Source organism: Kingella potus (assembly GCF_900451175.1).
GTDB classification, from domain to species: Bacteria; Pseudomonadota; Gammaproteobacteria; order Burkholderiales; family Neisseriaceae; genus Neisseria; species Neisseria potus.
This window is the reverse complement of sequence record NZ_UGJJ01000002.1, coordinates 220789-445984: the sequence shown is the minus strand read 5'-3', so window position 1 is coordinate 445984 and position 225196 is coordinate 220789. Positions and strand designations below refer to the sequence as shown.

Genomic DNA, 225196 nt, shown 5'->3' with positions numbered 1-225196 from the left:
CCATGCGAAATAGCCTGCGGCTCCGGCAAGCAGGGCGGCAAACAGCCAACGCCCCCAATTGCGCCAGAAATCTTTAAAGTTTTCGAGTTCCTGTTGTTCGTCGATGTGTGCGGCCATTTATGCGTTCTTCCATTGGTTGATGAGTTCGGTCAGGTCGGCGGCGGGAACGGTCTGCTGCCCGTGTGCGCCTTTCATGTCTTTGAGGGTGGCCGTACCCTGCGCCGCTTCATCCGTGCCGATGATGACGGTAAAGCGGGCTCCGGAAGTATCGGCTTTTTTCATTTGGTTTTTCAGGCTTTGTACGCCGCTGTGCTGCATGACCTTGAAACCCGCAGCCCGCAGCTCTGCCGCATACCGCATGGCTGCCGCCAACCCCTCCGGCTGCTGCACGACATACACGTCGTGTGCGGCTTCGGTTTGCAAACGGCCGTATTCGCGCACCAGCAGCAGCAGGCGTTCGATGCCCATGGCGAAACCGATGGCGGGCGCGTCTTTGCCGCCCAGTTCGCCAATCAGGCCGTTGTAGCGGCCGCCGCCGCAAACGGTGGCCTGTGCGCCGAGTTTGTCGGTCGTCCATTCGAATACGGTAAGGTTGTAGTAGTCGAGGCCGCGTACGAGGCGGGGGTTTTCGGTATAGGCGATGCCCAGTGCGTCCAAAAGTTGTTTGAAGCCTGTGTAGTGCGCCAGCGAGGCTTCGCCGAGATAGTCGGACAGGCGCGGCGCGGCATTGCAGATGTCCTGCAAAGCGGGATTTTTGCTGTCGAGGACGCGCAGCGGATTGGTGCGCATACGGCGGCGGCTGTCTTCGTCCAATGCGTTTTCATGAGTTTGCAGATAATCCACCAGCGCACTACGGTGGGCAGAACGTTCTTCTTTGTTGCCCAAGCTGTTGATTTCCAGCGTCAGTTGGCCGGCAATACCGAGCTCGCGCCACAAGTCGGCACACATGGCGATCATTTCGGCATCGACATCGGGACCGTCGTAACCCAAAGCCTCCACGCCGACTTGGTGAAACTGCCGGTAGCGGCCTTTTTGCGGCCGTTCCCGGCGGAACATCGGCCCCATATACCAAAGTTTCTGCGGGCTGTTGTACAGCAGGTTGTGTTCGACTACGGCGCGCAGGCAGGAAGCCGTACCTTCGGGACGCAGGCTGAGGCTGAGTGTGTCGTTGGAATCGGCGAAAGTGTACATTTCTTTACCGACAACATCGGTTTCTTCGCCGATGGAGCGGACAAAAAGGCCGGTCTGCTCGACAATCGGCGTACGGATTTGGCTGTATCCGAAACGGCGCGTCCAACGGACAACGGCCTCTTCAAAGGCCTGCCAGAAGGCAGAGCTGAGTTTGAAATCTTTTTGTTCTGCGGGCAGCAGATCGTTCATGCCTTTGACGGCTTGGATTTTTTGTCCCATAAATCATGTGGCTTTCTGTGGAAACGTTTTTCAGACGGCCTGACTGCGGATATGAAGCCGTAACCGCCAGGCCGTCTGAAAACAGAGTTGTCCGCCGTTTAGAAATCGCGGAACTGGCGCAGCATACTGTCGGCAAGCTGCTGGAACTGCCGGTATTTTCCGGAGCGGTCTATCTTGTTTTTGTCGAGGCCGATTTCCACCAAAACACCGGTTTTATTGCCGTAAATAACTGAATTTTCTATTTCGTAGCCACCGTTTTCAACCGGCGAAATAAAGGCTTGCAGCATTTCTCCGGCAGGGATGTTTTGCAGGATGATGCTTTTTTTCATGTTCGGCGGCAGATCCGCGCCGACAAGCTGGAAAGGATTGTGCATCACGTCGGTAATGCCCAGGTAGGAATAAATGTATATCTGGTGCGCCAGCTTGGGATTGTTTTTCAGATACAGCAGTAATAGGAGTTCCCGAAGATCGTGTTTCATATGTTGTTTTTCTCTTCTTGTTTTGTTTTCAGACGGCCTCTGCCGGCTCTTTCCGCATTCAGGCCGTCTGAATCGGGATAATGCGGCTGCGCTCGCGTTTTCTGCCGTTTTCGCCGTAATTGGTTTCGACGTATTCGCGCACAATTGCCAAAAATTCCGCTGCCAGATTGTCGCCTTTCAGGGTAACTTTGCGTTCGCCGTCCACATAAACCGGCGCAATCGGCGTTTCGCCGGTTCCCGGCAGGCTGATGCCGATGTCGGCCAGCTTGCTTTCGCCGGGCCCGTTTACCACGCAGCCCATTACCGCTACGTTCAGGTTTTCCACCCCGGGATACTGCAAACGCCAAACAATCATCTGCTCGCGCAGATAATGCTGGATGTCGCGTGCCAATTCTTGGAACACGGTGCTGGTGGTGCGGCCGCAGCCGGGACAGGCGGTAACCATCGGCGTGAACGAACGCAGACCCATGGTTTGCAAAATTTCCTGTGCCACCACCACTTCCTGTGTGCGCGGCGTACCCGGCTCGGGCGTGAGCGAAATGCGGATAGTGTCGCCTATGCCTTCCTGCAACAACACCGACAATGCGGCGGTGGAAGCCACAATGCCTTTGCTGCCCATGCCCGCTTCGGTCAGTCCCAGATGCAGCGGATAACGGCAGCGTCCGCCGAGTTCGCGGTATACCTGTATCAAATCCTGCACCGCACTGACTTTGCAGGACAGTATGATTTTGTCTTCCGGCAAACCCAAGTCCGCGGCTTTTTGCGCCGATTCCAATGCGGAAACAATCAACGCTTCTTTCATTACAGCTTCGGGCTGTTGCGGAGAGGACGAAGCCAAATTCGCATCCATCATACGCTTGGCCAGGCTTTGGTCGAGCGAACCCCAGTTGACACCGATACGCACCGCTTTGCCGTTTTCTGCCGCCATACGGATCATAAAGGCAAATTTTTCATCGCCTTTCGCGCCTTTTCCGACATTGCCCGGATTGATGCGGTATTTGGAAAGAGCTCTGCCGCATTCGGGAAACTCGGCCAGCAGACGTTCGCCGTTAAAATGAAAATCGCCGATTAACGGCGTATTGCAGCCCATATCGTCCAAACGCTGCCGTATCTCCGCCACTTTGGCGGCAGAGTCGGGATTGTTGACCGTAATCCGCACCATTTCCGAACCGGCCTCGCTCAATTCCTGAACCTGCAAGGCAGTGGCCTCTGCATCCGCCGTGTCCGTGTTGGTCATAGACTGGACAATGACGGGGGACTGCGATCCTACGGTAATATGGTCGATTTTTACCTGATATGTCTGACGGCGTGATGATGTGCTCATGTTGTTTGTTTTTTAGTTGCCGACACTAAACGAAGCGGTTTTTTTATCCTGCATATGCTCGGAAAGATTGATTACCTGCGAACCGTAAGCAGCCTGTGCACCTTTGGCGATACCTATCGAAACCTGATACGGCGCTCCGCCGGAAAAACGGTGTTCGCTGTTGGCCGGTACGATCCGGTGGAGCAGCTCCTTGCCGGTTTTGTCTTTTACCACCAGCATAGAACGGTAGCGGGTTTTCAGCAGCAATTCGCCCGCCGCCGCGCCGGTATCAGCTGTTTCCTCAACTTGAGAAGCAGCAGACGCTGCAGCCGGCATCGGTACGACGGAAACATTGGTGGTATCGATATTCGGTGCTGCCACCTGCTCCAAACCGGCCCCCGCTTCACTGGCCGTCGTCTGTTTGCTGTTTTCTTCCCGAGATTTGCCCTGCCAGGCGTAAACGCCCGCACCGATGGCAATAATGACCAACAGCCCGAAAATCCAAGTAGGAAACTGTCTGCCGGTTTTCTGGTTTTGAAAATTTAAAGTACCCTGCCTGTCCGCTTCCGCCGCACGGCTGCGTACGGCAGAACCGGGCATAATGCGGTCGAGATAGGACGAAACCAATTCATCGTCCAGTTCGAGGAATCTGCCATAAGTGCGCAGAAACCCTCTGACAAAAACGGATTCGGGCATACTTTCATAGTTTCCAGCCTCAAATGCTTCGATTTGTTTGGCCGAAAGTTTCAAACGTTCCGCCACTTCGCCAATGGACAAGCCCCGTCTCTCGCGCTGCGTACGCAATAATCTGCCGAATTCTCCGGCGGGATTTTCCGATACCTGGTTTTCCGTATGCTCACTCATGTATTTCAATGTCCTGCCAAAATGGTTTGTAGTTCTTCCGAATAGGGATAGTTTGCCCGCAATTGCGCTTCATATTCGTAAGCTGCCTGCGATCTTCCGGTTGCCCGCGCAAGCTGCCAGCCCAAAAGCAGATCTCCGGCATCCAACGCATCCACTTGGCTTTGATACTGGCGGAACAACTTGTCCGCCTCTTTAATCTGCCCAGCCAGCATTTTGGTGCGGGCAAGCTCTTTGCGCAGCGGCATAAAATCCGGAGCGGCGGCAATACCACGCTCCAAATAAGCCTGCGCCAGCGAATACTGACCCATTTTCGCGCTGCAAATGCCTTTGTTCATATAGGCAACCTGCGGCGAAGGATAAGTGGGATCAGACAACGCTTTGTCAAAATGGGGAATGGCCGCGTTGGGATTATTCATTGCACTACACAAAAACCAGCCATAGTTGTTGTTGATTTCCGCGCTGTCCGGCTGCAAACGTAAAGCCTCATGGAAACTGGCAACCGCTTTGTCATTCACTTTAAGGAATTGGTAAATCTGCGCACGCATCAGCCATGCGGTAGCATTCTTGCGGTCGGCCTGCAAAGCTTCTTCAATGGTGGTAACTGCCAGCCGGTAGTCTTTCGCCCCCATATATTCGCCCGCCAACTGCGTTTTAATGCGCGATATTTCCTCTGTACGCTCCTGCCTGCTAGGCTGTTTTATCGAAGTGCCGCCGCACGCGCCCAATATGCACACCAACAATGCTGCTTTCAAAAAATGTTTCATATTCACACCTTATTGTCGAACCAACAACTGCTGCCATTTCTGCTGACGGCGGGTTTTGTCTTTTACCTGCCCCGCCAGCTGGCCGCACGCCGCATCTATATCGTCGCCGCGCGTTTTTCGCACAGTAACCACGAATCCGGCCTGTTGCAATATATCTCTGAAAATACGGATACTCTCGGCAGGCGAACGCTTGTAGCCGGAATTGGGAAACGGATTAAACGGAATCAGATTAAATTTGCAGGGTACATCTTCCACCAAGGCCAACAGCTCGTGCGCGTGTTCCGCTTTATCATTGATACCGTCAAGCATCACATATTCAAATGTAATAAAATCTCGCGGAGCTTTAACCAGATACCGCCTGCACGCCGCCATCAGGTCTGCCAACGGATATTTTTTGTTCAGCGGCACTATTTGGTCGCGTACACCGTCATTGGAAGCGTGCAGCGATACGGCCAGCGCAACCGGCATATCCTCCTTCAACCTGTCCATTTGCGGCACCATACCCGATGTGGATACGGTAACACGGCGGCGGCTGAGTCCGTAACCGTGATCATCAAGCATGACCGACAAGGAACGGACGACATTATCGTAATTTGCCAAGGGCTCGCCCATCCCCATCATTACCACATTGGAAATCAAGCGTTCGTCTTTCGGCGTAGCACCTAAGGCTTTGTTTGCCCACCAAAGCTGTCCGATAATTTCGGCGGTAGTCAGATTGCGGTTGAAACCCTGTCTGCCGGTGGAACAAAACGTACATTCCAAAGCACAGCCCACTTGCGACGAAATACAAAGCGTACCGCGCTCCGATTCCGGAATAAACACGGTTTCCACGCCGTTTCCCGTACCGACATCCAACAGCCATTTCCTGGTACCGTCGCGCGATTCCTGAGAGGCCATCAACGCAGGCACACCGACACAGGCGTATTCTTCCAACTTGGCGCGCAGTGATTTTGCCAAGTCGGTCATTTCGGCAAAATCGGCTGCACCGCCCCAATGCATCCAACGCATAACCTGCTTGGCACGAAAGGGGCGTTCCCCCATTTCGGCAAACCATTCGGTCAGCGTTTTCAAATCGTAATTCAGCAGATTGTTTTTCATATATTCTTATTTGGGTACGGACTTGCCCAAACCGTTAAAGTAAGGCAGCCGACAAAGAAGCCGGATGCGTTAATTTGTTTTTCAGACGGCCTTACGTTAACGGTTTATTTAACGGTTTTGCTGCCGCACACAGTACGGCAGCAGATATACAGACGGATTTAGCGCGGGCTGATTTCTGTCGCGGCAAAAAAATAGGCGATTTCGACAGCTGCGTTTTCCACACTGTCCGAGCCGTGTACCGCATTTTCGCCGACAGAATCGGCAAAATCGGCACGAATCGTACCGGCAGCCGCTTCACGAGGATTGGTTGCACCCATCAGCTCACGGTTTTTCGCAACAGCGTTTTCGCCTTCCAGCACCTGAATCATGACCGGACCGCTGGTCATAAATTCGACCAATTCGGCAAAAAACGGACGGTCTTTATGCACCGCGTAAAAACCTTCCGCCTCTTTCTGATTCAGATGCTTCATTTTTGCGGCAACAATTTTCAAACCGTTTTCCTCAAAACGGCTGTAAATCCTGCCGATGAGGTTTTTGCCGACAGCATCAGGTTTGATGATGGAAAGAGTACGCTGTATGGTCATAAAATTTTCCTTATTTAAATTGAAACGGGTAGTAAAAAAGCCGCCGAATTGTAGCAAGTTTTTCCGAATCACGCTGAATTTGTTGGCAACATTCCCACTAAGCCTAATCCTTTCCCGCCAAAACAAGATGCGGCAGGTTGAGATACTCTTGGGACTGCATTTCGGTAAGCCGGCTGGCAGTGCGCACAAACTCAGCAGCAAAATCGCCTTCGATATAGATCTCGTCCGCCGGCACTTCGCAAGTGGCACAGAATTTGACACGGTAGTCGTACATCACATCAATCAACCAAGTCAGCCGCCGCGCCTCCGCTTTTTCGCTTTCGCCCAGCTTCTCAATGCCGGAGACAAAAATCATCTCATAACGTTCGGACAGATAAAGATAATCCGCCTGCGAACGCGGCCCGAAGCATAATACGCGGAAATCAAACCAAACGGCTTTCTCAGTATGGCTTTTGCACATCAGGGTGCGTCCGTGGATTTCGATTTCAGACGGCCTCTTTGCCTGTCCATCTGTAACTTGGGCAAACAGTTCTGCCAGTTTGCGCTCGTTTTGCGTATCGGCAGGAATGTAGAAAACATCCGCCGCAGTCAGCGAGCGATGGCGGTAGTCTTCGCCGCCGTCTACATTGAGAATGGTCAGTTTTTCTTCAATCATCGCGATGGTCGGCAGGAAACTGCTGCGGTTCTGCCCCTGGGGGTACAGTTCGGAAGGGGCATAATTGGAAGTTGCCACCAGCACCACGCCTTCGTTGAACAAGTTTTCCAGCAGCCGCCCCAAAATCATCGCATCGGCAATATCGCTGACATGGAATTCGTCAAAACACAAAACCCGTGTCTCTTTGGCAATCTCTGCGGCCACCGCTTTGAGCGGGTTTGCCTCGCTTTTCAGCCCTTGCAGCCTGCGGTGGATTTCCGCCATAAAAGCATGGAAATGGACGCGGCGTTTGCGTCGGTAAGGCAGGCAGCCGTAAAACGCATCCATCAGGAAACTTTTTCCACGCCCCACTCCGCCATAAAAATAAAGTCCTTTGGGCAGCTGAGGCGAGCGGAGGCTGCGTCCGAGAAAGCGGTTGCGCTTGCGCTTGAACATCATCAGCTCTGTCCATAAGCGGTCGAGATGTCCGATGGCACGCGCCTGTGCGGCATCGCGGATAAATGCGGGCTGCTGCGAAGCGGCCTGATACCAGGTAAGCGGGCTGTGGTTGTGGTAAGGAGGAGGGGTAAAACGCTTGGAATGATGGTCGGACATAATTTTCAGACGGCCTTTTGCATATGCCGTGCATTATACACAATGTTTACCCTGCCCATCCGTGCGGCACTGCGCAAACGGCAGATGCAAAAAGGGTGCCGCACAATACGGCACCCTTGCTTTCAAACCCGGGCTCAGACGGCAGCCGACTGATCGACACGCTCGCGCAGCTCTTTGCCGGGCTTAAAGTGCGGAACGTGTTTTTCCGGCACATCCACTTTGTCGCCCGTTTTCGGGTTGCGGCCCTGCCGCGCGGGGCGGTGGTTCAAATCGAAACTGCCGAAGCCTCTGATTTCGATACGCTGTCCGCGTGCCAGCGAACGGGTCATCGTATCCACCAGCACCTTGACGCTGTATTCGACATCTTTCGACATCAGCGGCGACAAAGGATGCTTGTCGGCAAAAACTTCGGCCAAACGAGCCATTAACTCTGATTTGGTCATGACTGTTTCCCGTGCTTATTCCTGATTGCCGGACAGTTTGGCTTTCAGCAGATCGCCCAGGCTGGTGGTACCGGCATTGGCAGTAGCTGCGGCATTGACGGAATTCAGGGCTTCGCGGTTTTCTTTAGCGTCTTTCGCTTTGACCGACAGCTTGATGCTGCGGTTTTTACGGTCGACGGTAATCACAACCGCTTCCACTGCGTCGCCTTCTTTCAGCTTGGTAGTCAGATCTTCCACGCGGTCGGCGGCAAATTCGGAAGCAGGCAGGTAGCCTTCCACTTCCTCAGCCAAGGCGATAACCGCGCCTTTGGCTTCCACGGATTTCACCGTGCCTTTTACCAGCGAACCTTTGTCGTTGACGCTGATGAAGTTGCCGAACGGATCGCCCTCGAGCTGTTTGATGCCCAGGGAAATGCGTTCTTTTTCGACATCGATGGCCAACACGACAGCTTCCACTTCCTCGCCTTTTTTGTATTTGCGTACGGCTTCTTCGCCGGTTTCGCTCCAAGAAAGGTCGGAAAGGTGTACCAAACCGTCGATATTGCCGGCCAGGCCGACGAACACGCCGAAATCGGTAATGGATTTGACCGCACCTTTGATTTTGTCGCCTTTGTTATAGTTGGCGGCGAAATCTTCCCACGGATTGGCCTGGCACTGTTTCATGCCCAGGCTGATGCGGCGGCGGTCTTCGTCGATTTCCAGAATCATCACTTCGGCTTCGTCGCCCAATTGGACGACTTTGCTCGGATGGACGTTTTTGTTGGTCCAGTCCATTTCGGAAACGTGCACCAAACCTTCGATGCCCTGTTCGATTTCGACAAACGCGCCGTAGTCGGTCAGGTTGGACACTTTGCCGAACAGGCGGGTACCCTGCGGGTAGCGGCGGGCAAGGCCGTTCCAAGGATCTTCGCCCAGTTGTTTCACGCCGAGGGAGACGCGCTGTTTGTCCTGGTCGAATTTCAGAACTTTGGCTTCCACTTCCTGACCGACTTCCAGCACTTCGCTCGGGTGTTTCACACGGCGCCATGCCAGGTCGGTAATGTGCAGCAGGCCGTCGATGCCGCCCAAATCGACGAATGCACCATAGTCGGTAATGTTTTTCACCACGCCTTTGACTACCGTACCTTCCTGCAGGTTTTCCAGCAGAGCTTTGCGTTCTTCGCCCAAAGTGGCTTCGAGAACGGCGCGGCGGGAAACAACGACGTTGTTGCGTTTTTTATCCAACTTGATGACTTTGAATTCGATTTCTTTGCCTTCAAAGTGCGAGGTATCTTTAATCGGGCGGACATCCAAGAGCGAGCCGGGCAGGAAGGCGCGGATGCTGTTGATCATCACGGTGAGGCCGCCTTTGACTTTGCCGCTAATCAGGCCGGAGAGGATGTCGCCGTTTTCCATAGCTTCTTCCAAAGCAATCCAGTCGGCGGCACGTTTGGCTTTTTCGCGCGAGAGTTTGGTTTCGCCGAAGCCGTTTTCCACGGATTCGATAGTAACGGTAACGAAGTCGCCTACTTTGACTTCCACTTCGCCTTGCATATTTTTGAACTCGTTGATGTCAATCAGCGATTCCGATTTCAGGCCGGCATTGACGATGACGAATTTGTCTTCAATGGCCACCACTTCGGCGGTAATCACTTCTCCCTGGTTCATTTCCTGAACGGCGGAGTACTCTTCCAACAACTGGGCAAAATTTTCCATATTTGCTAAATCTTTCTTTGCGTTGCCGGGCACGCGGGGTTTGGGGTTGGGGAAGCGGCGCGCCCTCCCGGCGGGCGGCCGACACATATGTTTTCAGACGGCCATTCCGTTCGGATGAGGCCGTCTGAAAACGAAAGCGCGGATTATATCTTACTTTTGTTTTTGTTCATACCAATCAATCACTTTTTTTACTGCTTCTTCGATACCCATATCCGAGGTATCCAGCAGCAGCGCGTCGGGGAGTTGTTTGAGCGGTGCGGCCTCGCGGCAGCGGTCGGCCTCGTCGCGGGCTTCGATGTCCGACAAAATGCGCTCAAACGCCGCACCTTCGCACGGCAGGCCGAGCTGCGCGGCGCGGCGTTGCGCCCTTATCTGCGCCGAAGCGGTCAGGAATATTTTGAGTACGGCATCGGGAAACACCACGGAACCCATATCGCGCCCGTCGGCCACCAGCCCGGAGGCCGTCTGAAAATCACGCTGGCGTTGCAGCAGCGCGGTACGCACTTCCGGATGCCGCGCCACTTCCGACGCACCCATGCCGACTGCCTCGCTGCGGATTTCCGCGCCCACGTCTTCGCCGTCCAGCAGTATTTTTCCGTCCGCAAATTCCGCAGGCAGGTTTGCCGCCAAAACCGCCACCGCAGTTCCATCCGACCATGCCGCACCCTGCCGCTGCGCATAAAGCGCGGTCAAACGGTACAGTGCGCCCGAATCCAAATAGTCCATACCAAAAGCCTCCGCCACGCGCGAAGCCACCGTACCTTTTCCCGACGCGCTCGGGCCGTCGATTGCGATTACGTCTGCCATTTTCGTCCGTTCCTCAAATTAACAATTCTTGGCATAATAGCAAGCCTTGTTTACTTGTTCCAGCACGCCGCCATGCCATCTTTCCTCCGTCTTACCCCCCGCCGCCTCAAACCGTCAACCGTCGCCCTGCCCGGCTCCAAAAGCATCAGCAACCGCACCCTGCTCTTGGCCGCCCTCTCCGACAACGCCTGCATCATCCGTTCGCTGCTGCAATCGGACGACACCGCCCGTATGCTTGAAGCCCTCGCCGCACTCGGCATCCGCACCGAAGCCCTCTCGGAAAACCTTTCAGACGGCCTCAAAGTACACGGCTGCGGCGGCCGTTTTCCCGTGGGCGAAGCCGATTTGTTCCTCGGCAATGCCGGCACCGCCTTCCGCCCGCTGACCGCCGCGCTGGCCGTACTCGGCGGCCGCTACACCCTGCGCGGCATCCCCCGTATGCACGAACGCCCCATCGGCGACCTCGTCGATGCCCTGCGCTGCGCCGGCGCGGACATCCGCTATCTCGAAAACTCCGGCTACCCCCCGCTTGCCATCGGACGGCGGCATGACAACGGCACACGCAGCGTTACCGTAAACGGCAGCGTGTCCAGCCAGTTTCTTACCGCCCTCCTGATGGCACTGCCGCTCACGGGCGAAGCCTTTGAAATCCGCGTATCGGGCGAACTCATTTCCAAGCCCTATATCGACATTACCCTGAATCTGATGGTGCAGTTCGGCGTACACGTCGAAAACAGCGCCTATCAAACATTCCGTCTGCCCGCTGCTGCCCGCTATCACGCCCCGGCCGCCGTCAATGTGGAAGGCGATGCCTCCTCCGCTTCTTATTTCCTCGCCGCCGGCCTGCTTTCCGGCTGCCCCATCCGCGTAACCGGCATCGGCAGAAACGCCGTCCAAGGCGACACCGCCTTCGCTGCCGAGTTGGAAAAAATCGGTGCGGACATCGTGTGGGGCGACAACTTCATCGAAGCCTCCCGTCCGGCAAACCGCCCGATCCGCGCATTCGACATCGATGCCAACCACATCCCCGATGCCGCCATGACCCTTGCCGTCGTCGCGCTTGCCGCCGACTCGCCCTGCACCATCCGCAACATCGCCTCGTGGCGCGTGAAGGAAACCGACCGCATCGCCGCCATGGCCGCCGAGCTGCGCAAAGTCGGTGCAGGCGTGGAAGAGATGCCCGATGCCATCCGCATCACCCCGCCCGCCGCCCTGACTCCCGACGCAGTTATCGACACCTACGACGACCACCGCATCGCCATGTGTTTCTCCCTCGTTTCCCTGCTCGGCGCACCCATCACCATTAACGACCCCGGCTGCGTCGCCAAAACCTTTCCCGAATATTTCCAAGTGTTCGAGTCGCTCAAAGCATAAGCGGGCAGATCCGGATATTGATAAAGAGAGGCCGTCTGAAAACCGTATTTTCAGACGGCCTCTGCACATTTCTGCCGCAACACCTGCGCAAGCCTCAAAAACCACAGCCGCACAAAACACCGCCTGATTCAGATTAAGAGCAGACACCAAACCGATTCAGCGTCATAAGCACAGCAAAATACAGGACGAAATTTTGGGTGGGCTTAAATATCGTCCATACCGCCCGACTCCTTGCGGCAAACAAAAACAAACAGGCCGTCTGAAAAACACGGATACGGCCAAACAGGCTTCCAAACAATTTTTCAGACGGCCTCTCAGAAGCGCGTCAGCATCCGACGCACCCGCATCTCAACCGTTTCTGCGGCGGAACTCATCCATAAAACGCACCAATTCTTCCACACCCGCCAAGGGCATGGCGTTGTAAATGCTCGCCCGCATCCCGCCCACAGTCTTATAACCTTTCAACTGGCGCAGTCCGGCGAGATCGGCTTCCGCTGCAAAGCGGCTGTCCAAATCCGCGTTTCCCGTGGTGAAGACCACATTCATTTTCGAACGGGCGGCGGCGGCAATGCGGTTCTGATAAAAGCCGCCGCTGCCGTCTATCGCCGCATAAAGCGTTTCCGCCTTGCGGCGGTTGAGCCGCTCCATCTGCTCCACCCCGCCCTGCGCGTGCAGCCAGCGCAGCACCAGTCCGGCGATATAGATGGGATAAGTGGCGGGCGTGTTGTACATACCCTGTTTTTCCACGTGCGCCTTATAGCTCCACACGGCGGGAATATGATCTGGACAACGGTCGAGCAGATCGTCGCGGACGATAACGATGGTCGCCCCCGCCGGCCCCAGATTTTTCTGCGCCCCCGCGTAAATCAGGCCGAAATCGGCAACATTAATGCGGCGCGACAGAATTTCGCTCGACATATCGCACACCAAAGGCGGCAGGCCGTCTGAAAGTTTCGGCATCCCGCCGTATTGCAGCCCGTGCACCGTTTCATTGGCAACAAAATGCACAAAAGCCGAATGCGGCGACACATCCCAGCTTTCTGCGGGCGGCACGTCGAGAAAACCGTAACGTTCGCCGCCGTGCGCCGCCAAATGCATTTCGGCAGCGGCGAGCTTGCCCATCTCCCTGTGCGCAATCTGCGACCAGTTGCCGCTCACCACCGAATCGATACGCGCAAACCCGTGTGCCAGATTCATCGCCGTTTGGGAAAACTGCGCACTCGCCCCGCCCTGCAAAAACAAGACTTTGTAATTGGCGGGAATGCCCAAAAGCAGGCGCAGATCCTGCTCGGCGTGGTAGAGAATGCTTTGGAACGTATCGCAGCGGTGGCTCATCGCCATCACGGAAACACCCGTACCGTTGTAATCGAGCATCTCCTCCCGCGCGGTACGCAGCACGGCATCGGGCAGCACGGCCGGGCCGGCGGAAAAATTGTAAACAGTGGTCATGGTTGTGGCTTTCTTATTCTTTCGCAAACGCCGCCCGACTCTTCGGAACGGCGGGCAACGCGCCCGATTTTATGCCCCCGCCGCCGCAGCGGCAAGCAGACCGCCCGCAGCCCCTTTTCAGACGGCCTCAAACGGCAGCCGGGGCATTTGAGGCCGTCTGAAAACAATGAAAACAAATTATTCCGCCCAAACTTCCCTTTTTTTCCACGCCACGTTATAATCCGCCAAATTTTTCAAGTAACTCTGAGAAATGGCCGCGCGGCCATTTTTTTATTTTCTACGAAAGCAAAATGGACATTCAGAACCTGTTGGAAAAAACCCTGCCCGGCCTCGGCTACGAACTGGTGGATTTCGAGCTTACCGCACAAGGAACGCTGCGCGTGTTCATCGACAAAGAAGGCGGCATCACCGTAGACGACTGCGCCGCCGTCAGCAACCACCTCTCCCGCCTCTTCACCGTGGAAGACGTGGACTACAAAAACCTTGAAATTTCCAGCCCCGGCCTCGACCGCCCGCTGAAAAAAGCCGCCGACTTCGTCCGCTTCGCCGGACAGGAAGCCAAAATCAAAACCCGCCTGCCGATCGAAGGGCAGAAAAACTTCATCGGCCGCATCGAAGGCTGCGACGGAGCGGCCGTTACCCTGTCTTACGAAGGCAAAACCGCCGCCATCGCGCTCGACAACATCGACAGAGCGCGGCTGAAGCCCGAATTCAAATTCTAAACTTGGAGACACCATTATGAGCCGTGAAATGCTGCAACTGGCCGAAGCACTGGCCAGCGAGAAAAACGTGGATGCCGACGTAGTATTCGACGCACTCGAAGTCGCCCTGTCCACCGCCGCCCGCAAAAAAGCCGGACGCGAACACATGAACGTGCGCGTCGAAATCGACCGCGACACAGGCGAACACCGCACCTACCGCCGCTGGCTGATTGTTGCCGACGAAGACTATACCTACCCCGACGAAGAAAAAACCATCGAAGAAATCCAGGAAGAAATCCCCGGCACGCAAATCCAAATCGGCGAATACTACGAAGAACAAATCGAAAACGAAGGCTTCGGCCGCCAGGCCGCGATGACCGCCAAGCAGATTATCCTGCAACGCATCCGCGATGCCGAACGCGAAAAAGTCCTCTCCGACTTCCTCGAAAACCGCGAAGACATCATCACCGGCACAGTCAAACGCACCGAACGCCACGGCATCATCGTCGAACTGATCCCCGGCAAACTCGACGCACTCGTCCCCCGCGACCAATGCATCCCGCGCGAAAACTTCCGCAGCGGCGACCGCATCCGCGCCCTCTTCCAGCGCGTCGAAGAAATCGGCCAGTCCGGCCGCAAACAAGTCATCCTCAGCCGCTCATCGCGCGAATTTCTGGCCAAACTCTTCGAGCAGGAAGTACCCGAAATTGCCGACGGCCTGCTGGAAATCCGCGAAGCCGCACGCGATCCCGGCCACCGCGCCAAAATCGCCGTCAAAGCCAACGACCAGCGCATCGACCCCCAGGGCACCTGCATCGGCGTGCGCGGCAGCCGCGTCAACGCCGTTACCAACGAAATCGGCGGCGAGCGCATCGACGTGGTACTGTGGTCGCCCGATACCGCCCAATTCGTCATCAACGCCCTTTCTCCCGCCGAAGTCAGCCGCATCGTCATCGACGAAGACAACCACGCCGTCGACGTGATCGTTGCCGAAGACCAGCTTGCCCCCGCCATCGGACGCGGCGGCCAAAACGTGCGCCTTGCCGCCGACCTGACCGGCTGGCAGCTCAACATCATGACGGTAACAGAGGCCGAAGAACGCCACGCCGCCGAAGACGCGGCCGTGCGCAACCTGTTTACCGAACACCTCAACGTAGACGAAGAAACCGCCGGCGTGCTGGTGGAAGAAGGCTTTACCTCGCTGGAAGAAATCGCCTACGTCCCCTCGGAAGAACTGGTGGAAATCGGCTTCGACGAAGCCACGGTAGACACCCTGCGCGGCCGTGCCCGCGACGCGATCCTGTCGCTGGCGATGGCCAAAGAAGAAAAACTGGAAGAAATCGCCGAAGACCTGCGCACATTGGAAGGCACCGACGAAGACATGCTGCGCGACCTGGCGCAGGCAGGCATTACCGACCGCGACGCACTGGCCGAACTGTCGGTGGACGAACTGATCGAAATCACCGGCGTGGAAACCGGAGAGGCCGAGAAAATCATTCTCGCCGCCCGCGCCCACTGGTTTGAAGACAACAACGGACAACAAGGAGAGGCCGTATGAGCACCGTAGAACAATTTGCCGCCGAATCCAAAATGTCGGTCGAGCGTATGCTCGAACACCTGAAAAAACACGGCATCACCAAAAACAGCGGCAGCGACACCCTCACCGAAGCCGACAAAGCCAAGCTGCGCGAACAGACCGTCGGCAGCACCATCAGCATCAGCCGCACCAAAGTGGAAAAAACCACCGTGGCCGGCGTGGCCGTCGAACGCCGCCGCAGCCGCAAAGTCGTGATTCCGGCCGATGCCGAACAGGCAGTCGCCACACCCGAACCTGCCGTTCAGACGGCCTCCGAACCCCCTGCCGCACCGCAAGCCGCCACGGCAGAAGACGAAGTCCGCGCCGCCGCACGCGCCGCTGCCGAAGCCGAAGCCGCAAAAGTCCGCGCCGCCGCCCAGCAAAAAGCAGAGAGCGTTCAGACGGCCTCCGCAACGGCAGAGCCGACATCCCAAATTCCCGCAGCAGAGCCGCAGCCGGACGTTCAGACGGCCTCCGAGTCCGCTGCGACAGCCAAAACCGAAGAAGCTGCAACAGCCAAAACCGAAGCCGGCAAAGAAGACAAACCGACGAAAAAAGCCAAAGAGAAAAAGGCCAAACCGCTGCCCAAACCGGTGGAAGTGGTCAATGCCGCCGAAGCCGAACGCCGCGCCGAAGAAGAACGCCGCGCCGCCGCCCTGCGCGAACACCAGGAAAAGCTGCAACGTGAAAAACTCGAGCGCGCCGAACGCCAGGCCCGCCGCGAAGCCGCGAAGAAACAGGCGCAGGAAGAAGCTCTGGCTGCCAAAACCGCCAAAGCGGGCGAAAACCGCAGCGCGAAACCGAGCGAGAAAAAACCGCTTGCCGCCGCGCCCGCCCATCCTGCCGCCAAAGTCGCAGACGCGTCCGCCGACACCGCCAATCCGAGCGGCGGCAGCCGTAAAAAAGACGAACGCCGCCAAAGCCGCGACGATGACGGCGCAGGCCGCAACACCAAAGGCAAGGGTGCAAAAGGCGGAAAAGGCCGCAGCACAGGCCGCGACGACGAGCGCGTACGCGGCGGCGGCAAAAAAGGCAAAAAACTCAAACTCGAGCCAAACCAGCACGCCTTCCAAGCACCGACCGAACCGGTGGTATACGAAGTGCTGGTTCCCGAAACCATTACCGTGGCCGACTTGGCGCACAAAATGGCGGTAAAAGGCGTGGAAGTGGTCAAAGCCCTGATGAAAATGGGCATGATGGTAACGATTAACCAATCCATAGACCAAGACACCGCCCTGATTGTGGTGGAAGAACTCGGCCACATCGGCAAACCCGCCGCCGCAGACGACCCCGAGGCCTTCTTGGACGACGGCGCATCGCTTGCCGAAGCCGAAGCCCTGCCGCGCCCGCCCGTCGTTACCGTGATGGGCCACGTCGACCACGGCAAAACCTCGCTGCTCGACTACATCCGCCGCGCCAAAGTGGTACAGGGCGAAGCGGGCGGCATTACCCAGCACATCGGCGCATACCATGTGCAAACCCCGCGCGGCGTGATTACCTTCCTGGATACCCCGGGACACGAAGCCTTTACCGCCATGCGCGCACGCGGTGCAAAAGCCACCGACATCGTGATTCTCGTCGTGGCTGCCGACGACGGTGTCATGCCGCAAACCATCGAAGCCATCGCCCATGCCAAAGCGGCAGGCGTGCCGATTGTGGTGGCCGTGAACAAAATCGACAAAGATGCCGCCAACCCCGAACGCATCCGCCAAGAGCTGACCGCGCACGAAGTCATCCCCGACGACTGGGGCGGCAACGTCCAGTTTGTCGACGTGTCCGCCAAAAAAGGCCTCAATATCGACAAACTGCTTGAAGCCGTATTGCTCGAAGCCGAGGTATTGGAGCTGGCCGCGCCCGCCGCCGCACCCGCAAAAGGCATCATCGTCGAAGCGCGTTTGGATAAAGGACGCGGCGCAGTAGCCACGCTGCTGGTACAAAGCGGCACGCTGAAAAAAGGCGATATGCTGCTGGCCGGCACCGCCTTCGGCAAAATCCGCGCCATGACCGACGAAAACGGCAAAGCGATTACCGAAGCCGGCCCGTCGATTCCCGTCGAAATCCTCGGCCTTTCCGACGTACCCAACGCAGGCGAAGACGCGATGGTATTGGCCGACGAGAAGAAAGCCCGCGAAATCGCCCTGTTCCGCCAGGGCAAATACCGCGACGTACGACTGGCCAAGCAACAGGCTGCCAAGCTGGAAAACATGTTCAACAACATGGGCGAAAACCAGGCGCAGTCGTTGTCGGTAATTATCAAAGCCGACGTACAGGGTTCTTACGAAGCCCTTGCCGGCAGCCTGAAAAAACTTTCCACCGACGAAGTGAAAGTCAATGTATTGCATAGCGGCGTAGGCGGCATTACCGAATCCGACGTAAACCTTGCCATCGCTTCCGGCGCGTTCATCATCGGCTTCAACGTACGCGCCGATGCCTCCGCCCGCAAGCTGGCCGAAAACGAAGACGTGGAAATCCGCTACTACAACATCATCTACGATGCCATCGACGACGTGAAAGCAGCCATGAGCGGTATGCTTGCGCCCGAAGAGAAAGAGCAGATTACCGGCACAGTGGAAATACGCCAGGTCATCAGCGTATCGAAAGTGGGCAATATCGCCGGCTGTATGGTTACCGACGGCGTGGTCAAACGCGATTCCCGCATCCGCCTCATCCGCAACAACGTGGTCGTGCATACCGGCGAACTCTCGTCGCTCAAACGCTTCAAAGACGACGTGAAAGAAGTGCGCATGGGCTTCGAGTGCGGCCTGATGATCAAAGGCTACAACGAAATCATGGAAGGCGACCAGCTCGAATGTTTCGACATCGTGGAAGTGGCGCGTTCGCTGTAAACACAGCTTGCCGATAAGGCAGAGAGGCCGTCTGAAAACCGTAAAACGGGTTTTCAGACGGCCTCTTATTCAATAGAGCGCGGCAAGGACAATCAGCAGTTTTGTTTTTCAGCGGATTTTCTAACGTATTTTCTTTTTTCGGTAACAAAAATTCTCTTTTTGAGTGTAATTTGAGTTTATACAGGATTTCATGCTGTAAGATTGGGTTATATTTTAAGGAAATACTATGGACAAGATGAAATTGTGGCGTGATGGAATTGGTAGCTCGTGGAATTATAAACAATCAAAAGCAAAATTTAATATAGATTATGCCTGGCTCTTATTTACATTCGCTTATTTCTTTTTTTTCGCCATGAACAAAAGTGTAACAGCAATGGGCTTATCTATTGATGAATACAGCTTGGTTTCAGGTGGAGAAGGACTGCGGCCGTCGATTGGTAAAGTGGCAGCTGACGGAACTGCCGGTTCTATTATTGGCGGATTTATCGGCAATGCCGGGAAATCTGGTGCTTTGAATGGAGCACGTATCGGCGGAGGCCTCGGCATAGCCGCCTCAGCCGGCTGGGAGATAGGAACTGCTTTATATAAAAATAAAACTATCCGTAACACATCCATAGGCATAATTGAAAATATTGACATCTGGACAAACGGCCGGCTGAGCGGAACTGATAAATCCGGCAATCACTATGACGGAACGGATTATTGACGACCGTATCTGTCAAATCAGAAATGCAAAGCGGCATAACGCCTTCTCAGGCGGCCTTATTTTTGTCGCTTTGATAGCCCTTACTTAATTTCCAAGTAGCTTTATCCTTACCAAGCCCACGCTGCTGAGCGAATCCGCGTATCCGGTTACTCAAGCATGACAGATGCGAAAAGAAAACGTGAAATTATTGCCGTCCACGGGCAGCAGGATTTCCAATACGGTATTCCCGTTTTACAACATGAAAATAACGGCGGGTATCGGACAGGCAGGCCGTCTGAAAACGGCAAACCGCCCTGCCCCGCTTTCCACACGCCGCCGCAACCGCACCGCCTTTTTTTCAGACGGCCTTTTGCCTTACAATCGCCGCCCACCCCGCACCGGCACACCACACCATGCAAAGCACCATTTTCCTTCTCTGCCGCCTCCTTGCCGCCCTGCCGCTCAAATCCCTGCACGCGCTGGCGTATTTTTGGGGCGGCCTTGCTTTTTACCTGCGCCGCGAAGACCGCGAACGCATCCGCGACAATCTGCGGACTGCCGCCCTGCCCTGCGGCGATGACGACGTGAAAGCCGTGCTGCGGGAAACTGCCAAAGGCGGCTTGGAGCTGCCCGTTGCCTTTTTCAGACGGCCTGGGGAAATCGAAACCCTGTTTCGGGAAACGCACGGCTGGGAGCATATCGAAGAAGCCGCCGCTACAGGCAGCGGGCTGCTGCTCATTACACCGCACCTGGGCAGCTACGATTTGGCCGGACGCTGCATCAGCCAGCGTCTGCCCTTCCCGCTGACCGCCATGTACAAACCGCCGAAAATCAAAGCATTCGATGCTGTGATGCAGGCCGGACGCGTGCGCGGCAAAGGCAAAACCGCCCCCACCAGCGTGCAAGGCGTAAAGCAGCTTATCAAAGCCCTGCGTGCGGGCGAGGCCGTCATCCTGCTGCCCGACCATGTTCCCTCTCCGGCAGAAGGCGGCGACGGCGTTTGGGCGGACTTTTTCGGCCGTCCCGCCTACACCATGACGCTGGCGGCCAAACTGGCGCAGGTCAAAGACGTGCAAACCTTTTTCTTCTGCGGCGAACGCCTGCCCGGCGGCACAGGCTTCGTGCTGCACATCGAGCCGCTGCGCGGCACGCTCAACGGCGACAAAGCCCACGACGCACGCATCATCAACGAAAATGTCGAATACTGGGTACGCCGTTTCCCGCAGCAGTACCTCTTCGCCTACAACCGCTACAAACAGCCCGCCGGCGCACCCGAAAGGCCGTCTGAAAAAAACTGATTCCGTCCTTCCCGGCCCACACGCAATTTCCTGTTTGCCGCCGCATTCTTCCTGCTGCTGTACGCAGGTTTGCCGCACACCGTCTTTGCACACAGCCGGAAAACGGCGAAAAACAAAGATTCGGAACACAAACCGCCGCCGTCCTGACCGCCATACGGCATGAGGCCGTCTGAAAATATTTTTCAGACGGCCTCATGCTTTTGCCTTGCCTATTAAAACGTATAACCCGTTTCCAACTCCTCATCGCCCACCAGCTCCAACAGCAGCGCGTAAAGCGGCGCGAGTTCGACATAGCGGCGGGTGGTGCGGCGCAGATAGTTGAGGAAGCGCGGAATTTCGGGACGGTATTTGTCTTTGCCGTCGCGATAGTAGAGCCGCGCGAAAATGCCCGCCACTTTCAAATGACGCTGCACGCCCGTCCACTCAAACCAGCGGTAGAACACATCAAACTGCTCCGGCACGGGCAGACCGGCGGCGCGCGCCTTTTCCCAGTAGCGTATCGCCAAATCCAGCACAAACTCTTCTTCCCATTCGATAAACGCATCGCGCAGCAGCGACACCAAATCATAGGCAATCGGTCCGTAGAGCGCGTCTTGGAAATCCAGCACGCCCGGGCGGCCGCGCGTAAGCATCAGATTGCGGACAATAAAATCGCGGTGGACATACACCTGCGGCTGCGCCAGAAGCGGCGGCAGCAGCACATCCATGCTCTGTTGCCAAAGCTGCTTCTGCTTGAAATTCAACGGCCTGCCCAGCTCTTTGGCGGCAAACCATTCGGGAAACAGATTCGCTTCGCGCAGCAGCGTTTCGCGCCCGTATGCAGGCAGCACGTCCGGCTTGGAAGCCTTTTGCAGAGTAACCAGCTCGTCTATGGCTTCGAGCAGCAGCACCTTGTGGACGGCTTCGCGCTGGTCGTGCCGCATCGCCGCCAGATAGGTGGTGTTGCCCAAATCGCTGAGCAGCACAAAGCCGCGCTCCTCGTCGGCATACAGCACCTGCGGCACATTGAGCATGGCAAACAGCTTCTGCACTTTCAGATATGGCGCAACGCTCATTTTGTCGGGCGGCGCGTCCATACAGATAACCGTACGCCCGTCGGCAAACGTGGCACGGAAATAGCGGCGGAAATCGGCATCGGCGGCGGCAAAGGCCAAATCAAAGGCTTGGCCGGGATAAACACCGGCAAGCAGGTTTTGCAGTTCGGATTGTCGTTGCATGGCGGTTTTGCTGCGGAACAGTTAAAATGGCCGCCATTTTAACTGTCAAAAAACGTTTTAGGGTGATACTTTGGCACATTCGTTTCTAGCCAGGCCGCTGGCCTTCGCCGTCGGCGCGGCACTTGCCTCGGCCGCATCCGCACAAGACGCGCGCCTGGGCAGCACCTGCCCCAAATGCGGCGCGGACGGTGCCGTCCGGACCGCTCCCGCGCCCGAAGCCCCCGTCCTCCGCAGCGGCGAAGAAACCCTGCCGCCCGACTACACCCGCGTCAGCGCGGACGAATTGCGCGGCCAAACCGCCGTCGGCGTAGAAGCGCAGGGCGGTGTCATCGTCGAACGCAACCGGCAAGTCCTCAACGCCGAAAAAGTCTCCTACGACCAAAAAACCGACACCGTACGCGCCGGCGGCGGCTTCATCCTCGACGACAACGGCTCCACCGTACGCGGCGACAAGCTCCAATACAACCTTACCGAAGGCAGCGGCAGAGCCGACAAAGTGTCCATGGAGGCCGAGCGCGAAGGCCGCCGCCTGCAAGCCGTAGCCGAAAAAGCCGAATTGGAAAACAAAAATTTCTACAAGCTCCAAGACGTAGAATTCAACACCTGTCAAAAGGGCGACGCATCCTGGTATATCAGCGCGCAAAGCATCGAAGCCGACTACGACAAAGGCGTGGGCGTGGCCAAACACGCCAAGCTAGTCTTCCGCGGCGTTCCCGTCCTCTACACCCCCTGGGCCGACTTCCCGCTCAACGGCAACCGCAAAAGCGGCCTGCTCGTCCCCACCCTCAAAGTCGGCTCCGACGGCACCGAAATCGAAACCCCCTACTACTTCAACCTCGCACCCAACTACGATGCCACCCTCACTCCCGGCATCATCAGCGCGCGCGGCGTACAGATCGGCGGCGAATTCCGCTACCTGCAACCGCAGTACAACGGCGAAATCTCCGGCAAATGGATGCCCGACGACCGCCGCAGCCGCCACAACAACCGCTACACCGCCCGCTGGCAGCACTTCCAAAACTTCGGCAAAGGCCTGAGCGGAAAAATCGACTTCAACCAAGTCTCCGACAACGACTACTACCGCGACTTCTACGACCGCGCCGACATCGCCCGCAACGTCAACCTCAACCGCGAAGCCCGTCTGGACTACCAAACCGACGTACTCGGCGAATGGCTCGAAGCCCACCTCAAAGTACAGAAATACCAAACCCTCGCCAATGCCGACGGCTACAAAGACGAACCCTACGCCATCCTGCCCCGCCTGAGCGCGGACTGGCAGAAAAACTTTGCCGGCAACCTCTTCGCTATCAACGGCCAATACACCCGTTTCACCCACGACAGCAAACAATCCGGCCAACGCTTCGTCCTCTATCCCTCCCTCAGCCGCGAATTCCGCAACGGCTGGGGCTACGTCCGCCCCAAAATCGGCCTGCACTACACCCGCTACATCCTCGACAGCTTTGCCGGCCGCCCCGGACGCACCGCAAGCCGCAGCCTGCCCATTGCCAACATCGACACAGGCATGACCTTCGAACGCGAAACCAGCCTCTTCGGCCGCAGCCGCATCCAAACCTTAGAGCCGCGCCTCTTCTACAACTACATCCCCACCAAATCGCAAAACGACCTGCCCAGCTTCGACACCTCCGAAAACAGCTTCAGCTACGGACAGCTCTTCCGCGAAAACCTCTATTCCGGACAAGACCGCATCAACTCCGCCAACAGCCTTACCGCCGCCCTGCAAACCCGCTATCTCGACCGCGAAAACGGAGCCGAACGCCTGCGTGCCGGCATAGGCCAGAAGTTTTACTTCAAAGACGACAACGTCCTGCCCGACGGCAGCGTCAAAACCGGCAAACGTACCCGTTCCGACTGGATTGCCTTTGCCGACGGAGAAGTCAGCCGCAGCATCAACGCCTACACCACCGTCCATTTCAACGAAAACCGCTCCCGCTTCGAAAACATCGCCGCCGGCATCCGCTACCGCCCCGAAGACGGCAAAGCCCTCAGCCTGCGCTACCGCTACGGCCGCGACAAAGCCATCTACCTGCAAGACAACGGCCTCTACCTGCGCGACAAAATCAACCAGATCGACTTCGGCGCGCAATGGCCGATAACCCCCAACCTCTACGGCCTCGCCCGCTACAACCACGCCCTCGACATCGGCCGCCCCCTCGACATCCTCGCCGGACTCGAATACAAAAACGCCTGCGGCTGCTGGAGCGTCAGCGCGGCCGCCCAACGCTACGTAACCGGCTGGAACACCGAACGCGACAAGCCCGACTACAAAAACGCCTTCTTCTTCACCCTGCAACTCAAAAGCCTGAGCAACATCGGCAACAAAGCCGACGAAACCCTGCGCCCCGCCATCCCCGGCTACATCAAAACCAACGAGGTAGTAAAATGAAAAAACACACCCTGACCCTCGCGGCCGCCCTTACCGCCGCCGCCTTTCAGACGGCCTTTGCCGCCGACATCCGCCCCGTAGACGGCATTGCCGCCGTTGCCGGAGACGCAGTCATCACCATGCGCCAGCTCGACAGCGCGGCCGCAGCCGCCAGACAAAGCCTGCCCGCCGCGCAAAGGCCGTCTGAAAACGAACTGCGCAGCCACGTCCTCTCCCAGCTCGTCAACCGCGCCCTCGTCGTCCAGGCCGGCAAACGGCGCGGCATCACCGCCACCGAAGCCGAAACCGACGAAGCCCTCGCCCAAGCCGCCGCACAAAGGCACACCACCGTCGAAAACCTCTACGCCCAGTCCGCCAAAAACGGCATCAGCCGCGCCGCCCTGCGCAAAGACACCGCCGAAGGCATCATCGCCGAAAAAGTCCGCCAGCAGGCCGTCCTCCAACAAGCCCGCGTCAGCGACGAAGAAATCGATGCCGCCCTCGCCCGCGCCAAACAGCAGGGCATCGCCCTGCCCGCAGGCGAACCCGTACGCCAATACCGCGCCCGCCACATCCTCATCAAAGCCGAAAAAGACAATGCCGCCACCGCAGCCGAAGCCGTCATCCGCAAAATCCAAAACCAGGCCAAAGCCGGACGCGACTTCGGCGACCTGGCCAAACAATATTCGCAGGACACCAGCGCGGCACAAGGCGGCGACTTGGGCTGGTTCGGCGAAGGCGTGATGGTGCCCGAATTTGAAGAAGCGGTGAAAAAACTGAAAAAAGGCCAAATCAGCCGCCCCGTCAAATCCCAGTTCGGCTGGCACCTGATCCAGCTTACCGACACCCGCGAAGCCGGCACGCCCGAAGAACGGCAACGCAACGCCCTGCGCCAGTACATCATGCGCCAGAAAGCCGAAGCCGCCTCCGCCCAGCTTCTGCAACAGCTCCACGAAAGCGCGTATGTGGAAGTAAGGCTGTAAGGCAAAACGCTCCGAGGCCGTCTGAAAACCCGTTTTGCGGTTTTCAGACGGCCTCTGCCGTTATGTAGGGTGTGTCGCACGGCGACGCACGGTTACGGCTATTTACGCAGCGGATTAAACAACGGACAAACCAGGCCGTCTGAAAAACAGATTCGGCGCATCCGAAACACCGTTTGCACAAATGTTCAAACAGCTTTTGCGCGGCGGCGGCGCGTGCGTCGTCTTGGGACGACACACCCTGCCTGTTATGCAGACGGCCGAACGGATGCTTTTGACTTGTTTCGCCGCAAACACAGAGGCCGTCTGAAAATGCAACATCGCGCTTTTTCAGACGGCCTCCGCCGTTATGCAGGGTGTGTCGTCCCAAGACGACGCACGCGCTTGCAGCGGTTGGAAAACAGGGGAGAGGCCGTCTGAAAACACGTACGCGGCGTGTCCGAAATACCGTTTGCAACTTGCAGACCGTTTTTTCACTTTGGATGGAACGCGTGCATCGCTGCGCGACACACCCTACCGGACATCCGCCGCCAAGCACCACAAGGGTAACAATATGTCTGCGGAACGCGCGCATTGCCTTCTGGCGGCACACCCTGCACGGATTCGGCGGGGCAAACGGAAAAGAGGCCGTCTGAAAACCTGTTTCCGGTTTTCAGACGGCCTCTCTTGTTTGTGCTGCGGCGCAGTCAGCCGCGCCGTGCCGCGACGGCCAGATCCGCCGCGAGCTGCGGCACGCCTTCGGCGGCTTTTTTTGCCAGCACTTCGACACGCGCGGTGGTGATATTGGGTTTGGGATCGACCAGATACAGCGGCGCATCGGCGCGGGCATAGTGCAGCAGCGAGGCGGCGGGATAAACCTGCAAGGAGGTGCCCACTACCATCACGATGTCGGCGGCGGACACCAGCCGCACCGCCTCATCCATCAGCGGCACGTCTTCGCCGAACCAGACGATGTGCGGGCGCAGGCGGTTGCCGTAGCGGTCGCAGTCGGCAGCGGTTTGGTCGCCCTGCCAGGGGATGATGTCGGTGTCGTCCGCCGTGCTGCGCAGCTTGCCCAGCTCGCCGTGCAGGTGCAGCACGCTGCTGCTGCCGGCGCGTTCGTGCAGGTCGTCGACGTTTTGTGTGATGATGTCCACGCGGTAATGCCGTTCCAAATCCGCCAGTGCCTTGTGGGCGGCATTGGGCAGGGCGGCAGCGGCGGCGCGGCGGCGGGCGTTGTAAAAGGCGATAACGGCCTGCGGGTTGCGCTCGAAAGCCTCGGGCGTGCATACGTCTTCGATGCGGTATCCCTCCCACAGGCCGTCGCCGTCGCGGAAGGTTTGCAGGCCGCTTTCCGCGCTGATGCCCGCTCCGGTGAGTACGGCGAGTGTTTTCATGGGTGTTCCTTTGACGGGTGTGAATGCGCCTGCCGCCGTATCCGATGGCGGGCTTTAATGCTTGCCGGCCTGTGTCCGGTTATATTCCAAGGCCAAATCCAGCCAGTAAGACAATTCTTTCTGTCCTTCGTGATCCAAATCGATATAGCCCCGATAGGGTCTGCCGCGCATGACTGTGGTTTTCGCGCCGGTCCTCGGCATGGCCTGCTGCTGCAAATCCTGTCCGATGACGACCATCACTTCCGCTCCGGCTTCGTCGCCGATACAGACCGCCATTTTTCCGCGAATCATGAACGCCAGTCCGCCAAACATTTTCTTTTCTTCAAGCTCGGCGGCTAAAACTTCCGGCGGCAGCTTCTGTGCCAGCAATTTGCGGACTTCCTGCGCCAGTGTTTCGCTGTAAGCCATCTTTTTTCCTGATGCTGCGGCGGCTCAATGGCCGGCGGCGGGCAGGCGGGTGCGGAGGGTTTGTTTGCCTTTGGCCAGTTGCAGGCTGGCGGTTTCGCCCAGGCGCAGGGCGAGGCCGATGGCGAGGATGTCGATAACGGTCAGTTGCAGCAGGCGGGAGATCATGGGGGTGTAGCGTTCGCTGTCTTCCTGGGTGAATACGTTGAGCACGCAGTCGGCAAGCTCCGCCAGCGGGGAGCCGGCGCGGGTAACGGCGACTACCGCCGCGCCGTTTTCTTTGGCCGCCGCCGCCACTTCGAGCAGGCCGGAGGGTGTGCCGGATTTGGAAATGACGACGATGGCATCCTGCGGACTCAATACGGCGGCGGCCATCAGTTGGATGTGGAGGTCGGAGTAGGCGACGGTGGAAATGCCGAAGCGAAAGAATTTGTGCTGCGCGTCTTGGGCGACGATGCCGGAGTTGCCCATGCCGTAAAACTCGATACGGCGCGCGCCGCAGAGCAGGGACACGGCTTTTTCGAGGGCGGCCTCGTCGAGAAAGCGGCGTGCGCCGAGGATGGCGGCGGCGGTGTTGCCGAGCACTTTTTCCATCACGGCGGCCATGTCGTCGCTTTCGTTGAGCTGCTCGTGGACGAAGGGCATACCGGCGCGGCTGACATCGGCGGAAAGGTCGAGCTTGAATTCGGGCAGCCCTTTGCAGCCCATGCTGCGGCAGAAGCGGATAACGGTGGGCTGGCTGACGGAGGAGCGGGCGGCTATGTCGGCCACGGCGGCGTGGACAAACCATTTGGGGTCGGCAAGGGCGCACTCGCCTACTTTGCGTTCGGCGGCGGACAGTTGGTCCAGCGATTCGCTGATGCGGTTTAACACGGTTGTCTCCTTTATTCGTATTGTTTTGTTTTCATGTTTTCAGACGGCCTGTGTAAAGAGGCCGTCTGAAAACGGGCGGCGGGCAGCCGTTCGGCAAGGCGTATCTGCCTAGGCTGTGCGGCTGCAATATACCGCCGCCCTTTGTGCCGCCGCAATCATCCTTCCGACGGGGTATTGCGCGGGTGCGGCAAGGGCTTGTTCGAGTATGCGGCGTTTTTCTTCTCCGCCAACGGCGAGATAAACGTGCGGCACGCGGGCGGCGGCAGCCAGCGTCAGGGAAATGCGCTCGTGCGGCGCGGCAGGCGGGGAAACGTGCAGCAGCGGCTGCGGATAATCGGGCGAGAGGCCGTCTGAAAGCTGCGGCGCGTCGGGAAACAGCGAAGCGGTGTGGCCGTCGTTGCCCATGCCCAGCACCAGCACGTCGGCCGGCCGGTAGCGTGCAAGCGCAATCCGCACGGCTTCTTCCGGCGGCGGCACGCTGCCGCCGTCTTCAACCAAGGGCAGCCATTGCGCCGCCGCTGCGCGGTGTTGCAGCAGGTGTCCGCGCACGAGGCGGGTGTTGCTGTCGGGATGGTTGGTGGGGACGATGCGCTCGTCGGCCAGGGTTACGGACACCTGCGCCCAATCCAAATCTTCCTGCGACAGGGCTTGGAAAAACAATACGGGCGAGCGTCCGCCCGACACGGCCAGCACGGCATCGCCCTTTTGCGCCAGCACGGTGCGCAAGTCCCGCGCCACGGTATCGGCAAGGGCGCGGGCGGCGGCTTCGGGAGTGGGAAAGTTATGGAAGGCGGTCATCGCTTGGTCTTTCAATATGAATACGTCTTACATCATGCAGGCCGTCTGAAAAGCGGCAAAACCCGTTTTCAGACGGCCTCACAAATATGCGGCGGCGGCAAGACCGCCCGCAATCAGTACAAGCTGCGCCGCGCCTTTGAGCAACGCGGTGCGGCTGATGAAATAGACAAACAGCGTACCCGTCAGCGCGAACATCAGGATAATCTGCCAGCCCGGCCAGCGGTTCAGATGCACCGCCTCGCTGAAACAGGTGTGCAGATGCAGCACGGCAACGGCGCAAACCGCCAGGGTAAGAAGCAACATGCCCATTCTGTTTTTCCTTTCTGTTTGTTGCGGATGCCGCATAAAGCCTTTGAGGCCGTCTGAAAACCCCGCTGCGGCAGAGAAAACCCATTTTTCGGAAACATACCCCCCGCACGGGCGGGAGCAACTTTAAATATAGCGGAACAAAATAGAAAAGAGACAAGGCGGCAAGGCCGTGGATTTTTTATCCCGCCCGCCATACGTTTCAAAACAAATGCCCCAGCTTCTCGGCCTTGGTTTTCAAATAATGTACGTTTTCCGCGTTTTCCCCCACATGCAGCGGCACACGTTCGGCCACCGCAATGCCCGCACGTTCCAGCGTTGCCACCTTGTCGGGGTTATTGGTCAGCAGGCGCAGCGAACGGATGCCCAAATGGGCGAAAATCTGCTGCGCCAAACCAAAATCCCGCGCATCCACCGGCAGGCCGAGGGCGAGATTGGCCTCCACCGTATCCAACCCCCCGTCCTGCAAAGCATAAGCACGGATTTTATTGATCAAACCGATGCCCCGCCCCTCCTGACGCAGATAGGCGATACAGCCCCGCCCCTCGCCCTGCACCGCCCGCATTGCCGCTTCAAGCTGCGGTCCGCAGTCGCATTTGCGCGAAAACAGCGCGTCGCCCGTCAGACATTCCGAATGCACCCGCGCCAGCACCGGCAGGCCGTCTGAAACATCCCCCATCGTCAGCGCGGCATGATCCTGCCCGTTTTCCTCTTCAAAACCGTGCAGCGCAAACACACCCCATTCGGTCGGCAGGCGGCAGGACGCAACGAATTTCAGCTTACTCATCCTCCGCCTCCCCCGCATCGCCAGCCAACACCCGCAGCGGCGCGGCCAAAGCCAAAGCCAGAGCCACCCACTGCGCCAGCACATCTTCACCAAACGCGTTTTTCTCCGCCGACTCGACATACACCACACCCAGCACGCGCCCGCTCGGCGAACACACCGGCAAAGCCGCCTGACTGCCCGAATCCGCATGTTCCGCTCCGGCCAAATCACCGTTTTCCAACCAGCGCGGCACATCGCCGGCCAGATTCAGCCAGCCGCTCCCCGCCGAACGGCACGCCAAATGCCGCCGCTCCGTTTCCGCGTCCAAAGACAACACCTCCGCAACCGGCCGCCCCTGCGCCGACAGACACAGCAACACCTGCTGCGGCAGCAGCGCATACACCGCCGCCGAGCGGACATCCGAACGCGAATACACCGAATCCAAAGCCATAAACACCTGCCGTAGCACAGCTTCCGTATCCCCGTTTCGAGGCAGCAAGGCGGCAGCCTCCCCGTTCCACAACACACTGCGGTCAATCTCCGCCTGCCCCATGTTTACCACCGCCTCCGCCGCCAGATACGCCACACGGACATCATCGGCAGACAGCTTCAAACCCTGGGTTTGCAGATAATCCCGCACCAGCAAATCCGACATAAACCTTCTTTCCTAACCAACATCCCCACCCGCCGAAAAAACGCTTTTCAGACGGCCGCCGCGCAACGCGCGCAATATCATCCGCAGCAAACGGATTCCGAAAGGGCGCGATTGTACAACCCGCCGGACACACTTGCAAAAACCACCCGCTGCCGTATAATCCGGCGCTTTACGCGCGGATGTGGCGAAATTGGTAGACGCACCAGATTTAGGTTCTGGCGTTGCAAAACGTGGGAGTTCGAGTCTCCCCATCCGCACCAATAAATCTATATAATTCAATAGGTTAAAAATTTAGGGGCAATTTAGGGACAAATAATACAGGTCGTCTGGCGAACAGGCGGCCTTTTTTCATTCTGCCACCGCCTGCACCAGCGTGTTGTGTCTCTCGGCGCAGTCTTTGTACAGATGCACGGTCTGCAATGCCCAGGGCAGGATGTCCGCACCCGTCTTTCCGTCCAATGGCTGCAACTTGGCGCAGGGCTGCACCAAATCGGCGGGCGGTTTATTCTGCGATGGCGGCGTTGAGTTGGCGCAGGCCGTCAGCGTCAATGCAATCGCTGCGGTAAACAGGGCGTTCGATGGTTTTCTGCACTTGCACATAGCGTATCCTTTCTTTCTGCTCGCGTTCGGCCTTTGCGGCCTGATAGTCTGCGCTCGCCTGCCGCGCGGCTGCGGCCTGCTGTTTTGCCGCCTCTGCCAGCGCAAGGCTGATTTCGGCGGCCTTGTCGGCCTGTCCGCGTCTGTATTGCGCGGCGCGGTCGGCCTGCGAGAGTTTCACGCCGGGCAGGAGGGCTTTCAGACGGCCTTCGTCTTTCGCTACGTGGACGCGGCTGATTTCCACGGCCTGCGCGGGGGTAACGGGCGGGTCTGCCATTTGTACGCGCCGTCCGTCGGGATACTGCGTACTGCCGATGCCGATGGTGGGCACACCGCCGGAATCGCGGTAGGGTGCGGCGCGGTAGCCTTCGTGGCGCATCAGGGCGGTAAAAAAGGCGGCGGAAACGGCAAGGCCGCCTATGGCGTATTTGCTTTTGTTATTCACGGCACTCCCCTTTGAGTTTTTCCAAACGCACGCGGCGTTCGGCCATTTCCATTTCGTGTATCTGTTCGCGCCGCGCGTTTTCGCGCTTCTCATCTTCGCGTCTTTCCGCTTCGCGCTTTTCGCGCTGGCGGCTGTAATGCCAGTTCATCAGAAAGCCGCCGACGGCGACGAGTGCGCCGACAACGGTCAGCAGGTCTATGGATTTGACCGCGCCGACAAAGCTGCCGATTGCGCCTGTCCACGTGATACCGTGGCCAATTTCTGGCAGATTGCTTGGTTTCATGTGTTTTCTTCCTTTTTTCAGACGGCCTCTAATGTAAAACCCGCACCAGCGGCGTAATCAGCAGCGCAAACAGGCCGAACGCTACGGCCAGTACGACAATGCCGATGCAGGCGCGGACAAATGGGCTTGCGTATATTTCCAATTTCATACCCTCCTTCGGGTGTAGTTCCAACTTGGTTTTGCTATACTTCGCGCGTTTAATCCTTAACGCATTAAGGTTTGAACCCGCCCGCAGAGTTGCCGCCCTGCGGGCTTTTCTTTTTTCAGACGGCCGCTACCGCAGCAAAACTTCCAACAGACCTCGGCGGCTTATGACGATTTGCTGTACAACCCCGAAAGCGGTTTGCTCAACCAGCGGGGGCTGAATGCTTTGCAGCGGGAGAGCGGGATGCCGCTGGCCGACGAATACGGCAAGGCGTTGCAGGCGAAGTTCGATGAGTTGTCGGCCGGTTTGGGCAATGATGCGCAGCGGGAGTTGCTGCGTTCTTCCTACGACAGGATGGCGGGAAATCTGCACGCCAAGGCTTTGGCTCATGCGTCGGGGGAGTTTCGTAGTTACCGGCGGGAAACGGCGCAGGCGACGGTGGCCAACCGTGGCAATGCGCTGGCCAACGGCTGGCGTGATGAGGCGGATGTGGTGAACGATATTGCGCGGCTGTACGAGGTGGACCGCCAAACAGACGCGGAACGCTATCACGCGCTGGCGGAGAATGTGCAGGCGATGAACGACGATCTGCGCTTGAAGCTGGGGCGGGAACCGTCGGAACAGGAGTTATTAACAGAGGCTAAGAAAATGCAGGCGAAGAAAGAAATCGCCATTAAGGCGGGTTGGATTTGGGACGATAAAGAGAAGGCGTTGAAGATGACGGCGGCGGAACAACGGGCGGCGGACGAGTTGAAACGGAAGAGGGAGACAGGAAAATGAGTTATCGCGAGGCAGAAAAAAGAGTAGACGAATATTTGCAGCACCGGCGTTCTCTGATTGCGAACGCGGAAGCGGGCGCGGGGGTGTCGCCCGACGAGGCGGCCAAACGGCGGCAGACGGCGCAGCGGCTGGGCGTGCCGGTGCAGGCGGTGAACGACGCGCCGGTGAGCGCGGTTTTGCAAGAGCAGTTTGACAAGGTGTGGCGCGACACGCAGGGCTTGGGGACGCTGCGCGGCAAGATGACGCAGCCTGATTTTTACAACTTGGCCAAGGACGATACGCCGCAGCTCGGGACAATCGGCGAGTTGGCAAATTCTGCGGCGCGGGGCTTTTTCAAGGGGGTAAACAATCTGCTGTTTGCGGCGGCAGACAGAAAGACTTTCGATACGGCGGCGCAGGCAGGTCTGCGCAGTACGCCTTTGGGGCAGGCTTTGGCAACGGGGACGGATTTTTACCAAAAGGTGCTGACGCCGCCGACCAAGGACAAGCTGCAGAAAGGGGATTTGCCCGCGCTGCCGAAGATGACGCTGCCTGCGCCTTCGGATTTTTTGAGCGGGGATTTTTGGAAACAGACCGACCGCGCCCGGGCGGCTCTTTATTCGGACTTGGGCGGCTGGACGGACGGGAAATTCGCGCCGTCGCGGCGTTTGCAGGACGACAGGGCGGGCTTTGCGCAGACGACGGGCTTCGGCGATTCGGCGTGGTATGCGCTGACGCATCCCTATATGACGGCGAATGCGGCGGCGGAGTCTTTCGGGCAGTTTGTGCCTGCGCTGGCGGCGGGAGCGGTAACGAAAAATCCGGCAGTGGGCGCGGCGGTAATGGGCGGCGGCTCTGCGGCAACGGAATATGCCGCCACGCTCTCGGAGGTGGTGGAGGGAAATGCGGCGAAGTTGTCGGGTTTGACGCATGAGGAAGCTGTCCGGCAGGTGCTGGCCGATCCCGCGCTGATGGATGAGGCGCGGGAAAAGGCGAAGAAACGCGGGGTGGCAGTAGGGGTGTTCGACGGCTTGACGGCAGGGTTGGCCGGCCGCCTGATGGCGGGGACGCGTTCGCTTACGGGGGCGGCGGCACGTGCTGCGGGCGAGGCAGGCATCCAGATGGCGGGCGGCGCGGCAGGCGAGGCGGCGGCGCAGACGGTTACGGGCGAGTGGACACCGCGCGAGATTGTGATGGAGGCTTTGGCGGAGATTCCGACCGCGCCCGTCGAGGGCTATCGGAATTTTCAGGAAGGCCGTCTGAAAGCGCGGCAGGCCGAGGAACACGCGGAGCATTTGAAGCGGCAGGCGGATGCGGTGGCGGCTTCCAAGCTGACGGCGCGGGCGGCGGATTTGCAGGCGGATTTCGTCAATGAAAGCTACGGGGAAAACAATAAGATTTACTTCGATGCGCAGGCTCTGATGCAGTCGGGGCTGGCCGATACGGTGGCGCAGGCGGTTCCCGCACTTGCGCCGCAGATTGCCGAGGCGGCGGCCACGGGCGGGATGGTGGAGATGACGCGCGGGGACTTCCATGCCTTTGTGCCGCAGGAAGCGCAGCACCATCTGGCCAATATCGCGCGTTTGTCGCCGGATGCGTTTTCCGCTGCGGAGGCCATGGCGTGGGAAGAGTCGGAAGCGGCGGCGGAATTTGAGGAAACGGCGAAGCGGGCGCAGGCGGACGCAGAGGCGTATCAGGCGCGGCAGCACGAGTTTGACGGCCTCAAAGCGCGGTTTAAGCAGGAGCTTGCCGATACGGGCAGGATGGATGCGAAGGGGGCGGATGATGCGGCTTCGATATGGGCTTCGCACATCCAAAGCTATGCAGGCCGTCTGAATATGACACCCGATGAGTTTATGGGGCGGTACGGCCGACTGAATGTGGTGGGCGAAAGTCTGACGCGGGACGGGGTGTTTTCGCAGGCGTTGGCGGCCAATCCTCCGAGCGGTTGGACGCACAGTGAAGACTGGAACGCGGCGGCGCAATTGTGGGATGAGCCAGGCAGCGGCGTAAGCAATAAGGCGGTATTTTGGACAAACATCCAAACGCCCGAACTGCCAACCATTCCCGATGCGGGCAATTTCTCGCATTCGGTCGGCGTGGATACGGTAAGGCACGTTAAAGAACGGCACGGCGGCGATTCAGAAAATCTTCACGGGCAGATTGCTGTCGGCAAAGACGATTTTGCCCGCATTCCCGAAATTGTTTCATCGCCTGACGGCATTCGCACAGATTTTGTATCGGAGCAAGGCCGCCCGCGTGTGGCGTATGTGAAAAGGTTTGATGACGGCGTTATCTTCTACATGGAAGAGGCCAGTAAGAAACGGCGCGATTTGCGCGGTATTTCAATGAGAAAGTATCCCTCAACGATTGATACTGACCGCGTTCTTGCGATGGCGACCAACCCCAATCTCTACGTCCGAAACGGGGAGAGGGCATACGGCGATGATAACGCAGACGGCCATCTCCATCAAGACATGACCGCCGAGCAGGCGCAGTTTGAAGAAATGGCGGCAGCTTACGGCGGGCGAGAAGCCTACAACGTGGCCAAATCGGCAGGCAAAACCGAACTGGACTACCGCCAGTGGGTGCAGGTGCGCACGCCGGCATTTAAGGCTTGGTTTGGCGATTGGGAAAACGATGCGGCCAATGCTTCAAAAGTCGTCAATCCGAATACGGGCGAGCCGCTGGTGGTGTATCACGGCACGCGGGCGGATTTTGACGTGTTCGATACAGAGAAGCAGGGTAACGGCTGGCTGGGGCGCGGGTTTTATTTTGCAGGCGATAAAAAACTGGCGAAAACTTTCGGCAGAAAAATGCTTCAATCTTTCCTGAATGTACGCAATCCGTTTACCGTCCAGGGCGATTCCGCATACAGCGAAGTGAAAAAGGCTTATGCGGCAGATAGGGATTTGCAAAGCGACATTGCGCCCGTGCTGAAAGAAAACGGCCATGACGGCGTGTTCATCAACCATTGGGAACAGGGCGGGATTTTCACGGCTTTCAACCCCAACCAAATCAAATCCGCCACGGCCAACAGCGGTGCGTTTTCGGCGGATAACGACAGTATTCTGTATCAGTCGGATTCAAAGGTACGGCGGGAAATCGGCGAGGCAGCGGATGCAATGGTGCGGGCGTTTGAGAAGATGGGTTTGAATGTCCGCGTTGACCGCAGCAATTTATCGGATTCGACTTATGTTTATGCGGATAACCCGCAGACAGCAGAGGGATTGTCGGTACGGATTTCCGATCATGCGAGCAAACCGCACCACCCCAGCCATGACTATTACACTTCGGTTGATAGTGCGGATTTCGGCGCGGAGCAGGAAAACCGCTGGCTGGATGCAGTGGAGTTTGTGGCCGAACAGATGGAACTGCCGTTGCCGTCATATATAAAACGGCTGGTTACGGTGCGCAACAAACGGCTGGCGGAGCAGGCGCGTCAGGCGCAAGCCCGCCGTTCGGAACAAGAGCTGCTGGCGGCAACGCAGAGGCTGCGCACAATGCGTGGTTTGGCGGGCAATATGGCTGCCTACCGGATGCGTGAATCAATAGCACTTGAAGCGCTGGATGATGCATGGACACCGGGCGGATACAGGCAGGCAGGCTTGTTTTTGGTGCGCAGGAAAACAAGCAAGCGTGGCAGACATGAGTCAATGCTATTGACACGGGAGCAGTTGGCAGGGCTGGATTTGCCGGCGGGCGACCGTGAGGCGATGTTTGATTATGTGGAGCAGCATCTGCCGCAATGGATTGCCGACGAGGAGTCGCGGCTGCGGGCAGACGGGATAGACCTGGAACAGGCGGCACAATTTGGCGATTATCTGTTGCTACAAGACGCACGCGGTATGTTCGACCGCATGGGCAATACCATTACCCTGCTGAAAAACGCCGACGCTTCCACCTTTATCCATGAGTTTGGCCATTTCGAGCTGGAAACGATGAGCCGTATCGAGCGGGATTTGCGCTCTGTGCCGCCTGCGGAATGGTCGGACGGCGAGCGGCAGATTGCGGCGGATTTTCAAACGGTGTTGGACTGGTTCGGCGTGAAAGACGGCGACGCTTGGGCGGCGATGAGTTTGAACGAGCAGCGGGAGCATCACGAGAAATTCGCACGCGGTATGGAGGCTTATCTGTTTGAGGGCAAAGCCCCGAGCGAAGCCTTGCGCGGCGTATTCAGCCGTGTGGCGCGTCTGCTCAAACGCATTTACCAAACGCTGGCCGGTCTGAATGTGGAGCTTTCCGACGACATACGCGGCGTATTCGACCGCCTGATTGCCAGTGATATGCAGATTGCGGAAACGGAATATGTGAACGGGGCGAAGCTCTTGTTTGCAGACGATGCGGAGTTTCAGGCAATGGACGACGCGGCGCGGAGGGAAGCAGAAGACGAATTGGGCAGACGCGCCCTGCGCGATATGGCCTTTGCCCGCAACGCACGCAGCCGCGAGATACGCCGTCTGAAAAAGGAATACAAGGCCGATTTCGAGCAAGCCGAAATGGCCGCACGGCGCAACATCATGCGCCAACCCGTTTACCGCGCATGGCAGCTTCTGACGGCCAAGATGACCGATGAGGACAGGATAGACGGCAATCCTGCCTTGGAAAAAGAACGCGCCCGCAAACGCAAAGCCTTACGCAAGTTGGCACAAAGCGAGCCGGTACGGATTACCGGCAAAGAGATTGCGGCTTCGGACGATCTCAAACAGTTCAAACGCAATGCGCTGGAATACGGCAAGCAGTTGCGCGGCAGTTATGTGAACAAGGATACGGGGATAGAAATTGAAATTTCACGCTCTGCGATCACAGAAGTTTTGCAACACGACTACAAAAACGCGGCACATCTTCAAAGCGTGGCGGCGATTCCGCAGATTATCGAAAACGCGGTACATATCGATACGATTGAAAATGAGGATGTAGCGAAGCATCCCGATGTTGAAGCGTATGAGTATTACCTTGCGGGGCTGAATATCGATAGAACGGATTACACCGTACGCGCTGTTGTTGCACGTGCGAAAAACGGACACCGCTATTACGATCACAAGTTGAGCAACATTGAAAAAGGCGCGTTGTCGTCCGAAATAGCCTCTCGCGTATCAACTGCGGAGATTTCAGACGGCAACACGCCTGCTTTTGATGATAAGCGTCTGGCCGAGATTTTGCAAGACGTGCAGCCGCGCAAACGAGATGTATCACTCGACCCGTCAACCGACACCCTGATGACCGCCATCGCCAAATTAGGCGGGCTGAACAAAGACGAGTTGGTGCGCGAGTGGGGTTTAGACCCGAAAGACAAGATTACCGCTCCGGTATTCGGTATGCCGGTGTTGCGCAAAAGCAAAGGCCGCAGCATAGACAGCATGGCGGAAGCATTGGCCGAAGCGGGATACCTGCCGACCGACAGCCACGGCAAGGCCGACGTGCGCGATTTGGAAGAGCGGTTTTCAGACGGCCTTTCGGGACGCGATTGGTACAGCCGCCACTATGTGCCGCGCGAAGAGAAGAAGGCGGGCGAAGATGTGGAAAACCCCTACGCCCTGAACGCCGTGCGGCTGGACGAAGCAAGCCTAGACGGCCTGCCTGCCGACTGGGCGGATGTGCTGAAATCGCGCGGCATGACGGCCAAAACGGGCGGAATGCACCCCGATATTGCGGCAGGGCTGATACTCGATGAAAACGGCGACCCCGTGTTTGCAGACGGCATGGATTTGGTGCAGGCTTTGGCCGAAGCGCAGCCGCCGCAGGAAGCCATTGAAGACACCGCCCGCCTGAACCTGCTGGCGGAAAAAGGCGACCTGCCGACGCAGGCCGATTTTGAAGAGGCGGCGGATTTGGCGGTACACAACGGAATGAGAGCGCGGATTATCGCGGCGGAGTTGAACCGGCTGAACGACGCACGCAAGGAGATCCAGCAGGAAGCCATCGCCGACGAGAAGGTGCGCAGGAAAATCGTCAATGAAGAGACCAACAGGCTGAATGCTGCGGTTGGGACGGTATCGCTACTGAAACAGGCGGCAAAGATACTGGCGAAGGAGAAAATCGAAAAAATGCTTGTGCGCGACTTGCGCCCGAGCGTGTTCACCCGTGCCGAAGCGGCGGCGGCAAAGTCATCTGAAAAAGCGTTCAAAGCGGGCGATATTGAAGAAGCGGCGGCACACAAGCGCAACCAGCTGATTCAGAATGCGATGGCGGGGGAAACCTTGCGGACTCGCGAAGAAATGAGAGATTTGCGCAGGAAGATTTTTAAGACGCAGGAAAGAATCAGGCTGCGCCGCAAACGTGCGGGAAATCCGAACAATGGCGTGGCGGATTTGGGCTATACCGAGCAAATTTCCGCTTTGTTGGAGTACGTCGGTTTGGCAAAAGCGCAGACGGGACATAAAGTTCCATCGATACATGTTTTTGTGCGCGAGATGGAAGAGGCGGGCGTGCATCACGGCATCGACCCCGAATACGTGGAACAAATCAGCCGCAAAAGCTGGCGCGATATGACGGTGGAAGAAATGCGCGGCCTGGCCGACACCGTGCGCCAGTTGGAACATTTAGGCCGTCTGAAAGACAGGCTGCTTTCGGGACAGAAAAAACGCAGCTATCAGGCGGTGCGCGACGAGTTGGCGGCCACGCTGGACGCTTCGGCCAAAGCGCAGGGGCGCAAGGCGCAGGACAGGCGCGAAGCGGCCACGGGCTGGCAGAAAACCGGCGCGTTTTTGCGCGGCTTTTACTGGGGGCATCTGAAAACCTCCACCATCACGCGCATTTTCGACAACGGCCAAGACGGCGGCGCATTCTTCACGCACTTTATGCTGCCGCTGAAACAGGCGGCGGACAGAGAGGCGGAGATGCAGGCGGAAATTTCGGAGAAACTCTATGAAACGCTCAAACCGCTGGCGAAACATACAGGCCGTCTGAAAAACCGTATCGGCGGCATGACCGACTATCAGGGCTTGGGCAAACTGACGCGCGAACAGCTTTTCGCCGTAGCACTGAATACCGGCAATGCGGGCAATATGCAGCGTCTGCTCGACGGCAGCGGCTGGAATGCGGCCGATGTGGAACGCGCCCTTTCGACACTGACGGCAGAGGAATGGCGGGCGGTACAGGGCGTATGGGACTTGCTGGAAAGCTACCGTCCGCAAATTGCCAAACTGGAAAGGCGCATGACAGGCGTAGAACCCGAATGGGTAGAGGCGCGGCCTTTCAAAGCCGTAGCGGCAGACGGCACAGAAATCGAAATGCGCGGCGGCTACTATCCGGCCAAATACGACCGAGAAGGCAGCGGCTTCGGCCTGCCTGCCTTCTGCCCAAATCAACCGCACGCTAAAAGGCGCACAGGCTTTGGACGAGGGCGATACCGACAATCCGACGGCCTTACTATTCGGCTATGACGGCAAGAAATAGGCCGTCTTAAAACAAAGCCGCAGCGATGAACTGCCCCCAAAAAGTTGGACAGTTTAATCAAGCGGTTTTCAAGGACTGGATTCTGTACTGTACAGGATTCGGTCCTTTTAATTTGAGCTTAATCCTGTCGCGGTTGTAATAATGAATGTACTCATGCAAGGCTGTTTCCAATTCGGCAATGGAAGCATATTTGCGGGTATGGAAACATTCCGACTCCAACGTTCCAAAGAAACTTCCCATCGCCGCATTGTCCAAACAGTTTCCTTTGCAGGACATACTCTGCACCAATCCTGTGTCTTGCAACTGCTTTTGATAAAAACCCGTCTGATACTGCCGGTCCTGATCCGAATGCAGTACCGGCCTGTCAGGCGGACTTAGTTTCCCCAATGCCCCTTTGAGCATCTTGCCGGCCAAACGAAAGTCGGGCGGGTTTGGATGCGGCAGCTGATGATTTCCCCGCCAAACAAATCCATCACCGGCGACAGATACAGCCTTTCTCCTGCAATATTGAACCCGGTAACGTCCGCTACCCATTCTCATTGGGTGTGTCCGATTTGAAATTGCGTTGCAGGATGTCGGGTGCCGTTTTGCCTGTTGCTCCTTTAAACGATCGGACGGTAACCGTACCGTCCTTTGTGTTGCAGGCAAACAGTGGGGATATGCTGTTTCAAATCGGCATATTTGTCTTCTGCCGACCGGGCAGCCGATTGGTGGCAGAAGGTACTGCGCGGCAGTCCGACAATTGCCAACGGCAGTTCCAAAGGATGGTTCTGCCTTAATCCTGCGGCGATCCGGCATCTTTCTGCCGCACTTCTTCCTCTCGGATTAAGGCATCGGTTTTTTTAAGACAGCCGTCTCTGCACGCAGGTAAAGCAATTCTTCCATCAGCTCTTCTTTGGTTTTGGGACGGTCGGCTTTTTTGGCGGCCTCAGGTTGCTTTGGCTTCCTGCGTTTCGGTTTGGCTTTCAAACCGTCGGTGCCGTATTGGCGGGGCCGGCGCAGCCATTGGATGGGTAGGGAATCGGTTGGCAGATTCAACCGGGCGGATGCCTCTTTTTGGGATAGTCCCTCATTTATGATCATTCTAACGGCGTCCAACTTGAAATCCAAAGGACAAACGGTAATGCCGTGCCGCCGGTTGATGCCGTCCTCTCCATGGAGAACATAACGGGTTGCCCATTTGCGTACGGTAGCATGGTCTAAGCGAAAAACTTTAGCCGTATGTTTTTTTACCATGTCCCTGTAAATAGTAGTTTGCTACTTGCAACTTGAATCCGTTTGAATGCTTTGCCATAAAAAACTGCACCTCATAAGTTGGGGGATGGTGTCCGACTTTTGAGGTGCAGTTCAAAAAAACAGGTTTGCGTTTTTCAGACAGCCTTAAACGTTGGGAACGTAAAACATTGGAACGCGTGCGTCGCTTGGGGCGACACACCCTACGGCTGCTTACAGAAATGCGTGCGTCGCTTAGGCGGCACTACTGACGGCGGGGCTGCGGCGGCACGGCCTGCGGACGGGTTCGGGCGGTGTTACAAATGCCGCACGAACACGGCCGACTGTCTGCCGCTTTGGCGGTAGATTTCCTGCCGTGTGGCGGGCAAATCTTCGGGGGAGGCCGTCTGAAAGCTGCGTTCGGCAAACCATTCGCCGGTTTGGGTGGTGAGGGCAAACAGTTGTTGCAGGCCGCGCCTGCGCGCTTCGGCGGCGAGCCGCTCGAGCAGCATTTCGCCCAAGCCGCCGTGCTGCGCGTCGGGCGAGACGGCAAGGCAGGCCAGTTCGCCGCTCTGCGGGGCTTCGGCAAAGGTTTTGAGCGCGGCGCAGCCGTAGATTTGGCGGTCGTATTCGAGAACAAAGAAGCTGCCGATGTGGCTTTCGAGGTATTCGCGGCTGCGGTGCAGCAGGATGCCGGCTTTTTCCAGCGGGCGGATGAGGGCGATCAGGGCGGGAATGTCGCCTTCGGCGGCGGGGCGGATGGCGGCAAAAGGGTCTTGCGCCACGGAGGTGCCGGTGCCGCTGTGGGTAAAGAGTTCGCCGATGAGTGCGCCGTCGGACAGGCCGGAGAGGATTTGGCAGCGCGGCACGCCTTGCGCGACGGCTTCAAGGGCGGTGTGCAGCAGGCTGTGCTGCCGGGCCGTGATGCCGCCGCTGTTCAGACGGCCTTCCGCTTCCTGCGCCGAAAGGTTGGAGAGGCGGCGGCCGTTTCCGTCCAAAATACCTTCTTCTTCGATGAGGAAAACGAGCTTTTCGGCGGCGAGGCCGACGGCAAGGGCGGCGGCGGTGTCGGCCATGGAAAGGTTGAAGGTTTTGCCGCCGAGCGAAGACGCGAGCGGGCCGATCAGGACGAGTGCGCCGCTGTCGAGGGCGGCGGCGACGGCTTCGGTGTCGGTTTTGCGCACGCATCCGGTGTAGCCCATGTCGATGCCGTCGATAATGCCGGCGGGGCGGGCGGAAACGAAGTTGCCCGAGGCGATGCGCAGGCGGCGGCGGCGCGGGGCGTGGGGCAGGCCGACGGTGAGGGCGGCGGCTATGTCGGCAGAGAGGCGGCCGCAGACTTGCTTGGCGATGCCGAGTACGGCTTCGGAGGTGATGCGGCGGTTGCAGTGGCAGCGGATTTCGATACCCGCCGCTTCGCAGGCCGCGTTGATTTGGCTACGGCTGCCGTACACCAGCACCAGCCTGATGCCCAGTCCGGCCAACAGGGCGAGGTCGGCGGCTATGGGGCGGAAGCGTTCGGATTCGAGCAGGCAGGAAGAAATGCCGACCACCAGGGTTTTGCCGCGCAGTTGGTCGATGTAGGGGGCGGCTTCGCGGAAGCTGCGGGCGAAGGCGGAAAAATCGGCGGCGTTCATGCGGTCAGCGGGTGAGCAGGATGTAGAAGAGTTGCAGGATGAGGATGGTGAGGGCGACGAGCGTGGCAAGCGTCCAGTTGGTGCCCTCGCCGCTTTTGCTTGAAACGGCGGCGGCGGGCGGCTCGGGCAGGGGTACGGCCTGCGCGGAGGAGCGTGGGCGTTCGTGCGGCACGGCGGCGGGTGTGCTGCCGTCGGCTGGGTGTTCGAGCAGGTAGTCGATTTGCTGTTTGTCGAAGGCGTTGCGCCCGCGCACATAGGTGCCGAGCCGGCGGACGGCTTCGATGTCGCTCACGCCGTCGGCCATCCAGTCGATGGAGGAGATTTGCTGTTTGGCAACGAAGTCTTTGGCTTTGAACATTCCCTGGCAGTCGGTGCAGCGTACGAAGCCTTGGGCGATGTTGAGCTGGCTTTCTTTGACTTTCAGGAAGGTGTTGCAGTGCGGGCAGGAGCAGATGGGCATAGTGTGTTTCGTCTGTCGGTGTTTTTGTCGGGAATTGCCGGAAAGGGTTTTCAGACGGCCTGCGGCGTTTTCATACCGCGCCGTAGCGTTCGCGGTAGGCTTTGACCGGCTCTAAAAAGCCGCCGTATTCGGCATGGTTTTGCAGCAGCGCGAACAAATCGTCGAGCGTGGCGATGGCGATAACGGGCAGGCCGTATTGCTTTTCCACTTCCTGCACGGCCGACAGGCCGCCCGCGCCTTTTTCCATGCGGTCGAGCGCGACGGCCACGGCGGCGGGCTCCGCGCCTGCGGCTTCAATCAGCCGCACCGATTCGCGCACCGATGTGCCGGCGGAAATCACGTCGTCGATAATCAGCACGCGGCCTTTGAGCGGCGCGCCCACCAGCACGCCGCCTTCGCCGTGGTCTTTGGCTTCTTTGCGGTTGTAGGCGAACGGGACGTTTGCGCCCTGCTCCGCCAGCATCATCGCTGTGGCCGATGCCAGCACGATGCCTTTGTAGGCCGGGCCGAAGAGCATATCGAACTTCACGCCGCTTTCGATGACCGCGCGGGCGTAAAACCGTGCCAGCTGCAGCACGGACGCGCCGTCGGCAAACAGCCCGGCGTTGAAAAAATAGGGCGACTGCCGGCCGGCTTTGGTGGTGAACGCGCCGAATTTCAGCACGTTTCGAGCCAGGGAAAATTTTAAAAAATCTTGACGGAAATCGGACATTTTCGCGCTTTCTGTTGGCAGACGGAAAGCGCGGATTATAGTGGAATGACGCGCGTATGGGCATATTTTACTTTTTCAGACGGCCTCTGCCGCGCCGCCGCACCATACAGGCCGTCTGAAAAAATCGGTTACAATGCCGCCGTCTTTATTTACCCGTTTTCACACCCATGCTCAAAATTATTTCCGCCAATGTAAACGGCATCCGCTCGGCCTATAAAAAAGGTTTTCTCGACTACATCGCCGCTTCGGGTGCCGACATTGTCTGCGTGCAGGAGCTTAAAGCGCAGGAAGCCGATTTGTCGGACGATATGAAAAACCCGCACGGGATGCACGGCCATTGGCACTGCGCGGAAAAACGCGGTTACAGCGGTGTGGCGGTGTACAGCAAACGTGCGCCCGACAATGTTACCGCAGGCATGGGCGTGGAAGAGTTTGACCGCGAAGGGCGTTTCGTACGCTGCGACTTCGGCCAGCTTTCCGTGATTTCGCTCTACCTGCCCAGCGGCAGCAGCGCGGAGGAACGCCAGCAGGCGAAATTCCGCTTTCTGGACGCGTTCTACCCCATGCTCGCGGCCATGAAAGCCGAAGGACGCGACATTGTGGTGTGCGGCGACTGGAACATCGCCCATCAGAACATCGACCTGAAAAACTGGAAGGGCAACCAGAAAAACTCAGGCTTTCTGCCCGAAGAGCGCGAATGGATAGGCAGGATAATCGGCGACTTGGGCTGGACAGACATCTGGCGCACGCTCTACCCCGACAACCCGGGCTACACCTGGTGGAGCAACCGCGGCCAAGCCTATGCCAAAGACGTGGGCTGGCGTATCGACTATCAGATGGTTACGCCCGAATTGGCCGCCAAAGCCGTGTCGGCACACGTTTACAAAGACGAAAAATTTTCCGACCACGCACCGCTGCTTGCAGAATACGACTATGCCTTCTGACAAACGGCAACACACCGCCCAGAGGCCGTCTGAAAAGCCCGCCGCCCTTTTGGTTTGCTTCCCGCCCGCACGGCAGATGGGCGGGAAGCGGTAAAAAATAGCGCTGGCGGCCGCGTGTTTTGTGTGGTTTAAAGATTAAAGGTTGAAGGCCGTCTGAAAAAGGAGCAAATATGCCCCCAGCCGAACGCCGCGAATTACTTTGGGAGCTCGCTTCCGGCATTCTGTGGAGCTCCGCTGCCGCCGCCTTGTGGATATGGATGCAATCGGGCCTGTTCGCCCTTGCCTTCGTCGCCATCGTCATGCTGCCCGCCATCGCCGCCTGCCTGTTCCGAGCCGTTTTCAGACGGCCGCAGCGCACGCTCTACCTGGCCAAAGCCGCCGTATGGTTTTGCGCCGCCGCCCTGCTTTGCGGCTGGATAAAATACGCCGATTATTTTGCCCAAAGCCGCGCCCTCGAAGCCGCCGCCAAAATCGAACGCTTCCACGCCGAACAAGGCCGCTGGCCGGACAGCCTCGCCGCCGCCGGCATACAAAGCAAAGGCCGCCCGCGCCTCTATTATTTCCCGCCCAAGCCGCCCGCGCAGCCTGCGCCCTATCTGTTTTACCCCTCCGCATTCAACCCTATCGACCGCTATTTTTACGATTTCGACCACCGCCGCTTCGTATTCCAACCCAATTAGGCCGCCCCCTTTCACCTTTTTTCAGACGGCCTTTGCACTTTAAGGCCGTCTGAAACCCGCCAACCCGCAACAAGGAAACGCAACATGAAAAAAGCCCTCATCCCCCTCCTCCTCTGCACCCTCGCCGCCACCGCCGCCGCCAAACAGTACGCCACCGGCGCAGACGACGAAACCGACGGCATGATCGACATCAAAGGCAGCCGCTTCAAACTGCTTGCCGTCAACTACCACAACGGCCACCAATGCGAACTCGAAGGCCGCATCAAAAACGGCAGCTGGCACGACGGCAGAGGCTGCGTCGTCCGTTTCCAATTCAGCGGCAAAAACAAAGACAAGCTCGATATTTCCGGCGATGACGGATGCCGCAGCTACTGCGGAGCAAAAGGCAGCTTCGACGGCACATACACCGCCATCCCCGCCCTGTGCACCGCCCCAGGCAGCAAAGCCGCCGAAAAACGCTATCAGGCGGCCTACCGCGCCAAACGCTACGCCCAAGCCCTGGAAACCAAACGGCAATACGCCGACCAATGCGGCAGATTCACCGCCTACACCCTCAGAATCAAAACCTACAACGACCTGGCCGACAGCTACAAACACACCGGCGACAAAGCCGCCTGCCGCCAATCCCTCGCCGAAATCGCCACCTGGTTCGAGCAGGAAATCCCCTCCACCTATCTTGCAGACAAAGACTTCCGCCGCGAACAAAAACGCTACGAAGCCAACCAAAAAGCCTGCGCCGAATAAAGCCGCACACAGCAAAGGCCGTCTGAAACCCCGTTTTCAGACGGCCTTTACCTCCCCTGCCGCCTGTGATTAAATCCCGCCGCCGACAGGCCTTTGTTTTCAACGCAACACAAAAGGAAAGAATATGAAAAAAACCATCCTCGCCGCCGCGCTGGCCGTGATGGCCGCCACCGCCGCCGCACACGGCCACCACCGCCACGCCGACACCGACTTCGAAGAGCGCATCGAAGAACAAATCTACGACGACCCCGATTTCGACAGCAGGCTCGATAAAGCCGAACAACTCCTCGAAGCCAAAGGCTACCAAGTCCACAACATCGAGCCGGACGTATATCGCGGCCGTGCCGCCCTCGAAGCCGAAGCCACCAAAAACGGCCGCGACTACGACATTACCCTCGCCTACCCCTCGCTCAAAATCCTGCGCACCAAAATCGACCGCTGACCCAGAAGCGGGAGGCCGTCTGAAACGTTTTCAGACGGCCTCCCGCTTGTCCACCCCCTCCCCGCCGCCAACCCAGCCCTGCCCGCCATGCACAGCCACGAACTCGAAGACCTCACCCTCCTGCTCGTCCGCGATACCGACGAAGCCGAAATGTGGATAGACCGCTGGGCGGTCAGCTATCCCACCGTCCGAACCGCCGCCGCCGCCCGCATCCAAAGCATAAGCGCATGGCAAAACACCGTGCAGCAGGCCTGGGACACCGTCCACAGCCGCAACGCCGCCATCGTCGCCCACGGCGCGGGCGTGTCCGCCGTCCTCGCCTGGCTCTACCGTGCCGACATGGCCGCCCTGCGCCGCGTACGCAACATCATCCTCGCCGCCCCGCTGGCCGCCGCCTTCCCCGACGATGCCGAACACACCCTGCAACGCGCCCGCTGCCCCTGCCCTGCCGCCCTCGTCATCGGCCAAAACGATCCCGACTGCCCGCCCGACTGGGCGCAGCAGCTCGCCGCACGCATCCGCGCCACCCCCATCCCCGCCCCGCAAAGCGGCCGCCTCAACGGCCAAATGCAGGGCTGGCAGTGGGGCATGAAACTGATGCAGGAAATGCTGCTTTCGTAAATGTCGAACCGAAAGGCCGTCTGAAACCATATTTTCAGACGGCCTCTGCCGTTTGTTCCCTCTCCCGCCTGCGGGGAGGGAGTAGATTTATTGTGGAGCGGGTGTTTTCAGACGGCCGCTCCGGTTTATGCAGCGGGAGAACGCGTGCGTCGCTGTGCGACACACCCTACATTGCTTCGGCACGGCGGGTAATGTGGCCGTTCGGTAGGGTGTGCCGCCCAAGCGGCGCACGCGGTTTTGCAAACGGCGGTATTTGGCGGAATAGGAAAAATGAGGCCGTCTGAAAAACGCATTACAGTTTTCAGACGGCCTCTGCCGTTTGTTCCCTCTCACGTCTGCGGGGGAGGGAGTAGATTTATTGTGGAGCGGGTGTTTTCAGACGGCCGCTCCGGTTTATGCAGCGGGAGAACGCGTGCGTCGCTGTGCGACACACTACATTGCTTCGGCACGGCGGGTAATGTGGCTGCTCGGTAGGGTGTGCCGCCCAAGCGGCGCACGCGGTTTTGCAAACGGCGGTGTTTGGCGGAATAGGAAAAATGAGGCCGTCTGAAAAACGCATTACAGTTTTCAGACGGCCTCCTCGTTTGTTCCCTCTCCCGCCTGCGGGGGAGGGATAGGGTGGGGGCTTTTGCCGCTAGGCAGACATTTGCAGGAAAGCAGACAAAGCGGTTCTGCAAACCGCCACCCCCTCCCCAGCCCTCCCCCGCGTAAACGCAGGGGAGGGAGTAGATTTGCGGCGTGGCTGTGTTTTCAGACGGCCTCTGCCGCTAAGGTAGGGTGTGTGGCTCTGCCACGCACGCGGCTTTTGCAGGCAGAGGGTTGGGCGGGATAGGGAAGCATTAGGCCGTCTGAAAGCACGGATTCGGAGCGGCATCATTCCGTTTGGCATTTTCAGACGGCCAAACCTTTGCCGCCGCAGGCCGAAACGGCTACACTGCGCCCGCTCCTGTGTGCGGCTTCCGTGTGCAGGCCGCGTTTTTTGCTTCCAACCAAGCCGCCGCCGTCATTGCGACTGCGGCTGGCAGGTCAGCGTCATTGCGCCGCTGCCGATTTTCAGAAAGAACACAATATGACCGTCTCCCCCGTTGCCTTGCGCCGCAAAACCGAGCCCAAGCCGCATCCGACCGCGCGTTATTGGAAAAAATGCGATGTCGAAGCCCTGTTTTCCCTGCCTTTTCTCGAGCTCGTGTTCCAAGCCGCCGAAACCCACCGGCAGTATTTCAATCCGCGCGAAATCCAGCTTTCCACTTTAATGTCCATCAAAACCGGCGGCTGCCCCGAAGACTGCGCCTACTGCCCCCAGTCGGCGCACCACAACACCAATCTGGGCAAAGAGCAGATGATGGATGTGGACGAAATCGTGGCCAAAGCCCGCATCGCCAAATCGCGCGGCGCAAGCCGCTTCTGCATGGGCGCGGCCTGGCGCGGCCCCAAACCCAAGGATGTTGCCGTCGTTTCCGAGATCATCCGCGCGGTCAAGGCCTTGGGCATGGAAACCTGCGGCACCTTCGGTATGCTCGAAGAGGGCATGGCCGAAGATTTCAAAAACGCCGGTTTGGACTATTACAACCACAATCTCGATACCGACCCCGAACGCTACAACGACATTATCCACACCCGCCGCCACGAAGACCGTATGGACACTTTGGGCAAGGTACGCGGCGCGGGCTTGAAAGTGTGCTGCGGCGGCATTGTCGGCATGAACGAAACCCGCGCCGAACGCGCGGGTCTGATTGCCAGCCTCGCCAATCTCGACCCGCAGCCCGAAAGCGTGCCGATCAACCAGTTGGTCAAAGTGGAAGGCACGCCGCTGGCCGATGCGGAGGATTTGGATTGGACGGAATTTGTGCGCACCATCGCCGTGGCGCGCATCACGATGCCGCAAAGCTATGTGCGTCTGTCGGCCGGCCGCAGCGGTATGCCCGAAGCCATGCAGGCCATGTGTTTTATGGCGGGGGCAAATTCGATTTTCTACGGCGACAAGCTGCTGACCACGGAAAACCCCGGCGAAGACGGCGACCGCCTGCTGATGGACAAGCTCGATTTGTATCCTTTGGGCTGCGACGCGGCGCAGGAATACGGCGCGGGGCAGAAAAAAGCGGCCATCCGCGTCGATTATTAGCCGGTTGGCGGCCATGCGGCGGCCGCGCCGTTCAAATGGCGAAGTCGATGAGCTCGCTTTGGCCGAAAACGTATACCTGGCGCGGGGAAAGAGACAGGCTCTGCCCCGCGTGCAGGCCGAGTCCGGCGGCTTCGGCGGCAGGAAGGTCGGCACGGATGAGGCGGCCGGATTCGGTTTGCACGGTGAGGCTGGCGAGTGCGCCGGCATAGCGGACGGAGGAGACGCTGCCGCGCAGCATGGGCTTTTCGTTGTCGATCTGCCATTCGTGCGGGCGGATGTAGCCGGTGGCGGTCTGCTCCTGCCAGCGGCGTTGTGCGTCGAGCGGGCGCGTGTAGCCTTCATAGTGCCACGCGCCTTTTTCTATGCGGCCTTCAAATGCGTCGGTGTGGCCGAGAAATTCGGTTACGAAGGCGTTTTCGGGACGCAGGTAGATGTCGCCCGCGCTGCCGGTCTGCTCGATGCGGCCGTGGTTCATGACGACGATTTGGTCGGACACTTCGAGGGCTTCTTCTTGGTCGTGGGTAACGAGGATGCTGGTAATGCCCAGCTCGTGGTGGATGTCGCGCAGCCAGCTGCGCAGCTCTTTGCGTACTTTGGCATCGAGCGCGCCGAAGGGTTCGTCCAGCAGCAGCAGTTTCGGCTCTACGGCCAGGGCGCGGGCCAGGGCGATGCGCTGGCGTTGGCCGCCGGATAGCTGGTGCGGATAGGCGGCGGCCAGGGCGGGCAGGCGCACGAGTTCCAGCAGCTCACGCACTTTGGCGCGGATTTGCTCTTTGGACGGGCGTTCGGATTTTGGTTTGACGGTCAGGCCGAAGGCGATGTTGTCGGCAACGCTCATGTGGCGGAACAGGGCGTAGTGCTGGAAGACGAAGCCGGTTTGCCGTTCGCGTACCCGTTTGGCGGTAACGTCCTGCCCGTCGAAGAGGATGCGGCCGCTGTCGGCGTTTTCCAGCCCGGCAATGATGCGCAGCAGGGTGGTTTTGCCGCAGCCGGAGGGCCCCAGCAGTGAAGTGAGTTTGCCTGTGGGGGCGGTGAGGGAGAGGTTTTTCAGGGCGTGGAAGGTGCCGAAGTGTTTGCTGATGTTTTCGATGGTGATGCTCATGGTTGTCTCCTTTGCGCCGCCGCGAGTCTGCGTTCTTGGATTTTGGCGATGAGGTTTTGCACGGCGAGGGTGGCCAGCGCCAGCAGCGCGAGGATGCTGGACAGGGCGAAGGCGGCGGTGAAGTTGTATTCGTTGTATAAGATTTCGACCAGCAGCGGTATGGTGTTGGTTTCGCCGCGTATGTGCCCCGAAACCACGCTCACCGCGCCGAATTCGCCCATGGCGCGGGCGTTGGTGAGGATGATGCCGTAAAGCAGCGCCCATTTGATGTTGGGCAGGGTGATGCGCCAAAACATCTGCCATCCGCTTGCGCCGAGAATCAGCGCGGCCTGCTCTTCGCTGTCGCCCTGCGCCTGCATCAGGGGGATGAGCTCGCGGGCGACAAAAGGAAAGGTTACAAACAGGGTGGCCAGTATGATGCCGGGTATGGCGAAGATAATCTGTATGCCCTGTGCTTCAAGCCAGCCGCCGAATGCGGTGTGCGCGCCAAACAGCAGCACAAACATCAGGCCGGCCACAACGGGCGATACGGAAAAAGGCAGATCGAGCAGGGTGGTGAGCAATTGTTTGCCGCGAAAGTCAAATCGGGTGAGCAGCCAGGCCGTTGCGATGCCCAAAACGGCGTTGACGGGCACGACAACGGCGGCCGTGAGCAGGGTGAGTTTCACCGCGCCCAATGCTTCGGGATCGGCCAGCGCGGCAAGATAGAGCCGCCATCCGCCTTTGAGGGCTTCGTAAAACACGGCGGCCAGCGGGACGACCAGCATCACGGCCAGAAACAGCAGCGCGGCGGCGGTCAGCAGCCGCTGCAGCCACTTCGGTTCGGTAATGTTCGGATTGGTGTTCATGCTTTTGCTCCCGCGCGGCGGCCCAATGCCCATTGTCCGATGTTTAAGGCCGTGAGTATGGCAAACGACACCAGCAGCATAAACAAAGCCACCGCCGATGCACCCTGCACGTCATATTGTTCGAGTTTGCCGATGATGATCAGCGGCAGGATTTCCGACACTTTGGGCACATTGCCCGCAATGAAGATGACCGAGCCGTATTCGCCCGTTGCCCGTGCAAACATCATGCCCGCGCCCGTCAAGAGTGCGGGCATCATTTCGGGCAGCAGCACGCGGCGGAAAGCCGTAAAGCGGTTTGCGCCCAATGTGGCGGCCGCCTCTTCATATTCGCCCGACATCTCTTCCAGCACAGGCTGCACCGCCCGCACCACAAAAGGCAGGCTCACGAACACCAGCGCAATCCAAATGCCGACAGGCGTAAAGGCCGCCTTAAACGGCAAAAGCCGCCCCAGCCAGCCGTTTGGCGCGTAAAGCGTGGCCAGCGCGATGCCGGTAACCGCCGTCGGCAGGGCGAAAGGCAGATCGACCAGCGCGTTGGCCAAAGAGCGTCCGGGAAATTCGTAGCGCACCAGCACCCAGGCCGTCAGCGTGCCGAACACGATATTGGCCAGCGTGGCGAGAAACGACATTTTCAGCGTCAGCCACACCGCCGCCAGCACGCGCGGCTCGGACACCGTTTCCCACCACGCGGCAAAACCCGCCTGCGCCGATGCCGCCGCCATCATGGCGAAAGGCAGCACCACCAGCAGCGACAGGCACAGCACGGTTATGCCCAGGCTGACATTGAAACCGGGCAGCACGGTAGGGGTTTTCAGCAGGCGCATAAACAGATTTCCGCAGGATAAAAACAGGCCGCCACTCTATCGGAGGCCGTCTGAAAAACAAAGGAACGGCTGGTTGTATCGTAAGACAGATTGGTTATATTCCCGCCGCGCATCCGCCCGTAAAATCCGCCGTCCGTACCTGCCCTTTCATACCGGGCGGCAAAGGGCGTATCATCGCGTTTTTTCCTGCCGCCCTGCCCGCCCGTACAGAGGCCGTCTGAAAACGCAGATCCGGCACCGCAGTAACCGCCCAACCGCCAAACCGAAAGGAAAACCCATGCGCCGCCTGTCCGCCGCCTGCCTGATTTTTGCCGCCGCCAACGCCTTTGCCGACACGCCCGTTGCAACCTACTCCGTCCCCACCCCTGCCGGCTTCCCTTTCGCCGTCGAAACCCAAGTCCTCTCCGACAACGGCTATCAGGTGAAAATCACCGATCGGGAAACCGGCAAAGTACAAGTCATCGAAGACATCGTCGATTTCCCCGTCCTCAAAGAAAAAATCCGCGACTTGGTAGCAATCCGCGACTACAACGGCGACGGCCGTCCCGACATCGCCGTACGCATCGTCGGTGCCTACACCCTGTCCGCCGACGAACTCTACCTATTCAACCCCGCCACACGGCAGTTTAAAGAAGTGCCCTACGACAACCCCGATAAAGTCATTGCCTTTGTCGGCAACGTCGAAGTCATCCGCAAAGGCTGCATCCGCGTCGAACACCGCATCAGCATCCGCGACTACGGCCACGAAGACTACTGCTGGAAAAACGGCGGCTGGCAAGAGATCAAAGCCGCAAAAGCCAAACAGGGCGGCAAAGGCAGGAAAAGCAAATAGCAGCAAAAGCGGCACGCGCCGCACAGACCGGCAACAGGCCGTCTGAAAACACAAAAGAAAGACAAACCCGTGCGCCTGACCGCCGCGCCTTTTCAGACGGCCTGCCGCAGATGCCGTCTGAAAACACAAACGCAGCCGCACACCGCCGAAACCGTTGAGGCCGTCTGAAAACCGCTTCAAACCATTCGCGCACAAGCACACCGACCAAACGGAGAACCCGCCCTTGTTCCGCAGCACCCACATCCTCAGCGGCGACACCCTCTACGAGCGGCCGCCGCAAACCATACGGGAATTTCAGACGGCCTTGGATCGCCTGCGCGTCAGGCAGGCCGCCTTCGCCGCATTGGATGCCGGCGAACGCGCAGCCCTGCTCGAAGCCTTTGCCGGCCGCCTCGAAGCCGCCAAAGGCCGCCTCGCCCGCATGATTTGCGAAGAAGTCGGCCGCTGCCTGCGCGAATGCGAAGCCGAGCTGGCCAAATCCGTCGAACTCGTCCGCCACTGCGCCCGCACCGCACCCGCCCTGCTCTCCCCCCAAACCGTCCCCACCCCCGCCGCCCGCAGCGAAATCCACTTCGCCCCGCTGGGCATCGTTTTCGCCGTGATGCCGTGGAACTACCCCGTCTGGCAGATACTCCGTTTCGCCGTGCCCGCCCTTTGCGCCGGCAACGCCTGCGCCGTCAAACCCGCCCCCAGCGTCGCCCGCATCAGCGCGACCCTGTTCGACACCGTGTCCGACAGCCTTCCCCTCATCCCCGCCTGGCTTGCCCACGGCGACGTAGAACACGCCATCGCCGCCGCCGACGCATTCGCCTTCACCGGCTCCGCCGCCACCGGCCGCAAACTCGCCGCCGCAGCGGCAGGCCGTCTGAAAAAAAGCGTCTTGGAACTCGGCGGAAGCAATCCCTTCATCGTCCTGCCCGATGCCGATCTGCAACAGGCCGCCCGCGATGCCTGCTACTCCCGCTTCCGCGATGCCGGACAATCGTGCAACGCCGCCAAACGCATCATCCTGGTCGGAGAAACCGCCGAACCCTTTATCCGCCTCTTTCTGGCCGAATGCGCCAAACTCAAAAGCGGCGACCCCTTCGACCCCGCCACCACCCTCGCCCCCATGCACCGCGCCGACCTGCGCGAAAAACTCCATATGCAGGTGCAGGATGCCGTCGCCCACGGCGCAATCCTCCTCTGCGGCGGCTACCTGCCCGAAGGGAAAGGCACGTTCTACCCCGCCACCGTCCTCGACCGCGTCCCGCCCGGCTGCCGCGCCTACCGCGAAGAACTCTTCGGCCCCGCCGCCGCCATCCTGCGCGCCCGCGACCCGCAGCACGCCGTCGCCCTCGCCAACGACAACCCCTACGGACTCGGAGCCAGCATCTACACTGCCGACGAACGGGCCGCCCGACACTACGCCGCCCTGCTGCAAACCGGCGCGGTATATGTCAACCGCCACACCAGCAGCGACCTGCGCCTGCCCTTCGGCGGCATCAAAGACTCCGGCTACGGCCGCGAACTCTCCGAGTTCGGCCTTTACGAATTCGCCAACATCAAAACCTACCGGCAAAACCAACCATGAACCGAAAACACCTCCTCCCCGCCCTCCTCGCCCTCTGCACCGCCGCCGCCCTGGCCGCCCCGCAGAAAATCTATTTCAACCAACAGGGCCGCCCCACCGGAGAGCCTGCCGCCTACGCCTACATACGCGAATACACCCCCGAAGGCAGCCATGCCAGAGTGCAGGACTTCTACTACCCGTCGCGGCGCAAATACTCCGACCCCTACCGCGCCCCCCTGTCGCAAATCCGGCAGTTCGTCCCCAAGCTCGACAACGGCATCCTCGTGCTCTGGCATCTCAACGGCCGCAAAAAAATGCACGCCCCCTACCAAAACGGCAAACCCGACGGCGAATGGACCAACTGGTACAACAACGGCGGCAAATCCGCCGTCATGCCCTACAAAAACGGCCTGACCGAAGGCACGGGCGCGCGCTACTACCCCAACGGCCGCAAAGAAAGCGAAATCGAATTCCACGCCGACAAAGCCAACGGCAAATGGAAACAATGGTATCCCGACGGCAGCCCCAAAAGCGAAGTCGTCATGAAAAACGACGAACCCGCCGAAATGGTGTCATGGGACGAAAAAGGCCGCCTCACCGCCGAACTCGCCTTCGCAGACAAAAAACGCAGCGGCATCATGCTCGAATGGCACAGCAACGGCGCGAAAAAGTCCGAATCCGTCTATCAGGACGACGAACTCGTCAGCCGCACCGTATGGGACGAAAACGGCCTCATCACCGAGCAATACTGACCCAGCCCCGCCAAGAGGCCGTCTGAAAACCGTATTTTCAGACGGCCTCTTGTTTGCTTTCGCGCCAACGGCCCGTGTAGCGTATGCGGCGCAGCCATACGCGCGGCTTGGGATTTCAGACGGCCTCTGCATCCGTATGGCGCAAAACGCATACGCCGCCCGGGCGACACACCCTGCGGCGGGAAAACGGATACGCACCCCACTTGGACTGCACCCGCCCTAAGGAGGGCGGAAACGGACAAACAGGCCGTCTGAAAAGCGGTTTTCAGACGGCCTGTACCCGCCGCATCTGCATTTCGTCCTTCTGAAAAAACATACGGGATGCCGGCTGCGGCCATCCTGTCCGCGTTTGGCAAATGCAAAACACCGCCGCCATGCCTGCCCGACGCAGCGGTTTTTTCCTGCGGCCGGCAAAACGTTCTGCCCGCATGGGAACGGGAGCGGCAGAGCGTAGCCTTTGTCCCCGTTTGGAACGGATTTCCATATTGCAGCCTGCCGGATATGTTTTTACACGCTGCGCTACCTTTCCCCAAACCGCATCCGCATTCGGCGGTTTTGCAAAGGCCGCAGCCCGCCTGCATCCCGCAGCCGCCAGAATGATGCAGGCCGTCTGAAAAAGCGTATTTCGGACAGTGCCTTCCGCCCGGCCTGTGTCTCTTGCCGGATAAGCCGTTTCCTTATCTCTGCGATAGTTGATAATAATTATTAAAGATAATACTATGCGCTTTTCCGTACAAGAATTCCGCCATGACCGCCGCCCTCCCCCATCTGTTTACCGCTTTTGCCATTACCGCCGCCGCCGGGCTGTTTACCGTGTTCGGCAGCGCGATGGTGGTCTTTTCCAAAACGCCCAATCCGCGCGTACTCTCTTTCGGCCTGGCCTTTGCCGGCGGGGCGATGGTGTATGTGTCGCTGACCGAGATTTTCTCGAAATCCGCCGAAGCCTTCGCGCAGGCCTACGGGCAGCAGCGCGGCTTTGCCGCCGCCACTCTGGCCTTTCTCGCCGGCTTGGCCCTTATCGCCTTCATCGACCGCATGATTCCCAACCCGCATGAAACGCTCGACCCGCACGACCCCGCGTTTCAGGAAAACAAACGCCGCCACGCCGCCCGCGTCGGCATTATGGCCGCCGTCGCCATTACCGCACACAACTTTCCGGAAGGGCTGGCCACCTTTTTCGCCACGCTGGAAAACCCCGCCGTCGGCCTGCCGCTTGCGCTGGCAATTGCGGTGCACAATATTCCCGAAGGCATTTCCATCGCCGCGCCGGTATATTTCGCCACCCGCAGCCGCAGCAAAACCGTACTTGCCTGCCTGGTTTCCGGTTTGGCCGAACCTTTGGGCGCGGTGTTGGGTTATGTGTTTTTGAAACCTTTTCTGTCCCCGCCCGTATTCGGTGCGGTGTTCGGCATCATTGCGGGCGTGATGGTCTTTCTCGCGCTGGACGAGCTGCTGCCTGCCGCCAAACGCTATTCGGACGGCCACGAAACCGTATACGGTCTGACTTCCGGCATGGCGGTCATCGCGCTGAGCCTGGTGCTGTTCAATTTTTAACGGCGGTTTGAAGCAGGAAAAATCTGAAACAGAAAAAACAAACAGGCCGTCTGAAAAACATTTTTCAGACGGCCTGTTTGTTTTGCGCCAACCACGCATCCTGCCCCGCCATGCCGAAGCAGACGAACGGCAGCGTCCGTTCCGCCTTTTTCAAGCAGGCAAAAAAAAGCGGCATACCGTTTTGCGGTATGCCGTGAGCGGGTGCAGGGTGCTGCCTGTTTCGGTAGTGGTTTGCAGCGGCGGGTTTTCCCGTCTCAGTCCTCTTGCGCCCCGGATTGGAGGTAGTTTTCCAAGCCCATTTTGGCAATCAGCTCCTGCTGGGTTTCCAGCCAGTCGATTTGCTCTTCGTTGATGTCTTTCTGCTTTTCCAGCAGCGCACGGCTGACGTAATCCTGCTGCTCTTCGCACAGGGCGATGGCGGCGGCCAGCTCGGCGTGTTTTTCTTCTTCTTTGGCCAAATCGCATTTGATGATTTCAACCGTGTTCTCGCCGATCAGCAGCTTGCCCAGCTCTTGCAGGTTGGGCAGGCCTTCGAGCAGGAGGATGCGCTCGATCAGCGCGTCGGCCGATTTCATCTCGCGGATGGATTGTTTGTAGAAGTGTTCCGACAATTCTTCCAAACCCCAGTTTTTCAAGATACGGGCGTGGAGGAAGTATTGGTTGATGGTTACCAGCAGCAGGCCGAGGTTTTTGTTCAGCCCGCGGATAACGGTGCGGTCGCCTTGCATATTTGTTCCTTTCTGCTCTGCGCGTTTCTTTTTAGAGCTGGCTCTGGGTGTAGTTTTCCAAACCCATCAGATCAATCAGGCGGAGCTGCTGTTCGAGCCAGTGCGCATGGTCTTCTTCGGTATCGGCAAGCTGTTTGACCATGATGTCGCGGGTAACATAATCCTGTTTCTCTTCGCACAGTTTGATGCCTTTTTTCAAAGCGGCGCGAACTTCCAATTCGGTGTTCAGGTCGGCTTTGAGCATGGAGGGCAGGTCGGTGCCGATATTCAGCGCGGTGGGCACCATGTTCGGCGTGCCTTCCAGCATCAGAATGCGGCGGATAAACTGTTCGGCGTGTTCGGTTTCTTCAACCATTTCGTGTCCCAAACGCTCGAAGAGTTTGTTGTAGCCCCATTCGGCATACATACGGGAGTGGATGAAATACTGGTCGCGTGCAGCCAGCTCGCCGGCCAGAAGTTCGTTCATATAATCGATGACAGCTTTATCGCCTTTCATGTTTTCTTTCCTTTTAATAATTTGATTAATAAAAATAAATGTGGTGGTTTGGGTGATGGCAGCTTAATGCGTTCCCGCTCTCGCGGCGCGTTTTTCTGAATCGGGAGCCATTCTAGCAGCGGGAAAACGAAATGCAACTTTCCTTTTAAAATACAAACAATTATCAGGAAAGACCTTGCTGCGGGGATGATGCCGTCTGAAATTACCTGATTGTTTGCAATGGTTTTTTAAACTTGGCAATACTAATAAATGCTCTCAATTGTTTTTGTGATTTACATAGTTTAACTAAAACACACCTCCCATCCGCCCGAGCCGCAAAAATCTGCCCCCGCTGCATCACGGTGTTATAATGCGCGGTTTTCCAAATCCAGCATCGAAGAATAAAACCATGAAACAAATCCGCAACATCGCCATCATCGCCCACGTCGACCACGGCAAAACCACCCTCGTAGACCAGCTCTTGCGCCAGTCCGGCACATTCCGCGCCAACCAGCAGGTTGACGAGCGCGTGATGGACAGCAACGACCTCGAAAAAGAACGCGGCATTACCATACTCGCCAAAAACACCGCCATCGAATACGAGGGCTACCACATCAATATCGTCGATACTCCGGGACACGCCGACTTCGGCGGCGAAGTGGAGCGCGTATTAGGCATGGTGGATTGCGTGGTATTGCTGGTTGACGCACAGGAAGGCCCGATGCCGCAAACCCGCTTCGTTACCAAAAAAGCCTTGGCACTCGGCCTGCGCCCGATTGTGGTCATCAACAAAATCGACAAACCGTCCGCCCGTGCAAGCTGGGTGATTGACCAGACTTTCGAGTTGTTTGACAAGCTCGGCGCAAGCGACGAACAGTTGGATTTCCCCATTGTTTATGCGTCGGGTTTGAGCGGCTTTGCACGCTTGGAGGAAGACGGCACCGAAAACGATATGCGCGTGTTGTTTGAAACCATTTTGAAGCACACGCCCGAGCCAAGCGGCGATGCCGATGCACCCCTGCAACTGCAAATTTCGCAACTGGACTACGACAACTACACCGGCCGCCTCGGCATCGGCCGCATTCTCAACGGCCGCATCAAACCCGGCCAGGTTGTTGCCGTAATGAACCACGAAACCCAAGTCGCCCAAGGCCGCATCAACCAGTTGCTCGGCTTCAAAGGCTTGGAGCGCGTGCCGCAAGATGAAGCCGAAGCCGGCGACATCGTGATTATTTCCGGCATTGAAGACATCGGCATCGGCGTAACCATTTGCGATAAAGAAAACCCCGTCGGCGTACCGATGCTCAGCGTGGACGAACCGACGCTGACGATGGACTTCATGGTCAACACCAGCCCGCTGGCCGGCACCGAAGGCAAATTCGTAACCAGCCGCCAAATCCGCGACCGCCTGCAAAAAGAGCTGCTCACCAACGTTGCCCTGCGCGTGGAAGACACCGCCGATGCCGACGTATTCCGCGTATCGGGACGCGGCGAGCTGCACCTGACCATTTTGCTGGAAAACATGCGCCGCGAAGGTTACGAGATGGCCGTCGGCAAACCGCGCGTGGTATTCCGCGAAATTAACGGCCAAAAATGCGAGCCGTATGAAAACCTTACCGTGGATGTGCCCGACGACAACCAGGGCGCGGTGATGGAAGAACTCGGCCGCCGCCGTGGCGAGCTGACCAATATGGAAAGCGACGGCAACGGCCGTACCCGCCTCGAATACCATATTCCCGCACGCGGCCTGATCGGATTCCAAGGCGAATTTATGACCATGACGCGCGGCACAGGCCTGATGAGCCATGTGTTTGACGACTACGCGCCCGTGAAACCCGATATGCCCGGCCGCCACAACGGCGTACTCGTCTCACAAGAGCAAGGCGAAGCCGTAGCCTACGCGCTGTGGAACTTGGAAGACCGCGGCCGCATGTTTGTTTCGCCCGGCGAAAAAATCTACGAAGGCATGATTATCGGCATCCACAGCCGCGACAACGATTTGGTGGTCAACCCGCTCAAGGGCAAAAAACTCACCAACGTGCGCGCCAGCGGCACCGACGAAGCCGTGCGCCTGACCACGCCGATTAAATTAACGCTCGAGAGCGCGGTGGAATTTATCGATGACGACGAACTGGTGGAAATCACCCCACAATCCATCCGCCTGCGCAAACGCTATCTGAGCGAAATCGAACGCCGCCGTCATTTTAAAAAGCCGGATTAAGCCTCCCCCATCCCATATAGGCAAACAGGCCGTCTGAAAACCATATTGCAGTTTTCAGACGGCCTTTTTCCGATTGGCGGGGAATTGGTCGGCAAAACGCGCTGCGTGTCTGCGCCGCACCCCCTACGCTGTGTACGGCACGGCAGACAATGTGCTACTGCTCGGTAGCGTGTGCCGCCCAAGCGTGCGGGCTACGGCATTTGGCGGCGCAGGAAAACATCAGGCCGTCTGAAAAACACATTGTGATTTTCAGACGGCCTGTTTTCTGCGGGCGGCGTTGTTTGGCTGAATACGGCATTGTCTTCCATATGCTGCAAACCGTGCCGTTTTTCCACGCCTAATCGCTTTGCGCCAAATCACGGCACAGTTCCACCGCCTTATCCAGCCGCTCCACGCCGTAAAGTTCCAGATTCGGAAACTCTTTTTTGCTGCGCGGTAAATTGGCTTTGGGCACGATGGCGCGTTTGAAACCGAGTTTTTCCGCTTCTTTCAGCCGCTCCTGCCCGCGCGCGACGGGGCGTACTTCGCCGCTGAGGCCGATTTCGCCGAAAGCCACCATTTTTTCTGGCAAAGGCTTGTTGCGGAAGCTCGAGAGCATGGCGAGAATCACCGCCAAATCCGCCGCCGGTTCGCTGATTTTTACGCCGCCGACCGCATTGAGAAACACGTCTTGGTCGAAGCAGGCGATGCCGGCATGGCGGTTGAGTACGGCCAAAAGCATGGAAAGGCGGTTTTGCTCCAAGCCGACGGTAAGGCGTTTGGGTGCGAAGCCGTGCGCGTCGTCCACAAGGGCTTGGATTTCCACCAGCAGCGGGCGGCTGCCTTCCTGCGTTACCAAGACGCACGAGCCTGCCACATCGTCGCGGTAGCTGGCCAGAAAAATCGCCGAAGGGTTGGACACGCCTTTGAGGCCGTGTTCGGTCATGGCGAATACGCCCAACTCGTTGACCGCGCCGAAGCGGTTTTTGATGGCGCGTATCATGCGGTAGTTGGAATGCTGGTCGCCCTCAAAATATAAAACGGTATCAACCATATGCTCCAACACGCGCGGGCCGGCAATCGCGCCGTCTTTGGTAACGTGGCCGACCAGAATCATGGCAATGCCCATCTGTTTGGCCATGCGCGTAAGCTGGGCGGCACACTCGCGCACTTGCGACACGCTGCCTGGCGCGCTGGTAATCTGGTCGGAATACATGGTCTGAATCGAGTCGATAACCACAACTTCCGGCTGATGCTGTTTTAAGGCCGTCTGAATCGCTTCCATACGGATTTCGGCCAGCAGGTTCACGCCCTCGGTGGGCAGCTCCAAACGCTGCGCGCGCAAGGCAACCTGTTGTGCCGATTCTTCGCCCGACACATACAGAACCTTGCGGCTCTGCGCCATTTTGGCCACGGTTTGCAAAAGCAGCGTCGATTTGCCGATGCCCGGATCGCCGCCAAGCAGAATCACCGCGCCGTCCACCAAACCGCCGCCCAACACGCGGTCGAGTTCGCCCATGCCGGTAGGGTTGCGCGGCACTTCCTGCGCGGTAACGTGCGCGAGCGGCTGCACCTGCGAACTTTCCGCCGCCCACGACTGGAAACGCGCGTTTTTCGGCTCAGGTGCAGCAAGGCTTTCCTGCAAGGTGTTCCACTCGCCGCAATGCGGGCATTTGCCCTGCCATTTGGGCGAAGTGCCGCCGCATTCGCTGCATTGGTAAACGGTTTTCGGGGCTTTGGCCATGTCGGGGCTTTCAAAATCGGGTTTGCGGGTTTGGCAAACGGCAGGCCGTCTGAAAAACGGTTTTCAGACGGCCTGCCGTTTGCGCGGGCGATTGTAACCGCAGCGGCGGCGCGAAACCACCGCTGCGGCAGCATTTAAAAAACAGGCCGTCTGAAAACAGATTCCGCCCGCGCAGCCGCTTCGTTTCCGGCTCGCTTTCAGACGGCCTGTCCCGCTCTGCAAACCGCATCATCCAGCCGGAGCGGGCGGCGGTTTTCAGGCCGTCTGAAAAACATAAAAGTCCGCCGCTGCCCGTTTGCGCCGCATCCTCCGACAAACAGAAAGGCCGTCTGAAAAAGCACTCTGACGGCTTTTTCAGACGGCCTGTACGCTTCATGCCGCATACCGCCTGCGGCCTGCTGCAAAAGGCATTTGCGCTTTTCCGCAGTCTAGCGGTTGTAATATCCGCGCGGCGGCGGAAGCGGCGGGTCGATGCGGTAGCCGCGGAGGTCATACGTTCCGCTCTCGATAAAACCGCCTCCCCCGCTGTTGAAACGGATACTGTTGCGCCCCGACTCGACCGAGCCGGAAATGCCGCCGTTGTCATAACGGAAATATCGGCGCGGCGGCGGGGGCGGCGGCAGATAACGGCGGTGGTGGTGGCCGTCGTAACGGCCGTAACCGCGTCCGTCGTGAATAATCACGATCGGCGGACGTTCCTCGCTGGTGGTCAGGTAATCCGCCGCGCCCGCACCCGCAGCCGGCAACAGCATGGCAGCAGCCAAAAAATATCTGTTCATATCGTTCACTCCTGTATTGGGCGGCAGCAACCGCCGTGCATATTATGCACCCGTTTTCCGTAATCGTTTGTCGGAAAATGAAAAAATGCAACTTATTTCCCTGAGCCGCCGTACCCGTTTTGGCAAAACACCCCGCTCCTGCTATCCTCCCGCCCCCCAAACCACAAGCAACGGACTACCATCATGGACAACAATATTCCCCAACACCTGAAATACGCCGCCAACCACCAATGGCTGCGCCGCGAAGACGACGGCAGCCTCACCGTCGGCATCACCTTCCACGCACAAGAGCTGCTCGGCGACATCGTATACGTCGAACTGCCCGAACCCGGCAGCAGGTTCGCCGCCAACGCACAGGCCGCCCTAGTGGAGTCGGTCAAATCCGCCTCCGACATCTACGCCCCGGTTGCAGGCGAAATCACCGCCGCCAACGACACCCTCGCCTCCGCCCCCGAAACCGCCAACAGCGACCCATACGGCGCAGGCTGGCTGTTCAGAATCCGCCCCGACCATCCCGCAGATGCCGACACGCTGATGAGTGCGCAGGAATACGCGGCCTCGCTGTAAGCGGCGGCCGAAAAGCCGCATAACATCGCGCGTTTATCCGTTTTTACAACCGCTTACCCCGCCGGCATACGTATTTCCAAGCAGGCGAAATTTTGCGGGAAACCGGATATTTCGCTGCAAAAAAGCCGTTTTTCCAACATTCCACTAGACTTTTAGCGGCATTTTGGTAACAATGCGCTTTTGTTTCAGGCCGCATTGCGTGCCGCAGAATATTTTTACCGGCCGCCCTCCGGCGGCCGCATATTTTCGCAAGGAACCCGAAATGGACTTACGCAAACTCAAAAAACTAATCGATCTGGTTGAAGAATCCGGCATCGCCGAAATCGAAGTAACTGAAGGCGAAGAAAAAGTGCGCATCACCCGCGCCACAGCCGTCCAAGCCGTATATGCGCCCGCACCCGTCCAGGCTTCCGCGCCCGCCGCCGCCCCGGCCGCAGCACCCGCCGCCGCTCCGGCAGCCGCAGCCCCTGCCGCCCGCGACCTCTCCGCCGCCCAGAAATCGCCGATGGTCGGCACCTTCTACCGCGCCGCCAGCCCCACCAGCCCCCCCTTCGTCGAAGTCGGCCAAACCGTCAAAGCGGGCGACACCCTCTGCATCATCGAAGCCATGAAGCTGATGAACGAAATCGAAGCCGAAAAATCCGGCGTAATCAAAGAAATCCTGGTAGAAAACGCCACCCCCGTCGAATACGGCGAACCTCTGTTTGTCATCGAATAAACCCTTTCGCAAGCATCATCCCCGCATCCGCACACCGCACGGAGTGCAGACAGGGACGGCCTCCCCGCTGCGGCAGGCCGTCTGAAACAAAACACCCTCCATAAAAACGCAAGGAATCCGATATGCGCCTGCTTCTCGCCATTTTCCTGCCCTGGCTGCAATTCTTCACCATCGGCCGACCCATTGCCGGCATCATCTGCCTGATTCTGCAAATTACCCTAATCGGCTGGATACCCGCCGCCCTGTGGTCGGTATACGCGCTCAGCCAATACAAAACCGATCAGAAAATCCGCGACGCAGTAGGCAGGCGTTGAGGCCGTCTGAAAAAACCGGCACACCGCCGCGCAACACAGGAAATCCATCATGTTGAAAAAAGTCTTAATCGCCAACCGGGGCGAAATCGCCCTGCGCGTACTGCGCGCCTGCCGCGAAATGGGCATCGCCACCGTCGCCGTCCACTCCGAAGCCGACCGCGAAAGCCTCCACGTCAAGCTCGCCGACGAATCCGTCTGCATCGGCCCCGCCCCCTCCCCGCAAAGCTATCTGAACATCCCCGCCATCATCGCCGCCGCCGAAGTAACTGGCGCGGATGCCGTCCACCCCGGCTACGGCTTTCTCGCCGAAAACGCCAGCTTCGCCGAACAGGTCGAACAATCGGGCTTCGTCTTCATCGGCCCGCGCGCCGACACCATACGCCTGATGGGCGACAAAGTATCCGCCAAACAGGCCATGCTCGAAGCCGGCGTACCCTGCGTACCCGGCTCCGAAGGCGCGTTGCCCGACGATCCCGAAGAAATCATCAAAATCGCCGACAAAGTCGGCTACCCCGTCATCATCAAAGCCTCCGGCGGCGGCGGCGGGCGCGGAATGCGCGTGGTCGAGAAAAAAGAAGACCTCGTCAAATCCGTAGAAATGACCAAAACCGAAGCCGGCGCAGCCTTCGGCAACCCCATGGTTTACATGGAACGCTACCTGCAAAAACCGCGCCATATCGAAATCCAGGTTTTGGCCGACGAACACGGCAACGCCATCTACCTGGGCGAGCGCGACTGCTCCATGCAGCGCCGCCACCAGAAAGTCATCGAAGAAGCCCCCGCGCCCGGCATCACCGCCAAAGAGCGCGAGAAAATCGGCAAAGCCTGCGTCGAAGCCTGCAAACGCATCGGCTACCGTGGCGCGGGCACATTTGAATTTCTGTATGAAAACGGCGAATTTTTCTTCATCGAAATGAACACCCGCGTACAGGTCGAACACCCCGTAACCGAGCTGATTAGCGGCGTGGACATCGTACAGGAGCAGCTCCGCGTCGCCGCCGGCGAAAAACTGCGCTACAAACAAAAAGACATCATCCTCGAAGGCCATGCTTTCGAGTGCCGCATCAACGCCGAAGACCCCTACAACTTCATTCCCAGCCCCGGCCTGATTGAAAGCTGCCACCTGCCCGGCGGCTTCGGCATCCGCGTCGACAGCCATATTTATCAGGGCTACCGCATCCCGCCAAACTACGACAGCCTGATCGGAAAAATCTGCGTCCACGGCAAAACCCGCGAACAGGCCATGGCCAAAATGCGCGTCGCCCTTGCCGAGCTGGCCGTAACCGGCATCAAAACCAACGCCCCGCTGCACCGCGACCTGTTCGTCGATCCGGGCTTTGCCGAAGGCGGCACCAGCATCCACTATCTCGAACACTGGCTGCAAGCACGCAAAGAACGTTTGGCGCGGGAAAAATAAGCAAACCGGCATCTGCCGCACAACAGGCCGTCTGAAAAGCACAAAAGTTTTTCAGACGGCCTCACTTTCTTTGCTCCGTAACATCCCGCGTAGGGTGTGTCGCCGCAGCGACGCACGCGGTTTTACGGGTTTACGGATTGGCTGGAAACACAGCCTGCAACACAAAACGCGTGCGCCGCCTTGGAGCGGCACACCCTACCTAAATGGCAGAGGCCGTCTGAAACAATAGAATCCGCATTTTCAGACGGCCTCACTTTCCGTTTGCCCCGCCAAATCCCGTAGGGTGTGTCGCCGCAGCGACGCACACGGTTTTGCGGGTTTACGGATTGGTTGGAAACGCAGCCTGCAACACAGAACGCGTGCGCCGCCTTGGAGCGGCACACCCTACCCAAACGGCAGAGGCCGTCTGAAACAATAGAAACCGTATTTTCAGACGGCCTCAATTTCCGTTTGCCCCGCCAAATCCCATAAGGTGTGCCGCACAGCGACGCACGCGTTCCCTACTGCACGGCATCTCCGTGCGGCTGCGCCTGCAACGATTAAATTGTAAAATAAACAGTCAGAATCCGATTTGGAGCGATATATCATGAAAGCCGTTTTTACCCTTGCCGCCGCCCTGCTGCTGGCCTCCTGCGTCGTCCCCGTACCCGTTCCCGAGCAGCATGACAACACGGGCAATACCAATAACACCGGCCATGTCGGCATCATCGCCGTGCCCGTTCCCATCGTTATCGGCAAAACCAAAAACAGCGACGCAGACAAGCCCGTTTACGTCTGCCGGCTTACCGCCTTTACCACCACTTTCCGCGCCGAAGGACAAAGCCGTGGCAAAGCCCGTTTGGCGGTGAAAAAACAATGTCTGAAAGAGAATAACGAGCTGTTCTGCGGCGATGAAAAAATAAGCTGCACCGAATACGACTGATAAAAACCGAATGGGAAAAACCAGAGGCAGCCTGTCTCCCCGTGCGCGGCAGACAGGCAGCGTGCCGCAACCTTTGCAAAACCCCGACCCTGCCCGTCATCCGCCATCCCCGCAGGCAGAGCCTTCCCCCAAAGCGGCAACCTATCATCCCTGCTCCCAATAAGGAAACACCATGTCTTTGCAGCAAATGCTGACACACCGCCGTTCGGTGCGCCGTTATGCGGATACGCCGATTGACCCCGATGTGGTGCGCGAATGTTTGCGGCTTGCCCAGCTTGCGCCCAGCAGCTCCAATATGCAGCTTTATGCGTTTTACCACGTTACCGACAAAACGGTGCTGTCGCAGCTTGCCGAAGCCTGTTTCGGGCAAACTGCCGCTGCCACCGCGCAGCAAATGGTGGTGTTTGTTACCCGTCAAGACACTTACCGCAGCCATGCTCAGGCGGCGTTGGATTTTGAACGCGGCAACGTGCGCCGCAATAGCCCGCCTGATAGGCAGGCAAAGCGCATTGCGAACTATGAGGGCTATTATGGCAAGCTGATGCCGTTTTTATATGCGCGTTGTTTTGGTTTGCTGGGGGGACTGCGTTGGCTGATTTCGCGCGGCGTGGGTTTGTTTCGCACCATGCAGCGCGAAGTAACCGAAACGGATGTGCGCGTGGTGGTGCACAAAAGCTGTGCGCTTGCCGCGCAAACGTTTATGTTGGCGATGGCGGAGCGCGGGCTGGATACTTGCCCGTTGGAAGGATTGGACAGCCGCCGTGTGAAGCAGATTTTGCAGCTTCCGCGCGGCGCGGAAATCAATATGATTGTGGCGTGCGGCGTGCGCGATGGCGACAGGGGCGTGTGGGGCGAGCGTTTCAGGCTGCCTTTTGATGAAGTGTATCGTAAGGTTTGAGATGGGAAATTCTAAATAAAATAGTTGTAGAACAATATATTAAATTAGACACAAAAGATTCCCGCCAGCGAGGGAATGGCGGCGGGAGAATTTTGCTGTGGTTGCAGATGGCGGCTTGTCCTGCTGCCGAAACGGATTGCAGGCCGTCTGAAAAGGCAAAGCGCGGTTTTCAGACGGCCTGCTTTTTTCTGCCCGGACTGCCGTGTAGGGCGTGCGTCGCGCAGCAACGCACGCGGTTTTGCGGATTAGCCGCAGACGCTGCCTGCAAACAAAAGAACGCGTGCGCCGCCTTAGGGCGGTACACCCTACCTAAACGGAAAAGGCCGTCTGAAAAACTATTTTTCAGACGGCCTTTTTCTTTACGCCAGCATCTGCGGCGGGATTCTGCACACGGGTACGGGTTGGATTTTGTGCTGTGCGGCGCGGTTGAGGCGGGTGTAGATGTCGAAGGCTTCCTGCTCGCGGCCGGAGAAATCATCGCGGGTTTTGCCTGCGGCGGCCGCAGCCATCGCGCGTTCGAGTTCGGGATAAGACGCGCCCATTTGTTCTTCGTCGGTGCGTTCGGTGTCCCACAGGCCGTCGGTGGGCACGGCCTCGCGGATGGCCGGGAGGATGTCGAGATAGTCGGCCAGCTCGTACACTTGGGTTTTGGTAAGGTCGGCAATCGGGCTGAGGTCTACGCCGCCGTCGCCGTATTTGGTAAAGAAGCCCACGCCGAAATCTTCGATTTTGTTGCCTGTTCCCGCCACCAGCAGGCCGTTGATCTGTGCGTAGTAATAGAGCGTGAGCATCCGCAGGCGTGAGCGGCTGTTGGCCAGGGCAAGCTGTTTGGCGGGGTAGGCGGCTTCGTCCACATTGACGGTGTCGGCGAAAAGGTCGAATGCGGGCGTGAGATCCACGCGCAGGCTTTTGACGTTGGCAAACGCGCTTTGCAGGCGGGCGATGTGTTCCTGCGCACGGCTGACCTGGTCGGCCTGCTGGCGGATGGGCATTTCCAGCAGCAAAACATCCGCGCCGCTGCGGGCGGCCAGTGTGGAAACAACGGCGGAATCCACGCCGCCGGAAATGCCGACGGCAAATCCTTTGGCGCGGGCGGCGGCGGCATAATCGCGCAGCCATGCCGCAATGTGTGCGCTTACGGCTTGTGCATCCATAAAAAATCCTTTCAGACGGCCTTGCGGCCTGCAAACAAACCGCCGCACTATAACGCCCGCCGCCGCCGTTTACAATCTGGCGCGCGGCGTTTTCAGACGGCCTGCCGCTTCTGCTAGAATCCGTGCCTGCGTTTTCTGCCGCGCGGAACGCGCCATACAGACAGGTTTTCCGACATGGCCGCAACGGTTTCCCCGCTTTCCGCCTTCCCGCACGGCAATAGCAGACATGACGAAACCCGACCATCATCCGAGGTACAACATGCAACACCCCGCTCCCGAAGAAATCCGCCTGCGCCCCGGCCGCGCCGTCCTCGCCCTTGTTTACGGCGGCGAAACGAAAGAGCTGCCCGCCGAATACCTGCGCGTCTATTCACCCAGCGCGCAAGTGCGCGGCCACGCCACCGGGCAGGAAGTGTTGCAGACAGGCAAACTCGGCATAACCATCGCCAACCTCGAACCCGTCGGCAACTACGCCCTGAAAATCGTTTTTTCAGACGGCCACGACAGCGGCCTCTACGACTGGGGCTGCCTGTATAAACTGGCACACGAATACGCTACAATGTGGCCCGCCTATCTCGCCCGCCTCGAAGCCGCCGGCGCGTCGCGCACCCCGTCCGCAAAAGAAGCCGCTCCTGCCAAAAAAGGCGGCTGCAGCAGACATTGAAACCCGCACCTGCCGCCGCACGCAAGCCGGCAAAACTACCGTTGCCGCATGGCGCAGGCCGTCTGAAACACACCGGCCGTGCAGACACAAAACAGCGTGTTTCCGCAATTTTCCCGTATGCGGCACGGCAAAGTTAAAAATCCCATCCCGAAAGCCAATACCATGAACGACAAATCCACCCACTTCGGCTACCAAACCGTCAATGAAAGCGAAAAAGCAGGCAAAGTGGCCGAAGTCTTCCACTCCGTCGCCAAAAACTACGACATCATGAACGATGTCATGTCCGGCGGGCTGCACCGCGTGTGGAAACATTTCACCATCCAGACCGCCCGCCTGAAAAAAGGCGACAAAGTGCTCGACATCGCCGGCGGCACGGGCGATTTGTCGCGCGGCTGGGCAAAGCGGGTCGGCAAAGAAGGCGAAGTGTGGCTGACCGACATCAATTCCTCCATGCTGACCGTCGGACGCGACCGCCTGCTCAACGAAGGGCTGGTTCTGCCCGTGTCGCTGGCCGATGCGGAAAAACTGCCCTTCCCCGACAACTATTTCAATTTGGTCTCCGTAGCCTTCGGCCTGCGCAACATGACCCATAAAGATGCGGCACTCAAAGAAATGTACCGCGTACTCAAGCCCGGCGGCACGCTCTTGGTGCTGGAATTTTCCAAAATCTACAAGCCGCTCGAAGGCGCGTACGATCTCTATTCGTTCAAACTCCTGCCGCTGATGGGCAAATTGATTGCCAAAGATGCCGACAGCTACCAATACCTCGCCGAATCCATCCGTATGCACCCCGATCAGGAAACGCTGAAACAAATGATGCTGGATGCGGGTTTTGACAGCGTGGACTACCATAATCTGAGCGCGGGCATCGTCGCCCTGCATAAAGGCGTAAAATTCTGATTTTGCACGTGCGGGACATACTCAAAGGCCGTCTGAAAACACTTTTTTCAGACGGCCTGTTTAGTTTGGAAAACGGCTAAGACAACAGCTTGGCCAGCAGATACCCTGCCGAGAAAAATATCAGCACCAACACAAACACAGCCAAGCTGACAAACAGCACACGCTTGTCATACAGCACCGTCTGCCAGCCGCTTAAAATCCCGAGTTCCTGCAACAGCTCGGTTTCCAGCTCATTGCGGATCTGATTGCGGATTTTGCGCTCCTCTGCCTGCTTTTCACGCAGCATACGGTAGGCGATTTCGTGCTGTTTGCGGTGCTCAAACGCCAGCCGCTCCTGCCATTCGATACGCTTGCGGTAGATAAAGGCTTCGGTGGCGGTTTTGAGGTGCAGGTGGCAGGTGGGACACTCGGTGGTATCGGGATCTTCAAAGATGGTAAAGCAGACGGGACACTGCGGCACGAGTGCGTCGGCTTTGCTGTGCTCTTCGTCGGGATCTTCCATCAGCTCGAGCGAGATGCGGATGATGACATCCAAGCCTAAATAGCCGAAATAGTTTTGCGCGTTGAGGCGTTCCTCGTTGGTGCAGCGTTCGGCAATAATGGCCTGCGGATGTTCTTCGAGCGCACGGATAACCTCGTCGGCCTCTTCTTCGGTAAGGTGCTGACGGATGGTGCTGTCTACCTGGCGGTGGTCGATGCCCGGCGGGTAGGAAATGTAAACGTCGAATAATCTTTCTGGTTTGCTCATCAAAATTGCGTCCGGATTCGCGTGGAACTGCCGCTGCTCAAAATGATTTTAAATTTGCGTAAAATTTTTTCGGATTATAACCCAAGCGGGCCAACCCGGCAGGCCTCCGCACGCCCAAAGGCGGAAAAACAGCATTCTGCGGTTGGCCTTTTCCGTTTGGCGGAAATTTTTCAAGAAGTTTCCGCCTGCCTTGCCCTCCTATGCGCACAAACGTTTCGCTCTCAGACAAGAAACGCCCGAACGCTCGGGCGTTTGCCATATACAGCGGGCGGTTTACACAGAAAACGAAGAGCCGCAGCCGCAGGTGGTTTCGGCATTGGGATTGCGGATGACGAACTGGGAGCCGTGCAGGCTTTCGGTATAGTCGATTTCCGCACCGACAAGGTATTGGTAGCTCATCGGATCGACAAGGAAAGTCAGGCCGTTTTTGACGATTTCGAAATCGTCGTCGTTTTTGATTTCGTCAAACGTAAAGCCGTATTGGAAGCCGGAGCAGCCGCCGCCGTTGACGAAAACGCGCAGTTTCAAATCGGGGTTGTTTTCTTCGGCAATCAGGTCGGCCACTTTGGTGCAGCAGCTTTCCGTAAAGATGATGGGTGATTCGTCAGACATATTTTTTCCTTAAACTTGTTGGTGTGCCGCGCATTTTCACGCAAACGCCACACGCTGGCAAGGTGGGACGGGCAGCGTGAATTTCAAGGCCGCGCGGGTGCGTTTATCCGTGCTGGGCAATGGGTACGAGCTGCTCACCCCAATGCAGTTTCTGGCGCAGGGTTTTGTAATAGCTGTAATCCACGGGGTGCAGCACGCGCAGGTTGTGGCGGTAGCGGCGGATACGCAGGATGTCGCCGCTTTGGATGTCGATGTAGGACTGCCCGTCGAAATGGGCGCGCGCGTCGCCCGCTTTGGTGATAAGAATGTCGATTTCGCAGGTGTCGGCCACGGCAATCGGGCGGTTGGTCATGGATTGCGGGCAGATGGGGACGAGTGTGAAAGCGCGCAGGCTGGCCTGCAAGATGGGGCCGCCGGCGGCAAGGGCGTAGGCGGTGGAACCGGTAGGGGTGGAAACAATCAGGCCGTCCGAACGCTGGGTGTAGACAAATTCCTGATTAATAAAGGTTTCAAACTCTATCATCTGCCCCGCGCCGCCACGCGAAACCACAACGTCATTCAGAGCCAGCGATTTTTGCACGCTTTCCCCGCCGCGTATCAGGTCGGTTTCCAGCAGGATGCGCTCTTCGGCATAGTGTTTGCCGGTAAGCATTCCGGCAATTTCCGCAATCATGCGCTCGCGCGGCACTTGGGTCAGGAAGCCGAGATGGCCTTGGTTGACACCGATGAGCGGGATGCGGAACGGAGCGACTTTGCGGGCGGCGGAAAGAAACGTGCCGTCGCCGCCGAGCACGACGACCAGGCTGCATTCGCGGCCGATATTGTCTTTGTCGGTAATGCGGCAGCGGTTCAGGTCTTCTTCGCGCACTACGCCGCCGTCCACGCTTTCGCGGTCGATAAAGACTTCCAGCCTTTCTGCCAGCAGGAAGGCGATAAGACTGTGCAGGCCATCTTCTATCTGCGGCGTTTCCGGACGGGTAACGATGCCGATGCGTTTGAATTCGGTGATCATGGCGGTTTGGAGGGGAGGCGGAACAAAGGCGGCGGATTATGGCACGGTTAGCGGCCGTCTGAAAGCGGATTTGCAGGCGGAACGGCCTTTTCAGACGGCCACAGCCATGCCCACACATTGCGGCCTTCGCTTTGCAGCATCAGCAGCGTGCGGCAGGCAGCGGCGGTGGACATATATTCGATGCCCGCGCCGTGTGCGGCCAGCGCGGCGTTGAGGCGCGGATGGAGAAACCGCTGTTTCGCCCCAGTGCCGACCAGGACGATTTCCGGCACGCCGTGTTCGGCAAACAGCTTGGCAAACGTTTCTGCGGACAAATCCTCCGGCCTGCCCTCGGATGCCGGCAGCACTTTGCCGCCGATCAGGCAGACAGGGGTGTCATACGTTGCGCCGCCGTTTTTCAGACGGCCTTTTTCGTCGGCAGACCACGCCTCTGCGTCTGTGGGGCTGTGTTCCTGAAACTGCATATTCCGCTTTCTGGATAAAGGGTTTTCGGGTAGCATTGCGCATTTTTTGCAGCAAGTTTAACCATTCGGGAAACGCTTAACAAGGAGCAGCGATGAAAGCAGTGAATATCGGCATTTTGGGCTTGGGTACCGTCGGCAAAGGCACGGTCGAAGTATTGCGGGACAATGCGGAGGAAATCGGCCGCCGCCTCGGCCGCGCGGTAAACATCTTTATGGTGTCCACGCGCGACGAAGCCAAAGCCCGCGCCGTCTGCCCGCCGCAAACGCTGGTTACGTCCGACCCATTCGCCCTCGTGCGCCACCCCGACACCGACATCGTCGTCGAACTCTACGGCGGCACCGGCATCGCCAAAGATCTGGTGTTTGAAGCCGTGCGCCACGGCAAACACATCGTAACCGCCAACAAAAAGCTCCTCGCCGAACACGGCGGCGAACTCTTCGCCCTGGCGGAAAAGCACAACGTAATGGTGCAGTTTGAAGCCGCCGTTGCCGGAGGCATCCCCATCATCAAAGCCCTGCGCGAAGGCCTGGCCGCCAACAAAATCCGCAGCATCGCCGGCATCATCAACGGCACCAGCAATTTCATCCTCAGCGAAATGCGCGAAAAAGGCAGCACGTTTGCCGACGTGCTGGCGGAAGCACAGCGGCTGGGCTACGCCGAAGCCGACCCCACCTTCGACATCGAAGGCCACGATGCCGGCCACAAAATCACCATCATGTCCGCACTGGCTTTCGGCACGCCCGTCAACTTTTCCGCCTGCTATCTCGAAGGCATCTCCAAACTCGACAGCCGCGACATCCGCTACGCCGAAGAACTCGGCTACCGCATCAAACTCTTAGGCATCACGCGCCGCAGCGCGAAAGGCATCGAGTTACGCGTCCACCCCACCCTGCTGCCGGAAAGCCGCCTTTTGGCCAACGTAAACGGCGTGATGAACGCCGTGCGCGTCCACGCCGACATGGTGGGCGAAACCCTCTACTACGGCGCAGGCGCGGGCGCGCGTCCCACCGCCAGCGCGGTAGTGGCCGACATCATCGACACCAGCCGCCTCATTGCCGCCGACAGCGGCCACCGCGTTCCCCATCTCGCCTTCCAGCCCGCCCAGGTTCAGGCGCAAACCATGCTGCCGATGGACGAAATCACCAGCAGCTACTACCTGCGCGTCCAGGCCGACGACAAACCCGGCGTACTCGGCCAAATCGCCAGCCTGCTCGCCGCGCAAAACGTGTCCATCGAAGCCCTCATCCAAAAAGGCGTGCGCGACGGACACTCCGCCGAAATCGTCATCCTCACCCACAGCACCGTGGAAAAACAGATTAAAGCCGCCATCGAAGCTATCGAATCCCTCGACAACGTGCGCGAAAAAGTCGTCATGATCCGCATGGAGAGCCTGCATGACTGAACCGGAGAACAGGCCGTCTGAAAACGCCCCGCTGCCCGAAAACGGCGGGCAGAATGCGGATACGGACAACGGCGAAACGCGCAAAGCGGCCGAGCGCAAAGCCAAAGGCAAAATCCGCACCATCCGCATCTGGCTGTGGATTACCGCCTCCCTCTTCGCTGCCACTTTCTTTTTGTCGCAATGCGCCATGAGCAAGCCCAAAGCCAAAGCCGCCATCGTCGAATCCTGCATCAAAAACGTCCCCTTTGCCCCCAAGTGGCAGCAGGATCTGCAAAACATGGGGCTGACAGACGACAAAGGCACACTCGTGGCCGGCTACTGCGTCTGCATGTGGGAAAAACCGCTGGACAAACTCAGCCAGAAACAGCTCGACAAATTCTCCTCCCTCACGCCGCAGGAGCAGCTTGCCCTCCTCGGCGGCGCAAAGGCATTCGAGCAGCGCGACAAACAATGCCTCGCCGGATTGAAAGGCGGCTAGCAACGCAAAAAGCCGTCTGAAAACCGTATGGCGGCTTTGGCCGCGCCCCGCCCGCACTTGCGGAAACTTATCCCCGCGCAGGCGTGGCGGCTTTCAGGCTGCATTGCAGCGGCTGTCCGCACATGGTTTCACAATACAAACAGGCCGTCTGAAAACTTTTCAGACGGCCTGTTGCCATTTGTTTGCCGGCATTCCGCTTTTTCAGACGGCCTTGGTATGCGCGGCAATGATCGGCAAAATCTGCGCCAGCACTTTCGGATTGGCGGCGATGATATTGCCGCTTTCCAGCCAGCCCTGCTCGCCCTCGGTGTCGGTAACGATTGCGCCGGCCTCTTGGGCGATGAGTGCGCCGGCCGCGATGTCCCACGGCTTCAGGTTGAATTCGAAAAACGCATCGAAACGGCTGGCCGCCAGGGAACACAAATCCAAAGAAGCCGCGCCTTCGCGCCTTGCGCCGGCGGTTTTGGCGAAGATGTCTTTCAAAATGGCGAGATAGCTGTCTGTGATGCTTTGATCGACAACGGGAAAGCCGGTGCCGATCAGGCACTGGTTCAGCTCGGTGCGGCTTGAAACGCGGATGCGGCGGTCGTTGAGCAGCGCGCCCTTGCCGCGCGAAGCCATGTAGAGATCGTTGCGCTCGGGAGCGTAGACGAGGGCTTCCTGGATTTTGCCCTTGTGCAGCAGAGCCATAGAAACCGCATATTGCGGATGGCCGTGCAGGTAATTGGTGGTGCCGTCGAGCGGGTCGATAATCCATTCGTATTCGGCGCGGGGATTGCCCCGGCTGCCGCCCTCTTCGGCAGTAATTTTGTGCTGGGGATAGGCTTCGAGCAGCGCGTCGGTCAGGATGGTTTCGGACATTTTGTCGATGTCGGACACAAAGTCGTTAAACGCTTTGCTGTCGAAACGGACGCTGCCGAGGTCTTTCGAGGCACGGATCATCATATCGCCGGCTTTGCGGGCGGCTTTGAAAGCGGTATTGAGAAAGGGGTTCATGGGTTTCCTTGGAATGGCGGGCGGATGGCGGTGCGAAAGGGCGGCTTTTGCGGGGCGCGGCGGTTTTGTGTGAAAATGCGCGCTTTTCCGAAAGCGGAAAAAGGCGCGGATTATACGCTGTTTTCCGCAGACCAGACAGACAGGAAACCCATCAGATGAACGCACTCTTCTATATACAGAACAGCCGCCTGTTCCGTTTTTCAGACGGCGCAAGCAAACCCGTTTCCTGCGCGGCGGTGGAACAGTATGCCGAAAACCTCAAACAAATCCACCGCAAAAAAGAATGGAAAACACAGGGAACGGGCGCAGGCTTTATGGGCGTGTATCAGGAAGAACTCGACCTTTCCGACATCCGCCCCGCCGATGCGGCGTTCTCCCCCGACGGCCGCCTGATTTACGGCGCGGTGTTGCAGCAGGGCGGCGCGGTGCAGAGCAAAAACCCCGCTTCTCCCGACGAAGCCGAAGGATTATTGCTGCGCCATGCCGACTGCACGATACACGACATGGCCTGCGACGCGCAGGGCAAACGCCTGGCCCTGTCGCTCTCCGGCAGCGGCTGGGGCGAGCGCAACATCGCCGTCATGCCGCTGGATGCCAACCGCTTCCGCTTCGTAACCGAAGGCGAATGCCGCGACAGCAACCCCGCCTTCGACCCCGCAAACGGCGACATCCTCTACTACGACTCCTGCGGCCTTGCCCGTACCGAACACGGCCTTGTTTTCAGCCCGCGCGCCGTCAACCGCCTCCACCTCGCCGACGGCACGCTCGACACCGTCCTTGCCGACGACAAACACGACTACTTCCAGCCCCGCCCCGACGGAAAGGGCGGCCTCTACTGCATCCGCCGCCCCTACCGATCCGGCCGTCAGGGCGGCAGCGGCCTGCGCGACCTCGCACTCGCTCCGGTCAAAATCTCCAAAGCCCTCTTCGGCTGGCTCGACTTTTTCACCCGACGCTACGGCGGCGAACCGCTCAAAACATCCGGTGCAAACCCCGCCAAAGCCAAACAGCAGAGCGAAGAAGAACGCTTTATCGAAGGCAACCTAATCAAAGTGCGGCAAAACAAAAAAGCCGACCCCGAAGACCGCCGCCCCGCCGCCATCCCCGCCGATTGGGAACTCGTCCGCGTCGGCACGGACGGCAGCCACACCGTCCTGCTGCACAGCGTGATGGCCTATGCCGTCGAAGACGGCGGCGGCATCGTCTACTCCGACGGACGGGGCATCCTCCGCCGCAGCCCCGAAGGCGAAACCGCCCTGCTGGCCGAAGCCGAATGGGCGGAGAAACTGCGTTTGCAGCCGTAACACGGTTTATAGCCGACACGCTCCGAATCCGCCCCACAATCCGTTTTCAGACGGCCTCAAACCGCAGCAGGCCGTCTGAAAAACATCCGGAAAGAAAACCGCAAACATGACACCCACCGCTCCCGACTATCTCAACAATATCAGCATCATCCTTACCCGCAGCAGCCATCCCGCCAACATCGGTTCCGCCGCCCGCGCCATGAAAACCATGGGGCTGACCCGCCTCGTCCTTGTCGCCCCGAATCTGATGGCCACCCCGATGACCCCCGAGCCGCCCGTCTTCGACCCGCAAAATCCGCAATCCTTCCGCCTGCCCGAAGAAAGCTACATCCTTGCCTCCGGTGCCGCCGACGTGCTCCGCTGCGCCCGCATCACCGCCACACTCGGCGAAGCCCTGGCCGACACCGTCATCAGCTGCGCCCTCACCGGCCGCAAACGCGAACTGACCGCCGCCCTGCAAACCCCGCGCCAGCTTACCCCCGAAATCCTGCACACCGCCCGCGCAGGCAGGCAGGCCGCCCTTGTCTTCGGCAACGAAACCTTCGGCCTGAGCATAGAAGAAGTGCAAAGCTGCAACCGCCTGCTGACCATCGCCGGCAATCCAGCCTACTCCTCGCTCAACCTCGCCCAAGCCGTGCAGGTTGCCTGCTACGAAATATACAGCCAGACCGAAGCCGACCTCTCCCACCTTATCCCGCCGAAACACCCCGCCACCCACAGCCAAATCGACGGCATGACCGCCCACATGGCGGAGCTGATGGACGAAATCGGCTTCTTCCGCCGCCGCAACGGAGAACGCATCGTCCGCCGCCTGCACAACCTGTTTTCCCGCGCCGCGCCCGAAACCGAAGACATCGACCTGCTGCGCGGCTTCTTCAACACGGTGGGCAAACGGCTCAAAGACAGGCGCGGATAAGCCGCAGCAGGCGTACAGGCCGTCTGAAAACCCATTGCAAGGCTTTCAGACGGCCTCCTTTACATTTATCCTGCGAATCCGCGTAGGGTGTGCCGCACCGCGACGCACGCGGTTTTGCGGATTGGCCGCAAACGCTGCCTGTAAACAAAGAACGCGTGCGCCGCCTTGGGACTGTAGAAATCAACAGCGTTGTTTACACAACAGGTTGGGAAAAATAAGCCTGCAACACCTCAAAAGGCGTATCCCCTTTCAGGCTGCTGTGCGGCTTCACGGTATTGTAGAAATTCACAAAGCGGCACAGCTCTTTCTGCCGATGACTAGGGCTGTCAAACTGCTGTTTGTCGTGCCACATCTCCATAATCGTCCGTATTACCCTTTCGGCTTTGCCGTTGGTCTGCGGACGGGCAGGACGGGTAAACTTCTGATTGATGCCGTTCTCAAAACAGGCAACGCCAAACGCATGATTGGCTGCACCTTTGTACTCGCTGCCGTTGTCCGAATAGATGCATTCAATTAGATACGGACAGGGTTTGATAACGTGTTCATTAAGAAACACGGCGGCACTGTTTGCCGTTTTGTCGGGCAAGATAGCCGCGTATAGCTCTCGTGAGAAGTCATCAATGGCAACAAACAGGTAATCGCGTTTGTCGCTAACTCTCTGCCCTTTGAGCAACGGCAGGCGTTTGGTGTCTACATGAACCATCTCGCCGGGATAAGACTTGTTGTAGCGTTTGGCTTGTTTTTTAAGCCTCTCTTGGATGGCGCGTTCCACTTTGGCTAAACGGCGCATTCCGTAATAGGCCTGCTTGAAGCGATTGTTGGTGCTGTTCTGCGGCACAAGTAATTGGACTCGTGCGGCTTTGAGCACACGATAGATGGTGGTACGGCTGACCATAAAGCGTTGTGCTAATGAAGTAACGCTTTCTTTGTTCTGTGTGTAGGCGAGCCAGATGGCTTGGCGGTCGTGTGGGACGAGGCGGGTGTTTTTGTGGATGTTCATTTACGGTATTTTCCTTGAAATACTGTAAACAACGCTAGGGATTTCTACATTTCAGACGGCCTCTTAAATGTCTTGTCCCTGCCCGCCTTACTTCCACACCAGCAGCGCGTGATTGCGTTTGCCGCGCCGCAGGATGGTGTATTTGCCGAAGCGTTTGTGCGCATCGGTAAGCATAAAGGCATCGTCTGGTTTGTCGGCAGGCGGATTGGCGTTGTTTTGCTCGGCGGGCCGGCCGTTGAGCCATACCGCTTTGCCGTTCACAAAGCCGCGCGCTTCTTTGTTGGATTGCGCCAGTCCGGTTTTGACAAGTGCTTCGACAACATTCAGGCCGTCTGAAACTTCAAACGCGGGCAGTCCGTCAAGGGCAAGCTGGGCAAAGTCCGATTCGGTCAGGCTGCTTTGGTCTTCGGCAAACAGGCTCTCGGAAATGCGCTGCGCGGCCTTGAGGGCTTCTTCTCCGTGAATCAGACGGGTCATTTCTTCGGCCAAAATGCGCTGCGCTTCGGGTTTTGCGCCGCTGGCTTGGTCTTTCGCTTCAATGGCATCGATTTCTTCAACCGATAAGAACGTAAAGTATTTCAGGAACTTATACACATCGGCATCGGCTACTTTCAGCCAGAATTGGTAAAACTGGTAGGGCGAGGTTTTTTCCGCACTCAACCACACCGCACCGCCTTCGGTTTTGCCGAATTTGGTGCCGTCGGCTTTGGTAACCAGCGGCATGGTCAGGCCGTATACCTGCTGCCGGTACAGGCGGCGGGTCAGGTCGATGCCGTTGGTAATGTTGCCCCATTGGTCGGAGCCGCCGATTTGCAGCACCGCGCCGTGGCGGCGGTTGAGTTCGGCAAAGTCGTAGCTTTGCAGCAGGGTGTAGGCAAACTCGGTAAACGAAATGCCCGCATCGTCGCGGTCGATGCGCTGTTTTACCGATTCTTTGTTGAGCATGGCATTCACTGAAAAATGCTTGCCGATGTCGCGCAGGAAATCCAGGCAGTTCATGGCGGCAAACCAGTCGGCATTGTTCGCCATGATCGCGGCGTTATCTCCCGCGAAACTCAAAAACGGCTCAAGCTGGGCGCGTATTTTTTCCACCCAGCCTTTAACGGTTTCCGCGCTGTTCAGGCTGCGCTCCGCCGCTTTGAAACTCGGGTCGCCGATCATGCCGGTAGCACCGCCCACCAGCGCAATGGGGGTATGCCCCGCCTGCTGGAAGCGGCGCAAAACGAGTACGGGCAGAAGATGGCCGATGTGCAGGCTGTCGGCGGTGGGGTCGAAGCCGCAGTAAAGCCGGATTTTGTTTTCGTTCAGCAGCTTGTCGAGTTCTTCAATATCAGTGGTTTGCGCGATCAGCCCGCGCAATTGGAGGTCTTGGATAACGGATGTCATGTGGTTTGGCTTTCTCTTTAATAATGTTCTGACAAACAGATAGATTTGCGGATCGGAGTACGGTAGCAACGGTAAAACCGCAAGTCTGCACGGCCAATCCCGGCTCATTCCGCCAACCGCGCCCGCAGCAGAGGGATGGTTCCGCAGCCTTTTGCAGCTCTTCGATTTCGGTTTGCCTGCCTATTTTCTTTCGGACTGCATCAACTCTTCCACATCCGCCAGCGACAATTCCGGCGTTGCCCCGTGGCGGGAGGCAGCGAGTGCGCCCCAGGCGCAGGCAAAGGCGAGCGTGTCTTCTGGGTTTGCGCCACAAAGGAGCTTATAGACGAAGCCGGCAAGGAAGTTGTCGCCCGCGCCCACGGTGTCGGCCATTTTTACGCGGTAGCCGTGGTGGACGTGGGTTTGGCCGTTGCAATAATAGATTGCGCCGTGTGCGCCCAGGGTAACGCAGAGGTGCGGCGCACCTACGGCTTGGGCGAGGTAGCGCAGGTTTTGTTCGAGGCCGTGATAGGGCGAGCCGAGGAAAGCAGCCAGTTCGTACAATTCGTCGTCGTTTAGCTTGACCAAATCGGAGCGGCGCATCAGTTCGCACACGCGCTCCGGCCGGTAGTGCGGCTTGCGCAGATTCACATCGAATACTTTGAAACGGGCGGCTTCGAGCAGCGCGTCTAGGGCGGCGCGGGAGGCTTCGTCGCGCGAGGAAAGGCTGCCGTACACCAGCGCGTCGGAAGCGGCGACGTGGGCCAGGGCTTCGGCGGATACGTCGATTTTGTCCCACGCACAGGGATAGACGATGTCGTAGGAGCCGCTGCCGTCATGGTTGATGGACACCTTCACAAGGCCGGTGGCGTGTTCGGGGTCGGTTTGGATGAGGTGGGTGGCAACGTTTTTGGCGGCGATGCGGCGCAACAGTTCTTCGCCGTCTTCATCATTGCCCCTGCGGCTGACAATCGCACAGTCCGCACCCAGCGCACTCAGGCGCACCAATACGTTGAGCGGCGCACCGCCCAACACTTTTCCGTCGGGAAAATCGTCCCACAGCACTTCGCCGAAGCTGCTGATTTTCATGCCCTATCCTTTTAAAACTCGTTGCTGAGGCCGTCTCCGGCCCGCGGGAATCGTGTTCCCGCAAACTTTTCAGACGGCCTGTTTCCTAGTCTGCATTTAACTTGGTATGCCGAACCAGGATTTATACATTAAACAAAAAGTGCATCACATCGCCGTCCTGCACTACATACTCTTTGCCTTCGACGCGCATTTTGCCGGCTTCTTTGGCTTTGGCTTCGCCGCCGAGTGAGACGAAGTCGTTATAGGCGATGACTTGGGCGCGGATGAAGCCGCGTTCGAAGTCGGTGTGGATCACGCCTGCGGCCTGCGGGGCGGTGTCGCCTTTGTGTATGGTCCAGGCGCGGACTTCTTTTACGCCGGCGGTGAAGTAGGTTTGCAGGCCGAGCAGGTCGTAGCCTGCGCGGATGAGGCGGTTGAGGCCGGGCTCTTCCAAGCCCATTTCGGCGAGGAATTCGGCTTTTTCGCTGTCTTCCAACTCGGCGATTTCGCTCTCCATTGCGGCGCATACGGCGACGACGGGGGCGTTTTCGCGTGCGGCCAGTTCTTTTAGGCGGTCGAGGTGGGGGTTGTTTTCAAAGCCGTCTTCGGCCACGTTGCTGACATACATGGCGGGTTTGGCGGTGAGCAGGAACAGGGGTTTGAGCAGGGCGAGTTCTTCTGCGTCGAGGCCGAGGGAGCGCACGGGTTTGCCTTCGTTGAGGTGCGGCAGCAGTTTTTCGCACAGGGCAAGCAGTTTTTGTGCGTCTTTGTCGCCTGATTTGGCGCGTTTGCCTTCGCGGGTGATGGCTTTTTCGACGCCGGCCAAGTCTGCCAACGCCAGCTCGGTGCCTATGGTTTCGATGTCGGCAATGGGGTCGACTTTGCCGGAAACGTGGACGATGTTGTCGTCGTCGAAGCAGCGTACGACGTTGACGATGGCATCGGTTTCGCGGATGTTGGCGAGAAACTGGTTGCCCAGGCCTTCGCCTTTGCTTGCGCCTGCAACGAGGCCGGCAATGTCGACGAACTCAACGATGGCCGGCTGCATTTTCTGCGGCTTGACGATCTCGGCCAGCGCGTCCATGCGCGGGTCGGGCACTTCGACGATGCCGACGTTGGGTTCGATGGTGCAGAAGGGGTAGTTGGCCGCTTCGATGCCTGATTGGGTGAGGGCGTTGAAGAGTGTGGATTTGCCGACGTTGGGCAGGCCGACGATGCCGCATTTCAAACTCATGTGGGGAGTTCCGTAAAGAAAAATTAACGTGCGATTGTAGCATAAAACCGCACTTTTTCAGGCCGTCTGAAAAGGCGCAAACGACTTTGCCGCCGTGTCGGAATCTGTATTTTCAGACGGCCTCTATCAGAATATGGGAGAGGCCGGGTTTCAGACTGTTTTGCACCGTGTGCGGGGCAGAGCCACACTCTATGTTATGCAGGCCGCGCTTTGCTGCTTTAACGGCAGAGGCCGTCTGAAAACCGTATTGCAGGTTTCAGACGGCCTGTTGTTCGTGCAGTAAAAACGCGTGCGTCGCAGGCGGCACACTCTACGGACAAACCGCGCTGTGTTTGTTTTTTTCGGCAACAGAAAACGGTTTTCAGACGGCCTCTATACTATTTGAATTTGAAACTATTTGAACAGCAGGTAGCCGATGTAGGCGAGTGCGCCGCCGCCCGTCATCAGCCACAAGGCCAGTATGCCGGCCAGCAGCAGCGGCTTGATGCCCGCCGCGCGCACGGCCTGCCAGCGTGTGGTCAGACCCAGGGCAAACATCGCCGTGGTCAGCAGCAGCGTGTCGAAACGCAGCAGCGCCTGATGGTAGGGTGCACTAAGGGGCAGCAGGCTGTTGAGCACTACGGCGGCCAAAAAGGCGGGCACAAACCACGGCAGCGAGAGCCTGAAGCCGCCGGTTTTGCGGCCGCCCTGCAAAAAGGGCAGCACCAGCAGCAGCGGGGCGAGCAGCATCACCCGAATCATTTTGGTAATCACGGCCACATCGGCCACCGCAGGGTTGACGGCCGCACCGGCGGCGGCCACCTGTGCCACTTCGTGCACCGTCGCGCCCGTGTAGATGCCCCATGAAAACCAGGCGGCGGCCGAAGCGTCGTGCGGCAGCAGCGCGGCGGCCATCAGCGGGTAGGCAAACATGGCCAGCGTGCCGAACACCACAACCGTAGCCACGGCCACGCCGACATCGCGCTCTTGGGCTTTGAGGACGGGCTGCGCCGCCAGCACCGCCGCCGCGCCGCATACCGCGCTGCCTGCGCCGACCAGTGCGGCGGTGTCGGTGTCGAGGCCGAAACGCCGCCCCAGACGCAGCGCCAGAAACATGGTGCCGGCCACCACGGCAGCATCGGCCAAGAGTGCCGGCCAGCCCACATACAGCACTTGCGAGAGCGTGAGCCTGAAGCCGTAAAGCATGATGCCGATACGCAGCAGGTGCGACTTGCTGAATGCGATGCCGTCTGAAAACAGAGCGGTGCGGTGCGCAGGCAGCGTGTTGCCCAACACCATGCCGCCCGTGATGGCCAGCGTGAGCGGGCTGATGCCCCATTCGGTCAGTGTCGGTGCTTCGGAAAGCGCCATAAAAGCCAGCGATGCGGCAAAGAGTAAAGGCATCTGCCAGGCCAGGGCGGAATATTTCTTCATACAGACCTCCTCTTGTTCTCTAAATTCAATTCTTTGTATTGTCTATGCTGTTTTTGTTATACAGGGCAAAGAAAGCCTTGCCCGCCCGACACCGCAGAAAAGCCGCCCGCAACGCGGAGCAGCAAAAAAGCGGTGTTCGGTTTGCAGGATTTTACAATACCGCCGGACTCTGCGGCAGTCCGATAAAGCGGTATAACATTTCCTGAAAAGCGGCATAATCTTTGAAGCGTTACAGGCCGCCCTTGTTCCGACTGCGGCGCAGGCAATGCGGAAGCTGCTACGGCAGAGGCCGTCTGAAAGGGTTTCAGACGGCCTCATCATTTGCCGGAACGCGGGATGCCTGCAAACCGCGCATCACACTTTGCCTGATGCGCCGCAGCCAAGACGGCAGGGTTTTCAGACGGCCTGTATCCGCCGTGCCAACACTTCCGCAAAACGTTCCGCCGCGCCCTCTTGCGTGTGCAGATACAGCGCGGGTTCGATCAGCTCCAGCTCGTTCAGAAGCAGCCTGCCGCCGACCAGCGTGCCGTCCACGCGTGCATAGGCGGGGATGTGCGGCAGCAGATCCAACACTTTGCGGGCGGCGGCAACCACGCTGTCGGACGGCGCGGCTTGCAGGATTTCCACGCCGTAGGCCGAATTGGCGCGCCATTCCCCCTGCGGCGGGCGGCGGCATACGGCATGGCTGAACGCGCCGTCGAAAAACACCAGCGAGGTTTCGCCCGCCGTTTCGATGTCGCGGATATAGGGCTGGACGATCACGCCCTGCGGACAGGCCGTCCAAGTGCGCGGCGGATCGCCGGCACGGATGCGCACCACGCCGCCGCCGCTCTGGCCGACTGCGGGCTTGACCACGGCTTCGTCCCAGCCGTTTTCCCGTATGGTGCGGAGGATGCTTTCCGCTTCCGCCGGCGCATAAACGCCGGGAATCACTTCCGCGCCCCATGCGGCCAAATCGCAGAGGTAGCGTTTGTCCATATTCCAGAGTATGAGCTCGGGCGGGTTGGCAAACCGCTGTCCGCGTGCTGCGGAGCCTTCCACCCATTGCGCGAACGCGTCCGGCTCTGCGGCGTAGTCCCACGCGCACAAGGGCAGCAGAAACGGCTCGCGCGGATAATCCTGCCAAATGCAAAAGCGGGCAGGTATGGCGTTCTGATTCAGGATTTGCGCCAGCGGCAGCAGGTTTTGCGGCGGCTGCGGGTAGGTGCGGCAGGTAGTGATGGCAAGCATATTTTTGCAGAGTGAAAAGGATAAGGGGGACGGATTATAAAACGCCGGAAGAAATCCCGCGCCACTGCGCCCGCGCCGCAAACGATTTGCGATGTGGTGCATAAAATACGCTACAATCGCGCCTTTTTTGACCCAAACTATTCCGAATATTGCGAAAAACCAAAGGAAAATAACATTATGAGTATTCTGCTTTCGATCCTGCCCATCCTGCTGCTGGTGGTGCTGATGGTAGGCCTGAAAATGAGCGGCGACAAAAGCGCGCTCCTGGCTTTGGCTGCGGCCGCGCTGGTGGCGGTGTTTGCCGTACCGAATATGGACGGCTTCGGCACGCTGCCGCAGGGCTATTCCGCCGCCTATGTCGGCTGGGCGTTCGTCGAAGGGGTGCTCAAAGCGGTGTTCCCCATCCTAATCATCATCCTGATGGCGCTGTTCAGCTACAACGTGCTGCTGGAAAGCAAACAGATTGAAGTGATTAAGCAGCAGTTCATCAGCATTTCCGGCGACAAGCGTTTGCAGGTGCTGCTGATTGTATGGGGCTTCGGCGGCCTGTTGGAAGGCATGGCGGGCTTCGGCACGGCGGTGGCGATTCCGGCGGCGATTCTGATCGGGCTGGGCTTCAAGCCGGCTTTTTCCGCGCTGGTCTCCCTAATCGGCAACAGCGTGGCCACAGGCTTCGGCGCGGTGGGCGTGCCGGTGGTAACGCTGGCCAAAGAAGTGTTCGGCACGGAAGTAACCGCCGCGCAGACCCATGCCATAGCGGGCGACACCGTCATCCAGCTTTCCGCGCTGATGTTCCTGGTGCCGTTTGTGATTCTGTTTCTGACCGACCGCAGCCGCAAATATCTGGTTTCCAACATCATCCTCTCCGCCATAGTCGGCGGGCTTTCGCTGGCGGTGCAGTTTTGCGCGGCCTACTTCATCGGCGCGGAAACGCCGGCGATTTTGGGCAGCATCGCCTGTATCGTCTTTATTGTGGCCTACGCGAAAATCACCGAAGGCGGCAGGGGCGGCAGCTTCACTTGGGCGCAGATCGGCAGGGCGTGGGCGGTGTACGGCTTCATCCTGCTGTTTATCATCCTCGCCAGCCCGCTTTCCGGCCCGCTCAGCGCGTTTCTGAAATCGACGCTGGTGAGCAAAATCCACCTGCCGATTTACGCCGAAGGCAAAACCTTCAACTTCGGCTGGCTGTCCAACGCCGGCCTGATGCTGTTTCTCGGCGCGTTTATCGGCGGGCTGGTGCAGGGCGTGAAAGCGGGCAAACTGATGTCGATCCTCGGCACCACCACCGTCAAAATGAAAGCCTCGGCCACCACCATCATCAGCCTGGTTGCCATGAGCGCGATCATGAGCCACAGCGGCATGATTAATGTGATTGCCCACGCGCTGGTGGCCGCCACAGGCGGGCTGTATCCGCTGTTTGCCCCGCTGGTGGGCGCAATCGGCACTTTTGCCACCGGCAGCGACACCTCTTCCAATATTCTGTTCGGCAAACTGCAAGCCACCGTGGCCGACCAGATTCATGTCGATAAAAGCTGGCTGGCCGCCGCCAACACCGCAGGCGCGACCGGCGGCAAAATCATCTCGCCGCAGAGCATCGCCATCGCCGCCGCCGCCTGCGACCAGCAGGGACAGGAAGGCGCGTTCCTGCGTGCGGCCATCCCCTACGCGCTGGGCTATGTCGTCATCGCGGGGATTACGGTGTACTGCTTCGGCTGGCTGGCCTTGTAAAACGGCCGCCGGCGCGATCAGCAAACAGCCTGAAAACGGGAAACCCGTTTTCAGGCTGTTTTTTCAGGCGCGGCACATAGAAAAGGCCGTCTGAAAAGCGCAACCGAAGTTTTCAGACGGCCTCTCCTTTCCCCAATAACTGCCAACCGCGTGCGTGGCTGCGCCACACACCCTACCTTAAAACACAAAGGCCGTCTGAAAAGCGCAAACGCAGCCCGAATCCTCACGATACCTCCAAACCCAACGCAGCCACATCCGTAGGGTGTGTCGCCCCAAGCGACGCACGCGTTCCCAAGCCCGTAACAAACATCCCCGCAGCCAAAACAAAAACCGCGTGCGTGGCCGTGCCACACACCCTACCTTAAAACACAGAGGCCGTCTGAAAACCGCAAACGCAGCCCGAATCCTCACGATACCTCCAAACCCAACGCAGCCACATCCGTAGGGTGTGTCGCCCCAAGCGACGCACGCGTTCCCAAGCCCGTAACAAACATCCCCGCAGCCAAAACAAAAACCGCGTGCGTGGCTGCGCCACACACCCTACCTTAAAACACAGAGGCCGTCTGAAAAGCATTCAAACGGCTTTTCAGACGGCCTCTTCCTTTTGTCGGGCGGTCGGGCTTAATTTCTTTTTTTAAACAGCAGGTACACGCCGGACAGCGCAATCAGAGCCGCCAGAACAAATTCCTTGGTCGGATCAAACGGCTCGCCCGGGCGGCGGATAAGCGTCGGCTCGGCTTTGGCGTATTCGCGCGGGATGCGCTTGCCCTGTTTGAGCAGCTCCAGCTCCTCGCTGCTGATCGACTGCATACCGGCATCGAACGAGCGGCCTTCGGTATAGCCCAGCCTGGTGCGGTAGCCGCCGACGGGAATCACGCGGAACAGCGTGTTTTCGGTGTATTCGTTGGTGGACGCATAAGCCTCCACCGCCACCGCGCCGCCCTGCTCGAACAGGCGGTTGTTTTCAATATCCTGCCAGCCGCTCCAAGCAAACAAGGCCGCAGCCGCCAGGCAGATTAAAAAGCGTACTACATTCATCGGGTAACACTCCGTTTAAAAAAAACAATGCGGATGATACGGGGTTTTCAGCCCGTCCGAAAGCAAGGCGGCGGTTTCAGACGGCCTCTTCCGGCGCAAACCGCCCGTGCCGCAAAAAAGCCGCCGTCTGCGCCGCCGCGCCTTCGTCGGCCAGCATCCCCGTATGCGAAACAGGCAGTACGATGTGGCCGGCCATGCCGTCGAAACGGGTTTCGGCCACCGCCACCGTGCCGTCGTTTGCCCCGTGCAGGCCGAAAATCCGCCCCACGCCCATCGGTTTGCTGCCCGCAATGCTGCCCAGCTCCACGCCTGCGGGCAGGGGCGGCAGGTTGCCGTCGAGCATTTGCCGGTATGCCCCGCCCAGCAGCGGCACGCCCGCGCCCCATGAGCGGACGGCTTCGGCCGCCGCACTGCCGCTGTGCGGCGTGCCGAGGGTAACGATGCGGCCGCGCACCAGATCGGGATGTGCGGCGGCAAAACGGCGCAGGACAAGGCCGCCCAGGCTGTGTCCGACCAGGTGCAGCGGTGTGTCGGGATGCCGTCTGAAAAAGCCGCACACGGTATCGGCCAGCGCGGCGGTGTGCCGCTCGTGCGTCTGCCACACGCTGTAATAGCCGAAGGTTTCCACGGCAAAGCCCTGTTTTTCCAACAGGCGGGCAAAAGGAAACATAATCCAGGCGTGCATATGGATGCCGTGCAGCAGCAAAATGTGTCCGTTCATGGTGTGGCCTTTCTCCGGTGGCGGAACAGGGCTGGAAAACGCCCGCCGCAAACCCGCCCGACTGCGCGGTTTTGCGCCTTTTATGCCTGCCGCGCCAGCAGGTCGGCAAGCATGGTTTCGTAAACCCGCGCAAGCTGCCCGACGGCGGCGGTGTCGATGTGTTCGTCGATTTGGTGGATGCTGGCATTGACGGGGCCCAGCTCGATGAGTTCGCGGGCGATGTCTTTGATGAAGCGGCCGTCGGACGTGCCGCCGCTGGTGGAAAGCCGGGCCCGGACACCGCAGATTTTTTCGATGGCGGCCTGGGCGCAGCCGGTCAGGCGGCCGGCGCCGGTCAGAAAAGGCAGGCCGGAAAGCGTCCAGCGGATTTCGTATTGCAGGCGGTGGCGGTCGAGAATGGCGCAGACGCGGCGTTTGAGGCCGTCGGCATCGGATTCGGTGGAGAAGCGGAAGTTGAAGCTGACGTGCAGCTCGCCGGGGATAACGTTGGTCGCGCCCGTGCCTGCGGCGATGTTGGAGATTTGGAAACCCGTGGGCGGGAAGTATTCGTTGCCCCCGTCCCATTGCTCGGCGGCCAGTTCGGCTAGGGCGGCGGCGGCGCGGTGGACGGGATTGTCGGCCAGATGCGGATAGGCGATGTGGCCTTGTTTTCCTTTGACGGTGAGGCTGGCGGAAAGCGAGCCGCGCCGGCCGTTTTTGATGGTGTCGCCGAGCACGGAAACGGCGGTGGGTTCGCCGACGATGCAGTAGTCTATCGTTTCGCCGCGCGCTTTGAGGACATCGACGACGCGGGTCGTGCCGTCGCGCGCGTCGCCCTCTTCGTCGGAGGTAAGCAGCAGGGCGATGCTGCCGCCGTGGCCGGGGCAGGCGGCCACAAAGGCTTCGCAGGCGGCCACAAAGGCGGCGATGCTGCTTTTCATGTCGGCCGCACCGCGCCCGTACAGCCTGCCGCCGCGTTCGGACGGCACGAAAGGCGGCGAAGTCCATTGCGCTTCGGGGCCGGGCGGGACAACGTCGGTGTGGCCGGCGAAGCAGACCAGCGGTGCTGCGCTGCCGCGCCGCAGCCAGATGTTTTTGGTGTGGCCGAAATTCATTTCTTCGGCGGTAAAACCGACGGCGGCCAGGCGTTCGGCAATCAGCCGCTGGCAGCCTTGGTCGTCGGGGGTAACGGAGGGTCGGGCGATGAGTTGTTTGGCGAGATCGAGGGCGGTCATGTTCGGGATTCCTGAAAGAGGCCGTCTGAAAACGGTTTTCAGACGGCCTGTGTTATTGGATATAGACAAATTTGGCGCGTTTGACGTTGCACAAAAGCTCGTAGGCCACCGTGCCTGCGGCGGCGGCCACTTCGTTGATGTCCACCACATCGCCCCACAGCTCCACTTCGCTGCCTATGCCTTCGCTGCCGTCCAGTTCCACCGTGAGCATATCCATGGAAACGCGGCCGAGGATGCGCCTGCGGCAGCCTTCGACGGCAACGGGCGTGCCGGTGGCGGCGCGGCGCGGATAGCCGTCGGCATAGCCGCAGGCGGCCAGACCGACGCGGGTGGAGCGTTTGGTGTAAAACGACGCGCCGTAGCCTATCGGCTCGTGCGGCTGCAACACCCGTTCGCCGAACACTTCGCTCACCAGCCGCATCACAGGCTTGAAGCGGGGGTCGCGTCCGAGAAAGGGATCGATGCCGTAAAGTGCCAGCCCCGCCCTGCCCCAGTCGCGCCGCGCCTGCGGATAGGCGACGGCGGCGGCGGAATTGGCCAGGCTCTCTTCGCCCGCCAGCGCGGCGCAGGCCAGGTCGAAGGCTTCGGTCTGCATTTCGGTCATGCCGCGCTCTTCTTCGTCGGCACAGGCGTAATGGCTGATTTTGACAATGTCGGACACCTTGCCGCTTTGCGCCAGCGCGGTGTAGGCCGGGGCGTATTCGTGCGGAAAGAAACCGGCGCGGTGCATACCGGAATCCATTTTCAGCCACACCTTCACCGGCCTCTGCCAATCGTGCGCCAGCAGGCTTTCGAGCTGCCACTGGCAGGCCACCACCGGCCACAGATCCAAGCGTTCCGCCTCCGCATACTCGGCGGCTTCAAACACCCCTTCGAGCAGGACAATGGGATTGGCGATGCCGCCGCGCCGCAATTCGGCAGCCTCTTCCAGCGAAGCTACGGCAAAACCGTCGGCAATATCGGCCAGCGCGCAGGCACAGCGCAATGCGCCGTGTCCGTAGGCATCGGCTTTGAGCACCGCCAGCATTTTGCCGCCGTGGATTTGTCGGAGGGTTTGGTAGTTTTCGCGCAGGCGGTCGAGGCGGATTTCGGCACGGAGCGGTCTCATGGTTTGCTGTCCTTTGCAGAATGGAAATGGGTCGGAAAACGCAATGCAGAGGCCGTCTGAAAACCCTTTCAGACGGCCTGCGGATTATACGCCTTTTTAAAGATGCAAAAAAACGCAAAAAGGGCCATCTGAAAAGCCTTTCGGGCGTGTAAAACAACCGGTTGTGGCATAATCGCGCAAATTTTTACACGAAAGCGCGCCATGACCGTTTCCCTCTCCCAGTATGCCCTTTATGTCCAATATATGGCCGCCGCCCTGCTGCTTTTGGCCGCATTCTGCACCATCTACCTCAAAACCACCCCCATAAACGAGCTGCACCTCATCAAAAACGGCAACCTCGCCTGCGCCCTTTCCTTCGGCGGTGCCACCGCAGGCTTCTGCCTGCCGCTTGCGTCCAGCATCGCCCACAGCATCGGCTTTGCCGACTTCGTCCTCTGGGGCGCGGGCGCGGGCGTGCTGCAAATCGCCGTCTATTTCGCCGCCTCGCGCCTGATTGTCCGCGCCGCCGACGAACTGGCCGCCAACAATGTCGCCGTCGGTGCCCTGTTCGGCATATTCTCCGTTTCCGCCGGCCTGCTCAACGCCGCCTGCCTCTCTTAAACCCGTCTGCCAGCAAAGGAAAAACGCCATGTTCAACTTCATTAAAAAGCAATTCATCGACATCATCCAATGGGAAAACCCCGACGAAGAAACCCTAGTCTGGCGTTTCCCCATTGCCGATCAGGAAATCCAAAACGGCGCGAGCCTCACCGTGCGCGAAGCACAAATGGCCCTGTTTGTGGACGAAGGCAAAACCGCCGACGTATTCGCCGCCGGCACCTACAAGCTCAACACCCAAACCCTCCCCGTCCTCACCTACCTGAAAAACTGGGACAAACTATTTGAATCACCCTTCAAATCAGACGTTTACTTCTTCAACACCAAACAGCAGCTTGCCCGCAAATGGGGCACCGCCCAGCCCGTAACCGTGCGCGATCCCGAATTCGGCGCGGTGCAGATCCGCTCCTTCGGCATGTACAGCTACCGCATCAGCGATCCCGAAGCCTTTTTCAAACAAGTCAGCGGCGTAGTCGAAAGCTACACCGGCCACCTGCTCGAACAACAGCTCCGCAACATCGCCGTAACCCAGCTTGCCGCCGTTTTCGGCAACGCCGCCACCCCCTTCCTCGACATGGCCGCCAACCAGGTACTCCTGTCGCAGAAGCTGGCCGAAGTCCTCGCCCCCGAATTTGCCCGCCTCGGCATCACGCTGGAAAACTTCACCGTAGAAAGCATCAGCCTGCCCGACAACATCCAAAAAGCCCTCGACAAAAAAATCTCCATGGGCATCGTCGGCAACCTCGACACCTACACCAAATTCCAAACCGCCGAAGCCATCCCCCTGGCGGCGCAAAACGAAGGCGGCCTCGCCGGCCTCGGCGCGGGCGTAGGCGTAGGCGCGGGCATCGGACAGGCAATGGCCGGCGCGATGGCCGGCGCAATCACCCCCGCCGCCCAGCCGCAGGCAGCGGAACAACCCGCCGCCGCACAAACCCCCGCCGACCCGCAGGCCAAGCTGCAACAGCTCAAAACCCTGCTCGACAACGGCCTGATTTCCGCCGACGACTACGAAAAAGCCAAAGCCGAAGTCTTGAAACAACTCGTCGGCTGACAACCGCCTCCGAAACAAACGCAGGGTGTGCCGCCAAAGCGGCGCACGCGTCCCCTGCCGCTTAACAGGCCGTCTGAAAACAAGCAGCACGGCACGCACCACAAATTCAGACGGCCTTTAAAACAAACGTAGGGTGTGCCGCCAAAACGGCACACGCGTCCCCTGCCGCTTAACAGGCCGTCTGAAAACAAGCAGCACAGCACGCACCACAAATTCAGACGGCCTTTAAAACAAACGTAGGGTGTGCCGCCAAAACGGCGCACGCGTCCCCTGCCGCTTAAACAGGCCGTCTGAAAACAAAAAACAAAGACAAAACACCCCGTCTTTCGGCAACCGCGCCCACGCCCCCTTGCAGACACAAACAGGCGCGGCAAAACCGCAAGGCCGTCTGAAACCGCCCACCGCCCGCCCACGGACACCGTATGACCCGCGAACCGCTTTTCCACACCGACTGCCCGAGCTGCGGCGCACCCGTCGGCGCACACTCCGCCACCGCCGTTACCCTCGTCTGCCCCTACTGCAACAGCATGCTCGTGCGCGAAGCCGGCGGCGTAACCGACAAAGGCCGCGACTCCGCCCTGCTCGAAGATTACAGCCCCCTGCAAATCGGCACACAAGGCCGCTGGGGCACGCAGCCCTTCTCCCTTATCGGCCGCCTGCAAATGCACTACGACGCAGGCGTATGGAACGAATGGTACGTCCTGTTCGACGACGGCAGCACCGGCTGGCTGGCCGAAGCCGGCGACATCTACGTCTTCACCCGTCCCACCCCCGCCCCGCCACGCCTGCCCGAATTTGACCGCATCCGCGCCGGCTTCACCACCTTCGACTTCCAAAACAAACGCTTCACCGCCTCCGACGTACGCGAAGTAACCCTCAGCCACGCCGCCGCCCAAGGCGAACTCCCCTTCGAGCTTGCCGCCGACCGCACCAGCCGCGTGGCCGACTGGCGTTGCGAAAACATCTTCTTCACCACCGACTACTCCGACAACCCGCCCGCCTTCTACCTCGGCAGCGCGGTCAAACTCGACGACCTCCGGCTCCAATACACCCGCACCGCCGACCAAATCAGCCAAAGCGCAGGCCGTCTGAAAGGCAGCCGCCAGTCGGAAAACTGCCCCCACTGCGGTTCCCCCGTCCACTGGATCAGCGGCATGGCCGACAACATCCTCTGCCCCTCCTGCGGCAGCGACCTCGAAGCCGTCGGCGGCAAAATCGAGCTGATCGAAGCCAACGCCATGCGCGAAGCCCAGCAGCAGGCGCTCACCCTCCCCGTCGGCAGCAGCGGCACCCTCGGCGGCAAAACCTACACCGTCATCGGCGCACTGCACAAAGACGAATACGAAGCACAAACCGCCTTCGACCTCATGTACGCCCTCAAACGCCCCTTCGCCCCCGTACCCGTCGGCCGCTGGCGCGAATACCTGCTCTACCATCCCGTAAACGGCTTTCTCTGGCTCATCGAAAGCAGCAGCGGCTGGGAAACCTCCCGTACCCTGCGCGACTGGCCGCGCCTCGACCGCCACGGCCGCCCCCAGGGCTGCGAAAAAATCAGCGACTACGGCAGCCGCGTCGGCTACGCCGCCGGCGCGTTCTACTGGCACGTCCGCAGCGGCGATTTCAACTACTACAGCGACTACCGCAGCGGGCGCGGCAAACTCTGCACCGAGCTTTCCACCGCCGAAATGGCATGGAGCCTGTCCGAACCGATAGACAGCCGCGAAATCGCCCGCGCCTTCGGCCTCGAACACAGCCGGGCCCAAACCGACGGCGAATCCGACACCAACCCCGGCCTTGTCTGGACCATGATCGCCGCCCTAGCAGTCCTCAACCTGCCCGCCCTGATTGCCGACGACGGCAACATCATCATCACCCTCCTCTCCGCCTACAGCCTCTACCGGCTCGGCGGCCGTTCCGAAGAAGACGGCACCAGCATGATCGGCAGCCGCACCGCCTACATCATCATCGGCTCCTTCCTCATCCTCTTCACCACCGCCTTCAACTACCTCCCCGCCTCCGACAGCAGCGGCACATCCGGCTACGGCGGCGGCGGCTACGGCGCAGGCGGCTTCGTAGGAGGCCACAAATGAGCCTCCCCCCCGGCCGCCACGGCCTGCTCGACCTCTACGGCTGCGACGCAAGCATCCTGCGCGACGCAGACCGCCTGCACACCCTGCTCGCCCAAGCCGCCGCCGCCGCCCGCGCCACCATACTGCACAGCCGCTTCCACACCTTCGGCGGCGCAGGCGGCGTAACCGGCGTACTACTGCTGGCCGAATCCCACATCAGCATCCACACCTGGCCCGAACACCGCTACGCCGCCGCCGACATCTTCCTCTGCGGCAAAATGCCCGCCGAAGCCGCCCGCCGCACCATCGAACAAGGCCTCTCCGCCCGCCGCAGCCGCTGGCAGAGCATCATACGCGGCGAGGCCCTCTGACCCCCGTAGAATGTATCGCCCAAAGGCGACGCACGCGTCCCCATATTTACAGCAAAGGCCGTCTGAAAAAACAAAATCCCGTTTTCAGACGGTCTCCAGTTCCACCTCCAAAACCCCAGCCCCCACCCGTAGGGTGTGTCGCCAAAGCGACGCACGCGTCCCCCAAACCCCGCAACAAACCCACCCCCACCCCTGCGCCCGCGCGGTGGAGAGTTGGGGAAGGGGCGGCAGTTTGCAAAACCGCCTTGCCCGCTGCCCTGCAAATGTCTGCCTAGCGGCAACAGCCCCCACCCTAACCCTCCCCCGCAGGCGGAAGAGGGAACAAACGGCACAGGCCGTCTGAAAACACAAAACCCCATTTTCAGACGGCCTGCCGTTCTATCGCCCAATCCTCCGACCGCACCCGTAGGGTGTGTCGCCCAAAGCGACGCACGCGTCCCCGAATCCGCAACAAACCCACCCCCTCCCCTGCGCCCGCGCGGGGGAGAGTTGGGGAAGGGGCGGCGGTTTGCAAAACCGCCTTGCCCGCCGCCCTGCTGCCCTGCAAATGTCTGCCCAGCGGCAACAGCCCCCACCCTACCCCTCCCCCACAGGCGGGAGAGGGAACAAACAGCAGAGGCCGTCTGAAAACTGCAAATGTTTTTCAGACGGCCTCATTTTTCCTATTCCGCCAAGCACCTCCGTTTGCAAAAACCGTGTGCGCCGCTTGGGCGGTATACCCTACCCGAACGGCAGCATTACCCGTCTGGAGCAATGTAGGGTGTGTCGCACAGCGACGCACGCGTTCCCGAAACCACACAACAACCCCCACGCATTGCCAAAACAAAACCGCGTGCGTGGCAGAGCCACACACCCACCTAAAACGTCAGAGGCCGTCTGAAAAGCCGCTTGCGGGCTCGGGGCATTACATCAGCCAGCCCGTAGGCGTAACCGGCCTGCCGTCGAGCAGGCGCACGATGCCGTAGGCCACGCGGAACACATACCACACGCCCGTCAGCCAGACAATCGGAATCCCGATGAGGATTACCGACAATACCCCGCCCACGGCAAACCCGATCAGCGCGCCCCAAAACGTGCGGATCAGATAGCGCAAATGGCTTTCGTAAAAGGTGCCCGCCATTTCGTCCTGTTTCAAAGCGGCCACCACCGCGCCCGCCACCGCCGCCAGGCCCACCGTAAAAATACTCGCCGCATACAGCCCGTACACCGCATACATATAATTGCGCTGCCGCTCCCCTCGCGGATCCGGCTGCCGCGTTTCCGACAAAACGGGTTCCACATCAATCACATCGCCTTCGCGCTCTCGATAAGGTCTGTTCATAAACCATCCTTTTGCCGCTGCTGCGGCTGCCGTAAAACACGCCACACTTTACCCCCGCCGCCGCGCCGAAGCAAACAGGCCGTCTGAAATTGCCCGCCCCCGCCTTTGCTTATATACTGCGCCACCCCTTTTCCCCCGATTGCATCCCCTTATGAAAAAAACGTTTTACACCGTTTTCACACTTTTCCTCCTCGCCGCCGCCGCTGCCGCATTCCTGCTTTTCGCCCCCAAAACCCACTCCGCACCCTACCGCCTGAAAATCGGCGGCGGGCAGGGCATCTCCGCCGCCGCCGCCCGTCTCGAAGCCGACGGCATCGTCTACAACCGCCACATCATCACCGCCGCCGCCTATTTTCTCGGCATCCACAACAAACTGCATTCGGGCAACTACAAACTGCCGCAGCGGGTATCCGCCTGGCAAATCCTGCAACGCCTCAAACAAGGCAACAGCGACACCGTAAGCGTCCGCATCATCGAAGGCAGCCGTTTCGCCCAAATGCGGCAGATCATCAACCAAACCGCCGACCTGCAACACGACACCGCCGCATGGAGCGACGAGCAAATCCTCAAAGCCGTCGATCCCGAAGCCACGGGCAGCCCCGAAGGCCTGTTTGCCCCCGACACCTACGAAACCGACGCAGGCGGCAGCGACCTGCAAATCTACCGCCTCGCCTACCGCACCATGCGGCGCAACCTCGACCAGGCCTGGTCCGAACGCCAAAGCGGCCTGCCCTACAAAACCCCCTACGAAATGCTCATCCTCGCCAGCATCATCGAAAAGGAAACCGGCCATCCCGAAGACCGCCGCGACGTTGCCGCCGTGTTCGTCAACCGCCTCAACACCGGCATGAAGCTGCAAACCGACCCCACCGTCATCTACGGCATGGGCAAGGCCTACAACGGCCGCATCCGCAAAGCCGACCTGCAACGCGACACCCCCTACAACACCTACACCCGCCCCGGCCTCACGCCCACCCCCATCGCCCTGCCCGGCAGAGCCGCCCTCGAAGCCGCCGCCCACCCCTCGGCGGCCAAATACCTCTACTTCGTTTCGCAAATGGACGGCAGCGGCAAAAGCGCGTTCAGCCATACGCTCGACGAACACAACACCGCCGTGCGCCGCTATATCCTCAAACAGAAATAGCCCGCGCCGTGCATAAGCAAAGAGGCCGTCTGAAAACTGCAAACAGGTTTTCAGACGGCCTTTCTCCGTATTCCAAACCGCGTGCGTGGCAGAGCCGCACACCCTACCTTAGCGGCAGAGGCCGTCTGAAAAACACCGCCAACCCCGCATCCCTGCGTAGGGTGTGTCGCCAAAGCGACGCACGCGTCCCAAACCTGTAACGGACACACCCTCCGCAAAACAAAACCGCGTGCGTGGCTGCGCCACACACCCTACCCCAACCGCAAAGGCCGTCTGAAAAAACACCGCCAACCCCGCATCCCCGCGTAGGGTGTGTCGCCAAAGCGACGCACGCGCCCCCAAACCCCGCAACAAACCTACTCCCTCCCCTGCGCCCGCGCGGGGGAGGGCTGGGGAGGGGGTGGCGGTTTGCAAAACCGCTTTGCCCACCCTGCACACATCAGCCAAACAACAAAAGCCCCCGGCCCCGTAAGCAGAAGAGCGAATAGAGGGAACAAATGTCAGAGGCCGTCTGAAAACCGCCACCAAAGTTTTCAGACGGCCTTTTTACCGCACACAAATGTAAAAACACGCCTGAATGTGTTTGTATCACGTTAAAAAAACGCTACAATTACCCCTGGTAACAGAAAAGAAATCACTACTAATCAATAGCTGTGCGGCATAGCTCATCCCGCATATTTTTCCGTCTCCATACAAAGGACAACATCATGAAACACAGCAAAGCGAAAACCCGCCTCACCACCCTGGCCGCCTGCATCGGAATGCTCGGCATTGCCCCCGCCTTTGCCGCAAACAGCGCAGACACCCCCGCCGAATCCACCGCCCTCGATGCGGTAACGGTGAAAGGCAGCGCGCGCGGCAAAGACCAGCGCGGCGAGGATCGCGTTTACACCCGCGAAATCGTCAATCTTTACAAAGGCAAAGAAGAAGTCGAAACCTTCAAAGGCAACACCGTCTCCGATCTTCTCAGCGGCATGGTCGGCGTATACAGCGGCGACGCGCGCAACAGCGGCGCGATCGATCCCAACATACGCGGCGTGCAGGGGCAGGGGCGTATTCCCGTAACGGTAGACGGTACCGAGCAGGCCATCACCGTATGGCGCGGCTACGCCGGCGCGAACAACCGCAACTACGTCGATCCCAACCTCATCGGCAGCGTCTATGCCGAAAAAGGCCCCTCCCTCAGCCGCGACGTGAAAAGCGGCATCGGCGGCTCCGTGGCCATGAAAACCATCGATGCCGACGACATCGTCCCCGAAGGGCAGAAATACGGCCTTGAAGTCAAACTCGAAACCTCCAACAACTCCATCCGCCGGCGCAAAAATGCCTACGAAGATTCCGTAGACTACCGCACCCTGCCCGAGCCTTCCGTAGCCACCGGCGGCATCTGGCGCGCCCTGCTCGACGACACCGACCGCATCGACCAACGCTTCTCCGGCCGCAGCAAATTCCTCAAAGACAAAGCCTACCGCATTGCCGCCGCCACCAAGCAAGACAGCTTCGATGCCATGCTCGCCTATGCCTACCGCAGCAAAGGCAACTACTTCTCCGGCAAAAAAGGCGCGGAACGCTACGGCTACATCGGCCCGCTCACCCCCGAAAAACTCGCCGAGCTGCAAAGGCTGGCGGATGAAGCCCGCGATCGCGGCGAAAGCTTCTGGGGCAGCGAAAACATGCTCGGCGCGCCCAATATCGCCAAAGTCGGCCTCTTCTTCCACCCCGGCGGCGAAGTATCCAACACCTCGCTCGAAACCGAATCCTGGATAGGCAAAACCACCTTCCGCCTGCCCCACGGCCAAAGCGTCAAACTCGGCCTGCGCCGCACCCGCACCGAATTTGGCGACGTGATGCCCTCCCGCATCATCGGCCCCATCTCCAACAATGAAAACCTCAACAAAATCGCCGAATGGCCGCGCTCCTGGGTGAAACAGAATTCCGCCAACATCGATTACGCCTTCAAGCCCGAAAACAGCCGCTGGATCGACTTCAACGCCACCCTCTGGACCACCCGCACCAAATCCAAAACCAACACCGCCGGCGGCTCCCCGGGCGACACCCTCTACGAAGACCGCGAATTTCACCGCCGCTACGAAAGCGAAGTCGGCGTATGGCGTGAGCTGATGCGGCAATGGCCGAACCTCAGCGATGCCGAACGCCAGTATCTGCGCGACAACGGCATCAGCCCCGAAAACAAGCCCCGCGTCGATCCCATCACCCCCAACACCGACGGCCGCTTCAACACCATCCAAGGCCAGGCCTACTATGCCAAAAACGACCGCAACGGCTTCACCTTCTCCAACCGCATGAAGCTCACCCCCAAGCTCGACCTCACCGTCATGGGCGACTACCAATACGAAAAGCTCCGATCGCGCGACAACTATTCCGACGAACTGCGCTGGAGGGGCTACGACAAATATAGGGAGGAAATAGAGCGCGACGATATAAGGGCCAACTACGAACTAAACGGATACGGATTGCCGCGTAACGGCAGAAGACATGAAGCCAATTTGGGCTTTAATTTTCATTTTAAGCCCGCCGAATGGCTCAGCCTCACCGCAGGCGCGCGCTACACCCGCTTCAGCATCAACGACGACGGCAGAATGCTGAAAGAAGGCGTGGACAAATGGGGGGAACCGCTTGCGATGAATCGGGGCATCAAGTTTCATTTAACCCGTGTAGCCACAAGAGACGAATATGCCGCCCATCTTCGGGCAGTCGAGGCAAGGAATAATGGGGATGATTTTAGTGAAAGAGACTTCAATTTTATTAGTGTTGAGAACGGCGTTCCCGTAATTAACAGACCTTGGGTAAATACGTTTGAGCCTGAATTGGCGAGACCATTGATTTTTGAATGGAATAAAGATCAAACAGGCCATTTGAACCTTCAAGACCAACCTTTGCTGAACGGCAGCATTCCCGATCTGTACGCGCAGGTTGAAAATCCCGCTTATGATCCAAACGATCCCAACAGTCGGCCTATGGTAAACAAATATCCTCATGGGGGTATCGAACACTATAAAACCCCGATGACTGCCGCCGAACGCCGCCGCGCCCAGCGGCAGAGCGACGGCGGCTGGGCGCCCGCCTTTTCCGCCACCGTCAATCTCACCGACCACGCCCGCGCTTATCTGCGCTACACCGAAACCCTGCGCTACCCCAGCATCTTCGAAGGCACCTACGGCTTTTCCAACGCCGCAGGCACATTTGCCCGCGCCGGCTACGGCTGGAAGCCCGAACACGCCAAAAACTGGGAAGTCGGCTACATCCACGACCTCACCGGCCTTTTGCCCAAAATGCGCCGCGCCGATTTCCGCATCAACTACTTCCATAACAAAACCAAAAACATCATCGACCGCGACGAAAACCTGGAATTTGAGCAGTTTGACAAACAGGTGCGCACCGGCGTGGAGCTTTCCGCCCGCTTCGACAGCGGCCGCCTGTTCGGCGAACTGGGCATATTGCGTAATATTAAAAACGAAATGTGCGACAGCACCGCTGCATATGCCGATGGAGACCTCGTATGGGTACACAACGGGGAAACGGTTACTACGCCCTCCTGCAACCACGGCGGCCTCAGCAGCAGCGGCTATCTTGCCTCCGCCCTGCAGCCGCGCTGGTCTATCAACGCCGATTTGGGCGCACGTTTCTTCGGCGAAAAGCTGGAAACGGGGCTGCGCTTCCACTACCACAGCCGCATTAAGAAAAACCGCGACGAGGCATGGAATCATTGGCGGGATAAATTCAGGGAGTACAACGGCACCTCATCACGACTTCGCATTACAGGCCAGGAATGGCAGCCTGTCGCTACCTACGACGCATATATCCGCTATAAAATCAATAAAAACGTAACCGCCGAACTGGTCGGCACCAACCTGACTGATCGCTATTATCTCGATCCACTCAGCCCCTCTTATATGCCCGCACCCGGCAGAACATTGCGCTTCGGCCTGACAGCAAGGTTCTAAATAAAATTTATTACTAAAAATTTACCAAATTAAGCAATAAAATTTTTTTCTTATTTTAGAGATAAAAATTCCTACAATCACTTAAAAACTTGCTGTATAATTCGCCTGCCAATGAGGGAATACGAATTAAAACCGTCTGATTCGGATGCCCGCATATGACACGTTGAGTTTGTTTTTTTTAAATCTTTATTCTTTTTAAGGAGTTTAATCATGAAACATTTGAAACTGGTTGCCGCTTTGGCCACTGTATTTGCTGCTTCCTCCGTATATGCGTTACCGGATAAATTTGAATCCAATCCCGATGGTGCGACATCCGCAGCAAATACAATCAATAGCGAAAAACACATTGGTGTATCTGTTGTAGACAGCGGAGATTACAAAGGCAAAGCCGCCATTTATGTCCACGATGAAAATGCTACAACAAATAACAGCAAGGGCTTGGCAAACAACAAGCATGTTTCCTTTGCCAAAATCGACAAAACCGCCGGCAATATTATGGTCAGATGGTTTGCCAAAAGCATCTTGGGTCAAGACGGCAACAATGTAACCGTAGCCCATATGTACAAAATGAAAGGCCTGCTGTGGGACAACATCCCCAAAATGCCCGACCATTCCCACCTCGGCCGCATGTCCTATGCCAAAGTGGGCGATTTGGACGTGTACTTCGGCGACTGGGACAACACCAAGTCCGGTGCGAGTGCCGTCAATAAAAACGTTGCCACCAACAACTACACCGTGTTCTACAGCGGCACAGGCAAAACCGCCAAAATGCCCACCAGCGGCACCGCCACCTACGACGTTAAAGGCATCAACCAGCACTACGAACAAGGCACGGCTGTCTTGCGCGGCGACCTGAAAGCCGACTTCGGCAAAAAAACGCTGACCGGCACCCTGTCCAGAGCAGGCGGCGACCTGAAAACCCTCGGCATCAACGCCAACATCCAAACCGCCCAAGCCGCCTTCTCGGGCAAAGCCGTCGCCAACAACAGCGTAAACGGCACCACCTCGGGCAAATTCTTCGGCAACAACGCCGCAGGCCTCGCCGGCATCGCCCAGTTCAACGATAAAAAACTGAACACCGCATACGGCGGCGCAAAGAAATAAGCAATTGATTCAAACAAACAACACCTTGTTTACAAAAAAAAATGGAAGAGAAATAAATTTTTATTTTTACAGGACAATCATGACCGACGGGCGGAAAAAACTTTCCGCCCGCCTTTTTAACCCAAAACCCAAACCCACGTAGGGTGTGTCGCCCCAGCGACGCACGCGTCCCAAAAACCAAGCAAGACCCTGCATAGGCTAGCACGTAGGGTGTGTCGCCCAAAGGCGACGCACGCGTTCCAAAAACCAAGCAAGAACCCGCATAGGCTAGCACGTAGGGTGTGTCGCCAAAGCGACGCACGCGTTCCCAAAAAACAAGTAAGAACCCGCATAGGCTAGCACGTAGCGTGCGTCGCCAAAGCGACGCACGCGTCCCCCAGTACCGCAACAGACACACCCGCCGCAAAAACAAAACCCGCGTGCGTGGCTGCGCCACACACCCTACCCAAACCGCAGAGCTAGCACGTAGGGTGTGTCGCCCAAAGCGACGCACGCGTCCCCAAAAAGCAAGTAAGAACCCGCATAGGCTAGCACGTAGGGTGTGTCGCCCAAAGGCGACGCACGCGTTCCCCAAACCCCGCAACAAAACCCGACTCAAAAAACAAAACCACACCCCAAAAACCCAAACCCCGCTTTTCAGACGGCCTATAATCCGCACCATCCCGCCTGATTCGCAAACGGACACACCATGACGCGCTACCGCCGCAATTTCGTCGCGGGCGGCACCTTTTTCTTTACCGTGAAACTGGCCGACCCGAAATCCCGTCTGCTGGTAGAACACATCGGCCTGCTGCGCACGGCCTATACCGACGTATGCAAAATGTATCCCTTTGAAACACTTGCCGTCTGCGTCATGCCCAACCACCTGCACTCCGTGTGGACGCTGCCGCTCGGCGATGCGGACTACTCCCTGCGCTGGCGTTTGATAAAAAGCCGCTTCTCCGCACACCTGCCCGCCGCCGACCGCTCCGCCAGCAAACTGCGGCGCGGCGAGCGCGGCATTTGGCAGCGGCGTTTCTACGAACACACCGTGCGCGATGAAACCGATTTGCAGCGGTGTGCCGACTACATCCATTTCAACCCGGTCAGACACGGCTTCGCCGCTACCGTGCGCGACTGGCCGTTTTCATCGTTCCACCGCCTCGTCCGCGCGGGAATACTGCCACCCGATTGGGGCGGAACACGGGAAACGGAAATAATGAACTTCGGCGAATAGCAAAATAACGGAACACCCGCGCAAGAACCCACGTAGGGTGTGTCGCCCAAAAGCGACGCACGCGTCCCAAACCGCCACAATAGACACACCCGCCGCAAAACAAAAACCGCGTGCGTGGCTTACGCCACACACCCTACCCAAACCGCAGAGGCCGTCTGAAAAAACACGTAGGGTGTGTCGCCCAAAGGCGACGCACGCGTCCCCCAAACCCCGCAACGGACACACCCCGCCGCAAAAACAAAAACCGCGTGCGTGGCTTACGCCACACACCCTACACAAACCGCAGAGGCCGTCTGAAAAAACACGTAGGGTGTGTCGCCCAAAGGCGACGCACGCGTTCCCAAAAAGCAAGTAAGAACCCGTATAGGCTAGCACGTAGCGTGTATCGTCCCAGCGACGCACGCGTCTCCCAGTACCACAACAGACACACCCGCCGCAAACACAAAAAACGCGTGCGTGGCTGCGCCACACACCCTACCCAAACCACAAAGGCCGTCTGAAAAAAAACACGTAGGGTGTGTCGCCCAAAGGCGACGCACGCGTCCCCCAGTACCACAACAGACACACCCGCCGCAAAACAAAAACCGCGTGCGTGGCTGCGCCACACACCCTACCCAAACCACAAAGGCCGTCTGAAAAAACACGTAGGGTGTGTCGCCCAAAGGCGACGCACGCGTCCCCTGAAACCACACAACAAAATCCGCCCACACGAAACCCATGAATCCGCGCCTGTTTTTCCTCCCTCTGCTGTTTGCTCCGCTGTCCGTCCTCGCCGACAACGAAGACACCCGCCTGCAACTGAAATACGGCATCGAAGCGCGGCAGCAGCGGCAGGAGGGGGAGAAAGTGGGGGATTTGTCTTTCGGCACGGCCGCGCCGCAGGAGGCCGACGATCTGCCGCTGGCTCTGATGAAGGCGGTAAACGCGCAAAACGAAGCCGAAACCCTGCGCCTGCTGGAAATCTACAAAACGCAGCCCGATGCCGATCCCGATATGGTGCTGTTTGCCGAAGCGAATCTGGCTCTGTTCCGCAACGATATGCAGGGCGCGATCGCGCTGTACCGCAGGCTTTACCAAAGCAATCCGCAATTTGTCCGCGCCAAGCTCGATTTGGCGCGTTTGCTGTTTGCCGACAAACAAAACAGGGAATCGGCCGCGCTTTTCGCCGGCACCGACATTCCCGAACGGCCTGCGGTAAACGAAAAAATCCAAGGCTTCTCCGCCGCGCTGGCCGAACGCGACGCATGGAACGGCTCGCTTTCCCTCGGCGCGGGATACGATTCCAATATCAACCGCTCCTCCGCCGCCACCATACTGCGCGAACAGCAAAGCTGCGGCTTCGACGCAAACGGGCAGCCGATACTCGACGCACACGGCAACCTTACCTGCCGCAGCGAATGGCTGCCGGTCAAAACGCCCGACGCAATCGAAGGCCGCGCATGGGCATACGAAGCCGCCGCCGGCCGCCGCATCTCGCTCCAAGGCCACCACGGCATACAGTTTTCCGGCTACGCGCTGGGCAGAATCTATCCGCAGCAGCGCGAATACGCCGAACACAGCGTCAGCCTCGGCAGCGCGTACAGCTTCCAAAACAAAGACACCTCTTTCAGCATCGGCCCGCAGCTCCAATACGACTGGTCGGGCGGCGCGATGCAGGACAGCAACGCGGGCATCAGCGCGTCATACAGCCGCACCTTCGCCGGCAAAGCCTCGCTGGCCGTTCAGGCGGAACACAAATACGACCGCTACCGTGGCGGCTACCGCCACTTCAACGGCCCGCAAACCCTGCTCTTTGCCACCGCCGTTTACGCCCTGACGGAAAACGCCGTCCTCTTCGGCGGCTACGACTACCTGCGCAAAAACAGCCGCGAAAAAGTCGATTCCTACCGCCGCCACGGCCTGCGGCTCGGCTTGGACAAACGCTTCCAATCCGGCATAGGCGCAACCCTGCTCGCCACCCTGCGCCAAACCGCCTATCAGGACTACCACGCCTGGCTGGACACCCGCCGCCGCGATTCCGAACGCACCATGCAAATCGACCTGAAATACGACCGCCCCGCCCTGCGCGGCTTCATCCCCGTCCTCTCCCTGAAACGCACCTCCAACCACAGCACCTCGTGGGTAAACCGCTACAAACGCAACGAAATCACCTTCAAACTGCAATATGCGTTTTAACAAAACCACGGCAGAGGCCGTCTGAAAAACAAAAAACTCAGCCTGTATCCCAACCCGACGCGGCGTCTCCGTAGGGTGTGTCGCCCAAAGCGACGCACGCGTCCCCAAACCGCCGCAACAGACACCCCGTTCCCAAAACAAAAAAACGCGTGCGTGGCAGAGCCACACACCCTACCCCAACCGCAAAGGCCGTCTGAAAACACCCGCCCCGCAACAAACCTACTCCCTCCCTGCGTTCGCGCGGGGGAGGGTTGGGGAGGGGGTGGTGGTTTGCAGAACCGCTTTTCCTGCCGCCTTGCTTTCCTGCAAATGTCTGCCGAGCGACAGCAGCCCCCACCCTAACCCTCCCCCGCAGGCGGGAGAGGGAACAAACGGCAGAGGCCGTCTGAAAAACAAAAAACACATCCCGTACCCCGTAGGGTGTGTCGCCCAAAGGCGACGCACGCGTTCCCCAAACCACGCAACAGACACCCCGTTCCCAAAACAAAAAACCGCGTGCGTGGCTGCGCCACACACCCTACCTTAGCGGCAGAGGCCGTCTGAAAAAACACCGCCAACCCCGCATCCCCTGCGTAGGGTGTGTCGCCAAAGCGACGCACGCGTTCCCCGCTGCAAATGTCTGCCGAGCGGCAACAGCTTCCACCCTGCGCCTCCCCCGCAGGCGGGAGAGGGAACAAACGAAGAGGCCGTCTGAAAAGGCAAAAACCCGTTTTCAGACGGCCTCTGCCGCCAAAACGGGGGCTTAAAGTAAAATTGTTGATAATTTTACGCGGTGTGTTTATATTCCCGCCCGTCCTTTTTCCAGCCACCCAGGAGCCAGCCATGTACACCCCAAAAACCATCGATTCCGTCGTACGGTTCATCAAAGACAAAGAAGTCCGCTTCGTCGATTTGCGCTTTACCGACACCAAAGGCAAGCAGCACCATTTCACCGTGCCCGCCCGCGTAGTGCTCGAAGACCCCGAAGAATGGTTTGAAAACGGCCAGGCATTCGACGGCTCGTCCATCGGCGGCTGGAAAGGCATCCAGGCTTCCGATATGCAGCTTCGCCCCGACCCGTCCACCGCATTTATCGACCCGTTTTACGACGATGCCACCGTGGTTTTCACCTGCGACGTCATCGACCCGGCCAACGGCCAGGGCTACGACCGCGACCCGCGCTCCATCGCCAAACGCGCCGAAGCCTATCTGAAATCTTCCGGCGTGGGCGACACCGCCTTCTTCGGCCCCGAGCCGGAATTTTTCGTATTCGACGGCGTGGAATTTGAAACCACCATGCACAAAACCCGCTACGAAATCACATCAGAAAGCGGCGCATGGAGCAGCGGCCTGCACCTCGACGGCCAGAACACCGGCCACCGTCCCGCCGTCAAAGGCGGCTACGCACCCGTCGCACCCATCGACGCAGGCCAGGATTTGCGCTCGGCCATGGTCAACCTCCTGGAAGAAATCGGCATCGGAGTAGAAGTACACCACAGCGAAGTGGGCACCGGCAGCCAGATGGAAATCGGCACGCGCTTCAATACGCTGGTCAAACGCGCCGACCAAACCCAAGACATGAAATATGTCATTCAAAATGTCGCCCACAACTTCGGCAAAACCGCCACTTTCATGCCCAAACCCATCATGGGCGACAACGGCAGCGGCATGCACGTCCACCAATCCATCTGGAAAAACGGCCAAAACCTGTTTGCCGGCGACGGCTACGCCGGCCTCTCCGACACCGCGCTCTACTACATCGGCGGCATCATCAAACACGCCAAAGCACTCAACGCGATTACCAACCCCTCGACCAACTCCTACAAACGCCTCGTGCCGCACTTCGAAGCACCGGTGAAACTCGCCTATTCCGCCCGCAACCGCTCCGCCTCCATCCGCATTCCGTCTGTCGGCAGCAGCAAAGCGCGCCGCATCGAAGCCCGTTTCCCCGATCCCACCGCCAATCCGTATCTGGCCTTTGCCGCGCTCTTGATGGCCGGTTTGGACGGCATTCAAAACAAAATCCACCCGGGCGAACCGGCCGACAAAAACCTGTATGATTTGCCGCCCGAAGAAGACGCACTCGTACCCACCGTATGCGCCTCGCTCGAAGAAGCCCTCGCCGCACTCAAAGCCGACCACGAGTTTCTGCTGCGCGGCGGCGTGTTCAGCCAAGACTGGATCGACAGCTACATCGCCTTCAAAGAAGAAGACGTGCGCCGCATCCGTATGGCACCGCATCCGTTGGAATTTGAAATGTATTACAGCCTGTAACGCAGCCTGTATGGTCAGAAAGAGGCCGTCTGAAAACCTGTTTGCGGGTTTTCAGACGGCCTCTGCCGTTTGCTCCCTCTCCCGCCTGCGGGTTAGGGTGGGGGCTGTTGCCGCTCGGCAGACATTTGCAGCGGGGAACGCGTGCGTCGCTTGGGCGACACACCCTACGGGGTACGGGATGTGTTTTTTGTTTTTCAGACGTCCTCTGCCGTTTGTTCCCTCTCCCGCCTGCGGGGGAGGGTCAGGGTGGGGGCTGTTGCCGATTGGCCGACATTTGCAGGAAAGCAGAGCGGCGGGCAAGGCGGTTTTGCAAACTGCCGCCCCTTCCCCAACTCCCCCCCCCGCGCGGGCGCAGGGGAGGTAGGTTTGTTGCAGATTCGGGGACGCGTGCGTCGCTTTGGCGACACACCCTACGCGGGGGGTGGGATGTGTTTTTTGTTTTTCAGACGACCGCCCGCGTTTGCGCGGCGGTCGGCAAAATTCCTTATGCGGAGGGGAACGCGTGCGTCGCTGTACGGCACACCCTGCATTGCTTCGGCATGGCGGGTAATGTGGCCGTTCGGGTGGGGTGTGCCGCCCAAGCGGCGCACGCGGTTTTTGCGGGCAGAGGGTTGGGCGGAATCGGAAAACATTAGGCCGTCTGAAACCTTCCTGCGCCCTTGCCCGACTTTGTACACAATTCCGCTATAATGCCGCCTTTACCCGACTTAAAGTTTGTTAAATAATGAATACACCGGCAAACAAGCTGCTCGAACGGCTCTTCGGCCTTTCCGCCCACAGCACAAACGTGCGCACCGAAATCATGGCGGGCATCACCACTTTCCTCACCATGTGCTACATCGTCGTCATCAACCCCGCCACCCTGTCGCAGGCGGGCATGGATTTCGGCGCGGTGTTTGTCGCCACCTGCATTTCCGCCGCCATCGGCTGCTTTGTGATGGGGCTGGCGGCCAACTATCCCATCGCCCTCGCCCCGGGCATGGGTTTGAACGCCTACTTTACCTATGCCGTGGTCAAAGGCATGGGCGTGCCGTGGGAAGTGGCTCTGGCCGCCGTGTTTGTTTCCGGCATCATTTTTTTATTGTTCAGCTTTTTCAAGCTGCGCGAAATGTTGGTAAACGCCCTGCCGATGAGCCTGAAAATGGCGATTGCCGCCGGCATCGGCCTCTTTCTCGCCCTCATCGCCCTGAAAAACGCCGGCATCATCATATCCAGCGATGCCACGCTGGTAAAAATGAACGACATCTATATCAAAGCCGCCGACGGCGCGAAAAGCCCCAACTGGCCGCTGCTGCTCGCCCTGCTCGGCTTTTTTCTGATTATCCTCCTCGACTACCTGCGCGTGCGCGGCGCGATCATCCTGGGCATCCTGGCCGTAACCCTCTTGGGCATCCCGCTGGGGCAGACCGAGTTTAAAGGCGTGGTGTCCGCCATCCCCAGCCTGCAACCCACCCTGCTGGCGATGGACTTCAACGGCCTTTTCCACGGCAGCATGATTGCCGTCGTCTTCGTTTTCTTTCTGGTGGATCTTTTCGACAGCACCGGCACGCTGGTCGGCACCACCCACCGCGCCGGCCTGCTGGAAAACGGCAAACTGCCCCGCCTCAAACGCGCCCTTTTGGCCGACTCCTCCGCCATTATCGCCGGCGCGGCCATGGGCACTTCCTCCGTTACCCCCTATGTGGAAAGCGCGGCGGGCGTGGCGGCGGGCGGGCGCACCGGCCTCACCGCCGTAACCGTCGGCGTGTTGATGCTCGCCTGCCTGTGGTTTTCGCCGCTGGCCGCCACCGTTCCCGCCTTCGCCACCGCCCCTGCCCTGCTCTACATCGGCATCCACATGCTGCGCTCGGTGCTGGAAATCGACTGGGAAGACCTGACCGAAGCCGCCCCCGCCTTCATCACCATCGTTTTCATGCCCTTTACCTACTCCATCGCCGACGGCATCGCCATGGGCTTCATCAGCTATGCCGCCATCAAGCTCCTGTGCGGACGCACCAAAGACGTGCCGCCTATGGTGTGGCTGGTGGCCGTGTTGTGGGCGGCAAAATTCTGGTTTCTCGGCGTGTGAAAACGCAAGAAAGGCCGTCTGAAAACCCAGCTTGGGCAAAGCCGGGGCGGGTTTTCAGACGGCCTCTGCCGTTTGTGCGGCGGGAGGGGGCGCGTGCGTCGCTGTGCGACACACCCTACATTGTTTCGGCACGGTGGGTCATGTGGCCGTCCGGACAGGGTATGCCGCCCAAGCGGCGCACGCGTTTTCTGCAAACGGCGGCGTTTGGCGCGATGGAAAACGAGGCCGTCTGAAAACACGGATTCGGGGGTGCAATTGTGTTTGCAGTTTTCAGACGGCCTCACCCGCTTGCCGCCCCTGCCCCGATTTGGCACAATGCCGCACGTTTGTCAGCGATTCTTTCTTTTTTTCAACTAAGGGAAAACCATGGGCATCCTTACGCTTATCCTCATCATACTGGCCGCAGCCGCTTTCTGGCTGGTCAAAACCTACAACCGCCTGCAAACCAGTATGCAGAACATCCGCGAAATGTATTCCAACCTGCAAGCCGGCCTCAAAAAGCGGCAGCAGCTCAGCGGCCAAATCATCGAAATCGCCTCCGGCTATATGGCGCACGAACAGCTTACCCAGCTCAAAGTCGCACAAAACAACCCCGGCCAGATGCAGGTTCTCGCCCAGGCTTTTCCCGAGCTGAAAGCCGATGCCACCTACCAAAAGCTCATGCAGCAGCTTGAAAACCTCGAAAACGACATCCTCGCCCGCCGCGAAAACTACAACAACCGCGTCAATGCCTACAACAGCTACCGCAACTCCTTCCCCGTCGTCCTCGTTGCGCAAAAACTCTCTTTCGACATCATCCAATACTTCGACACCGACGACGAAAAATTCGACTTGCAGGCACAAAGTTTCTCCCGCGACGACACGCAGGCACTGCAACAGTTTATCGGCGAAAGCACCAAAGCCGCCGCCGGCACCGTCTCCCATGCCGTCAAACAAATCAACCAGGGCGTGTCCCAGCTCAAAGACAAAATCGACGGCAAACCCGTGCAGGAAACCGACGGCGCAAGCCCGCCCGAAAACCAGCAGCCCGATTCCCCGCAGTCCGAACAACCGCAGCCCGATTCCACCGATGCCGGCGGCAGCCGCGACACCCAGGAAAACAAATAAGGCGGGCGTAACGCACAAAGACAGCAGGCCGTCTGAAATCCGTTTTCAGACGGCCTCAAAGCGTCCCCGCACCCTGAAAGGCCGTCCGTACAATGCAGCCCCTCACGCAAAACCGCCTCGACGCATGGCTCACGCGCCACCCGCCGCGCCCGCAGCTGCGCGGCCTGAGCCGCTTTGCCGTCGAATTTTGGTTTTTCGGCCTCAAAGAAGCCCGCGCCTGCCTGTTTGCCGGGCTGTTTTTCCTGACCGTGTTTGCCGTGCCGCGCGGCGGATGGTTCGGCATCGCCCGCTACGACATCCTGCTGCTGGCCGCCCTCGCCATGCAGGCCGCCATGCTGCTGTTCAAACTCGAAACCCGGGACGAAGTCAAAGCCATCACCCTCTTCCACATCGTCGGCTTCGCCCTCGAACTCTTCAAAACCTCGTCCGCCGCCGGCTCGTGGAGCTATCCCGAACCCGCTTGGAGCAAAATCGGCGGCGTACCGCTGTTTGCCGGCTTCATGTATGCGGCGGTGGGCAGCTACATCATCCAGGCCTGGCGGCTGTTCGGCCTCAAAATCAAAAGCCACCCGCCCCATCTTTTGGCCGCGCTCTGCTCGCTGCTGATTTACGCCAACTTCTTCACCCACCACTACATCGGCGACTACCGCTGGTATCTTGCCGCCTTCGCCCTCGGCCTCTACGCCCGCACCGCCGTGCTGTTCACCCCCTACGACACCGAACGCAGAATGCCGCTGCTGCTGGCCTTCGTCCTCATCGGCTTTTTCATCTGGCTGGCGGAAAACGCCGCCACTTTCGCCGGCCTGTGGCGTTATCCCAACCAAATCGGCGCATGGTCGGCCGTGCACATCGGCAAATGGAGCTCGTGGGCGCTGCTGGTGATGATGACCTTCACCATCGTTGCCCACCTCAAACACATCAAGCACAGCATCGCCGTTTCGCGCGATTAGGCCGTCTGAAAACCCTGCCGCGCAGGCGGTTGCAAACGGCCTGCCGCGTTATAATCCCGCCCCGATACAACCCGACAAAAGGAAAACCCGAATGATCACCCCCCAGCAGGCCATCGAACGCCTTATCGGCAACAACGAGCTTTTTTACGACGAAATGACCGACCTGATGCGCCAAATCATGAGCGGGCAGGTCGCGCCCGAACAAACCGCCGCCATCATCACCGGCCTGCGGATTAAAGTGGAAACCGTGTCGGAAATCACCGCCGCCGCCGCCGTGATGCGCGAATTTGCCGCCAAAGTGCCGGTGAAAGATGCCGACAGCCTGGTCGATGTCGTCGGCACGGGCGGCGACGGCGCGAAAACCTTCAATATTTCCACCGCCTCCATGTTTGTCGCCGCAGCGGCGGGCGCGAAAGTGGCCAAACACGGCGGGCGTTCCGTGTCTTCGTCCAGCGGCGCGGCCGACGTACTCGAACAAATGGGCGCAAACCTCGCCCTCACGCCCGAACAAATCGCGCAAAGCATAGAAGAAACCGGCATCGGCTTTATGTTTGCGCAAAACCACCACAGCGCGATGCGCCACGTCGCCCCCGTGCGCCGCGCACTCGGCTTCCGCAGCATTTTCAACATCCTCGGCCCGCTCACCAATCCGGCAGGGGCGGCAAACCAGGTATTGGGCGTGTTCCACACCGACCTGTGCGGCATCCTCTCGCGCGTGTTGCAGCAGCTCGGCTCCAAGCACGTTCTCGCCGTTTGCGGCTGCGACGGCCTGGACGAAATCACCCTCACCGGCACGACCCGCATTTCCGAACTCAAAAACGGCCAAATCAGCGAATACGATTTCCATCCGGCCTCCTGCGGCATTGCCGTCCGCCCGAACCTCGACGACATCAAAGTATCCGGCAGCGAAGAATCCCTGCGTAAAATCAACGAGGTGTTAAACGGGGAACACGGCGCGGCACGCGACATCGTGCTGCTGAACGCCGCCGCCGCGCTGTATGCCGGCAACGTGGTGCCGTCGCTGGCGGAAGGAGCGGAAGCGGCACGCGCGGCCATCGATTCGGGCAGGGCAAAAGCCAAACAGGAAGAATTTACCGCCTTCGGCAAACGCTTTGCCTGACGGCGGGCGCAACATCCGCCTCCGCAGCGTTTTTATCGTTATCCCAAACAGTAAAAATCTTTCCGACAAAAAACGCAGGATACGCGGCCGATACCGCGCATCCTGCGTTTGCTTTGTCCGTTTTCAGACGGCCTCGAAAGCCTTGCAGGCCGTCTGAAAACCGTCGGAACAGAAAATATGCCTTGCCGTACAGCCCGTACGGCAAGGCATATTTTTTTGTCCCGTTCTATTTTTTCTTTTTCAACACCAGCCACAAAAACACCAGGCCGCCGGCAAATTCGATGACGACGCTCAACACGGCCTTCATGCCGAGCACGTGTTCAAACAAAGCCTGTCCGCCGACAAGCAGCACGGCGGCGGTCAGAAACACCATCGGCAGGCGTTGGCTGTGGCGCATACTCGGGCTGAAACGGTCGGCCAGCGCGGCCACGAGCAGGCCGAAAAAGCTCACCGGGCCGACAACGGCGGTGGCGGTGGCGGTAAGGGCGGCAATCCACACCAGCAGCCACAGCGTGTTGCGGGTGTAGCTGATGCCGAGGTTCACGGCCTGGTCGCGGCCGAGCAGGTATACGTCGAGGCGGTGGCGTTCGCGCCAGACAAACACGACGCTGGCCGCCATCACCAGCGCACCTGCGGCGAGCAGATCGGAATGGATGGTGTTGAAATTGGCGAAGCTGCTGCTTTGGGCGGCGGCAAATTCTTCCGGATCGATCAGGCGTTTCAACAGGGAGGAAAAGCTGCGGAAGAATACGCCGAATATCACGCCGATTAATATCATCCGCGCCAAATCGCGCCCGCCCTGCCGCAGCAGGGTGTTGAACAGCAGCAGCGAGCCGCCCATCATCGCCGCCAGTTCGAGGACGAATTTGCCGGTGGGCGGCATCATGCCGTAGCCCGCGCCGCCGAGCATCACCACCAGCAGGGTTTGCAGGAAAATATAGAGCGAGTCGAAGCCGAGAATGGAGGGCGTGAGGATGGGGTTGTTGGTGAGGGTTTGGAACAGCAGGGTGGATACGCCCACGGCGTAGGCAGCCAGCAGCAGACCCGCCAGCGTGGTGCCGCGCCGGCGCAGGACAAATTCCCAGCCGCCCTGCACATTGAGGGTGAGAAACAGGGCGCAGGAGGCCAAGAGCAGGGCGAGCGCAATCCACAGGGGCTTGTTGCGCGAAAATATGTTTTCAGACGGCATGGGCAGGCTTTCTCATCAGGAGATAGAGAAACAGCACCGTGCCGAACACGCCGAACACGGTGGACACGGGTATCTCGAAGGGGTAGCGCACGGTGCGGCTGACGATGTCGCAAAACAGCACCATGCCCGCACCGAGCAGGGCGACGGCGGGCAGGCCGGCGCGCAGGCGGTCGCCCATCAGTCGGCTGACGATGTTGGGGACGACGAGGCCGATAAAGGGTATGCCGCCCACGGTTACCACCACCAGCGAGGTAATCAGCGACACAATCAGCAATCCCGCCCACAGGATGGCGCGGCGGTTGATGCCGAGATTGACGCTCACGGTTTCGCCCATGCCGGCGATGGTGAGGCGGTCGGCAATGAGGTAGGCGAGTGAGGCGACGATGCCGCCGAGCCAGAGCAGCTCGTACCGCCCCTGCAAAATGCCGGAGAAATCGCCCGCCTGCCACACGTCGAGCATCTGCATCATCTCGTTTTCATAGGCGGTGAACACCGTGAGCGATTCGATCACGCCGCCGAAAATAATGCCCACCAGCGGCACCATCAGCTGCGCCGTGGGCGGCAGGCGGGAAATCAGTGCCATAAACAGCAGCATTCCGGCCATGGCGGCGGCGGCGGCGAAAGACATTTTCAGCATCAGGCCCGCCGCCGGATAGGCCAGCGTCAGCAGCACCAGCGCAAGGGCCGCGCTTTGGGTCGCGCCCACCATCGAAGGCTCGACGAAACGGTTGCGCATCAGAATCTGCATAATCATCCCCGCCACCGCCAGCGACGCGCCGCTCAACACCACGGCAAACGTGCGCGGCAGGCGGCTTACCACCATCAGGCTCAGGCTGTCCGACGGGGAAAACACCTGCGCCCAACTGAATTCGGCCACGCCGATCGACAGGCTGAGGCCGAACAGCAGCAGCAGCGCGGCAAGGCTGGCCGCGTAAAGAAAAAAGGGTTTTTTGTCCATAAATTTTGAAAACGGATTTTGTCCGCAGCTTTGCACTCGGCTTGGAAGGTGTTTTTCAGACGGCCTCTGCGGCTGAGGCAGGGTGTGCGGCCTAAGCCGCGCACGCGGTTTTTGTTTGGAAAATGTGCCGTTTGTGCGGCAGACACAGCAGCTTTACATACACGGACAGTCAGATATTTATTGTCCGCAAACGTTTTTCAGACGGCCTGAAACGCATGAGGCCGTCTGAAAAGCTGCCGGAGCCTGCCGGCCTGCGGCTTATTTCGCCGCGTCAAACGCGTCTTTGAGCTGCTTGGTCGAATTGAGCAGCTCCTGCGCCCCGCCTGTGGCCAGATAGGTTTCCGGCAAGAGGTACACCACCTGCCCTTTCTTCCAGGCCGTGGTTTCGGCGATCAGCGGGTTGTCCAACACATCTTTCGCCGCCTGTCCTTCTTCGCCGATGGCGGCGGTGCGGTCGAGTACAAACAGCCAGTCGGGATTTTTCTCTTTCACATATTCAAACGACACCGGCTGGCCGTGCGAACCCTCTTTGATGGCCTCGTCCACCGGCTTCACACCGATGTCGCCGTGTATCCAGCCGCCCAGCCGCGACTGCGCGCCGAAAGCCGACAGCTTGCCGCCGTTTACCAGCAGCACCAGCCCGCTGCCCTTGCCCGCCGCAGAGGCTTTGGCTGCTTCAAAGGCTTGGTTGATTTCGTTTTTCAACGCGTCGGCTTCGGCTTTCTTGTTGAAAATCGCGCCGTAGGCATCGATGCGCTCGTCCGCGCTCTGGCGCATACGGTTGGAGTCGATGGTCATTTCGATGGTGGGCGCGATTTTGGCCAGCTCGTCATGCGCCTTCGCCATGCGTCCGCCGATGATGATGAGCTGCGGCTTGTAGGCATTGATGGCTTCGTAGTTCGGCTCGAACAGCGTACCCGATTTCACCGCGTCTTTCAGCGGCGCGTCCAAATAGGCCAGGCTTTGCGAATCGAGCGACGCGCCGATTTTCACGCCCAGTTTGCTCAATGTGTCGATTGCACCCAAATCGTACACCGCGATACGCTCGGGATTCTGCGGCACCACCGCTTCGCCGCGCAGGGTCTGCACCGCCACCGAACCGGCGGGAACGCTCTGCGCCGCAGCAGATGCACCGCCCTGCGGCGCATTTTGCGCACTCTGCGCGTTTTCCTGCCCGCCGCAGGCCGCCAGCACGGCGGCGCAGCACAAAGTCAAAACGGTATGGCTCAATTTCATCAAAAACACTCCCGAAAGAAAATAAATAAGGAAAGGAATGCAGCCGTCGGAACAGGCGGACGGCCGCCGCACAAACCGCATCCCCGCAGCGGCGGGGACGTTCGGTTTGCAAAATAAGAGCTATTTTCACATGAAAATACAGGATTTGACAATGAAACCGCCTCTTACCCCGTATGCAGACACGGCCGCACAAGACAGCAAAGCCGTCAAAACGCCTTCCGCCGCGCCGCAAACCGGCAGACGCAGATTGCGCCAAGCCTTCCGCCTGCCGCCAAACCATGCCCGCCGCCGCTTCCTTCCCTATGCCGACGGCGCACAAACGCGGCAAGGGCTGCGGGCGGCTGTCTTTTCGTTATGGTGGGACAAATAAGCAATCTGCGCCCCGGCCGGAAAAGCGGATTTTCTCAGGAATGAAACCAAGCCATGCCGGAAAAATCCGCCCCGCGCCGTCCGTACTGCTGCGGCCTTGTGTCTTTCCGTTTTGCCCCACGATGATACAGAAACAACAAACCGTCATTTTATTTTTATTTCTGTATTGACAGAAATTTTGAAATGATTAAAATGCCGCCAACCACTGCATTCAGGCCGTCTGAAAAACATCCGACAACGGTGTCCGCACAACGGAACTTTTCGGCATCCCACAGGCGGCGGCGCATAAAGGCCGTCTGAAAAACATAAGCCGCGTGCGCGGCTGCGCCACACCCTGCACAAATCCGCCCGTCCGCCCCATCCCCGCATTTATGCACCGGCCGGGATACGGACAGAAAGATTGGATTATGCGGAACAAAAGCCGGTTCCGACCCGGTTGGCGCATATCGGGCAGGATTCCCGCCCGAGCCGCCGCCGGGCATCAGGCGGTAACGGCAAAGCGGACGGATTGGCAAAAGCCGCCGCCTGCGCCACAGTAAAAATTTTTTAACCTGTTATTTCTGTTTTGACAGAAATTAAGAAAGAAAATAATGGATACCCGCCCCCGCATTCCAAACTATCTGCCCTACTCGCTCGGCATTTTGTGGCTGTGGAGCGGCTTGCAGCCGCTGCTTAGCGCACGGCAGGAATCGGAAGCCCTGCTGGCGGCGGTGGGTTTTCAGACGGCCTGGCAGTATCCCGTGTTGCTGGCCGCCTCGCTTTTGGATGTGTCGTTCGGCCTGCTGTGTTTCAGCCGCGCCCGCCGTATGCCCGCATTGTGGGCGGCGCAGGCGGCAACGGTGGCCGCTTACAGCGCGGTCATCGCCTGCGCCCTGCCCGAAATGTGGCTGCACCCGTTCGCGCCGCTGGTAAAAAACCTGCCGGTATTCGCGCTGATCGTGTATCTGGCGCAGGCGGCGCGGCGGCAGGCCGTCTGAAAACACCGCCGCGCAGCTTTCCCGCCAACCGTTTTTCCATTTTTCCACTAAGGAGCAAACCATGAATGCCTATCTCGTTGTCAAAACCCTGCATATCCTCTCGGCCACGCTGATGGTGGGCACCGGCTTCGGTACGGCGTTTTACCTCTTTTGGGCCAACCGCAGCGGCTCGGTACCCGCGCAGGCGGTGGTATCCAAATGGGTCATCAAAGCCGACTGGTGGTTTACCACCCCCGCCGTGATTTTCCAGCCCTTGTCGGGCTGGTGGCTGATGTCGCAGGCCAATCTGTCTTTCGACACACGCTGGATTGCATGGACTGTCGCGCTCTACCTGCTCTGCGGCGCGTGCTGGCTGCCCGTGGTGTGGCTGCAAATCCGTTTGGCCAAAATCGCGCAGGCGGCAAACGAGGCGGGCGAAACCGTGCTGCCCAAGCAGTATTGGCGTTACGCCCGGCTGTGGGAGCTTTTGGGCTACCCCGCCTTCTGTGCCACGCTGGTCATCTACTTCCTGATGGTGCTGAAACCGGCTTAGAGGCCGTCTGAAAAACCCTTTACGAAAGGAAACACCGTGAAACACCAAATCTTCTATGATGCCCAATGCCCGCTGTGCGTGCGTGAAATGGAGCTGGTGCTGTCCGACCGCCGCGCCGCCGAGTTTGAGCCCGTACCCGTGCAGGATAGCGGAGAGACGCTGCAACGGCACGGCATTACCCCCGCCGAAGCCATGACCTACCTGCACATTCTGCGTGCCGACGGCACAATGGTGCGCGGCATGGCCGCCGTGCGCCTGATGCACGAACACGCCACAGCCTTCACTCTGATAAAACTCGCCAACCTGCCGTTTGTCGCGCCGCTGGCCGACCGCCTCTACCCCTGGTTTGCCCGCCACCGCTACCGCTTCCCGCGCTGGCTGCTGCCGCGTCCCGCGTGTCAGGATGGTGTTTGCTGTCTTGCGCCTGAAAAAAGAATGAAAAAATGAAAAACGCGGCCGCCGCCGCCATACCTTCCCCTCCATATCAGCAATAAAAGGAAAAACACCATGCAAAACCTCGCCATCATCCTCATGGATGCAGCCGTTTCCCTTGCCGTCAGCCTGTCGTGCTGGTTTGTCGTCAGCCCCGGCCTGCGCAGCGTTCTCGCCTTTTTGTGCGACGACGAACGCGAAGGCGTAAAAGAAACCGGCAGCCGCTTCTGGCAGCGGCTCTACGGCGGCCTCACCGTCTTCATCCCCCTGCTGTGCGTCCTGCTGTTCGCGCCCAATTTCGGGCGCAGCCTGGCCGACAACCTGCTCTACGCCCTGCGCTGGTCGGTATTCGGCGGCGTGTCGCTGCTGCTCATGCTCGCCTATCTGGTGCAAAAGCAGATCCGTCTCAACCGCCTGGCCAAACAGCCGCCCGCCCCCGCAGACACAAACGCGCCAAGCTACCGCCTGCAACAGCTTGCCGCCCAACAGCAAACCGCCGACGGACAGCCGCAAGCATAAAACGGTTTCCGCAAAACGGTTTTCAGACGGCCTCCGCCGCCCAAACAGGCCGTCTGAAAACCGCCCCGCCAACCCTGTTCCGCAAAAAGGAAACATCATGGACATCCTCCTACTCGGCGGCAGCGGCTTCATCGGCCGCCGCACCGCCCGCCGCCTGCGCGAAGCCGGACACACCGTCCGCACCCCCGCACACACCGAACTCGACTTACTCCGTCCCGACCGCGCCGCCGCCCTGCCCCTGCTCGAAGGCTGCGATGCCGTCGCCAACTGCGTCGGCATCATGAGCCGCCGCGCCGGCCTCTTGGAAACCGTCCACCACCACACCCCCGCGCAGCTTGCCCGCTGGGCGAAAGAAGCCGGCGTAAAACACTGGGTGCAGCTCTCCGCCCTCGGCGCAAACCCCGCCGCATCCGCCGCTTTCGTAGCCAGCAAAGGGCGCGGCGACCAAGCCGTTGCCGCCGAGCTGCCCGCCGCCATCGCCCGCCCCTCCGTCATATACGGACGCGGCGGCGCAAGCTGCGAACTCTTCATCAAACTCGCCCGCCTGCCCCTGCTGCCCCTGCCCGCAGGCGGCGCGTTCGATTTGCAGCCGGTTCATGCCGAAGACGTGGCCGAAGGCCTCTGCCGCCTCGTCCTCAATCCGCCCGCCGCCGGCAGCGTCGTCGATATGACAGGCCGTCTGAAAACCACCCTCGCCGGCTATCTCGCCATCCTGCGCCGCATCCGCCACGGCAGGCCGCAGCCGAAAATAATCCCCATCCCCGTCGCCCTGCTGCGCCCCGTCCTGCCGCTAACCAAAATCCTGAGCAACGGCTTCCTCAGCCCCGACAGCATCAGCCTGCTGCAACAAGGCTCCTGCGCCGATTACGCCGCCTTTGCCGCCCTGCTCGGCCGCGAACCGCTCGGAGCGGACGAATTTGCCCGTTTCGATTAAAATCGGCTTCGTCGGACACGCGTCTGCGAAAACAGCAGCAAACGCCGTCCGGCCACACCGCCCTGCCCAAGCGGGGCAAACGCACACCCGCCCGCATACGAAAGGAGACACCCATGATCTACGGCATCGGCACCGACATCGTGCTGGAAAAACGCATCGCCGCCCTCTACAAAAAACACGGACGCACTTTTGCCGAGCGCGTGCTGCATCCGGCCGAGCTGCCCGAATTTGAAGCCGCCGCCCGCCCCGCCGCCTTCCTCGCCAAACGTTTTGCCGCCAAAGAAGCCGTTGCCAAAGCACTTGGCACAGGCATACGCGGTGCGGTATCCTTTCGCAGCATCGGCGTGAGCCACACCGCGCAGGGCAAGCCGGAAACCGTTTTCGCCCCGCCCCTGCAAGCCTTTCTCGACGAAATCGGTGTCGCCCGCGTCCACCTCAGCATCAGCGACGACAGCGGCACCATCTCCGCCTTTGCCATCGCCGAAAAATAACCTTCCGGCCAAGCCCGCCCCGCACCATCGGGGCGGCTTCCCGTACCTGAGGCCGTCTGAAAACGCCTCTTCCGCCGCCGCACCGTCCCGTTTAAGCGCACACCTGCCGGATAAAGGCCAAGCCATGAACAAAATCTTCCCCGCCCTCCTCCTCGCCGCCGCCCTGCCCGCCGCCGCACAGCCGCCGCAATTCCAAACCGGACAATTGCACGCCGAATACTGCCCCAAGCCCGCAGCAGCCTACGAATGCAGCGAATTCGTCCTCTCCCGCCCCGTCTTCCCCGACCCCGCGCACACCGCCTTCGCCGAACAAATCGTCCGCCAAACCTCCGCCGGCTACGGACTGGAAGCCCTGACCGAAGCCGCCGCCCGGAGCGAATTGGAAAAACGGGCCGGCAGACTCCGTGAAACGGCAGAAGCAGCCCACCCCGGCCGCCAATACACCGCCAACGTCTCCGCCTACACCGTCAAAGTCTCCGTAGCCGGCTACACACCGCGCTACCTCGTCCTCACCGCCTCCGACTACACATATGAAGACCATCAAGGCATAGGCAACATAGACGGCTACGTCATCCCCCGCAGCGGCAAACCCGTCCCCCTCTCGCTCGACGACATCCTCCTGCCCGGCAAAAAATCCGACTTCGCCGCCCTTTACGACCGCTCCCGCCGCGCCTACCTCAAAGCCGCCGGCCTGCCCGACCCCGACAGCCGTCCCGCCGACATCGGCCTGTTCTTCCGCATCTCGCAGAGATACCTCGAAAAATGGATCTTCGCCGAAAACGGCATCGCCTACGCCCACAACGCCCACTACACCGGAGCCTACGCCGACCCGTCCTACTTCGTCCTGCCCGCCGACAGCCTCAAAGGCATCGTCAAACCCGAAATCCTGCGCGAACTCAAAGCCTACCGCCCGCTGAAAAACTGATTGTTCAGACGGCCTGCCGCAGCGCAGAGGCCGTCTGAAAACCACCCCGTCCGACAACCGATTTTTTTAACCGTAAAAAGGCCGAGCCATGAACAAAATCCTTCCCGCCCTCCTCCTTGCCGCTTTCGCCCTGCCCGCCGCCGCGCAGCCGCCGCAGTTCAAAACCGCGCAATTCCAGGCTGAATACTGCCCCAAACCCGCAGCCGACCCCGAATGCAGCAAATTCTCCATCTCCCGACCCGTCTTCCGCGACCGGCAGCAAACCGCGTTCGCCGAACAGCTCATCCGCCAAATGACCGCCACCGACGGCCTCAAAACCCTGACCAAAGCCGCCGCCCTGCAAAAACTGAAAAAACAGGTCAACGAAAGCCGCGAAGGGAAAGAAGCCTACCCGCGCCACGAATACTTCGCGGAAGTCGCCCCCGAAGGCTACACCCCGCACTACCTCGTCCTCACCGGCATCGACTACATCTACGGCGGCGGCCCGCACGGCCTCGGCAGAGAAACAAGATACATCATCCCCCGCAGCGGCAAGCCCGTTCCCCTCCGGCTCGACGACATCCTCCTGCCCGGCCAAAAACCCGCCTTTGCCGCCCTGCACCGCCAGGCCCTCACCGACTACTACCTGGCAGAAGGCAACCGCACCCGCGAAGAAATCGAAGAAGGCTTCAACAACAAGCGCAGCTCCCACTACCTTACCGACGAAGTTCTCGAAAGCAGCTGGAGCTTCGACAAAAACGCCCTTTCCTACGCCTACAACTCATACAGCTTCGGCGGCTATACCGACACCCCCGCTTTCAAACTGCCCGCCGCCAAACTCAAAGGCATCGTCAAGCCCGAGATCCTGCGCGAACTGGAAGCCTACCGCCCGCTGAAAAACTGATTTTCAGAAACGCCGTCCCCGCCTGTATCCCGCATGGAATACGGGCGGGGACGGCTTTTGCCAATGCAAAGGCCGTCTGAAAACACCGCCGCACAGGCAGAACCAAGCCGGCGCGTCCGCCGCCCAAACCCAACCGGAAACCGCCATGCCCCACACCCGCCCCGCCACCGCCGCCATCGCCTTCGGCAGCAACCTCGGCGCATCTGCCGACACAATCGCCCGTGCCGCCGCACACCTCCGCGCCCACCCGCAAATCCTGTCCCTGCGCCTCTCCCCCCTCTACCGTACCGCCCCCGTCGGCTATGCGGACCAGCCCGATTTCACCAACGCCGCCGCCATCATCGAAACCACCCTTTCCGCCCGCAGCCTCCTCGCCCTCATGCAGCAGACCGAACAAGACTTCGGCCGCGAACGCCCCTTCCCCAACGCCCCGCGCACCCTCGACCTCGACCTCATCGACTACGCACACACCGCATCCGACGATCCCGCCCTCACCCTGCCCCACCCCCGCGCCCACCTGCGCGCCTTCGTCGTCCGCCCCCTGTCCGACCTCGACCCGGCCTATCCGATAGGCCGCCACGGCACGGCTGGCGCATTGGCCGAAACACTCGGCACAGCAGGCATCACACGCTTAGAGGCCGTCTGAAAACCCGTTTTACAAGGTTTTCAGACGGCCACCGGCTTGGCGGCAGACGCAAACCCGCCGCAGCATATGCCCCGAAACGCAGGATGTATCGCCCAAAGGCGACGCACGCGCTCTTGCCGCAACAACAAAAGGCCGTCTGAAAAATGCCCGACCGATACACCACCCCGAATCCTGCCGTCCGCCCGTTCCGTCCTTTCCATGCCTGCCCATCCGGCAAAACGCGGGCGCAAACCTTGGCAAAACGCCGAAACCGGCCGAAATCCGTCATTCCCGCGCAGGCGGGAATCTTCCCGGATACTTTGAAACCCTGTCAAAACAGCCTGCCGTCTTATCGCAACAAAATAGAGCCTTATCGCAATCGGGCAGCCTGCGGCACGGACAAAGTTTGCGCACGGCAGGCAAGCCATACGGATACAAAACCGATTGGCCGCCGCGCGGCGGATTTGGTTTGCACGATTCGTTTTCAGACGGCCTCCAACTTAGCTGCAAACACAAACACGCCGCCGTATATGCCCCGAAACATAGCGTGTGTCGCCCTAAGGCGACGCACGCGTTCTGTCCGCAACAACAATCCGCCCCCCCTGTCCAACCCCACCTATCCGACAGGCCGCCACGGCACGGCGGGCGCATTGGCCGAAGCACTCGGCACAGCAGGCATCACACGCTTAGAGGCCGTCTGAAAACACGGATTCGGCGGGTTTGGAACCCTGCTTGCGATTTTCAGACGGCCTGCCGCATTGCGGCAGAAAGCGCGTACCTCGCAGTGCGCGGTACACCCTGCGCGGGACTCGGCAAGAGGAAATGAAAACAGGCCGTCTGAAAACGCAGATTTGTTTTTCAGACGGCCCCTGCCGTTCAGCCAGGGTATGCAGCCCTGCCACGCACGCGGTTGCGGACACTTGCGGCATTTTCCAATACGGAACAGAAAGGCCGTCTGAAAACAGTTTTTCAGACGGCCTCTGCCTTTAAGCAAACGCTTAACCGCCGCCGTATCTTGCGCGGCGGCGTTTGCAAACGGTTAGAGATAGAATTTTTCCAGCACTTCCAGCCGCTCGCCGAGCCGGTACACCAGCGGCTGTCCGGTGGGGATTTCCACGCCCATAATGTCGTCGTCGGAAATGTGTTCCAAATGCTTGACCAGGGCGCGCAGGCTGTTGCCGTGGGCGGCAACGAGCACCCGTTTGCCGGACAGCACGGCGGGCGCGATGCGGTCGTGCCATATCGGCAGCACGCGCTCGAGCGTGATTTTCAGATTTTCGCCGTCGGGAACGACATCGGCGGGCAGGTGGGCGTAGCGCGGATCTTTGTGCGCGGAAAATTCGTCGTCCGCATCGAGCAGCGGCGGCAGGGTGTCGTAGCTCCTGCGCCAGATGCGCACCTGCTCGTCGCCGTATTGTTCGGCGGTTTGCTTTTTGTCCATGCCCTGCAGCCTGCCGTAGTGGCGTTCGTTCAGCCGCCAGCTTTTGATTTGCGGCACATAGAGCTGGCCGCATTCTTCGAGCACGATGTTGCAGGTTTTGACGGCGCGGGTCAGCACGGAAGTAAAGGCCAGGTCGAAGCGGTTGCCGCGTTCTTTGAGCTTGCGTCCGGCTGCCTGCGCTTCGGCAACGCCCTTTTCGCTGAGATTGACATCGCGCCAGCCGGTGAAGAGGTTTTTGGCGTTCCATTCGCTTTGCCCGTGGCGGATGAAGACGAGTTCCATAGTTTGCTCCTTTGTTTGCGGATTGGTGGGATTGGCAAGAGGCCGTCTGAAAACGGTTTTCAGACGGCCAAAAAACGGGGCACGCGGGACGGACGGTAAGCCGGGTTCTGTCGTCGGACAGTCATTCGTCTAGACACACCGTTGCCGGTGTGTTCGAGCGGCCTACCCGAACGCTCGGCGGGCAGCGTCGTCGCGTTCTGTTTGGCCTTGCTGCGGATGGGGTTTGGCCTGCTGCGCCCTGTTGCCAGGTGCACGGTGCGCTCTTACCGCACCTTTTCACCCTTGCCCGTGCCGCCTTTTCAGACGGCCGTCGGCGGTTTTGCTTTCTGCTCCACTTTCCGTCGCGTTGCCGCGCCCGGCCGTTAGCCGGCATCCTGCCCTGTGCAGCCCGGACTTTCCTCCCCGTATGCCTTACGCGATACGCGGCGACTGTCTGTCCGACCCGTGTGCGGCGCGGATTATAGCGGAAAAGGGAAAAGGCCGTCTGAAACTTTCAGACGGCCTCTCTACTGCGTTTTGCCGTTTGAAAACGGCGCGGCCTAGCGGCCGCCGCGTGCGGCCTGCCAGGCGGCGTTGAGGCGTTCGCCTGCCTGTTGCAGGGCGTTGTCGTCGGCGGCTTTCTGCTGCCGCATCTGTTCGAGCTGCTGCGTGTAGGTTTGGATGTCGGCCTCGGCGGCGGCTTTGCGCTGCTGCGCGCCGGTCAGTTTTTCCTCGACGAAAGCCAGCTTGGAGCCGGTGCTGTTTTGTTCGGACAGGGCCTGGCGGAAAGCGGCCTGTGCGCTGAGCAGCTCGTCGGCCGCGTCGGCGCAGGCAAAGGGCGCGGCGGCCAAAACGAGTGTGGCGAAAAACGGTCGGGCGTTCATTCTGTTCTCCTTAAACAAAAAAACAAAAAACGGCAGTCGGACGGCCTATCCGGCGCAGACGATTTTGTGCTGTTCGCCGGTAAGCGAATTGGGCGGGATGGCCATCGGGCGGATGTCCACGGCGGTGTAGGTTTCGTCGGAAACGATTTTGCCTTTGTCGTCGTAGAGGGTGGAGGAAACGAGGCGGAAGGTTTTGTTGGTGCAGTGCATTTCCCAAGTGCTGATGGCGGTTTTGTAGGGCGGCACATTGACGAAGCGTTCGTTTTTCATATCGACGACGATTTTGCGGTCGCGGAAGGTAACGAGCGGGCCGTTGCGGCGGATGCTGTTTTTGTCGAGCGCGAGCATCAGATTGCCGTTGCCGGCTTCGCCCAGATTGTACCAATCGCCGCCGGTCTGCGGCACGTTGGCGGGGCAGCCGGCCAGTATCAGGACGGCGGCGAGGGCGGCGGCGGACAGGCGCAGAGGGCGTTTGGCGTTCATTTGCTATCCTTTCAGACGGCCTTTAAAATAACGCGCCCATTATAACGGAAAACCCTTTATGTCCAAGCCGCGCGCGATTGAGATTCTGAACGAGGTGTTCGGCTACCCCGCGTTCCGCGGCAGCCAGGAAGAAATCGTCGGAACGCTCGCGGCGGGGCAGAGCCTGCTGGTGCTGATGCCCACCGGCGGCGGCAAATCGCTGTGCTACCAGATTCCCGCGCTGATGCGCGACGGCGTGGCCGTAGTGGTTTCCCCGCTCATCGCGCTGATGAACGACCAGGTTGCCAACCTGCGCACGGCGGGCGTGCATTGTGCGGCGGTACACAGCGGCACGCCGCCCGAAGAAACGCGGCAGATAGCCGAAGACATCGCAACAGGCCGTCTGAAGCTGCTCTACGTCTCCCCCGAACGGCTGGTTACCGAACGTTTCCTGCGTTTTCTCGACCACACCGCCGTCAGCCTGTTCGCCATCGACGAAGCCCACTGCGTCAGCCAGTGGGGACACGACTTCCGTCCCGAATACCGCCGGCTCGGCCTTTTGGCCGGGCGTTATCCCGACATCCCGCGCATCGCCCTCACCGCCACCGCCGACGCGGAAACTCGCGCCGACATCAAACACTACCTCCGCCTCGAAAACGCCCCCGAATTTGTCGCCGGCTTCGACCGCCCCAACATCTACTACCAAGTCGTCGAGAAAAACGGCGGCAAAAAGCAGCTTTTGCAGTTTGTCAAACGGCAAAACGGCGAAAGCGGCATCGTTTACTGCCTGAGCCGCAAAAAAGCCGACGACACCGCCGCCTTTTTAAACGAAAACGGCATAGCCGCCGCCGCCTACCACGCGGGTATGTCCATGGCCGAACGCGAAGCCGCGCAACACCGCTTCACCCACGAAGACGGCCTCGTCATCGCCGCCACTGTCGCCTTCGGCATGGGCATAGACAAACCCGACGTACGCTTTGTCGCCCATCTCGATATGCCCCAGAGCATCGAACACTTCTATCAGGAAAGCGGCCGCGCCGGACGCGACGGCCTCCCCGCCGAAAGCTGGCTGTGCTACGGCCTCAACGACTACGCCCTCTTGCGCGAACGCATACAGACCGGCGGCAGCGGCGAATTTCAAAAACAAATCGAGCTGCAAAAGCTCGATGCCATGTTTGCCGTGTGCGAAACCTCCGAATGCCGCCGTGCCGCCCTGCTGCGCCACTTCGGCGAAACCATCCCGCCCTGCGGCCACTGCGACAACTGCCTGCACCCGCCCGTGCGGCAGGATGCCACCGAAAACGTCCGCAAGCTCCTGAGCTGCATCTACCGCGCCGGCCAACGTTTCGGCGCCGGCTACATCACCAACATCCTGCGCGGCAAAGCCGACCAATGGATACGCGACAACCGCCACGAACAGCTCTCCACCTACGGCATCGGCGCCAACCTGTCCGACAAAGAATGGCGCGGCATCATCCGCCAGTGCATCGGCCTGGGCTACCTCGAAACCGACCCGCAGCACTACCACGCCCTGCGCCTGACCGAAGCCGCCGTTCCCGTGCTCAAAGGCAGCCAAACCGTCCTGCTGCGCCCGCCCAAGCGCGAAAAAGGCGCAGAGCGCAGCCCGAAAGAAACCTGGCTGCGCACCGAGCGCGAAGAACGCCTCTGGCAGGCGCTGCGCCAATGGCGGCAAACCCTCGCCCGCGCCGAAGAAATACCCGCCTACATGATCTGCGGCGATGCCACCCTGCGCGATCTGGTCAGAAAACAGCCGCACACCACCGACCGGCTCCACGACATCTACGGCCTGGGCGAAGCCAAAATCCGCAGATTCGGCGCACAAATCCTCGCCGTCTGCCAAAATGCCGCCGCAGAAGGGAGGCCGTCTGAAAACCCTGCGGAACCGTTTTCAGACGGCCTCGAAACACCCGCACCCGCCCACCCCCGCCGCCGCGAACTCGAAGCCGCCCTGCAACAATGGCGGCAGCAGCGCGCCAATGAAGAAAACGCCGCCCCGCACACCGTCTGCCCCGACGACAGCATCGCCGACCTCGCCGCCTTCCCGCCCGCCGAAGCCGGCGACCTTGCCACCGTATACGGCCTCGGCAGCACCCGCACCGCCAAATACGGCACGGAAATCCTCGCCCTCTGCCGCCCATTTGCCGACGGCCTCACCCCCGAAGCGCAACGCCGCCGCCGCCTTGTGCGCCGCCTTACCGCATGGTGTGCCGCCACCGCCGCCGCCGAAAACGAAGAAACCTTCCGCATCCTCAGCAAAAACACCCTCCGCGCCCTCGCCGCCAAGCAGCCGCACACCCCTGAAGCCCTCGCCGCCGTATACGGCATGAACGAAGACAAAACCACCCGTTACGGCAAGGCCGTCCTCGAAATCATCCGCCAAGAGGCCGTCTGAAAACCGCTTTTCAAGCAACCGTTTGCAAGGTTACGCATCCGCCCGAATAGTATTTTCAGACGGCCTGTCCCTCCCGTCCGGCCAGCCGGCACAAATGCCGCCCCATGCCCGTCAAAGCAGAAAATGCGTGCGCCGCCTTGTACCCCATCCCGCCCGCAGCGGCAGCTTCTCCTTCCGTCCGTCCCGCCACGGCAAGATCCCTCTTTATACCCGCTTACCAAGTACGCCCGACAGGAGTAGAATCCCTACCCGCAACACCCTCCTGCCGGCGGCTTCCGGCGGATTCGGTTGTCAGAACGAGCCTGCCGCAAGCCCGTCCGGTTTTACAACACCTCAGTTTGAAGGAGCTTCACAATGAAAGCAGCACGGTTTTACGACAAAGGCGACATCCGCATCGAAGACATCCCCGAGCCCACAGTCGCTCCCGGCACAGTCGGCATCAACGTCGCCTGGTGCGGCATCTGCGGCACCGACCTGCACGAATTTATGGAAGGCCCGATTTTCATCCCGCCCTGCGGCCACCCGCACCCGATTTCCGGCGAGTCCGCACCCGTAACCATGGGACATGAATTTTCCGGCGTGGTGTATGCCGTCGGCGAAGGTGTGGACGACATCAAAGTCGGCCAGCACGTCGTCGTCGAACCCTACATCGTGCGGGACGACACCCCCACCGGTCCGGGCAGCAACTACCACCTCTCCAAAGACATGAACTTCATCGGCCTGGGCGGCCGCGGCGGCGGCCTCTCGGAAAAAATCGCCGTCAAACGCCGCTGGGTGCACCCGATTTCCGACAAAATCCCGCTGGATCAGGCAGCCTTGATCGAGCCTTTGTCCGTCGGCCACCACGCCTTTGTGCGCAGCGGCGCGAAAGCGGGCGATGTGGCCCTCGTGGGCGGCGCAGGTCCCATCGGCCTGCTGCTGGCGGCGGTGTTGAAAGCCAAAGGCCTGAAAGTCATCATTACCGAGCTGAGCAAAGCGCGCAAAGAAAAAGCCCGCGAAGCCGGCGTGGCCGACTACATCCTCGACCCGTCGGAAACCGACATTGTCGAAGAAGTGCGCAAGCTCACCAACGGCGAAGGCGTGGATGTGGCTTTCGAATGCACCAGCGTCAACAAAGTGATGGATACCCTGATCGAAGCCTGCAAACCCACCGCCAAAATGGTCATCGTGTCCATTTGGAGCCATCCGGCCACCATCAACGTACACAGCGTGGTGATGAAAGAGCTGGACGTGCGCGGCACCATCGCCTACTGCAACGACCATCAGGAAACCATCAAGCTGGTGGAAGAAGGCAAAATCAACCTCGAGCCCTTCATCACCCAGCGCATCAAACTCGACGAGCTGATTTCCGAAGGCTTCGAGCGTCTGATCCACAACAACGAATCTGCGGTGAAGATTATCGTCAGCCCGAATCTGTAAGCCGCTTTGCATGAACAAAGGCCGTCTGAAAACATTTTCAGACGGCCTTTACGTGCGTGGAAGATAATGGCAGGAGCGTGCTGCGGACGGTTGCAGAAACACGTGCGTGGCAAAGCCGCACACCCTACAACAATCCTGCGTAGGGTGTGTCGCTCCAAGGCGACGCACGCGCTCCCCGCCGTCTCAGTAAAAAAGGCCGTCTGAAAACCTGATTGGCAGCAGGTTTTTCCAGACGGCCTTTTTGCTTTTTCAGACGGCCTCCCGTATCAGCCGTTCCGGCCGTCTGAAAACATCAAACATCAGCGGGCTTGGCAGACGGTTTCCACTTTGTTGCCGTAGGGATCGGTAAACTCAAAAACGGCCTCGCCGCCTTTCTGATGCCACTCGGTCGCTTTGCCGTAGAGGCCGTTAGCCGACACATAGCGTTCGCCCGAAGCGGACACATCGGCGGAGAGCACCACGGCCTGTCCGTCCAAATCCAACTTGATCCGGTCGCTGCCCATGCTGTTTACCTGCACCGACAGGCCGTTTCGGCAACCGAAGCGGCTGCCCGCATCTTTTTCCCCACGGCGTTCGTGTTTTTCCCCACGGTGTTCGTGGTGGCGGTCTTGTCCGTGGCGGTGGCCGTGATGGTGTCCGTGTCCGTGTTCGGAACGTCCTTCGGGTGCGGCGCAGGCAGCCAAAGCCAAAACGGCGGCCAGAGCGGGCAGGAATTTTGCTTTCATGTGTTCACTCCTCAAAAAATAAAACAAACAAAACGGAAAACGCAGCAAAGCTGCCGCGCCATCTTAATCGGCGGACACAGACGCGGACAATACCGGTTAACCCGAATTTACCCGCCGCCAGCCCGGTGCCGCCCGATACGGCGGGGCGAAACAGCAAAGGCACAAAGCCGCAGCCTTTTTATTTTGCTCCACTATAAAAACGCGTTAAATGCTTGCCGTGCCAAAAAATTTGCTTTACCCTGCGCCGGCCTGAAACTTCGGGCAGACACATAAGGAAACCGCAATATGAACAAAAAAACAGCTTTACTGGCCGCGCTCGCCCTGACCGCAGCCGTACACACCGCCTCAGCCAAAGACATCAAAATCCAGGAAAACTCCGCCGGCCTGGATGAAACGCTGACGCAGAATCTGGCCAACACCGCCGTATCGATGGGCGTAAAAGAGCCGCTGACGATTAAAAAATCCGGCGACGGCGTAAGCATCTCCGGCAGCAACGCCACCCGATGCAATATCAAGCTCAACGACGGAAAAATCGCCGGCGTAAGCTGCAAATAAACCCCGCGCAACAACAAAAAGGCCGTCTGAAAACGATTTTTCAGACGGCCTTTTTCCGTATCGCGCTGCCTTGCCCGCTTATTTTCCTTCCGAAGCGGCAGAGGCGGCAGCTTGCGCAGAAGCATTGTTTTTAAACCATTTCCGTTCGATTTCGGCATACGTGCCGTCGGCTTTTACCGCCGCCAGCCCTTTGTTGATTTTTTCGCGCAGGCCGTCGTTGCGGCCTTTTTTCAGCGCGAAGCCGTAATGCTCTTTCGGAAACGAGGGATCGACAAACATATTGTATTTCACACCCGGATTGTTGGCGACGAAATACTGGACGACTCCGTTATCTCCCACCGCAGCATCCACGCCGCCGGCGGCCAGCTCTTTAAACGCCAGCGGCATATTCTCGAAACGGCGGATGAGTTTGCTGTCTTTGCCCTGCAAATCCTGCAAAATCAAATCGGCGGTGGTGCCGTTCTGCACCGACACGCTGCGGTTTTTCAAATCGGCGAAAGACTGGATGTCGCTGCCCTTTTCAGAGGTAACAATCATCTGTGTCGCCTCGAAATAGGGGTCGGTAAAATCGACTATCTGTTTGCGCTCGTCGGTGATGGTAATACTGGCAAGGGCGACATCGCTGTCGCCTTTGGCCACATTGGCGAAAATGCCTTCAAAGGGCGTGTTGACGAAATTGAATTTGATACCTTCCTTTTCGCCCGCCGCAGCAAGAATGTCGCGCGAGAAGCCGACCACCTGCTCGCCTTCCATATATTCCAGCGGAGCATAGGCCGCGTCGGTGGCAACGATGTATTCCTGCTGTGCCGCACCCTGTGCGCCCGAAGCGGCCTGCTGCGCCGAACCTTCCTGCGAGCAGGCGGCCAACAGCAGCAAAGCGGCGGCCGCAGCGGCAAAAGTTTTATCAAACATAGCGTGTCCTTAAAGATTTTTAACAGGCGCGGCATGATACAGAATGCCGGGATAAGCGGCAAGCGGCGGAAAAGGCTTGCTGGCCGCCGCCGCAAGCAGGCAGAATAGCGGCTTTCCGTTTTCAGACGGCCTTTGCGCCGCAGGATTTTTTATGGACACCTCCCCTGTTTTCCCCTCCGTGCGCGAAGGATACCGCTGCGGCTTTATCGCCATCGTCGGCCGCCCCAATGTGGGCAAATCCACGCTGATGAACCATTTGATCGGTCAAAAAGTCAGCATCACCAGCAAAAAGGCACAAACCACGCGCAACCGCGTAACCGGAATATACACCTGCGACACCGCGCAATTCGTGTTCGTCGATACCCCGGGCTTCCAAACCGACCACCGCAACGCGCTCAACGACCGCCTCAACCAAAACGTAACCGAAGCATTGGGCGGCGTGGATGTCATCGTATTTGTTGTCGAAGCCATGCGTTTTACCGAAGCCGACCGTACGGTCATGAAACAGCTTCCGCCGCACACGCCGGTTATCCTTGCCGTCAACAAAATCGACAAAGACAAGGCGAAAGACAAAGCCGCGCTGCAGCATTTTATCGACGGCATCCGCGCCGGATTCGATTTTGCCGCCTGCGAAGTCGTCAGCGCGAAACACGGCCTGCGCATTGCCAATCTGCTCGAAACGATCGAGCCTTTCCTGCCCGAGGGTATTCCGCTGTATCCCGACGATATGGTTACCGACAAATCCGCCCGTTTCCTCGCCATGGAAATCGTGCGTGAAAAACTGTTCCGCTATTTGGGCGAAGAGCTGCCCTATGCGATGAATGTGGAAGTGGAACAATTCGACGAGCAGGAGGGCATCAACCATATCTACATCGCGGTGCTGGTGGACAAGGAAAACCAAAAACCGATGGTCATCGGCAAAGGCGGGGAAAAGCTGAAAAAAATCTCCACCGAAGCCAGGCTGGACATGGAAAAGCTCTTCGGCTGCAAAGTGTTCCTGAAAGTGTGGGTGAAAGTGAAATCCGGCTGGGCGGACGATGTCCGCTTTTTGAACGAGCTGGGTTTGTAAACCGGCAATCTTAAGAGGCCGTCTGAAAAACAAATATTCCGCCTTTTCCGCCGCAGCGGCTGCCAAACCCGCAAAGAGCCGTATCGGAACCGGCGGCCTGCGGCACGGACAAGGTTGGCGCACGGCAGGCGCAGCCATACGGATACAAAAACGGTTGGCCGCCGCGCTGCGGATTCGGTTTGCCCGATGCGTTTTCAGACGGCCTCCACGCTTTGAGGCCGTCTGAAAACCGCGCCGCCGCAGTTGGCAGACACGGCTTTAACTTTTATACTTGCCCGCGTTTTTTTGCCCGTCTGCCGCCATGCTCCTGCCCGCCCTCGCTTTTGCCCGCAGCCTGCTCGAAGGCCGTCTGAAAAACGGCGGACGCGCCCTAGACGGCACGGCGGGCAACGGCTTCGATACGCTGCTGCTGGCGCGGCTGGTCGGCACAACGGGCAGGGTGTGGGCGTTCGACATCCAAACGCAGGCTCTGGAAAACACCAGAGGCCGTCTGAAAGCGGCGGGCGCGGAGGCGCAGGTGCGGCTGGTTTGCGACAGCCACGCCAATCTGTCCCGCCATATCGCAGAGCCGCTCGATGCCGCCGTGTTCAATTTCGGCTACCTGCCCGGCGGCGACAAAAGCCTTGCCACCCGTGCCGACACCAGCACCGCCGCACTCGAAGCCGCGCTTTCCCTGCTCGCCGACGGCGGCATTCTGACAGCGGTGCTGTACGGCGGCCATCCGCAGGGCGCGGAGGAAAGCGCGGCGGTGCAGGCTTGGGCGCGGAACCTGCCGCAGGAGCGGTTTCATGTATTGCGCTACGGCTTTACCAACCAGCGCAACTGCCCGCCGCTGCTGCTGGCGGTGGAAAAACGGCCGCTGCACAACCAACAATAAAATCAAAAGGAACACCGACCATGATGTACATTTGGGCGAAACACGGCCATCTGTTTTTTGTCGCCATGACCGTTCTGCTGTTCAATCTGCGCTACTGGATGCGTTTTGCCAAACCGGAAAAGCCGCTGCCCGCCGTACTCAAAGTGCTGCCGCACCTGAACGACACCACCCTGCTGTTTACCGGCCTGTGGGTCATGACCATCGCCCATTGGACACCGTTCGGCAATGCCGACTGGCTGGGCGTGAAACTGCTGCTGGTCGTGGCCTATGTGTTCGCCGGCATGGCCGCGCTCAAATCCAAACCGCGCTCGCCCAAAGCCTGGCTGTTTTACGTGATAAGCCTGTGCATCATCGGCATCATTTATTATCTGGCGAAATACAAGCCGTTTTAAACGCGGTACAGGCCGTCTGAAACAGCGTTCGGACGGCCTGTCCGACAATATGCCGCAATCGTTTTGTCGGCTATAATCCGCCCGTTTTTTCCACTCCGTCTCCGCGCCGTTACAGCCGTTCCGGCTTTCAGACGGCCTTTTCCACATTACAGGGATTGAAACCATGATAACAACCGCCGAACCGATGAGCGTCAAAGAAACCATCCACAGCTGGATGCGCTATATGTACGAAAACAAAGCGTCCGACCTCTTCATCACAGCAGAATTCCCCCCCGCCGTGAAACTCGACGGCAAACTCACGCCGATTACCGAAAAGCCGCTCACCGCCGGCATCTGCGGCGCGATCGCCCAAGCCCTGATGACGCAGAAACAGCGCGAGGAATTTGAAAACACCAAAGAATGCAACTTCGCCGTCAGCATCGACGGCGTGGCGCGTTTCCGCGTAAACGCCATGATCCAGCGCGGCGCAACGGCACTCGTCATCCGTATCATCAACAGCGTCATCCCGAAAATGGACGAGCTGAAACTGCCCGAAATCCTGAAAAAAGTCGCCATGCAGAAACGCGGGCTGGTCATTTTTGTCGGCGGCACCGGTTCGGGCAAATCCACCTCGCTGGCCGCCATGATCGACTACCGCAACGAAAACAGCTACGGCCACATCATCACCATCGAAGACCCCATCGAATTTGTCCATCCCCACAAAAACTGCATCATCACCCAGCGCGAAGTCGGCGTGGACACCGACAACTGGTTTGCCGCCCTGAAAAACACCCTGCGCCAGGCTCCCGATGTCATCCTGATCGGCGAAATCCGCGACCAGGAAACCATGGAATACGCACTGGCCTTCGCCGAAACCGGCCACCTGTGCATGGCCACCCTCCACGCCAACAGCTCCAACCAGGCACTCGACCGCATCATCAACTTCTTCCCCGAAGAAAAACGCACCCAGCTTCTGACCGACCTCTCCCTCAACCTCCAAGCCTTCGTTTCCCAACGCCTCGTGCCCAAAGAAAACGGCAAAGGCCGTGCGGCGGCGGTGGAAGTGCTGTTGCAGTCGCCGCTGATTTCCGACCTGATTTTGCGCGGCGAAGTGCACGGCATCAAAGAAATCATGAAAAAATCCACCGACATCGGTATGCAGACCTTCGACCAGGCCCTGTACGAACTCTTTGAAAGCGGCCAGATTTCCTACGCCGAAGCCATCAAAAACGCCGACTCGGCCAACGACCTGCGCCTGGCCATCCAGCTCAAAAGCCGGCGCGGCCAAAACGCTGGCATCGACTTCGAGCTTTTATAAACACACAGGCCGCCTGAAAAACGGTTTTCAGACGGCCTCACCACACACACGCCCATGCACTGTTTCAGCCTCCACACCGAACACGACCGGCACATCGGTTTCTTCGTCATGACCCCCGACAACGAACACGAACAGCCGCCCCAATCCGGACGCTTCCTCGTCAAACTGCAAAGCGAAACCCCGCCCGATGCCGCCGCCGTCCGCGTCCTCACCCCCTTTTGCGACAGCAGCCGCGCGGGCATTTGGCGTTTGCAGGGCGAACGCGTCGAACTCTACACCGGCGAAGGCACACCCGCAGGCCGCATCCGCAACGAATACCTTACCATAAGCGGGCAGACCTTCATTCTGAACGACCTGGACGGAGTGTTCTGACATGGAGAGCATGTACATCCTCGTCCCCATCAGCCTGATACTCGGCGCACTCATCATCTACTTTTTCTGGTGGTCGGGCAAAACCGGCCAGTTCGACGACCTCGAAGGCCCCGCCCACCGCATCCTGATGGACGACGACAGCTACCGCGAGCCGCAACACCCCCAAAAAAGCGGCACGCCTGCCGAAAGCAGCCGAAACGGAGAACAACCATGAGCGGAAACAGCTTCGCCTTCGCCAAAACCCGCCGCTTCGCCCCCCTCTTCGGCACACAATTTCTCGGCGCGTTCAACGACAACCTGTTCAAAACCGCCCTGTTCGTCATGATCAGCTACCACGGCCTCGGCGCAAACAGCATTCTCCCCCCCGCACAAATGCTCAACCTCGGCTCGCTGCTCTTCATCCTTCCCTACTTCCTCTTCTCCTCTATTTCCGGACAGCTCAGCACCCGCTTCGACAAAGCCCGCTTCGCCCGCGTCATCAAAATCCTCGAAATCCTCATCATGGCCGTTGCCGCCTACGGCTTCCACATCCAATCCGCCCCCCTGCTTTTGGCCATGCTCTTCTGCATGGGTGCGCAATCCACCCTGTTCGGCCCGCTCAAATACGCCATCCTCCCCGACTACCTCGGCGAAAAAGACCTTATGATGGGCAACAGCCTCATCGAATCGGGTACCTTCCTCGCCATCCTGCTCGGCCAAATCCTCGGCACCATGGCCGCCGACTGGCCGCACGGCATCGTCATGACCCTCGTCGTCCTTATCGCCGCCGCCGGCACGTTCACCTCCTTCTTTATGCCCTACGTCGGCGCGAAAAACCCCGCCCAGAAAATCGACCCCAACATCCTGCGCAGCACCAAGCAGCTCCTCAAAGACACCTTTGCCCAAAAAGAACTCTACACCGCCATCATCGGCATCTCCTGGTTTTGGCTCATCGGCGCGGTGTACACCACCCAGCTCCCCACCTTTACCCAAAAACACCTCGGCGGCAACGACAGCGTTTTCAACCTCATGCTCGCCCTCTTCTCCGTCGGCATCGCCGCAGGCTCCGTCCTGTGCAGCAAAATCAGCCGCCACCGCCTGCACCTGCGCCTTGTTTCCGCCGGCACCATCGGCCTTACCATCTTCGGCATACTCCTCGTCCGCCTCACCCACGGACAATACTACAATCCCGCCGAACTCCAAGGCATAGCCGGCTTCCTTGCCCGCGCCGATGCCTATCCCGTCATCCTCTGCATGACCGCCATCGGCTTCTTCGGCGGCTTTTTCTCCGTCCCCCTCTACACCTGGCTGCAAACCGCCAGCAGCGACGAATTCCGCGCCAACGCCGTTGCCGCCAACAACATCGTCAACGGCCTCTTCATGGTGGCCGCCGCCCTCATCAGCGCAGTCCTGCTCCTGCTTACCGACAGCATCGCCCTCCTCTACCTTGCCGCCGCCCTCGGCAACCTCGGCCTGCTCGCCTACCTCGTCAAACTCGACCGCCGCTTCATCCGTCGCGGCTGAACCATACGCCCCACGCGCGCTTACCAAACTTTTCAGACGGCCGGTATTGATACCGGCCGTCTGAAAACCATATAGCCGCCGTTTCCCCAACCGACCAAACACAGAAAGGCCGTCTGAAATGACCACACCCGCTCCCGAAGACTACATCCCCGCCTTCCGCCGCCGCAAAATCGACGAAACCGGCCTGCTGCGCAAACTCGCCCGACACGCCGTCCGCCTCGGCACACCCGCCGTCCGCCAAATCTACGCCCTCTACTACCTCTACCGCTCGCCGGATACCCCCGCCAAAGCCAAGTTCACCATCGCCGCCGCCCTGCTCTACTTCGTCAGCCCCGTCGACACCATCCCCGACCTGCTGCTGCCCTTGGGCTTTACCGACGACATAGCCGTACTCGCCATCGCCTACTCGCAAATCAAAACCCACCTTACCGAAGACATCCTCGCACGCGCCCGCGAAGCCGCCGACCGGCTGCTGCGCCGCTAGACCCGCCGCCCCACTTGCCGAGCGCGGCAATTGCAGATAGAATCCGCCCCCTTATTCTCTTCATACCTCAAAGCGGGTCGGTAGCTCAGGGGTTAGAGCAGGGGACTCATAATCCCTTGGCCGTGGGTTCGAACCCCACCCGACCCACCAATATTCAAGCCCGAACGGTTGTTCGGGCTTTTTCTTATTCTGAAAACGGATTTTCTCAGTCGGACTGATTCGGTGCCGGGCAAAAGTTTCAAGCCGCAGACGGCTCCCTTTGCCTCCGCACCAATGCCAACGGCGGCGGATGGTGCGCGGCGTTTGCAGGGTTTTCACACCGCATCCGCGATTCCCTGCCGCATTCTTCCTCCGATACCTGCAATATCTTTTTTCCATTCAGCTTAAAGACCGAAATGCCGCATCAGGGCGGTGGAGGCCGTCTGAAAGATGTCGGTGTTCCCGTAAGGGTCGGCGGCGGTGTCGGCGGGGATTTTCCGCAGCCAGGTAAGCTGGCGTTTGGCGAGCTGGCGGGTGGCGGCGGTGCCGCGTTCGACAAATTCGCGGTATGAAGCGTTGCCTGCCAGAAAGTCCCATGCCTGGCGGTAGCCGACGCAGCGCATGGAAGTGTGTTCGGCGGTGAGTGCAGGGTAGTCGGTTTGCAGGCGGCGCATTTCATCGAGCAATCCCTGTTCTATCATGGTGTGGAAACGGGCGGCGATGGTGTCGTGCAGACGGGCGCGGTCGTTGGGAATCAGGGCGAAGGTGTGCAGGTCGAGCGGCGGCGGTGCCGATTTGCGGGCGGCGAGGTGCGCGCTCATCGGCTTGCCGGTAATCAGGAAAATTTCCAGAGCGCGTTCGATGCGCTGGCTGTCGGCCGGCTGCAGTCGGGCGGCTGTGGCGGGATCGGCCTGCTGCAAACGGCAGTAGAGTGCGGGCAGGCCGTGCGCGGCTTTGTCGGCCTGCAATTGTGCGCGGACGGCGGGATCGGATTCCGGCAAGTCGTTCAGCCCGCCAGTGAGGGCGTGAAAATACATCATGGTGCCGCCGACGATCAGGGGCAGCCTGCCGCGTGCGGCGGTGTCGCGGCACAGGCGGGCGCAGTCGGCGGCAAATTGTGCCGCGCTGTAACTTTGCAGGGGTGTGATGATGTCGATGAGGTGGTGCGGCACGGCGGCACGTTCGTCGGCGGACGGTTTGGCCGTGCCGATGTCCATGCCTTTGTACACCAGCGCGGAATCGAGGCTGATGATTTCCACGGGAAACCGCTCTGCCAGCCGCAGGGCGAGGCCGGTTTTGCCGGAGGCGGTGGGGCCGGGGATGGCGAATGCTTTGGTCGGACTCATGTTCGTACGGCCTGAAAAAGGCGGGATTCTGAAAAAGGCGGGATTATAGTGCCGCCAGAAAAAATCGCCATCCCGCTGCGGCGGGGCCGGTCATGCCGCAGCTCCGGCGGACGTGCGTTTGCCAAACTTTGAACGCAACTTTCTTGTGCAGGTGCTTTACGGGACAAACAAGGCCGGCACGTATTTTCCCTATGCGGCGGATGGCTGCCGGGCAGGGTTTCGCCGCATAGGGTGGTTTGCTGTTTCGGAGGCTTGGGAAACGGTTTCAGACGGCCTGTTTCTGTGTTTTATGCCGCATAGGCGGCTTCGGCAATCTGTATGACCAGCATTTTGCGTTCGTCGTCGGTCAGACCCTCTACCGTTTGCAGTTCTATGTCGAAGGGGACGGGTGCGCCGCCGTGGCGCGGGGCGAAGGCGAGGATACGGATGGTTTTGCCGTTGCCTGAGGGCATGGAAAACGGCAGGCATCTGCTGCTGTTGAGGATGATACGGCGCGGTTTGCCGCCGATGTCGGCGCGGTAGCTTGCGGCTTTGCCGCCGCTTGTCTTGGCTTCGATTTCCACCAGTTTCCACGGATACGCGCCGCTGTGGTTGATGCCGTCCAACAGATGGCGCAGGCGCGGCAGGGTGCAGAACAGGGAATAGGCAGACAGCCACAGGCAGCCCAGTCCGAGAAAGGCGAAAAAGGCGGCAAACAGGGTGCGGTTGGCGGTTTTTTCTAACGCCAGATTGAGCGTGATGCCGTCGGGGCGGCCGCCGTCGGCAGCAACGGTGGCAAGGCTGTAGCCGTGGCCGGGAGCCAAACCGAAGAAGAAAAACTCTTTTTCGATAGTTTGGCCGTTGTGGCGGATAGTGATTTCGCAGTCGGTAAACACGATTTTGCGGGTTTGGCATTTGCCGCCGATGCCGGCATCGATTTGGTGATAAGCACGGCCGATTTGGTAGTCGGCATAAATGCCTTGCGCCACGCCGCCCGTCCACCAGAGCAGGCCGCAGCCGACGAGTAAGGCGATGACGGCAATGCGGACGACGGAAAGCGGCGAGTTGCCGAGGATGCGTTTCATGGCCAGGGTTTTGGCGGGCGGGGCAAACGGAATTTCGCGCATGGCGGCTCCTTCAATGTGTCGGAAAGGCAAACCCGATAAGGCTATCGCGGCGGCTCTCCTGCCCCGCCACCGGCTTTGCGCCGTACGCACTCGGCCTCGTAAGCCGCGCCCCAGCGGTGCATGGCTGCGATGACCGGTTCGAGGGTGCGCCCGAAATCCGTGAGCGAATATTCCACTTTGGGCGGCACTTGCGGATATACCTCGCGGTGTACGATGCCGTCGGCCTCCAATTCGCGCAACTGCAAGGTCAGCATCCGCTGCGTAACTCCGGGCAGCAGCCGCTGCAATTCGTTAAACCGCCGTGCCTGCGGCAGCAGGTGGTACAGAATCAAGGCTTTCCATTTGCCGCCGATGATGTCCAAAGTGGTGTTTACCGGACAGCGCGCTTCATAGTTTCCCTTGTCCATTGCCGCTCCTTTTGCAGTATAAAAAATGTACGTACTTGTGAAAAAAGCCGTTACCCATATAATACGGGGCATGGAAGAAACGGGCAAGCCCGCAGGCTCCGACAGGCCGTCTGAAAATGGTTTCGCGGCACAGCAAAAAGAAAGGAAACGCCATGAGAATCCCCGAACTCGACCGCATCAACGAATTGGCCCGCCTTGCCAAAACACGCGGTCTGACCGCCGCCGAGCTGTCCGAACGCGCCCTATTGCGCCGCGCCTATCTGGATGCGGTAAAGGGGCAGATCAACGGCCACCTCTCTCATGTAACCGTAATCGACCCCGACGGCAACGATGTAACCCCCGCCGCACTGCGCGATGCGCAGGCACGCAATATGCAGGCCGTCTGAAAACAGGAAACAACGAAAGGAAACAATCATGCGACGCATCAAACACATCTACAACGCCCCGCAAACCCATTGGGTAGGCAACGGCTTCAAGGTTTCCCCGCTGTTTTCGCATATGGGCGAAGACAAGCAAACCAGCCCGTTTTTAATGTTTGACTATGCCGCGCCGATGGAATTTGCGCCCAACAGCGGCACGCCGCGCGGCGTGGGCGGGCATCCGCACCGCGGCTTTGAAACCGTAACCATCGCCTATGCCGGCGAAGTGGCGCACCGCGACAGCAGCGGCGGCGGCGGCGTTATCAAGCAGGGCGATGTGCAATGGATGACCGCCGGCAACGGCATTGTGCACGAAGAATTCCACAGCCCCGAGTTCTCCGAACGCGGCGGCGCGTTTGAAATGGCGCAGCTTTGGGTGAACCTGCCGCGCGATGCCAAACGCACGCCGCCCCGTTACCAGCATCTGCCCGCCGCAGGCATTCCCGTGGTGCAAACCGATGCCGGCAGCGTGCGCGTGATTGCAGGCGAGTTGGACGGGCAGCGCGGCGCGGCGGATACGTTCACCGAAATGAATGTGTGGGACGTGCGCATCCATGCAGGCGCGGAACAGCTTTTCAGGCTGCCCGACAACCACAATCTCGCCATCGTGCTGCGCCACGGCGAAGCCGAGCTGAACGGCGAACGCGCCATCGGCGAAGCCCAGCTTGCCGTATTCGAGCGCGAAGCGGGCGACATCCGCATCCGCAACACGGGCGATGCCGCCGCCGAATTGCTGTTGCTGTCGGGCGTGCCGATTGACGAACCGATTGCCGCCTACGGCCCGTTTGTGATGAACAGCCAAACCGAGCTGGCGGAAAGCATCCGCGAATACAACGCAGGCAAATACGGTTCGCTGGACTGAGCCGCCCTTGCCGTGAGGCCGTCTGAAAACCGTGTTGCACGTTTTCAGACGGCCTCTTTCCATTTTTCCATGACGAATCCGCGTAGGGTGTACCGCCTCAAAGCGACACACGCACTCCCCGACATAAGGCAAAGGCCGTCTGAAAACACAAACAGGCTGTCGGACACGCCGCATCCGTGTGTTCGGACGGCCTCGTTTCCCGTCTTGCCAAACTGCGCAAAAATATCCGCAACCGCGTGCGTTGCTGCGCAACACAACCTACCTGAACGGCAGAGGCCGTCTGAAAACCTGTTTTACGGTTTTCAGACGGCCTCTTGCGCTGTACGGCCTATACCGTTGGCGGGCACATGGCTGCCGCTTTGCCGCAGGGCGGAAATTTTTCCGGCAAAGCGTGTCAGATTCACGCTGCACAAAAAACAGGCAGATAAAAATTAGCGTGGCGCATCAAAGGCAAAGCCGGGTTTTCCACAGCTAATCCACGCCGTTTTGCCGCCCGCGCGGGGAATACTGCGGAACGGAGCGGCGGCAGGCGCAATCTTGCCAAACCGCCGAATCCGCCATTTCCCTATTTGTGCCCGAAAGGCGGTACGGACGGGAAATAAAGGCGGCCGGACAGCTTCGGATGTTGAAGAAATTTCCGTCCCCTGCCCTATTTTCCGCGTTGTCCGACAATCAGGCCGTCTGAAAAATATCTTTTTCAGACGGCCTCTCCGTGTTTTCCGCAGCGTTCGGACTTTGGGCACCGAGTTCGGGGTTGCCCTTTTAAAAAACGATATGCTGTAAAAATCCGCCAAAATTTCCGCCTGTGCGGGAAGCGGTTTTGCCGATTCAATCCGATATGCCGCCAAGATTCCCCACCGCGTGCGCTACCCCTCCGATATGGCCTGCTCCGACGGAAGAGGCCGTCTGAAAAACGGTTTTCAGACGGCCTCCCAAGATGCCGGAGCGTGTCAGTTCTTTTTGGTGTGCGCCCAGTCGGCGGCTTCGCGCTGCCAGTCCACTTCTCCGCCGCCGAGCAGGGTCTGCATCATGTTGGCGGTTTCCCGGTCGAGTTCTCTGGACTTTTCCATCAGCGGATCGTTGGCGAAAGGCGGGATGGCGGGATCGTAGAGTTCGGACAGGGTAAAGAGGTGGTAGCGGTCGCGGGCGGCGTAGAAGTCGCTCAACTCTTTCGCCCGCTCCTGCGATACGCCGAGGCTTTCCAGCGCGATGCGGCCGCTGCGGATGGCGGCATCGAAGGTTTCGCGTACGATGAAGTCCGCACCGGCATGGTGCAGGTTGTAGGCGTGCTGTCGGCCGTGGGCACGGGCGATGATGGTCAGGTCGGGATAATGGCGGCGGACAAATTCGACAACTTCGGTGGACTGGTGGTCGTCGCCGATGGCAACAATCAGGAGCTTGGCTTTGCCCAGGCCGATGGCGTTGAGCAGCTCGGGGCTGGTGGCATCGCCGTAATAGGTTTTGCTGCCGTATTTGGTGAGGCCTTCGACGGTTTCGGCATGGAAGTCGATCACGGTGGTGTGGAAGCCGCAGCCGGTAAGCATACTGTTGATCTGCTGGCCGAAGCGTCCGTGTCCGAGCAGGATGATGGGGTTTTCTTCGTGTACTTCGTCGTTGGGACGGTTTTGGTTTTCTTCCGCAATGCCCTTCGGAGCGACAACTTTGTCATAGAAAATAAAGAGCAGCGGGGTCAGCAGCATGGAAAGGGCAACCACCAGCGAGATGCGGTCGGACAATGCCGGCGGCAGGACACGGTTTTGCTGCGAGATGGAAAGCAGCACGAAGCCGAATTCGCCCGCCTGCGCAAGGCTGAGGGCAAAGAGCTTGCCGGCCGTGGAAGGCAGGCGGAACAGTTTGCCGAGTACGAACAGAATAAGTGCCTTAATCAGCATGGTGCCGAGGGTCAGCCCCAATATCAGCAGAAATTCTTTGCCAAGCAGGCCGAAATTCATGCCCGCACCGACGGTGATGAAGAAGAGGCCGAGCAGCAGGCCTTTGAAAGGTTCGAGATGGCTTTCCATTTCGTGGCGGTAGGAACTGTTGGCCAATGCCACGCCGGCAATGAACGCACCCAGCGCGGGAGAGAGGCCGATAAGCGACATAAGTGTGGCAATGCCGACCACGAGCGCGAGGGTAAACAGGGTAAACATTTCACGCAGGCGGGTTTTGCTGATAAAGCGGAAAGTAGCCGGAACCAGATAACGTACGCCGATTACGATGATGGCAATGGCCGCTACGCTGACTAAGGCCGTTACCCAACCGGGTTGTCCGGAAAGGATATTGGCGGATTCGTGTCCGTTCTGCGGATCCGCCGCCGCGCCAAGCAGGGGCAGCAGCGCAAGCATGGGTATGGCGGCCACATCCTGAAACAGCAGCACGGCAAAGCCGGCCTGGCCGCCCGCCGTAGGCAGCAGGTTTTTCTCGCCGAACGTCTGCAATACGATGGCTGTGGAAGACAAGGCCAAAATACAGCCGATTGCAAGGCCGACCTGCCAGCTCTGGCCCAGCGCGACAGCCGCAGCGGTAATGGCGGCAAGGGTCAGCACCACCTGCAGGCCGCCCAGCCCTAAAAGTTTGTGCCGCAGCCGCCACAGCATTTGCGGCGCAAGCTCCAAACCGACAAGAAACAGCATCATAACCACGCCGAATTCGGCAACGTGCTGTATGGACTGTGCCTCTTTGCCGACCAAGCCGAGCATCGGCCCAATCATAATGCCCGCCATCAGATAGCCGAGCACCGAGCCCAAACCCAGTTTCTGCGAAGCCAGTACGGCAGCAACGGCAAACGCCATATAAATAAAGGTGTACAGCAGTATTTCGGTCATGGTGTATGTTTTTCCTTTGTTTCGGACAGTTCTGAGTTCAAATATCAGGCAGGCAGGTATTATGCGATACGGACGAAGGCTTCCGTTTTGCCGGATTCGGCCTGCCGCATGACGGCAAAACGTTTTTCAGACGGCCTCCGATACGGAGAAGCCTGTATCGGCCGGACACGCAGCAAATTCCGCACTTCAGTCATCCCTCCGTACTAAAACGGCATGAATGCAGAGCCTACTGCGCGTCTGCCTTATATCCGCATCTTGAATGATTAAAATCAGCCTGCACGAAGCGGGTTGGATAAAGCTGGATTTCGAAAGGCCGTCTGAAAACTCAAAGTTCGATACCTTTGAGTTTGGCGACGGTATTGATGTCTTTATCTCCCCGCCCCGACAAATTGACCAAAATGATTTGATCTTTGGCCATTTTTGGTGCGTTCTCCACTGCCCAAGCCAGCGCGTGGCTGGATTCAAGCGCGGGGATGATGCCCTCGAAACGGCAAAGCAAGTCAAACGCTGCAAGCGCGGCATCGTCGTTGGCAGCGGTATATTCCACACGTCCGATGTCGGCCAAATGACTGTGCTCCGGACCGATGCCGGGATAGTCCAAGCCGGCAGATACGGAATGTGTACCGAGTACCTGGCCGTTTTCATCCTGCATCAGATAGCTGCGGAAGCCGTGCAGCACGCCGACGGGAGCTTTGCTGGTAATCGGCGCGGCATGGTTCGGCGTATGCACGCCCAAGCCGCCCGCTTCCACGCCGACAAGACGCACCCCTGTTTCTCCGATATACGGATGGAACAGACCGATAGCATTCGACCCCCCCCCCACACAGGCCACCGCCACATCAGGCTGACGGCCGACGGCTTCTTGCATCTGCTCTTTGGCTTCATTACCGATCACGCATTGGAAATCGCGCACCATTTCGGGATACGGTGCAGGACCGGCAGCGGTGCCGATGATGTAAAACGTGTCATCCACGCGTGCAACCCATTCGCGCATCGCTTCGTTCATCGCATCTTTAAGCGTGCAGCTCCCGCTTTCCACTGCCACTACGTTCGCACCCAAGAGCTTCATTCGGAATACATTAGGCATTTGACGTTGGATGTCGTCCGCTCCCATATACACATCACAGGTCATGCCGAAGCGGGCGGCAACGGTGGCACTCGCCACACCGTGCTGGCCCGCTCCGGTTTCGGCAATCACGCGCTTTTTCCCCATACGGCGGGCAAGCAATGCCTGACCGATGGTGTTATTCACTTTATGCGCACCGGTATGGTTCAAATCCTCGCGTTTCAACCAAATCTGCGCACCGCCCAAATGTGCCGACAAACGTTCTGCATGGTAAACAGGGCTGGGACGGCCGACGTAGTGTTTCAAATCATGGCGGAATTCTTCCCAAAATGCGGGATCGTTTTTCGCTTCTGCGTAAGCGGCAGCCAGTTCTTTGAGTGCGGGAATCAAGGTTTCGGAAACGTATAACCCGCCGTGTTCTCCGAAAAAGCCCTGCCCGTTTGGCGCATGATAGTTTTTCATCGGTTTCGTCCTCACAAATAAAATAATCTGAACAGTCTGCCTAATCCGTATGCTTGTAACAAGCAAATTAATGGTCTAAGGCTCATTTTGAATAAACCTTAGACCATTCTCTAATCTACACTATCAATAACGCAATGTGCTGCCGACATTATCCACAATCCGTGGAGTGATGAAAATCAACAGCTCTTTCTTGCTATTGGTACGCGAACGGTGTTTGAACAGATTGCCTACGACGGGAATATCACCCAACAAAGGCACTTTGTTGATACCTTCGGAATTTTCTTCTTCATAAATACCACCAAGTATCAAGGTACCGCCATTTTCAACCATTGCCCTCGTATCCAAACGTTTGGTATCAATACAGGGTTCGGATGCGCCGCAGTTGCGGTTGACGGAGTCTTTATTTACCTTAATGTCCATAATAACCTGCCCATCAGGCGTGATTTGCGGAGTTACCGTCATACCCAAAACCGCCTTTTTAAACGATGTCGAAGTCGCTCCGCTCGAAGAGGCTTCTTGGTAAGGAACTTCCGTACCCGATTCGATTACTGCTTCTTTGCGGTCTTGTGTCAAAACACGTGGTGAAGAGATGACTTTAGCTCTGTTTTGTGCCTGCTGTGCAGACAATTCCAATGCCAACGCTCCAGACGAAAGCGCATGCACCAAGGCAACACTGGTAGTTGCCGCTGTTGTCGGCAGATTGACATTGGGATTCAATGTCCATGTACGATTAGTGTTATTTTGGTTCGCATTAACATTGGTATTGTTATTAGCCTGAGCATTAGCCCAATTGCTGCCCCAGCTGTTTTTGCCGTTCGAACCGGCATAACCAAATTTCACACCAAGCTCACGGGAGAAACCGTCCGATGCTTCCACAATACGGGTCTCAACCATTACCTGACGTGCGGGAACATCCAATTGATCTATCAACTTCTCAAACTTCTGTAAAACAGTCGAGTTATCAGTAATGATCAGTGTATTGGTTGCCGGATCAATTAACGCGCTTCCTCTGGTACTCAAAATTGTTTTACTGTTTCCCGAAGAATCGCTGCTTGCATCGTCTAATTTCAAAATTTTGCGGAATTCTTCAACATTTTTGTAACGCAATTGGAAAGTTCTGGAATACAAAGGCCCCAACTCATCAATTTCTTTTTTCTGAACTAAGATTTCTTTCTCTTGGGCCAGCAACTCTGAACGTGGTGCCACATTGATAATATTACCTGATCTTCTCATATCAAGACCACGAGCCTGCATTACCAAATCCAAAGCCTGATCCCAAGGCACATCTTTTAATGTGAGGGTCATTCTGCCTTTAACACTATCACTGGCAACAATATTCATACCAGACTCTTTTGCAATAATCTGCAAAATAGTAGTTACTTCAATATCTTGGAAGTCAAAAGAAACACGACCTCCTTTAAAGGATTTCTGCTTAGATTGCAAACCAGCCTCATCAGCATTCAGCTTTGGAGAAATATCAAGAGATATACGCCCATTTGCTACTTTATGATTAGACGACCAGCTTCCTTGATTTTTGATAACCACTTGGGTGTCATTACCGATACGTTTCAGCACAACATTGCGTACAGGCGTTCCAAAATCACTTACATCCAAATTTCTTTGTGCCTGCGTAGGCAACGGATAATTTTTCAAAGTAACCGTAATACTGCCGCTATTTTGTTTGACATCAGGCTGACCCGAAAAACCGGGAGCAGTTATATCGACAACACCACCGTTTTTTCCAGATTTTCTAAAATCAATCATTGCAGAAGCCACATTCTGTGTTTGACGGTTACGCTGCACTTGACTAGCCGAAACAGAAGAAGGAGCTGCACCGTTTTCAGCAATATGAATCCAAACTTCGTTACCTTTCACTTCTGCAGCATACCTGCTTTCCTTATTCAAACCGACTAAAACACGGGCTGCACCATTGTTTGCAACGGTCGCAATACGATTAAGAAGAGGATCTTCATACTCAAATACAGGCTGGGATACCGCTAAAGACGTAGCAGGGAAATCAAATGCCAATTGCGTAGCACCACCCACAGCAGAAGCCTTTGGGAGGACAACATCCTTATCAAATTTTATCTTAACAACTTTCTGATTATTGGGAAAAGCAGAAACATTAATATCTGTGATATTTCCTGCCAATACTAATTGACCCATTAATCCCAAGCCCAATGTTGGAATCACTTTGTTAAATACTATTGCTTTCTTCATAATGATAAACCCCTTAAAAATTTTTAATTTCCTACTTGCTCAGAGCTGCTCAATACCAACTCAGCTGGGCGATATGTCCAATTGCCATAAGCATCTTCGACCAATTCCGTAATAATCAATGCATCATCACGAATTTCACTAACTCGTCCATAATTCTGACCAATATAATTACCCTTACTTATGGTATACACATGTCCATCTACCTTGACAAAAGCTGAAACCGATCTACCTTTTTTAAATGAGCCAACGTATTTAATACTTTCCAAATTAAAAGCCTCTAATACTTCTTTAGGCCTATTTGGATCCGGAGCATTAATGCCTTTTTGATTGGTACTCAAACGCTTACTATTAAATGCATCCAAAGCCGGCTGTGGAGCAGGCGTATATGTAAGCATAGGTACCCCCTCAGGAATCTCAACAGGTTTAATCTTTTTCTCAGCCTCTTTTTTTGTACTGTCAATCCATGCACGCAAATCACCCGGCTCTTCCTCACACCCAGCCAAAAATAAAAAACCTGATAATAAAATTATTTTCTTCATCATTGTTTACTCCCCTTTATTTACCGCAGAGGCCGCCTTGGCCTGCTCCGCAGCCAATTCCTCAGCGGGACGTGCCTTATAAGTATTCGCAATAGCATTCAGATTAATTTGACCTGTCTTGTCATCTTTAGCCATATCCAACTGACTTAATGTAATAATTCGAGAAAGACCGCCTATATCTCGTGCAAATTTCGCAACTTGATCATATTGCCCACTAATAGCTAACTTATATGGCAATCTTTGAATTGCACCATCATTAACAGGATCAAGAGGTGACAAAGCACCCAAGCGCAAATTATTTGTTGATGCAGCCTGATTCAATTCTTGGATCAGATTTGGAATTTCTTTGTCTGTCGGAAGCTGTTGCAACAACTGATTAAACGACGTATGCAGCGCAGCTAATTCTGCTTTCAGATTTTCCAAACTTGCCGCTTGGATACTCTTACTAGTATAAGACTCTTTCAATTCTTCTTCTTTAGCCTTGGCAGCATCAAATTCTGCAAGCTGATCTTTAAACAAAAAGAAATAGCCCAATCCCAAAATTACCAAAACCAACAACGCACCAATGCCTAACTTTATTGGAGCATTCAACTCATGCAAATTTTGCAAATCAAAATTTTGTTTGTTTCTTGCCATCTTATTTTCCCCCACTTGCGGAATTTTGATCTGATGCTGCCATATTTGGAGAAGAGGCCGCACTCATACTATTAGCAGGACTTGATGCACTTTGCTCACCCACCCCTACCAAAGGAGCACCTGCCGACGGATTAAGTATAGTTTTAATAACAAATTTCTGACCGCTATCTGTTTTCTCAATACTCAACAGCTCGGGCTGATTGAAAATTCCCGTAGAAGGCAGTTCCCTCATGAACATGGCAATACGGTTATCACTAGATGCCCTGCCCGTTATCTCATAAGAACTCTCATCTCTTGCAGAAATTGAATTAATGTAAGCACCCTCGGGCAGAAGTTGATTTAAAGTGTCTATAATACGAGCACCTTCAAACCTTTTATTTTGGAGCTCTTCAACTTTCTGTTTCTTAGCCAAGAAATCCGCTTTTTCTGCCTTCAGAGTTGCTATCTCTTTAATAGCTTCATCCATCTTAGCTATTTCACTTTCCAAGAATCGATTCCGATCTTCCTGAGCAGAAATTGCTTGACTTATACCAACATAGGCTGCCCCGCAAAGCCCTAAACCAAGCAAGCCGGAAACTACCATCATTGCTTTAAATTTTTGTTTCTTTTTTTGACTCAATTCTTCCCGATAGGGAAGTAGATTAATCTTAATCAACTCAACCATCTTCATACCCCTCTTAATGCCAAACCAAATGCAACCGTCAATTCCGCAGCATCATATTGCAACTCAGAAATATCCACCTTAGATCCATAAGATACGGAAACAATCGGATTTACGCACTCTGCTGCGGTATTTGTTTGCGAAAAAATCGTTTCAGCCAAATTTGGCTGCAATGAAGCAGATCCGGATAGAAAAATATTTCTAACATTTGAGAACTGATCACCAGATTGCGTCGTGTAATAAAATTGCAGGACACGTTGGATTTCTTGGGCAATTTGAGCATTAAAACGATCAGCTATCTGCACTTGGTAATCTGCCGGCTTATCATCGCTTTTTCGCATTACTTTCGCCTGCTCCTCACTTACTTGATACGTTCTTTGAATCAATTGATTCAACTGTTCACCACCCAAAGAGGACTCCTGACGATATAGGATCTGTCCATTCTGTAAAACAAGGGAATACATCTCATTTTCTGAAATATAAACAGCCATAACCTTGTCGGACAATAATTCCGGATACTGCTTATCCATCCAGTAATTAAATGCATTAGACTGAGCCAAAACATCAACATCCAAAAATTGAAGACTCAAACCCGCACTATCAAAAGCCTCCAAACGCGGCTCTATTTCTTCTTTACGTGCAGCAACAACCAGCACTCTCTGACCTACCACGCCCTGAGACTTACCCAAGTCCTGATAATCGTAGTTAACTTCATCCAGCGGCATTTGTTGGGCAATTTCCAATTCAACAAAATCCTCCAACCCCACATCCGCATCACGCTGGTTATAAACCACCGTTTCCACAGTGACCGAGGTTTGGGGAACGGCTGCGACAATGTTCCGACTATTGCCCCCTAACTGGGTATATGCATGTTGCAAGTATGCGACAAGCTGGTCGTAATCATGTATCGTAGAACCCTTAATGATGTTTTTCGGCAGACGTGCGATGACATATTTGTCCAATTGCAGCTGGTTCAGATTTCGTCCCGAAAGCTGAACCATCCGAATGGCATCTTGGGTCAGATCAATACCCACAGACGTACGAGAGGAAAAACCGGAAGAGGTCTTACCTTTTGTATTTTTTTCACTTTTTGTTAAACGCATAACTCATTTCCCTGCCAAGTGTTATTGGTTACAATACTGGCTTCCGTAAGCGGTTGATAAGAATGGCTCGACAGCCGTACTGCCTACTGCCGAAACGTTAAGACCATTTTACTTTATTTAATGCCCGTTGGGGCAAATATTACTTAGTCATGATTAAAAAAATTTTTACCACCCTGCTCGGCCTGTCTATCGGCTTTGCTCTTTTTGCCGTCGGACTGCTTGCCATTGCGGTGCTGACCACCTACCCGAAACTCCCTTCTCTGGATGCGGTTCAAAACTATCAGCCCAAAATGCCGCTGACCATTTATTCGGCCGACGGCAAACTCATCGGCTCGTATGGCGAAGAACGCCGTGCCTTTACCGAAATCAAAGAGTTTCCGCAGGTTCTGAAAAACGCCGTCATTGCAGCAGAAGACAAACGCTTTTACGAACACTGGGGGGTGGATGTCATCGGTGTTGCCCGCGCCGTTATCAGTAATATACGCGGCGGTGCCGTCCAATCCGGAGCCAGCACCATCACCCAGCAGGTGGCACGCAACTTCTATCTGACCAACGAACGCACGCTTACCCGCAAATTCAACGAAGCCCTGCTTGCCTACAAAATCGAACAGTCTTTAACCAAAGACCAGATTTTGGAACTCTATTTCAACCAAATCTACTTGGGACAGCGCGCCTACGGTTTTGCTGCGGCCTCTCAGGTTTATTTCAACAAACCCGTCCAAGATCTGACTTTGGCCGAAGCCTCCATGCTGGCCGGTTTGCCGAAATTCCCGTCTGCCGCCAATCCCCTGGTCAACCCGAAACGTGCCAAACAACGCCAAGAATACATCCTGAACAATATGGTTGAGCTGGGCATGATTACGCAAAACGAAAAAGAAGCAGCTTTCAAAGAAGAGCTGCATTACGAACGCCATGTTCAGGACATTGACCAAACCTCGCTTTACGTTGCCGAAATGGCACGCCAGGAACTGTATGAAAAATACGGCGACGATGCCTACACACAAGGCTTTAAGGTTTACACCACCGTCGACACCGACAGCCAGCGCGTCGCCACCAACGCCCTGCGCAAAACCCTGCGCGGCTTTGACCGCAGCAGCAGCTACCGGGGTGCCGAAGGCCAATTGGACTTAGGCAAAGACACCGACGAAGACATCGAGGAAGCTGTCGGCAAATACCTCTCAACCATGCATGCCGTAGACGGACTGGAACCTGCCGTCGTCATTGAAGCCTCGAAAAGCAAAGGCATTACCGCCCAAACCTCAGGCGGAGAACAAGTCCGCCTTACCCCTGCGCAAATGGGTGGCGCACGCAGTGCCATTCTCAACGCCAAGTTGGAAGATGCGCAAATCCGTCCCGGCGCGATCATCCGTCTGCAAAAAACCAAAAACGGCTGGCGCATCGGCCAGGAACCCGCCCTGCAAGGTGCGCTGGTTGCCTTAGATGCACGCACCGGTGCGGTAAAAGCACTGGTCGGCGGCTACAACTTCCACAGCAAAAATTTCAACCGTGCCACCCAGGCACTCCGCCAGCCCGGTTCTTCATTCAAACCCTTTATTTACTCCGCCGGCCTTTCCCGCGGCATGACGGCGGCCACCCTAATCAACGACGATCCGATTTCCATACCCGGAGCCGGACGCGGCGGGCGGCCGTGGACACCGAAAAATTCAGACGGCCGCTACGACGGTCCCATTACCCTGCGCCAAGCCCTTACCCGCTCGAAAAACATGGTTTCCATCCGTATTCTTATGGCCGCCGGAGTCAACTACACCCAGCAATACATCCAAAAATTCGGTTTCAAGCCCAACAACCATCCCGCCAATCTTTCTATGGCACTCGGAGCGGGGGCGAGTACGCCCATACAAATGGCCGAAGGCTACGCCGTATTCGCCAACGGCGGCTACCGCGTCTCCGCCTACGTCATCGACAAAATCTACGACTCGCAAGACCACCTCAAAGCCCAAATGCAGCCGCTTGTCGCCGGAGAAAACGCCCCGCAGGTTATCGACCCGCGCAATGCCTACATCATGTACAAAATGATGCAGGACGTAGTGAAATACGGTACCGCACGCGGCGCACTCGCACTCGGCCGCTCCGATATTGCCGGCAAAACCGGCACCACCAACGACAACAAAGACGCATGGTTCGTCGGCTTCAACCCCGACATCGTAACCGCCGTCTACATCGGTTTCGACAAACCCCGCAGCATGGGGCGTGCCGGCTACGGCGGCACCATCGCCCTGCCCGTCTGGGTCGAATACATGCGCTACGCCCTCAAAGGCAAGCCCTCCACCGGCATGAAAGTACCCGGCGGCATGGTGCTGCGCGGCGGAGAATACTTCTATAAAGAGCACCAAACCACCGATCCCTCGCTCCGAATCGACAACAGCAGCAGCCGTTCCGATTCCGACGGCAGCGAAAGCAGCGCGGCCAAACCCGCCGGCACCGCCGGCGGCGCGGAAGACACAGGCGAGCGCGAACTCAAGCCCACCAACACCGGCGGCGAACGCGAACTCACACCCACCAACCGCAAACCCGCCCCGTCATCCGACTTAGACGACCTGTTCTGACACCGTAAAACAAAGCAAAAGCACAGCGGCTGCCTCCGCAAGGAAGCAGCCTCCCATCTTTTCCCACACCTTCCCGATCCGAAAAAACAAAACCGCCTGCAACAGAAAAACCGTTTTCAGACGGCCTCCCAACCGCATCACAAACAAAGGCCGTCTGAAAACGCGATTTTCGTGAAAACCGTACCCGTTCGTCCCGCTCGCACCGCACATTCCGCTCCACAGCCGGCGGCACGCAACCCAAATCCCGTCATATTCCCGTCAGACACAGCTTCTTAACAACCAAAAGCATTTTTTAGCGGAAAAATAGCGTAAACTACGCCCCTTTTTCAGACGGCCTGAAACCGCCTGCCAAATATCCGTTTGGCAGGCCGCCCGCAAAACGGCACCCGCCGCACACCCAACCACCGAGGATTACCGATGACCACAGGCCACACCACCACCCTACCCGTTCCCAGCGGACACGGCAGCCTGGAACAATACATCCACACCGTAAACAGCATCCCCCTGCTTACTCCCGAAGAAGAATACACACTCGCCGAACGCAAAATGGGCGGCGATGTCGAAGCCGCAAAACGCCTTATCCTCTCCCATCTGCGCGTCGTCGTCTCCATCGCACGCGGCTACGACGGCTACGGCCTCAACCAGGCCGACCTCATCCAAGAAGGCAACATCGGCCTGATGAAAGCCGTCAAACGCTACGAACACGACCGTGGAGCACGCCTCTTCTCCTTCGCCGTCCACTGGATCAAAGCCGAAATCCACGAATTCATCTTGCGAAACTGGCGGCTCGTGCGCGTCGCCACCACCAAGCCCCAGCGCAAACTCTTCTTCAACCTGCGCTCCATGCGCAAATCCCTCTCCGCCCTCTCCCCCAAAGAGGCTCAGGCCATTGCCGACGATTTGGGCGTAAAACTCTCCGAAGTCATGGAAATGGAACAACGCATGACCGGGCGCGACATCGCCCTCCTCGCCGACAACAGCGACGACGAAGACAACTTCGCCCCCATCGACTGGCTGGCCGACCACGACAACGAGCCCACCCGCCAAATCGAGCGCAAAGCCCACCACGCCCTGCAAACCGAAGGCCTGCAAAACGCCCTCGCCAAACTCGACGACCGCAGCAGGCGCATAGTCGAAACCCGCTGGCTGCAAGACGACGGCGGCCTTACCCTGCACCAGCTGGCTGCCGAATACGGCGTGTCTGCCGAACGCATCCGCCAAATCGAAGCCAAAGCCATGCAGAAACTACGCGGCTTCCTTGCAGAAGAAGCAGAAAGCTGAGCGCGTCCCCCAGAGGCCGTCTGAAAACCAAACTGCGGCGCAGCCGCACCTCTTTTCAGACGGCCTCATCCGTAAAACACAAAAAGGCCGTCTGAAACCTGCGGCGGCAAAATCCGAATCCGCCCGTCCGAACCGCCTTTTTGCACCAAAAACCAAACTTGGCTACAATCCGCCCGTTTTTTCCACCACCAACCACAAAGGTTCCAACATGCTGACAGGCAGCCTGGTTGCATTGATTACCCCCATGCGCGAAGACGGCAGCATCGACTTCCCGCAGCTTGAAAAACTGATCGACTGGCATATCGCCAACGGCACCGATGCCGTCGTTGTCGCAGGCACCACCGGCGAATCCGCCACCCTCACCATCCCCGAACAATCCGTCCTCATCGAAGCAGCGGTAAAACACGCCGCCAAACGGATTCCCGTCATCGCCGGCACCGGAGCGAACAACACCGCCGAAGCCGTCGAACTCTCCCAAGCCGCCAAACAGGCCGGAGCCGATGCCGCCCTGTCCGTCGTCCCCTACTACAACAAACCCTCGCAGGAAGGCATCTACCGCCACTTCAAAACCATCGCCGAAGCCGTCGACATCCCCATGATCGTCTACAACGTGCCCGGCCGCACCGTCGTCAACATGGACAACGACACCATCCTGCGTCTTGCACAAATCCCCAACATTACCGGCGTAAAAGAGGCCAGCGGCGCACTCGCCCGCGAAATTGATCTCATCAACCGCGCCCCCGAAGGCTTCGCCGTCTACTCCGGCGACGACCCCACCGCCCTGCCCTTCCTCCTCTGCGGCGGACACGGTGTCATTTCCGTCGCAGCCAACGTCGCTCCCAAGCTCTTCGCCGACATGTGCCGCGCCGCCCTCGCAGGCGATCTCCCCCGCGCCCGCGAACTCAACCGCCGCCTCACACCCGTTTACGATGTCATGTTCTGCGAACCCAGCCCCGCCGCACCCAAATGGGCAGCCGTGCAGCTGGGTCTGTGCGCCGGACACGTCCGCCTGCCCATCATCCCCCTTACCGAAGCCGGACAAGCCAAAGTGCGCAGCGCACTGGCCGAAGCCGGACTGATTTCATCCCACACGGAGTCTGCATGAATCCCATCAAACCCACCGTTATTGCCGCCGCCATCGCGCTGGCCGCCTGCTCCGGCAGCAAAAAAGAACAGCCCAAACTCGACTACCAGTCGGAAAACCGCAAAATCGTCAATCTCGAAGTCCCGCCCGATCTGACCAACCCCAACCAGGGCAACCTGTACCAGCTTCCTGCCGGTACAGGCGCGGTACGCGCCAGCGACATTACCCGCCGCGCCACGGCCGGCAAAAACACCGGCCAAGCCGTCCTCAGCGGCATCAAAGGCGTGAAAATGGAGCGCGACGGCAACCAACGCTGGCTCTCCGTTTCCGACCGCCGGCCCGCCGAAATCTGGCCGCTGCTGAAAGCCTTCTGGCAGGAAAGCGGCTTTACCATCGCCAGCGAAGAGCCCGCCATCGGCCAAATGGAAACCGACTGGGCGGAAAACCGCGCCAAACTCGGCGGCGGCGGCCTGCGCAGCATTCTCGAAAAAATCGGCCTCGGCGGCATCTACTCCACCAGCGAGCGCGACAAATTTATCGTCCGCGTCGAAAAAGCCAAAAACGGCGGCACCGACATTTTCTTCGCCCACAAAGGCATGAGCGAAACCTATGCCGACCGCGACAAAGACACCACCATGTGGCAGCCGCGCGCCAACGACCCCAACCTAGAAGCCGCCTTCCTCGCCCGCTTTATGCAATATCTCGGCGCGGACGAACAGCAAATCCAAAACCAGCTCGAACGCGCCGACACCGCAGGCAATGCCGCCGGACTGGCCAAGCTCGAAAACGGCAGCCTGCTGATCAGCGGCGACTACGAACGCAACTGGCGGCGCACCGCCCTCGCCCTCGACCGCGTCGGCCTCACCGTTACCGGACAAAACACCGAAAAACACGCCTTCCTCGTCCAGCCCGCGCAAAACGAAAGCGCGTCGGTGCAGGAGAAGAAACCCGGCCTCATCGGCCGACTGTTCGGCAAAAAAGCCAAAGCCCCCGCGCCCCTGCCCGACCTCATCGTCTTCCTCCAACCCGTGAGCGGCGGCGCACGCCTGCAAATCCTCAACAAAGACGGCAGCCGCTACACAGGTGCGGAAGCATCAACCTGGCTTTCCCGCCTGCACACCGAACTGCGGTAAAAGGCAAAAGCGCAAAAAGGCCGTCTGAAAACCCTGCCGCAGGGTTTTCAGACGGCCTTTCCGTATTTTTCAAACGGCCTTATTTCTTCGCCGCTTCAATCTGAATGGCAATCTTCACATTTTTCGCCATACCGGCGGACACCAGATAATCCATGCCCCATTTGGTACGGTCGATTACCGCCGAAAAATCGCCGCCGCACACTTCCGTCTTCGACATCGGATTCATATAGCAGTTGAACTTGGTGGCTTTAAGCGTAACCGGATGCGTCTGCCCCAGCAGGGTCAGCTTCCCCTGCACGGCGGAGACTTTCTTGCCGTTGAAAATGAATCTGTCCGACACAAAGCGCATTTCCGGATATTTTTCCGCATTGAAAAGGCCGTCCGATTTCAAATGGCGGGTAAATTCGTCGCTGCCCGATTGCAGATTGGCCAGCGGCAGCACCGCCTCCACCGAGCCGTTTTTTGCCGCCGCGTCGAAATGCACCATACCGCTTACACGGTAAATACCGCCGACATTGCTGCTGGTGCCGAAATGGTCGATTTCAAAACGGGCGTTGGAGTGAAACGGATCAATTTCGTACTGCGCGGCAGACGAAACGGCGGCTGCGGCGGCCAATACGGAGGCAAACAGGGTTTTCTTCATCATCGGTCTCCTTGCGGAAGGGTTGGAAAGGCGCGATTGTAACAAGTTTGCGTAATATGGTAAGCATTATCAAAATAAAAACAAAATTTCCGCCGCACAAGCCGCCGCAACGCGCTGTTCAGACGGCCTGAGCGGCCGTTTCCGAGCCGCCGCGCGAAACTCCGGCCGCATACGGCGTGATTTTGCCGCCGGCCGGTTTCGCTATACAATCCGCACCTCCCCCAACCTCCGCAACCAAACCAAAGGAAACAGCCATGTTCGGTTCCAAAATCTTAGAAGAAGTCTCATCCAGAATCAGCGAAACCATCGCCAACAGCCCCGCCAAAGACGTGGAAAAAAACGTCAAAGCCATGCTCGGCAGCGCGTTCGGTAAAATGGATCTGGTTACCCGCGAAGAATTCGACATCCAGCAGCAGGTGTTGGTCAAAACCCGCACCAAGCTGGCCGACCTGGAAGCGCGACTGGCCAAACTCGAAGCCGCCGCAGAAACACAGGAAAACAGCGCAGCCGTTTGACACGGCAAGCCGCAAAGAGGCCGTCTGAAAACCCGTTTCCGCCCTGCCGGAGCCGCGCTTTCAGACGGCCTCTTTGCAACCAATCCCGACGGAAAAACGCTATAATCGCGCCTTTTCATCCGACGGAATCAGCCGCCATGACCGCAAAAACCGCCGCCGTATTCTCCTTTTTCGCCGCCGCCGTACTGGCCGCCTGCTCCCCCGCAGAACAGCAAACCGCCGCCGCAGAGAGCGGCGCATCCGCCCCAGCGGCGGCAGAAGTAAAAAAAGTCGCCATCACCGCCATCGCCGACCATCCCGCCCTCGACACCATCCGCGCCGGCGTAATCGACGGCCTCAAAGCCGAAGGTTTTGAAGAAGGCAAAAACCTCGTTATCGACTTCCAAAGCGCACAGGGCAGCACCGCCAACGCCGCGCAGATTGCCAAAAAATTCGCCGGCGACAAGCCCGATGCCATCGTCGCCATCACCACCCCCAGCGCACAGGCCGCCGCAGCCGCCACCAAAACCGTCCCCGTCGTGTACACCGCCGTTACCGACCCCGTCGGCGCGAAACTCGTCGCCGGCCTTGCCCCGTCGGGCACCAACATCGTCGGCGTATCCGACGAGCTGCCCGTCGGCCCGCAAATCGATCTGATGAAAAAACTCGTACCCGGCCTGAAAACCATCGGCTATGTATACAGCCCCGGCGAAATCAATTCCGTTACCGTACTCAACCGCCTGAAAGAAAAAGCCGCCGCACAGGGCTTGCAGGTTGCCGAAGCTCCCGCCGCCCGCTCCGCCGACGTGCTGACCGCCGCCCGCAGCCTCAACGGCAAGGCCGATGTGATTTTCACCTCGCTCGACAACAACGTCGTTTCCGCCTACGAATCCATGTACAAAGCCTCCGTCGAAAGCAAAATCCCGCTGGTGGCCTCCGATGCCGACTCGGTAACGCGCGGCGCGGTGGCGGCCATGGGCATGGACTCTTTCGCCACAGGGCAGAAATCGGGCAAAATCACCGCCGCCATCCTCAAAGGCGGCAAACCCGGCGATATGCCGTCTGAAAAACTCGACCGCCTCGACCTCTACCTCAGCAGCAAACACGCAGCGGCCTTAGGCATCACCCTGACGCAGGACTTGCGGGATCAGGCGAAAGAAATCAAAGAGTAAGCCATTACAACCCGCTTTTCAGACGGCCTCTGCCGCCCGACAGCAGAGGCCGTCTGAAAACATTGCGGGCACACGAAAGAACCACGACACATGAGCCTCATCGCCTTCTTCGGCGGCATCGAAACCGGCCTGATCTACGCCCTCGTCGCCCTCGGCGTACTGATTTCGTTCAGCATCCTCGACTTCCCCGACCTCACCGCCGACAGCAGCTTTCCGCTGGGTGCGATTGTGTTCGCCGTGTCCGTCGGCGCGGGCGCAAACCCTTGGGCCGCCTGCCTGTATGCCCTTGCGGCGGGTGCGGCGGCGGGCGCGGCCACCGCCTTTTTACACGTCGGCCTCAAAATCCTGCCCCTGCTCGCCGGCATCCTCGCCATGGTTGCCCTCTACTCAATCAACCTGCGCATCGCCGGCGGCTCGCCCAACCTCCCCCTTATCGACACCCCGAGCGTCTTTTCCCCCTTCGTTGCCGCCGACTTTTCCAACCAATACTGGGTGCAGCCCCTCATTGCCGCAGGCTTCGTCCTTGCCGCCAAGCTGCTGCTCGACTGGTTTTTCAACACCCGCACCGGCCTGGCCGTCCGCGCCACCGGCGTAAACGCCCGTATGGCGCGTGCGCAGGGCGTGAACACCGGCGGCATGATCGTCCTCGGCATGGCTCTGTCCAACGCGCTCGTTGCCCTCGGCGGCGCACTCTTCGCCCAAACCAGCGGCAGCGCAGACATCACCAGCGGCATCGGCACCATCGTTATCGGCCTGGCCGCCGTCATCATCGGCCAAAACCTGCTTCCCTCCTCCCGCATCGTCTTCCTGACCCTGGCCGCCATTGCCGGCGCGGTGGTTTACCGCCTGCTCATCGCCTTCGCCCTGGGCAACGACGCGCTGCAAAGCCTCGGCGTACGCCCCACCGACCTTAACCTCATCACCGCCCTCCTCGTTGCCGCCGCCCTGCAAATTCCCGCCGTCAAAGGCCGTCTGAAAAGGAAAGCCGCGCCATGATGCAGGCAGAAAACCTCACCGTAACCTTCAACGCCGGCACCCCCGCCGCCAACAGCGTCCTGCGCGGCCTCAGCCTCAACATCGCCGAAGGCGAATTTATCACCGTCATCGGCAGCAACGGCGCAGGCAAATCCACCCTGCTCAACGCCGTCAGCGGCGACATCATGGTCGGCGGCGGCCGCATCCGCATCGGCGGCCGCGACGTAACCCGCCTGCCTGCGCACAAACGCGCCGGCCTTGTCGCCCGCGTTTTCCAAGACCCGCTCGCCGGCACCTGCGAAGCCCTCAGCATCGAAGAAAACATGGCACTGGCCTATTCGCGCGGCAGCAGGCGCGGCCTCGGCTTCGCACTCGACCGCCGCAGGCGCGAACTGTTCCGCGAAAAACTCGCCACCCTCAAACTCGGCCTCGAAAACCGCCTCGGCGACCGCATCGGCCTGCTCTCCGGCGGCCAGCGTCAGGCCGTCAGCCTCCTCATGGCCGCCCTGCGCCCCAGCAAAATCCTCCTGCTCGACGAACACACTGCCGCCCTCGATCCCAAAACCGCCGCCTTCGTACTCGAACTGACCGAAAAAACCATCGCCGAAAACCGCCTTACCGCCATGATGGTTACCCATTCCATGCGCCAGGCACTCGATTACGGCAGCCGCACCGTCATGCTCCACCGGGGCCGCGTCGTCCTCGATGTCGGCGGCGAAAAACGCGCCCGCATGGACGTACCCGACCTGCTCGCCCTGTTCGGGCAGAGCAGCGGCAGCGAAATCACCGACGACAGCCTGCTCTTGGACTGAACAGGCTGCAGACCGTAAGCCGCGCAGACGGCACACGTTTTGCCCCGTCCGCAAAAGCAGAACGGATATTTTTTATTTGCTCCGCCATGAACACAGAGGCCGTCTGAAAAATCAAACCTCGATTTTTCAGACGGCCTCTGCCCATTAAAGCAGGGTGTGCCGCCCTAAGGCGGCGCACGCGGTTTCCGAGATTCGCATGACGGTGCGGACAACGGAAAACAAGACCGCCCGCAACACCGCCTGCCGTTTTTCAGACGGCCTGTTTGCTGCGGCAGGAAACGCATGCGCCGCTGCACGACACACCCTGCACCTTATGCAGCAGCAGGACGGATATTGTTGATTTGGTTTGAAACACAGAGGCCGTCTGAAAACCCGTTTTAAGGTTTTCAGACGGCCTCCTGCCCTTGCGGACGCTTACGCGGCAATGGCCTCGCAGGCTTTGGCGCAGGCGGTGCAGGACTCGTAGCAGGCTTTGCATTCCGCGTGATGGCCGGCGTGTTCCTTGCAGGCGGCGGCACACTGCTTGCAGGCTTCGGCGCACACTTTTGCCAACGCGGGTGTCAGGCGCGAGCCTTGGGCAGCCAGGTTTTGCAGCGCGCCGCACAGGGCAAGCATCTGGTTGGCGGCGGCGGAGCAGTCTTTCATGCTCGTGTCGCCCGTGCCCAGCAGGGCAATGCAGTGGGCGAGGCATACCTGACCGGCCGCAACGCAGCGGGCAGCCGCGGCACGGGCGGCTTCGTAGGGATTGGCGGCAGCGGGCGCGGCATGGCTGCGGCCATGTCCGGAATGGTCGTGTGCTTTGGCCAGCGAAGCGGCGGCGGCAAGGGATACGGCGGCGGTGCTGCCGATAAATTGACGACGGTTCATTTCATGATCCTTGTTTGCTTGTGAAACGGTTGGAAAAAGCCTTTTGTTAAAAAAGGCCGATGTTTTGCATGGAAATATTAACATAGCGGCACACCGCCCGAAAGGGCGGCACGACCGCAGGCGTGGTTTCCACACGGCTTTTCCGGCGGCGGAAACACGTTTTCAGACGGCCTGCCCGTTTGCCATCGCCGCAGCGAAACGGCATAATCGCGGCCTTTATCCACACACCGCACATTATTCCATGTCCCAACCCAGCCCCGTTCCCGCCCGTTCGCGCGTGCGCAAAACCAATGCCGCCGCCTCTTTTGTCTGGATTGTGCCGCTGCTGGCCTTTCTTGTCGGCGGCTGGCTGCTGTTCGACCACATCCGCAACACCGGCCCGAAAATCACGCTGTACCTCGACAGCGCGGAAGGCATCGAAACCAACAACACCGTAGTACGCGTATTGAGCGTAAACGTCGGAAAAATCACCAACATCCGCCTGCGCGGCGACGGCAAGGGCGTGGAGCTGACCGCGCAGCTCAATGCCGACGTAAAAAACATGCTGAAAACCGACACCCAGTTTTGGGTGGTCAAGCCGCGCATCGACGGCAGCGGCATCTCCGGCCTCAACACCCTGGTTTCGGGTGCATACATCGCCTTTATCCCCGGCAAAGCGGAACAAAGCAAAGACACCTTCGAAGTGTCCGACATCCCGCCCGTGGCCGCGCTCGGCCAAGACGGCCTGCGGCTGAAACTCTCCGGCAGCAGCGGCAAAAAGCTCGACATCGGCGCGCCCGTGGTATACGAAAGCCTGAATGTCGGCCAAGTGGAAAGCGTGCGCTTCAACCCGCAAACCCGCCGCATCGACTACACCATCTTCATCGGCCACCCCAACGACACCCTCATCAATTCCGGCAGCCGCTTCTGGCTCGACAGCGGCATCCGCCTGCGCACCGACGGCGGCGGCTTCCAGCTCGACAGCGCACCCCTGGGCGCACTCATCTCCGGCGCGATTGCCTTCTCCTCCCCCGACAAAAACGCCGCTCCCGCCGCCGAAGGCCAGCAGTTCGAACTGTACGGCAGCCGTGCCGCCGCAGACAGCCTGCCGGACGAACGCGCCATCTACTACACCGCCTTTTTCAAACAGTCCGTACGCGGCCTCTCCTCCGGCTCGCCCGTAGAATACAAAGGCCTGCGCGTCGGCAGCGTTGCCGACGTACCCTATTTCGCCGCAGGCGACAGCCTCACACTATTTTCAGACGGCCGCATACCCGTGCGCCTGCGCATCGATCCGTACCTGATCGAGCGCAACGCCGACCGCCAAAGCCGCGAATACTGGCAAAATGCCTTTCAGACGGCCTTATCGCGCGGCCTCACCGCCGGCCTGGCCGCCGACAACCTCATCCTCGGCAGCAAAATGATCGAGCTCTCCGACACCCCCGCCGGCAGCACGCCGCCCGCACCGCAGGCCGAATATGCCGGCCTGCCCGTTATCGCCACCCGCGCCGGCGGCGGCCTCGACGATTTGCAGAGCCAGCTCTCCGCCCTGCTCGACAAACTGAACAAACTGCCTCTGGAAAAAACCGTGGGCGAGCTTAACGGCAGCCTGGCCGAGCTGAAACACACCCTCAAATCCGCCAACAGCCTGCTGGCCAAGCCGCAGACGCAGGCCGTGCCTGCCGAGCTGAACAAAACCCTGGCCGAGCTGCGCCAAACCCTGCACGGCGTATCGCCCGCCTCGCCCGTGTACCGCGACGTGCAGGACACCCTGCGCCGCATCGACCAAACCCTCGGCAGCGTGCAGCCCCTGCTCGACACCCTGAAAGAAAAACCCAATTCGCTGATTTTCAACCAAAACAGCAAAGACCCCGTTCCGAAAGGGCAGTAAGCGGGCAGCAGACAGGCCGTCTGAAAATCGTTTTTTCAGACGGCCTGTCTGCTGCAGCATGAAACGCGTGCGTCGCTGCGCGGCACACCCTACCCGTTACGCCGCTGGCGGTTGCTTTCTTATTTGGTTTAAAACACAGAGGCCGTCTGAAAAACAAAATCTGCTTTTTCAGACGGCCTCTGCCGCTAAGTAGGGTGTGTCGCCAAAGCGACGCACGCGCCGGCAGAGACTTGCACGGCGGTTTGGACAACGGAAATGAGGCCGTCTGAAAACACAGACACGGCGCGCCCAAAATGCCGTTTGTGCTTTTCAGCCCGTTTTCCCGCTTTGGCATGAAACGCGTGCGTCGCTGCGCGACACACCCTACCCGTTACGCCGCAGGCGGTTGTTTGTTATTGGCTTAGCAGCATAAAGGCCGTCTGAAAAACAAAATCTGCTTTTTCAGACGGCCTCTGCCGCTAAGTAGGGTGTGCCGCCCGAAGGCAACGCACGCGCCGGCAGATACTTGCACGGCTGTTGGGACAACGGAAATGAGGCCGTCTGAAAACACAGACACGGCGTGTCCGAAATACCGTTTGTGCTTTTCAGACCGTTTTCCCGCTGTGGCATGAAACGCGTGCGTCGCTGCGACACACCCTGCGCCTTATGCCGCTGGCGGTTGTTTGTTATTGGCTTAGCAGCATAAAGGCCGTCTGAAAAACAATATTGCGGATTTTCAGACGGCCTTTTCAGGCGGCCTTTTCGGTTAGAATGGCCGCTTTTACGCTCTGTGCCGAAGGGAGATGTCCGCAAATGGCCAAACTGGTTCAGAAGTATTTTTTGTTTGCCGCGCTGCTGCTGGCTCTGGCGGCGAGTTTCGCATACAGCCCGCCGTGGCTGCGGCTGTGCTACGGCCTGGCTTTGTTCCTGTTCGGTATGCAGAATATCGAAGAGGGGCTGCGCAATGCGGCGGGCGGGCGGCTCGAACGCTGGATGCGTACTTCCACTTCCACCCCGCTCAAAGGCGTGCTGTTCGGTACGGGGGCGACGCTGGTCTTGCAGTCGAGTACGCTGGTCGCGCTGCTGGCGATGGCGTTTTTAAGCTCGGGCATGATTTCGCTCGCGGGCGGCATTGCGATTATCTTGGGCACGAATCTGGGGGCGACGGGCGGCGTGTGGCTGCTGGCGGCGGCGGGGCAGAATATCAGTCTCTCGCCGGCCGCACTGCCGATGATGGTGTTCGGCATCCTGATGGGCTTTTTCGGCGAACGCAACCGCGCGTTCGGGCGGGTGCTGGTGGGGGTTGCGCTGATTTTTCTCGGCGTGGACGAAATCAAAAACGGCTTCCACGCTTTCGGCGCGGGCATTGATTTTTCCGGTACGCAAATCGGCGGGATGGGCGAAGTGCTGCTGTTTTTTGCCGTCGGCTTCCTGCTGACCGTGGTATTGCAGTCGTCGCACGCCACGCTGCTGCTGGCTCTGGCCGCCTTGTCGGGCGGGCAGCTTACCCTGATGCAGGGCTTTGCCGTAGCGGTGGGTTCGTGCGTGGGCACCAGCGTTTCCACCGCCCTGGTCGGTATGCTCGGCAGCGAGCGCGGCGGGCAGCGGCTGGCCGTGGCGCACGTGCTGTTCAACGTGGTAACGGCGGCTTTGTCGCTGGCCGCATGGTGGCCGCTGACGCATTTTGCCGCCGCGTTCGGACAATGGCTGGGACTGAACGAGCTGATGCAGCTTGCCCTGTTCCACACGCTGTTCAACCTGCTGGGCATCGCCGTGTTCTGGAAGCTGCAAAACCGGCTGGCGGCGGAATTGTGCCGCCGTCTGCCCGACAAAGCCGCCGAAGCGCAAACCGCCGCATCGCCGCAGTATCTCAATGCCAATATGCTCCTGTCGGCCGAAACCGCGCTGATGGCCTTGAGCCGCGAAATACGCCATCTCGACAAAGCGGGTACGGAAGTGATGTGCCACGCGCTGTTTGTGCCGCCGCAGCTTCTGTACGATGCCGCCGCCGACAGCAGAAACCTGCCCGCGCCCGTGCCGCCGCTGGATTTGGATGTGCCGCAGCTTTACGAGCGGCAGATCAAGCCGCTGTTCAGCGCGATCCTCGATTTCACCGGCAGGCTGGATCTTTCCGACAACCCGCATCAGGAGCAGCTCACGCGCGACCACACCGCCGCCTGGCGCATCGTCGAAACGGTGAAGGAAAGCCAGCACTTGCAGAAAAATATGCAGCAGTATCTGCAAGATAAAAATTCGCCTGCCGCCGCCGACTACCTGCGTCTGCGCCGCCACGTTTTCCAAACCCTGCTGCTCTTCCGCCGCACCGACGAGCTGCCCGCCGGCGGGGAACGTTCGGCCCTGCTGGAAAAGCTGTACGCCCACACCGACACGCTGGAAACCTTCCGCGCCCGCGTGATGGTGAAGCTGCGCAACAAAGAGCTGAACGGCTGGCAGGCCTCCTCGCTGCTCAACGACATCAACTACGCCCGCCGCATCGGCTTGGGCGTGGCCGAAATCCTGCAATCGCGCACACCGGAAAACACGGAAGCGGAGGAAGGCGCGGCGGCTTAGGCTTGGCACGGAGATTCGGAAACAGAGAAAAGGCCGTCTGAAAGCCGCAATGCCGTTTTCAGACGGCCTGTTGTCCGGATGGCAAAAACGCGCGCATGGCTTCGCCGCACACCCTGCGGACAAACCGTGCTGCGTTTGCTTTTTTCAGCAACGGAAAACTTTTTTCCCGCCATCATTTGCCGTCGGATTCAAAGGTAGGGTGTGTCGCCCCAAGGCGACGCACGCGCTCCCATCGTAGCAAACAGGCCGTCTGAAAACCGCAAAACGGCAGACACAGCAACGCCGTGTTTTCAGGCTCCATCGCCCACACCGCCATGCGGTATCCGCAACCGCCGAAACCGCATGCGCTGCTGCACGGCACACCCTGCCCAACGGCAGAGGCCGTCTGAAAATACAGTTTCAGACGGCCTCGTATTTTGCATTTGCAGCAAACTAAATTCTGCCCGCCGGCTGCATAACAGTAGGGTGTGTCGCCCCAAGGCGACGCACGCGCTCCCATCGTAGCAAACAGGCCGTCTGAAAATACAGTTTCAGACGACCCCGCTCCCGGCCTCTGCCTGCGCCCTGCGCCGTTTTTGTGCCGCCTGCGGCGGGAGCAGACAGGGAATGTTGCGTTCGGACAGGGCGGACTGCCATTGCTTGGTCATGTCTTCGAGGCCGTCTGAAACGGGGGCGGCCTGCAAAAGCTGGACGATTGCGCCGCCTTTGGCCGCCGCCGCCAGTGCGGCGGTTTGGCGCAGGATGCCCCGGTCGGGTACGGTGTGGGCGCGGATGCCGATCAGAAGCTGCACGGGCTGCGCTGCCAGCTCCGCCAGCAGCGCAGCCACCGCATCGCGTCCTGCGGCCGTGCCTTTGTCGAGCCACTGCCGCGCGGCCGCGCTGCGGTACCAGTTTTTGTCCGGCCAATCGGTTTCCAGCATCACCGCCCACTGCGCCGCACCGTCGGCGGCAGGCCGGGGCGGCAAAACGGGCACGGCTTCGCGCTGCGTGTCGGCATCGGTAATCCGCGTCTGCCAGCGGCGGATGATGTTTTGGTAATACGGTTTGTCCAGCGGCAGGCCGCAGGCGGCGCGGCGTACCAGCAGCTTGCAGGCCGCCCATGCCGTCAGACGCGGCAGGATGCCGTAGCAGAAAATGCAGCCGACCAAGAGCCACGCCCATGCCTGCGCATCGGCGGCATTGCCGTTCAGACGGCCTTGCAGCACGGCGGCGGCATCGGGTGCGGGGAAGCCGAGTGCGGCAGGGAATTTTGCCAGCGCGGACACGGTGCCGACCAAGGCCGTGCCGTCGAGCAGGGTGCTTTCCCAATTGAAGGTGTACTGGCGCACGGAGAGCAGCAGCAGAATGCAGACCAGCATTCCGGAAAGGGTGGCGAGCCAAAGGCTGTGGGAAGCCGCTCCGACGATCCAGCGGGTTTGCGGCCTGCGCCATTCTTCGGCGGACAGATGCAGCAGGGCTTGTCCGACGGCTCCGCGCCCGCGCAGCCAGCCCGACGGACAGGAAACGGGCAGCGTGCCTTGGCGGCGCAAAACAACCACGGCGGCCAGCCAAACCAGCAGCATCACGGTGTTTGCGCCCAATACGCCGGCGAGGATGAGGAAGAAGTTGAGCCCTTTTTCGTCCATCAGGGCGTAGGTGGCGGAAAAGGCGGCGGAAAAAAGCAGGGTGGCGGCCGTGAGCCACAGCCAGAACACGCCGCTGCGGCTGCGTTGCAGCGCGTCGGCAAGGCGGCCGTTGCTGTCGATTAGGGCGGCGCGGCGCAGCAGGCGTTGTTCCGCGCCGCCCTCTTCGTGCCGCAGGGCTTCGGTAACGGCTTCGGGGTCGGCGGAAAAAATATAGCCGTCTTCTTCGAGCAGGCGGACGAGTTCGGTAAGGCGGCGGGCTTGGTCGGGCAGCATATTCGGGGGAATGGATGGATATTGGGGTGGGAGTATGGAGAGGCCGTCTGAAAAAATTAAAGATGCCGTCTGAAAAGACGCGGATTCTAGCATATCTTTTCAGACGGCCTTTGCTTGGAAAAAGCCCGACGGAAAGGCCGTCTGAAACACGACTGTTCCGAATAAATATCAGCCGAATACGGCTCAAATCGCCATTCCGACCAGCCAAAACAAAAGCAGCCACACCAATACCGGCAGCGCGGATGCCACCGACAATTTCCGCCGCCGCCAGTCTTGCGCCAGCCGCCGGTATGTCTCACCAGCTGAAACAAATTCCGCAACCATCGAAAGCAGCAGCTCGATGACTAAGTTCATTTCACAAACCCAAGTCGCGCCACATGGCATCGACTTTGGCCACAGTGGCGGCATCGCGCTCGATGACGCGCCCCCATTCGCGGTCGGTTTCGCCCGGCCATTTGTTGGTGGCGTCCAAGCCCATTTTGCCGCCGAGTCCGCTCACAGGGCTGGCGAAGTCCAAATAGTCAATCGGCGTGTTTTCCACCAATACCGTATCGCGCACGGGATCCATGCGCGTGGTAACCGCCCAAATCACTTCTTTCCAGTCGCGGCAGTCCACATCGTCGTCCACCACGATGATGAATTTGGTGTACATAAACTGGCGCAGGAACGACCAGCAGCCCATCATCACGCGCTTGGCGTGGCCGGCATATTGTTTTTTGATGCTGACCACGGCCATGCGGTAGGAACAGCCTTCGGGCGGCAGGTAGAAATCGGTGATTTCGGGAAACTGTTTTTGCAGCAGCGGCACGAATACTTCGTTTAAGGCCACGCCCAGCACGGCCGGTTCGTCGGGGGGTTTGCCGGTGTAGGTGCTGTGGTAAATCGGGTTTTCGCGCATGGTGATGCGCTCGACGGTAAACACGGGGAAATAATCCTGCTCGTTGTAATAGCCTGTGTGGTCGCCATAGGGGCCTTCGAGCGCGGTTTCATTGGGATGAATCACGCCTTCGAGCACGATTTCGGCGCGGGCCGGCACTTGCAAACCGCTGCCGATGCATTTCACCAATTCGGTGCGCGAGCCGCGCAGGAGGCCGGCAAACTGGTATTCGCTCAAGGTGTCGGGCACGGGCGTAACCGCGCCCAAAATCGTGGCGGGGTCGCAGCCGAGCACCACGGCAACGGGATACGGTGTGTCGGGATGCAGCTTTTTGTGCGCCTGAAAATCGAGTGCGCCGCCGCGATGGGCGAGCCAGCGCATGATGAGCTTGTTTTTGCTTAATAATTGTTGGCGGTAGATGCCGAGATTCTGGCGTTTTTTGTGCGGCCCGCGCGTTACGGTCAAGCCCCATGTTACCAGCGGCGCCACGTCTTCCGGCCAGCAGTGCTGAATCGGCAGGCGCGTTAAATCTACGTCGCCGCCCTCCCATACGATTTCTTGGCAGGGCGCTTTTTTCACCACGTTCGGCGCCATGCTCCAAATGTCTTTCAAGAGCGGCAGTTTGGAAAATGCGTCTTTGATGCCTTTGGGCGGCTCGGGTTCTTTCAGATAGGCCAGCGTTTGGCCGATTTCGCGCAGTTTGGCGACGCTGTCCGCGCCCATGCCCATCGCCACGCGTTCGGGCGTGCCGAACAGGTTGGCCAGCACGGGAAAATCATAACAGCCGCCGTCGGGCTTGACGGGGTGTTCGAACAGCAGCGCCGGCCCTTGCGCGCGCAAAACGCGGTCGGCAATTTCGGTCATTTCCAAATGCGGGGAAACGGGGGCGGCGATGCGTTTCAGACGGCCTGTCTGTTCCAATTGGGCGGTAAAGTCGCGCAGATCTCGGTATTTCATATTCGGCTTTCCTTATGCGTTCGGACAGTTTGCCTTACGGGAAACAAGATACATCCGCCCGTAATGCGGACGGGAGCAAACAGCCGTTGCAGGTTTGAAAATCGCTGTTGCTTTTCGGGACGGCGGCAGCGCGGTGCTTCGGCGGCGACAGGACGGAAAGCGGGCGCAGCCCCGCAGGCCTTGCCTTTTGCCGCCATTTGGCTCCGCACTTATTGCCTGCGGCTTTTCCGAGGCCGTCTGAAATCCGCATTGGGTGTTTTTCAGACGGCCTCAAAGACGGTGCCGGACAATATTACCTGAGAAAATAAAGAAGATGTCATGCGGCCAAACGCAGACGGCAGCACTGCAAGGGGCGGCAAAGCCGTATTGTTTCATTTTCTGCAGCCGTAAAAACAGCCGGCAATGATCACATTGCCGGCAATTGCGGTTTGCCGAATTATCGGAATGCGCGGATGATGGCAGCCGTGCCGCCAATCAGGCCGACCGCACCGGCAGCAGTACCCATGCCCTGACGGATGCTGTCGTGTCTGTTGGCACGTTTTTCGCGTTCGAGTGCCAGCTCTTCGGATACGTTGGCACGCTGGCGGCGGTGCTGTTCGAGCTGGGCGCGGCTGATCTGCGCGGATTTGCGGTTGCGTCCGGCATTGATGGCGGCATTGTCATCGCCGATGGCGTAATCGCCCACGGATTGTCCGGGAGTGGTACAGGCGGAAAGTGCCAATACGATCATCAGGGGAATGGCCAGTGCTTTCATAATCAAACTCCTATTCGTAATGTGTTCTGTATTGCGCGGCTTAGCGCAGGATGTAGACGCGGCGGCCTCTGTTGGCGCGGTTGACGGCTTCGGCGGCGTTCATCATTTCTTCGCGGTCTTCGGCGCGGCGTTCGGCGCGTTCGGCGCGTTCGGCGCGGTTGACCGCATCGGCATCACGCTCGAGCTCGGCTTCGGAACGGCTGCTGACAAACGGCTGGCTGCCGACACATGCGCTGAGCGAAACGGCGGCGGCAAAAGCCAATAATACGGACTTCAACATAGAATTTCCTTTATCTGGAATGACGGGAAAAGCAAAATTTCTGTTTACGGAATTTAACTAACCCGCCGACTCAAGTCAAGTGTTTCTTCCGCAAAAACATATCTTTTCCGCCTTTTCAGACGGCCTGCGGCACCTGCCGGCACATGCCGCTAGCAAAACTTTACACAACCAAGTATGATGGCAGCTTTTCTTATTTCCAAGCCGCCCTGATGCGGGCCGTTTTTCAGACGGCCTTAACATCGGAACAAACCGGCAGCCCGCTAACACATATCTTAATTAAGGAGGCGTTCCGTGTCGGAACAACAAGAACAACGCGCAACCTTTTCCACCCGCAAGGCATTTATCTTCGCCGCCATCGGCTCGGCCGTGGGGCTGGGCAATATCTGGCGGTTTCCCTATATCGCCTACGACAACGGCGGCGGGGCGTTCATCGTCCCCTATCTCATTGCCCTGCTGACTGCGGGCATTCCGCTGCTGCTCTTGGAATATGCCATCGGCCACCGCTACCGCGGATCGCCGCCGCTGGCTTTCCGCCGCGTACGCAAATGGCTGGAACCCTTGGGCTGGTGGAATGTGATGACCAATGTCATTATCTGCATCTACTACGCCGTCATCCTCGGCTGGGCGGCCAGCTACACTTGGTTTTCCTTTACTGCCGCGTGGGGCACCGACCCGCAGGCATTTTTCTATAACGACTACCTGCACATGGCCAAAGACACGGGCGTGAGCCTGGATATGGTGTGGCCGGTGTTCCTGCCGCTGGCGGGTGTGTGGCTGTTTACCATCGCCATCCTTGTTTTGGGCGTGCAAAAAGGCGTGGCGCGTTCTTCGGCGGTGTTTATGCCGCTTTTGGTCATCATGTTCCTGATTATGGTGGCCGTCGCCCTGACGCTGCCTGGTGCAACCAAAGGTTTGGACGCGCTGTTTACGCCGGATTGGTCGAAGCTCAGCGATTCGGGCGTGTGGATTGCCGCCTACGGACAGATTTTCTTCTCGCTCTCCATCTGCTTCGGCATCATGATTACCTACTCTTCCTATTTGAAGAAAAAATCCGATTTGGCGGGTACGGGGCTGGTGGTCGGTTTTGCCAACAGCAGCTTTGAAGTGCTGGCCGGCATCGGCGTGTTCGCCGCATTGGGCTTTATGGCGCAGGCTGCGGGCAAGGAAGTGAGCGAAGTTGCCACTTCGGGCTTGGGCTTGGCCTTTGTCGCCTTTCCCACCATTATCAACCAGGCACCTTTCGGCACTTTGCTCGGCCTGCTGTTTTTCGCCTCGCTGGTATTCGCGGGCATTACTTCGATGATTTCGATTGTGGAAGTAATTGTGGCGGCGGTGCAGGACAAATGGCGGCTCGGCCGTATCCCGGCCACGCTGGCCGTGGGCATTCCGATGATGGTGGTTTCGTCGCTGCTGTTCGGCACCACCACCGGCCTGCCCGTGTTGGACGTGCTCGACAAATTCGTCAATATCTACGGCATTGTCGCGGCGGGCTTCTGCTATGTGCTGCTGATGGCGGCCACCAAAACCCTGCCCAAGCTGGCGGGACACATCAACGGCATTTCGTCGTTTAAAGTCGGCACACTCTGGTACACCTGCATCACCGCCACTTTCTGCATTTTGGCCTATATGCTGGTGTCCGACAGTATGAACCTGTTGGAGAAAAACTACAGCGGCTATCCCGACTGGTTTCTCAATGTGTTCGGCTGGGGAATGTCTGTGGGGCTGATTGTCTGCGCCCTGCTGTTCAGCCTGCTGCCGTGGAAAAAAGAAGAGCCGTTTGATGCCGATGCCGAAGATGTGAAAGGAGACGGAAAATGAGTATGTTCGCCATCATTATGATGCTGATTTCCCTAATCGTGATTTGGGGCGGCTTCGTCGTCGCCATCCTGCGCCTGCCCAAGGAAGACGGCGGATAAAGCCGGACACCACAGCATATTGCGTTTGAAGAGGCCGTCTGAAAATTTGTTTTTCAGACGGCCTCTGCCGTCAAATTAGGATGTATCGCCCAAGCGGCGCACGCGGTTGCAGATTTTGGCACGGGCATTTTAAAAAACAGAAAAATGAGGCCGTCTGAATACACGGGTTCAGCGCATCCGAAATACCGTTTGCACTTTTCAGACGGCCTCTGCCGTCCGTGTAAAATGTGGTGAGGCCACGCACGCGTTCTTTGTTTTACAAACAACCTTCCGACCAATCCGCAAATCCGCGTGCGTCGCAGAGCGGCACACCTTGCCTGTTTATGCGGACAGAGAGGCGGATATTTCTTAATCTGACTCGTTATAAAAAGAAAGAGGCCGTCTGAAAACCGGTTGGCGGTTTTCAGACGGCCTCTTTTTTATATTGCCGTTTTCAGCGGCAGATATTAGTTGCCTGCTTTGATTTTCTGCCACAGATCAACGGTTTGCTTTTTCGCTTCGTTGCTCATCTGCGGCATCACGAAGCCGTCGGCCATATCTTGGTCGGTGGGGAAAATCGAGCGCACTTCGGTCAGCTTCTGATCCATCATTGCCTTCGCAGGCAGGCTGGCGGGGGCAAAGGTTACGTAGTTGCCGTTTTTCGCCGCCACTTCGGGCTGCAAAGTGTAATCGATGTATTTGTGCGCATTGACAACGTTTTTCGCATCGGCCGGAATCAGCCACGATTCGATCCAAAAGCCCATGCCTTTGGGGTTGAGCACTTCGATACCGAATTTGTTGCCCGCTTCTTCGGAACGCTTTTTCGCCATATTCAAATCGCCGCCGTTGCCCACCGCCAAACACACGTCGCCGCGTGCCAGTTCGTCGATCAGCGAGGGGCTGAAACGTTTGATGTCGGGACGCACTTTTTTCAGCACTTCGGCCGCCGCGTCGATGTCGGCGGGATTTTTGCCGGCAGGATCTTTATCCAGGTATTTGAGCAGAATCGGAAACACTTCGCTCGGACTGTCCCACATGGCGATACCGCAGCCTTTGAGCTTGGAAGTGTATTCGGGTTTGAACAGCAGATCCCAGCCGTTTTCCGGCAGCTTGCCGCCCAAAGCCTCTTTGCCTTTGGCGGTAATGGCCACGGTGTTTACGCCCGAGAAATAGGGAACGGCGTATTCGTTGCCCGGATCGGCAACAGCCAGCATTTCGAGCAGCTTGGGATTGATGTCTTTGTAGTGGGGGAGCAGGTCTTTGTTGATTTTCTGATACGCCCCGGCCTGAATCTGGCGCGGCAGGAAGGCGATGCCGGGAACAACGAGATCGTAGCCCGATTTTCCTGTCAGCACTTTGGCTTCGAGGGCTTCATTGTTTTCGTAGAGGTCGTAAACCAGCTTGATGTTGTTGGCTTTTTTGAACTCATCGACGGTTTCCTCGTCCACATAGTTCGACCAGTTGTAAATGTTCAGCGCGTCGGTCGCGCCGCTATTGGCAGCAGTTGCAGATCCACGGCTCTCGGCATCGGCTCCGCTTTGTCCGGAGTTTCCGCCGCAGGCGGCCAGTGCCAGTGCAATCATTGCAGTCAATAAGGTTTTTTTCATGATGGCTATCATTCCTTGCTGTTGATATTGAACGAAATATGCCGGAACACCAATGTCCGGCTCCGGATTGATTGTAACGGTTTTTTACAGAAAAACAAAATATTAAACATTTTCCCGCACCATTCTTTGCCGGATTCCGCCCCGCCGCACGCACGCACCTCTGCCCGCAGGGAAGGCCCGGCAAAGGCGCGGAACGTGAAAAATCCTTGCGTTCGGCCTGTTTGCTTATTAGAATGCGCGGTTTGCAAAATTCCATTTATTCAGGAGACAACCAACTATGGCCAACAGCGCACAAGCCCGCAAACGCGCCCGTCAGGCGGTAAAACACCGCACCCACAACGCCGGTCTGCGTACCGCATTCCGCACCGCAGTAAAAAAAGTTCTGAAAGCAGTCGAAGCAGGCGACAAAGCCGCCGCGCAGGCCGTTTATGTCCAGTCCGTAAAAGTCATCGACCGCATTGCCGACAAAGGCGTGTTCCACAAAAACAAAGCCGCCCGCCACAAAAGCCGTCTGTCGGCCAAAATCAAAGCCATGGCCTGACGCGCTTGAATGTGCAGCACACAGCCCCCGAAGCCGCCGCCATGCGGTTGGCGGGGGCTTTTTGCAACCGCCTCCCGGAGAAAGCCGCATGAACAAAACGCTTTATCTGTCCGCCCTCGTTTCCGTCCTGATACTGCCCGCCGCACACGCGGCCGACGATGCCGCGCTGCAATGCGCCCTGTTGCAGGAGAATGCGCTGCGCCTGGCCTGCTACGACAAAATCTTCGCCGCACAGTTTCCGCCTGTGCAAAAGGTAGGAATGCCGCAGCCCGCAGCCAAGCCGCAGCCGGATATAGTCGGAAGCGTGCGCGAAAGCATACAGCTTCGCGAGCCCGTACTGGTGGAGCATAAAGACGGCGTGGTTTCGCCTACGGAAGAGCTTGCCGAAGCGGCCGCAGCCTACACGCCTCTGAGCCGTATGTATGATTTGGATGCCAACCGCCCCGGCGGCATTCTCACCGTGCGCGAACACCAGCCCATGTACCTGATGCCGGCGTGGTACAACAGCAGCCCCAACCGCACGCCCTCTTCGCCCACGCGCGGCACCACCACCCAGGAGCGTTTTACCGACCAGCAGCGCACCGAAACCAAAATGCAGGTTTCCTTCAAAAGCAAAGTCGCCGAAGACCTGTTTAAAAGCCGTGCCGACTTGTGGTTCGGCTACACACAGAAATCCGACTGGCAGATCTACAACCAGGGCAACCGTTCCGCCCCCTTCCGCAATACCGACTACGAGCCTGAAATCTTCATTACCCAGCCCGTACGCTCGCATCTGCCCTTTGGCGGCCGCCTGCGCATGATCGGCGCGGGTTTCGCCCACCAGTCCAACGGCCAGAGCCGCCCCGAATCGCGTTCGTGGAACAAAATCTACGCCATGGCCGGCATGGAATGGGGCAGGCTGACCGTCATTCCCCGCGTTTGGACGCGCGTATTCGACGAAAAAGGCGATAAAAACGACAATCCCGACCTCGCCGACTACATAGGCTACGGCGATTTGAAGCTGCACTACCGCCTTACCGACAAACAAAACCTGTCCGCCACCCTGCGCTACAACCCGCGCACCGGCTACGGCGCGGCCGAAGCCGCCTACACCTTCCCCATCAAAGGAAAGCTGCAAGGCATTGTGCGCGGCTTTCACGGCTACGGCGACAGCCTCATCGACTACAACCACAAACAAAACGGCATCGGCTTCGGCCTGATGTTCCAAGGCTGGGACGGCCTCTGACCGCCTTTTCAGACGGCCTCGAAACACCAAAGGCCGTCTGAAAACAGCTTTGCGGACTCCCCCGCCTTTTCCACCCATTTCGCACACCGGAAACAGACATGGCAGAGCAAAAAGCAGAAAAAGAAAAAAACACCGTCGGCAAAGCGTTGAAAAAATACCTGATTACCGGCGTATTGGTATGGATGCCCATTGCCGTAACCGTGTGGGTAATCGGCTACATCATCTCCGCCACCGACCGGCTCGCCGCCCTCATCCCCGCCCAATGGCAGCCCGAACGCTACCTCGGCTTCAATATTCCCGGCACTGGCTTCATCGTTGCCGTCATCGTCCTTTTCCTGACCGGCGTATTCGCCGCCAACGTCCTCGGCCGCAAAATCCTCGAAGGCTGGGACAGCCTGCTCGGCCGCATTCCCGTGGTCAAATCCATCTATTCCAGCGTGAAAAAAGTGTCCGAAAGCCTGCTGTCGGACAACAGCCGCTCGTTCAAAACCCCCGTACTCGTCCCCTTCCCCCAGCCCGGCATCTGGACCATCGGCTTTGTTTCCGGCAGCCTGCCCGACAACATCGCCGCCGCCCTGCCCGATGCCGAACCGCGCATACCCGTCTACGTCCCCACCACGCCCAATCCCACCGGCGGCTACTACATCATGGTACGCGCAAGCGACATCCGCGAGCTGGACATGAGCGTGGACGAAGCCCTGAAATACGTCATCTCGCTGGGCATGGTGCTGCCCGACGACACAGCGGTAACAACACCGGGCGCGGGCGGCTCCCAAGAGGCCGTCTGAAAACGGCGGCGGCGGATTGCGGCAAAGCCCCAAACCGCACAAGACTACCTGAAACCCGTGCAAAGCATTAGAATCCGCCTGTTCCGCTTTATCTCCGCAAAGCACACCGTTTCAGACGGCCTCTGTTTTATGCCAAACCACATTTGAAAGGCTCATCATGTCCCGCATTGCCCAAATCCTCGCCACCGCCGCACTCGCCCTGACCGTTGCCGTCCCTGCCGCCGCCAAATCCGAACAGGTTGAACGGGGAGATGCCGACACCTATCTGTTCGACCTGCTGAAAAAACCCGCCTACCGCAAAGTGTGGCGCAGCCAAATCGTGCCGCACACGCCCAAAAAACACGGCTATTGGATTAAAAACGCCAACGGCCCCACCGCCCCCGAAGAGCCGGTAAGCGTGGAAGGCAGACGCTACCTCGCCTCCACCCTGTGCGAGCCGCACAACTGCATCAGCAACACACTCTATATCCTCATCAACAAACAACGCGCCGTCGTGCTGTACCGCGAAAGGCAGGCCGTCGAAGGCACCACCGATTTCCGCTACAGCGACCACTACTACGGCAAGCCCACCGCCGCCGAGAAAGAAGCCCTGCAAAAACTCGTTCCCGCCGACGAATAAACCTTTTCAGACGGCCTGACAGCCTGCAATCCGACCCCGCTTTACCTGCCCAATCATGCCTATCCCCTCCTTTGAAGAATTACGCCTGCCCATTCTTAAACTTCTTGCCTCGGGAGAAACACGGCGTAAAGCCCAATTGATCGAACCGCTGGCCGCACATTTCGGTTTGGATACCGACGATATTGCTCAAGAATATGAATCGGGCAACGGCGCAGTGTTTGCCGACCGTATTTCTTGGGCATTGAGCTATCTGGCATTGAGCGGCCTGCTGTCCCGTCCCAAACGCGGACATTATGTGATTACCGGTTTGGGCAGGGAATACGCACAAAAAGATGCTGCCGAAGTCATCGCCTACGTCAAACAGAAAATGACGGAGCGTGAACGTGGGCAGAAAGCCGACGGCAAAGAAACGGTTGCTACTGCGGAAGTAGCGGACACCACACCGACAGAACAGCTTGAAGCCTCGTTTGGTGCCATACGCCAAAAAATATATGACGAAATCTTAAACACCATTTTGAGCAAAACACCACAGGCGTTTGAAAAGCTGGTGGTGGACTTGCTGCAAAAAATGGGCTACGGCGGCAGGCTGGAAAAATCCGCCCAAGTAACCCGGGCCAGCCGCGACGGCGGCATTGACGGCGAAATTCGTGAAGATGTGCTCGGTCTCGGCAGAATTTTTATCCAAGCCAAACGTTATCAAACCGACGCGGTAATCGGCCGTCCCGATATTCAGGGATTCGTCGGCGCATTGCAGGGGCAGAATGCAGACAAAGGCATTTTCATTACGACTGCCCGCTATTCGGCCGATGCCGTCCGTTATGTGCAAAATCTGTCCGCCACCCGAGTGGTGTTGATTGACGGCCTGCAATTGGCCGAATACATCTACCGTTACGATGTCGGAATGCAGACCGAGCAGGTATTTGCCATCAAAAAACTGGATGGCGACTTTTGGGATGAAATGCCGGATGACACGGCAAGATCCACATTCTGACCATTTCCGTACGCCCGGCAGGCAGCCTGAAAGCCTGCATAAAATCCGGCAAAACATTAAAATCCGCCCGTTTCCGTTTTCAGGCTGTTTCAGGCCGTCTGAAAACTTTTAAATACTCCGTCAAAACAGAAAGACCGAAACCATGCGTACCAACTACTGCGGCCTCATCAGCGAACACTATCTCGACCAAACCGTAACCGTCAAAGGCTGGGTACACCGCCGCCGCGACCACGGCGGGGTGATTTTCATCGACCTGCGCGACCGCGAAGGCATCGTCCAAGTCGTAATCGACCCCGACACGCCCGAAGCCTTTCAGACGGCCGATTCCGCCCGCAACGAATACGTTTTGAGCATCACCGGCCGCGTGCGCAACCGCCCCGAGGGTACCACCAACGACAAAATGGTGTCCGGCAAAATCGAAATCCTTGCCAAAGAAATCGAAGTGCTGAACGCCGCCGCCACGCCGCCCTTCCAAATCGACGATGAAAACCTCAGCGAAAACGTGCGTCTGACCAACCGCGTCATCGACCTGCGCCGCCCCGTCATGCAGCGCAACCTGCGCCTGCGCTACCAAGTAGCGATGGGCGTGCGCCGCTATCTCGACGAGCAGGGCTTTATCGACATCGAAACCCCGATGCTCACCCGCTCCACTCCCGAAGGCGCGCGCGACTACCTCGTGCCCAGCCGTGTGCATCCGGGCGAATTTTTCGCTCTGCCGCAATCGCCGCAATTGTTCAAACAACTGTTGATGGTGGCCGGCTTCGATCGCTACTACCAAATCACCAAATGCTTCCGCGACGAAGATTTGCGTGCCGACCGCCAGCCCGAATTCACCCAGATCGACTTGGAAACCTCGTTCCTGTCCGAAGACGAAATCATGGACATCACCGAGGGCATGGCCAAACAGGTATTCAAAGACGCGCTGGGCGTGGATTTGGGCAGTTTCCCGCGTATGCCTTATTCCGAAGCCATGTTCAACTACGGCTCGGACAAGCCCGATATGCGCATCAGCCTGAAATTCACCGAGCTGACCGACCTGATGAAAACGGAAGAATTCAAAGTATTCCGTGCCGCCGCCGACATGAAAGGCGGCCGGGTCGTTGCCCTGCGCATACCCGGCGGCGCGAAGTTCAGCCGCAAGGAAATCGACGAATACACCAAATTCGTCGGCATCTACGGCGCAAAAGGCCTGGCTTATATTAAAGTGAACGACGTATCCAACCTTTCCAACGGCGAAGACAGCGGCCTGCAAAGCCCGATTGTCAAATTCCTGTCCGAAGCCGCATTGAAAGAAATCATCGCACGCACCGGCGCACAAAACGGCGATTTGATTTTCTTCGGCGCAGACAAAGCCAAAACCGTCAACGAAGCCTTGGGCGCATTGCGCATCAAAGTCGGCTTGGAACACGGCGCGGCCGACGGCTATTTCACCGACGAATGGAAACCGCTGTGGGTGGTGGACTTCCCCATGTTCGAATACGACGAAGAAAACGACCGCTGGGCGGCCATGCACCATCCGTTCACCTCGCCCAAGCCCGGCCACGAAGACCTGATGGAATCCGATCCCGAAAACTGCCTCGCCCGCGCCTACGACATGGTGCTCAACGGCTGGGAAATCGGCGGCGGCTCCATCCGTATCCACCGCGCCGACATTCAGGAAAAAGTGTTTGCCGCGCTGAAAATCACGCCCGAAGAGCAGCGGGAAAAATTCGGCTTCCTGCTCGACAACCTCAAATTCGGCGCACCGCCGCACGGCGGCCTGGCTTTTGGTCTCGACCGCTTGGTAACGCTGATGGCCGGTGCCGAATCCATCCGCGACGTGATTGCCTTCCCCAAAACCCAGCGCGCCCAATGCCTGCTCACCAACGCGCCCGGTGCGGTGGACGACAAACAACTGCGCGAACTCGGCCTGCGCCTGCGCCAGAAAGCGGCGGAAAACAAAGAAGCCTAGCCGCCGCCGAGCCGCAAAAGGCCGTCTGAAAACCGGTTTGCCGGTTTTCAGACGGCCTCAATCGCAAATACCGGCACCAAACACCCGTCTAAGGAACCGCCATGCAAACCCTCACCATCATCCGCCCCGACGATATGCACCTGCACCTGCGCGACGGCGGAGCACTCCAAACCACCGTCCCCTACACCGCCCGCCAGATGGCGCGCGCCGTGATTATGCCCAACCTCAAGCCGCCCGTCGTCTCCCCCGCCGACGCACTGGCCTACAAGCAGCGCATTCTCGCCGCCCTGCCCGCAGGCAGCCGCTTCGAGCCGCTGATGACGCTTTACCTCACCGACAAAGCCACACCCGCCCTGGTACGCGAAGCCAAAGCTGCCGGCATCGCCGCCTTCAAACTCTACCCCGCAGGCGCCACCACCAATTCCGATTCCGGCGTAACCGACCTGTTCAAACTCATCCCCGTATTGGAAGAAATGGCGCGGCAGGGCATATTGTTTCTGGTACACGGCGAAGTAACCGACCCCGAAATCGACATTTTCGACCGCGAAACCGCCTTTATCGAGCGCGTGATGAAGCCCGTTTTGGCGCGTGTTCCCGAATTGAAAGTCGTATTCGAACACATCACCACCGCCGAAGCCGCGCAGCTGGTGTGCCAGTCGGGCGGCAACGTGGCGGCAACGGTTACGCCGCAGCACCTGCTGCTCAACCGCAACGACATTCTGGTCGGCGGCGTGCGCCCGCACCACTACTGCCTGCCGGTACTCAAACGCGAAACCCACCGCAAAGCCCTGATAGAAGCCGTTACCGGCGCAAAATCGCACAAATTCTTTCTCGGCACCGATTCCGCGCCGCATGAAAAAGCCGCCAAAGAAAACGCCTGCGGCTGCGCCGGCATATTCAGCGCGATGACCGCCGTCGAGCTTTACGCCGAAGCGTTCGAACAGGCGGGCGCGCTGGCCAAACTCGAAGCCTTCGCCTCGCAAAACGGCGCACGCTTCTACGGCCTGCCCGAAAACCAAGACACCATTACCCTGGTAAAACAGCCGCAAACCGTCCCCGAAAGCCTGCCCTACTGCGGCGGTCTGCTCGTACCGATGCGTGCGGGACAGACAGTCGGCTGGACAGTACGGTACTGAACGAAACACACAAAAAAGGCCGTCTGAAAAAAGCACAATCCGCTTTTTTCAGACGGCCTGTCCGTTTTACCGCACCGAATACGCGTAGGGTGTGCCGCTCTGCGACGCACGCGCCCCTGCCGGCAGTTCCCTGCCGAGCGGAAGAAATGCCGTCTGAAAGATGCTTGCCGCCCCGACCCTCTGCTACAATTTCCGCGCCCCGCAACGGGGCGGATTTTTTAACCCTGCGGCGCAAGCCGCCTGTCTGATTACGGAGACAACCATGTTCCCCCCGCGCATTTTTCACAAACTCCTGCCAAACTCCGCCGCCCTTGTCCTGCTGCTGGCCTTTGCCGCCCCCGTGCAGGCTGCTTCGGCCGACAGCCGCGCCGCCCGACAAGCGGTTGAAGCATACAAGTCCGGCAATTACGGCCAACTCTTCCGCCTGCTCCGCCCCTTTGCCGAACAAGGCGATGCTACGGCGCAAACCGGTTTGGGTGCGTTGTATGCCGAAGGCCGGGGCGTAGCGCGAAACGACAAACAGGCGGCCGCGTGGTTCCGCAAAGCCGCCGAACAGGGCAATGCAGACGCGCAATACAATTTGGGCGTGCTGTATTACGGCGGCCGTGGCGTGGCACGGGACGACAAACAGGCAGCGGAGTGGTTCCGCAAAGCCGCCGAACAAGGCTATACCGACGCACAATACAACTTGGGCGTACTGTACGCCGAAGGCCGCGGCGTACGGCAGGACTACAAACAGGCAGCGGCGTGGTACCGCAAAGCCGCCGAACAAGGCCACATCGACGCGCAATCCAACTTGGGCGTGTTGTACGACAACGGACAAGGCGTAGCGCGGGACTACACACAGGCGGCAGCATGGTTCCGCAAAGCCGCCGAGCAAGGCGATGCGGTGGCCCAATACAACCTGGGCGCGATGTACGCCGAAGGCCGTGGCATAAGGCAAGACCTCACACAAGCGGCGGCATGGTTCCGCAAAGTACTGGCGCAGCCCGATACGGCGGACAATGCCGCAATCAAAGCCAAAGCCCGCGCGGCCCTTAAAGCCGTTTGAATATCAAACGGCAGCAACAAGCCCGCAGAGCCACACCAACGTAGGGTGTGCGGCGCAGCCACGCACGCATTCCCGACAAATGCAGAGGCCGTCTGAAAACCGCAATATGCTTTTCAGACGGCCTGATGTTTCCCTATGCCGCCAAGCATTGTTGCCCGCAGAAAACGCGTGCGCCGCTTAGGCGGCACACCCTGCCGAACGGCAACATTGCCCGTGCCGGACACAGCGGTTGCCAAACCCCGTAGGGTGTGTGGCGCAGCCGCGCACGCGTTCCCGCCGGTTCGGAAAAAGGCCGTCTGAAAACCGCAATATGTTTTTCAGACGGCCTGATGTTTCCCATGCCGCCAAGCATTGTTGCCCGCAGAAAACGCGTGCGCCGCTTAGGCGGCACACCCTGCCGAACGGTAACATTGCCCCGTGCCGGACACAGCGGTTGCCAAACCCCGTAGGGTGTGTGGAGCAGCCACGCACGCGTTCCCGCCGATGCAGAGGCCGTCTGAAAATGACGGCATCGCCCTCTTTTCCGAACCAACGCAGCTTGTGCAGCGCAGCCGCTTACGTGTTTCTTGACGTTCGGCACAGGCCGTCTGAAAATCCGTTTTCCCAACCAAAGGAGAAGCCCCATGCAGCCCCAAGAAAAACCCTATCCCCGCGTCCTCACCGTCGCCGGCTCCGATTCCGGCGGCGGCGCGGGCATTCAGGCCGACCTCAAAACCTTCGGCGCACTCGGCGCATACGGTGCAAGCGTGATTACCGCCGTTACCGCGCAAAACACCACCGGCGTGCAGGCCGTACACACCGTTCCGCCCGAAATCATACGCGCCCAATGCGAATCCGTTTTTTCCGACATCCGCATCGATGCCGTCAAAATCGGTATGCTGCCTGACACCGCCGCCATCCGCACCGTGGCCGACGCGCTGCGCCGCCATCCCGTGCCTTTTACCGTGCTCGATCCCGTCCTCGTCGCCACTTCCGGCGACAGCCTCGCCCTTGAAGACACCTGCGCCGCCCTGCTGGCCGAACTCATGCCGCTGGCCGACATACTCACGCCCAACCTGAGCGAGCTGGCCGCCCTCAGCGGCAACACCCTGCCCGAAAGCGAAAGCGAAATGCTCAAACAGGGCGAAAGCCTGCTGGCACGCGGCGCGAAAGCCATATTGCTCAAAGGCGGCCATTGGAGCGGCGACACCGCCCGCGACTGGCTGGTGCGCCGGAATGCCGATCCGCAATGCTTTATCGGCAGCCGCATCCCCACGCGCCACACCCACGGCACCGGCTGTACGCTGTCCAGCGCAATCGCCGCCCTCTATCCGCACAGCAGGCAGCTCAATCTCGCCGTGGCCGCCGCCAAAAGCTATCTGCACGGCGCAATCGATGCCGGACAACACTGGCAGCTCGGCCACGGCAGCGGCCCCGTCGCCCACTTCTGGCGCACCGTGCGCTGAACACTGCGCCGTTTGGAAAACGGGCAAGAGGCCGTCTGAAAGCACGCTTTTGGCGAAACCGAAACCGCAAAACGCTTTTTCAGACGGCCTCATATTTTCTATCCGGCAAACACCCAAGCCCGCAAAACCGCGTGCGCCGCTTGGGCGGCACACCCTGCCAAACGGCCAAACCGTCATGCCGAACCTGCCGTAGCGTGTGCGGTACAGCCACGCACGCATTCCCGACAATGCAGAGGCCGTCTGAAACCGCCGATACGCGCAGCAAAAGCGGCAAACGCTTTTTCAGACGGCCTGTTTCTCCCCGCAAACCCGCAGCCGGCCGAGCCGCCCGATGTTTACCGACACCCACACCCACCTTGCCGAACCGCCGCTTGCCGGCCGCCTGCCCGAAATACTCGCCGAAGCCGCCGCAGCGGGCGTAACGCGGTTTTTCGTTCCTTCCGCCCGCCGTGCCGACTGGCCGGCGGTATCGGCTTTGGCGGACGCGCGGATTGTCCCTGCTTTCGGCATCCATCCGTGGTTTGCGGCGGAAGAAGGCGGAACAGACGATTGGCAGGCTCTGGAAGAACTGCTGCGCCGCCATCCGCAGGCGATGCTTGGCGAAACGGGTTTGGATTATCTACATACCGCAGACGAAACGCAGCGGCAGCGGCAGCGCGAATGCCTGTCCGCGCAGCTCGATCTGGCTTCGCGCCACCGCCGCCCCGTGCTGCTGCACAACGTCCGCGCCGGCGCGGATCTGCTGCACCTGCTGCGGCAGCACGGCATCAGGCGCGGCATCGTCCACGCGTTTTCCGGCAGCATGGAAGAAGCACGCCTGTTTGCCGCGCAGGGCATGAAAATCGGCATCGGCGTTCTCGTTTTAAACCCGAATGCGAAAAAAGCCCGCCGCGCCGCCGCAGAGCTGCCGCTCTCTGCTCTGGTGTTGGAAACCGACAGCCCGTTTATGGCCAAAGATGCGGCCAACACGCCTGCCCGGGTTCGCGCCGTTGCCGAAACCGTCTGCGCCCTGCGCGGCATTTCTCTTGCCGAGTTGGCTGCCGCTGCCGAAAGCAATGTGGCGGAACTGCTGGATGCGGCGGATTTTCCGGGTTGTTCCGAAAAGTCTTAACTGTGCCTGCTTACGGGAAATACCGGCCGAATGCGGGTGGAGTCCGTTGTGTCGGCCGCGTGGGCACCGCCAATGACATGAGGCCGTCTGAAAACGCAGCCCCGCACGGGCGGAATCTGTTTTCAGACGGCCTCATATATTGCGCCCCATGTAAGGGGCGTATCTTGCAAAAGGAAAGCCCCTTTAACTTAGTGCCGAGTGAAAGGGGCTTTTATGTGTCTTGTTTTCCATACTGCCAATCCCGAACCGCCGGCTTTGCTTATGAGGCTTGATGTTCGAGTACAAACCGCGCACCGCCGTCCTGCGCGAGGATTTCTGTGAGCGCGGGCAGGCTTTGTGCGAGCTGTTCGGCCAGCAGGTAGGGCGGGTTGGCGGCGAAGATGCCGCTGCCGTGCATGCCGAAGCCGTCGGCCCGGGGTGTGCCGGTGTGCAGCTCGGCGCACAGGTGGTTTTCGGGCGCGAGTTTTTTCAGTTGTTCGGGCAGTGCGCGGCTTTCTTCGCGGCTCAGGCAGGGATACCAAATCAGGCAGCAGCCTTGCGCGAAACGTTTTTGCGCGTCTTTCAGCGTCTGCGCCACGCGGGCGTAGTCTTGTTTTTCTTCATAGGGCGGGTCGATTAGGATTACGGCGCGGCGGGTCGGCGGCGGCAGCAGGGAAATCAGGCCTTTGAAGCCGTCTTCGCGGCTGAGGATGCCGCGCCGTTTGAGTCCTGCTTCGCGCATATTGTTTTCCAGCAGGGCAAAATCGGCAGGATGCAGCTCGAACAGCCGCAGTTTGTCGCATCCGCGCGTTTGCGCCTGTGCCAGCCACGGCGAACCGCAATAAAGGCCGGGTTGGGGCAGAATGGTTTTCAGACGGCCTGCAAACCGTGCCAGCGGTTCGGGCAGGGTGCTGCGTTCTGCCGCCGCAAGCAGCCGTCCGATGCCGTGGCGGTGTTCGCCCACTTTCTGTGCGTGGCCGCTGTTTAAGTCGTAAAGGCCGGCACCGCTGTGGGTGTCGATATACCAATAGGGTTTGTCTTTGCGGTTGAAATATTCGAGGGTGAGGAAGAGTATGAAGTGTTTGAGTATGTCGGCGTGGTTGCCGGCGTGGAAGGCGTGGCGGTAGCTGAGCATAAAACGGCCGTCTGCATCTGTGAAAAGGCGATTTTAAGCCAAGTGCGGCTTGTGCGGTAGGGGCTGGGGCGAGTAGGCGCGGGGGCAAATCTGCGGTAAGATACGCAGGATTTTTTATTCAATTTTCAGACGGCCTGCACAAGATGTTGCAGGCCGTCTGAAACCGTTTAACCGATAGCAGAAAACCACCATGAAAACCTCCGAACTCCGCCAAAAATTCCTCAAATTCTTCGAATCTAAAGGCCACCAAATCGTGCCTTCCTCCCCGCTCGTGCCGCACGGCGATGCGACGCTCTTGTTTACCAACGCGGGCATGAACCAGTTTAAAGACGTATTCCTGGGCTTCGACAAACGCGCTTACAGCCGCGCCACCACCGCGCAGAAATGCGTGCGCGCCGGCGGCAAGCACAACGATTTGGAAAACGTGGGCTACACCGCCCGCCACCACACATTCTTTGAAATGATGGGCAATTTTTCGTTCGGCGACTACTTCAAGCGCGACGCGATTCATTTTGCGTGGGAATTCCTCACCTCGCCGCAATGGCTGAACCTGCCCAAAGAAAAACTGCTCGCCACCGTTTATGCCGAAGACGACGAAGCCTACAACATCTGGCTCAACGAAATCGGCATGCCCGCCGAGCGCATCGTACGCATCGGCGACAACAAAGGCGGCCGCTACGCCAGCGACAACTTCTGGCAGATGGGCGACACCGGCCCCTGCGGCCCCTGCTCGGAAATCTTCTACGACCACGGCGAAGACATCTGGGGCGGCATTCCCGGCAGCCCCGAAGAAGACGGCGACCGCTGGATTGAAATCTGGAACTGCGTGTTTATGCAGTACAACCGCGACGAAGCAGGCAACATGAACCCGCTGCCCAAACCGTCCGTAGACACCGGCATGGGCTTGGAGCGCATGGCCGCCGTGATGCAGGGCGTGCACAGCAATTACGAAACCGACCTGTTCCAAGGCCTGCTCAAAGCCGTTGCCCGCGAAACCGGCGCACCGTTCAGCATGGACGAGCCCAGCCTGAAAGTAATTGCCGACCACATCCGCTCCTGCGCCTTCCTGATTGCCGACGGCGTGATGCCCGGCAACGAAGGGCGCGGCTACGTGCTGCGCCGCATCATCCGCCGCGCCGTGCGCCACGGCTACAAACTCGGCCAGAAAAACGCCTTTTTCTACAAACTCGTGCCCGATTTGGTCAAAGAAATGGGCGATGCCTACCCCGAGCTGAAAGAAAAACAAACTCACATCATGGAAGCCCTGCGCGGCGAAGAAACCCGCTTCGGCGAAACGCTGGAAAAAGGCATGGGGCTGTTTAACCAAGTGCTGAACGGCATGAAGTTTCTCAAACTCGAATCCCTGCTGCCGCTGGACGGCGCAGGCGAACCGCTGAAACTGCACACTTCAGACGGCCGCGAATTTACCGCCGCCGCCCGCCACAGCGCCGACGGCAAACAAATCGTCGTCCGCCCCCAAGTTTCAGGCAGCCTGAACGAAACCCTTGCCGTCGGTTTTGAAGACGTGGTCAGCGGAAAACTGCCGCCCGCCGAACACCGCCCCTACGGCGAAGCCCTGCACGGCTACCTGAAAGACAACATCGCCAACAGCAAACTCATCATCTCCGGCGAACACATCTTCAAACTCTACGACACCTACGGCTTCCCCTACGACCTCACCGCCGACATGGCGCGCGAACTCGGCATCGAGCTGGACGAAGAAGGCTTCGAGCGCGAAATGGCCGCCCAACGCGCCCGCGCCCGCGCCGCCCAAAACTTCAAAGCCAACGCCCAAGTCGCCTACGACGGCGCAGACACCCGGTTCCACGGCTACGACAAACGCAGCACCGACGCTACCATCCTCGCCCTCTACCGCGACGGCGAAGCCGTAAACGAACTCAACGCCGGCGAGAGCGGCATCATCGTGCTCGACCACACTCCGTTTTACGCCGAATCAGGCGGCCAAGTGGGCGACGTCGGCTACATCTTCAACGGCGAAAACCGCTTCGAAGTCGAAGACACCCAAAAAATCAAAGCCGCCGTACACGGCCACTTCGGCACACTCATGTCAGGCCGTCTGAAAACAGGCGACCGCATCTGCGCCGAAGTCGACAACGCCATCCGCGACGCCATCACCAAAAACCACAGCGTAACCCACCTCATGCACCAAGCCCTGCGCGAAGTGCTCGGCACACACGTCGAACAAAAAGGCAGCCTGCAAAACGCCGAACTTACCCGCTTCGACATCTCCCACCCGCAAGCCGTCAGCGCCGAAGAAATCGCCGAAGTAGAACGCCGCGTCAACCACGCCATCATGCAAAACGTGCCCGTAGAAATCAAAACCATGAGCATGGAAGAAGCCCAAAAAACCGGCGCCATGATGCTGTTTGGCGAAAAATACGGCGACCTCGTGCGCGTCGTCGTTATGGACGAATACTCCACCGAACTGTGCGGCGGCACCCACGTAGCCCGCACCGGCGACATCGGCTTCTTCAAAATCACCGGCGAAGGCGGCATCGCCGCAGGCATCCGCCGCATCGAAGCCATCACCGGCCAAAACGCCCTCGCATGGGTGCAGCAGCAGGAAGCCCTGTTAAAAGAAGCCATCGGCGAAGTCAAAGCCCAAGGCGCAAAAGACCTGCTCGCCAAAATCCAAGCCAACGCCGCCCAAACCAAACAGCTTGAAAAAGCCCTGCAAGCCGCCAAAGCCGAACTCGCCGTCCACGCCGGCGCAAAACTCCTAGACAACGCCAAAGACCTCGGCGCAGCCAGACTCGTTGCCGCCCAAATCGAAGCCGATGCCGCCGCCCTGCGCGACATCGTTACCGACCTCACCGGCAAAGGCGACAACATCATCGTGCTGCTCGCCGCCGAAAACGACGGCAAAGTCTCCCTCTGCGCCGGCGTTTCCAAACCGCTGACCGCCAAAGTCAAAGCCGGCGACCTCGTCAAACACGCCGCCGAACAAATCGGCGGCAAAGGCGGCGGCCGCCCCGACCTCGCCCAAGCCGGCGGCACCGATGTGGAAAAACTGCCCGAGATGATGGCAGGTATAGGAAGCTGGGTGAGCGCGAAGCTGGGTTGATTTGGGTTTGACAAAGGCAGCCTGAAATAAATTAGGGGGTTTGGGCTGTTTTAAATGGTTGAAAGGTGTATTTATGTTGAAAATGATTGATTTATTCTCGGGAGCCGGCGGTTTGTCGGAAGGCTTGAGGCAGGCAGGATTTCATTCTTTATACGCGAATGAAATTATGAAAACGTATTCAGAAACCTACGCATTAAACCACCCGAATACCATAGTAGATCAGCGTGATATACGTACAGTTGATGCTTTCGAAATCCGTTCAAATCTAGGTTTGCAACAAGGAGAACTGGATTTGATAGCAGGCGGCCCGCCCTGCCAAGGGTTCTCAATTAATGCTCCCATACGGACAACGGATGATGATCGTAATCATCTGTTTCGTGAATTTATCCGTTTTGTGGATGAATTCCAACCCAAAGCGGTTTTAATTGAAAATGTCCCAGGTCTGGTATCTTTTGAAAATGGAATGACATTGCAAGCTATTTTGTATGAGTTGAATAATCACGGATATTATGCGGACGTACGAATCCTGTATGCCCCGCACTATGGTGTGCCGCAAACCCGCTGGCGAACAATTATTATAGGAATGAAAAATTGGGAAGATATTCAGACGGCCTTCCCGCAGCCTGAATATGACGCCCCCCTGCGTGTAAATTTTACTTCTCATTTTAATGGTAGGAATATTATCGGATTTCCAAAAAAAAATAATTTGCAACAGCATATCTCAGTAAAAGACGCACTATCTGATTTGCCCGCCTTGGAAAACGGGGAAACAGGCAATGAATGCAAAGAATACCGAACCAAGCCTAGAAACCAATTCCAATCATTTATGCGTGAATTTTCATCAGGTGTTTTTAATCATGAAGCACCACGGTTGTCCAAAATTAATTTGGAACGTCTGACATATATTCCAGCAGGTGGAAACTGGACAAATATTCCTACCGATTTACTGCCAAGAGGAATGCAGCGTGCAAGAAAATCTGACCACACCAAACGCTATGGAAGAGTCAGTCCTGACGGCCTTGCATCGACTATTTTGACAAAATGTGATCCGCATTGGGGGGCTTATTTTCATTATGATCAAGACAGGGTTTTCAGTGTTCGAGAAGCTGCCCGCATACAAACATTCCCTGATCATTTTATTTTTACGGGTTCAAAAGCCGAACAATACGAACAAGTGGGTAATGCAGTTCCCCCTTTTTTAGCTGCGGCAATAGGTTATTCTCTTGTCAAACTTTTGGTTTCAGACGGCCAACATGAGAAAAAAGCAGCGGGTTTGTAAATGGCTGGATATATTTTTGAATTTTTCGGCTATCGTGTTGGAGACAAATCCGAAGCCGCCTTAAATGCCGTCAAAAATGAGGAATGCCCGTTTGTTTTGGAACGTTGTGAAAAAACATTCAATGATGGAACGGTTTCAGGAGTTTGTTCTATCCGGCAAGCAACATCAGAAAAAGCAGTTATCTGTTGCCCAATAAGACTTTATGCAGATGACTATCAAATTTTGAGAAATATTTCAGATAAAGTGTTCCTACCTAATCTTCCTTTTATTGCAGGAAAAGATGCAATTACTTTTGCGCGGGATAGCAGGAAAAAGTGTGTTGCGGTCTTTGGTAAAAAATGGGGAGGTGAGTTAAGGTTGCCTCAAAAATTAGGGAAAGGCGGTTATTTCGTTGATTGGGTTCTTGCATTTCTTGATGAAGAAGGACACCTTATTGAATTTACTGCGGTTGAGGTACAGACTATCGATACCACAGGAAATTATAGAAATGGATTTTCCGCCCTTAAAAACGGACGCATTTTGGAGAAAACAACCGTAGGCTTAAACTGGGAAAACGTATCCAAACGAATACTTCCACAGCTTATCTATAAAGGGCAGGTTCTCCAAAGGGAAGAACTATGTAAAAGCGGATTATTTTTTGTCTGTCCCCAGCCTGTTTTTAACCGTATAGCAGATAGATTAGGCGGAGCTTCAAAATTACTACGGTTTACACTACAACCTGCTGCAATTACTTTTATTGCACACGATTTCCCATCAAATCCTGTTTTGAGAGACGGTTTACCTACCGCATTAGAAGAGGTGGATTCATTAACAACAACTGTATATAGGGTGCAGGAAGCATTTAATAACGTAGAATTACCTGACGAAAACATTTATAAAACTGCCATACTGCATGCGCTTGGTAAAAAATAATTTGAGCAAGCAAGCCGTAGGTCGGATACTTGTACCGACGCATCCAAAGGCTGTCTGAAACCAAGCAATGTCGGTTTCGAGAATCCGACCTACAGGGTTCGCTTGGAAATTACGCTAAAGGCCATCTGAAAACCCGTCGCCATGCCCGCAAACCTACTGCCGTCATTCCCGCGCAGGCGGGAATCTTGGCTGATATTCGGCAATATTTGAGAAAATGAAGAACGGCTAAAATTCTACCAAGATTCCCGCCTGCGCGGGAATGACGAAACTTTGGGATTACAGGAAACTCTCAATTTTTTTTAGCCAGCCGTAGGTCGGATACTTGTATCCGACAACCAAAAGCAGCTTGAATGCGGGTAAATCCCGTTTTCAGGCAGCTTTCGGCAGAAACAGAAAGAAGCAGGCCGTCTGAAAACGGTTTCAGACGGCCTAAATTTAAAGACAACAACAAGTTAGGAGCAGACAGCATGAATTGCAGACGCAATTATCGCCAGCCAGCCAGCCAGCCAGCCAGCCAGCCAGCCAGCCAGCCAGCCAGCCAATTATAACTTAAATATCAATACCTTATCAAGCACTTCTGCCGTTTTGGAGGAGGCTTGATATGTCGGGCAACAAATCTCTGCACGCCGCCAACCGCGCCAAAAACGACGAGTTCTACACCGAACTGTCTGATATTGAAAAAGAACTGCGGCATTACAAACACCATTTCAAAAACAAAACCGTCTATTGCAATTGCGATGACCCGCGCATCAGCAATTTCTTCCATTATTTTTCCCACAATTTCGCCCATCTCGGCTTAAAAAGGCTGATTGCCACCTGCTACAAAAGCCAACGCACCGACTTATTCAGCCAAAACGACAGTGAAGCGGCAGTATGGCTGGAATATGAGGGCGACAAAAACGGTGATAATCTGCCCAATCCCGAAGAAATTGCCGTCAAACCGCTCAAAAGCGATGGCGATTTCCGCAGCGATGAATGTATCGGGTTGCTGAAACAAGCCGATATTGTCGTAACCAATCCGCCGTTTTCGCTGTTTCGCGAATATGTGGCGCAGCTTGTGGAATACGGGAAGAAGTTTTTGATTATTGGTAACGTTAATGCCATTACTTATAAGGAAATTTTTCCTCTAATTAAAAACAACCAATTATGGCTTGGGAATGGTTTTTCCGGTGGAAATGCTTACTTCAAAATAGCAGATACTAACCATGAGAGATTCGCAAAAGGTGTTTATAACCCAGAAACACAGTTAGTCAAATTTCGTAATGTCCACTGGTTCACCAATCTCGACCACGACAAACGCCATGAAGAGCTGGTTTTATACAAACGCTACACGCCCGAAGAATATCCGCATTACGACAATTACGATGCCATCGAAGTGGGTAAAGTGGCGGAAATTCCCTGCGATTTTGACGGAGTCATGGGTGTGCCGATTACCTTTTTGGATAAGCATAATCCAGAGCAGTTTGAGATTATTGGCACAACGGATAGAGGAGGCGATGACGTACCGGAAGTTGAAGCTATTAGGCTAACAACATTCAAAGAAGACAGTGCAAAAATCAACGGAAAAAAAGTTTATAAACGTATATTTATCAAGCGGAAGTAAACATGGAAATCGAACTGAAACAAATCACCGTACGCGAATTATTCCAAGACTACCAAGATGATGCCGAAAACGGCGTGCGTGCTTACGGCGGCCTGCTGGACGTGCGCCCGCCCTACCAGCGCGAATTTGTCTATAAAGACAAACAGCGCGATGCGGTCATCGAAACGGTGCGGCAGGGTTTTCCGCTCAATGTGATGTATTGGGCAAAGCGTGCAGACGGCACGTTTGAAGTCATCGACGGGCAGCAGCGCACCTTGTCGCTGTGCCAATACATTAACGGCGATTTTGCCTATCTGATGCGCTATTTCCACAATCTGCAAGGCGACGAACAGCAGCAGATTCTGGATTACGAGCTGATGGTTTATATCTGCGAAGGCACGGACAGCGAAAAACTGAAATGGTTTGAAACCATCAATATTGCGGGCGAAAAACTCACCGCGCAGGAGTTGCGTAACGCTGTATACCACGGCCCGTGGCTGGCCGATGCCAAACGCTATTTCAGCAAAAACGGCTGTGTGGCATACCAAATCGGGCAGGATTATGTTTCAGGCAGCCCGATACGGCAGGAGTTTTTGGAAAAAGCCTTAAACTGGATTTCCAACGGGCAGATTGAAAGCTATATGGCACAGCACCAAAACGACCCGAATGCACTGGCGCTGTGGCAGTATTTCCAAAAGGTAATGACTTGGACGGAAGCCGTGTTCCGCGTAAAGCGCAAAAAAGAAATGAAAGGCGTGGAATGGGGCAGGCTGCACAACCTCTTTGAAGACGAAGTATTGGATGCCGATAAATTGGAAGCCGAAATCAAAAACCTGATGCTGGACGATGAAGTCGGCAACAAAAAAGGCATCTATCCCTATGTGCTGACCCGCGATGAAAAACACCTCAACCTGCGTACTTTTTCAGACGGCATGAAGCGCAAAATGTACGAAAAACAAAACGGCATCTGTCCGCATTGCAAAGAAAAATTCGAAATCGGCCAAATGGAAGGCGACCACATCATACCGTGGCGCGAGGGCGGCAAAACCAGCGAAGACAACGGGCAGATGCTGTGCAGAAACTGCAACCGCAAAAAATCCGACAAATAAGTAAAAGGCCGTCTGAAAATGGGAAACCGGGTTTTCAGACGGCCTTTTTCCGTTAAAATCCCCATTCCCCAACCCTGAAACAGGAGAACCCCATGCAAGTTACCACCTCCGCCATCATCAACGGCGAATTTGCCGACCGATACGGCAAACGCGGCAGCCAGTTTAGTGAAAACGGCATGCCGACTTATTCTATTCCCTTTGAAATCAGCGGCGCACCGGAAGGTACGCAGTCGTTTGCCGTGGTGTTGGAAGACAAAGACGCGGTTACGGCCAGCGGTTTTGTGTGGATTCATTGGCTGATTGCGGATTTGACGCGCACTTCGGTGGCGGAAAACGACAGCATCGCCGCCACGGATTATGTGCAGGGCGCGAACAGTTGGGCGAGCGTGCTGGGCAAATTGAGCATTGAAGAAGCCTCAAGCTACGGCGGTATGGCACCGCCCAACTGCCGCCACCGCTACGAGCTGATTGTCTATGCGCTCGATACCAAGCTCAATCTGCCGCAGGGCTTCCGTTTCAACGATTTGCACTTTGCGATGCAGGGTCATGCGCTGGGCAGTGCGTCGGTGATGGGTACTTATGATGTGTGAGGCCGTCTGAACACGCAAAGGCCGTCTGAAAACCTGTTTTCAGACGGCCTTTTGGCACTTGCCGGAATCAGAGCGTTTTGCGGCGGCGTATTCCTTTGAATTTCCACGCATAGCCTGCCGCTGTCGGAATCAGCGCGAGGATGGTTTTAAACGTCCACGACGCATACCAAGGCTTGGCGATAACGATCATTTCTCCCGCCGTTTCGGGCGGCACGATGCCGCGCACGGCATACCAGTCGAGAAACGGCCACCAGCAGGCCACCAGCAGGCCGAGAAACAGCGGCCACAGCAGGCGCGTGCGTTCGCGCTGCCACAGCAGGAAAAACACCACCGCCCACAGCAGCGTCAGCGTGGCGATCAGCAGCGCGGTGTGCGTCGGCGCACCGAACTTGGCGGCGGCAAAATAAGTGGCCGCCACCCACAAAGCAGCCAGCACCGCAACAATAAATTCCTCAGGACGTTTGAACATTTTTCGCTTCCCAATCAAAAAAACCGGCACGGAATATACCGCAAAACCGCCGCCGTGGATACGGCGCGGCAGGCGTGCGGCGGTGCGGCAAAGCGATGGAAGCGCAAGCCGGAATGCGGGGAAAACCCGCTTTTCCATTTTCCGCCCGAGACCTGCGCGAAAATCGGCGATTGCCCTTTTCCGCCGCCGTGCATACAATCGCCCCGGGCTTTTTTCAAGCTGCCCGATGTTGTCCCAACCTCATTTTGCAGAAAGGACTTTGCCATGAAAAAACACATTTTGCTTGCAACCTGCATTGCCGCAATCACAGCCGCCGCGCCCGTTACGGCAGCGGACAAACCGTCGTCCACGCTCCGCATTTTGGAGCGGCATCACATAAAAACAGGCGGCTTGTGCGGCCTGAGCGTGGAAAAAACCTTCCATTACAACGGCGCGTCTTATGTTTTGTATTCTTCGGAGGGCGACTTCTCCCCCGAGGGCAGGCGCAGCCATAAAAACTGCAACACCGGATCGGGTACGTTCGCATTCAATTTGGCGGAAATCCGCAACAACCGCGTGACAAACGGCAATTTGTTCTCCGGCACCGACATCAACACGCGCTTTCTCGATGTGAAAAGCGTCCAGTTAAACGGCGCAATACTCACGTTTAAAAACAACGAATTCGGCAAAAACCCCAAAACAGGCGACTACGATCCCAACTGCTGCGCCGCCGATATGTATCTCAACCGCTTTGATTTGAAAACATCCCGTATGCTCCAACGCCGCTTTATCGGGCGCGACAAATCCTACGATTAAAGCCGCTCCGGCTTTGCAGGCTGCCCTGCTTTTGCGGGCAGCCTGAATTTTTAAGACGGCGGCACGGCGCGGCGAATCCGTAGCCTTCCCTTTCTTTCCGGCGATAAAATGCCGCTTTTACCGTTTGCAAGGAGCCAGCCCGTGAAACTCAAAACCTTTCTGCGCCAAGCCGCTTCCGTGTTAAACCGCCTCGACGCATGGCTGCCGCCCGAGCCGCGCGAGCCCGACTGGAACGCCAAAGCCTTCCGCTGGCGTAAAACCGCCGGCGGCGGCGTATTGGAAAGCCTGCCCGAGCCGCACACCTTTCCCCTCTCGCTGCTGGCCGCCGCCGAAGTGCAGGCCGCCAGGCTGGTGCGCAACACCCGCCAGTTTCTCGCAGGCCGCCCCGCCAACAATGTTTTGCTGACCGGCGCGCGCGGCACGGGAAAATCCTCGCTGGTCAAAGCCCTGCTGCACGAATACGCGGATCTCGGCCTGCGCCTGATCGAAGTGGACAAAGACGACCTGGCCGCCCTGCCCCCGCTGCTCGGCCTGCTGGCCGCGCGGCCGGAAAAATTCATTGTCTTTTGCGACGATTTGTCGTTTGACGAAGGCGAAAGCGGCTACAAAGCCCTGAAAACCGCCCTCGACGGCGGCCTGTCGCAGCGTTGCGCCAACGTGCTGGTATACGCCACTTCCAACCGCCGCCACCTGATGCCCGAATACATGGCCGACAATGCCGGACACACCGGCATACGCGGCGAAGTGCACCAAAACGAAGCGGTGGAAGAAAAAGTGTCGCTTTCCGACCGCTTCGGCCTGTGGCTGAGCTTCTACCCCTTCGACCAAAACGACTACCTGCACGCCGCCGCCAACTGGCTCGGCCACTACGGCCTGCCCTTCGACGACACCGCCCGCCGCGCCGCGCTGGAATGGGCGCAGATGCGCGGCAGCCGCTCCGGCCGCACCGCCTGGCAGTTTGCCTGCGACTGGGCAGGCAGGCTGCCGCAGGAACGCAATGCCGGATAAACGCACGCAGCGTGCGCATACCGAGAGGCCGTCTGAAAACCCGTTTTGCCGGTTTTCAGACGGCCTCTGCCTGCCGCCCCATGCCTTATAATGCCGCCTTTTCCCACCCGCACGAGCCCCGCCATGTCCCGCATTGCCGCCCTGCCCGACCACCTGGTCAACCAAATCGCCGCCGGCGAAGTCGTCGAACGCCCCGCCAACGCCCTGAAAGAAATCGTTGAAAACAGCATAGACGCGGGCGCGCGCGCAATCGATGTGGAAATCGAAGGCGGCGGAGTCAGACTGCTGCGCGTTACCGACGACGGCACGGGCATCCACCCCGACGACCTGGCCCTCGCCCTGTCCCGCCACGCCACCAGCAAAATCGGCGGCCTGCGCGATTTGGAACGCATCGCCAGCATGGGCTTTCGCGGCGAAGGCCTCGCCAGCATCGCCTCCGTCAGCCGCCTCACCCTCACCAGCCGCCAAACCGGCGCGGAACACGCCCGCCGCATCCGCGCCGAAGACGGCACCCTCTCCCCCGTTACCGCCGCCGCCGCCGCCGAAGGCACCACCGTCGAAGTTTCCGACCTTTTCTTCAACACCCCCGCCCGCCGCAAATTCCTCAAATCCGACAACACCGAGGCCGCCCACTGCGCCGCCATGCTCGAACGCCTCGCCCTCGCCCGCCCCGACACCGCCTTCTCCCTCAAACGCGACGGCAAAACCGTCTTCAAATATCCGCCGCACAGCCTTGAAGAACGCGCCGCCGCCATCCTCGGCACCGACTTTCAGACGGCCTCCCTGCCCGTCGAAGCCGAAGCCGGCGGCATGAAACTTTACGGCCTCATCGCCAAACCCACCTTCGCCAAAGGCAAAAGCACCCGGCAATACTGCTTCGTCAACCGCCGCTACGTCCGCGACAAAGTCATCCTCCATGCCGTCAAACAAGCCTACCGCGACGTACTCCACCACGCCCTCGTCCCCGCCTTCGTCCTCTTTCTCGAACTCCCGCCCGAAGCCGTCGATGCCAACGTCCACCCCGCCAAAACCGAAATCCGCTTCCGCGACAGCCAGGCCGTCCACCAATTCGTTTTCCACGCCCTCGACAAAACCCTCGCCCTCACCCGCGCCGACCACACCGAAAGCATAGGCAACGCCGGAGAAGTGCTGCACCGCATAGCCGGTACCGCCGGCCGGAATCCGTCCGGCACACCCCGTTCAGACGGCCTTCCAGCCGCCCCGCGCCCCGCAGGCAAAACCGCACCCGCACCCTATGCCGCCGCCTCACAGCAGCGCGGCCTGAGCCTCAACGAAAGCCGCCGCGCCCTCGACACCTACGCCGAACTCTACCGCCGCAGCCCCAAAGAAGACCCCCTCCCCGCCGCGTCCGAACACGAAAGCAGCCTGCCGCCGTCCCACCCCGCAGCCGCTCCGCAGCCGGTACAAAGCCCGCTTTCAGACGGCCTCCCCGAACACCCCCTGGGCTACGCCATCGCCCAACTGCTGGGCATCTACATCCTCGCCCAAGCCGAAGACAGCCTCATCCTCATCGACATGCACGCCGCCGCCGAACGCGTCAACTACGAAAAAATGAAACGGCGGCGCGACGAAAAAGGCCGCCTCGACAGCCAGCACCTGCTTATTCCCGTCGTATTCGCCGCCACCCGCGAAGAAACCGCCGCCCTGGCCGAACACGCCGACAGCCTGCGCAGCTTCGGCCTCGACCTCTCCGCCGTGGGCGAAAACCGCATCGCCGTCCGCGCCGTGCCGAAAATCCTCGGCACATCCGACATCGAAGGCCTCGCCCGCGATATGCTGCGCGAATTTTCCGGCTACGGCGCATCCCAAGCCCTCGAAGCATACGGCAACCGCATCCTCGCCACCATGTCCTGCCACGGCTCCGTCCGTGCCGGCCGCCGCCTGACCCTGCCCGAAATGAACGCCCTCCTGCGCGACATGGAAAACACCCCCCGCAGCAACCAATGCAACCACGGCCGTCCCACCTGGGTCAAACTCACCCTCAAAGAACTGGACGCACTCTTCCTGCGCGGCCAATAGGCAGACAAAGGCCGTCTGAACACCGTAATACGTTTTTCAGACGGCCTCTCCTTTCCCGCCAACCCAATGCAGATTAGGTAGGGTGTGCCGCCAAAGGCGACGCACGCGTTCCCCACCCCACAACGGATACGCCTGTTTTTGCAACAAAAACCGCGTGCGTGGCTGCGCCACACACCCTACCCTGACCGCAAAGGCCGTCTGAAAAAACAACACAGCAGTTTGGTTCAAAATCCAATACCAACCGCACCGCGTAGGGCGTGTCGCCCAAAGGCGACGCACGCGTTCCCCATCCCACAACGGATACGCCTGTTTTTGCAACAAAAACCGCGTGCGTGGCTGCGCCACACACCCTACCTTGACCGCACAGGCCGTCTGAAAAAACAACACAGCCGCTTGGATGCAAACCCAACACCCAACCGCACCGCGTAGGGTGTGTCGCCCAAAAGCGGCGCACGCGTTCCCCGAATCCGCAACAAACACCCACGCTTTAAAACAAAACCGCGTGCGTGGCTGCGCCACACACCCTACCCTGAACGCAAAGGCCGTCTGAAAAAACAACACAGCAGTTTGGTTCAAAATCCAATACCAACCGCACCGCGTAGGGTGTGTCGCCAAAGCGACGCACGCGTTCCCACGCCGCAACGGATACACCGCTCCAAAACAAAACCGCGTGCGTGGCTGCGCCACACACCCTACCTTGACCGCAAAGGCCGTCTGAAAAAACAACACAGCAGTTTGGTTCAAAATCCAATACCAACCGCACCGCGCAGGGCGTGCCGCCAAAGCGACGCACGCGTTCTCCGAGTTGCGGCAAGAGGCCGTCTGAAAAGCGGGTAGCGTGCTTTTCAGACGGCCTCTTTGTCCTTTACCGTCCCATTCAGGCTTTGAGCGGCTCGAGTGTCAAATCCAGGTTTGCCGCCTGCACTTTAAACAGCAGATCGATGTTCGGATGCTTGCCGGGACAGGCTTGCGCGTCGGCGGTGTGTTCGGCGAAAAGCTCCAGCCCGTGCGCGGCGGCTTCGGCGTTCAGACGGCCGGAATATTGCTGCGCCAGGGCATTGTAGAGTTTGAGCGAGCCGAGTTTGCCGGGTGCGGCGGGGATGTGGCCGATAATGCCGCCCGCCGCGTCGCGGATGTTGAGGCCGCTAAGATGCGTAATGTCGGGCATGGCGGCGAGGTTGTCTTGGAAGCTCACGGAGTGTCCTTTTTTGTATCGAGGTGGGAAAAACAGCCGCAAAACGCGGCCGGTGCGGTGTGTCCTGTTTTGCGGCAGAGGCCGTCTGAAAACGCGGCGCAAAGGCGGAATCGCGGTTTTCAGACGGCCTGAACGTTTATTTGGTACCGAATATTTTGTCGCCTGCGTCGCCCAGCCCGGGGATGATGTAGCCGTTTTCGTTCAGGTGGCTGTCGAGGGCGGCGGCGTAGACGGTTACGTCGGGGTGTGCTTCGTTCACCAGCTTCACTCCTTCGGGCGCGGCCACGAGGACGAGGGCTTTGATGTTGGTGCAGCCTTTCTTTTTCAGCAGGTCGATGGTGGCAACCATCGAGCCGCCGGTGGCGAGCATGGGGTCGATAATCAGGGCGGGACGCTGATCCATCTGGCTGACGAATTTTTCAAAATAGGACACGGGCTTGAGCGTTTCTTCGTCGCGCTGCAAGCCGACAACGCTGATTTTGGCGGTGGGAATCAGGTCGAGCACGCCGTCGAGCATTCCGAGTCCGGCGCGCAGGATGGGGACGACGGTGAGCGTTTTGCCTTTGATGCGTTCGCCTTGGATTTCGCCGCACCAGCCTTGCAGGGTGTAGCTTTCGGTTTCGATGTCGCGGCTGGCTTCGTAGGCCAGCAGCCGAGCCAGCTCGCCGGTGAGGGTGCGGAATTTGTAGGTGCTGCAATCGGCCTCGCGCATCAGGGCGAGTTTGTGGCGGACGAGGGGGTGGTCGATGATACGGATGTTCATGGCGGGTTTCGCGGGAAGTGGCAAACGCCGCAGATTATAGCGGTGCGGCGGATTTCTGTCTTGACGGAAATTTTGAAAAATCCAATAATGCGCGCCATGAAACTGAATCCGACCACGCAAAAATTCGTGCTCCATTGGGGCGAAATGGGCTCCAAATGGGGCGTAAACCGCACGGTGGCGCAAATCCACGCGCTGCTCTACATCCTCGGCCGGCCGATGAACGCCGAAGAAATCAGCGAAACGCTCACTATCGCCCGCTCCAATGTGAGCAACAGCATCAAAGAGCTGCAAAGCCTGAAACTGGTGCAGACGGTGCACCAGCTCGGCGACCGGCGCGATTATTTCACCACTTCCGACGATGTGTGGGTGCTGGTGAAAACCATCGTCGAGCAGCGGCAGCAGCGGGAAATCGAGCCGACGCTGCATTTTCTCAACGATCTGATTGCCACGCCGGAGTTTGCGCAGGAAAACAGCCAGGTGCAAAAGCGCATCCGCGACACGCGCGAATTTATGGACATTGCCACGGGCTGGACGCGCGAGATGATCAAGCTGCCCGCCGGCACGCTGGCGCAGGTGTTGAAACTGGGCGCGAAGGTGCAGCGGTTTCTCAGCGGCGGCAAGGGATGACTGCCGCGCCGCATGAAGACAGGCCGTCTGAAAAAACTGTTTTACGGTTTTCAGACGGCCTTTTATATGCCGCTGCATAGGGTGTGTCGTTTACGACGCACGCAGACTCCGTCTCTCGGAAAACGCGCAGATTCGTTACGGTATCTCGTTGCAGTACAAAGAACGCGTGCGCCGCTTTGGCTGCGCACGCGTTCCGTCCCACAAACAGCAGGCCGTCTGAAAACGGGTTTTCAGACGGCCTGCTGCGCTGTCCTCCCGCCTATATTGCCGATGCCGCCGAAGCGGGCGGCTCTTTGCCGCCCTGCTCCGCCTCCTTGCCGGTTTCCGGCTCGGGGATGGGGGCGGCGGCGGGTTCGGGCAGGGAAAGGTCTTTGATCAGGCGGCGGTATTCGTCGGAGCGGGAAAGCAGGACGCGGCCGGCTTCTTTCAGATTGTTCACGTCGTGGGCCGGCAGGTAGAAGCTGGTGGGGATGTTGAGCACGTTGTCGCGCAGGCGGGACTGCGGCAAATCGCGCAGGTTGAGGCTGACAAAATACATCTCCACGGGCTTGCTGCCGCTTTTGCCGTCTTTCGCGCCGGTATTCCATTGGTCAACGAAGGCGCGGAAACGGCGCAGGGTCTCCTGCGAATATTTGTCGATGGGAATATCGATAATCGCGCCGGCTACGGCACGCAGGCCGGGAACGGCGGCGGACTTGTCGATGCCGTTTACGGGGTCGTTTTGCGCATTGACATTGATGATAACGATTTTGCGCACGCTGTTGTTTCGGACGCGCGCATAAAGCGAGCTGCCGTAGAGGTCGCTCATATCGAGCAGGCTGCGCAGGCCGAGGTTGTCGGTGAGGCCGCCGTCGAGCAGATGGATGTAGGGACGGTTTTTGCCGTCCTGGTAGTTCATGATGTTCTGCATCACCATTTCGAGACGGGTCTGCTGCTGCAACTTGTCGCCGCCGCTGTCATCGGTTACCGCGTCCACCACCTGCTCCGGCAGGCGGTAGCCGCAGTTGCCGCCGTTGTTGTTGATGGTGAGCGGGGCGAATACCAGCGGCACCGCGCTGGACGCAGCCACCGCGCGGGCAATCGGCAGGTCGGACAGGTTCAGACACAGCGCGTCGAAATATTCCTGGGTAAATTCAAAGCGGTTGCCTGCCGACATATCGGTGGCGGTAATCACGGCAAACGGGCCTTTGCCGTATTTGTGCAGATCGCCGAACGTGGCGTTTTTAAACAGGGTGCTTTCAAACTGCTCCTGCAACAAATCGCCACGCCCGAACTCCCGCGAAGTCAGACGCGGCAGGTTGGCGAAAGAAAAAATCTGTTTGGAAAGCTGGCGTTGGAAATTCTGTTTCAGAAAACGACGCTCAAACGCGGGAATGGTGTCTTTGCCGTGCAGCGAGAAATAGGCCGCCAGCACCGAGCCGCCCGACACACCGTACACCAAATCAACGGCTTCGAGCATATTCTGCTGCCTGCCGCCGTTGTACAGCGGCTGTTTGTCCAATTCTTCCAGCACGCCGTAGCCCAAAGCCGCCGCCCGCGTGCCGCCGCCGGAAAACATCAGCACCACCAGCATATCGTCTTCGGCAGGCTTTTTGCGGTAGGCCGTGTCCAAACGGTAGCCCTCTTCGCGCCGGACTTCGCTGATGGCGGCAACCGGCCGGTATTGGAATTTGGCGCAGGCCGACAGGGCGAGCAAAACGGCGGGCAGCAGGACTTTGAGGCCGTCTGAAAAATATCTGTTCATTTCATTGTCCTTTGTTTTTACAGCAGAACAAATAAGAAATCTGCGGCCTTGCCGCCTTATGTCTTTCTATTTTGTTTCACTATACGTTTTCAGACGGCCTCAAATTACAGATGCCGTCTGAAAACCCGTTTTTTACCGCACCTTTTCGCCGATTTTTCCTTCTCTGCCCGCAAGCAGGTTTTGGATATTGCCCTTGTGGCGGTAGAGCACCAGCAGCGCGATCGCCGCCGTTACCGCCGCCCAGGAACGGTGCGGCATCAGAAAAAACGCCGCAAACGGGCTGACCAGCGTCGCCAGCAGCGCGGCCAGCGACGACACCTTGAAACCGAACGCCACCACCAGCCACACCGCCGCACACACCAAAGCCGTCGGCCACGACAACGCCAGCAGCACCCCCAAAGCAGTTGCCACCCCCTTTCCGCCCTTAAAACCAAAAAAAACAGGCCACATATGGCCGATTAAAGCAAAAAGCGCGGCCAGCGCGACCGTCATGTCCGCCAAACCCAGCGGCGTTTGCAGCACCTTCGCCAGCATCACCGCCGCCACACCTTTGAGCGCGTCGCCCGCCAGCGTCAGCACCGCCGCCGTCTTCCTGCCGCTGCGTAAAACATTGGTCGCCCCCGGATTGCCGGAGCCGTAAGTTCGCGGGTCGTCCATCCCCATCTCTTTGGACACGATAACGGCAAACGACAGCGATCCGGCCAGATAAGCCGCCGCCACAATCAGGAAATCAAACATAATCCGTCCGTATTGCTTTAAAATCCGCCGCATTCTATCCGAAAACGAAGTGCGTACAAAATGGACAAAATCTTTTTGCACGGAATGAAAGCCGAAACCCTCATCGGCGTATACGAATGGGAACGCCAACAGCCGCAGACGCTGCTGATCGATCTCGACATCGGCCTGCCGCCCCGCGACGGCAGCGACGACATCGCCGACACCGTACACTACGCCGAAGTATGCGCCGCCGTCCGCGAAAGCCTGCGCAGCCAAGATTTTTTCCTCTTGGAAACGCTGGCCGAACACATCGCCACATTGGTACTCGACAGCTTCTGCGCCGCATGGGTCAAAGTCAGGCTGGTCAAACCCGGCATCCTGTCCGGCGTACGCGAAACAGGCGTGGAAATCGAACGCGCAAAGGCCGTCTGAAAACACCTCTCCACCACCCCGCCTACCTTTTTGGGAAATCCGCAATACGCCGATATATAGCTTGCACAAAAAACAGGCAAAATTTAACGTTTATGTATTGTTTTTTCCACAATTTTCCATAAAAACCCGTTTGCTTTGCTTATTTCTTGACGCTGCCGCCCAACAAAGGTAAAAAGGCAATCAAGCTGATTGGGGCAGTTACTCTAAAACGACAAACAACGTCTTACCGTAAACCCGAACGGCTCAGTTTGATTAATTTTTTTATGGAAAGTAGTAGATTTATGGCAACCGGTACAGTCAAATGGTTTAACGACGCAAAAGGTTTTGGTTTCATCACCCCCGACGAAGGCGGCGACGATCTGTTCGCACACTTCTCCGCCATCAATATGGACGGTTTTAAAACCCTGAAAGAAGGCCAAAAGGTTTCTTTCGACGTAACCAGCGGCCCCAAAGGCCTGCAAGCCGCCAATATTCAGGCAGCGTAAACAAATAGGCCGGCTGGTCCGGTTAAAAGCATGGCGGGTTTCTACCCGCCGTTTGTGTTTTTACAATAAGGGAAAAATATGTCTGACTACCAAACCGCACAACGTCAGCTCGCCGAAATGATCGAATACCTGCGGACACACCAATCCGCCGACCCCGCATCCGCCGAAAAAGAAGAAGAAGACTTGGTGCGCCTCAGCCTGCAACAACGCATCCTGACCCCAAACGACAGCGTAACCATCAACCGCATCGGTGCGTATTACGAAAAGTTTTTTGCCACCCGCAGATAAACACCCGCGTCCGCAAAAAAGGCCGTCTGAATATTCCGTTTTACGGTTTTCAGACGGCCTTTCGGACAATAGAACACAAATGCAGACTGCATTGCGCCGATTGCCGGATTGGGGTTTTACGCATGACCGCCAGACAAGATGCGTGCCGGCAACAGCCCTTGCCAGAAGCCGCAAACAAAGAAAGCCCGGATATTTCCGGGCTTTCTGTTTTCAGATCATTAGCCGCCGATACGGGCCAACAGTTCCTTAGATTTGGCTTGGATTTCACCGTGCGATTCGTCAATCAGCTCGTACAGCGTTTCGCGTGCCGCATCAGGATCGCCGATTTCGATATACATTTCCGCCAGTTCGTATTTCGCTTCCAGCGGTGCGGTCATACCGACGGATTCGGAAACAAAGGCAGGTTTGCTTTCGCCGCCTTCCTCCGCAGCATCAAGGCTGCCCCAGTCGATATTCAGATCATCTGCCGAATCAAGCTGGCTGTCGTCGAACGTAACGGAACTGGTCAGATCGACATCGCTGTCATCTCCCTGCCAGCCTGCCGCTTCGGGCTGGGCTACGGCTTCATCGAAGGATACGGGTGCAAACGGATCCGCCAGCGGCTCGGCTTCGGCAAAACCTGTCGAAGCTGCAAAAGAGGCCGTCTGAATTTCCGGAGTTTCTGCTTCCTGCGCGACGGGTTCGGCAGCAATTTCCAATGCGGGAATTTCAGGCATCTCCGGCACAACCGGTTCCAAAGACGCTGCTGCGACAGCCGGCTCTTCGTCGATGGTGTTCGTCCAAACGGCTTCCTGCGGCTGTACTGCATCTACCGCTTCGTCTTCCACAGACAATCCGAAGGGTTGCAATTCTGCCGCAGCTTCTGTCTGCACGGCACTTTCCGTACCTGTTTCAGGAATGCTGCCGACAGTATCTTCTGCGGTAAATTCCAAAGGCGGCTCGACAATTGCCTCTCCTTGGAAAAATTCCGGCTGTTTGGCAGCGGCCGAATCTGCTTCTGCCGTTGCGGGAGCGTCAGGTGTGAAATCGAAGTCCAGCGGTGCCGCTTCGGTTTCGACGGAAGCGGTCTGCATTTCTTCTATTGGAGCTGCCGGTATGTCCGCAACAGGCGTTTCGGCCACCGGCTCGAATGCCAGCGGCACTTCCGTTTCATCAAAGACCGGCTGAGGCTCAGGTTCCGCAGTTTTGGCGGCGGCTTGTGCGGGGATTTCGGCAACGGGAGTAAAATCGAAATCCGCCAACACCTCTTCTGCGGCAGAGGCCGTCTGAATTTGCGCTGCGGGTTCGGCTGCCGCTTCGGAAACAGGCATTGCCGCAATATCTTCCCCCCAAGACAAGGGTTCGACTTCAGGCAGATGCTCAGTATGTGTTTCCAATACCGACTCGGCGGGTTTCGGCTCTGCCGACCGCGTTGGTTCTGCCGCTTTGGGAACTGGCGTTTTTGCCGGTTCTGCTGCTTTTACAGGTTCTGCTGCTTTGGGTTCGGCAAATGCCGCGCTGCCGGCCCAAGAAACAACGGGTTCGGGTTCGGGAGCACGCGCCGCCTGCGCTTTTTCTGCCGCACGCTGTTTTTCATGCAGGGTAAAAGCATCGCCGGTGGCCCAAGAAGAAACGGATTCTTCTTTTTGCGCGGGCGCAGACGGTTTGGCTGCCGCAGGCTGCGGCTTGGCAGGAACGGGTTCGTCGGGTTCGAAAATGCTTTCGGTGGACTCAATGCTGTCCCAATCGACATTTTGACGGCTAAGCGTCTCTTCATCGTTGGTTACCGCGCTGCTGGCAATGCCCGCCTGCGGAATATCGAGCGCACTCAAATCCAAATCAAACGACGCATTGTCCGCTGCGGCAGGGGTATCGGTGGAATCGAAGAACACTACATCTTCTTCGAGATCGCTGTCATCCAAATCATCCTGCACCTGCAAATCGCCTACCTGACCCTTGGTAATCGGCGCTTTCGGATGTTCGGGCTTGGCTATCGGCTGGTGCAGACGGATACCGTCCTGCTCTTCAAACGGAGACTCGCCGTCCTATGCAGCCGGTGCTGCCTTCCGTCCGAACCTGCCTTCGCGTACCAGCTTGAACACTAGGAAAGCAATGGTCAGAGCCAAGCCGCCTGCAAGCAGCCATTTCCACAGAGATCCGTCGGATTCTTCTTCATCTGCCTCCGCCGGCTGCTGCGCCTGAGGCGCAATTTGTGCGGGCGGAGCAGGTTCGGTTTCCACGGAAGCAGGCTGTTGTTCTGCACCGTCCTGTCCTTCCTCCGTACCGTCGGTTTGAGGCGTTGCGTTTTCCTGTGCGGAACCGGAGGTTTCCGTATCGGCTGCGGGTCTTTCTTCCGCCGGCGCAGGCATTTTGTCCGCCCCGGCCGCCGTGCCGGAAGAGGATTCGGACTGGGTCTTGAATCCAGCAGGCAGGTTCAGGGTAACGCCGGCAAACAAACGGTTGGGATTGCCGCCGAGTTTTTTCGGATTCGCTTTAACCAGTGCGCGGACGGCCTGATCGGCGGACATATTGTCCGGACGCAGCTTGTCGGCAATGATGAACAGTGTTTCTTCCGGCTGTACGGTATAAATTCTGTTTCCCGAACGTCGGTCTTGCGCCTGTTGTTCTTTTTCTGCTTTGGCTTCTGCTTTTTCTGCCTTAGCCCTGGCTTCGCGCTCCAAACGTTCGGCTTTTTCCTGCTCGGCGCGGGCGGCCTTTTCCAGACGCTCGGCTTCTTTTTTCTTCGCGCGTGCTTCTTTTTCCAAACGTGCGGCTTCTTCTTTGGCGGCTTTGTCTTTTTTCGCCTGCTCGGCTTTGTTCTGCTGCGCCGCATTGCCTTTTTTCTCCGCCGCCAGAGCCGCTTTCGCTTTCGCGCTGGACGGATCGATCACTGCGGTATATTGGCGCGACTGGCCTTTGACGCTCATTTGGAAAACGATGACCGGATCTTTGATGGCGGCAGCAGAACTCAGGCTGACCAGTGCGTCCTCGCCGGATTTGCGTACAGTGGCTTTCAGACGGCCGTCTGAAAAAGTGGGTTTGGTGCCTTTGAGCAATTCCTTCGCTTCTTTGCCGGTAACTTTCACTGTGGCGGAAAACGGCTCGCCCAAACTGGAATTGACGCGCAGGCCGCCGAGTGCCGCCATGCTTCCCGACGAGGCCAACAGCGATACGGACAACGCTATCAGCTTGATTTTACTGTTCGCTTTCAAAATTAATCCCTCTGACTGACTGCGGCGCAATGCCTGCCGCAAGGCTTTTACAGCCGCGTATCATATCTTTTCTTGCCCTGTCTTGCCAAATTTAACACGTTCCGAATCCGATTTGACGCTTTTTAATGTTGTTATCATGCGATTACACTTACCGTATGCTACCGTCCCGTCCGGCGTTTTCAGACGGCCTTATTTTTAAGGAAGAGCCGTGGAAACAGGTGCAAAAAAAAGCCGGGGACTGTATGATGGCGGTTTTCATTTGAAGACACACCGCATGAAAGCAGCAAGCGACCTGATTGCCGTCATTCTGTTTTTTCTGACCTACATTATTACCAAAAACATCGTTACCGCCACCTCCGTCGCCATTGCCGCAGGCTTGGTGCAGGCGGCTTTTTTATGGTGGAAATACAGAAAACTGGAAACCATGCAGTGGGTTTCCCTGCTGCTGATTGTCGTATTCGGCGGCGCAACCGTGCTGACCGGCAACCGCACCTTTATTATGTGGAAACCCACCCTGCTCTTTTGGGCGGGCGCGGCAGCGATGCTGATCGGCAGCCTGATGAAAAAAAACAGCCTGCGCGCCTTATTGGGCAAGGAAGTCGATCTGCCCGAGCATGTGTGGAAACGGCTTACCGCCGCATGGATTGTGTTTCTTGCCGTGATGGGTGCAATCAATCTGGCTGTGGCCTATCCGTTTACCGCCGAACGCGAAGCCGTATGGAACAATTACAAATTCTTCGGCTCCACCGCCCTGATGTTTCTCTTCTTTCTGGCTCAAGGCATCTACCTGAGCCGCCACCTGACCAAGGAACCGCAAAATGACTGAACAATACTATATGCTTCTGGCCACCGACGGCGACAATGTACATGAAGCCCGCATGGCGGCGCGTCCCGCCCATCTTGCCCGTTTGGAAAAACTCAAAGCAGAAGGCCGCCTGCTTACCGCCGGCCCCAACCCCCTGCCCGAAAACCCAGAGCGCGTTTCCGGAAGCCTGATTGTCGCCTCGTTCGACTCGCTCGATGCCGCACAAGAATGGGCGGAACAAGACCCCTATGCCGAAGCGGGCGTATATGCGGAAATCCTCATCAAGCCCTACAAAGCCGTATTCAAATAAAATGCAGGACATGGAAACCGAAATCAAGACGGCCTTGTCGCACCTGAATCCCGACGTATTCGAATTTGCCGACGAAAGCCATCTTCATGCCGGACACGCGGGCAACACCGGCGGCGGGCACTACCGCATCCTCGTTGTCAGCGGCGCATTTGAAAACGTATCCCGCATCATGCGCCAGCGCATGGTCAAAGCTCCGCTGGAACAGCACTTCCGCACCGGCCGCATCCACGCCCTCGCCATCCGCGCCCTGACTCCCGACGAATTTTTCAACCGCAGCAACCCCTAACCCGAAAAGAGCAAAGCCATGAAAAAATCCCATCTTGCCCAAGCCCTCCTCCTCGCCGTCCTTTCCGGCAGCCTTGCCGCACAGACACTCGTAACCGTCAACGGCAGCAAAATCAGCAGCAGGGAAGTCGACCGCTACGTCCAAGCCCTCCGTGCGCAAAACCCCAATATTCCCGCCGACAGTGCCGAAATCCGCTCCGAACTTCTGAGCGACATCGTAACCCGCACCCTCGTCGTCCAAGAAGCACGCCGCCTCAAACTCGACCAGGGGCAAGAATACAAAGCCGCCCTCGAAAACGCCCGCAAAGCCGCACAAAAAGCAGGAGCGGACAAAAAGCCCGGCTTCAAACAGCAATGGGAAGACTACCAAAACGAGCTGCTCAACCAAGCCTTTATCGCCCACATCGCCCGCACGCAGCCCGTCAGCGATGCCGACGCGCGTAAAAATTACGAAGAAATGCAAAGCCACTATAAAGGCAGCAGCGAAGTCCAAATCGGCGAAATCCTCACGCCGAAAAAAGAAGATGCCGAAAAAGCCATCAAAGACCTCAAAGCCAACAAACCCTTCGCCGCCACAGCCCGCAAATACTCCGCCGACCCCCAAGCCAAGCAAACGGGCGGCATCAACAAAGAATACGACCCCCTCAAAGACCTCGAAGCCGCAGCGCCGCCCGTCTACAACGCCGTCAAAGACCTCAAAAAAGGCCAGTTTACCGCCACTCCCATCGAAGGCAACGGCGTATACGGCGTGTTCTACATCAACGACAAACGCCCGGTGCAAATCCCCACCTTCGAGCAGGTCAAGGCAGACATTACCCGCAGCCTGCTCCGGCAGAAAATCAGCAAAGCCATCAGCGACATCGCCGAAAAAGCCACCATCACCCCGGCCGGAAAATAAGATCGGGCAGCCGGACGGTGCGGCGGCATTTCCTCCGACGGGAAACGCCGCCGTACTGACGGACAACCGCAGACACCACCAGGAAAAACCATGAAACACAAAACACTGCTTGCCAGCATGACCCTCGCCCTTACCGGCCTCGCAATTGCCGCCGCACCCGCAATCGACAAAGCCCGCGTGGATGCCGTCCTCAAACAAATGGCCGAAACCGCGCCGCCCGAAGCGGGCGAACCGCCTGCCGAACTCCGCGCCGACGTGGAAAAACGTCTGGCCGCCGACGACATTCTCAAAAACGAAGCGGTCAAACTCGGTCTCGACAAAAAGCCCGAAATACAGGCGCAATGGAAAAACCTCGAAGCCCGTTTCTATGCCGACCAATACGCCGAACATCTTGCCGCCTCCTTTACCGCCGGCGACGAAGAACTCAAAGCCGCCTATGCCGAGCAGACCCGCGCCGTCAGGCTGCAACAGGTTGGCTTCGCCAGCGAAGCCGAAGCCCTGCAAGCCCAACAGCTCCTGCTCAAAGGCCTCAGCTTTGAAGAATTGATGAAACGCTACCCCAATCCCGCGCAGGAGCAGCTTGCCGGCTTCGTTCCCCTCGCCCAGCTCCCGCCCGAGCTCGCCGCAGCCGCAGCCCCCATGCAGCGCGGCCAGATCAGCCATAAGCCCGTTGCCTTTGGCGGCGGCTACTACCTGCTGAAAATCGCCGCAACCGGACAGGCCGAAAACGCCCCGTCGTTTGAAGAGCTGAAAGACCAAATCACCACGCTGATCAAACAGCGCAAAGCACGGGAAAAAATCGCCGAACTGCTCAAAGCCAACGGCATCAATCTGTAAATCCTTGCCCATCCGTCAAAGAGGCCGTCTGAAAACTGTTTTCAGACGGCCTCCTTATATGCCCGTATGGCGGACACAATAAAAACTGCGGCATTGCGCGGCCTCCGCACCGCCTGCCGCCCTGCCTCTTTTCCGCTCTATTTCCAACGCAGGCAAAGACGCGTGCGCCGCTTTGGCGACATACCCTAGGCGGATTCGGCAGGGTAAAGCAGTGTGTGCGGCGCAAGCCACGCACCCTGCTTCAGGTGTACGCGGCGGTTGTCAAACGGCGAACGAGGCCGTCTGAAAGCAAGGATGCGGCACATCCGAAATTTTGTTTTGCGCTTTTCGGACAGTTTGTTTGCTGTCCCGTTTTCAGACGGCCTTACCCTCCGCCAACACCTCCGCCAGCCTGTCCGTCTCCGCTTCCGCCTGCGCCAGCGACTGCGCCAAACGTTCTCCGCCAAATTCATCGTATTCCGCCGCCACGGAATAAGTGTCGGTGATGCCAATATAGGCGAATGCCGTGCGTACCGCAGGCTCCACATGGTTGCGTGTGGCGATGCGCCCGCCTGCACCGTAGCCGTAATCGCCGCGCGAAGAAACAATCAGCAGCCGTTTGCCCTGCGCCGCCAGCAGCGGCCAGTAGGGCTCGCCCGCGCGGCTGCGGTCAAAGCCGAACGTGCGCCCCACGCGCACAATGTTGTCAATATAGGCCTTGAACTGCGCGGGCATGGAAAAATTGTACATCGGCACACCCGCCACAATCAGGTCGGCGCGGATAAGCTCGTCCACCAGCGCATCGCTTTCGCGCAAAATATCGCGCATCCAATCCTCGCGCTGCGCTTCGGGCGTGAACGCCGCCTGTATCCATGCGCCGCTCACAGGCTTGGGCGGATGCGTGCCGACATCGCGGTACAGCACTTCACAATCGGGGCGCAACACCTGAAAACGCTGGACAAAACGCGCCGTCAGCCTGCGGGTGTGCGAGCCGTGCGGCTCCTGCCCCGAAATACCGCCGCGCGCGCTGGAATCAATGTGCAAAACAGTCGTCATATCCAATCCTTATAGATGAGTTAAAAGAATGTAGCGCACATTTTATAAATTGATTTTACGGCAAACAAACGATATATTTTCAGCCGATAAACAAGATTTGCTCATCTGTCCGCATCTGTTTTTTCAAATCGTTTTGTAAAACCCGTTTTCAGGCTGCCTCCACCACCATGCCCCGATTCCCCTTCTCCCTTGACGCTTTGCACGCCTTTGAAGCCGCCGCCCGTTTGGGCAGCTTCAAACACGCCGCCGCCGAGCTCGCGGTAACCGCCACCGCCGTCAGCCACCGCATCCGCCTGCTGGAAACGCAAATCGGCAAACCGCTGTTTGAACGCAAAGTCCGCGCCGTAGTGCTGACCGAAGACGGCAAAATCCTGTCTGATGCCGTCGGGCGCAGCCTTGCCGCCGTTGCCGATGCCGTGGCGCAAATCCGCCATGCTGCGCGGCAAAGCGTGATTGTGTCGCTCACCCCCGAATTTGCCGTGCAATGGCTGATGCCCCGACTATCGGCTTTTCAGGCTGCCTGCCCCGAAATCGAGCTGCACATCCGCGCGGGCTACGATTTGGCAGATTTAACAGGCGGCGGCGCGGATTTGGCAGTGCGCTACGGCGACGGCGTATGCGAAAACACAGACGAAACCGAGCTGTTCCGCGAACGCTTCGCCCCCGTTGCCGCCCCCTCCCTGCTGGCGCGGCTGGGCAGCGACACCGCGCAATGGCCGCTGATTCATTTGGACTGGCACAACCCCGGCCAAACCGCCATCGGCTGGAACGAATGGGCAAAAGCCGCAGGCGTGCCGCTGCAAAACGTGCAGCGCGGCATCCGCTATTCCGATGCCACCCATCTGATGCGCGCCGCCGTGGCAGGGCAGGGCGTGGCGATAATCGGCAAACGCATGGCGGCGGCAGAACTGGACAGCGGGCTGTTGCAGCCCGTCCGCCCGCCGAGCTGAACGGCAGCCCCTACCGCCTCTGCGTGCCGCACCGCCACAGAAACACAGCGGCGGTGCAGGCGGTGAAAAACTGGCTGCTGGCGCAGGCCGTCTGAAAACACCCGCCGCCGCAGACCTGCTGCCTCCATGCACCCGCGCTGAGGGAGGTTTGGGGATAGGGTGCGGTTGGCAGCCCCCACCCTAACCCTCCCCTGCAAGCGGGAGAGAAGACAAAAGGAAGAGGCCGTCTGAAAACCGCAATATGTTTTTCAGACGGCCTTACATTTTCCTATGCCGTCAAATGCAGCAGTCCGCAGAAAACGCGTGCGTCATCTTCGGCGGCACACCCTACTCGAAGGCAATATTTTCCGTACCGAACACAGTTTTGCCAAACCAGCCGTAGGGTGTGTGGCGCAGCCACGCACGCGTTCCCGCCAAGCCGTAAAAGCCCCACACCAGCCTGCCCCCACAGAAAACGCGTGCGCCGCTTCGGCGGCACACCCTACCCGAACGGCAATATTTTCCGTACCGGACACAGCCTTGCCAAACCAGCCGCAGGGTGTGTGGCGCAGCCACGCACGTGTCCCTACCGATGCAGAAGCCGTCTGAAAATGCCCGCCGCAACAGACCTGCTGCCTCTCCTATGCCCGCGCTGTGGAGGGCTAGGAAGGGTAGCGGTTGGCAGAACCGCTTTGCCCTTTTGTCTGCAAATATCCTCCGAGCAGCAAAGCCCCCACCCTATCCCTCCCCCGCAAGCGGGAGAGGGAATAAAAGGAAGAGGCCGTCTGAAAACAAGGTTTTCAGACGGCCTCCGATTATGCCGCCGCAGGGCGGGCAAGGCGTGTGCGTTTCGTCCGCACAAACAGGTCAGGCAAGGATTTTGCCGACGATTTCTCCGGTTTCGGACGACAGGTTTTCCACGGCGGCGATGCGTTCGAGTTCGGCCTTCATCAGTGCCTGCCGCTGCGGCTCGAGGCGGCGGCAGATGTTGAAGGCGCGGGCAAGGCCGGAAGCGAGCGAGGGATTGAAGCGGTCGGTTTCGAGGATTTTGTCGGCGAGGAAGCGGTAGCCCGAGCCGTCGGCGGCGTGGAAATGCGGTACGTTGCGGGTGAACGTGCCGATCAGGGCGCGGACTTTGTTGGGGTTTTGCGCGTTGTACTGCGGGTGTTGCAGCGCGGCGCGTACCTGCTGCGGGGTGTCGCCGCGCAGAGAGGAGGCGGTGAGGGCGAAGTATTTGTCCATTGCCAGTGCGTCGGCGGCAAATTTTCCGCCGAATTTTGCCAGCAGGCTGTCGCGCAGGGGCGAAGGGTTGTTGTTTACCGCGCTCATGATGCCCCATTCGTGGGTCATGTTTTTCGCCATTTCGTCATATTTTTCCGACACTTGTTCGATATGCGCGGGGTCGGCGCGCAGGATGAAGGCGCGGCAGACGTTGCGCAGGGTGCGCAGGGCGGCGGGTTCGGGGGCGTAGCCGTAGGGGTCGGGAAAACGCTCTTCCTGTTCGCGGGCTGCGCTGTTGAGGGCGAGAAAACGGCTGTGGAATGCGGCGGCAATCAGGTCGAGCAGGGCTTCGCGGGCTTGGTGGACGGCGAGCGGGTCGAAGTTTTCCATATCGGCCCACAGTTCGGCTTCGGTCGGCACAGACAGCAGCAGGGCTTGGTAGGCGGGGTCGATGTCGGCGGCGAGGACGTGGCCGAGGGCTTCGCGCAGGGCGGCGTGTGCGGGCAGCGGGCGGCCTTCGGCGGCGGCGGCGATATTGGCGGCCACGGCGCGGCGCAGCAGGGTTTGGCCGGCTTCCCAGCGGGCGAAGGGGTCGGGGTCGTGCGCAAGCAGCAGGGCGAGGTCGGCATCGGTGTAGGGATAGTTGGCCCGCACGGGGGCGGAGAAGCCGCGCAGCAGGGAGGGCACGGCATCCGTATTGACACCGCCGAGCACAAATTCCTGTTCTGCTTGGGTCAGGATGAGGACGGCTTCGGTGCCGCGTTTGCCGCCGTATTCAAATTCGAGGCTATCGCCGCTGCGGGAAATCAGGCCGGTTTTGAGCGGCATCTGCATCGGCTGTTTGGCGGCCGCATCCGGTGTGGGCGGCACGGTTTGCCGGACTTTGAGGATAAAGCTGCCGTCTTGCCGACGGCCTTCGATGTCGAGTACGGGGGTGCCGGCCTGGCTGTACCACAGGGCAAACTGGCCGAAATCGAAGCCGCCGGCATCGGCCATTGCGGCGCGGAAGTCGTCGCAGGTTACTGCCCGGCCGTCGTGCCGCTCGAAATACAGCCGCATACCTTTTTGAAAGCCTGCTTCGCCGAGGAAGGTGTGGTACATACGCACCACTTCCGCGCCTTTTTCATAGACGGTCATGGTGTAGAAATTGTTCATATCTTCGTAGCTGGCCGGGCGGACGGGATGCGCCGTCGGGCCTGCGTCTTCGGGAAACTGGAAGGCGCGCAGGCGGGAAACGCTGCCGATGCGGCGCACGGCGCGGCCGGCGCGGTCGGCGGAAAATTCCTGGTCGCGGAAGACGGTGAGGCCTTCTTTGAGGGAAAGCTGAAACCAGTCGCGGCAGGTTACGCGGTTGCCCGTCCAGTTGTGGAAGTATTCGTGGGCAATCACGCTTTCGACGCGCTCGAAATCGGCATCGGTGGAGGTGCGGCTGTCGGCGAGGACGCAGGCGGTGTTGAAGATGTTGAGGCCTTTGTTTTCCATCGCGCCCATGTTGAAGTCGCCCACGGCCACGACCATGTAAATGTCCAAGTCGTATTCGAGGCCGAAGCGGGTTTCGTCCCATTTCATCGCGTGTTTGAGCGACTCGATGCCGAAGCGCACTTTGCCCGCGTCTTCTTTGCGGGTGAAAAATTCGACGGCCACTTTGCGGCCGCTGCGGGTGGTGAAGCTGTCGGCGGTGCGGACAAGGTCGCCGGCCACTAGGGCGAAAAGGTAGCAGGGTTTTTTGAACGGGTCTTCCCATTTGGCCCAGTGGCGGCCGTCGGGCAGGCTGCCGCCGCCGGTTTGGTTGCCGTTGGAGAGTAGCACGGGATAGCGTTTCGCGTCGGCAATAATCGTGGTGGAAAATTCCGCCATCACGTCGGGGCGGTCGGGATAGAACGTGATTTTGCGGAAGCCCTCCGGCTCGCATTGGGTGTAGAGGTTACCGCCGCTTTCATACAGCCCCATCAGGGTTTTGTTTTCAGACGGCCTCACGCGGGTGATGGTATCCACAATGAAACCGCCCGCAGGCGGAGCGGCAACGGTGAGTTTGTCGTTTTCCAAGACATAGTCTGCCGCTTCGCCGTTGATTTTGAAGGAAACAAGTTCGGCCGAGCCGTCGAGCACCAGCGGCGCGCCCGCGCGTTCGCAGCGCATGGTAAGGCGGGCGGTAACTTCGGTGTGGCTGTCGCGGATGTCGAAGCTCAAATCGGTGCGGGAAACCGAATGGGCGGGGGCTTGGTAGTCTTTCAGGTAATGTACGGTTTTGCTCATGGCACGCTTTCAATCGGGAAACGAAAGGGCGCATTCTAGCCTTTCGGCGGCGCGGCATAAAGGCAAAGGCCGTCTGAAAACGCGTTTTGCGGCTTTCAGACGGCCTCTCTGACGGATGCTTCCCCATTTCCTACACGACGGTAAAACTCACCGCTTTTGCATTCGCTGCATTTTTTTCGTCCGCGAAATGCCGTGCTCTATAAAACAATCCGTGCTGGTAACCCAGCAGTTATTCATCGTACCCGGCTCCGACTGGCATTCGGCAAGTGCCAGATTATGGGCATTGGGTTTCTTGGAAATTTTAAAATATTCCTTATAAACGGCTTTGCCGTTTTTCACCACATAGCCGCTTACTCTGGCAGAGCAGGCGTTGTGGTAACTGGCAATAATCCTGCAATCTTTCTCTTGCTTTCTGCTGCGCGTACCTTCCCGACAATGTTGCAAAGCAGCCGATTCTGCTTGTTGCGCAGAAATTTCACTCCTGGTTTTCCAAGAATATATGTGGCGGTCGGAGGGAAGCCACGGACGATAGGGATCGGCTTTCTTCGGAATGGCGGCAATTGCCGAATAATTACCCGATTCGATCACATCATTGCTGTCGTTATAGCTGCTGTTACAAATGGCATTGCCAAAACTTGTTGTTTGCCCATTCAAATCTGTCGGGAGCAGACACTTTTCGCCAACCGGTGTCCGGCCGTCCGCACAATAACATTCCACGGTTTCCGCCTGTGCCAATGAAGCGGCCGGCAAAACAATCAAAATTATCCAATGTGCAAAACGCATGGGTTTTCTCCTTTAAAAAACAACACGGTTAAATATTACTGTTTAAAAAACAGCCTGAAACAAAACCAAACTTTCAGGCTTCCTTTTTATGCGCAGCGGTTTTTCAGACGGCCTCTACCCTTTCAGGCTGCCTTTTGCCTACTCCGCCCATTTCTCCCGCAAAAAGCCGACAAACGCGCGCACGTTGGCGGTGATCAGGCGTGTGGCGGTGAGGGCGTGGACGGGGGTGGTTTCGCTGCGCCAGTTTGGCAGTATGGCTTTCAGGCTGCTTTGCGCCACGTCTTCGCGCACCAGTATTTCGGGCAATAGCGCAATGCCTAAGCCTGCCGCTGCCATCTGCCGTATCATGCCGGGGCTGTTTGCGCCGTAGCGCAGGCAGGGGTGGTTTGCCAAGTCTTGCGGCGACTGGGGTTCGCCGTGCCGGGTGAGATAGCTGGGGGCGGCGTAAAGGCAGCCTGAAAACGCTGCCAGTGGGGTGGCGATGTAGCCCGAATCGGGCAGTTTGCCTGTGCGGACTGCCAAGTCAAACGGTTCGCTGATTAAATCCACTTGGCGCGGGGTTACGTCAAAATCGATGCGCAAAAGCGGATGGCGTTCGGCAAATTCGGGCAGCAGTGGGGCGACCATCTGATACGCCATGTCCACGGGCAGGGAGACGCGCATGTCGTCCAATTGCCCGTGCAGCAGGCGTGCTTCGGTAATAATCGGCAGGGCGCGTTCCAGATAGTATGCGCCTGCGCCCGTCAGCTCCAAACGCCGTGTGCTGCGGTTGAACAGGCGCAGTCCGAGCGCGGCTTCCAGCGCGGCGATGCGGCGCGACAGGGTGGACTGGGGGATGCCGAGCTTGGCGGCGGCGCGGCTGAATCCGTTGGCTTGGGCGACTTCTACAAACAATGCCATGTCGCTGAGGTAATCCATATGGGCTTTCTGTGGGTGGAACGGGGTGGGCGGCAAAACGCAAAGCGTTTGTTTTGTTTGCAGATTATATTATGGATAACAATGGCAGAGGCCGTCTGAAAGCAGGTTTTCAGACGGCCTGTTGCTTTGGGTGGTGAACTAAATCAGCGGATAACGCCGCAGGCCATGCGTGCGCCGCCTCCGCCCAGCGGCGCGGGGTGGTCGCTGTAATTGTCGCCGCCCACGTGGATTACCAGCGAATGCCCGTGCAGTTGGCTGATGTCTTTGATGCGCGGCGCGAGAACGGGCTGCCCGTGTCCGCGGGCATCAATTGCCAAGGCGGGCAAATCGCCCAAGCGTCCGCTGTCGTCCCACGGGCCTTTGTGGGCGTTGGCTTGGTGCGGGTCCCAATGGCCGCCTGCCGAGAGCCCGAGCACTGGTTTGCCGTCTTTTTCGGCGGGGGCGCAGCTTGGGTGTTCGTGCACATGGAAGCCGTACACGCCTGCGGGGATATTTTTCAGGTGGGGCGTGAAGATTGCGCCGTATTTGTTTTGGCTGATGCGTATTTCGCCGACCGGGGTGTCGCCGTTTGCGTTTAACAGGGCAACGGGGACGGTGATTTCGCTTTGCGCGTATGCGCCCAAGGAGACGGCGCAAAGCAGGGCTGCTAAGGTTTTCTGCATGGTTTTTCCTTTGTTGGTGGTTAAGAATGGGATGCCGCCGCTTGTGTGCGGCACCGCTTGCGCCGCGATGATGGTGCAGCGGCGTAGGGTTTAGACGCATCGGGCGGTGGAAACCTTACAGCGGCGTGGCGGAATGTCGGATGCCGTCTGAAAATGCTGTCGGCAAAAGGCAGCCTGAAAACGGGCGGAGCGGGTTTGCAGCGCAGCGTGTTGCCGTGCGACCAAAGCCTGCAAGGTTTGCGGCGAAACCAAAACGGCAGCCTGAAAACCGTTTTCAGGCTGCCCCTGCCTTTTGCCAATTGCTTTTTCAGACGGCATCTTTCAAACAACATCGGTTTGCCCCCATCGTCCCCTACCCCCACCCCCTACCCGGCCGCTTTAACCTTCTCCGCCAGCTTCCGCAGCACGTTTTCCGCCGCCGCCAATTCTTCCGCGTCCAAATCCGCCGTCCATTCTTCCGCCTGCCGCATCCAGCGCAGGTGGATTTTTTCGTAGAGCGCCGCGCCGTCTGCGGTGAGCGAATACAGCGGCGAACGTTTGTGGGCGGGGTTGTCGGCGGCGGCAACCAGCCCGTCTGCCAGCAGCAGGTTGAGCTGTTTTTGCGCGCCTTGGCGGCTCATGCCCATGCGTTCGCCAAGCTGCGGCGAGGTTTGCGGCGCGGCGGCTTGGGCAAGCGCGCCGAGCATCTGCCAGCGCGACGAGGTCAGCCCCAAATCGGCGGCGAAGCGGTCGCCCCATGCGGTCAGCAGCCCGTTGGCGTGGAAAATTCCGGTGCTGATGCGGCTGAGTGTTTCAGACGGCGTGTCCATATTTGTTCCTTTGTTTGTGGTGGTTGGAAACGGAAATAAGTTTACGAATACGGAAACGGGTTGTCAATCTTTACTGTTCTTTACGCACTTAGAATTTGACAACCTGTTTCCCAATCTGTAAACTGGTTTCCATCTTGAACGCAACGACACACGGAGCAAAGCCATGAACCGCAGCCCTTTATTCAAAATCCACGCCGCCGCCTGCATCGCGGGTTTTCTGTTTATCGCCGCTTTTTGGAGCAGCAGCCTGATAAGCGAGCTGTTTTTCGGACACGCCCAAGTGCAGGCGGTGAAACAGGCGATTGCCTACGCGCTGATTGTGTTTGTGCCGATTATGGCGGTGGGCGGCATCAGCAATAAAAAGCTGGCTCTGCCGCGCAGCCTGATGCCGAAAATCGCTTTGAACGGCGCGTTGGTGCTGCTGCCCTGTGCGCTGCTGCTGAATGATTTGGCGCAAAGCAATCAGTTTGGCGCACTGTTTTACGGCATTCAAACGCTGGAACTGACGGCAGGCGCGGCAAACCTTGCCATGATTAGCCTGCACCTGCGCCGCCTCGGCTTGGGCTGCCCCAAGCGTTGTGTCAAAACAAAAACAGCTTAATATCAACAGTTTAATAGCAAAGGAACACACGATGAAACCCGACACGACGCTCCGCTACGGCACGCTGACCCGCCTGTTCCACTGGGGCATGGCCGCCTGCTATCTGTTTATGTTTGCCACCGCGCTGGCATGGAATCTGGACGGCAGCCTGAAATTTCTGATTGGCGCACACAAAGCCGCCGGCGTATTGCTGCTGCTGATGACTTTTGCCCGCTTTCTTTGGGCATTGAAAAACCTGCGCCGCCGCCCCGAAGGCAGCCTGAAAGCCAAGCTGGGACACCTTGCGCTGTATGCGCTGATGTTTGCTGCGCCCGCATCGGGCATGGCGCGGCAGTTTGAAGCCCCGTTTGGCGCGGCACACGGCGCGTTGGCGTTCCTGTTGCTGCTGCTGGTGGGCGGGCACATCGCGATGACGGTGCTCCACCAGCGCAAAGGCGAAGCCGTTTTGCAGCGCATGGCGTAGGCGGCGTTGCAGCAGGCAGCCTGAAACCCTTTCCCCCTTGTTTTCCAACCCCCTTGTTATAGGAGTAACACCATGAAGTTCAATCTGAAAAAAACCGCGCTGATAGGCGCATCCGCCGCCGCCGTATTGTTTGCCGCCGTTGCCGTGGCACAAGATGCGCCGCGTTTCGGCAAAGGCTTCGGCAAGCACCATTCGCCCTTTTCGCAGGAAGCGCGCGAAAAATGGTGCAGCCCCAAGCGCGTAACCCTGATTAACGTGTTTGAAGTGCCCAAAGGCAGCGAAGAAGCCGCCATCCAATCATGGGAAAAATCGCGCGACTTCCTCGCCCGGCAAAAAGGCTACATCAGCACCAAGCTGCACCGCGCCATCCGCCCAGACGGCCGCTTCCAACTGGTTAACGTTGCCCAATGGGCATCGCCCGAAGAATTCCAAGCCGCCACGGAAAAAATGCGCCGCGAGCTGCCCGACACCATGCCACAAGGCACCGTGTTCCACCCCGGTCTGTACAACGTGGTACGCAGCGACGGCGAACCGCCGTTTGCCGAAAAATTCTGCCAAGGCAAAAAACACAGCCGATAACGCGCCGCTGGAAAAGGCAGCCTGAAAACAAGCGAAGCGGATTTCAGTAAAGCGAAAGACGCATCTGGCAAAGGTTTCAGGCTGCCTTGACTGGTTTTCGTTTCGCTATTCTGCTTCTCTATGCAGACTATCCCCGATGCCGTCTGAAAGGCAGCCTGAAAATGTTTTAAACCGCTTTCAGGCTGCCTTAGGTTTTTTTCAGACGGCATGGGGTGTTTGTTTGCCAACTGCTTGCGGTGTTGAGGGGAACTGTCTGCCGCATTGCGGAAACTTACGTTTTTTGGTTGTGGACGGGTCCATTGACTAAACAGCATCACTAACGCTAAGATGAACCTAGCATTAAGTGAAAATGCCACCGTCAATTTACCCCTTTGCCAAGAGACATTAAATTGCATGGTGCAACTCCTAAATTTGGTTGATAACCGAGCAGGAACCACACAAAAAATCCCCGTTGGCGCGGGGATTTTTTGTTATCCCCACTCACCTTGGCCGCCTGTATGAGCGCGGTTGTCAGTATTATAACAAAAGCCCCAAATCGGGGCTTTTGTTATGCGTGAATGAGGTCTTTTAGAGCAGCAATCACGGTTTCTAAATTTTGCCGCTCATCGCTGGCCAGCGCATCAATGCCGAAGCTGTACGCTTTCAAAATCGCGTGCTGTTTACTAGGATATAAATTAAATTCATTTTGAATAATCATTTCGTTTTTCATTTTTAATAATATCTTCAAGTAAATGAAATGCAAGGAAGGAGTAGATACTTGAAGGCTGGCTATCTGATTGACAAAAAGAAATCGCGGAAATAAAAAACTTCCGTTTATATTTTTCATAAATCAAATCAACACCTTGTTTTACATAAAATTTAACTTCTTCTGGGGAAATATTTATGATATTTTCTTCTTTATTAATAGTTAATTGATTAATTTTCAAATAATTGGAAGTATCTGA

At 58.4% G+C, this 225196-nt stretch carries 221 protein-coding genes, 2 tRNA genes, 1 other RNA gene and 1 pseudogene (2 of these 225 running past the window's edge); 126 read left to right on the top strand and 99 right to left on the bottom strand.

Annotated elements, in window-relative coordinates:
- From DYE40_RS08655 to cmk, 12 genes are all read right to left on the bottom strand, one after another.
- Positions 1 to 117, bottom strand: partial view of a YfgM family protein gene (locus DYE40_RS08655; protein ID WP_115308707.1) — the 5' end (the start) only. 513 nt of this gene lie to the left of the window's left edge; the window shows 117 of its 630 coding nt (coding positions 1-117); the start codon lies at positions 115 to 117; its stop codon lies off the left edge, out of view.
- On the bottom strand, positions 118 to 1410 hold the full coding sequence (hisS, locus tag DYE40_RS08650; RefSeq protein WP_115308706.1) for a histidine--tRNA ligase: 1293 nt from the start codon (positions 1408 to 1410) through the stop codon (positions 118 to 120).
- A 98-nt stretch (positions 1411 to 1508) separates the two neighbouring features.
- Positions 1509 to 1889: a hypothetical protein gene (locus DYE40_RS08645; RefSeq protein WP_115308705.1), complete on the bottom strand. Its 381-nt coding sequence runs from the start codon at positions 1887 to 1889 to the stop codon at positions 1509 to 1511.
- Between the two features lie 58 nt (positions 1890 to 1947).
- A complete protein-coding gene (gene ispG / locus DYE40_RS08640; RefSeq protein WP_115308704.1) occupies positions 1948 to 3213 on the bottom strand; it encodes a flavodoxin-dependent (E)-4-hydroxy-3-methylbut-2-enyl-diphosphate synthase in 1266 nt (421 codons plus the stop codon).
- 12 nt (positions 3214 to 3225) lie between these two features.
- Entirely contained in the window at positions 3226 to 4056 is an 831-nt protein-coding gene (locus DYE40_RS08635; protein WP_115308703.1) for a helix-turn-helix domain-containing protein, read from the bottom strand.
- A gap of 5 nt (positions 4057 to 4061) precedes the next feature.
- On the bottom strand, positions 4062 to 4820 hold the full coding sequence (gene pilW / locus DYE40_RS08630; RefSeq protein ID WP_115308702.1) for a type IV pilus biogenesis/stability protein PilW: 759 nt from the start codon (positions 4818 to 4820) through the stop codon (positions 4062 to 4064).
- A gap of 9 nt (positions 4821 to 4829) precedes the next feature.
- Positions 4830 to 5918 (bottom strand): dual-specificity RNA methyltransferase RlmN, encoded by a 1089-nt coding sequence (rlmN, locus tag DYE40_RS08625; protein WP_115308701.1) that lies wholly within the window; start codon positions 5916 to 5918, stop codon positions 4830 to 4832.
- A 158-nt stretch (positions 5919 to 6076) separates the two neighbouring features.
- A complete protein-coding gene (gene ndk, locus DYE40_RS08620) occupies positions 6077 to 6502 on the bottom strand; it encodes a nucleoside-diphosphate kinase (RefSeq protein WP_115308700.1) in 426 nt (141 codons plus the stop codon).
- 103 nt (positions 6503 to 6605) lie between these two features.
- Positions 6606 to 7751, bottom strand: a complete 1146-nt coding sequence (zapE, locus tag DYE40_RS08615) for a cell division protein ZapE (protein ID WP_115308699.1) — start codon at positions 7749 to 7751, stop codon at positions 6606 to 6608.
- 134 nt (positions 7752 to 7885) lie between these two features.
- Positions 7886 to 8194 (bottom strand): integration host factor subunit beta, encoded by a 309-nt coding sequence (locus DYE40_RS08610; protein ID WP_115308698.1) that lies wholly within the window; start codon positions 8192 to 8194, stop codon positions 7886 to 7888.
- 15 nt (positions 8195 to 8209) lie between these two features.
- Positions 8210 to 9976 carry a 30S ribosomal protein S1 gene (gene rpsA, locus DYE40_RS08605; protein ID WP_281270662.1) on the bottom strand — a complete coding sequence of 589 codons (1767 nt, stop codon included), beginning with the start codon at positions 9974 to 9976 and terminating at the stop codon, positions 8210 to 8212.
- A 63-nt stretch (positions 9977 to 10039) separates the two neighbouring features.
- Positions 10040 to 10696 carry a (d)CMP kinase gene (cmk, locus tag DYE40_RS08600; RefSeq protein WP_115308696.1) on the bottom strand — a complete coding sequence of 219 codons (657 nt, stop codon included), beginning with the start codon at positions 10694 to 10696 and terminating at the stop codon, positions 10040 to 10042.
- Between the two features lie 72 nt (positions 10697 to 10768).
- On the opposite strand from cmk, the gene aroA reads away from it, so the two are divergent.
- The gene (gene aroA, locus DYE40_RS08595; protein WP_115308695.1) at positions 10769 to 12070 is read left to right on the top strand and encodes a 3-phosphoshikimate 1-carboxyvinyltransferase; all 1302 of its coding nucleotides are present in this window, start codon (positions 10769 to 10771) and stop codon (positions 12068 to 12070) included.
- Between the two features lie 348 nt (positions 12071 to 12418).
- Here the strand turns inward: aroA and serC are convergent, their stop codons facing one another.
- Positions 12419 to 13519, bottom strand: a complete 1101-nt coding sequence (gene serC, locus DYE40_RS08590) for a 3-phosphoserine/phosphohydroxythreonine transaminase (protein WP_115308694.1) — start codon at positions 13517 to 13519, stop codon at positions 12419 to 12421.
- A gap of 290 nt (positions 13520 to 13809) precedes the next feature.
- On the opposite strand from serC, the gene rimP reads away from it, so the two are divergent.
- The 5 genes from rimP to DYE40_RS08565 all read left to right on the top strand — a co-directional run bounded on the left by rimP (position 13810) and on the right by DYE40_RS08565 (position 20625).
- Positions 13810 to 14241, top strand: a complete 432-nt coding sequence (rimP, locus tag DYE40_RS08585; RefSeq protein ID WP_115308693.1) for a ribosome maturation factor RimP — start codon at positions 13810 to 13812, stop codon at positions 14239 to 14241.
- A gap of 16 nt (positions 14242 to 14257) precedes the next feature.
- On the top strand, positions 14258 to 15778 hold the full coding sequence (nusA, locus tag DYE40_RS08580) for a transcription termination factor NusA (protein ID WP_115308692.1): 1521 nt from the start codon (positions 14258 to 14260) through the stop codon (positions 15776 to 15778).
- Positions 15775 to 18642: a translation initiation factor IF-2 gene (gene infB, locus DYE40_RS08575; RefSeq protein ID WP_115308691.1), complete on the top strand. Its 2868-nt coding sequence runs from the start codon at positions 15775 to 15777 to the stop codon at positions 18640 to 18642. Before nusA ends, infB begins: the two co-directional genes overlap by 4 nt.
- A gap of 226 nt (positions 18643 to 18868) precedes the next feature.
- Entirely contained in the window at positions 18869 to 19348 is a 480-nt protein-coding gene (locus DYE40_RS08570; protein ID WP_115308690.1) for a hypothetical protein, read from the top strand.
- A 392-nt stretch (positions 19349 to 19740) separates the two neighbouring features.
- A complete protein-coding gene (locus tag DYE40_RS08565) occupies positions 19741 to 20625 on the top strand; it encodes a lysophospholipid acyltransferase family protein (RefSeq protein WP_115308689.1) in 885 nt (294 codons plus the stop codon).
- A 212-nt stretch (positions 20626 to 20837) separates the two neighbouring features.
- On the opposite strand, the gene amgK is transcribed toward DYE40_RS08565, so the two are convergent.
- Entirely contained in the window at positions 20838 to 21842 is a 1005-nt protein-coding gene (gene amgK / locus DYE40_RS08560) for an N-acetylmuramate/N-acetylglucosamine kinase AmgK (protein ID WP_115308688.1), read from the bottom strand.
- 70 nt (positions 21843 to 21912) lie between these two features.
- On the opposite strand from amgK, the gene DYE40_RS08555 reads away from it, so the two are divergent.
- Together DYE40_RS08555 and DYE40_RS08550 are read left to right on the top strand one after the other, a co-directional pair.
- Positions 21913 to 24246: an LPS-assembly protein LptD gene (locus DYE40_RS08555; RefSeq protein WP_115308687.1), complete on the top strand. Its 2334-nt coding sequence runs from the start codon at positions 21913 to 21915 to the stop codon at positions 24244 to 24246.
- Complete coding sequence (locus DYE40_RS08550; protein WP_115308686.1) at positions 24243 to 25208, top strand: peptidylprolyl isomerase; 966 nt, start codon at positions 24243 to 24245, stop codon at positions 25206 to 25208. The genes DYE40_RS08555 and DYE40_RS08550 overlap by 4 nt, the downstream gene beginning before the upstream one ends.
- 683 nt (positions 25209 to 25891) lie before the next feature.
- Here DYE40_RS08550 and DYE40_RS08545 read toward each other — a convergent pair.
- From DYE40_RS08545 to DYE40_RS08515, 7 genes are all read right to left on the bottom strand, one after another.
- Positions 25892 to 26581 carry an SIR2 family NAD-dependent protein deacylase gene (locus DYE40_RS08545; protein WP_115308685.1) on the bottom strand — a complete coding sequence of 230 codons (690 nt, stop codon included), beginning with the start codon at positions 26579 to 26581 and terminating at the stop codon, positions 25892 to 25894.
- 54 nt (positions 26582 to 26635) lie between these two features.
- Positions 26636 to 26989: a TfoX/Sxy family protein gene (locus tag DYE40_RS08540; RefSeq protein ID WP_115308684.1), complete on the bottom strand. Its 354-nt coding sequence runs from the start codon at positions 26987 to 26989 to the stop codon at positions 26636 to 26638.
- 24 nt (positions 26990 to 27013) lie between these two features.
- Complete coding sequence (locus tag DYE40_RS08535) at positions 27014 to 27859, bottom strand: SIS domain-containing protein (protein ID WP_115308683.1); 846 nt, start codon at positions 27857 to 27859, stop codon at positions 27014 to 27016.
- A gap of 108 nt (positions 27860 to 27967) precedes the next feature.
- Complete coding sequence (gene pgl, locus DYE40_RS08530; protein WP_115308682.1) at positions 27968 to 28657, bottom strand: 6-phosphogluconolactonase; 690 nt, start codon at positions 28655 to 28657, stop codon at positions 27968 to 27970.
- Positions 28658 to 28735: 78 nt separating this feature from the next.
- Positions 28736 to 28966 (bottom strand): enterochelin ABC transporter, encoded by a 231-nt coding sequence (locus DYE40_RS08525; RefSeq protein ID WP_115308957.1) that lies wholly within the window; start codon positions 28964 to 28966, stop codon positions 28736 to 28738.
- Between the two features lie 199 nt (positions 28967 to 29165).
- Positions 29166 to 29750, bottom strand: coding sequence for a GTP cyclohydrolase II (gene ribA / locus DYE40_RS08520; protein ID WP_115308681.1), 585 nt, complete (start codon positions 29748 to 29750; stop codon positions 29166 to 29168).
- Positions 29743 to 30384: a GAF domain-containing protein gene (locus DYE40_RS08515; RefSeq protein WP_115308680.1), complete on the bottom strand. Its 642-nt coding sequence runs from the start codon at positions 30382 to 30384 to the stop codon at positions 29743 to 29745. The genes ribA and DYE40_RS08515 overlap by 8 nt, the downstream gene beginning before the upstream one ends.
- A gap of 175 nt (positions 30385 to 30559) precedes the next feature.
- Here DYE40_RS08515 and DYE40_RS08510 point away from each other — a divergent pair.
- Positions 30560 to 30644 (top strand) — tRNA-Leu (locus DYE40_RS08510).
- 88 nt (positions 30645 to 30732) lie between these two features.
- Here the strand turns inward: DYE40_RS08510 and lysC are convergent.
- The 3 genes from lysC to DYE40_RS08495 are packed head-to-tail and all read right to left on the bottom strand — an operon-like array spanning position 30733 to position 31709.
- A complete protein-coding gene (gene lysC / locus DYE40_RS13310; RefSeq protein WP_425451193.1) occupies positions 30733 to 30984 on the bottom strand; it encodes an Rz1-like lysis system protein LysC in 252 nt (83 codons plus the stop codon).
- On the bottom strand, positions 30887 to 31426 hold the full coding sequence (locus DYE40_RS12780; protein WP_174901018.1) for a glycoside hydrolase family protein: 540 nt from the start codon (positions 31424 to 31426) through the stop codon (positions 30887 to 30889). The genes lysC and DYE40_RS12780 overlap by 98 nt, the downstream gene beginning before the upstream one ends.
- Positions 31419 to 31709, bottom strand: coding sequence for a holin (locus DYE40_RS08495; protein ID WP_115308679.1), 291 nt, complete (start codon positions 31707 to 31709; stop codon positions 31419 to 31421). The genes DYE40_RS12780 and DYE40_RS08495 overlap by 8 nt, the downstream gene beginning before the upstream one ends.
- A 319-nt stretch (positions 31710 to 32028) precedes the next feature.
- Here DYE40_RS08495 and DYE40_RS08490 point away from each other — a divergent pair, with 319 nt between their 5' ends.
- The gene (locus DYE40_RS08490) at positions 32029 to 32634 is read left to right on the top strand and encodes a hypothetical protein (RefSeq protein ID WP_147286619.1); all 606 of its coding nucleotides are present in this window, start codon (positions 32029 to 32031) and stop codon (positions 32632 to 32634) included.
- The gene (locus DYE40_RS12775; protein WP_115308677.1) at positions 32631 to 39998 is read left to right on the top strand and encodes an LPD3 domain-containing protein; all 7368 of its coding nucleotides are present in this window, start codon (positions 32631 to 32633) and stop codon (positions 39996 to 39998) included. Before DYE40_RS08490 ends, DYE40_RS12775 begins: the two co-directional genes overlap by 4 nt.
- Positions 39999 to 40068: 70 nt before the next feature.
- Here the strand turns inward: DYE40_RS12775 and DYE40_RS13305 are convergent.
- From DYE40_RS13305 to pyrE, 5 genes and pseudogenes are all read right to left on the bottom strand, one after another.
- Positions 40069 to 40299: pseudogene (locus DYE40_RS13305) on the bottom strand (IS3 family transposase); the annotation flags it as partial.
- A gap of 537 nt (positions 40300 to 40836) precedes the next feature.
- Positions 40837 to 41247, bottom strand: coding sequence for a helix-turn-helix domain-containing protein (locus DYE40_RS08475; protein WP_218564340.1), 411 nt, complete (start codon positions 41245 to 41247; stop codon positions 40837 to 40839).
- 293 nt (positions 41248 to 41540) lie between these two features.
- Positions 41541 to 42860 carry an amino-acid N-acetyltransferase gene (gene argA, locus DYE40_RS08470; RefSeq protein WP_115308675.1) on the bottom strand — a complete coding sequence of 440 codons (1320 nt, stop codon included), beginning with the start codon at positions 42858 to 42860 and terminating at the stop codon, positions 41541 to 41543.
- 4 nt (positions 42861 to 42864) lie between these two features.
- Positions 42865 to 43320: an MJ0042-type zinc finger domain-containing protein gene (locus DYE40_RS08465; RefSeq protein ID WP_115308674.1), complete on the bottom strand. Its 456-nt coding sequence runs from the start codon at positions 43318 to 43320 to the stop codon at positions 42865 to 42867.
- Positions 43321 to 43390: 70 nt separating this feature from the next.
- Positions 43391 to 44032: an orotate phosphoribosyltransferase gene (gene pyrE, locus DYE40_RS08460; protein WP_115308673.1), complete on the bottom strand. Its 642-nt coding sequence runs from the start codon at positions 44030 to 44032 to the stop codon at positions 43391 to 43393.
- Positions 44033 to 44199: 167 nt separating this feature from the next.
- On the opposite strand from pyrE, the gene DYE40_RS08455 reads away from it, so the two are divergent.
- The 6 genes from DYE40_RS08455 (at position 44200) to bioB (ending at position 49585) form a co-directional block, all read left to right on the top strand.
- Positions 44200 to 44976 (top strand): exodeoxyribonuclease III, encoded by a 777-nt coding sequence (locus DYE40_RS08455; protein WP_115308672.1) that lies wholly within the window; start codon positions 44200 to 44202, stop codon positions 44974 to 44976.
- A 170-nt stretch (positions 44977 to 45146) separates the two neighbouring features.
- Complete coding sequence (locus DYE40_RS08450) at positions 45147 to 45656, top strand: hypothetical protein (RefSeq protein ID WP_115308671.1); 510 nt, start codon at positions 45147 to 45149, stop codon at positions 45654 to 45656.
- 84 nt (positions 45657 to 45740) lie between these two features.
- The gene (locus DYE40_RS08445) at positions 45741 to 46400 is read left to right on the top strand and encodes a hypothetical protein (RefSeq protein WP_115308670.1); all 660 of its coding nucleotides are present in this window, start codon (positions 45741 to 45743) and stop codon (positions 46398 to 46400) included.
- Between the two features lie 124 nt (positions 46401 to 46524).
- Complete coding sequence (locus tag DYE40_RS08440) at positions 46525 to 46842, top strand: PepSY domain-containing protein (protein ID WP_115308669.1); 318 nt, start codon at positions 46525 to 46527, stop codon at positions 46840 to 46842.
- Between the two features lie 87 nt (positions 46843 to 46929).
- Positions 46930 to 47463, top strand: coding sequence for an alpha/beta hydrolase (locus DYE40_RS08435; RefSeq protein WP_115308668.1), 534 nt, complete (start codon positions 46930 to 46932; stop codon positions 47461 to 47463).
- A 1069-nt stretch (positions 47464 to 48532) separates the two neighbouring features.
- Positions 48533 to 49585, top strand: a complete 1053-nt coding sequence (gene bioB, locus DYE40_RS08425; RefSeq protein ID WP_115308666.1) for a biotin synthase BioB — start codon at positions 48533 to 48535, stop codon at positions 49583 to 49585.
- Between the two features lie 31 nt (positions 49586 to 49616).
- Here bioB and DYE40_RS08420 read toward each other — a convergent pair whose 3' ends face one another.
- Genes DYE40_RS08420 through cysT form a run of 3 tightly spaced genes read right to left on the bottom strand, consistent with a single transcriptional unit; the run spans position 49617 to position 52359 of the window.
- Positions 49617 to 50687, bottom strand: a complete 1071-nt coding sequence (locus DYE40_RS08420) for a sulfate/molybdate ABC transporter ATP-binding protein (RefSeq protein ID WP_115308665.1) — start codon at positions 50685 to 50687, stop codon at positions 49617 to 49619.
- Positions 50684 to 51535: a sulfate ABC transporter permease subunit CysW gene (gene cysW / locus DYE40_RS08415; protein ID WP_115308955.1), complete on the bottom strand. Its 852-nt coding sequence runs from the start codon at positions 51533 to 51535 to the stop codon at positions 50684 to 50686. Before cysW ends, DYE40_RS08420 begins: the two co-directional genes overlap by 4 nt.
- Positions 51532 to 52359, bottom strand: a complete 828-nt coding sequence (cysT, locus tag DYE40_RS08410) for a sulfate ABC transporter permease subunit CysT (RefSeq protein WP_115308664.1) — start codon at positions 52357 to 52359, stop codon at positions 51532 to 51534. Before cysT ends, cysW begins: the two co-directional genes overlap by 4 nt.
- A gap of 277 nt (positions 52360 to 52636) precedes the next feature.
- On the opposite strand from cysT, the gene DYE40_RS08405 reads away from it, so the two are divergent.
- From DYE40_RS08405 to zupT, 5 genes are all read left to right on the top strand, one after another.
- Entirely contained in the window at positions 52637 to 53191 is a 555-nt protein-coding gene (locus DYE40_RS08405) for an XAC2610-related protein (protein WP_115308663.1), read from the top strand.
- Between the two features lie 223 nt (positions 53192 to 53414).
- On the top strand, positions 53415 to 54764 hold the full coding sequence (locus DYE40_RS08400; RefSeq protein WP_115308954.1) for an aldehyde dehydrogenase family protein: 1350 nt from the start codon (positions 53415 to 53417) through the stop codon (positions 54762 to 54764).
- Positions 54761 to 55495: a toxin-antitoxin system YwqK family antitoxin gene (locus tag DYE40_RS08395; RefSeq protein WP_115308662.1), complete on the top strand. Its 735-nt coding sequence runs from the start codon at positions 54761 to 54763 to the stop codon at positions 55493 to 55495. Before DYE40_RS08400 ends, DYE40_RS08395 begins: the two co-directional genes overlap by 4 nt.
- An 83-nt stretch (positions 55496 to 55578) precedes the next feature.
- Positions 55579 to 55803 (top strand): hypothetical protein, encoded by a 225-nt coding sequence (locus tag DYE40_RS12330; RefSeq protein WP_147286618.1) that lies wholly within the window; start codon positions 55579 to 55581, stop codon positions 55801 to 55803.
- Positions 55804 to 56242: 439 nt separating this feature from the next.
- Complete coding sequence (gene zupT / locus DYE40_RS08385) at positions 56243 to 57049, top strand: zinc transporter ZupT (protein ID WP_115308660.1); 807 nt, start codon at positions 56243 to 56245, stop codon at positions 57047 to 57049.
- A gap of 254 nt (positions 57050 to 57303) precedes the next feature.
- Here the strand turns inward: zupT and bfr (DYE40_RS08380) are convergent, their stop codons facing one another.
- Positions 57304 to 57777: a bacterioferritin gene (gene bfr, locus DYE40_RS08380; RefSeq protein WP_115308659.1), complete on the bottom strand. Its 474-nt coding sequence runs from the start codon at positions 57775 to 57777 to the stop codon at positions 57304 to 57306.
- A gap of 31 nt (positions 57778 to 57808) precedes the next feature.
- Positions 57809 to 58273 carry a bacterioferritin gene (gene bfr / locus DYE40_RS08375; protein ID WP_115308658.1) on the bottom strand — a complete coding sequence of 155 codons (465 nt, stop codon included), beginning with the start codon at positions 58271 to 58273 and terminating at the stop codon, positions 57809 to 57811.
- A 388-nt stretch (positions 58274 to 58661) separates the two neighbouring features.
- Here bfr (DYE40_RS08375) and typA point away from each other — a divergent pair, with 388 nt between their 5' ends.
- Positions 58662 to 60473: a translational GTPase TypA gene (typA, locus tag DYE40_RS08370; RefSeq protein WP_115308657.1), complete on the top strand. Its 1812-nt coding sequence runs from the start codon at positions 58662 to 58664 to the stop codon at positions 60471 to 60473.
- A gap of 149 nt (positions 60474 to 60622) precedes the next feature.
- Complete coding sequence (locus DYE40_RS12325) at positions 60623 to 60814, top strand: hypothetical protein (protein ID WP_147286617.1); 192 nt, start codon at positions 60623 to 60625, stop codon at positions 60812 to 60814.
- Here the strand turns inward: DYE40_RS12325 and radA are convergent.
- Genes radA through DYE40_RS08355 form a run of 3 tightly spaced genes read right to left on the bottom strand, consistent with a single transcriptional unit; the run spans position 60811 to position 62975 of the window.
- Positions 60811 to 62196 (bottom strand): DNA repair protein RadA, encoded by a 1386-nt coding sequence (gene radA, locus DYE40_RS08365; protein ID WP_115308656.1) that lies wholly within the window; start codon positions 62194 to 62196, stop codon positions 60811 to 60813. The genes DYE40_RS12325 and radA overlap by 4 nt on opposite strands.
- Positions 62197 to 62206: 10 nt before the next feature.
- Positions 62207 to 62572, bottom strand: a complete 366-nt coding sequence (locus DYE40_RS08360) for a hypothetical protein (RefSeq protein WP_115308655.1) — start codon at positions 62570 to 62572, stop codon at positions 62207 to 62209.
- Positions 62573 to 62624: 52 nt separating this feature from the next.
- Positions 62625 to 62975, bottom strand: a complete 351-nt coding sequence (locus tag DYE40_RS08355; protein WP_115308654.1) for a hypothetical protein — start codon at positions 62973 to 62975, stop codon at positions 62625 to 62627.
- A gap of 183 nt (positions 62976 to 63158) precedes the next feature.
- Here DYE40_RS08355 and gcvH point away from each other — a divergent pair, with 183 nt between their 5' ends.
- The 7 genes from gcvH (at position 63159) to DYE40_RS08325 (ending at position 67811) form a co-directional block, all read left to right on the top strand.
- Complete coding sequence (gene gcvH / locus DYE40_RS08350) at positions 63159 to 63542, top strand: glycine cleavage system protein GcvH (RefSeq protein ID WP_115308653.1); 384 nt, start codon at positions 63159 to 63161, stop codon at positions 63540 to 63542.
- A gap of 262 nt (positions 63543 to 63804) precedes the next feature.
- Positions 63805 to 64260, top strand: coding sequence for an acetyl-CoA carboxylase biotin carboxyl carrier protein (accB, locus tag DYE40_RS08345; protein WP_115308953.1), 456 nt, complete (start codon positions 63805 to 63807; stop codon positions 64258 to 64260).
- A gap of 122 nt (positions 64261 to 64382) precedes the next feature.
- On the top strand, positions 64383 to 64574 hold the full coding sequence (locus DYE40_RS08340; RefSeq protein WP_115308652.1) for a YqaE/Pmp3 family membrane protein: 192 nt from the start codon (positions 64383 to 64385) through the stop codon (positions 64572 to 64574).
- Positions 64575 to 64623: 49 nt separating this feature from the next.
- Complete coding sequence (accC, locus tag DYE40_RS08335) at positions 64624 to 65991, top strand: acetyl-CoA carboxylase biotin carboxylase subunit (RefSeq protein ID WP_115308651.1); 1368 nt, start codon at positions 64624 to 64626, stop codon at positions 65989 to 65991.
- A 96-nt stretch (positions 65992 to 66087) separates the two neighbouring features.
- Positions 66088 to 66273, top strand: a complete 186-nt coding sequence (locus DYE40_RS12320) for a hypothetical protein (protein ID WP_147286616.1) — start codon at positions 66088 to 66090, stop codon at positions 66271 to 66273.
- Between the two features lie 304 nt (positions 66274 to 66577).
- Positions 66578 to 66913, top strand: coding sequence for a hypothetical protein (locus DYE40_RS08330; protein ID WP_115308650.1), 336 nt, complete (start codon positions 66578 to 66580; stop codon positions 66911 to 66913).
- Positions 66914 to 67085: 172 nt separating this feature from the next.
- Positions 67086 to 67811, top strand: coding sequence for a nitroreductase family protein (locus DYE40_RS08325; protein ID WP_115308649.1), 726 nt, complete (start codon positions 67086 to 67088; stop codon positions 67809 to 67811).
- 359 nt (positions 67812 to 68170) lie between these two features.
- Here the strand turns inward: DYE40_RS08325 and nadE are convergent, their stop codons facing one another.
- Positions 68171 to 68965 (bottom strand): NAD(+) synthase, encoded by a 795-nt coding sequence (gene nadE / locus DYE40_RS08320; RefSeq protein ID WP_115308648.1) that lies wholly within the window; start codon positions 68963 to 68965, stop codon positions 68171 to 68173.
- Between the two features lie 259 nt (positions 68966 to 69224).
- Here nadE and DYE40_RS08315 point away from each other — a divergent pair, with 259 nt between their 5' ends.
- Positions 69225 to 69629, top strand: coding sequence for a gamma-butyrobetaine hydroxylase family protein (locus tag DYE40_RS08315; protein WP_115308952.1), 405 nt, complete (start codon positions 69225 to 69227; stop codon positions 69627 to 69629).
- A 162-nt stretch (positions 69630 to 69791) separates the two neighbouring features.
- The gene (gene ubiE, locus DYE40_RS08310; RefSeq protein ID WP_115308951.1) at positions 69792 to 70529 is read left to right on the top strand and encodes a bifunctional demethylmenaquinone methyltransferase/2-methoxy-6-polyprenyl-1,4-benzoquinol methylase UbiE; all 738 of its coding nucleotides are present in this window, start codon (positions 69792 to 69794) and stop codon (positions 70527 to 70529) included.
- A gap of 76 nt (positions 70530 to 70605) precedes the next feature.
- On the opposite strand, the gene DYE40_RS08305 is transcribed toward ubiE, so the two are convergent.
- The 4 genes from DYE40_RS08305 to DYE40_RS08290 form a co-directional block, all read right to left on the bottom strand.
- Positions 70606 to 71277 (bottom strand): hypothetical protein, encoded by a 672-nt coding sequence (locus tag DYE40_RS08305; protein ID WP_115308647.1) that lies wholly within the window; start codon positions 71275 to 71277, stop codon positions 70606 to 70608.
- 273 nt (positions 71278 to 71550) lie between these two features.
- Positions 71551 to 71889 (bottom strand): iron-sulfur cluster insertion protein ErpA, encoded by a 339-nt coding sequence (erpA, locus tag DYE40_RS08300; RefSeq protein ID WP_007342345.1) that lies wholly within the window; start codon positions 71887 to 71889, stop codon positions 71551 to 71553.
- 103 nt (positions 71890 to 71992) lie between these two features.
- On the bottom strand, positions 71993 to 72901 hold the full coding sequence (locus tag DYE40_RS08295) for an NAD(+)/NADH kinase (RefSeq protein WP_115308646.1): 909 nt from the start codon (positions 72899 to 72901) through the stop codon (positions 71993 to 71995).
- A 47-nt stretch (positions 72902 to 72948) separates the two neighbouring features.
- Positions 72949 to 73365, bottom strand: a complete 417-nt coding sequence (locus DYE40_RS08290; protein WP_115308645.1) for an Mth938-like domain-containing protein — start codon at positions 73363 to 73365, stop codon at positions 72949 to 72951.
- Between the two features lie 92 nt (positions 73366 to 73457).
- Between DYE40_RS08290 and DYE40_RS08285 the strand changes: the two genes are divergently transcribed.
- Together DYE40_RS08285 and DYE40_RS08280 are read left to right on the top strand one after the other, a co-directional pair.
- Positions 73458 to 74768, top strand: a complete 1311-nt coding sequence (locus DYE40_RS08285) for a homoserine dehydrogenase (protein WP_115308644.1) — start codon at positions 73458 to 73460, stop codon at positions 74766 to 74768.
- Positions 74761 to 75246: a hypothetical protein gene (locus tag DYE40_RS08280; protein ID WP_115308643.1), complete on the top strand. Its 486-nt coding sequence runs from the start codon at positions 74761 to 74763 to the stop codon at positions 75244 to 75246. Before DYE40_RS08285 ends, DYE40_RS08280 begins: the two co-directional genes overlap by 8 nt.
- A 201-nt stretch (positions 75247 to 75447) precedes the next feature.
- On the opposite strand, the gene DYE40_RS08275 is transcribed toward DYE40_RS08280, so the two are convergent.
- On the bottom strand, positions 75448 to 76242 hold the full coding sequence (locus DYE40_RS08275; RefSeq protein ID WP_115308642.1) for an inositol monophosphatase family protein: 795 nt from the start codon (positions 76240 to 76242) through the stop codon (positions 75448 to 75450).
- Between the two features lie 155 nt (positions 76243 to 76397).
- Here DYE40_RS08275 and DYE40_RS08270 point away from each other — a divergent pair, with 155 nt between their 5' ends.
- The gene (locus tag DYE40_RS08270) at positions 76398 to 77546 is read left to right on the top strand and encodes a TolB-like translocation protein (protein ID WP_115308641.1); all 1149 of its coding nucleotides are present in this window, start codon (positions 76398 to 76400) and stop codon (positions 77544 to 77546) included.
- A gap of 106 nt (positions 77547 to 77652) precedes the next feature.
- Positions 77653 to 78462, top strand: a complete 810-nt coding sequence (locus DYE40_RS08265; protein ID WP_115308640.1) for an RNA methyltransferase — start codon at positions 77653 to 77655, stop codon at positions 78460 to 78462.
- Positions 78463 to 78655: 193 nt separating this feature from the next.
- Here DYE40_RS08265 and DYE40_RS08260 read toward each other — a convergent pair whose 3' ends face one another.
- The 4 genes from DYE40_RS08260 to ychF all read right to left on the bottom strand — a co-directional run bounded on the left by DYE40_RS08260 (position 78656) and on the right by ychF (position 83129).
- On the bottom strand, positions 78656 to 79462 hold the full coding sequence (locus DYE40_RS08260; protein WP_115308639.1) for an integrase core domain-containing protein: 807 nt from the start codon (positions 79460 to 79462) through the stop codon (positions 78656 to 78658).
- Between the two features lie 87 nt (positions 79463 to 79549).
- Complete coding sequence (gene tyrS, locus DYE40_RS08255) at positions 79550 to 80848, bottom strand: tyrosine--tRNA ligase (RefSeq protein ID WP_115308638.1); 1299 nt, start codon at positions 80846 to 80848, stop codon at positions 79550 to 79552.
- Positions 80849 to 81028: 180 nt separating this feature from the next.
- Complete coding sequence (locus tag DYE40_RS08250; protein ID WP_115308637.1) at positions 81029 to 81916, bottom strand: carbohydrate kinase family protein; 888 nt, start codon at positions 81914 to 81916, stop codon at positions 81029 to 81031.
- A 121-nt stretch (positions 81917 to 82037) separates the two neighbouring features.
- On the bottom strand, positions 82038 to 83129 hold the full coding sequence (ychF, locus tag DYE40_RS08245) for a redox-regulated ATPase YchF (protein WP_115308636.1): 1092 nt from the start codon (positions 83127 to 83129) through the stop codon (positions 82038 to 82040).
- 94 nt (positions 83130 to 83223) lie between these two features.
- Between ychF and DYE40_RS12315 the strand changes: the two genes are divergently transcribed.
- Complete coding sequence (locus DYE40_RS12315) at positions 83224 to 83412, top strand: hypothetical protein (protein WP_147286615.1); 189 nt, start codon at positions 83224 to 83226, stop codon at positions 83410 to 83412.
- A 110-nt stretch (positions 83413 to 83522) separates the two neighbouring features.
- Here DYE40_RS12315 and DYE40_RS08240 read toward each other — a convergent pair whose 3' ends face one another.
- A complete protein-coding gene (locus DYE40_RS08240; RefSeq protein ID WP_115308635.1) occupies positions 83523 to 84542 on the bottom strand; it encodes a YeiH family protein in 1020 nt (339 codons plus the stop codon).
- Between the two features lie 396 nt (positions 84543 to 84938).
- Complete coding sequence (locus DYE40_RS08235) at positions 84939 to 85772, bottom strand: ATP-grasp domain-containing protein (protein ID WP_115308634.1); 834 nt, start codon at positions 85770 to 85772, stop codon at positions 84939 to 84941.
- A 177-nt stretch (positions 85773 to 85949) separates the two neighbouring features.
- On the opposite strand from DYE40_RS08235, the gene DYE40_RS08230 reads away from it, so the two are divergent.
- Positions 85950 to 87500 (top strand): L-lactate permease, encoded by a 1551-nt coding sequence (locus tag DYE40_RS08230; protein WP_115308633.1) that lies wholly within the window; start codon positions 85950 to 85952, stop codon positions 87498 to 87500.
- Between the two features lie 621 nt (positions 87501 to 88121).
- Here the strand turns inward: DYE40_RS08230 and DYE40_RS08225 are convergent.
- From DYE40_RS08225 to alr, 4 genes are all read right to left on the bottom strand, one after another.
- Positions 88122 to 88538 (bottom strand): hypothetical protein, encoded by a 417-nt coding sequence (locus DYE40_RS08225; RefSeq protein WP_115308632.1) that lies wholly within the window; start codon positions 88536 to 88538, stop codon positions 88122 to 88124.
- Positions 88539 to 88614: 76 nt separating this feature from the next.
- The gene (locus tag DYE40_RS08220) at positions 88615 to 89259 is read right to left on the bottom strand and encodes an alpha/beta fold hydrolase (protein ID WP_115308631.1); all 645 of its coding nucleotides are present in this window, start codon (positions 89257 to 89259) and stop codon (positions 88615 to 88617) included.
- Positions 89260 to 89339: 80 nt separating this feature from the next.
- Positions 89340 to 90473 carry a succinyl-diaminopimelate desuccinylase gene (gene dapE / locus DYE40_RS08215; protein WP_115308630.1) on the bottom strand — a complete coding sequence of 378 codons (1134 nt, stop codon included), beginning with the start codon at positions 90471 to 90473 and terminating at the stop codon, positions 89340 to 89342.
- Between the two features lie 52 nt (positions 90474 to 90525).
- A complete protein-coding gene (gene alr / locus DYE40_RS08210) occupies positions 90526 to 91581 on the bottom strand; it encodes an alanine racemase (protein WP_115308629.1) in 1056 nt (351 codons plus the stop codon).
- Between the two features lie 201 nt (positions 91582 to 91782).
- On the opposite strand from alr, the gene DYE40_RS08205 reads away from it, so the two are divergent.
- The 4 genes from DYE40_RS08205 (at position 91783) to speD (ending at position 95672) form a co-directional block, all read left to right on the top strand.
- Entirely contained in the window at positions 91783 to 92181 is a 399-nt protein-coding gene (locus DYE40_RS08205) for a DUF350 domain-containing protein (protein ID WP_115308628.1), read from the top strand.
- Positions 92182 to 92209: 28 nt separating this feature from the next.
- A complete protein-coding gene (locus DYE40_RS08200; protein ID WP_115308627.1) occupies positions 92210 to 93232 on the top strand; it encodes an SPFH domain-containing protein in 1023 nt (340 codons plus the stop codon).
- A 422-nt stretch (positions 93233 to 93654) separates the two neighbouring features.
- Positions 93655 to 95322 (top strand): DUF4178 domain-containing protein, encoded by a 1668-nt coding sequence (locus DYE40_RS08195; protein ID WP_115308626.1) that lies wholly within the window; start codon positions 93655 to 93657, stop codon positions 95320 to 95322.
- Positions 95319 to 95672, top strand: a complete 354-nt coding sequence (gene speD, locus DYE40_RS08190) for an adenosylmethionine decarboxylase (protein ID WP_115308625.1) — start codon at positions 95319 to 95321, stop codon at positions 95670 to 95672. Before DYE40_RS08195 ends, speD begins: the two co-directional genes overlap by 4 nt.
- 904 nt (positions 95673 to 96576) lie before the next feature.
- Here the strand turns inward: speD and DYE40_RS08185 are convergent.
- Positions 96577 to 96993, bottom strand: a complete 417-nt coding sequence (locus DYE40_RS08185; protein WP_115308624.1) for a DUF4870 family protein — start codon at positions 96991 to 96993, stop codon at positions 96577 to 96579.
- A gap of 151 nt (positions 96994 to 97144) precedes the next feature.
- On the opposite strand from DYE40_RS08185, the gene mltG reads away from it, so the two are divergent.
- The 8 genes from mltG to glnA all read left to right on the top strand — a co-directional run bounded on the left by mltG (position 97145) and on the right by glnA (position 108850).
- The gene (gene mltG, locus DYE40_RS08180; protein WP_115308623.1) at positions 97145 to 98137 is read left to right on the top strand and encodes an endolytic transglycosylase MltG; all 993 of its coding nucleotides are present in this window, start codon (positions 97145 to 97147) and stop codon (positions 98135 to 98137) included.
- An 8-nt stretch (positions 98138 to 98145) separates the two neighbouring features.
- Complete coding sequence (locus tag DYE40_RS12310; protein ID WP_147286614.1) at positions 98146 to 98337, top strand: hypothetical protein; 192 nt, start codon at positions 98146 to 98148, stop codon at positions 98335 to 98337.
- A 507-nt stretch (positions 98338 to 98844) separates the two neighbouring features.
- The gene (locus DYE40_RS08175) at positions 98845 to 102102 is read left to right on the top strand and encodes a TonB-dependent receptor domain-containing protein (RefSeq protein ID WP_115308622.1); all 3258 of its coding nucleotides are present in this window, start codon (positions 98845 to 98847) and stop codon (positions 102100 to 102102) included.
- Between the two features lie 210 nt (positions 102103 to 102312).
- Positions 102313 to 103206 (top strand): Slam-dependent surface lipoprotein, encoded by an 894-nt coding sequence (locus DYE40_RS08170; protein WP_172461241.1) that lies wholly within the window; start codon positions 102313 to 102315, stop codon positions 103204 to 103206.
- 688 nt (positions 103207 to 103894) lie between these two features.
- Positions 103895 to 104422: an REP-associated tyrosine transposase gene (locus DYE40_RS08165; RefSeq protein ID WP_115308620.1), complete on the top strand. Its 528-nt coding sequence runs from the start codon at positions 103895 to 103897 to the stop codon at positions 104420 to 104422.
- 717 nt (positions 104423 to 105139) lie between these two features.
- Entirely contained in the window at positions 105140 to 106597 is a 1458-nt protein-coding gene (locus DYE40_RS08155; RefSeq protein WP_115308618.1) for a porin family protein, read from the top strand.
- Positions 106598 to 107019: 422 nt separating this feature from the next.
- Positions 107020 to 107343 (top strand): hypothetical protein, encoded by a 324-nt coding sequence (locus DYE40_RS12305; RefSeq protein WP_147286613.1) that lies wholly within the window; start codon positions 107020 to 107022, stop codon positions 107341 to 107343.
- Positions 107344 to 107419: 76 nt separating this feature from the next.
- Complete coding sequence (gene glnA, locus DYE40_RS08150) at positions 107420 to 108850, top strand: type I glutamate--ammonia ligase (RefSeq protein ID WP_115308617.1); 1431 nt, start codon at positions 107420 to 107422, stop codon at positions 108848 to 108850.
- A 410-nt stretch (positions 108851 to 109260) separates the two neighbouring features.
- Here the strand turns inward: glnA and DYE40_RS08145 are convergent, their stop codons facing one another.
- Complete coding sequence (locus tag DYE40_RS08145) at positions 109261 to 109482, bottom strand: hypothetical protein (RefSeq protein WP_115308616.1); 222 nt, start codon at positions 109480 to 109482, stop codon at positions 109261 to 109263.
- A 92-nt stretch (positions 109483 to 109574) separates the two neighbouring features.
- On the opposite strand from DYE40_RS08145, the gene DYE40_RS08140 reads away from it, so the two are divergent.
- From DYE40_RS08140 to trpD, 5 genes are all read left to right on the top strand, one after another.
- Positions 109575 to 110918, top strand: a complete 1344-nt coding sequence (locus DYE40_RS08140; RefSeq protein WP_115308615.1) for an NCS2 family permease — start codon at positions 109575 to 109577, stop codon at positions 110916 to 110918.
- Positions 110915 to 111151 carry a hypothetical protein gene (locus DYE40_RS12300; protein WP_147286612.1) on the top strand — a complete coding sequence of 79 codons (237 nt, stop codon included), beginning with the start codon at positions 110915 to 110917 and terminating at the stop codon, positions 111149 to 111151. Before DYE40_RS08140 ends, DYE40_RS12300 begins: the two co-directional genes overlap by 4 nt.
- A 133-nt stretch (positions 111152 to 111284) precedes the next feature.
- Complete coding sequence (locus DYE40_RS08135; RefSeq protein ID WP_115308614.1) at positions 111285 to 112025, top strand: LemA family protein; 741 nt, start codon at positions 111285 to 111287, stop codon at positions 112023 to 112025.
- A gap of 92 nt (positions 112026 to 112117) precedes the next feature.
- Positions 112118 to 112975 carry a DUF817 domain-containing protein gene (locus DYE40_RS08130; RefSeq protein WP_115308613.1) on the top strand — a complete coding sequence of 286 codons (858 nt, stop codon included), beginning with the start codon at positions 112118 to 112120 and terminating at the stop codon, positions 112973 to 112975.
- A gap of 91 nt (positions 112976 to 113066) precedes the next feature.
- On the top strand, positions 113067 to 114095 hold the full coding sequence (gene trpD, locus DYE40_RS08125; protein ID WP_115308612.1) for an anthranilate phosphoribosyltransferase: 1029 nt from the start codon (positions 113067 to 113069) through the stop codon (positions 114093 to 114095).
- Positions 114096 to 114321: 226 nt separating this feature from the next.
- Here the strand turns inward: trpD and DYE40_RS08120 are convergent, their stop codons facing one another.
- The 3 genes from DYE40_RS08120 to DYE40_RS08110 all read right to left on the bottom strand — a co-directional run bounded on the left by DYE40_RS08120 (position 114322) and on the right by DYE40_RS08110 (position 117478).
- Entirely contained in the window at positions 114322 to 115284 is a 963-nt protein-coding gene (locus DYE40_RS08120; protein WP_115308611.1) for an iron chelate uptake ABC transporter family permease subunit, read from the bottom strand.
- Positions 115274 to 116242, bottom strand: a complete 969-nt coding sequence (locus DYE40_RS08115) for an ABC transporter permease (RefSeq protein WP_115308610.1) — start codon at positions 116240 to 116242, stop codon at positions 115274 to 115276. Before DYE40_RS08115 ends, DYE40_RS08120 begins: the two co-directional genes overlap by 11 nt.
- Positions 116243 to 116500: 258 nt before the next feature.
- On the bottom strand, positions 116501 to 117478 hold the full coding sequence (locus DYE40_RS08110; protein ID WP_115308950.1) for a siderophore ABC transporter substrate-binding protein: 978 nt from the start codon (positions 117476 to 117478) through the stop codon (positions 116501 to 116503).
- Positions 117479 to 117515: 37 nt separating this feature from the next.
- Here DYE40_RS08110 and DYE40_RS08105 point away from each other — a divergent pair, with 37 nt between their 5' ends.
- The 11 genes from DYE40_RS08105 (at position 117516) to DYE40_RS12630 (ending at position 124866) form a co-directional block, all read left to right on the top strand.
- Positions 117516 to 117848, top strand: coding sequence for a hypothetical protein (locus tag DYE40_RS08105; protein WP_147286611.1), 333 nt, complete (start codon positions 117516 to 117518; stop codon positions 117846 to 117848).
- A gap of 589 nt (positions 117849 to 118437) precedes the next feature.
- Positions 118438 to 118824: a DoxX-like family protein gene (locus DYE40_RS08100; protein WP_115308608.1), complete on the top strand. Its 387-nt coding sequence runs from the start codon at positions 118438 to 118440 to the stop codon at positions 118822 to 118824.
- A gap of 61 nt (positions 118825 to 118885) precedes the next feature.
- A complete protein-coding gene (locus DYE40_RS08095; protein ID WP_115308607.1) occupies positions 118886 to 119356 on the top strand; it encodes a DUF2269 family protein in 471 nt (156 codons plus the stop codon).
- A gap of 36 nt (positions 119357 to 119392) precedes the next feature.
- The gene (locus DYE40_RS08090) at positions 119393 to 119803 is read left to right on the top strand and encodes a thiol-disulfide oxidoreductase DCC family protein (RefSeq protein ID WP_244731454.1); all 411 of its coding nucleotides are present in this window, start codon (positions 119393 to 119395) and stop codon (positions 119801 to 119803) included.
- Between the two features lie 60 nt (positions 119804 to 119863).
- The gene (locus tag DYE40_RS08085; protein ID WP_115308606.1) at positions 119864 to 120307 is read left to right on the top strand and encodes a hypothetical protein; all 444 of its coding nucleotides are present in this window, start codon (positions 119864 to 119866) and stop codon (positions 120305 to 120307) included.
- A gap of 97 nt (positions 120308 to 120404) precedes the next feature.
- Positions 120405 to 121241: an NAD-dependent epimerase/dehydratase family protein gene (locus DYE40_RS08080; RefSeq protein WP_115308605.1), complete on the top strand. Its 837-nt coding sequence runs from the start codon at positions 120405 to 120407 to the stop codon at positions 121239 to 121241.
- A gap of 113 nt (positions 121242 to 121354) precedes the next feature.
- Positions 121355 to 121732: a holo-ACP synthase gene (gene acpS, locus DYE40_RS08075; RefSeq protein WP_115308604.1), complete on the top strand. Its 378-nt coding sequence runs from the start codon at positions 121355 to 121357 to the stop codon at positions 121730 to 121732.
- 124 nt (positions 121733 to 121856) lie between these two features.
- A complete protein-coding gene (locus tag DYE40_RS08070; RefSeq protein WP_115308603.1) occupies positions 121857 to 122657 on the top strand; it encodes a TolC family protein in 801 nt (266 codons plus the stop codon).
- 88 nt (positions 122658 to 122745) lie between these two features.
- Positions 122746 to 123540, top strand: a complete 795-nt coding sequence (locus tag DYE40_RS08065; RefSeq protein ID WP_115308602.1) for a hypothetical protein — start codon at positions 122746 to 122748, stop codon at positions 123538 to 123540.
- Between the two features lie 145 nt (positions 123541 to 123685).
- Entirely contained in the window at positions 123686 to 124186 is a 501-nt protein-coding gene (gene folK, locus DYE40_RS08060) for a 2-amino-4-hydroxy-6-hydroxymethyldihydropteridine diphosphokinase (RefSeq protein WP_115308601.1), read from the top strand.
- A gap of 509 nt (positions 124187 to 124695) precedes the next feature.
- Entirely contained in the window at positions 124696 to 124866 is a 171-nt protein-coding gene (locus DYE40_RS12630) for a hypothetical protein (RefSeq protein WP_172461240.1), read from the top strand.
- Positions 124867 to 125204: 338 nt separating this feature from the next.
- On the opposite strand, the gene DYE40_RS08055 is transcribed toward DYE40_RS12630, so the two are convergent.
- The 4 genes from DYE40_RS08055 to DYE40_RS08040 form a co-directional block, all read right to left on the bottom strand.
- On the bottom strand, positions 125205 to 125888 hold the full coding sequence (locus DYE40_RS08055) for a 2,3-diphosphoglycerate-dependent phosphoglycerate mutase (protein WP_115308948.1): 684 nt from the start codon (positions 125886 to 125888) through the stop codon (positions 125205 to 125207).
- Between the two features lie 80 nt (positions 125889 to 125968).
- An RNA gene (gene rnpB / locus DYE40_RS08050) (RNase P RNA component class A) lies at positions 125969 to 126333 on the bottom strand.
- A 94-nt stretch (positions 126334 to 126427) separates the two neighbouring features.
- Positions 126428 to 126751, bottom strand: a complete 324-nt coding sequence (locus DYE40_RS08045; protein ID WP_115308600.1) for a hypothetical protein — start codon at positions 126749 to 126751, stop codon at positions 126428 to 126430.
- 45 nt (positions 126752 to 126796) lie between these two features.
- Positions 126797 to 127234, bottom strand: a complete 438-nt coding sequence (locus tag DYE40_RS08040; RefSeq protein WP_115308599.1) for a surface-adhesin E family protein — start codon at positions 127232 to 127234, stop codon at positions 126797 to 126799.
- Positions 127235 to 127292: 58 nt separating this feature from the next.
- On the opposite strand from DYE40_RS08040, the gene recQ reads away from it, so the two are divergent.
- Together recQ and DYE40_RS08030 are read left to right on the top strand one after the other, a co-directional pair.
- Complete coding sequence (recQ, locus tag DYE40_RS08035; protein ID WP_115308598.1) at positions 127293 to 129626, top strand: DNA helicase RecQ; 2334 nt, start codon at positions 127293 to 127295, stop codon at positions 129624 to 129626.
- 354 nt (positions 129627 to 129980) lie between these two features.
- Positions 129981 to 131045 carry a 2,3-butanediol dehydrogenase gene (locus DYE40_RS08030; protein WP_115308597.1) on the top strand — a complete coding sequence of 355 codons (1065 nt, stop codon included), beginning with the start codon at positions 129981 to 129983 and terminating at the stop codon, positions 131043 to 131045.
- A 299-nt stretch (positions 131046 to 131344) separates the two neighbouring features.
- Here DYE40_RS08030 and DYE40_RS08025 read toward each other — a convergent pair whose 3' ends face one another.
- On the bottom strand, positions 131345 to 131770 hold the full coding sequence (locus tag DYE40_RS08025) for an MliC family protein (RefSeq protein WP_115308596.1): 426 nt from the start codon (positions 131768 to 131770) through the stop codon (positions 131345 to 131347).
- 285 nt (positions 131771 to 132055) lie between these two features.
- Between DYE40_RS08025 and DYE40_RS08020 the strand changes: the two genes are divergently transcribed.
- Positions 132056 to 132325, top strand: coding sequence for a hypothetical protein (locus tag DYE40_RS08020; RefSeq protein ID WP_115308595.1), 270 nt, complete (start codon positions 132056 to 132058; stop codon positions 132323 to 132325).
- 78 nt (positions 132326 to 132403) lie between these two features.
- On the opposite strand, the gene DYE40_RS08015 is transcribed toward DYE40_RS08020, so the two are convergent.
- Positions 132404 to 133237 carry a basic amino acid ABC transporter substrate-binding protein gene (locus DYE40_RS08015; protein ID WP_115308594.1) on the bottom strand — a complete coding sequence of 278 codons (834 nt, stop codon included), beginning with the start codon at positions 133235 to 133237 and terminating at the stop codon, positions 132404 to 132406.
- 151 nt (positions 133238 to 133388) lie between these two features.
- Between DYE40_RS08015 and era the strand changes: the two genes are divergently transcribed.
- The 9 genes from era (at position 133389) to DYE40_RS07970 (ending at position 139381) form a co-directional block, all read left to right on the top strand.
- Positions 133389 to 134306: a GTPase Era gene (era, locus tag DYE40_RS08010; protein ID WP_115308593.1), complete on the top strand. Its 918-nt coding sequence runs from the start codon at positions 133389 to 133391 to the stop codon at positions 134304 to 134306.
- 301 nt (positions 134307 to 134607) lie between these two features.
- The gene (gene mnmM / locus DYE40_RS08005; RefSeq protein ID WP_115308592.1) at positions 134608 to 135183 is read left to right on the top strand and encodes a tRNA 5-(aminomethyl)-2-thiouridylate-methyltransferase MnmM; all 576 of its coding nucleotides are present in this window, start codon (positions 134608 to 134610) and stop codon (positions 135181 to 135183) included.
- Positions 135184 to 135203: 20 nt separating this feature from the next.
- Positions 135204 to 135575: a SirB2 family protein gene (locus DYE40_RS08000; protein ID WP_115308591.1), complete on the top strand. Its 372-nt coding sequence runs from the start codon at positions 135204 to 135206 to the stop codon at positions 135573 to 135575.
- A gap of 184 nt (positions 135576 to 135759) precedes the next feature.
- The gene (locus tag DYE40_RS07995) at positions 135760 to 136872 is read left to right on the top strand and encodes a PilT/PilU family type 4a pilus ATPase (RefSeq protein ID WP_174901019.1); all 1113 of its coding nucleotides are present in this window, start codon (positions 135760 to 135762) and stop codon (positions 136870 to 136872) included.
- A gap of 54 nt (positions 136873 to 136926) precedes the next feature.
- Positions 136927 to 137244 (top strand): HLGFF motif protein, encoded by a 318-nt coding sequence (locus DYE40_RS07990; protein WP_115308589.1) that lies wholly within the window; start codon positions 136927 to 136929, stop codon positions 137242 to 137244.
- A gap of 1 nt (position 137245) precedes the next feature.
- Positions 137246 to 137458: a cbb3-type cytochrome oxidase assembly protein CcoS gene (gene ccoS / locus DYE40_RS07985; RefSeq protein ID WP_115308588.1), complete on the top strand. Its 213-nt coding sequence runs from the start codon at positions 137246 to 137248 to the stop codon at positions 137456 to 137458.
- Positions 137455 to 138747 (top strand): MFS transporter, encoded by a 1293-nt coding sequence (locus DYE40_RS07980; RefSeq protein ID WP_115308587.1) that lies wholly within the window; start codon positions 137455 to 137457, stop codon positions 138745 to 138747. Before ccoS ends, DYE40_RS07980 begins: the two co-directional genes overlap by 4 nt.
- A 118-nt stretch (positions 138748 to 138865) precedes the next feature.
- Positions 138866 to 139231, top strand: coding sequence for a YkvA family protein (locus DYE40_RS07975; protein ID WP_115308586.1), 366 nt, complete (start codon positions 138866 to 138868; stop codon positions 139229 to 139231).
- 74 nt (positions 139232 to 139305) lie between these two features.
- Positions 139306 to 139381: transfer RNA gene (locus tag DYE40_RS07970), tRNA-Ile, on the top strand.
- Between the two features lie 233 nt (positions 139382 to 139614).
- On the opposite strand, the gene miaA is transcribed toward DYE40_RS07970, so the two are convergent.
- The 3 genes from miaA to DYE40_RS07955 form a co-directional block, all read right to left on the bottom strand.
- Complete coding sequence (gene miaA / locus DYE40_RS07965) at positions 139615 to 140556, bottom strand: tRNA (adenosine(37)-N6)-dimethylallyltransferase MiaA (RefSeq protein ID WP_115308585.1); 942 nt, start codon at positions 140554 to 140556, stop codon at positions 139615 to 139617.
- Positions 140557 to 140843: 287 nt separating this feature from the next.
- On the bottom strand, positions 140844 to 141662 hold the full coding sequence (locus DYE40_RS07960) for a hypothetical protein (protein ID WP_115308584.1): 819 nt from the start codon (positions 141660 to 141662) through the stop codon (positions 140844 to 140846).
- 41 nt (positions 141663 to 141703) lie between these two features.
- A complete protein-coding gene (locus tag DYE40_RS07955) occupies positions 141704 to 142069 on the bottom strand; it encodes a winged helix-turn-helix transcriptional regulator (RefSeq protein ID WP_115308583.1) in 366 nt (121 codons plus the stop codon).
- A 152-nt stretch (positions 142070 to 142221) separates the two neighbouring features.
- On the opposite strand from DYE40_RS07955, the gene DYE40_RS07950 reads away from it, so the two are divergent.
- Positions 142222 to 142455: a DUF896 domain-containing protein gene (locus DYE40_RS07950; RefSeq protein ID WP_115308947.1), complete on the top strand. Its 234-nt coding sequence runs from the start codon at positions 142222 to 142224 to the stop codon at positions 142453 to 142455.
- A gap of 28 nt (positions 142456 to 142483) precedes the next feature.
- The gene (locus tag DYE40_RS07945) at positions 142484 to 143350 is read left to right on the top strand and encodes a pirin family protein (protein WP_115308582.1); all 867 of its coding nucleotides are present in this window, start codon (positions 142484 to 142486) and stop codon (positions 143348 to 143350) included.
- 950 nt (positions 143351 to 144300) lie between these two features.
- Here DYE40_RS07945 and DYE40_RS07935 read toward each other — a convergent pair.
- The 8 genes from DYE40_RS07935 to pilM all read right to left on the bottom strand — a co-directional run bounded on the left by DYE40_RS07935 (position 144301) and on the right by pilM (position 152862).
- The gene (locus DYE40_RS07935; RefSeq protein ID WP_115308580.1) at positions 144301 to 146175 is read right to left on the bottom strand and encodes a monovalent cation:proton antiporter-2 (CPA2) family protein; all 1875 of its coding nucleotides are present in this window, start codon (positions 146173 to 146175) and stop codon (positions 144301 to 144303) included.
- Positions 146176 to 146234: 59 nt separating this feature from the next.
- The gene (locus tag DYE40_RS13120) at positions 146235 to 146369 is read right to left on the bottom strand and encodes a hypothetical protein (protein WP_281270661.1); all 135 of its coding nucleotides are present in this window, start codon (positions 146367 to 146369) and stop codon (positions 146235 to 146237) included.
- Between the two features lie 131 nt (positions 146370 to 146500).
- Positions 146501 to 147703: a tryptophan synthase subunit beta gene (trpB, locus tag DYE40_RS07930; protein WP_115308579.1), complete on the bottom strand. Its 1203-nt coding sequence runs from the start codon at positions 147701 to 147703 to the stop codon at positions 146501 to 146503.
- Positions 147704 to 147826: 123 nt separating this feature from the next.
- Entirely contained in the window at positions 147827 to 149923 is a 2097-nt protein-coding gene (locus DYE40_RS07925) for a type IV pilus secretin PilQ (RefSeq protein WP_115308578.1), read from the bottom strand.
- 23 nt (positions 149924 to 149946) lie between these two features.
- A complete protein-coding gene (locus tag DYE40_RS07920) occupies positions 149947 to 150465 on the bottom strand; it encodes a pilus assembly protein PilP (RefSeq protein WP_244731465.1) in 519 nt (172 codons plus the stop codon).
- A gap of 3 nt (positions 150466 to 150468) precedes the next feature.
- Positions 150469 to 151098 (bottom strand): type IV pilus inner membrane component PilO, encoded by a 630-nt coding sequence (locus DYE40_RS07915; RefSeq protein ID WP_115308577.1) that lies wholly within the window; start codon positions 151096 to 151098, stop codon positions 150469 to 150471.
- Position 151099: 1 nt separating this feature from the next.
- On the bottom strand, positions 151100 to 151762 hold the full coding sequence (locus DYE40_RS07910; protein ID WP_115308945.1) for a PilN domain-containing protein: 663 nt from the start codon (positions 151760 to 151762) through the stop codon (positions 151100 to 151102).
- Positions 151763 to 151764: 2 nt separating this feature from the next.
- Positions 151765 to 152862, bottom strand: a complete 1098-nt coding sequence (gene pilM, locus DYE40_RS07905) for a type IV pilus assembly protein PilM (RefSeq protein ID WP_115308576.1) — start codon at positions 152860 to 152862, stop codon at positions 151765 to 151767.
- A gap of 149 nt (positions 152863 to 153011) precedes the next feature.
- Between pilM and DYE40_RS07900 the strand changes: the two genes are divergently transcribed.
- The 4 genes from DYE40_RS07900 (at position 153012) to bamC (ending at position 158927) form a co-directional block, all read left to right on the top strand.
- Positions 153012 to 155429, top strand: coding sequence for a penicillin-binding protein 1A (locus DYE40_RS07900; RefSeq protein ID WP_115308575.1), 2418 nt, complete (start codon positions 153012 to 153014; stop codon positions 155427 to 155429).
- 417 nt (positions 155430 to 155846) lie between these two features.
- Positions 155847 to 156710 carry an RNA polymerase sigma factor RpoH gene (rpoH, locus tag DYE40_RS07895; RefSeq protein ID WP_115308944.1) on the top strand — a complete coding sequence of 288 codons (864 nt, stop codon included), beginning with the start codon at positions 155847 to 155849 and terminating at the stop codon, positions 156708 to 156710.
- A 208-nt stretch (positions 156711 to 156918) separates the two neighbouring features.
- Positions 156919 to 157815, top strand: coding sequence for a 4-hydroxy-tetrahydrodipicolinate synthase (dapA, locus tag DYE40_RS07890; protein WP_115308943.1), 897 nt, complete (start codon positions 156919 to 156921; stop codon positions 157813 to 157815).
- Positions 157812 to 158927 (top strand): outer membrane protein assembly factor BamC, encoded by a 1116-nt coding sequence (bamC, locus tag DYE40_RS07885; protein WP_115308574.1) that lies wholly within the window; start codon positions 157812 to 157814, stop codon positions 158925 to 158927. Before dapA ends, bamC begins: the two co-directional genes overlap by 4 nt.
- 79 nt (positions 158928 to 159006) lie before the next feature.
- Here the strand turns inward: bamC and DYE40_RS07880 are convergent, their stop codons facing one another.
- Positions 159007 to 159570 carry a YceI family protein gene (locus tag DYE40_RS07880; RefSeq protein WP_115308942.1) on the bottom strand — a complete coding sequence of 188 codons (564 nt, stop codon included), beginning with the start codon at positions 159568 to 159570 and terminating at the stop codon, positions 159007 to 159009.
- A 254-nt stretch (positions 159571 to 159824) separates the two neighbouring features.
- On the opposite strand from DYE40_RS07880, the gene DYE40_RS07875 reads away from it, so the two are divergent.
- From DYE40_RS07875 to DYE40_RS07860, 4 genes are all read left to right on the top strand, one after another.
- Complete coding sequence (locus DYE40_RS07875; RefSeq protein WP_115308573.1) at positions 159825 to 160085, top strand: accessory factor UbiK family protein; 261 nt, start codon at positions 159825 to 159827, stop codon at positions 160083 to 160085.
- Positions 160086 to 160222: 137 nt separating this feature from the next.
- Entirely contained in the window at positions 160223 to 161236 is a 1014-nt protein-coding gene (locus DYE40_RS07870; RefSeq protein WP_115308572.1) for an ABC transporter substrate-binding protein, read from the top strand.
- A gap of 90 nt (positions 161237 to 161326) precedes the next feature.
- Complete coding sequence (locus DYE40_RS07865; RefSeq protein ID WP_115308571.1) at positions 161327 to 162232, top strand: ABC transporter permease; 906 nt, start codon at positions 161327 to 161329, stop codon at positions 162230 to 162232.
- The gene (locus DYE40_RS07860) at positions 162229 to 163023 is read left to right on the top strand and encodes an ABC transporter ATP-binding protein (RefSeq protein ID WP_115308570.1); all 795 of its coding nucleotides are present in this window, start codon (positions 162229 to 162231) and stop codon (positions 163021 to 163023) included. Before DYE40_RS07865 ends, DYE40_RS07860 begins: the two co-directional genes overlap by 4 nt.
- Positions 163024 to 163437: 414 nt before the next feature.
- Here DYE40_RS07860 and DYE40_RS07855 read toward each other — a convergent pair whose 3' ends face one another.
- Positions 163438 to 163890 carry a four-helix bundle copper-binding protein gene (locus DYE40_RS07855; RefSeq protein WP_115308569.1) on the bottom strand — a complete coding sequence of 151 codons (453 nt, stop codon included), beginning with the start codon at positions 163888 to 163890 and terminating at the stop codon, positions 163438 to 163440.
- Between the two features lie 241 nt (positions 163891 to 164131).
- On the opposite strand from DYE40_RS07855, the gene pqiB reads away from it, so the two are divergent.
- Positions 164132 to 165760: an intermembrane transport protein PqiB gene (pqiB, locus tag DYE40_RS07850; protein WP_115308568.1), complete on the top strand. Its 1629-nt coding sequence runs from the start codon at positions 164132 to 164134 to the stop codon at positions 165758 to 165760.
- Positions 165761 to 166552: 792 nt separating this feature from the next.
- On the top strand, positions 166553 to 168310 hold the full coding sequence (locus tag DYE40_RS07845; RefSeq protein WP_115308567.1) for a Na/Pi cotransporter family protein: 1758 nt from the start codon (positions 166553 to 166555) through the stop codon (positions 168308 to 168310).
- A 530-nt stretch (positions 168311 to 168840) separates the two neighbouring features.
- Here DYE40_RS07845 and DYE40_RS07840 read toward each other — a convergent pair.
- The 5 genes from DYE40_RS07840 to DYE40_RS07825 all read right to left on the bottom strand — a co-directional run bounded on the left by DYE40_RS07840 (position 168841) and on the right by DYE40_RS07825 (position 173076).
- Entirely contained in the window at positions 168841 to 170208 is a 1368-nt protein-coding gene (locus tag DYE40_RS07840; protein ID WP_115308566.1) for a DUF2868 domain-containing protein, read from the bottom strand.
- A gap of 183 nt (positions 170209 to 170391) precedes the next feature.
- Positions 170392 to 170562, bottom strand: a complete 171-nt coding sequence (locus DYE40_RS12625) for a hypothetical protein (protein ID WP_172461239.1) — start codon at positions 170560 to 170562, stop codon at positions 170392 to 170394.
- 1 nt (position 170563) lies between these two features.
- Entirely contained in the window at positions 170564 to 172042 is a 1479-nt protein-coding gene (gene ubiD, locus DYE40_RS07835; RefSeq protein ID WP_115308565.1) for a 4-hydroxy-3-polyprenylbenzoate decarboxylase, read from the bottom strand.
- 436 nt (positions 172043 to 172478) lie between these two features.
- Entirely contained in the window at positions 172479 to 172796 is a 318-nt protein-coding gene (locus DYE40_RS07830; protein ID WP_115308564.1) for an NGK_0946 family protein, read from the bottom strand.
- A gap of 40 nt (positions 172797 to 172836) precedes the next feature.
- Entirely contained in the window at positions 172837 to 173076 is a 240-nt protein-coding gene (locus DYE40_RS07825; protein ID WP_115308563.1) for a hypothetical protein, read from the bottom strand.
- A gap of 291 nt (positions 173077 to 173367) precedes the next feature.
- Between DYE40_RS07825 and DYE40_RS07820 the strand changes: the two genes are divergently transcribed.
- Positions 173368 to 174894 (top strand): sodium-dependent transporter, encoded by a 1527-nt coding sequence (locus DYE40_RS07820; protein WP_115308562.1) that lies wholly within the window; start codon positions 173368 to 173370, stop codon positions 174892 to 174894.
- Between the two features lie 2 nt (positions 174895 to 174896).
- Positions 174897 to 174992 (top strand): methionine/alanine import family NSS transporter small subunit, encoded by a 96-nt coding sequence (locus DYE40_RS07815; RefSeq protein ID WP_172461238.1) that lies wholly within the window; start codon positions 174897 to 174899, stop codon positions 174990 to 174992.
- A 446-nt stretch (positions 174993 to 175438) separates the two neighbouring features.
- Here the strand turns inward: DYE40_RS07815 and DYE40_RS07810 are convergent, their stop codons facing one another.
- Complete coding sequence (locus tag DYE40_RS07810; RefSeq protein ID WP_115308941.1) at positions 175439 to 176578, bottom strand: extracellular solute-binding protein; 1140 nt, start codon at positions 176576 to 176578, stop codon at positions 175439 to 175441.
- 277 nt (positions 176579 to 176855) lie between these two features.
- Between DYE40_RS07810 and rpsT the strand changes: the two genes are divergently transcribed.
- The 11 genes from rpsT (at position 176856) to DYE40_RS07755 (ending at position 187436) form a co-directional block, all read left to right on the top strand.
- Positions 176856 to 177119, top strand: coding sequence for a 30S ribosomal protein S20 (gene rpsT, locus DYE40_RS07805; protein WP_115308560.1), 264 nt, complete (start codon positions 176856 to 176858; stop codon positions 177117 to 177119).
- Positions 177120 to 177207: 88 nt separating this feature from the next.
- The gene (locus DYE40_RS07800; protein ID WP_115308559.1) at positions 177208 to 178344 is read left to right on the top strand and encodes a phospholipase A; all 1137 of its coding nucleotides are present in this window, start codon (positions 177208 to 177210) and stop codon (positions 178342 to 178344) included.
- 98 nt (positions 178345 to 178442) lie between these two features.
- Positions 178443 to 179132 (top strand): DUF502 domain-containing protein, encoded by a 690-nt coding sequence (locus DYE40_RS07795; protein ID WP_115308558.1) that lies wholly within the window; start codon positions 178443 to 178445, stop codon positions 179130 to 179132.
- 157 nt (positions 179133 to 179289) lie between these two features.
- On the top strand, positions 179290 to 179751 hold the full coding sequence (locus DYE40_RS07790) for an Ivy family c-type lysozyme inhibitor (protein ID WP_115308557.1): 462 nt from the start codon (positions 179290 to 179292) through the stop codon (positions 179749 to 179751).
- A 55-nt stretch (positions 179752 to 179806) separates the two neighbouring features.
- Positions 179807 to 180742 carry a restriction endonuclease gene (locus DYE40_RS07785; RefSeq protein WP_115308556.1) on the top strand — a complete coding sequence of 312 codons (936 nt, stop codon included), beginning with the start codon at positions 179807 to 179809 and terminating at the stop codon, positions 180740 to 180742.
- A gap of 142 nt (positions 180743 to 180884) precedes the next feature.
- Positions 180885 to 182693 carry an aspartate--tRNA ligase gene (gene aspS / locus DYE40_RS07780; protein WP_115308555.1) on the top strand — a complete coding sequence of 603 codons (1809 nt, stop codon included), beginning with the start codon at positions 180885 to 180887 and terminating at the stop codon, positions 182691 to 182693.
- A 101-nt stretch (positions 182694 to 182794) separates the two neighbouring features.
- Positions 182795 to 183829, top strand: a complete 1035-nt coding sequence (pyrC, locus tag DYE40_RS07775; RefSeq protein WP_115308554.1) for a dihydroorotase — start codon at positions 182795 to 182797, stop codon at positions 183827 to 183829.
- Positions 183830 to 184091: 262 nt separating this feature from the next.
- Positions 184092 to 184880: a tetratricopeptide repeat protein gene (locus tag DYE40_RS07770; RefSeq protein WP_115308940.1), complete on the top strand. Its 789-nt coding sequence runs from the start codon at positions 184092 to 184094 to the stop codon at positions 184878 to 184880.
- A gap of 47 nt (positions 184881 to 184927) precedes the next feature.
- Positions 184928 to 185125 (top strand): hypothetical protein, encoded by a 198-nt coding sequence (locus DYE40_RS12295; protein WP_147286610.1) that lies wholly within the window; start codon positions 184928 to 184930, stop codon positions 185123 to 185125.
- Positions 185126 to 185503: 378 nt separating this feature from the next.
- Positions 185504 to 186325, top strand: a complete 822-nt coding sequence (gene thiD, locus DYE40_RS07760; RefSeq protein ID WP_115308552.1) for a bifunctional hydroxymethylpyrimidine kinase/phosphomethylpyrimidine kinase — start codon at positions 185504 to 185506, stop codon at positions 186323 to 186325.
- Positions 186326 to 186656: 331 nt separating this feature from the next.
- Positions 186657 to 187436 (top strand): TatD family hydrolase, encoded by a 780-nt coding sequence (locus DYE40_RS07755; RefSeq protein ID WP_115308551.1) that lies wholly within the window; start codon positions 186657 to 186659, stop codon positions 187434 to 187436.
- Between the two features lie 259 nt (positions 187437 to 187695).
- Here DYE40_RS07755 and DYE40_RS07750 read toward each other — a convergent pair whose 3' ends face one another.
- Positions 187696 to 188550: a 23S rRNA (adenine(2030)-N(6))-methyltransferase RlmJ gene (locus tag DYE40_RS07750; protein ID WP_115308550.1), complete on the bottom strand. Its 855-nt coding sequence runs from the start codon at positions 188548 to 188550 to the stop codon at positions 187696 to 187698.
- Positions 188551 to 188740: 190 nt separating this feature from the next.
- Here DYE40_RS07750 and alaS point away from each other — a divergent pair, with 190 nt between their 5' ends.
- From alaS to DYE40_RS07720, 6 genes are all read left to right on the top strand, one after another.
- Positions 188741 to 191635, top strand: a complete 2895-nt coding sequence (gene alaS / locus DYE40_RS07745) for an alanine--tRNA ligase (protein WP_115308549.1) — start codon at positions 188741 to 188743, stop codon at positions 191633 to 191635.
- A gap of 73 nt (positions 191636 to 191708) precedes the next feature.
- Positions 191709 to 192914: a DNA cytosine methyltransferase gene (locus tag DYE40_RS07740; protein WP_115308548.1), complete on the top strand. Its 1206-nt coding sequence runs from the start codon at positions 191709 to 191711 to the stop codon at positions 192912 to 192914.
- Positions 192915 to 193826 carry a NotI family restriction endonuclease gene (locus DYE40_RS07735; RefSeq protein ID WP_115308547.1) on the top strand — a complete coding sequence of 304 codons (912 nt, stop codon included), beginning with the start codon at positions 192915 to 192917 and terminating at the stop codon, positions 193824 to 193826.
- A 601-nt stretch (positions 193827 to 194427) separates the two neighbouring features.
- Entirely contained in the window at positions 194428 to 195429 is a 1002-nt protein-coding gene (locus DYE40_RS07730) for an adenine-specific methyltransferase EcoRI family protein (RefSeq protein WP_115308546.1), read from the top strand.
- Between the two features lie 2 nt (positions 195430 to 195431).
- A complete protein-coding gene (locus DYE40_RS07725; RefSeq protein WP_115308545.1) occupies positions 195432 to 196517 on the top strand; it encodes an HNH endonuclease family protein in 1086 nt (361 codons plus the stop codon).
- A gap of 92 nt (positions 196518 to 196609) precedes the next feature.
- Positions 196610 to 197107 carry a YbhB/YbcL family Raf kinase inhibitor-like protein gene (locus DYE40_RS07720; protein ID WP_115308544.1) on the top strand — a complete coding sequence of 166 codons (498 nt, stop codon included), beginning with the start codon at positions 196610 to 196612 and terminating at the stop codon, positions 197105 to 197107.
- A 67-nt stretch (positions 197108 to 197174) separates the two neighbouring features.
- Here the strand turns inward: DYE40_RS07720 and DYE40_RS07715 are convergent, their stop codons facing one another.
- The gene (locus DYE40_RS07715) at positions 197175 to 197576 is read right to left on the bottom strand and encodes a hypothetical protein (protein ID WP_115308939.1); all 402 of its coding nucleotides are present in this window, start codon (positions 197574 to 197576) and stop codon (positions 197175 to 197177) included.
- A gap of 264 nt (positions 197577 to 197840) precedes the next feature.
- Between DYE40_RS07715 and DYE40_RS07710 the strand changes: the two genes are divergently transcribed.
- The 3 genes from DYE40_RS07710 to mutL all read left to right on the top strand — a co-directional run bounded on the left by DYE40_RS07710 (position 197841) and on the right by mutL (position 201419).
- Entirely contained in the window at positions 197841 to 198371 is a 531-nt protein-coding gene (locus DYE40_RS07710; protein ID WP_115308543.1) for a hypothetical protein, read from the top strand.
- A gap of 141 nt (positions 198372 to 198512) precedes the next feature.
- Positions 198513 to 199379 carry an ATP-binding protein gene (locus tag DYE40_RS07705; RefSeq protein ID WP_115308542.1) on the top strand — a complete coding sequence of 289 codons (867 nt, stop codon included), beginning with the start codon at positions 198513 to 198515 and terminating at the stop codon, positions 199377 to 199379.
- Positions 199380 to 199502: 123 nt separating this feature from the next.
- Positions 199503 to 201419, top strand: a complete 1917-nt coding sequence (gene mutL, locus DYE40_RS07700; RefSeq protein ID WP_115308938.1) for a DNA mismatch repair endonuclease MutL — start codon at positions 199503 to 199505, stop codon at positions 201417 to 201419.
- Between the two features lie 877 nt (positions 201420 to 202296).
- Here the strand turns inward: mutL and DYE40_RS07685 are convergent.
- Positions 202297 to 202614, bottom strand: a complete 318-nt coding sequence (locus DYE40_RS07685; RefSeq protein ID WP_115308539.1) for a DUF2322 family protein — start codon at positions 202612 to 202614, stop codon at positions 202297 to 202299.
- 136 nt (positions 202615 to 202750) lie between these two features.
- Positions 202751 to 203377 carry a uracil phosphoribosyltransferase gene (gene upp / locus DYE40_RS07680; protein WP_115308538.1) on the bottom strand — a complete coding sequence of 209 codons (627 nt, stop codon included), beginning with the start codon at positions 203375 to 203377 and terminating at the stop codon, positions 202751 to 202753.
- A gap of 96 nt (positions 203378 to 203473) precedes the next feature.
- Here upp and DYE40_RS07675 point away from each other — a divergent pair, with 96 nt between their 5' ends.
- Positions 203474 to 204004, top strand: a complete 531-nt coding sequence (locus DYE40_RS07675) for a GbsR/MarR family transcriptional regulator (RefSeq protein WP_115308937.1) — start codon at positions 203474 to 203476, stop codon at positions 204002 to 204004.
- Between the two features lie 259 nt (positions 204005 to 204263).
- Here the strand turns inward: DYE40_RS07675 and DYE40_RS07670 are convergent, their stop codons facing one another.
- Together DYE40_RS07670 and plsY are read right to left on the bottom strand one after the other, a co-directional pair.
- Positions 204264 to 205748 (bottom strand): patatin-like phospholipase family protein, encoded by a 1485-nt coding sequence (locus DYE40_RS07670; RefSeq protein ID WP_115308537.1) that lies wholly within the window; start codon positions 205746 to 205748, stop codon positions 204264 to 204266.
- Positions 205749 to 205880: 132 nt separating this feature from the next.
- Positions 205881 to 206486: a glycerol-3-phosphate 1-O-acyltransferase PlsY gene (gene plsY / locus DYE40_RS07665; RefSeq protein WP_115308536.1), complete on the bottom strand. Its 606-nt coding sequence runs from the start codon at positions 206484 to 206486 to the stop codon at positions 205881 to 205883.
- A gap of 60 nt (positions 206487 to 206546) precedes the next feature.
- On the opposite strand from plsY, the gene DYE40_RS07660 reads away from it, so the two are divergent.
- From DYE40_RS07660 to DYE40_RS07650, 3 genes are all read left to right on the top strand, one after another.
- Positions 206547 to 206897 carry a dihydroneopterin aldolase gene (locus DYE40_RS07660; protein ID WP_115308535.1) on the top strand — a complete coding sequence of 117 codons (351 nt, stop codon included), beginning with the start codon at positions 206547 to 206549 and terminating at the stop codon, positions 206895 to 206897.
- Between the two features lie 281 nt (positions 206898 to 207178).
- A complete protein-coding gene (locus tag DYE40_RS07655; RefSeq protein ID WP_007343634.1) occupies positions 207179 to 207382 on the top strand; it encodes a cold-shock protein in 204 nt (67 codons plus the stop codon).
- Between the two features lie 78 nt (positions 207383 to 207460).
- On the top strand, positions 207461 to 207670 hold the full coding sequence (locus DYE40_RS07650) for a hypothetical protein (RefSeq protein ID WP_115308534.1): 210 nt from the start codon (positions 207461 to 207463) through the stop codon (positions 207668 to 207670).
- A 218-nt stretch (positions 207671 to 207888) separates the two neighbouring features.
- Here the strand turns inward: DYE40_RS07650 and DYE40_RS07645 are convergent, their stop codons facing one another.
- Both DYE40_RS07645 and DYE40_RS07640 read right to left on the bottom strand, forming a co-directional pair.
- The gene (locus tag DYE40_RS07645; protein WP_115308533.1) at positions 207889 to 209583 is read right to left on the bottom strand and encodes a FimV C-terminal domain-containing protein; all 1695 of its coding nucleotides are present in this window, start codon (positions 209581 to 209583) and stop codon (positions 207889 to 207891) included.
- 111 nt (positions 209584 to 209694) lie between these two features.
- Positions 209695 to 210861 (bottom strand): type IV pilus assembly protein FimV, encoded by a 1167-nt coding sequence (locus DYE40_RS07640; RefSeq protein WP_147286608.1) that lies wholly within the window; start codon positions 210859 to 210861, stop codon positions 209695 to 209697.
- A gap of 274 nt (positions 210862 to 211135) precedes the next feature.
- Between DYE40_RS07640 and DYE40_RS07635 the strand changes: the two genes are divergently transcribed.
- From DYE40_RS07635 to DYE40_RS07615, 5 genes are all read left to right on the top strand, one after another.
- Positions 211136 to 211687 carry a septation protein A gene (locus DYE40_RS07635; protein ID WP_115308531.1) on the top strand — a complete coding sequence of 184 codons (552 nt, stop codon included), beginning with the start codon at positions 211136 to 211138 and terminating at the stop codon, positions 211685 to 211687.
- On the top strand, positions 211680 to 211976 hold the full coding sequence (locus tag DYE40_RS07630; RefSeq protein ID WP_172461237.1) for a YciI family protein: 297 nt from the start codon (positions 211680 to 211682) through the stop codon (positions 211974 to 211976). Before DYE40_RS07635 ends, DYE40_RS07630 begins: the two co-directional genes overlap by 8 nt.
- A gap of 1 nt (position 211977) precedes the next feature.
- Positions 211978 to 212262, top strand: coding sequence for a BolA family protein (locus tag DYE40_RS07625; RefSeq protein WP_115308530.1), 285 nt, complete (start codon positions 211978 to 211980; stop codon positions 212260 to 212262).
- A gap of 18 nt (positions 212263 to 212280) precedes the next feature.
- Positions 212281 to 213159: a peptidyl-prolyl cis-trans isomerase gene (locus tag DYE40_RS07620; RefSeq protein WP_115308529.1), complete on the top strand. Its 879-nt coding sequence runs from the start codon at positions 212281 to 212283 to the stop codon at positions 213157 to 213159.
- A gap of 90 nt (positions 213160 to 213249) precedes the next feature.
- Complete coding sequence (locus DYE40_RS07615) at positions 213250 to 213996, top strand: peptidylprolyl isomerase (protein WP_115308528.1); 747 nt, start codon at positions 213250 to 213252, stop codon at positions 213994 to 213996.
- Between the two features lie 354 nt (positions 213997 to 214350).
- Here DYE40_RS07615 and DYE40_RS07610 read toward each other — a convergent pair whose 3' ends face one another.
- Positions 214351 to 215031 carry an FMN-dependent NADH-azoreductase gene (locus DYE40_RS07610; RefSeq protein WP_115308527.1) on the bottom strand — a complete coding sequence of 227 codons (681 nt, stop codon included), beginning with the start codon at positions 215029 to 215031 and terminating at the stop codon, positions 214351 to 214353.
- A gap of 167 nt (positions 215032 to 215198) precedes the next feature.
- Between DYE40_RS07610 and DYE40_RS07605 the strand changes: the two genes are divergently transcribed.
- Positions 215199 to 215981 carry a LysR substrate-binding domain-containing protein gene (locus DYE40_RS07605; RefSeq protein WP_244731484.1) on the top strand — a complete coding sequence of 261 codons (783 nt, stop codon included), beginning with the start codon at positions 215199 to 215201 and terminating at the stop codon, positions 215979 to 215981.
- A gap of 846 nt (positions 215982 to 216827) precedes the next feature.
- Here DYE40_RS07605 and pepN read toward each other — a convergent pair.
- The 5 genes from pepN to DYE40_RS07580 all read right to left on the bottom strand — a co-directional run bounded on the left by pepN (position 216828) and on the right by DYE40_RS07580 (position 222609).
- On the bottom strand, positions 216828 to 219437 hold the full coding sequence (gene pepN / locus DYE40_RS07600) for an aminopeptidase N (protein WP_115308526.1): 2610 nt from the start codon (positions 219435 to 219437) through the stop codon (positions 216828 to 216830).
- 147 nt (positions 219438 to 219584) lie between these two features.
- Positions 219585 to 220220 carry a DUF4189 domain-containing protein gene (locus DYE40_RS07595; RefSeq protein WP_115308525.1) on the bottom strand — a complete coding sequence of 212 codons (636 nt, stop codon included), beginning with the start codon at positions 220218 to 220220 and terminating at the stop codon, positions 219585 to 219587.
- A gap of 138 nt (positions 220221 to 220358) precedes the next feature.
- Positions 220359 to 221138, bottom strand: a complete 780-nt coding sequence (locus DYE40_RS07590) for a LysR family transcriptional regulator (RefSeq protein WP_115308524.1) — start codon at positions 221136 to 221138, stop codon at positions 220359 to 220361.
- A gap of 143 nt (positions 221139 to 221281) precedes the next feature.
- The gene (locus DYE40_RS07585; RefSeq protein ID WP_115308523.1) at positions 221282 to 221800 is read right to left on the bottom strand and encodes a superoxide dismutase family protein; all 519 of its coding nucleotides are present in this window, start codon (positions 221798 to 221800) and stop codon (positions 221282 to 221284) included.
- Between the two features lie 365 nt (positions 221801 to 222165).
- Positions 222166 to 222609: a MarR family winged helix-turn-helix transcriptional regulator gene (locus DYE40_RS07580; RefSeq protein ID WP_115308522.1), complete on the bottom strand. Its 444-nt coding sequence runs from the start codon at positions 222607 to 222609 to the stop codon at positions 222166 to 222168.
- Between the two features lie 163 nt (positions 222610 to 222772).
- On the opposite strand from DYE40_RS07580, the gene DYE40_RS07575 reads away from it, so the two are divergent.
- From DYE40_RS07575 to DYE40_RS07565, 3 genes are all read left to right on the top strand, one after another.
- A complete protein-coding gene (locus tag DYE40_RS07575; RefSeq protein WP_115308521.1) occupies positions 222773 to 223210 on the top strand; it encodes a hypothetical protein in 438 nt (145 codons plus the stop codon).
- Positions 223211 to 223241: 31 nt separating this feature from the next.
- Positions 223242 to 223673, top strand: coding sequence for a cytochrome b (locus tag DYE40_RS07570; protein ID WP_115308520.1), 432 nt, complete (start codon positions 223242 to 223244; stop codon positions 223671 to 223673).
- A gap of 72 nt (positions 223674 to 223745) precedes the next feature.
- Entirely contained in the window at positions 223746 to 224252 is a 507-nt protein-coding gene (locus DYE40_RS07565; RefSeq protein WP_115308519.1) for an antibiotic biosynthesis monooxygenase family protein, read from the top strand.
- Between the two features lie 547 nt (positions 224253 to 224799).
- Here DYE40_RS07565 and DYE40_RS12620 read toward each other — a convergent pair.
- A complete protein-coding gene (locus DYE40_RS12620) occupies positions 224800 to 224949 on the bottom strand; it encodes a hypothetical protein (protein WP_172461236.1) in 150 nt (49 codons plus the stop codon).
- Positions 224933 to 225196 carry the 3' portion of a hypothetical protein gene (locus DYE40_RS07560; RefSeq protein WP_115308935.1) on the bottom strand. The gene runs 81 nt beyond the window's last position, so only the last 264 of its 345 coding nucleotides appear in the window; its start codon lies beyond the right edge, outside the window; it ends in the stop codon at positions 224933 to 224935. The genes DYE40_RS12620 and DYE40_RS07560 overlap by 17 nt, the downstream gene beginning before the upstream one ends.

Excerpts from the sequence above, each read along its gene's own strand:
- DYE40_RS08435 (WP_115308668.1), top strand. The coding sequence starts at position 46,930 with ATGCACAGCCACGAACTCGAAGACCTCACCCTCCTGCTCGTCCGCGAT.
- DYE40_RS07825 (WP_115308563.1), bottom strand. The coding sequence starts at position 173,076 with ATGTTGAAGTCCGTATTATTGGCTTTTGCCGCCGCCGTTTCGCTCAGC.
- DYE40_RS07790 (WP_115308557.1), top strand. The coding sequence starts at position 179,290 with ATGTCCCGCATTGCCCAAATCCTCGCCACCGCCGCACTCGCCCTGACC.
- tyrS (WP_115308638.1), bottom strand. The coding sequence starts at position 80,848 with ATGACATCCGTTATCCAAGACCTCCAATTGCGCGGGCTGATCGCGCAA.
- bamC (WP_115308574.1), top strand. The coding sequence starts at position 157,812 with ATGAATCCCATCAAACCCACCGTTATTGCCGCCGCCATCGCGCTGGCC.
- DYE40_RS07950 (WP_115308947.1), top strand. The coding sequence starts at position 142,222 with ATGAGAATCCCCGAACTCGACCGCATCAACGAATTGGCCCGCCTTGCC.
- DYE40_RS07575 (WP_115308521.1), top strand. The coding sequence starts at position 222,773 with ATGAACCGCAGCCCTTTATTCAAAATCCACGCCGCCGCCTGCATCGCG.
- DYE40_RS08110 (WP_115308950.1), bottom strand. The coding sequence starts at position 117,478 with ATGAAATTGAGCCATACCGTTTTGACTTTGTGCTGCGCCGCCGTGCTG.
- DYE40_RS08285 (WP_115308644.1), top strand. The coding sequence starts at position 73,458 with ATGAAAGCAGTGAATATCGGCATTTTGGGCTTGGGTACCGTCGGCAAA.
- DYE40_RS08305 (WP_115308647.1), bottom strand. The coding sequence starts at position 71,277 with ATGAGCAAACCAGAAAGATTATTCGACGTTTACATTTCCTACCCGCCG.
- DYE40_RS08070 (WP_115308603.1), top strand. The coding sequence starts at position 121,857 with ATGAACAAAATCTTCCCCGCCCTCCTCCTCGCCGCCGCCCTGCCCGCC.
- DYE40_RS08550 (WP_115308686.1), top strand. The coding sequence starts at position 24,243 with ATGAAAAAACACACCCTGACCCTCGCGGCCGCCCTTACCGCCGCCGCC.
- DYE40_RS08455 (WP_115308672.1), top strand. The coding sequence starts at position 44,200 with ATGCTCAAAATTATTTCCGCCAATGTAAACGGCATCCGCTCGGCCTAT.
- DYE40_RS07605 (WP_244731484.1), top strand. The coding sequence starts at position 215,199 with ATGCCCCGATTCCCCTTCTCCCTTGACGCTTTGCACGCCTTTGAAGCC.
- ndk (WP_115308700.1), bottom strand. The coding sequence starts at position 6,502 with ATGACCATACAGCGTACTCTTTCCATCATCAAACCTGATGCTGTCGGC.
- ubiE (WP_115308951.1), top strand. The coding sequence starts at position 69,792 with ATGAACGACAAATCCACCCACTTCGGCTACCAAACCGTCAATGAAAGC.
- bioB (WP_115308666.1), top strand. The coding sequence starts at position 48,533 with ATGACCGTCTCCCCCGTTGCCTTGCGCCGCAAAACCGAGCCCAAGCCG.
- DYE40_RS07660 (WP_115308535.1), top strand. The coding sequence starts at position 206,547 with ATGGACAAAATCTTTTTGCACGGAATGAAAGCCGAAACCCTCATCGGC.
- DYE40_RS07730 (WP_115308546.1), top strand. The coding sequence starts at position 194,428 with ATGTCGGGCAACAAATCTCTGCACGCCGCCAACCGCGCCAAAAACGAC.
- DYE40_RS08105 (WP_147286611.1), top strand. The coding sequence starts at position 117,516 with ATGCAGCCGTCGGAACAGGCGGACGGCCGCCGCACAAACCGCATCCCC.
- DYE40_RS08080 (WP_115308605.1), top strand. The coding sequence starts at position 120,405 with ATGGACATCCTCCTACTCGGCGGCAGCGGCTTCATCGGCCGCCGCACC.
- upp (WP_115308538.1), bottom strand. The coding sequence starts at position 203,377 with ATGAACATCCGTATCATCGACCACCCCCTCGTCCGCCACAAACTCGCC.
- lysC (WP_425451193.1), bottom strand. The coding sequence starts at position 30,984 with ATGTGCAAGTGCAGAAAACCATCGAACGCCCTGTTTACCGCAGCGATT.
- DYE40_RS08120 (WP_115308611.1), bottom strand. The coding sequence starts at position 115,284 with ATGCCGTCTGAAAACATATTTTCGCGCAACAAGCCCCTGTGGATTGCG.
- DYE40_RS08475 (WP_218564340.1), bottom strand. The coding sequence starts at position 41,247 with ATGGTAAAAAAACATACGGCTAAAGTTTTTCGCTTAGACCATGCTACC.
- DYE40_RS13120 (WP_281270661.1), bottom strand. The coding sequence starts at position 146,369 with ATGACTGAAGTGCGGAATTTGCTGCGTGTCCGGCCGATACAGGCTTCT.
- DYE40_RS07945 (WP_115308582.1), top strand. The coding sequence starts at position 142,484 with ATGCGACGCATCAAACACATCTACAACGCCCCGCAAACCCATTGGGTA.
- DYE40_RS07845 (WP_115308567.1), top strand. The coding sequence starts at position 166,553 with ATGGCCAAACTGGTTCAGAAGTATTTTTTGTTTGCCGCGCTGCTGCTG.
- DYE40_RS07710 (WP_115308543.1), top strand. The coding sequence starts at position 197,841 with ATGAAAAAACACATTTTGCTTGCAACCTGCATTGCCGCAATCACAGCC.
- DYE40_RS08420 (WP_115308665.1), bottom strand. The coding sequence starts at position 50,687 with ATGAGCATCACCATCGAAAACATCAGCAAACACTTCGGCACCTTCCAC.
- DYE40_RS07830 (WP_115308564.1), bottom strand. The coding sequence starts at position 172,796 with ATGAAAGCACTGGCCATTCCCCTGATGATCGTATTGGCACTTTCCGCC.
- DYE40_RS07990 (WP_115308589.1), top strand. The coding sequence starts at position 136,927 with ATGCACTGTTTCAGCCTCCACACCGAACACGACCGGCACATCGGTTTC.
- bfr (WP_115308658.1), bottom strand. The coding sequence starts at position 58,273 with ATGAAAGGCGATAAAGCTGTCATCGATTATATGAACGAACTTCTGGCC.
- acpS (WP_115308604.1), top strand. The coding sequence starts at position 121,355 with ATGATCTACGGCATCGGCACCGACATCGTGCTGGAAAAACGCATCGCC.
- nadE (WP_115308648.1), bottom strand. The coding sequence starts at position 68,965 with ATGGATGCACAAGCCGTAAGCGCACACATTGCGGCATGGCTGCGCGAT.
- DYE40_RS08325 (WP_115308649.1), top strand. The coding sequence starts at position 67,086 with ATGTCTTTGCAGCAAATGCTGACACACCGCCGTTCGGTGCGCCGTTAT.
- accC (WP_115308651.1), top strand. The coding sequence starts at position 64,624 with ATGTTGAAAAAAGTCTTAATCGCCAACCGGGGCGAAATCGCCCTGCGC.
- DYE40_RS07740 (WP_115308548.1), top strand. The coding sequence starts at position 191,709 with ATGTTGAAAATGATTGATTTATTCTCGGGAGCCGGCGGTTTGTCGGAA.
- DYE40_RS07715 (WP_115308939.1), bottom strand. The coding sequence starts at position 197,576 with ATGTTCAAACGTCCTGAGGAATTTATTGTTGCGGTGCTGGCTGCTTTG.
- DYE40_RS08065 (WP_115308602.1), top strand. The coding sequence starts at position 122,746 with ATGAACAAAATCCTTCCCGCCCTCCTCCTTGCCGCTTTCGCCCTGCCC.
- cysW (WP_115308955.1), bottom strand. The coding sequence starts at position 51,535 with ATGAACACCAATCCGAACATTACCGAACCGAAGTGGCTGCAGCGGCTG.
- DYE40_RS08295 (WP_115308646.1), bottom strand. The coding sequence starts at position 72,901 with ATGATCACCGAATTCAAACGCATCGGCATCGTTACCCGTCCGGAAACG.
- DYE40_RS08545 (WP_115308685.1), bottom strand. The coding sequence starts at position 26,581 with ATGAAAACACTCGCCGTACTCACCGGAGCGGGCATCAGCGCGGAAAGC.
- DYE40_RS07875 (WP_115308573.1), top strand. The coding sequence starts at position 159,825 with ATGTTCGGTTCCAAAATCTTAGAAGAAGTCTCATCCAGAATCAGCGAA.
- rpsT (WP_115308560.1), top strand. The coding sequence starts at position 176,856 with ATGGCCAACAGCGCACAAGCCCGCAAACGCGCCCGTCAGGCGGTAAAA.
- alaS (WP_115308549.1), top strand. The coding sequence starts at position 188,741 with ATGAAAACCTCCGAACTCCGCCAAAAATTCCTCAAATTCTTCGAATCT.
- DYE40_RS07655 (WP_007343634.1), top strand. The coding sequence starts at position 207,179 with ATGGCAACCGGTACAGTCAAATGGTTTAACGACGCAAAAGGTTTTGGT.
- DYE40_RS07630 (WP_172461237.1), top strand. The coding sequence starts at position 211,680 with ATGACTGAACAATACTATATGCTTCTGGCCACCGACGGCGACAATGTA.
- dapE (WP_115308630.1), bottom strand. The coding sequence starts at position 90,473 with ATGACCGCCCTCGATCTCGCCAAACAACTCATCGCCCGACCCTCCGTT.
- DYE40_RS07670 (WP_115308537.1), bottom strand. The coding sequence starts at position 205,748 with ATGAACAGATATTTTTCAGACGGCCTCAAAGTCCTGCTGCCCGCCGTT.
- DYE40_RS07565 (WP_115308519.1), top strand. The coding sequence starts at position 223,746 with ATGAAGTTCAATCTGAAAAAAACCGCGCTGATAGGCGCATCCGCCGCC.
- pepN (WP_115308526.1), bottom strand. The coding sequence starts at position 219,437 with ATGAGCAAAACCGTACATTACCTGAAAGACTACCAAGCCCCCGCCCAT.
- DYE40_RS08240 (WP_115308635.1), bottom strand. The coding sequence starts at position 84,542 with ATGAAGAAATATTCCGCCCTGGCCTGGCAGATGCCTTTACTCTTTGCC.
- DYE40_RS08265 (WP_115308640.1), top strand. The coding sequence starts at position 77,653 with ATGACACCCACCGCTCCCGACTATCTCAACAATATCAGCATCATCCTT.
- nusA (WP_115308692.1), top strand. The coding sequence starts at position 14,258 with ATGAGCCGTGAAATGCTGCAACTGGCCGAAGCACTGGCCAGCGAGAAA.
- DYE40_RS08025 (WP_115308596.1), bottom strand. The coding sequence starts at position 131,770 with ATGAAAGCAAAATTCCTGCCCGCTCTGGCCGCCGTTTTGGCTTTGGCT.
- DYE40_RS08115 (WP_115308610.1), bottom strand. The coding sequence starts at position 116,242 with ATGGACAAAAAACCCTTTTTTCTTTACGCGGCCAGCCTTGCCGCGCTG.
- DYE40_RS07755 (WP_115308551.1), top strand. The coding sequence starts at position 186,657 with ATGTTTACCGACACCCACACCCACCTTGCCGAACCGCCGCTTGCCGGC.
- DYE40_RS08170 (WP_172461241.1), top strand. The coding sequence starts at position 102,313 with ATGAAACATTTGAAACTGGTTGCCGCTTTGGCCACTGTATTTGCTGCT.
- DYE40_RS08610 (WP_115308698.1), bottom strand. The coding sequence starts at position 8,194 with ATGACCAAATCAGAGTTAATGGCTCGTTTGGCCGAAGTTTTTGCCGAC.
- ubiD (WP_115308565.1), bottom strand. The coding sequence starts at position 172,042 with ATGAAATACCGAGATCTGCGCGACTTTACCGCCCAATTGGAACAGACA.
- DYE40_RS07900 (WP_115308575.1), top strand. The coding sequence starts at position 153,012 with ATGATTAAAAAAATTTTTACCACCCTGCTCGGCCTGTCTATCGGCTTT.
- DYE40_RS08540 (WP_115308684.1), bottom strand. The coding sequence starts at position 26,989 with ATGGCTTACAGCGAAACACTGGCGCAGGAAGTCCGCAAATTGCTGGCA.
- DYE40_RS07615 (WP_115308528.1), top strand. The coding sequence starts at position 213,250 with ATGAAACACAAAACACTGCTTGCCAGCATGACCCTCGCCCTTACCGGC.
- DYE40_RS08355 (WP_115308654.1), bottom strand. The coding sequence starts at position 62,975 with ATGAACAGATATTTTTTGGCTGCTGCCATGCTGTTGCCGGCTGCGGGT.
- DYE40_RS07585 (WP_115308523.1), bottom strand. The coding sequence starts at position 221,800 with ATGCAGAAAACCTTAGCAGCCCTGCTTTGCGCCGTCTCCTTGGGCGCA.
- cysT (WP_115308664.1), bottom strand. The coding sequence starts at position 52,359 with ATGCGCCTGCTGAAAACCCCTACCGTGCTGCCCGGTTTCAATGTCAGC.
- DYE40_RS07625 (WP_115308530.1), top strand. The coding sequence starts at position 211,978 with ATGCAGGACATGGAAACCGAAATCAAGACGGCCTTGTCGCACCTGAAT.
- DYE40_RS07800 (WP_115308559.1), top strand. The coding sequence starts at position 177,208 with ATGAACAAAACGCTTTATCTGTCCGCCCTCGTTTCCGTCCTGATACTG.
- DYE40_RS08465 (WP_115308674.1), bottom strand. The coding sequence starts at position 43,320 with ATGCCCATCTGCTCCTGCCCGCACTGCAACACCTTCCTGAAAGTCAAA.
- zupT (WP_115308660.1), top strand. The coding sequence starts at position 56,243 with ATGACCGCCGCCCTCCCCCATCTGTTTACCGCTTTTGCCATTACCGCC.
- serC (WP_115308694.1), bottom strand. The coding sequence starts at position 13,519 with ATGACCACTGTTTACAATTTTTCCGCCGGCCCGGCCGTGCTGCCCGAT.
- mnmM (WP_115308592.1), top strand. The coding sequence starts at position 134,608 with ATGCTCCTGCCCGCCCTCGCTTTTGCCCGCAGCCTGCTCGAAGGCCGT.
- DYE40_RS08440 (WP_115308669.1), top strand. The coding sequence starts at position 46,525 with ATGAAAAAAACCATCCTCGCCGCCGCGCTGGCCGTGATGGCCGCCACC.
- typA (WP_115308657.1), top strand. The coding sequence starts at position 58,662 with ATGAAACAAATCCGCAACATCGCCATCATCGCCCACGTCGACCACGGC.
- DYE40_RS08315 (WP_115308952.1), top strand. The coding sequence starts at position 69,225 with ATGCAACACCCCGCTCCCGAAGAAATCCGCCTGCGCCCCGGCCGCGCC.
- DYE40_RS08250 (WP_115308637.1), bottom strand. The coding sequence starts at position 81,916 with ATGAAAATCAGCAGCTTCGGCGAAGTGCTGTGGGACGATTTTCCCGAC.
- DYE40_RS08360 (WP_115308655.1), bottom strand. The coding sequence starts at position 62,572 with ATGAAGCGTACAGGCCGTCTGAAAAAGCCGTCAGAGTGCTTTTTCAGA.
- thiD (WP_115308552.1), top strand. The coding sequence starts at position 185,504 with ATGCAGCCCCAAGAAAAACCCTATCCCCGCGTCCTCACCGTCGCCGGC.
- amgK (WP_115308688.1), bottom strand. The coding sequence starts at position 21,842 with ATGCAACGACAATCCGAACTGCAAAACCTGCTTGCCGGTGTTTATCCC.
- DYE40_RS08155 (WP_115308618.1), top strand. The coding sequence starts at position 105,140 with ATGAATCCGCGCCTGTTTTTCCTCCCTCTGCTGTTTGCTCCGCTGTCC.
- DYE40_RS08635 (WP_115308703.1), bottom strand. The coding sequence starts at position 4,056 with ATGAGTGAGCATACGGAAAACCAGGTATCGGAAAATCCCGCCGGAGAA.
- DYE40_RS08445 (WP_115308670.1), top strand. The coding sequence starts at position 45,741 with ATGAAAAAAGCCCTCATCCCCCTCCTCCTCTGCACCCTCGCCGCCACC.
- DYE40_RS08135 (WP_115308614.1), top strand. The coding sequence starts at position 111,285 with ATGGGCATCCTTACGCTTATCCTCATCATACTGGCCGCAGCCGCTTTC.
- plsY (WP_115308536.1), bottom strand. The coding sequence starts at position 206,486 with ATGTTTGATTTCCTGATTGTGGCGGCGGCTTATCTGGCCGGATCGCTG.
- DYE40_RS08525 (WP_115308957.1), bottom strand. The coding sequence starts at position 28,966 with ATGGGCATGTTGCTTCTTACCCTGGCGGTTTGCGCCGTTGCCGTGCTG.
- DYE40_RS07855 (WP_115308569.1), bottom strand. The coding sequence starts at position 163,890 with ATGAACCGTCGTCAATTTATCGGCAGCACCGCCGCCGTATCCCTTGCC.
- DYE40_RS08260 (WP_115308639.1), bottom strand. The coding sequence starts at position 79,462 with ATGAACATCCACAAAAACACCCGCCTCGTCCCACACGACCGCCAAGCC.
- DYE40_RS08165 (WP_115308620.1), top strand. The coding sequence starts at position 103,895 with ATGACGCGCTACCGCCGCAATTTCGTCGCGGGCGGCACCTTTTTCTTT.
- infB (WP_115308691.1), top strand. The coding sequence starts at position 15,775 with ATGAGCACCGTAGAACAATTTGCCGCCGAATCCAAAATGTCGGTCGAG.
- DYE40_RS07675 (WP_115308937.1), top strand. The coding sequence starts at position 203,474 with ATGAAACTGAATCCGACCACGCAAAAATTCGTGCTCCATTGGGGCGAA.
- DYE40_RS07720 (WP_115308544.1), top strand. The coding sequence starts at position 196,610 with ATGCAAGTTACCACCTCCGCCATCATCAACGGCGAATTTGCCGACCGA.
- DYE40_RS07725 (WP_115308545.1), top strand. The coding sequence starts at position 195,432 with ATGGAAATCGAACTGAAACAAATCACCGTACGCGAATTATTCCAAGAC.
- DYE40_RS08220 (WP_115308631.1), bottom strand. The coding sequence starts at position 89,259 with ATGAACGGACACATTTTGCTGCTGCACGGCATCCATATGCACGCCTGG.
- pyrE (WP_115308673.1), bottom strand. The coding sequence starts at position 44,032 with ATGTCCGATTTCCGTCAAGATTTTTTAAAATTTTCCCTGGCTCGAAAC.
- DYE40_RS07840 (WP_115308566.1), bottom strand. The coding sequence starts at position 170,208 with ATGCTGCCCGACCAAGCCCGCCGCCTTACCGAACTCGTCCGCCTGCTC.
- DYE40_RS07750 (WP_115308550.1), bottom strand. The coding sequence starts at position 188,550 with ATGCTCAGCTACCGCCACGCCTTCCACGCCGGCAACCACGCCGACATA.
- cmk (WP_115308696.1), bottom strand. The coding sequence starts at position 10,696 with ATGGCAGACGTAATCGCAATCGACGGCCCGAGCGCGTCGGGAAAAGGT.
- DYE40_RS08175 (WP_115308622.1), top strand. The coding sequence starts at position 98,845 with ATGAAACACAGCAAAGCGAAAACCCGCCTCACCACCCTGGCCGCCTGC.
- rpsA (WP_281270662.1), bottom strand. The coding sequence starts at position 9,976 with ATGTGTCGGCCGCCCGCCGGGAGGGCGCGCCGCTTCCCCAACCCCAAA.
- DYE40_RS07870 (WP_115308572.1), top strand. The coding sequence starts at position 160,223 with ATGACCGCAAAAACCGCCGCCGTATTCTCCTTTTTCGCCGCCGCCGTA.
- DYE40_RS07580 (WP_115308522.1), bottom strand. The coding sequence starts at position 222,609 with ATGGACACGCCGTCTGAAACACTCAGCCGCATCAGCACCGGAATTTTC.
- DYE40_RS07920 (WP_244731465.1), bottom strand. The coding sequence starts at position 150,465 with ATGATGAAGAAAATAATTTTATTATCAGGTTTTTTATTTTTGGCTGGG.
- gcvH (WP_115308653.1), top strand. The coding sequence starts at position 63,159 with ATGGACAACAATATTCCCCAACACCTGAAATACGCCGCCAACCACCAA.
- DYE40_RS08185 (WP_115308624.1), bottom strand. The coding sequence starts at position 96,993 with ATGAACAGACCTTATCGAGAGCGCGAAGGCGATGTGATTGATGTGGAA.
- DYE40_RS08015 (WP_115308594.1), bottom strand. The coding sequence starts at position 133,237 with ATGTTTGATAAAACTTTTGCCGCTGCGGCCGCCGCTTTGCTGCTGTTG.
- trpD (WP_115308612.1), top strand. The coding sequence starts at position 113,067 with ATGATCACCCCCCAGCAGGCCATCGAACGCCTTATCGGCAACAACGAG.
- hisS (WP_115308706.1), bottom strand. The coding sequence starts at position 1,410 with ATGGGACAAAAAATCCAAGCCGTCAAAGGCATGAACGATCTGCTGCCC.
- pgl (WP_115308682.1), bottom strand. The coding sequence starts at position 28,657 with ATGACCGCCTTCCATAACTTTCCCACTCCCGAAGCCGCCGCCCGCGCC.
- argA (WP_115308675.1), bottom strand. The coding sequence starts at position 42,860 with ATGAACGCCGCCGATTTTTCCGCCTTCGCCCGCAGCTTCCGCGAAGCC.
- DYE40_RS07590 (WP_115308524.1), bottom strand. The coding sequence starts at position 221,138 with ATGGATTACCTCAGCGACATGGCATTGTTTGTAGAAGTCGCCCAAGCC.
- DYE40_RS07735 (WP_115308547.1), top strand. The coding sequence starts at position 192,915 with ATGGCTGGATATATTTTTGAATTTTTCGGCTATCGTGTTGGAGACAAA.
- DYE40_RS08200 (WP_115308627.1), top strand. The coding sequence starts at position 92,210 with ATGTTCAACTTCATTAAAAAGCAATTCATCGACATCATCCAATGGGAA.
- rpoH (WP_115308944.1), top strand. The coding sequence starts at position 155,847 with ATGACCACAGGCCACACCACCACCCTACCCGTTCCCAGCGGACACGGC.
- mltG (WP_115308623.1), top strand. The coding sequence starts at position 97,145 with ATGAAAAAAACGTTTTACACCGTTTTCACACTTTTCCTCCTCGCCGCC.
- DYE40_RS08055 (WP_115308948.1), bottom strand. The coding sequence starts at position 125,888 with ATGGAACTCGTCTTCATCCGCCACGGGCAAAGCGAATGGAACGCCAAA.
- ccoS (WP_115308588.1), top strand. The coding sequence starts at position 137,246 with ATGGAGAGCATGTACATCCTCGTCCCCATCAGCCTGATACTCGGCGCA.
- DYE40_RS07915 (WP_115308577.1), bottom strand. The coding sequence starts at position 151,098 with ATGGCAAGAAACAAACAAAATTTTGATTTGCAAAATTTGCATGAGTTG.
- DYE40_RS07975 (WP_115308586.1), top strand. The coding sequence starts at position 138,866 with ATGACCACACCCGCTCCCGAAGACTACATCCCCGCCTTCCGCCGCCGC.
- DYE40_RS08495 (WP_115308679.1), bottom strand. The coding sequence starts at position 31,709 with ATGAAACCAAGCAATCTGCCAGAAATTGGCCACGGTATCACGTGGACA.
- DYE40_RS07935 (WP_115308580.1), bottom strand. The coding sequence starts at position 146,175 with ATGACCGAAATACTGCTGTACACCTTTATTTATATGGCGTTTGCCGTT.
- bfr (WP_115308659.1), bottom strand. The coding sequence starts at position 57,777 with ATGCAAGGCGACCGCACCGTTATCCGCGGGCTGAACAAAAACCTCGGC.
- DYE40_RS07595 (WP_115308525.1), bottom strand. The coding sequence starts at position 220,220 with ATGCGTTTTGCACATTGGATAATTTTGATTGTTTTGCCGGCCGCTTCA.
- DYE40_RS08145 (WP_115308616.1), bottom strand. The coding sequence starts at position 109,482 with ATGTTTTCCGATTCCGCCCAACCCTCTGCCCGCAAAAACCGCGTGCGC.
- DYE40_RS08030 (WP_115308597.1), top strand. The coding sequence starts at position 129,981 with ATGAAAGCAGCACGGTTTTACGACAAAGGCGACATCCGCATCGAAGAC.
- DYE40_RS08130 (WP_115308613.1), top strand. The coding sequence starts at position 112,118 with ATGCAGCCCCTCACGCAAAACCGCCTCGACGCATGGCTCACGCGCCAC.
- DYE40_RS08235 (WP_115308634.1), bottom strand. The coding sequence starts at position 85,772 with ATGCTTGCCATCACTACCTGCCGCACCTACCCGCAGCCGCCGCAAAAC.
- speD (WP_115308625.1), top strand. The coding sequence starts at position 95,319 with ATGAGCCTCCCCCCCGGCCGCCACGGCCTGCTCGACCTCTACGGCTGC.
- ribA (WP_115308681.1), bottom strand. The coding sequence starts at position 29,750 with ATGAGTAAGCTGAAATTCGTTGCGTCCTGCCGCCTGCCGACCGAATGG.
- DYE40_RS12620 (WP_172461236.1), bottom strand. The coding sequence starts at position 224,949 with ATGATTATTCAAAATGAATTTAATTTATATCCTAGTAAACAGCACGCG.
- dapA (WP_115308943.1), top strand. The coding sequence starts at position 156,919 with ATGCTGACAGGCAGCCTGGTTGCATTGATTACCCCCATGCGCGAAGAC.
- DYE40_RS12625 (WP_172461239.1), bottom strand. The coding sequence starts at position 170,562 with ATGAACTTAGTCATCGAGCTGCTGCTTTCGATGGTTGCGGAATTTGTT.
- DYE40_RS08515 (WP_115308680.1), bottom strand. The coding sequence starts at position 30,384 with ATGTCGGATTTGCTGGTGCGGGATTATCTGCAAACCCAGGGTTTGAAG.
- DYE40_RS07860 (WP_115308570.1), top strand. The coding sequence starts at position 162,229 with ATGATGCAGGCAGAAAACCTCACCGTAACCTTCAACGCCGGCACCCCC.
- DYE40_RS08270 (WP_115308641.1), top strand. The coding sequence starts at position 76,398 with ATGAACGCACTCTTCTATATACAGAACAGCCGCCTGTTCCGTTTTTCA.
- DYE40_RS08275 (WP_115308642.1), bottom strand. The coding sequence starts at position 76,242 with ATGAACCCCTTTCTCAATACCGCTTTCAAAGCCGCCCGCAAAGCCGGC.
- DYE40_RS07955 (WP_115308583.1), bottom strand. The coding sequence starts at position 142,069 with ATGGACAAGGGAAACTATGAAGCGCGCTGTCCGGTAAACACCACTTTG.
- radA (WP_115308656.1), bottom strand. The coding sequence starts at position 62,196 with ATGGCCAAAGCCCCGAAAACCGTTTACCAATGCAGCGAATGCGGCGGC.
- DYE40_RS08290 (WP_115308645.1), bottom strand. The coding sequence starts at position 73,365 with ATGCAGTTTCAGGAACACAGCCCCACAGACGCAGAGGCGTGGTCTGCC.
- DYE40_RS08045 (WP_115308600.1), bottom strand. The coding sequence starts at position 126,751 with ATGAACGCCCGACCGTTTTTCGCCACACTCGTTTTGGCCGCCGCGCCC.
- DYE40_RS07635 (WP_115308531.1), top strand. The coding sequence starts at position 211,136 with ATGAAAGCAGCAAGCGACCTGATTGCCGTCATTCTGTTTTTTCTGACC.
- DYE40_RS08225 (WP_115308632.1), bottom strand. The coding sequence starts at position 88,538 with ATGAATGTAGTACGCTTTTTAATCTGCCTGGCGGCTGCGGCCTTGTTT.
- DYE40_RS08095 (WP_115308607.1), top strand. The coding sequence starts at position 118,886 with ATGAATGCCTATCTCGTTGTCAAAACCCTGCATATCCTCTCGGCCACG.
- DYE40_RS07880 (WP_115308942.1), bottom strand. The coding sequence starts at position 159,570 with ATGAAGAAAACCCTGTTTGCCTCCGTATTGGCCGCCGCAGCCGCCGTT.
- DYE40_RS08140 (WP_115308615.1), top strand. The coding sequence starts at position 109,575 with ATGAATACACCGGCAAACAAGCTGCTCGAACGGCTCTTCGGCCTTTCC.
- DYE40_RS07995 (WP_174901019.1), top strand. The coding sequence starts at position 135,760 with ATGAGCGTCAAAGAAACCATCCACAGCTGGATGCGCTATATGTACGAA.
- DYE40_RS08450 (WP_115308671.1), top strand. The coding sequence starts at position 45,147 with ATGCCCCCAGCCGAACGCCGCGAATTACTTTGGGAGCTCGCTTCCGGC.
- zapE (WP_115308699.1), bottom strand. The coding sequence starts at position 7,751 with ATGTCCGACCATCATTCCAAGCGTTTTACCCCTCCTCCTTACCACAAC.
- DYE40_RS07620 (WP_115308529.1), top strand. The coding sequence starts at position 212,281 with ATGAAAAAATCCCATCTTGCCCAAGCCCTCCTCCTCGCCGTCCTTTCC.
- alr (WP_115308629.1), bottom strand. The coding sequence starts at position 91,581 with ATGAGACCGCTCCGTGCCGAAATCCGCCTCGACCGCCTGCGCGAAAAC.
- era (WP_115308593.1), top strand. The coding sequence starts at position 133,389 with ATGGACACCTCCCCTGTTTTCCCCTCCGTGCGCGAAGGATACCGCTGC.
- folK (WP_115308601.1), top strand. The coding sequence starts at position 123,686 with ATGCCCCACACCCGCCCCGCCACCGCCGCCATCGCCTTCGGCAGCAAC.
- glnA (WP_115308617.1), top strand. The coding sequence starts at position 107,420 with ATGTACACCCCAAAAACCATCGATTCCGTCGTACGGTTCATCAAAGAC.
- DYE40_RS08565 (WP_115308689.1), top strand. The coding sequence starts at position 19,741 with ATGCAAAGCACCATTTTCCTTCTCTGCCGCCTCCTTGCCGCCCTGCCG.
- accB (WP_115308953.1), top strand. The coding sequence starts at position 63,805 with ATGGACTTACGCAAACTCAAAAAACTAATCGATCTGGTTGAAGAATCC.
- DYE40_RS12325 (WP_147286617.1), top strand. The coding sequence starts at position 60,623 with ATGTGCTACTGCTCGGTAGCGTGTGCCGCCCAAGCGTGCGGGCTACGG.
- recQ (WP_115308598.1), top strand. The coding sequence starts at position 127,293 with ATGTCCAAGCCGCGCGCGATTGAGATTCTGAACGAGGTGTTCGGCTAC.
- DYE40_RS07910 (WP_115308945.1), bottom strand. The coding sequence starts at position 151,762 with ATGGTTGAGTTGATTAAGATTAATCTACTTCCCTATCGGGAAGAATTG.
- pyrC (WP_115308554.1), top strand. The coding sequence starts at position 182,795 with ATGCAAACCCTCACCATCATCCGCCCCGACGATATGCACCTGCACCTG.
- DYE40_RS08205 (WP_115308628.1), top strand. The coding sequence starts at position 91,783 with ATGACCGTTTCCCTCTCCCAGTATGCCCTTTATGTCCAATATATGGCC.
- trpB (WP_115308579.1), bottom strand. The coding sequence starts at position 147,703 with ATGAAAAACTATCATGCGCCAAACGGGCAGGGCTTTTTCGGAGAACAC.
- DYE40_RS08085 (WP_115308606.1), top strand. The coding sequence starts at position 119,864 with ATGCAAAACCTCGCCATCATCCTCATGGATGCAGCCGTTTCCCTTGCC.
- aroA (WP_115308695.1), top strand. The coding sequence starts at position 10,769 with ATGCCATCTTTCCTCCGTCTTACCCCCCGCCGCCTCAAACCGTCAACC.
- DYE40_RS07650 (WP_115308534.1), top strand. The coding sequence starts at position 207,461 with ATGTCTGACTACCAAACCGCACAACGTCAGCTCGCCGAAATGATCGAA.
- DYE40_RS08000 (WP_115308591.1), top strand. The coding sequence starts at position 135,204 with ATGATGTACATTTGGGCGAAACACGGCCATCTGTTTTTTGTCGCCATG.
- DYE40_RS07980 (WP_115308587.1), top strand. The coding sequence starts at position 137,455 with ATGAGCGGAAACAGCTTCGCCTTCGCCAAAACCCGCCGCTTCGCCCCC.
- miaA (WP_115308585.1), bottom strand. The coding sequence starts at position 140,556 with ATGAGTCCGACCAAAGCATTCGCCATCCCCGGCCCCACCGCCTCCGGC.
- DYE40_RS08395 (WP_115308662.1), top strand. The coding sequence starts at position 54,761 with ATGAACCGAAAACACCTCCTCCCCGCCCTCCTCGCCCTCTGCACCGCC.
- DYE40_RS12330 (WP_147286618.1), top strand. The coding sequence starts at position 55,579 with ATGCGGCGCAGCCATACGCGCGGCTTGGGATTTCAGACGGCCTCTGCA.
- ychF (WP_115308636.1), bottom strand. The coding sequence starts at position 83,129 with ATGAGTTTGAAATGCGGCATCGTCGGCCTGCCCAACGTCGGCAAATCC.
- aspS (WP_115308555.1), top strand. The coding sequence starts at position 180,885 with ATGCGTACCAACTACTGCGGCCTCATCAGCGAACACTATCTCGACCAA.
- DYE40_RS07610 (WP_115308527.1), bottom strand. The coding sequence starts at position 215,031 with ATGACGACTGTTTTGCACATTGATTCCAGCGCGCGCGGCGGTATTTCG.
- rlmN (WP_115308701.1), bottom strand. The coding sequence starts at position 5,918 with ATGAAAAACAATCTGCTGAATTACGATTTGAAAACGCTGACCGAATGG.
- DYE40_RS07810 (WP_115308941.1), bottom strand. The coding sequence starts at position 176,578 with ATGAAAAAAACCTTATTGACTGCAATGATTGCACTGGCACTGGCCGCC.
- DYE40_RS08405 (WP_115308663.1), top strand. The coding sequence starts at position 52,637 with ATGCGCCGCCTGTCCGCCGCCTGCCTGATTTTTGCCGCCGCCAACGCC.
- mutL (WP_115308938.1), top strand. The coding sequence starts at position 199,503 with ATGTCCCGCATTGCCGCCCTGCCCGACCACCTGGTCAACCAAATCGCC.
- DYE40_RS08040 (WP_115308599.1), bottom strand. The coding sequence starts at position 127,234 with ATGAACGCCAAACGCCCTCTGCGCCTGTCCGCCGCCGCCCTCGCCGCC.
- ispG (WP_115308704.1), bottom strand. The coding sequence starts at position 3,213 with ATGAGCACATCATCACGCCGTCAGACATATCAGGTAAAAATCGACCAT.
- DYE40_RS07865 (WP_115308571.1), top strand. The coding sequence starts at position 161,327 with ATGAGCCTCATCGCCTTCTTCGGCGGCATCGAAACCGGCCTGATCTAC.
- DYE40_RS08195 (WP_115308626.1), top strand. The coding sequence starts at position 93,655 with ATGACCCGCGAACCGCTTTTCCACACCGACTGCCCGAGCTGCGGCGCA.
- DYE40_RS12775 (WP_115308677.1), top strand. The coding sequence starts at position 32,631 with ATGAGTTATCGCGAGGCAGAAAAAAGAGTAGACGAATATTTGCAGCAC.
- DYE40_RS08645 (WP_115308705.1), bottom strand. The coding sequence starts at position 1,889 with ATGAAACACGATCTTCGGGAACTCCTATTACTGCTGTATCTGAAAAAC.
- DYE40_RS07960 (WP_115308584.1), bottom strand. The coding sequence starts at position 141,662 with ATGCGCGAAATTCCGTTTGCCCCGCCCGCCAAAACCCTGGCCATGAAA.
- DYE40_RS12630 (WP_172461240.1), top strand. The coding sequence starts at position 124,696 with ATGCCCCGAAACATAGCGTGTGTCGCCCTAAGGCGACGCACGCGTTCT.
- DYE40_RS07795 (WP_115308558.1), top strand. The coding sequence starts at position 178,443 with ATGGCAGAGCAAAAAGCAGAAAAAGAAAAAAACACCGTCGGCAAAGCG.
- rimP (WP_115308693.1), top strand. The coding sequence starts at position 13,810 with ATGGACATTCAGAACCTGTTGGAAAAAACCCTGCCCGGCCTCGGCTAC.
- DYE40_RS07570 (WP_115308520.1), top strand. The coding sequence starts at position 223,242 with ATGAAACCCGACACGACGCTCCGCTACGGCACGCTGACCCGCCTGTTC.
- DYE40_RS07815 (WP_172461238.1), top strand. The coding sequence starts at position 174,897 with ATGTTCGCCATCATTATGATGCTGATTTCCCTAATCGTGATTTGGGGC.
- pilM (WP_115308576.1), bottom strand. The coding sequence starts at position 152,862 with ATGCGTTTAACAAAAAGTGAAAAAAATACAAAAGGTAAGACCTCTTCC.
- DYE40_RS08280 (WP_115308643.1), top strand. The coding sequence starts at position 74,761 with ATGACTGAACCGGAGAACAGGCCGTCTGAAAACGCCCCGCTGCCCGAA.
- DYE40_RS07925 (WP_115308578.1), bottom strand. The coding sequence starts at position 149,923 with ATGAAGAAAGCAATAGTATTTAACAAAGTGATTCCAACATTGGGCTTG.
- DYE40_RS08020 (WP_115308595.1), top strand. The coding sequence starts at position 132,056 with ATGAACAAAAAAACAGCTTTACTGGCCGCGCTCGCCCTGACCGCAGCC.
- DYE40_RS08330 (WP_115308650.1), top strand. The coding sequence starts at position 66,578 with ATGAAAGCCGTTTTTACCCTTGCCGCCGCCCTGCTGCTGGCCTCCTGC.
- DYE40_RS07770 (WP_115308940.1), top strand. The coding sequence starts at position 184,092 with ATGTTCCCCCCGCGCATTTTTCACAAACTCCTGCCAAACTCCGCCGCC.
- DYE40_RS08100 (WP_115308608.1), top strand. The coding sequence starts at position 118,438 with ATGGATACCCGCCCCCGCATTCCAAACTATCTGCCCTACTCGCTCGGC.
- erpA (WP_007342345.1), bottom strand. The coding sequence starts at position 71,889 with ATGTCTGACGAATCACCCATCATCTTTACGGAAAGCTGCTGCACCAAA.
- DYE40_RS08340 (WP_115308652.1), top strand. The coding sequence starts at position 64,383 with ATGCGCCTGCTTCTCGCCATTTTCCTGCCCTGGCTGCAATTCTTCACC.
- DYE40_RS07785 (WP_115308556.1), top strand. The coding sequence starts at position 179,807 with ATGCCTATCCCCTCCTTTGAAGAATTACGCCTGCCCATTCTTAAACTT.
- DYE40_RS08570 (WP_115308690.1), top strand. The coding sequence starts at position 18,869 with ATGGACAAGATGAAATTGTGGCGTGATGGAATTGGTAGCTCGTGGAAT.
- pilW (WP_115308702.1), bottom strand. The coding sequence starts at position 4,820 with ATGAAACATTTTTTGAAAGCAGCATTGTTGGTGTGCATATTGGGCGCG.
- DYE40_RS08230 (WP_115308633.1), top strand. The coding sequence starts at position 85,950 with ATGAGTATTCTGCTTTCGATCCTGCCCATCCTGCTGCTGGTGGTGCTG.
- pqiB (WP_115308568.1), top strand. The coding sequence starts at position 164,132 with ATGTCCCAACCCAGCCCCGTTCCCGCCCGTTCGCGCGTGCGCAAAACC.